Raw genomic sequence first — 190,291 nt, forward strand, 5'->3', positions numbered from 1 at the left:
CGGCGGCGACCTTGGAGCGGTCTGAAGACACGCCGGTTTCCTTTTCGACGACGGAGGCCAGGATCAGCGCCTCGTCGGCCGATTTCAGCGGCAGGTCGCGCGCCCGCTTGCTCCAGGCTGCCGCCAGCCGGCCCCGCATCGCCGCGTGGGCGCGCTTGAGCACCGTCAGGTCGCTGACACCGCGGCTGTAGGCATAGGTGTCGGGGAAGAAGCGACCCTCGGGCGCCACGCCGGGCTCACCCAGCGCCGTCATGATCTCGGCATCGCTCATCTGCGCCGTCTTGGGCTTGAGTGAAGGTGCGGCGGCGAGTGCCGCCCTCACCTGGCGCCAGTTCCAGCCTTCGATGAGGCGCAGTTGCTCCATGACCTGGTCGCCGCGCACCATCTTGTCGAGCAGCTCCCGCGGCGTGATGCCGGCGTGGACCTCATAGCTGCCGGCGCGGATCTGCTTGGCCTGGCCCGACCACTTGAACCATTGGTAGAGGAAGCGGGTATCGGTCTGCACGCCGGCAGCGACCCACGCGCGGGCAACCTCCACCGGGTTGGTGCCGGGCTCGATGGACAGCTCCACCGAAGGCGCCGACAGCGCCAGCGGGCTGCGCAGCCACTGCCAGACGGCGCCTGCAGCCAGCACTGCGATCAACAACAAGACGAGCAGCGCTCGCAACAACCACTTCATGCCCTGTGAAAAGCCCGGTCAAAAGGGGGCCGATGATAATTCCCGTCATGTCCCAAGCCTCCCAACTCCGTCTCTCTGACTGGGGCGTGATCCGCGCCCAGGGCGCTGACGCCGCCAGCTTCCTGCACAGCCAGCTGACCCAGGACTTCGCCCTGCTCGACCGCGAGCACGCACGCCTGGCCGGCTTCTGCACGGCCAAGGGCCGGCTGCTGGCGACGATGGTGGGCTGGCGCGGCGGTGATGAAGAGATTCTGCTGGCCCTGCCGGCCGAGACGCTGGCGGCGACGCTGAAGCGCTTGTCCATGTTCGTCATGCGGGCTAAGTGCAAGCTCAGCGACGCGAGCGCCGAGTTCGCGGTCTACGGCCTGCTGGGCGCGCCGGCCGCCGAAGCCTGGACGCTGACGCGCGATGGCGAAGCCGTTCAGGTCGCCCTGCCTGGCATCGGTCGCGCGCTGCGCGTGCAGCCTGCCAACGCGCCCGCACCGACCGGCGCAGCGATGACAGCCGACGACTGGGCCTGGGCAGAAGCCGAAGCCGGCGTGGCCTGGGTGCGCGGCGCCACCGTCGAAGCCTTTGTGCCGCAGATGATCAATTTCGAGGTGCTGGGCGGCGTGAACTTCAAGAAGGGCTGCTACCCCGGCCAGGAGATCGTCGCGCGCAGCCAGTACCGCGGCACGCTGAAGCGCCGGCTGCAGGTTTTCGAGGCGGATGCGCCCGCGACCATCGGCCAGGAGATCTTTAACAGCGCAGACCCGGAGCAGCCCGCTGGCGTCGTTGCGGGCAGTGGGTCCAAGGGCGGCCGGACAGCCATTGCCGCCGAGATCAAGCTCGCGGCATTGGAAGGCGGCAGCCTGCACCTGGGCAGCGCTACCGGCGCCACGCTGCAGCCGCGCGCCCTGCCCTACGAGATTCCGCCCCAAGACTGACCGTGCAGCTCTACGTCTACTACCGCGTCGCCGCCGACAACGTCGAGGCAGCACTCATCGCCTTTCGCAAGGCTCGTGTCGAAGCGCCCATCGAGCTGCTGCAAAGGCCAGAGCCGAATGCCGACGGGCAGTGGACGTGGATGGAGATCTACCCCGAAGGCTGGACCCACCGCGAGCCGCAGGTGGCGGCGGCAATGGCGCCCTGGCTGGCGAGTGAACGCAAGATCGAGCGCTTCGAGATGCTGGGCTGACGAGTCCCGCGACAACCACGGCCTCGTCTACTGATTGAACCAGCGGTAGAACTCTTCGTCATCGACATCGGTGAGCTCGGTGAATTTCCCGCTTCCAGCGAAGTCTGCGCTGACCTTGAAGCGACCGCCGACGCCGCTTTCGTAGCGTCCCGCCAACTGCACCTTGGTGCCGTTCAGCCCACTGAGCTGGAGCAGACCCGGCTCCGGCCCCACATTGGCTCCCGAAGTGCGCAGTTCACCCAGGGTGTCGACCTGGATGGAAGCCCCCGCCTCGCGGCCGGTCGAAAAGATCAGGTCGAACTGCCCTGCGGTGGTTTCCTCTTGCGTCTTGAAGGTGATGGCCAGGTTGCGCATCAGCAGCACCTGGCCACCCGCGAGCGTGACCTCCAGATCACCCTCGCTCAACACGAGGATGCGCCCACCGTCCAGATAGACGAAGCGCAGCTTGCCGGCCAATCGATAGGACCAGCCATAGGCCCAATACGCCTGCTGACCTCTTGACTGTTCGACTCGCGCATCCTTCAGGCCGGCCTTGTCCGCCACCAGTGCCGTCAGTGATGTGGTTCCCCCGCCAAGATCGGATGCCGAGCATTCGGGGCTCTCGGCGACGATCTTGTCGCCCGCCGACCAGGCCTTGTCCTTGTCGAGATCCAGGTAGTGGACTTCCATGCTGCCACGGCCACACAAAAAGGATCTGGAGGGATTCGCCGGGCCGACCAGGGACATTTCCAGGTTCACCTGACGCAGCCAACCACGGAATACCTGCTGCAGCGCCTGCGCGTTCGACAGCAGGAACCTCGTGTTCGCCTCCGTCAATGCGAAGCTGGGCGCTGCATGCGGCGGCGTCGCCGACACGACCGGTGATGGCGCAGGAGACTCCGCGCCGCCTCCGCCGCCTCCGCAAGATGCCAGCATTGCCGCCACACCCAGCAGCGCAACCCGACTCATCATGGCGAGCTTCATTCGCCCCTCCCCAACCATCTTCTTGATCATCCAACCCACAAGCCCCCCGCCCGCTCAAAGTGCCCTGACCATCTCCACGTGCCCGATGCCGGCCTCCTCGAAAGGCTGGCCGCGCCGCTGGAATCCAGCCCGCAGATAAAAGTTCTCGGCAGACAGCTGCGCATGCAGCAGCACCTCGCGGTAGCCCTGTTTTCTGGCCTCGGCCATCAACGCGTCGAGCACCTGGCGGCCGATCTGGGTGCCGCGCATGGCGCGCAGCACGGCCATGCGGCCGATCTTGGCCACGCCGGGCACATGCTCCAGCATGCGGCCGGTGGCCAGCGGAATGCCGAAGCGGTTGCGCGCCAGCGCATGCAGGCAGCTCGCGTCGGCGGCGTCCCATTCCATGTCGGCCGGGATGCCCTGCTCCTCGATGAAGACCTCGCGACGGATGGCGCCGGCGGCTTCGCCATGCTCGCTCCATGCGCCGACGCTGACGTCGACGACGCTCTGGCCGGCCTCGAAGCCATGGATGACGTCGCGCAGCGCCTCGGGCAGGCGCTGCGGCGTCTGCGCGACCGGGTCGGCGAAGACGTAGATCATGTCGGCCTGCACCAGCAACTGGTCGCCACGGAAGAAGGCGCCGTCGACCTTCATCGAGCTGTTGCCGAACTCGCGGCAGCGCACGCCGATGTCCAGGCGGTCGTCATAGCGGGCCGAGGCGAGGTAGTCCAGCGCCGCGCGGCGCACGAAGAGGTCGCCACCCAGCATCTTCATCGTGTCGGCATAGGGCAGCGCCAGGGCTCGCCAATAGCCGCTGATGGCCGTGTCCATATAGGTCAGGTAGTGGCCGTTGAAGACGATGCCCTGGGCGTCGATCTCGGCCCAGCGCACGCGCAGCGGTTCGAAGAAGCGGAAGTCCTGGCGTTTCATGGCTTGAGATGTTCCTTGATGGCCGCGGCGCAGAAGTCCAGCGCCGCGACGGCCTCGGGCAGGCTGCGGCCCATCTTGATGAAGTCGTGGGTCACGCCGCGTGCGAGTTCCAGCTGCACCGGCACGCCGGCCGCGCGCAGCACGTCGGCATAGGCCAGGCCTTCGTCCACCAGAGGGTCGGCCTCGGCCAGCAGCACGGCGGCGGGCGCGAGATCGGCATGGTCTTCGGCCTCCAGCGGTGCGAAGCGCCAGTCGCTGCGCTGGTCGGCGTCGATGTAGTGGCTGAAGAACCATTCGATGGTCGTCGCATCGAGCAGATAACCCTCGGCAAAACGGCGGTGCGAGTCATGGCTCAGCCGGGCCGCGGTACCGGGCGTGATCAGAAGCTGAAGCGCCAGCGGCAGGCCCTGCTCACGGGCGAAGAAGGCCGTGCTGGCCGCCAGCGTGCCGCCGGCGCTGTCGCCGCCGACGCCCAGGCGGCTGCCGTCCAGGCCCAGCGCCGACGCCTGCTCATGCAGCCAGGCCAGGCCAGCCCAGGCATCGTCGACAGCAGCCGGAAAACGGTGCTCGGGTGCGAGGCGGTAGTCCAGCGCCAGCACGGCTGCGCCACTGCGGTTGCTGAGCTGGCGGCACAGGCTGTCATGCGTCTCCAGGTCGCCGATCGTGAAGCCGCCGCCGTGCAGATACAGCAGCACGGGCAGCTTGTCGGCGCTGGGCGCGTACAGACGTGCCGGCCGGCCAGCCACCTCCAGATCTTCGACGCGGGCCAGGGCCGCACGCGGCAGGTCCAGGATCTCTGCGCCCATGCGGTAGGCCAGGCGGGCCTCACGCGGCGTCAGCGCGTGAAACGGCGGCCGCTTGGCGCGCTGGATGCGCGTCAGCAGTTCGGCCATGCGTGGGGTCAGTGGCGTCGTCATCGGGCCCGCATTGTCGGCGGCACCCAGGGGTCGCGCAGCGGGGCTTGGAAGGCGTTCTCGCTCGTTGGCGCCACGCTGCCCGGCTGCTGCGGCGTACCGGCGCGATCCACCATCACGAAGGGTCGAGCCTGCAACGCTCGCCGTTCGGGTCCGAGGTCGGCAGCGGCACGCAGGGCCAGCGTGTTCGCGTAGAAGGCCTTGAGGTCGGCGAGCTGAGCGACCCGGGTCGCGTCGTCGAGATAGCTCATGTGGCCGCCGGCATAGTTGCGGACTTTCACGCGGCTGGCATCGACGCGCGCCAGGTCGGTCTCGGTCAGGTGAAAGGGCGTGGCCAGGTCGTGATAGCCGCTGACGGCGAGCACGCGCAGGCGGGCGTTCTGGGCCAGGGCCACCGAGAGGTCGGGCAAGGTGTCCGGCAAGGGCCGGCCGGCGTGGCTGAAGTTCCAGAAGTTGATGGCATTGCTCAGCACGACATAGGTGGAGCTGTTGCGGTAGCCGAGCTGGTCGCGCAGATGGGTGGCGATGCCGGTGGCGAAGCTGCTGCCGATCCAGGTGCTGGACACATCGCCCTCCGAGGCGAGCTGGCTGCCGATGGCCGCCTTCATGCGGCCGTCGTAGCGGCCGAGCTGCTGGCCGGAGATCAGCCAGATGCGGAAGTTGTCGGCCGACACGTTCAGGCTCGTCTGCCATTGCGCCGCGGGTAAACCGGTCAGGTTGGCCAGAGGCTGCCAGATCGTCGGTGTCGGTACATTGGCCAGCCAGGCTTGCAGCGCCGGCGCGTAAACCTGGTCGGCATAGGTACGCGCCTGCGCCGCCCAGGCATTGAGATCGGTCGGCACGGGCTGCGTCAGCTGGTGGAAGGCGCCAACGGCGGCGAAGCTCGGCAGATAGCCGCCGCAGCCCTGCCCGTTCGTGATGCCGCAATTGCTGTTGTAGTCCATCGCCGGGGACTGCAGCACAAGCCCGTCAAGCATGACGCCGGCCTCCTGCAACTGGCGCGCAAGCACGGCCGTACGCGGGCCGCCGTAGCTTTCGCCGTAGAGGTATTTGGGCGAGGCGGCGCGGTTGTTGGCAGCCAGGTAGCGCTGGATGAAGTCGCGGAACAGCGCGGCGTCGGCGTCCACGCCCCAGAAGTTGCGGTTGGTGAAGGGCGCGATGGCCTGGGAGTAGCCGCTGCCCACTGCGTTGATGAAGACGAGATCGGTCTGGCCCAGCAGGTGCTCGGCGTTGTCGATCATCGGGAAAGGCCGCGCCGCCGTCGTGTCGGGTGCGTTGGCCACGAGGCGCTTGGGACCGAAGCTGCCCAGCTGCAGCCAGACCGAGGCCGAGCCCGGGCCGCCGTTGTAGAAGAAGGTGACGGGGCGGGTCGCCACATCGGCGCCGGGCAGGGTGTAGGCGACGTAGAACACCGAGGCCTCGGCAGCGCCGGTGGCGTCGCGCGCGATCAGGTGGCCGGCGGTGGCGGTGTAGCTCAGCGTCTGGCCGTTGGCCGTGAGCGTCTGGGTGCTGACGGCGGCGGCCTCGACGGCGCCCGACAGCGAAGCATCGGCCGCCGAGGAATAGACCGTCGTGTCGGTCAGCCCCGGCTGGTTGTCGACAGGCGGCGTCGGCGTGGGGGCCGAGCCCCCTCCTCCGCCCCCGCAGGCCGCGAGCAGGACCAGGAGCAGCAGGGGCAGTGAAGTCGCGCGCATGACGGCGAGTCTAGACACGCCGGACTAGGATGCGCAAAGACATTGCAGGGAGTGCGCCGTGGCCCAGATCCTCTACCTGACCCGCATCGAGCTCGAGTTCGGCGCCAGCCGCCTGCTGCCGGCCGAATGCGAGCGCATCGGCATCCGCCGCCCGCTCGTCGTCACCGACGCCGGCGTGCGCGCAGCCGGCGTGCTGGACGAGGCGCTGGCAGCCTTCGACGTCAAGCCCCCCGTGTTCGACCGCACCCCCGCCAACCCGACCGAGGCCGCCGTTCGGCTGGCGGCGCAGATGGCCCGGGAGTTCGACTGCGACGGCCTGCTCGCCATCGGCGGCGGCTCCAGCATGGACCTGGCCAAGGGCGTGGCCATCGCCGCCACGCACGAGGGCCCGCTGACGCACTACGCGACCATCGAAGGCGGCGCCGGGCGCATCAGCCCCAAGGTGCTGCCGTTGATCGCCGTGCCGACGACGGCGGGCACTGGCAGCGAGGTGGCGCGCGGCGCCATCATCATCGTCGACGACGGCCGCAAGCTGGGCTTCCACAACTGGGAGCTGCTGCCCAAGGCGGCCATCTGCGACCCGGCGCTGACTCTGAAACTGCCGCCGGGCCTGACGGCCGCCACCGGCATGGACGCCATCGCCCACTGCATCGAGACCTTCCTCGCGCCGGCCTTCAACCCGCCGGCCGATGGCATCGCGCTGGAAGGCCTGCGCCGGGGCTGGCAATCCATTGAACAGGCCACGCGCGACGGCCAGGACCGGGATGCGCGCATGGACATGATGTGCGCCAGCGTGCATGGCGCGATGGCTTTCCAGAAGGGCCTGGGCGCGGTGCACTCGCTGAGCCATGCACTGGGCGGCCTGAACCCGCGCCTGCACCACGGCACGCTGAACGCGGTCTTCCTGCCGGCCGTGATCCGCTTCAATGCCGAGGCCGACAGCGTGCGGCGCGAGCGGCGCATCGAACGGCTGGCGCAGGCCATGGGGCTGGCCGGCAGCGACGCCGATGCGGTGGCCGGCGCGATCAGCGCATTGAATGCCCGCCTGGGCTTGCCCAGCGGGCTCGCGGCCATGGAGGTCGGCCCCGAGCTGGACGACCGCATCATCGAACGCGCCCTGGTCGATCACTGCCACAAGACCAACCCGCGCATTGCGAGCGCCGAGGAATACCGGGCGCTGCTGGCAGCATCGCGTTGATCATCGTTTTCATCGCGACAGCGTGACCGAAGTCCCAGTTTGCGGCCGACACGGCTTGTAACGCCGCACTAGCATGCTTCGTTGCCCGCGCGCAGGCGCGGCGTCGAGACGAAAAGACAGGAGACATCATGAACAAGCTATCCATCGGCAAGCGCCTGGCCGCCGGCTTCGCCCTGGTGCTGGCATTGGCCGCCTGCGTGATTGCGCTGGCGTCCTGGCGGCTGGCCTCGACGGCCGCGGCGACGCGTCAGATGATGGACGAGCCGCTGACCAAGGAGAGGCTGATTGCGGACTGGAACCGCAACATCAACTCGGGCGTGCGCCGCACCATGGCCATCGCCAAGAGCTCCGACGCTTCGCTGGTCGAGCTGTTCAAGGAGGATCAGGCGCAGTCCACCAAGTCGTCCAGCGAGATGCAGGACAAGCTGAAAGCGCTGATCCGCTCGCCCGAGGAGCAGACGCTGTTCGATGAAGTCGGCAAGGCACGCAAGATCTACATCGATTCACGCGACACGATCGTCAAGCTCAAGAAGGACGGCCAGGCCGAGGCGGCCGACAAGCTGCTGACCGATGTCTTCGTGCCCGGCTCCAAGGTCTATCTGGCCAAGATGCAGGACTTCCTGGACTACCAGCGCAAGGCCATCGACCAGACCGCGGCCGGCATCGACGCCGCCAACAGCAACGGCCGCCTGCTGCTGCTGGGTTTCGGCCTCGCCATGCTGGGCCTGGGCGTGGCCGCAGCCTGGACCATCACGCGCAGCATCACGCTGCCGCTGGCGGCAGCCAACGAATTGGCCGAGCGCGTGGCGGACGGCAATCTGATGCGCTCGGGCGCGGGACAGATTGCGCGCTCCGACGAAATCGGCAAGCTGCAGACGACGCTGCGCCGCATGCGCGAAACGCTGGCGCAGACGATTGGCAGCATCCGCGATTCGGCCGAATCCATCGGCACCGCGTCGGCCGAGATCGCCAGTGGCAACCAGGACCTGAGCGCCCGCACAGAAAAGGCGGCCTCCAGCCTGGAGCAGACGGCCAGTGCGATGGAGGAGCTGACCGGCACAGTGCAGCAGTCGGCGGCGTCAGCCGGCCAGGCGAACACGCTGGCGGTCTCGGCCGCCAACGTGGCTCAGCGGGGCGGCGAGGTGGTCGGCCAGGTCGTGCACACCATGGACGAGATCAATGCCAGCTCGCGCAAGATCGCCGACATCATCAGCGTCATTGATGGCATCGCCTTCCAGACCAACATCCTGGCGCTGAATGCCGCCGTCGAGGCGGCGCGAGCCGGTGAACAGGGGCGCGGCTTTGCGGTTGTCGCCAGCGAAGTGCGCTCGCTGGCCGGCCGCTCGGCGGATGCGGCCAAGGAGATCAAGAGCCTGATCGGCAGCAGTGTCGAGCGCGTGGAAGCGGGCTCGCGGCTGGTGGCCGAGGCGGGCAAGACGATGGGCGAACTCGTTGGCGCCGTGCAACGCGTCAAGGACATCATGGGCGAGATCACGACCGCCACGGCCGAGCAGTCCGACGGCATCGCCCAGGTCAATATCGCGATCGCCCAGCTCGACCAGGTCACGCAGCAGAACGCCGCCCTGGTGGAGGAGTCGACCGCCGCGGCCGAGAGCCTGCGCGAACAGGCGACGACGCTGAACGGCGCGGTCGGCACCTTCCAGGTGGCGCGGCGCTAAGGAAGCGCTGAATAAGTCCCCGCGATGCAGCGCGCCCTGGTTTGGGATGGGCTGCCAGGCGCAACGCGCAGCCATAGCCCTTGCTATGGCGAGCATTTGCAACGCCGCAGACCGCCCAAAGCAGGGATGCGCTGCGCGCGAGGGACTTGTTCAGCGCTTCCCTAACTGCCTCCGCCGCCTCCGCAGCCCGAGCCGCCGCAGCTGCTGCCGCCACCGCCGTCACAGCTGGCTCCACCGCCATCGCTGCTGCCACAGTCGCTGCTGCCGCCATCGCTGAAGCTGTAGCCCCAGTTGAATCCGCCATCGCCGCTGCCGCTGTCATCACGGCGGCGCTGCATCGCCTGGGCCTCTGCGGCACTGAGCAGCCCCAGGCCCGCCAACCCGGCAGCACCGAGAGCGGCATGGGTCGTCGAGCTGCCGCTGAGCTGACCAAAGCCATCGATCTGGCGATGCACCAGCACACCGCGCTCATGACCATAGGCCCAGCCGGTGGGCAGGCGCATCAGGCCGTCGAGCGCGAACAGGAAGGGCAGCCGCTGGGCGATCAGGCTGCGCCCTTCGCTGCGACAGGCGCCGGCCCAGGTGCGGGCCAGGCATTCATCCAGGGGCGCGCCCAGCGCCTCGGCTTCGCGGTGTTCGACGTGCTGGCCGAAGTAGCGTTGCTGCCAGGCAGCCAGCCCGCCAGCATCCGTTTGCAGCCAGACATGCCACACCGAATCCGCCGCCTTGCTGGGCAAGGCACACGGGCCCTGAGCCTGCTGCAGCCGGCAGGCCTCGAAGAACTGGGCCAGGCCTGTGGAGCAGCGCAACCAGGCCGCGTCATCGACGGCAAGGCCGGGAAAGTCATCGGGGGCTTGCCGCATCCAGGCCTCGCGAACCGCGGGCGGGATCTGCTCGGCGGCCAGCGTGGCCGGCGGGCACTGGCGGCGCAGCGCCTGCTGGAAACGGGTCTCGCGTCGCTGGCCGACCCAGGCGCTCAGGCGATTTGCGAGGCTGAACTTTGTTGTCGTTGTGTTGTTCATGGCCACGAGTGTTTGACATGAATATGACACGACCGTGACGACCGGGCAAACACTCACAACGCCATAAAAAAGGCCCGCCGAAGCGGGCCACAAAAGTCAGGAGTTGAAGCCGACTGATTTAACCGTGCTTGGCGTCGAAGAACTGCTCGTCTTCCGTCGAGCCCTTCAGCGCGGCCGTGGAAGCGTTGGCCTCGATGGTCGTCGTGACGGCGTCGAAGTAGCCGGTGCCGACTTCGCGCTGGTGCTTGACMGCGGTGAAGCCCTTCTCGGCGGCGGCGAATTCSTTCTCTTGAAGCTCGACGAAAGCGCTCATCTGGTGACGGGCGTAGCCATGGGCCAGTTCGAACATCGAGTAGTTCAGGSYRTGGAAGCCGGCCAGCGTGATGAACTGGAACKTGTACCCCAGGGCACCCAGTTCGCGCTGGAACTTGGCGATGGTCGCGTCGTCCAGGTTCTTCTTCCAGTTGAAGCTCGGCGAGCAGTTGTAGGCCAGCAGCTTGCCAGGGAACTTGGCATGGATGGCGTCGGCGAAGGCCTTGGCGAAGGCCAGGTCGGGCTTGCCGGTCTCGCACCAGATCAGGTCGGCATAGGGCGCGTACGCCAGGCCGCGGCTGATGGCCTGGTCCAGGCCGTTGCGGGTACGGTAGAAGCCTTCGACGGTGCGCTCGCCGGTGCAGAACGGCTTGTCGTTGTCGTCGATGTCGGCGGTGACGAGGTCGCCGGCTTCGGCGTCGGTACGGGCGACCAGCAGCGTGGGCGTGCCCATGACGTYGGCAGCCAGGCGGGCGGCGACGAGCTTGGCCACGGCCTCACGGGTGGGCACGAGCACCTTGCCGCCCATGTGGCCGCACTTCTTGGCGCTGGCAAGCTGGTCTTCGAAGTGCACGCCCGCGGCACCGGCCTCGATCATGGCCTTCATCAGCTCGAAGGCGTTCAGCACGCCGCCAAAGCCCGCTTCGGCGTCGGCCACGATGGGGGCGAAGAAGTCGATGTCGTCCTTGCCTTCGCTCCACTGGATCTGGTCGGCGCGCTGGAAGGTGGCGTTGATCTTCTTGACGACCTTGGGCACCGAGTCCACCGAGTACAGCGACTGGTCGGGATACATCTCGCCATTGCTGTTGGCGTCACCGGCGACTTGCCAGCCSGACAGRTAGATGGCYTTSASGCCGGCCTTGACCTGCTGCATGGCCTGGTTGCCGGTCAGGGCGCCCAGGGCATTGACGAAAGGCTCGGTGTTCACCAGGCCCCAGAGCTTCTCGGCACCGCGCTTGGCCAGCGTGTGTTCGATCTCGATGGAGCCGCGCAGGCGCACGACGTCGGCGGCGCTGTAGCCGCGGGTGATGCCCTTCCAACGGGGGTTCTCGGCCCAGTCTTTTTCCAGGGCGGCGATCTGTTGGTCACGGGTGAGGCGGGTCATGAAAAGCTCCTTGCTGAACATCGAAAACCGATGGTGCAAGACTAGGCCTTGGACCTGGCCTTGTGAAGCCGCTAGTCTTATATAAGACGAAAAACTTTGTCATTTAAAAACAATGGCTTATGTTTTATTTTTCAAATCAAGAAATGCCATTCACCATAATGAGAAATATTGCGGCAGCGCACCATGGTTGCTTTTCACGATTTGAAAAGTGACTTTCGAATCGTGAGAACGCACCGCTTCAGAATGCGTCCAACCATGACCCACTCAGGCTGCGTGCCATGACCCTTCTCGTGACCCCTCGGCTGCGCCTTGAGCCGCTGAACGACAGCCATTTCGAGGCCCTGTACCGCCTGAACAGCGACCCCGTCGTCATGCGCTACATCACCGGCCGGCCTGACACGCCGGAAGACACGCAGTCCATGATCGACCGCGTGAAGGCCCGCTGGGCCGAGTTCGGCTATTCCTGGTGGGGTTTCATCCGCCAGGACAACGGCGACCTGATCGGCACCGGCTGCATCCAGCACTTGAACCGCGACCCGGCGGGGCCGCTGGAGACCGGCTGGCGGCTGCGCCAGGATGCCTGGGGCGTGGGCTATGCCAGCGAAGCAGCCCGCCACATGGTCGGCTGGGCGTTCAAGACGCTCAAGCCGGAGTTGATCTGCGCCGTCTGCCAGCCCGAGAACACGCCCTCCTCCACCGTCATGGAGCGCCTGGGCATGACCTTCACCGGCAACGGCCGCTGGTATGACATGGATTGCAGGCGCTACGACATCACCGCGGCGCAATGGGCGGCCAGCCCAGCTAAAACACGCTACGACGCTGAGGCATAGTTCGGTTTCTCGCAATCACTCTGCACGGAGGACCTATGGCCAACACCGAACAACGCGGCAACAAGATGACGAAGAAACCCAAGAAGGACACGGGCCCCGGCAAGGCGGCGGGCTCGGATCGCCCGGTGCCACCGATGACGGCCGTCCTGCCCAAGGGCAAGGAAGCCAAGCTCAAGAACAAGTAAGGCCGACCGCTGGCCGGCCAGCGGCTACAAACCGCCGACGAAGTAGCGCTTCAGGCCGGCCAGCACCATCTCGACCGCGATCGCGGTCAGCACCAGGCCCATCAGCTTCTCGATGGCCGAGACCACCGAGTCGCCGAGCAGCTTGCGGATGCGGTCCGCCAGCACGAGCACCAGGCCTGAGACCAGCAGGGCCGCGCTGAGCGCACCAATCCACTCGTAAATGCGGTCAGGCTGGCGGGACGCCAGCAGCAAGACCGTGGCCATGGCCGATGGCCCAGCCAGCAGCGGCACGGCCAGCGGAAAGATCAGCGGCTCCTTGCCGGGCTCCAGGCCATAGGCCGATTCGCCCGAGCTGCCGAAGATCATGCGGATGGCGATGATCACCAGAATCACGCCGCCAGCCACCTCGAGCGAGCGCTCCGACAGGTGCATCACGCGCAGGAAGCCCTCGCCCAGGAACATGAAGGCAAACAGCACGCAGAAGGCGATGCCCACCTCGCGCAACGCCACCCGCGTGCGGCGCTCCTTGGGCACCGCACGCATGATGGGAATGAACACGGGCAGGCTGCCGAGCGGGTCGAGCACCAGCAGCAGCAGGATCAGGGCGGAGAGGAAGCTGTGGTCCATCGATTCATTGTCCCCGCCGCCCTGTCGAAAAGGCTGGCACGCGGCGCTACAGCGCGGGCACAAAGCACGCCAGGCGCTTCCCGCGCAGCACTACGTCAGCGGCGAGCCTCGCGCCTCAGGAGCCCGAAGGCCATCGCTAGACTACGCCGCCTCGCCAACGACAACAGGTTCACCTGGATTCACGACGCATGATGGATCTGATTTGCGCAACGCGCCTGACCTCTCACGACTTCTGGACCCGCTCAGCACTGGGTCTGTCGTTGCAGCGCATATCGCATGACCACCGACTGAAACCACGCATTGCCTTCGAGAACCGTAGGGGTTTGCCGTCGGTCTACAACGAGCGCATCGACGCCGCCGACGCCGAGCCGATCCTGGTATTCATCCACGACGACGTCTGGCTGGACGATCACTTCTTTTTCGAACACGTGTCGGCTGCCGTGAACGCGGTGGACATCATCGGCGTGGCAGGCAACCGCCGCCGCGTGCCGGGGCAGCCCTCATGGGCTTTTCCGACCCCGCGCTTCGAATGGGATGCCGCCGAGCACCTCAGCGGCACGGTCTGCCATGGGCAGCAGGCTTTTGGCAAGGTCGCCCACTTCGGCCCGGTGCCGGCCAGCTGCGAGCTGTTGGATGGCGTGCTGCTCGCCACCCGGCGTGACCTGCTCAGGGAACGACAAGTTCGTTTTGACGAGCGCTTCGACTTCCACTTCTACGACATGGACTTTTGCCGCAGCGCCCGTCAGGCCGGGCTGTGGCTGGCCACCTGGCCGATCGCCATCACTCACCAGAGCAGCGGACGCGCCGGCTCGCCCGACTGGCGAGAAAACTACGACAAATACCTCGCCAAATGGGGCGCATGAGGCGGGCAGCGCTCAGTCCACAACGGGCCTGAACGGCAGCTGCGCCTCGACGCGGATCACCAAGCAAGGGTTGCACGATCATGCCCGCCGACTTGCATGTCGGCGGGCCGTCGCAGGCGTTGCACAGTCCGCAGCTACCGTGCTTTTGTCCGGGCTCAGAACTTGTAGTAAGCCCGCGCGTAGTAGGACGCGCCATTCAGGCCGAACTGCACGCTGTCGTAGTAGAAGCCGTTGTCGGTCTCGAACGGGTCCTGGCGCGACGGCTTCACGTTGAAGACGTTGTTGCCACCGATGCTGAGCTTCAGCGCCGGCGTGGCCTGCCAGGTGGCGCCCAGGTCCATCGAGGTCTTGGGCTTGTAGTTCAGCGTCATGCCTTCGGTGAAAGCGCCCTGCGTCTGCTTGCCGAAGTGGATGATCTTGGCCTCACCCGTCCAGGCGCCCTGGGCGTACTCGAAGCCCAGCGTGCCCTTGGCCCGCGGGCCGGCCTCCTCGATGAAGAGGCGCTCGCGCGTCGACAGCAGCACATCCTCGTACCCCTTCAGCGCTGCCGGCGCGTGGATGGCCGTCACCGTCGTGCGGCTGATGTTCAGCGCCAGGAAAGTGCTGAGTTGACCCGCGCCCAGCTTCATGCGGTTGGACGCGGTCAGGTCCAAGCCGCGGGTGCGCGTGTTGATGGAGTTGACGAAGAAGGCGGTCTGCTCGACACCCTGGCTGGTCAACAGCGGTGCCAGCGGCGGGTAGTTGCTGGCCGTGAAGCGGCCGGACAGCACGATGCGGTCTCGGATGTTGATCTGGTAGAGGTCGACAGTGAGCGAGGTGTCGGCGCTCGGCTTGACGGTGAGGCCGAGCGTGAAGTTCTTGGACTTCTCCTGCTTCAGCGGCGGCACACCCGCGGCCAGCGGGATGGCGCTGCCGTTCGGGGCCAGCTTCACCTGCACGGGCTTGCCGCTGATGAAGTCGGTGAAGGTGGACGAGAAGTAGAGCTGCTGCAGACTGGGGGCGCGGAAACCCGTGCTGGCCGCGCTCCGCAGCAGCACTTCCTTGCTGAGCTTGTAGCTGGCCGCCAGCTTGGCGGTGGTCTCGGAGCCGAAGTCGCTGTAGTGCTCAGCACGGATGGCTGCGTCGACTGTCAGGCTGGGCGTGAAGCTGGCTTCCCAATCGGCATACAGCGCCTGGCTGTTGCGGCTGCGGTTGGTCATGTCGACCGGCTGAAAGCCCGGGAAGCCCTGGCTGCCGGCGATGCCGCCGAAGTTCAGGCCGTCGGCGTCCTGGTACGAGCCCAGTTCGCCAGCGACGATGTCGTATTTCTCTTTGCGGTACTCGGCGCCGAAGGCGATGTTGCTGCCCCCGAGCAGGTCTGGGAAGAAGCGGCTGACATCGAAGTTGGTCGTCGCCTGGCTGAAGCCGAAGCCGCCGGCGTCAAAGCTGGACGGGCTGATGCCCTTGCCGCCATCCAGCAGATCCTTGTTGGCGATGGACGCGTTCAGCGTGTTGCTGATGTTGTAGCGCATCTTGTTGGAGCCATAGGTCTGCGACAGATCGGTGTCCCAGCCGACAAAGGCCGACTTCCAGCCGACGCTGACATAGCGGTCCTCGATCTTGCCGTTGATGAAGGGCACGAAGCCGTCAGGGTACATCGCGGCGGAGTTGCGCGACGGCACGTCGCTGGAGCCGACGCCGCCGCGCGCCCAGGCGCCGGACGACGCATCGCGGTTCTGCGCACCGGCGGTGACGTAGAGCTTGTTCTCGGCCGCCAGCGGGAACTCGCCGTTCAGATAGACCGTCTTGTTCGTGACCGCGGTGTCGCCAATGGTGCGGGGGCCGACCTTCTCGTCGTTGGGGTCGTTGCGGTTGGAACGGCCACGGTCCTGCCATTCGCCGGTGATGCCCAGCGAGCCGTCGCCGAGCTTGATGCCGCAATAGGCAGAGGCGAGGTAGTTCTTGCCGTCGCCCGCCGAGTACTGGCCATAGCCCGCCACGGCCTCGCAGCCGGCCTTCTTCTTCAGCTGGATGTTGACGACGCCGGCAATGGCGTCTGAGCCGTACTGGGCCGCCGCGCCGTCACGCAGCACCTGCACGTTGTCGATGGCCAGCAGCGGCAAGGCATTCATGTCCGTGCCCGTCGCGCCACGGTTGCGCGCGCCGAACAAGTTGACCAGGGCCACGGTGTGGCGGCGCTTGCCGTTGACGAGCACCAGGGTCTGGTCCGAGCCCAGGCCACGCAGGGCCGCCGAGTCGATCAGGTCGGCACCGTCAGCGCCGGTCTGGCGCGTCGAGTTGAAGGACGGCGACAGGTATTGCAGCGTCTGCGCCAGATCGAACTGACCCCCGCCCTCGGTGATCTTGCTCATCGAATAGATGTCGACAGGCACCAGCGTGTCGGTGCTGGACGCGGCGGGCAGGCTCTTGCGGGAGCCGATGACTGTCACGCGCTCGAGGTTGCTGGCTTCCTGGGCCAGGGCTGAGGCGGTGGCAAAGAGGGTGATGGCGGCAAGCGCGGTCGGCAGCAGGCGGGTGGCGTGCATGGAAGGACTCCGTGATCGATTTGTGATGGCGGCGGAGTTTGCCCCTCGTAACAGGCCCGTGAAGGTGGGTGTTGTGGCCCGCCGACAGGTTTGAAACCAACGAAACGAACGAAGCTTCGGTGCAACCCGAGGGCGGGAAAACGAGAATCCGCCGCGCTCAGCCCCGCGGATGGTGCTCGGCGTGCAAGGCTTTGAGGCGCTCCCGCGCCACATGGGTGTAGATCTGCGTCGTCGACAGATCGGCATGCCCTAGAAGCAGCTGCACGGCACGCAGATCCGCACCATGATTGAGCAGATGCGTGGCAAAGGCGTGGCGCAGCGTGTGCGGCGACAGCGGCACGGTGATGCCGGCCGCCAGCGCGTGTCGCTTGATCAGGGTCCAGAACATCTGCCGCGTCATGCCGGCGCCGCGGGCGGTCACGAAGAGGTCGTCGCTGCTCTGGCCGGCCAGGATCTCGGCGCGGGCCTCGCGCAGATAGCGCGTCATCCAGTCCCTTGCGTGCTCGCCAAAGGGCACGAGGCGGGCCTTGCTGCCCTTGCCGGTGACGTGCAGCACCGCGTCCTTGAAGGCGACATGGGCGCTCTTGAGCGTGACGAGTTCGGACACGCGCAGGCCGCTGGCATACATCAGCTCCAGCATCGCGCGATCACGCAGCCCCAGCGGCGTGTCGACATCCGGCGCATCCAGCAGCGCGCTGACCTGGGCCTCGCTGAGCAGCTTGGGCACGCGCAGCGGCTGCTTGGCCGTCGTCAGCTTGAGCGTCGGGTCGGCCTGGACGCGGCCCTCGCGCAGCGCCCAGCGGAAATAGCGCTTGAAGACCGACAGCCGGCGATTCGAGCTCGTGGCCTTGCCGGCCGGTTTGGCGGCGGCGTACTCGAACAGCTTCAGCTCGGTGCAGGCATCCAGCGAGGCGGGCGCCAGCCAGGCCGCCAGCGCGGACAGGTCGCGCCGGTAGGCCGCCTGCGTGTTGGCGCTCAGGCCGTCTTCCAGCCAGAGCGCCTCGATGAAACTCTCGATGCCCGCATCAATGGCCATGGCGCATCCCGCATTCGGGCCGAGCGCCGGGCCGCTCCCTAGCCGGCCCGCTTTGGCGATGTGCTTGCCGGTCAATCCGGCAAGCATCGCCGTCCCCTCGGGGGACCGGCCAAGGTAGTCCTTGGACGAGGGGCGCTACTTCAATCAAGCTTGAGCTTCTGTGCCGCCACGACCTTCTTGTAGACCTCGAACTCCGCCGCAATCTGCGCCGCGAACTGCTCGGGCGTGTTGGCCACGATCAGCGAGCCGGTGTCCTCGATGCGCTTCTTGACGTCGGGGATCTCCAGCGCCTTCTTGACCCCATCGTGCACCTTGTCGACGATGTCGCGCGGCAGGCCCTTGGGGCCGTGGATGCCGTAATAGGCCAGCCGGTTGACGGCCTCCAGGCCGACTTCCTTGAAGGTCGGCACATTCGGCAACGCCGCCAGGCGCTGCGGTGCGGCGACGACGATGGGAATGAGGCGGCCGTCCTTGATGAAGGGCAAGGCCGAGGGCAGGTTGTCGAAGATCATCGGCACCTGGCCGGCCACCGTGTCGTTCAGGGCAGGGCCGGCGCCGCGGTAGGGGATGTGCAGCACGAAGACGCCGGCCAGCGTCTTGTAGAGCTCCATCTGCAGGTGGCCGATGCCGCCGGTGCCGGAGGTCGCGTAGCTGTGCTTGGCCGGGTTCTTCTTGAGTTCGGCGACGAAGCTCTTGTAGTCGCGCGCCGGRAAGCTSGGGTGCACSGCAATGACGTTGGGCGTYGCCGCGACGTTGATGATGGGCGTGAAGTCGGTCAGCGGGTTGTAGGCGATCTTGGGATTGATCGCCGGGTTGGCCGCCGTCGTCGACACCGTGGCCATGCCCAGTGTGTAGCCGTCGGGCGCGGAGCGCACGATTTCCATCGCGCCGACTGTGCCGCCGCCGCCGGCCTTGTTGTCGACCACCATGGTCTGGCCCAGGACGCTGGACATGCGCTCAGCGACGATGCGGGCAATGATGTCCGTCGTGCCGCCTGGTGCGAACGGCACGATCAGGCGGATGGGTTTAGCGGGGTAGCCCTGCGCCCAGGCCAGATGCCCGAAGGGGCCGAGGCTGGCGAGTGCGGCGGCTTGGAGGACGGAACGGCGTTGCATGAAGTCGGTCTCCTTGGTTTGATGGGGCGATGCTAGTTCAGGACGGCTGACCCAGCAGGCCGGCACGCAACCGGGCATCGCTGTTGCTGTCGCCAAGGAAGACCTTCAGGAAGGCCGTGTAGAAGTCCTGGCCCTCGATGGGCTTGCCCCAGACCTTGCCATTGACCGACAGGACGGTGCCACCCTGGGTGGGCAGATAGTCGATGTGCAACAGGTCGCCCTTCTTCACGCGGCCCACGTCGGCGATGGCCGTGTTGAACTGCTTCAGACGCTCGGCAACCGCCGCCTTCTCGGCCTCGGTGGAGTTGCGATTCACCCCCTTGCCGATGGCCTTGACGAATTCCTGCGTCGACACGTCCTTCACGAGCGGAATGACGATGCGCATCTCCAGCCGCTTGGGGCCGGCCTCGGCGTAGATGGCGTCGGGCGCCGCCGCCTTTTGTGGCAGGTAAAGGGCCGCGAGATAGAGCGGGTAGATGGCCACCTGGCGCTTGCCGGTACCGTTCAACACCAGGGTGCTGCCGCCGAGCTGCAGCGTGTCGGGAAAGTCCTGGTTTTCATAGCGGACAGCGCGGGCGGGCATGGATGCGGCTGCGGCCAGGGCGAGAACGGCCGCACGGCGGCGGATGGACAAAGTCATTCACGGGCTCCAACGGTCAGCGGGCCGGACGATAACGCGGCAGGCGACTCCGGCGCGGACAAGGCCCAGGCGATGTGCTCGGTCACCACTTCGTCGGCGCCGTGCCCTGCTTGCTGCAACGCGGCGCGCAGAGTCGAGTCGTCGCGGACCCGCAAGGCATTGCCCGCCGCCACCGCCAGATTGCGCTGCCAGCGGGCGAAACCGATGCGGCGGATGGCCGAGCCTTCCGTGCGGCGCAGGAATTCGCTTTCGCCCCATCCAAGCAGCGTGGCAATTGGCTCGCCCGCCATGCCTGGGCGCACGTCGAAGTCGGCCAGCACGGCGGGCTGCGCGAACTTGTTCCATGGGCAGGCCAGTTGGCAGTCATCGCAGCCATAGACGCGATTGCCCAGCAAAGGGCGCAGTTCGACGGGTATCGGCCCATCGTGTTCGATGGTCAGGTAAGAGATGCAACGCCGGGCGTCGATGCGGTAGGGTGCGGTGATCGCGGCAGTCGGGCAGACATCGATGCAGGCCCGGCATTCGCCGCAATGCGCGCTGACGGCTTCGGTCAACGGCAGGGCCAGATCGATGAAGAGCTCGCCCAGGAAGAACATCGAGCCGGCCTCGCGGTGCAGCGTCAAGGTGTGCTTGCCACGCCAGCCCAGGCCCGAGCGCGCGGCCAGTTCGACCTCCAGCACCGGCGCCGAGTCGGTGAAGACGCGATAGCCCAGCGGGCCGACTTCGGCCTCCAGCTTCTCGGCGAGCTTCTGCAGCCGCTGGCGCAGCACCTTGTGATAGTCCCGGCCGCGGGCATAGATCGAGATCTGCGCTTGCTCCGGCTGGGCCAAGCCAGCCCATTCGACGGCCTGCCAGCCCGGCTCGGTGGCCTGGGGCAGATAGTCCATGCGCGCCGTGATGACGCGCAGCGTGCCCGGCACCAGCTCGGCCGGGCGCGCACGCTTCATGCCGTGGCTGGCCATGTAGTGCATGCGGCCATGGTGGCCGGCGTCCAGCCAGGCCTGCAGGCCCGGCTCGGCGCTGCTGAGGTCCACGTCGGCCACGGCGATCTGTGAGAATCCCAGCTCATGCGCCCAGCCGCGCAAACGGATCAACAGCGCGGCGGCATCGACAGTGGACGGGACTTCTTGCATTTGGCACCGATTTTAGAAACCGATCTGCTGTGGCCCGACGAGGCCGCGGCCCAGGCCACCGCCGGACGCCTCGCGGCGGTACTGCTGCCCTCCCCCAACGCGCTGATCGAGCTGCACGGCTCGCTCGGCGCCGGCAAGACGACCTTCGTGCGCCTCCTGCTGCGCGCGCTGGGCGTGCAAGGCCGCATCAAGAGCCCCAGCTATGCCGTCATGGAGAGCTATGAGCTGCCTGAATCCGCGGGAGGCAACACTGCCAGCCACTTCGACTTCTACCGCTTCGGCGACCCGCGCGAGTGGGAAGACGCTGGCTTTCGCGACGTCTTCGCTGCACCCGGCCTCAAGCTCTGCGAATGGCCCGAGAAGGCGGCCGGCCAGCTGCCCGCGGCTGATCTGCAGCTCTTCATCGAGCTGATGCCCGACGACAGTCGAAGCGTGCACGCGGTTGGCGACGCCCGACTCGTGGGAGCCCTGGCATGAAGCGCCGCGAAACCTTGGGGCTGCTCGCCCTGCTGCTGAAGGCGCCCGACACGCTGGCGGCGGGCAGCCAGGCCAGCATCGTCGCCGTGCGCGTCTGGCCGGCACAGGAATACACCCGCGTCACCATCGAGTCCGACCAGCCGCTGGCGGTCAAGCATTTCCTCGTCGACTCGCCCCACCGTCTCGTCATCGACATCGACGGCCTGGAGCTGAGCCCGGGGCTGCGCGAGCTGATCGGCAAGGTCAAGGCCGACGACCCCTACATCACCGGCGTGCGCGTCGGCCAGAACACGCCCACCGTCGTGCGCATCGTGCTGGACCTGCGCCAGCCCGCGGCACCACAGATCTTCACGCTGGCGCCGGTGGCCGCCTACAAGAACCGTCTCGTCTTCGACCTCCACCCCAAGTTCGAGGCCGACCCGCTGCTGGCCTTGGCGCAGGAGCGCGACAAGAAGCCGTCTGCCGCTGCGACGCCCTCCCCGGCCCAGCGCGCCGAGGCTGCGGCCAGCGCCGTCAACGATGCCCTCGGTGACCTGATCCAGAAGATCGAGCGTCCGCCAGCGCCGGCAGCCTCGGCACCCTTGGCGCCGCCCGCGCAGGCCGCGTCCAAACCCGCACCAGTGCCCGCCCCTGCCGTCGAGCCCAAGATCGACCGCCTCATCATCATTGCGCTGGACCCCGGCCACGGCGGCGAAGACCCCGGCGCCGTCGGCCCCTCAGGCCTGCGTGAGAAGGATGTCGTCCTGGCGGTCGGCCTCAAGCTGCGTAAGCGGCTCCAGACCAATCCGAACATCCGCGTGCTGATGACACGCGACGCCGACTTCTTTGTGCCGCTGCAGGACCGCGTGCACAAGGCGCGCCGCGTGCAGGCCGACCTGTTCGTCTCCATCCATGCCGACGCCTTCTTGACGCCGCAGGCGCGCGGCGCCTCGGTGTTTGTGCTCAGCGACGGCGCCGCGACGAGCGCCGCCGCACGCTGGATGGCCAACCGCGAGAACGCGGCCGACATGGTCGGCGGCGTCAACGTCGGCGCCGCCACTAAGGACGCCAACGTGCTTCGCGCCCTGCTCGACATGAGCACCACGGCGCAGATCAAGGACAGCCTCAAGCTCGGCGGCGAGGTGCTGGGCCAGATCGGCAAGATCGGCAAGCTGCACAAGGCCAAGGTCGAGCAGGCGGGTTTTGCGGTGCTGAAGGCGCCGGACATTCCGAGCATCCTGGTCGAGACGGCGTTCATCTCCAACCCGGAGGAAGAGAAGAAGCTGCGCGACCCGGACTATCAGGATGAACTGGTGGACGCGTTGGCCTCGGGCATCGCGAGGTACTTTGCGAAGAATCCGCCGATGGCAAGGAAGCGGAGCACGACGTTGTAGTCGTGCTTGCTTTTGCGAAGATCGCGTCTGCTCGTTGCATTGCCGGGAGTCCGTCCCGGCGGCCGGGTAACTTTCTTCTGCGGGGCCAGAAGAAAGTCACCAAAGAAGAGGCCCTGAACCGCACACGAGCGCGACGCCGCCATCAGCGGCGCGCGAAAACAGCCACCGGCATTGCGACAAAAAGCGAGCCGCTGCGCTCTCGCACACGACTTGTGACGAGCCCGACGCATCGCACGAGCACCCCGTTCGACGCGCGGCTGCACGCCGGGCTCATCAAAACAGCCCAATGCAGCGTCGCTCGGGCGACGCGGCTGTTCGGTATTTCCTGATGAGCCCGGCGTGCAGCCGGCGTCAACTGGCATGATGGTCCGATCGCTGGCGCTCTTCACAAGTCGTGTGCGAGAGCGCAGCGGTTCGCTTGTAGGCCCGGCGCTGCTTCGAGCTTGCGAGCGCCTCATCCCACTCGAGTGCGGATTGCATTGAGCGCTCCTCTTTTGGTGACTTTTCTCTGGCGCGTCAGAGAAAAGTTACCCGCCCTCGCGGGGCGGATTCCCGCGGCACTGCACGCGAGTCATAAGGACAACGGCAAAAGCAACCCAACCAATCAGCAGCATTTACCAACCCGTGCCGAATACCTCGCCGCCTGCCTCTCCCTGAAGAACTCCTCATAGCTCATCGCAGCCCGATCCGGATGCGTGGCCTGGTGGTGGGCGAGATAGCTGCCGTAGTCCGGCACGCCCACCATCAGGCGAAGGCTCTGCGTCAGATACCGGCCCGCCTGGGCCAGTTCACGAAGCTCAAGCACGTTGCCCCGCCGGCAGCAGCACGAAAGCCGTCTCCTGCGCCGTCGCCCGACCACTGCGGCGCGCAGCCAGCACAGCATTGACGCTGTAGACCAGCACGCTAATCACGACGCCCATGAACAGCGCACACAGCGCCGCATCCAGACGATCGTTGAAAACCACCCGCGACATCGCGTCCAGTGTCTTGGCCGGCGCCAACACCTTACCCTCGGCAATCGCCGCTGCGTATTTGTCGGCGTGGGCCAGGAAGCCGAGCTTGGGGTCGGCCGCGAAGATCTTCAGCCAGCCGGCCGTCATCGTGCACACCAGCAGCCAGGCGGCCGGGACCGCCGTGACCCAGGCGTAGCGGTCCTTCTTCATCTTGAAGATGACGACCGTGCCCAGCAGCAGCGCGACGGCGGCCAGCATCTGGTTGGCGATGCCGAACAGCGGCCACAGGGTGTTGATGCCGCCCAGCGGATCGACGACACCCTGGTAGAGGAAGTAGCCCCAGGCCGCCACGCACAGGCCGGTGGCGACGAAATTGGCCACCCAGCTCTCGGTGCGCTTGAGCGACGGCACAAAGCTGCCCAGCAGATCCTGCAGCATGAAGCGGCCGGCGCGCGTGCCGGCGTCCACGGCGGTCAGGATGAACAGCGCCTCGAACAGGATGGCGAAGTGGTACCAGAAGGCCATCAGCGCCTTGCCGCCCACCACCTGGTGCAGGATCTCGGCCATGCCCACGGCCAGCGTCGGCGCACCGCCTGCCCGGGCCAGGATGGTCTTCTCCCCGACATCGGCCGCGGCCTGCGTCAGCATCTCTGGCGTCACAACAAAGCCCCAGGTCGACAACGTCTGCGCGACCGTGGCGGCGTCCTTGCCGACGACCGCGGCCGGGCTGTTCATCGCAAAGTAGACGCCCGGCTCGATGCAGGAGGCCGCGACCAGCGCCATCACGGCGACGAAGCTCTCGGCCAGCATGCCGCCGTAGCCGATGTAGCGGGCGTGGGTCTCGTTCTCCAGCAGCTTTGGGCTGGTGCCCGACGAGATCAGCGCATGGAAGCCCGACACGGCGCCGCAGGCGATGGTGATGAACAGGAAGGGGAACAGGCTGCCAGCCCAGACCGGCCCGCCACCCGACGCGAACTGCGTCAGCGCCGGCATCTTCAGCGGCGGCGCGACGATGACGATGCCGATGGCCAGCGCGATGATGGTGCCGATCTTCAGGAAGGTGCTGAGGTAGTCGCGCGGCGCGAGCAGCAGCCACACCGGGATGCAGGCGGCGACAAAGCCATAGCCGATCAGCAGGCCGACGAGTGTGGTCGGGGCCAGCGTGAAGATGGGCGCCAGCGTGGCGCTCTCGCTGACCGCCTGGCCGCCGAAGATGGCGCCCATCAGCAGCACGAAGCCGATGACCGACACCTCGCCGATGCGGCCCGGGCGGATGAAGCGCAGGTAGACGCCCATGAACAGCGCCACCGGAATCGTCGCCGCCACCGTGAACAGGCCCCAGGGCGAATCCGCCAGGGCCTTGACGACGATCAGCGCCAGCACCGCCAGGATGATGATCATGATCATGAAGGCGCCGAACAACGCGATCAGGCCCGGTACCGTGCCCATCTCCTGCTTGACGAGGTCGCCGAGGGACCGGCCGTCACGGCGCGTGGAGATGAAAAGAACGATGAAGTCCTGCACCGCGCCGGCGAAGACGACGCCCGCCAGGATCCACAGCAGGCCGGGCAGATAGCCCATCTGCGCCGCCAGCACGGGGCCGACCAGCGGGCCTGCACCGGCAATCGCCGCGAAGTGGTGGCCGTAGAGCACGTGCTTGTTGGTGGGCACGTAGTCCAGCCCGTCGTTGTACTTCCAGGCCGGCGTCTGGCGCTTGGAGTCCAGTTCCAGCACCTTGTTCGCGATGAACAGGCTGTAGTAGCGATAGGCGATGAGGTAGGTGCACAGGGCGGCAGCCACGACCCACAGTGCGCTGATCGTCTCGCCGCGGCTCAGGGCCACGGTGGCGAGGGATGCAGCACCCAGGATCGCAACGCCCGCCCACGCAAGGTGGCGGCGCAGATTCATGAGGTTTGTCTCCGTTGCGGTGCACACCTCGACACGGGGCGCGACCGTGATGGAAGTCTCGGCAAACGGGCGCTCCTCGGCATCGGTCAAGCCACGCAGGCCTGGCGCGCGGCAATACCTAAGGGTCAACCCCGAAACACCCTCTTACGCAACGGCGCAGGACGGCGTCAACGTCGGGCGGGGCCTGGCGTTGTTCGAGCACGGCCAGCATCTTGTTCGGCCCTGTAGGAGTTCCGCCATGCTTCGTCCCCTCATCGCCGCTTTTGCCGCCACCGCCGCCCTGCTGGGCGCCGCTTCTGCCCAGGCGGGCACACACTGGTCCATCGGCGTCAGCCTGCCGGCCGCGGGTGTCGTCGTGTCGAACGGCGGCTACTACGCACCTGCACCCGCTCCGGTCTATTACGAGCCTGCACCGGTCTACTACGAGCCGGCACCCGTCGTGCGCTATGCGCCGGCGCGCCGCTATGTCGAGCGCGACGTCTACTACGCGCCGGCCCCGCGGGTGGTTTATGCGCCGTCCTACCGCGAGCGTCGCTGGGAAGGTCGCGACGACCGTTGGGACCATGGCCGTCACGAGCGCAACGACCGCTGGAGCCACGACCGGGACGACTCCGGCCCGCGCCGCGGGCACTGAGCCCGCGCCCGTCAGCGCCGCGCCATCTCGCCGCGGATCTCGGTCTGCAGCAGTTGCAGGTCGGGCAGGTCGAAGGGCTTGAGCAGCGCCCGCACATGGGGGCCGAAGTCCGACAGGTCCGAGCCCATCTCATAGCCCGACGAGAACACCACCCACGTGTCCGGCGCGTGGCGCAGGATGGCCCGGGCGAGGTCGATGCCTGACATCCCCGGCAGGCTGACGTCGGTCATGACGAGGTCGAACTTGTCGGGCGCATAGGCCGCCAGCGCTTCCTCTGCTGTCGCGCAGCTTTCGGGCTGCATCCCCACCTCCTCCAGCAAATAGGCGATCTGTTCACGCAGATCGGTGTTGTCCTCCACGAACAGCACCCGCAAGGCCGGCGCCTGCGTGGGCCGGGCAGCACTGAGCTCGGCCACGGCGCGGGCCAGCAGATGCGGGGACACTGCCTTGGGCACGCAGCGCTGGAAGCCTGCCTCGAGCGCGGCCTCGCGGTCGGTCGCGCGCACATAGGCCGTGACGGCCGCTGCGGGCAGCACGTCCGGGCCCAGTTCCATCGCTTGGCGCACATGTCGGATCAGGTCATAGCCCCCCATGCCGGGCATGCCGAGATCGCTCAGCAGCACATCGAAGCGCTGCTGCTGCAGCAAGGCTATTGCCGCCTCGGCCGACTCGGCCGTGACAACATCAGCGCCGCGCTCGGACAGCAGGCGGGCATGGGCCTCGAGCACGTCGGGGTGGTCATCGACGAGCAGCACCCGCACGCCAGAGATCAAGGGCTCGACACCGCCCGCCTCGGTTTCAACACCCGCCACGTTCGACTGGCCGGCGCGCGGTAGGCGCAGGCTGAACACCGAGCCCTGGCCGCGGCCCGCACTGTGGGCTGCCACCTCGCCGCCGTGCAGCTCGACGAGGTTCTTGACGATGGACAAGCCCAGCCCCAGGCCGCCATGCACGCTGGAGGCGGTGCCGTCGGCCTGGGTGAAGCGGTCGAAGAGCTGCGGCAGGAATTCAGGGTCGATGCCCTGGCCGGTGTCGCTGACCGCGACCTCGACGATGGTACCGTTCAGCTTCGTCGACAGCGTGATGCTGCCGCCCGTGGGGGTGAACTTCATTGCGTTGGTGATCAGGTTCATGACGATCTGCGTGAGCCGGCGCGCGTCGCCAAAGACCTCGGCGGCCTCGGGCACCAGCTGCAGCACGATCTCGAGCTGGCGGGACTGGGCTGTCGGGCGGGCCGTGTCGGCCGCGCCCGCAACGATGCCGTTCAGGTCCACCCGCTCGACATTCATCAGCTGCTTGCCGGCGACGATGCGGCTCATCTCCAGCAGGTCGTCGACCAGGACGGCCTGGGCCTGGGCATTGCGCGCGATGGCCTGGATGCCCCGTTGCAGCATGCCGGGCTGCACGCCGGGGTGGGTGAGCACGTTGACCCAGCCGAGGATGGCCGCCAGCGGCGTGCGCAGCTCGTGGCTGATCGCGGCGACGAACTCCTCCTTGGCGCGCGCGGCCTGGTCGGCGGCGCCGCGCGCGGCCTGCTCGGCGGACAGCAACTGATCGCGGCGCAGCTGCAGCTCGCGGCGGTCGGTGATGTCGTGGAAGTAGACGGACAGACCGTCGTGCGAGGGATAGCAATGGCATTCCAGCCAGCGCTCCGGGGCACCTGGCGCCATGGCCTCGAAAGACACGGCCTGACCGCCCTTGGACCGGGCCTTGTCGAAGCCGGCCTCGAACTCGCCGGCGCCAAAGACCTCGCCACTGCGCCGCCCGGTCAGCTCGTCGGCCCCACGGCCGAGCAGCCGGGCGCCCTGCTCGTTGACGTAGCCGATGCGCCCGTCATGCTCGATGAGCAGCAGGCCATCGGTGATGCTGCTCATCATGGCCCGCAAGCGGCGGTCGGCCACGTGGAAGGCCTCGGTCCGCTCGGTGACGCGCCGCTCCAGCGTCTCGTTGAGATCGCGCAAGCGCTCCTCGGCGCGGCGCCTCTCCTCCACCTCGGCCTGCAGGGCCAGGTTGGCGCGCTGCAGCTGGCGGGTCTTGCGGTCCAGTTCGGCAAAGACGGCCACCTTGGAACGCAGCACCGCCGGGTTCACGGGCTTGTGCAGATAGTCGACGGCGCCTGAGCCATAGCCCTGCAGGCGGTACTGGTCCTGATCGAAATAGGCGGTCAGGAAGATGATGGGCAGGTGGGCATTGCGCTTGCGCTCCTTGATCATCTGCGCCAGCTCGATGCCGTTCATGTCCGGCAGCTGGATGTCCAGCACCATGACGGCGAACTCCTGGCCCATCAGCGCGAGCAGGGCCTGGTCGGCCGACAGCGCCCGCACGATGCGGTAGCCCGGGTCCGCCAGCACGCTCTCCAGCACCAGCAGGTTGGCCGGTTCGTCATCGACGATCAGGATGTTGGTCAGCTCTTCAGCGCCCGCCACCTGCTCCACGACGTCGATCGTTGTCGGCATCGTCATCACCGGTACAGCCACACGCGCATCAGCGACAGCAGCTGGGCCGTGTTGACGGGTTTGGAGATGTAGTCGCTGGCGCCCGCCTCCAGGCATTTCTCGCGGTCACCCTTCATGGCCTTGGCGGTCAGGGCCAGGATGGGCAGGTTGCGGAACTCGGCGTGGGAGCGGATCTCGCGCATGGTCTCGTAGCCATCCATGTCCGGCATCATGATGTCCATCAGCACCAGGTCGAGATCGGGCGTGTGCTGGATGATCTCGACGGCGGCCCGGCCGCTGGTGGCGGTCAGTACCTGCATCTCCTGATTCTCCAGCAGCGTCGTCAGCGCAAAGATGTTGCGGGCGTCGTCGTCCACCACCAGCACGCGTCGGCCGTGCAGCATCTCGGCGGCGCCGTGCAGCTTGTGCAGAATCTCCTGCTTGCCCTGCGGCAGCTCGGTGACGACGCGGTGCAGGAAGAGGGCCGTCTCGTCGAGCAGGCGTTCGGGGCTCTGCACATCCTTGAGCACCACGCTCTTGGCCAGCGCACGCAGCTGCTTCTGCTCGGCGCTCGTCAGATCCTTGCCGGTGAAGACGACGACCGGCACGGCCGCCAGGGAAGGGTCGGCATGCAGTTGCTCCAGCAGGCCGAAACCGCTGACGTCGGGCAAGCGCAGATCCAGCACGATGCAGTCGAAGGTCTGCTCACGCAGCATCTGCAACGCCGCCGCGCCGGTACCGACGGCCTGCAGCTCGATGTCGTCATGGCCGAGCAGCTCGATGATGGCCTGGCGCTCGATGTCGTTGTCCTCGATGACGAGCAGCCGCTTGGTGCGCGGCACCGTGAAGTCGCGGATGCGGTCCAGCGCCGCCTCCATCTCCTCGCTGGTGGATGACTTCACCACATAGGAGAAGGCGCCGTGCGCCAGGCCGTGGTTGCGGTCCTCCTCGGCGACGCTGAAGATCTGCACCGGGATGTGGCGGGTCAGCGGGTCGAGCTTGAGCTGGTTGAGCACCGTCCAGCCCAGCATGTCGGGCAGGAAGATGTCCAGCGACACGGCGGTCGGCTTGAAGCGCCGCGCCAGCTCCAGGCCCAGGCTGCCCTTGAGCGCCACCAGGCCCTTGAAGCCGCGGTCCCGCGCCAGGCCCAGCACGATGCGGGCGAAGTGGGGGTCGTCCTCGATGATGAGCAGGACCGAGTCGCCCTCCTCGATGTTCTCGCGGTCGTCGGGCACCTGCGTTTCGCGCACCAGCGGCAGGTTGTTGCGCGCCGGGGCCATCGGGCGGCCGTGCACGGGCAGGGGCGCCATGCTGGCGCTGTCCGCGCCGGCGAAGTGCAAGGGCAGGAAGAGCGTGAACGTGCTGCCATGGCCATGCACGCTGGTCAGGCGGATTTCGCCGCCGAGCAGGGCCGCCAGCTCACGGCTGATGGCCAGGCCCAGGCCGGTGCCGCCGTATTTGCGCGACGTGCCGGCGTCGGCCTGCTGGAAGGCCTCGAAGATCAGGCGCTGCTTCTCAGGCGCCACGCCAATGCCGGTGTCCTCGACGGCAAAGGCCAGCACATGCTGGGCCTTGCTCAGCACCGGATGCTCCGTGCTCCAGCCCTCGTTGGCCAGACTGACACGCAGCTCCACATGGCCGTGCGCCGTGAACTTCACCGCGTTGGACAGCAGGTTCTTCAGGATCTGCTGCAGCCGCTTGGCATCGCTTTCCATACTGCGCGGCAGGTCGTCAGCGAACGTCAGGCGCAGCGGCAGGCTCTTGGCCTCGGCCACATGGCGGAAGTTGCGGTCGATGCTGTCGCGCAGCGACACGAACGAGATGTCCTCGATCTCCACCGTGACGGTGCCCGACTCGATCTTGGACAGGTCCAGGATGTCGTTGATGAGGTGCAGCAGGTCAGAGCCGGACGAGTTGATGTTGCGCGAAAACTCGACCTGCTTGCCTGAAAGATTGCCGTCGTTGTTGCTGGCCAGCTGCTGGCTCAGGATCAGGATGGAGTTCAGCGGCGTGCGCAGCTCGTGCGACATGTTGGCCAGGAACTCGGACTTGTACTTGGACGTCAGCGCCAGCTCGGCAGCCTTGTCCTCCAGCGCGTGGCGGGCCTGCTCGACCTCGGCGTTCTTGCGCTCCACTTCCTCGTTCTGCTCGGCCAGCAGGCGGGCCTTGGTGCCGAGCTGCTCATTGGTCTCCTGCAGCTCGCTCTGGCGCGACTGCAGCTCCACCGTCAGCTGCTGCGACTGCGACAGCAGCGACTCGGTGCGCATCGTCGCCTCGATGGTGTTGAACACCGCGCCGATGCTCTGCGTCAGCAGTTCCAGGAAGGCCAGCGACGCGCTGCTGAAGGGCTGCAACGTGGCCAGCTCGATGACGGCCTTGGTCTGGCCCTCGAACAGCACCGGCAGCACGATGACGCTGACGCGCGGCGCGTAGCCGAGGCTGGACGAAATGGCGACGAAGTCCGACGCGATGTCGGCCAGCAGGGTGCTGCGCTTCTCCAGCGCGCACTGGCCGACCAGACCTTCGCCCATCTCGATGGTGGGCGCCAGCCGCACGGTGCCGGATTGGGCGTAGCTGGCCAGCAGGCGCAGCTGCTGGCGGTTGTCGGCCTCGGCGCCGGCCACGTGATAGATGGTGCCCTGGTGTGCCTGCACCAGCGGTGCCAGCTCGGTCAGCAGCATCTGGCTGACGGTCTGCAGCTCGCGCTGGCCCTGCAGCATGCCGGTGAACTTGGCCAGGTTGGTCTTCAGCCAGTCCTGCTCGCGGTTGCGCTCCGTCGTCTCGCGCAGGTTGGAAATCATCGTGTTGATGTTGTCCTTGAGCTCGGACACCTCGCCCTTGGCCTCGACCTGGATGGCGCGCGTCAGGTCGCCCTTGGTCACGGCCGTGGCGACCTCGGCGATGGCGCGCACCTGGGTCGTCAGGTTGGCGGCCAGCAGGTTGACGTTGCCGGTCAGGTCCTTCCAGGTGCCGGATGCACCCGGCACATGCGCCTGGCCACCCAGGCGCCCGTCCACGCCCACCTCGCGCGCCACGTTGGTCACCTGCTCGGCGAAGGTGGCCAGCGTGTCGGTCATGTTGTTGATGGTGTCGGCCAGCGCCGCCACCTCGCCCTTGGCCTGCACCGTCAGGCGCTGGGTCAGGTTGCCGTTGGCCACGGCCGTCACGACCTTGACGATGCCGCGCACCTGCTCGGTCAGGTTGGAAGCCATGAAGTTGACGTTGTCGGTCAGGTCCTTCCAGGTGCCGCCCACGCCGGCCACCTTGGCCTGGCCGCCGAGCTTGCCCTCGGTACCCACCTCGCGGGCCACGCGCGTGACCTCGCCGGCAAAGGCGTTGAGCTGGTCGACCATGGTGTTGATGGTGTTCTTCAGCTCCAGGATTTCGCCGCTGACGTCCACCGTGATCTTGCGGTTCAGGTCGCCCCGCGCCACGGCGGTSGTCACCTCGGCRATGTTSCGCACCTGKGCSGTCAGRTTGGMGCCCATGGWGTTGACCGARTCGGTCARGTCCTTCCAGGTGCCGGCCACGCCMKGCACGWCGGCCTGCMCGCCCAGCCGCCCTTCGGTGCCGACCTCGCGAGCCACCCGCGTCACTTCCGACGCAAAGGAGCGCAGCTGTTCCACCATCGTGTTGATGGTTTCCTTCAGCTGCAGGATCTCGCCGCGCACGTCCACGGTGATCTTCTTGGACAGGTCGCCGTTGGCCACCGCGATGGTCACGTCGGCGATGTTGCGCACCTGGCCGGTCAGGTTGGACGCCATCGAGTTGACGTTGTCGGTCAGGTCCTTCCACGTACCGGCCACGCCGGGCACCTGCGCCTGGCCGCCCAGCTTGCCCTCGGTGCCCACCTCGCGGGCCACGCGGCTCACTTCGGAGGCGAAGGCGCCGAGCTGTTCGACCATGGTGTTCATGGTTTCCTTCAGCTGCAGGATCTCGCCCTTCACGTCCACCGTGATCTTGCGGTTCAAGTCGCCACGGGCAATGGCCGTGGCCACGTCGGCGATGTTGCGCACCTGGCCGGTCAGGTTGGACGCCATGGAGTTGACGTTGTCGGTCAGGTCCTTCCACACGCCGGCCACGCCAGGCACGGCAGCCTGGCCACCGAGCTTGCCTTCGGTGCCGACCTCGCGCGCCACCCGCGTCACTTCGGACGCGAAGGCGCGCAGCTGGTCCACCATGGTGTTGATGGTTTCCTTCAGCTGCAGGATCTCGCCGCGCACGTCCACGGTGATCTTCTTGGACAGGTCACCATTGGCCACCGCGATGGTCACGTCGGCGATGTTGCGCACCTGGCCCGTCAGGTTGGAGGCCATCGAGTTGACGTTGTCGGTCAGGTCCTTCCAGGTGCCGGCCACGCCGGGCACCTGGGCCTGGCCACCCAGCTTGCCCTCGGTTCCCACCTCACGCGCCACCCGCGTCACTTCGCCGGCAAAGGCGTTGAGCTGGTCGACCATGGTGTTGATGGTGTCCTTGAGCTCAAGAATTTCGCCGCGCACGTCCACGGTGATCTTCTTGGACAGGTCGCCGTTGGCCACGGCCGTCGTCACCTCGGCGATGTTGCGCACCTGGCCCGTCAGGTTGGAGGCCATGAAGTTGACGTTGTCGGTCAGGTCCTTCCAGGTACCGGCCACACCGGGCACCTGGGCCTGGCCGCCGAGCTTGCCGTCCGTGCCCACCTCGCGCGCCACACGGCTCACTTCCGAAGCGAAGCCATTGAGCTGGTCCACCATCGTGTTCAGGGTGTTCTTCAGTGCCAGGATTTCGCCCTTGACCTCCACGGTGATCTTCTTGGACAGGTCACCGCTGGCCACGGCGGTCGCCACGTCGGCGATGTTGCGCACCTGGCCCGTCAGGTTGGACGCCATGAAGTTGACGTTGTCGGTCAGGTCCTTCCAGGTGCCGGCCACGCCGGGCACCTGGGCCTGGCCGCCGAGCTTGCCGTCCGTGCCCACCTCGCGCGCCACACGGCTCACTTCCGAGGCGAAACCGTTGAGCTGATCCACCATCGTGTTGAGCGTGTTCTTCAGCTCCAGGATCTCGCCCTTCACGTCGACSGTGATCTTCTTGGACAGGTCGCCGCYGGCCACRGCCKTCGYCACGTCGGCGATGTTGCGCACCTGGCCCGTCAGGTTGGACGCCATCGAGTTGACGTTGTCGGTCAAGTCCTTCCACGTACCCGCCACGCCAGGCACCTGAGCCTGGCCACCGAGCTTGCCGTCCGTGCCCACCTCGCGCGCCACGCGGCTCACCTCGCCGGCAAAACCGTTGAGCTGGTCGACCATCGTGTTGATGGTGTTCTTCAGCTCCAGGATCTCGCCACGCACGTCCACGGTGATCTTCTTGGAGAGGTCGCCGTTGGCCACGGCCGTCGTCACGTCGGCGATGTTGCGCACCTGGGCTGTCAGGTTGGTCGCCATCGCGTTGACGGAGTCGGTCAGGTCCTTCCAGATACCGGCCACGCCGCGGCCTTGCGCCTGGCCGCCGAGTTTGCCGTCGGTGCCCACCTCGCGGGCCACACGGGTCACTTCGGAGGCGAAGCCGCCAAGCTGGTCGACCATGGTGTTGATGGTGTTCTTCAGCTCCAGGATTTCGCCGCGCACGTCGACCGTGATCTTCTTGGACAGGTCGCCGTTGGCCACGGCCGTCGTCACCTCGGCAATGTTGCGCACCTGCCCGGTCAGGTTGGAGGCCATGAAGTTGACGTTGTCGGTCAGATCCTTCCACGTGCCGGCCACGCCGGGCACCTGGGCCTGGCCGCCGAGCTTGCCGTCCGTGCCCACCTCACGCGCCACGCGGCTGACCTCGCCGGCAAAACCGTTGAGCTGGTCGACCATCGTGTTCATGGTGTTCTTCAGGGCAAGAATCTCTCCCTTGACCTCCACGGTGATCTTTTTCGACAAGTCGCCGCTGGCCACGGCGGTGGCCACGTCCGCGATATTGCGCACCTGGTTGGTCAGGTTGGAGGCCATCGAGTTGACGTTGTCGGTCAGGTCCTTCCATGTGCCGGCCACGCCGGGCACCGCGGCCTGGCCGCCGAGCTTGCCCTCGGTGCCCACCTCGCGGGCCACGCGGGTCACTTCGGACGAGAAGCCGTTGAGCTGGTCGACCATCGTGTTGATGGTTTCCTTCAGCTCCAGGATCTCGCCCTTCACGTCCACCGTGATCTTGCGGCTCAAGTCGCCGCGCGCCACGGCCGTCGTCACGTTGGCGATATTGCGCACCTGCGCCGTCAGGTTGGTCGCCATCGCGTTGACCGAGTCGGTCAGGTCCTTCCAGGTGCCCGCCACGCCGGGCACCACCGCCTGGCCGCCCAGGCGCCCGTCGGTGCCCACCTCGCGGGCCACCCGGGTCACTTCGGACGCGAACGAGCGTAGCTGGTCCACCATGGTGTTGGTGGCTTCCTTGAGCTGCAAGATCTCGCCGCGCACGTCGACGGTGATCTTCTTGGACAGGTCGCCGTTGGCCACGCCGATGGTCACCTCGGCGATGTTGCGTACCTGGGCGGTCAGGTTGCCGGCCATCTGGTTGACGGAATCGGTCAGGTCCTTCCAGACGCCCGACACGCCCTTCACCTGGGCCTGGCCGCCGAGCTTGCCCTCGGTGCCCACCTCGCGCGCTACGCGAGTCACTTCACTCGTGAACACCGACAGCTGGTCGATCATGGTGTTGACCAGGCGCGCGGAGCGCAGGAACTCGCCCTTGAGCTCGCGGCCGTCCACCTCCAGCTCCATGGACTGGCTCAGGTCGCCCTTGGCCACCGCGCCGATGGTGCGCGCGATCTCTGCGGTGGGCCGCACCAGGTCGTCCATCAGCGTGTTGATCGAGTCCACCTTGGTGGCCCAGCCGCCCAGCGAGCCCGGCATCGACATGCGGTGCTTGAGCCGGCCTTCCTTGCCGACCGTGGCGGAGAGCCGCGACACCTCGGAGGCGATGCGCGCCTCCTGGGCGGTGATCTGGTTGAAGGCGGCGGCGATCTGGCCGTCGATGCCGTCCCAGCTGTTGGGCAGGCGGATCGTGAAGTCGCCGTCGCGCAGTGCGGACAACGCCGCCAGGATCTGGCGCGAGCGTGGGGCGCTCAGCTCAACGCCGCCATTCAACACATCGGCCGTCGCGGCCGGAGTGGCCGCCTTGGGGTTGGCGCGCTTTCTGCGAGGTTGCTGCGCGATGTCGACACTCATGGTCCCGCCCGATTCAGAAATTAGGAGTGAGTTTCGCCCGGCGCCGGGTCATTTCAAACCGCTGTGCCAGGTACGAAAAGTGCCCGCTTCTAGCATGGCAATCTAGGGGGATCAAGTCCCTTTTCCGGGCCGCTCTTGCGCGAACACGCGAGTCATTTCAATCCAGCTTCTCTCGCATGTTCGACCGCATACCGGATCAGCTCCGCCTGCCCGTCCAGCTCCAGCTTGCGCTTGATGCTCTGGCGGTGGGCTTCGACGGTGCGCACCGACAGATCCAGGTCGCGGGCGATCTGCTTGCTCGACGCGCCCTGCCCCAGCAGGCTGAGGATCTCGCTTTCGCGCGGCGTCAGCACCGGCTTGGGGGCCTGGCCGCGGAATAGCCGGCCTGAGACTGCAGCGCTCAGGAAGGTGCCGCCCGCGGCCACCGCATCGATCGCCGACACGATCTCGGTCGCCGGCGCATCCTTGAGCACGTAGCCGCGGGCACCGGCGGTCAGCGCACGTTGCACGTATTCGGGGTTGTCATACATGCTGAACATCAGCAGCCTGATGGACGGCTGGGCGGCCAGCATCTCGGCGCCCAGCGTGATGCCGTTGCCGTCCTTCAAGCCCACATCCATCAGCACGACGTCGGGCGCCGTGCGCGCCAATTGCTCCAGGGCCTCGGCCCGCCCGCCGGCCTCACCAACGATCTCGAAGCGCGGCACGGCCGCCAGGCGCGCAACCAGGCCCTCCCGCACCATCGGGTGGTCATCGACGAGCAGGATGCGGATGGGTGTCGGGGTCATGCAGCAGCGCGAGCCAGGTCGGAAGCCGCTAGTTTGACCGTGAGGCGACTGCCCATGCCGGGCGAAGCGAAGAGACTCAGGCGGGCACCGAGGGCGGCCGCCCGTTCGCGCATGCTGCGCAGGCCCAGTCCCCGGTCGGCTGCGGCCTGGGCGGCGTCGGCGTCGAAGCCCTGGCCGTCATCGTTGATTTCCAGCGCCAGGCCACCGTCGCGCTCGAAACGCAGCAGCACGCTCACCGTCGTCGCGTGGGCATGCCGGGCCGCGTTGTTCAGCGCTTCCTGCGCAATGCGGAACAGGGCCGTGTTCACGGCCTCGGGCAAGCCCACCTCCTCACCCTCAACCGCCGCCGAGAAATGCGTGCCACCGGCAGCGTCGAACTCGCCCGCCAGATGCTGCAGTGCCGCAGGCAGGCCGAGGGTGTCCAGCAGCGCCGGCCGCAGCGCGTGGGACAGGTGGCGCACCTCGGCCAGCGTGCTGTTCAGGCGCTTCAAGGCCAGCTCCTGCAGCCGCGCCGCGCCCTCGGGCTCGTGCTGGGCCGACTCGATCAGCAGCTTGGTGGCCACCAGCGCCTGGCTGACGCCGTCATGCAGCTCGCGCGCCAGCCGTGCGCGCTCGTCCTCCTGGCTCTGCACGACCTGGCGGGCCAGGGCACGCAGCTTGGCCTCGGCGCTGCGGTGCTCGCTCAGGTTCAGGGCCAGCGCACCGGCGCTGATCAGCGCGACGCCGAAGACGGCGACAGCGCCCACCCACAGCATGGTGGCCGTGATGTTCTGGCGCGCGCCGCGCTCCAGTTCGGCCATCGTGGCCTCGATGCCGTCCAGGTACAGGCCCGTGCCCAGCATCCAGTCCCACTGCGGCACGGTGACGACATAGCCCAGCTTGGGCGCCAGCAGGCTGCTGGACGGCTTGCGCCACAGGTATTCGACATAGCCGCCGCCGGCCTTGGCCTGATTGATGAGCTGCTGGATGGTGGGCCGGCCCTTCGGGTCGCGCATCTCCCAGAGGTTTTGCCCGATCAGCTCGGGCTGGCGCGAATGCATCAGCACGTGGCCGTCCAGCGAATAGACGAAGAAATAGCCGTCGCGGCCGTAGTCCAGCGAGGACAGGATGGCCAGCGCCCTCTCGGGCCCGCCCGGCTGGCCGAGCAAGGGCTGGATGGTGCTGACCGCCAGGTCGACGTAATGCTTGAGCTCGGTGCGCCGCGCGTCCATATAGCTGGCGCGCACCAGCGCATGCTCGCGCGCCGCCAGCTCGCTTTCCTGCTGGCGCACGGCCAGCGCGATCAGCGCGAGGGAGGCCAGCAGCGGCAGCAGCGCCAGCAGGAACAGGCGGCCCCGCAGGGACAGGGCCGCCCAGGCTTTCATCAGCGGCCCAAGGTTGCGGCGCTCGGCGCTGCCTTGCGCTGGATCGGCTTCCACCCCTCCAGGCGCTTCAGCACGTCGGCAATCGCCGCGTCGAGCTGCGTGTCATCGCCGCCGTTGACGGCCGCCGGGTCGAGTTCGACGTCGATGTCCGGCGACACGCCCTCGTTCTCGATGCGCCATTCGCCATCCGGTGTGTAGAAACGAAAGAAGGGCACGGTCAGGAAGCCGCCATCGGTCAGCGGCGGGTTGGCCGAGATGCCGATCAGGCCGCCCCAGGTGCGCTTGCCGATCAGCGGCCCCAGGCCCACGCGCTTGAAGGCATAGGGCATGAAGTCGCCACCCGAACCGGCGTCCTGGTCGATCAGCATGGCCTTGGGGCCGTAGATGGCACCGCCCGGCGTGTCGAAGACCAGGCCGTCACGGTCCTTCCAGCTGCCCAGATACGGCCGCGACAACAGCTCCGTCACGTAGTTCGCCGCTTGCCCACCGCCATTGCGGCGGTCGTCGACGATCAGCGCCTGCTTGTCGATCTGCGCGAAGAACATGCGGTTGAAGTGCTCGAAGCCCTGGCCCGCAGTGTCGGGCATGTAGACGTAGGCAATCTTGCCGCCGCTCTTTTGCTCCACCTTCCTGCGGTTGCCGTCGATCCAGGCCCAGCGGCGCAGCAGGCTCTCGTTGGCAACGGGCTCGACGACGATCTCGCGGCGGCCCTTGCCCGCGGCATCGTTCGCGATGGCCAGCGTCACCTGCTTGCCAACGGTGTTCTCCAGCAGCGCGTAGAGGTTGGTCTTGTCATCCAGCTCATGGCCACCGATAGCAAGGATGAAGTCGCCCTCCTTCACGCCCAGGCCGGCCACCGACAGCGGCGCGCGCAGGCTGGGGTTGAGGCGGTCGCCAGCGTAGAGCTTGGCGATCTTGTAGCGCCCCTGCTCGACGGCGAAGTCCGCACCCAGCAGGCCGACGGCGACGGGCGCCTCCTGATGCACGTCACCACCGCCGGCACGGTTGTGGCCGACCTGCAACTCGCCGATCATCTGCACGAGCAGGTCGTTCAGGTCCTCGCGGCGCTGCACATGGGCCAGTTGCGGCAGGTAGCGGTCGTAGACGGCCTGCCAGTTCAACCCATGCATGGCGGGGTCGTAGAAGAACTCCCTCTCCATCCACCAGGCCTCGTCGAAGATCTGCTTCCACTCGGCCCTGGGGTCGATGCGGGCACGCAGGCCCGACAGGTCCAGCGGCTTGCTGTCGCCCTTGTCATTGGCATCGCCCACCTCCAGCTTGCCGCCGGCCACGGTCAGCAGCAGCTTCTTGTGGTCTTCGCTCAGCGAGAACTCGGCAATGCCGGTGCGCAACAGTTTGGGCTTGCGCTCCTCGAAGTCGAAGCGCCACAGCTCGGCCGTCGCGCGACGCTCGGCCTGCGGGGGCTCGTTGCTGGCGCCGGGCTGCGGGCGCTGCAGATAGAAGAGCGCGCCGTCCGAGGCGACCGCCAGGTTGTCGTAGTTGCGCTCGGCCACCGGCAGGGCCACGACGCGGTCGGCCAGGCCGTCAAGGTCGACCTTGATCGGCTTGACCGGTTCGGGCTTGGGCTTTTCGTCCTTCTTGGCGTCGGCCTTCTTGTCGTCTTTCTTCTTGTCCGTTTTTTCGTCCTTCTTCTCGTCCTTGTTCTCGTCCTTCTTGTCGTCCTTCTTGCCATCCTCGTCACCCGCTTTGGGCGCCAGCGGCGACTTGCCGTCGGCCGCGAGCACCACGGCGTAGAGGCCGGCACGGCGCGGGCGCTCCTGTGTGGACAGATCCAGCCCGACCTGGCTCGGGCCAGAGTTGATGGACGCCGTGAAATACAGGTAGTCGCCCTTGGCCGAGAAGGTCGGGTTGCCGGCATGGGCCAGGCCGTCGGTGACGGCATGGTTGCGGCCGGTCGCCAGCTCGTGCAGCACGATGCGGCTGAAATAGTTCTCGCCCGAGGTCGTGTAGGCCAGCCAGCGGCTGTCCGGCGAGAAGGACACGGCATAGCCGTCGGCGCCGAAGCGGCGCACGTCGGTGGCGACCCTGACGAGCTGGCCGCGCTGCGGGCCGGGCACCAGGCTCAGCCGATAGAGGTTGAGGTGGTTGTCCTGCAGCACGAACTGATTGCCGTCAGGGGACCAGTCCATCAGCGCGAAATAACCCTCCTTGGGCAGCAGGAAGCGCTCCTTCGCCCCCAGGCCGGTCTGGTTCTGCAGCACCAGCTCATGGCGCATGCCCGGGGCGTCGGACAGGTAGGCCACGCGCTGGCCGTCGGCGCTCCACAGCGCGTCCTTCTCGCGCACGCCGGGGCTCTCGGTCAGGTTGCGCACGCTGCCGTCCTTGACCGGCACCGTGAATACCTCGCCGCGGGCGCTGACGACAACGCGCTTGCCGGTGCTGGACAGCTGAGCATGGGTCAGCGTCTTGCCAGCATCCTTCCACTGCGGCCGCGCCTGAGGCGCGATGCTGGTGAGCTGGATGTCGAGCACACGCGGCGTGCCGCCTGCCAGTTCAATCTGCTTGATGCGGCCACCGGACTCGTAGACCAGGGTCGTGCCGACGGCGTCGACGCTGCGCACGTCCCATTGCGTCTCGCGGGTCAGTTGGCGCAGCGATTGGGTCGCCGGGTTGAAAGCGAAGAGATTAGCCGCGCCGTCGGCACGGTCGGAGATGAAAACGACCTCGCTGCCGGCCCAGACCGGTGCGGAGTCGGTCGCATTGACGTGGGGAATCTGCTGCCACTTCTGGCTGGCGACATCCATGACCCACACCGGTGGCGTCGAGCCACCGCGGCTCTGGCGCCAGCCGCTCATGCCGGCATAGGCGGCGTTGTAGGGGCGGTAGGCCAGCTGCTTGCCGTCGGCCGACCAGGCGCCCTCGAAGGCCACGGCCTTCATGACCTGCTTCTCGTAGCCGCCTTCCACGCTGACCTCGTAGAGCTGGTTGCTGCGGTTGTTCAGCACCTCGCGCGGCGAGGCGAACAGCACGCGCTTGCCATCAGGGCTCCAGCCGCTGACGACGTCAGCCGTCGGGTGCCAGGTCAGGCGTTTGGGCGCGCTGCCGTCCAGGCCGATGACGTAGACGTCGGTATTGCCGTCATAGCTGGCCGAGAAGGCGATGCTCCTGCCGTCCGGCGAGAAGCGCGGCGCGAACTCGGCAGCCGCATGGCTGGTCAGGCGCCGGGCATTGCCGCCACTGCGGTCAGCCAGCCAGAGATCGCCGGCATAGACGAAGGCCAGGTGGTCCTTGGAGACGGCGGGCTGGCGCAGCATGAGCGTCGGTTCGGCCGCCAAGGCCGCGCCGGAGGTCATCCAGGCACAGGCCAAAGCCATGGCGATACGGGTCAGGGTCATCGGGATCTCCGATCAGACGAAAACCCGCGACTCTAGTGCGCCTTGGGCGCGGCTCCGAAAGTCAGCGCCGGGCTGAGTTGGCCGTGCCGAGTCAGCCCGGCTGGCGCTTGAACCTGGCCTTCAGGCCGCCGGCGATGATGACCAGGCCGGGTATGAGAATCATGGCCCAGATGATCTTGTCCAGGTTGGTTTTGACCCAGGGCACGTTGCCAAAGACATAGCCGATCAGCGTGACGCCGCAAACCCACAGCACGCCGCCACCCACGTCATACAGCGTGAACTTGCGCCGCGTCATCTGCGCCACGCCGGCCACGAAGGGCGCGAAAGTGCGCAAAAAGGGCATGAAGCGAGCCGCAACGAGGGTGATGCCGCCGTACTTCTCGTAGAAGGCATGGGCTTTCTCGAAGGCGGCCTTGTTGAAGAAGCGCGAGTCCTCCCACTGGAAGACGCGCGGGCCGAAATGCCGGCCGATGCTGTAGTTGCTCTGGTTGCCGAGGATGGCCGCCGCCGTCAGCAGCGCCATGGACAGGCCCAGGTCCATCAGCCCGACGCCACACATGGCGCCGACGACAAAGAGCAGGGAATCCCCCGGCAGGAAGGGCATGACGACCACGCCGGTCTCGACAAAGATGATCAGGAAGAGCAGCGCATACACCCAGGCGCCGTAACTCGCGACGAAGTTGGCCAGGTGCTGGTCGACGTGCAGGACGAAGTCGATGAGGAAGGGAAGGAAATCCATGGGCGGCGATTATCCCGGCCCGGACGTGACAGCCGGACGGCGCCGATAATCCGGTCGATGGATTTGCCCCTGCCCGACCTCCCTGCCCCACGCGCCATCCGCGAACTGCCCGATGAGCTGATCAGCCAGATCGCCGCCGGCGAGGTCGTCGAGCGCCCGGCCTCGGTGGTGCGCGAGCTGGTGGACAACGCGCTGGACGCCGGCGCGAAGAACATCCAGGTCAAGCTGATGGCCGGCGGCGTGCGGGCCATCGTCGTCGAGGACGACGGCTGCGGCATCCCTGTCAACCAGTTGCCCCTGGCACTCAAGCGCCATGCAACGAGCAAGATCGCCAGCCTGAGTGACCTGGAATCCGTCGCGACGATGGGATTCCGCGGCGAGGCCCTGGCCGCCATCTCGTCGGTCTCCGACATGGCCATTGCCAGCCGCACGGCCGCCGACGCTCACGCCCACCGGCTGGACGCCCGCAGCGGCGAGCTGCAGCCGGCCGCCCGTGCGCGCGGCACCAGCGTCGAGGTGCGCGAGCTGTTTTTCGCCACCCCCGCCCGCCGCAAGTTCCTCAAGACCGACGCCACCGAGCTGGCCCATTGCGTTGAAGCCGTGCGCCGCCATGCGCTGGCGCGTCCCGACGTCGGCTTTGCGATCTGGCACGAAGGCAAGCTCGTCGACCAATGGCGCGCCGCGTCCAGCGAGCAGCGCATTGCCGATGCGCTGGGCGCAGACTTTGTCACCGAGAGCCGCCCCTTCGAGCACAGCTTCGGCCCCTTGGCCCTGACCGGACGCGCCGGCCTGCCCGAGGCGGCGCGCTCGCGGGCCGACCAGCAATACGTCTGGGTCAACGGCCGCCATGTGCGCGACAAGCTCATCAGCCATGCCATCCGCTCCGCCTACGAGGACGTGCTGCACGGCCAGCGCCAGCCCAGCTATGTGCTCTTCATCGAGATCGCGCCCGAACTGGTGGATGTGAACGTGCACCCGACCAAGATCGAAGTGCGCTTTCGCGACGGCCGCGCCATCCACCAATCGGTGCGCCGCGCCTTCATCGACGCGCTGGCCCAGTCGCGTGCGGACGCCGCCGGCGTCGAATCGGCCATGGCGCCGCTTGGCTTCGAGCCGACGATGCCGGCCACGCTCTTCGTCTCGGAGCCGCGCCCGGCCTACCAGTCTTATGTGCCGCCCGTGCCGGCGACGGCCGAGCAGGTCAGGCTGTCCCTGGTTCAGCACGAGGCCCTGTGGGCCCCCGGTGAAGCTCCTGAGCCCGCACCTGCGACAGCCGCGCCGACGATCAGCTTGAAGATGAAGTTGCCGGACGAGGACTGGCCGCTGGGCCGCGCCATCGCGCAGATCCAGGGCGTCTACATCCTGGCCGAGAACAAGCAAGGCCTGGTCATCGTCGACATGCACGCGGCCCATGAGCGCGTCGTCTATGAGCGGCTCAAGGCCAGGCTCGGCGCGACCCAGATCGAAAGCCAGCCGCTGCTGATCCCGGTCAGCTTCGCCGCTACGGCCGAGGAGGTCGCCGCCGCCGAGCAGCATGCCGACACGCTGTCAAAGCTCGGCCTGGATGTCGCCCCGCTGTCCGCCCGCACCTTGGCCGTGCGCTCCCGCCCCGCCCTGCTTGCGGCCTCCGACCTCGTCGCGCTGACCCGCGAGCTGCTCGCCGAGATGGCCCAGTTCGACGCCAGCTCGGTGCTCGAACGCGCTCAGCATGAAATCCTCGCCACCATGGCCTGCCACGGCGCCGTGCGCGCCAACCGGCAATTGACGCTGGACGAAATGAACGCGCTGCTGCGCGACATGGAAGCCACCGAACGCGCCGACCAATGCAACCACGGCCGCCCCACCTGGCGCCAGCTCGACATGCGCGAGCTGGACGCCCTTTTCCTGCGCGGACGCTGAAAGAAAACGATGGCCACCATCACCCTCAAGGGCAAGCCCAAGCCTGCTGCCAAGACTCGCAACGCCGAGGGCGAGAAGCGCGCGCCGGTGCGCGGCAAGGGCGTCTCCAAGCCCCGCACGACGCTTGCCAAGGCGCAGGCCGACCGGGCCGAGCGCGAGGAACAGTTCCAGAAGTCGCAAGCGCAGCGCGCCGAGCGGCCCGCACCGGCTCGCGACGAACGGCCGGCTCGCCCGAAGCCGACGGGTTTCAAGTCTGACTGGCAGCAGCAGCCGCGCGGCGACGCGCCGCCGCGCCCCGAGCGTGGCCCGCGCGCACGCCCCGACGAGCGGCCGCCGCAATACCGCGGTGATGCACCGCCGCGGCCAGAGCGCGGTCCACGTGCACGACCCGACGAGCGCCCGCCGCAATACCGCGGCGACGCACCGCAGCGCCCAGAACGCGCCCCTCGCGCGCGACCGGACGAAGGCCCTCCTGCCGACCGCCCGCCGCGCGTCGACCAACGCCGTGTGGCCAACCGCGGCCCCAACTTCGAGCCGCCACAACGCCCTCAGCAACGCCGCAACCCGGCCCGCGAAGTCGCTCCTGAAGACGGCGAGCGCCTGTCCAAGCGCATGGGCGAGCTCAAGCTCGCTTCGCGCCGCGAGGCCGATGACTGGATCGCCGCCGGCTGGGTGCGCGTCAACGGCAAGGTCGCCGTGCTGGGCCAGCGAGTCGGCCCCGACGTGCAGATCGACATCGACCCCGCCGCCCGCAACCAACAGGCCCAGCTTGTCACCGTGCTGCTGCACAAGCCCATCGGTTACGTCTCGGGCCAGGCCGAAGACGGCTACGAGCCGGCCGTCGTGCTGTTCCAGCCCGAGAACCGCTGGGCGGAAGACGCCTCCGGCATCAAGCCCAACGCCGGCCACCACCGCAACCTGGCTCCCGCCGGGCGGCTGGACATCGACTCCACCGGCCTGCTCGTGCTGACGCAGGACGGCCGCATCGCCCGGGTGCTGATCGGCGACGACTCCGACGTCGAGAAGGAGTACCTCGTGCGTGTCGAGTTCGTCGGCCTGCCCGGTGCTGAAGCCGTGCCAGAGGGCATGCTGCCCAACGCGGCGCTGTCGAACAACAAACTCGCCCTGCTCAACCATGGCCTGGAGCTGGATGGCGAAGAACTCAAGCCCGCCAAGGTCAGCTGGCAGAACGAGCACCAGCTGCGCTTTGTGCTGCGCGAGGGCAAGAAGCGCCAGATCCGCCGCATGTGCGAACTGGTCGGCCTCAAGGTCGTCGGCCTGAAGCGCGTGCGCATCGGCCGCATTCCGCTGGGCCATCTGCCCGTCGGGCAATGGCGCTATCTCGCGCCATGGGAGAAGTTCTGAACCTCGCCGCAGGAAACACAGCCACAGAGGCACAGAGCCACAGAGGAACAGCCTCTTGCTACTGAATTTCTCTGTGCCTCTGTGGCTCTGTGGCTGTGTTGGGCTGTATTGATGAGCGCGCCCTTGTCACCCATTTGCATCGCCGGCCCCACCGGTTGCGGCAAGACGGCAGCGGCTCTCGCCATCGCCGAGGTGCTGCCGGTCGAAATCATCAGCGTCGACTCGGCCCTGGTCTACCGCGGCATGGATATCGGCACCGCCAAGCCCACGGCCGCTGAGCAGGCCGCGGTGCCGCACCATCTCATCGACATCCTTGACCCGACCGAGAGCTATTCGGCCGCCGAGTTCGTGCGCGATGCCAAACGGCTTGCTGCGGAGATCAGCGCGCGTGGCAAGCTGCCGCTGCTGGTGGGCGGCACGATGCTGTACTTCAAGGCGCTGTTCGATGGCCTGTCGACGCTGCCCCAGGCCGACGCCGACCTGCGTGCCGCCATCGACGCCGAGGCGGCCGAGCGCGGCTGGCCAGCGATGCATGCGGAGCTGGCCAAGCTCGACCCTGAAACGGGCGCCCGCTTGGCACCCAACGACAGCCAGCGAATCCAGCGCGCGCTGGAAGTCATCCGCCTGACCGGCCAGCCCCTGAGCGCGCTGCATGCCGCGTCACGCGACGAAGGCGTGGACTGGCCGCTGTTCTCGCTGGAGCCCAGCGACCGCGCTTGGCTGCACGAGCGCCTGGCGCAGCGTTTCGACGTCATGTTGGCCCAAGGGCTGGTCGACGAGGTCAAGAGCTTGCGGGCCCGTGGCGACCTGAGCCTGGCCTTGCCATCGATGCGTTGCGTCGGCTACCGCCAGGCCTGGGAAGCGCTGGACGCCAACAACTTCTCCGACCTGCGCGAGCGCGGCATCGCCGCCACGCGCCAGYTGGCCAAGCGCCAGATCACCTGGCTGCGCAGCATGCCGCAGCGCCGCGTCATCGCTTGCGACGGCGCCCAACCCATCCCCGAGCTGCTGGTCGGCTTGCAGAGGTTGCTCGCTTGATTCCCCAGCGGGCCGGCAGCGCGCGCGAGGACCCAGAATCCGGTCCATGAGTCTTCTGAGTGCGCGCCGCCTGGCGAAGTCCTACGGCGAGGTGGCCGTGTTTTCCGATGTGGATCTGGACCTGGACGCCGGCGAGATCGTTGCCCTGCTCGGCGAGTCCGGCAGCGGCAAGTCCACGTTGCTGAACTGCCTGGCCGGGCTGGACGAGGCCGACGCCGGCACCATCACGCTGGTGGGCCAGGACCTGCGGGCGTTGGACGACGAGGCCCGCTCGGCGCTGCGGCGCCGCGAGCTGGGGTTCATCTTCCAGGCCTTCCATCTGCTGCCGCATCTGAACGTGGCCGACAACGTGGCCCTGCCGCTGCGCCTGCTGGGCCAGCGCGATGACGAACGGGTGCGGCAGATGCTGACGGCGGTGGAACTGGCACCTCTGGCCGCGCGCATGCCCAGGCAGTTGTCGGGCGGGCAGTTGCAGCGCGTGGCGATCGCGCGGGCCCTGGTGCACCGCCCTCGCCTCGTGCTGGCCGATGAACCCACTGGCAACCTCGACCCGCGCCATGCCGGCGAAGTGCTGGCCCTGCTGCGCCGCTGCACGCAGGAAGCCGGTGCAGCCTGCCTGCTGGTGACGCATTCCGAGCGTGCGGCCGAGGCGGCACACCGCAGGCTTCGGCTGGATGCCAGCGGGCTGCATAGCGCATGACCCTTTGGCGCCATTTCACCTGGCCCGCCTGGCGGGACCAGCCCGGCCGCGTCCTTTTGGCCGTCATCGCCGTCATGCTGGGCGTGGCCCTGGCCTTCGGCGTACATCTGCTCAATGGCGCCGCCCTGGCCGAATTCGCGCGTGCGGCGCGCGGCGTCAACGGCCAGCCCGATCTGGTGCTGACGGCCCGCGCCGGCCCGCTGACCGATGCCGACCTCGTCGATCTGCTGAACCGCCCCGAAGTCGCCGCCGCCAACCCCGTCGTCGAGGCCACGGCGCTGTGGCCGGGCCAGGTCGGCCCAGGCGGGCGGGGCCTGTCCATCCGCCTCATCGGCCTGGACCCGCTGGCGCTGCTGGCCTCGGCCGCTGCCGGCCGTCCGCTGGCGGCTGAACTGACGCCCCAGATCGAAGGTGGGCCGGCGGCGCTGCTGAGCCCGCATGTCGTCCACCTGAACGCTGCTGCCCGCAAGCTGCTACCTGGCGGCGCCACCCAGCTGGCGCTGCGCCTGCCAGGCGAAGGCACGCCGCGCGACATCGAGCTGGCCATCGGTGGCCGCGTCGCCGCCGACAACACGCCGCTGGGCGTGCTGGACATCGCCGATGCGCAAGCCCTGTTCGGCCGCGTGGGCAGCCTGGACCGCATCGACGTGCAACTCGCGCCCGGCGTGGACGCCACGGCCTGGACCGCCCGCCTGCCCGCGCGCTGGCTGGCCACGCCTCCGGCCGATACCGGCGCCCGGCTGTCCGACATGACGCGCTCCTACCGCGTCAACCTCGGCCTGCTGGCCCTGATGGCCCTGTTCACCGGCAGCTTCCTCGTCTATGCCGTGCTGTCCCTGGCCACGGCCCAGCGCCTGGCGCAATGGGCGCTGGTGGGCGTGCTCGGCGTATCGGCGCGCATGCGCTGGCGGTTGATCCTGGCCGAAGGCCTGGTCATCGGCCTCGCGGGCACGGCGCTGGGGCTGGCCCTGGGCGTTGGCCTGGCCGCGGGGGCGCTGAAGCTGATGGGCAGCGACCTGGGCTTGCACGGCGCCACCGATTCATCGGCCGAACTGCTGTTCAACCAGCCACTGCTGCTGCCGGCCCTGGTCTACGCGGCACTGGGGCTGGCGGCCACCCTGGTCGCGGCGCTGGCACCCGCACTGACGGTGCGCCGCATCGCGCCCGCGCTCGTGCTCAAGGGCCTGGGCCTGCCGGCGGCGCGCACCTTGCCCGCCTGGGCCGGCTTGGCGCTGCTGGCTGTGGGGGCGTCGCTGGCCTGGCTGCCGCCCGTCTGGGGTGACACACCGGTCGCTGCCTATGCAGCCATGTTCTTTCTGCTGATGGGCGGCCTGGCCCTGGTGCCGGCCCTGGTGCAGCTGATGACGGCGCTGCTCTCGCGCCTGCCGGCGGGCGCCCTGCTGCTGCTGGCCCGCGAACGCAGCCGCGACCAGGCGACCGAAGCGCGCCGGTCGCTGGCCGGCGTCCTGGTTGCCCTTGCCCTGGCCGTGGCCATGACGGTCATGATCGGCAGCTTTCGTGAATCCCTGATGCGCTGGCTGGACCAGGCCCTGCCGGCCGACCTCTACGTGCGCAGTGCGCTGCGGGGCGCCAACGGCATTCCCGCACCGCTGCCGCCGGCCCTGCTGACGGCGTTGTCGCGCCTGCCCGAAGTCGCCCGCACCTCGCCCCAGCTCACGGCCCGGCTGCGGCTGGCGTCCAGCGGCGAAACCGTGGCCCTGACTGCGCGCGACATCCGGGCCGGTGGCCTGCCTCTCGTCGAACGCTGGACGGGCGCAGCCGCGGAGGGCACTCTGGCGGTCTGGGTCAACGAGGCCGCGCGGGACCGCGACGGGCTGAAGCCGGGCCATGTCTTCCAGGGCGAGCTGGTCGACGGCGGCCGCGCGCTGAAGCTGCAGGTGCGCGGCGTCTGGCGTGACTATTCACGCCAGAACACCGCGCTGTGGATGGCGCTGGACGACTACCGCCGCGCCAGTGGCGACACCAGCACGGCCGAGCTGGCACTCTGGCTGGCACCGGGCCGGTCGCTGGAATCGGCGCGCACCGCGGTTCGCCAGCTCGGCGGCGACAACGTCGAAATGGCCGCGGCGGGCGAGCTGCGTTCGCTGTCGCTGAAGATCTTCGACCGCAGCTTTGCCATCACCGTTTGGCTGCAGGCCGTAGCCCTGGCCGTGGGGCTGTTCGGCGTCATCGCCAGCCAGTCGGCTCAGGCGCTGGCGCGCAAACGCGAGTTCGGCCTGCTGCGCCATCTCGGCCTGTCCAGGCGCCAGTTGCAGCGCCTGCTGCTCATCGAAGCCAGCCTGTCGGGCGGCGCGGGCGCGCTGGCCGGGCTGGCGCTGGGCCTGGGCCTGAGCGTGGTGCTGGTCTATGTCGTCAACCCGCAGAGCTTTCACTGGAGCATGGAGATGCATTTGCCGGTTGCGCGCCTGGCGGCCCTGGTCGGCCTGGCCTTCGCGGCGGCGGTCGGCGCTTCGCTGCTGGCCGGCCGGCGCGCCCTCGGCGCTGACGCCGTGCGCGCCGTGAGGGAGGACGCATGAAGCGCCGCGCTCTGTTGCTCGCTGCGCTGCCACTGCCCGCGCGCGCCGCCCTCAACTTCCCGCACGACTTCGGCGCCCACCCGGCCCAGGGCATCGAGTGGTGGTATCTGACGGGCCTGCTCGGCGACAGCGAGAGCGCACCGCCACGCTTCGGCTACCAGCTGACCTTCTTCCGCCTGCCCGGCCCGGCAGCGGCCGACCATCCCAGCGGACTCGCGGCCAGGCAGTTGCTGCTCGGCCATGTCGCCTTGTCCGACCTGGGTGCGAAGAAGCAACGCCACAGCCAACGGTTGCTGCGCGGCCTGCCCGGCGCGGTGCAGGCCATGGAGGGTGACAGCGACGTCAAGCTGCGCGACTGGACGCTCAAGCGCAGCGGCGACGGCTATCGCGCCGCCTTCAACGGCCCGGGCTTCGCGCTGGCGCTGAACCTGTCCACGCCCGACGCGCCATTGCTGCAGGGCGAGGCCGGCCTGTCCCGCAAGGGGCCCGATCCCGCGCAGTTCAGCCGCTACTACTCGCGCCCCCAACTCGCCACCGAGGCCATGCTGACCCTGGACGGCCAACGCCAGCGCCTCACCGGCCGCGCCTGGCTGGACCATGAATGGAGCGACAGCGTGCTGGGCCAGGCGCAGGGTTGGGACTGGCTGGGCATCAACCTCGATGATGGACGCGCGCTGACCCTCTTCCAGCTGCGCCGCAAGGACGGCAGCCGGGACTGGGCCGGCGGCAGCCTGCGCAGCCCCGGGCAGCCCGACCGCAGCTTCACGCCCCAGGAGGTCGAGATGACGCCGCTGCGGCACTGGACCAGCCCCGCCACGGGCGCGCGCTACCCGGTCGAGTGGCGGCTGAAGAGCCCAGCTGGCGACATGCTGCTGAGCACGTACTTCGACGCCCAGGAGATCGACGCGCGAAACAGCAGCGGCCTCGTCTATTGGGAAGGTGTCGCCCAGTTGTTCGACCGCGAAAAACGGCCACTCGGCGCCGGCTACCTGGAGTTGACCGGCTACGCAGGGCGCCTGCCACTACCGTGACCCACAATGCGCGCCGAATGTAGCCACGGCAACCCACTCGCCCGACCTTTGGCTGGGACAACCCGGCGCAGCCATGCGCTGCAACTGCTCTGCCACCAGGACCTTGACGACGCGATGCTGGCCCGCACCTGCGCCGTGTTGACTGAAAAGCTGTAACCCCATGAGTTCCACGACCGAACGCCCCGCGTCCAAGCAGGCCCGCTCCTTGAGCGGCCTGGTGCCCTTCCTGCGCCCCTACCGCGGCCGCATCGCGCTGGCCTTTGCAGCCCTGTTGCTGTCTGCCATGGCCACGCTGGCCTTCCCGCTGGCGCTGCGCGGACTCATCGACGCCGGCTTCGAGGCCGCCAACCCCGGCGAGAAGCTGATGGCGTTGCGCGAGCATTTCCTCGCGATGTTCGCCGTCGGCGCCGCACTGGGGCTGTTCTCGGCGTCGCGCTTCTACATGGTCACCTGGCTGGGCGAGCGCGTGACGGCCGACCTGCGCAATGCCGTCTACACCCATGTGCTGCGCCAGAGCCCTGAGTTCTTCGAGACGACGCAGACCGGCGAGGTGCTCTCCCGCATCACGACGGACACCACCGTCGTGCAGACCGTCGTCGGCTCCAGCCTGTCCATGGGCCTGCGCAACATGGTCATGGGCATCGGCGCGCTGATCATGCTCATCGTCACCAATCCCTATGTGATGGGCCAGGTGCTGGGCATCCTGGTGCTGGTCGTGGCGCCGGCGCTTTACTTCGGCCGCCGCGTGCGCAAGCTCTCGCGCGCCAGCCAGGACCGTGTGGCTGACACCTCGGCCATCGCCGCCGAGGTGCTGAACGCCGTCACCGTCGTGCAGAGCTACACCCAGGAGGCGGCCGAGGCGAAGCGCTTCTCTGCCGCCAGCGAGGCCGCCTTCGACACGGCGCGCAAGCGCACGCGCATCCGCAGCTTCATGGTCGCCTTCATCATCACGGCCGTCTTCGGCGCCATGCTGTGGGGCCTCTACCAGGGCACGCAGGCCGTCATCGCCGGCAAGATCTCGGCCGGCCACCTGGGCCAGACCGTCGTCTACGTGACCCTGCTGGTCAGCAGCGTGGCCGTGCTGGCCGAAGTCTGGGGCGACGTGCTGCGCGCGGCGGGTGCAACGGAGCGCCTCATCGAACTGATGGAGGCGCGGTCACCAGTGGCCGAGCCCGCTGCGCCGAAGGCCTTGACGGCCGCGCAGGGCGGCAGCCGTGTCGAGTTCGACGCCATCACCTTCAACTACCCCTCACGGCCCGCCACGGCGGCGCTGGACCGGCTCAGCCTGAACATCGCGCCCGGCGAGACCGTCGCCCTGGTCGGCCCCAGCGGCGCCGGCAAGAGCACGGTGCTGCAACTGCTGCTGCGCTTTTACGACCCGCAGTCCGGCTCGATCCGGCTCAACGGCGTCGAGACCCGCGAACTGAGCCTCAAGGACCTGCGCGCCAACATCGGCCTGGTGCCGCAGGACAGCGTCATCTTCTCGACCTCGGCGATGGAGAACATTCGCTACGGCCGCCCAAGCGCGACGGACGACGAAGTCATCGCCGCAGCCAAGGCCGCCTTTGCCGACGATTTCATCCGCGCCCTGCCCGAGGGCTATCAGAGCTTCCTCGGCGAGCGCGGCGTGCGCCTGTCCGGCGGCCAGCGCCAGCGCATCAGCATCGCCCGGGCCATGTTGAAGAACCCTCCGCTGCTGCTGCTGGACGAAGCGACGAGCGCGCTGGACGCCGAAAGCGAACGCGTTGTGCAGGCCGCACTGGAAGCAGCCATGCAGCACCGCACGACGCTGGTCATCGCCCACCGCCTGGCCACCATCCAGAAGGCGGATCGCATCGTCGTGCTGGACGCCGGGCGCATCGTCGACATCGGCCGTCATGATGAGCTGGTGGCCCGCGGCGGGCTGTATGCGAAGTTGGCGTCGATGCAGTTTGGGCTGAAGGCCGACGCGCAAGCCGCTGCTTGAACGGCTGGTCCTGGGGGGCGGACGCCACCCGTCCTGCGCCATGCGCTTGGCCGGGCCTTAGAACGAATCTTCCCGCATGAAAAAACTCGCCTTTGCATTGATCCCCACACTGCTGCCCATCGCCATCGCGGCCCAGACACTGGTCTACGTCGGCACCGACACCGGCGGCGAGAGCAAAGGCATCTACGTCTCCACTCTTGACGAGATCACCGGCGCGCTGTCCCCGCCGCTGCTGGCCGCCGCCATCGGCAACCCGGGCTTCCTCACCACGCATCCGAGCAAGCCCGTTGTCTACTCGGTCGCAGCCGGCCGCGCCGCGGATGGGTCCTGGAAAGAGGAAGTTGCCGCGTTCACCGTGCAGGACGACGGCCGCCTGGTGCTGCTCAACACCCGGCCCTCGGGCGGCAACGGCCCTTGCCACATCTCCGTCGATGCCGGTGGGCGCGTGCTGCTGCTGGCCAACTACAACGGGGGCAACGTCGTGTCCTACCCCATCCAGGGCGACGGCAGCCTGGGGCCGGCGGCTTCCACGGTTCAGCATGAGGGCGCCAGCGTCAACCCACAGCGCCAGCAGCAACCCCACCCGCACAGCATCTACCCCGGCCCGACCCAGACCCGCGCCTACGTGCCCGACCTGGGGCTGGACAAGGTGGTTATCTATCGGCTGGACACGGCCAGCGGCCGGATCTCACCCAACATGCCGGCCCATGCCACCACCGAGCCCGGCGGCGGCCCGCGCCACCTCGCCTTCCATCCGAATGGCCGCTACGCCTACGTGAACCTGGAGCTGACCTCCCGCGTGGCCGCCTACCGCGTGGATGCGGTGACCGGCGCGATGGAGGGCTTTCAAGTGCTGTCCAGCCTGCCGCCCGGCACCAAGGCCGAAGGTAACAGCACCGCCGAGATTCTGGTCCACCCAGGCGGCCGGTTCCTCTACGTGTCCAACCGCGGACACGACAGCATCGCGATGTTCGAGATCGACCCGCAGGACGGTTCGCTGCGCTTCATCGRGGCGACGAGCACCGGCGGGCACATGCCGCGCAGTTTTGGCATCGTGCCGGGCGGGCGCTTTCTGGTGGCGGCCAATCATGACAGCGGCAACGTCACCGTTTTTCGCATGAATCCCGAGCGCGGCACGCTGTCACGCGTTGGCGGCGAGGTAGCGATTGACCAGCCTGCGTACGTTCGCTTCTTGCGGCGCTAGACGATAGTCGTCGCGGCGGCCAAGGCCCGCCAGGGCTATGCCAACCTCCTTGGCGAGGGCAGCGTGCGCCTGTCTGGCGGCCAACGCCGGCGCATCAGCATCGCTCGTGCCATGCTGAAGAACCCGCCGCACTGGGCGCCACGAAGAGCTGGTGGCTCGCGGCGGGCTGTATGCGAAGTTGGCGGCGATGCAGTTTGGGTTGGTCACGAACGCAGGAGCGGCCTGAGCTACTCCGGCAGCCGCCGCATCCAGCGCGACATGTGGCTCTGGTGGGCGAAGCCGGCCATCAACGCGATCTCGCTGAGCGCCYCCGCCCGCTGCTGCACCAGTTGCCGGGCACGCTCGACACGCCGCGACACCACGTAGCGATGCACCGGCATGCCGACGCCGCTGCGAAACAGCCGCTGCAGGCTCCACGGACTGACGCCCGCCACCCGCGCCAGGCTGGGCAGCGACAGCGGTCGTTCGAGATTCGCCTCGATGTAGTCCTGCACGCGCTGTAGGGCCGGGGCTGCGGGCGCCTCCGGCGATGACGGCGCGCGCAGCAGCACCGCCGTGGCAACCGACTGCACAAGGCCGTTGCGGAAGTGCTCACCAAAGGGAGCGTCGGATTGCAGGTCCTGGGCCAGCGCATAGAGCAGCCCCTGCAGGCGCGGCTCGCGCGCCATGTGGACCATGCCGACTTCGACATGCCGGCTGCCCAGGCCCAGCTCGTCCGCCATCCGCTCCAGCCGGGACGGGGCGATCAACACCTCCAGGCTGTTGAAGTCGGACTGGGCCTCAAACCCGTCGGCGGCCCCAGCCGGCACGATGTCCACGTCGCCGCGCGTGCGCAGGAAGGGCAGCCCCGTGCGCAGACAGGCCGTCTTGGTGCTGGCACTGAGATGGAGGACGACGCGGTGGTGGTCCAGCGGCGTGGCGAGCGCCCGACCCGCACGTTCGTGCCGCGACCGCAACGCCATCCCGCTCCGGCTGATCAACTCTGAATGCATGGCGGCAATCTAGCGGGCCGGCCAAATCCCCAGCCGCCGAGGGGCCGTGCCCGAATGTGCCGTCCGCTGCTCTTTTCGTGCGCGACAGGACATGCCCACCGCCCCTACAAACTCGGCATGAACAACATCCTTGTCATCGGCGCGGGCCCCACGGGCTCGAACACTGCGGCCCTCCTTGCGTCCCAGGGCCATCACGTCACGCTGGTCAGCCGGCGCGGAACGCCTGCATCCCACCCGGGTGTGAGGCACGCGGCGGCGGACGTCAACGACCCGCAAACCATGCGCGAACTCGCCGCGGGCGTCGACACCCTCATCAACTGCGCGATGCCGGCCTACGACCGCTGGCCCGAGGAATTCCCGCCGATCGGGAGCGCCGCGCTGTCGGTGGCGGCGGCCGTGGGCGCCCGGCTCGTGACCCTGAGCAACGTCTACGGCTACGGCCCTGTCGAAGGACCGCTGCGCGAGAACCATGCGCTGGCGCCCCATACCGTCAAGGGGCGGGTGCGCGCCGGCATGTGGGACCTGGCCCGGCGCAGCGGCGTGCCGGTGGCCGAGGTCCGCGCGAGCGACTTCCTGGGCCACGCGTCGGTGGGCTACTTCAACCTCTTCGTGCTACCGGCGCTGCTGAAGGGTGAGGAGAGCGTCTTTCCTGGCGACCTCGACGCCGCGCACAGCTGGAGCTTCACGCTGGACGTCGCGGCCACGCTGGCCGCGGCGGCGACGTCGCAGCAGTCCTGGGGTCGGGCCTGGCATGTACCGTCCTGCACGGCCTCCGTGCACGAGCTGGCCACCGCCACCGCCCGCTTGGCGAAGCTGGGCGCACCCAGGCTGCGGCGCATGACGGCCGAGGAGCTCCGGCAAGCGGCCGAGGCTGACACCATGATGGCGGAGGTGGCCGAGATGGTCTACCTGTTCGAGCGCCCGTTCCTGCTGGATGCCAGCGAGACGCAACGCCTGCTGGGCGTGTCGGCCACGCCGCTGGAGCAGGTGCTGGCTGACAACCTGGGGCCCTGCTAGACCAGGCGCCTGCGGAGACAATAGGGGCATGAGCACCCCGCCCCGTCCTCCGCAGCAATACGAAGACTTCATGCGCCATGTGTTCGAGCATGGCGTGCAAAAGAGCGACCGCACCGGCACCGGCACGCGCAGCGTGTTCGGCCACCAGATGCGCTTCGACCTCGCCCAGGGCTTCCCGCTGGTCACGACGAAAAAAGTGCACCTGAAGTCCATCGTGCTGGAGCTGCTGTGGTTCCTGCGTGGCGACAGCAACGCCCGCTGGCTGCAGGAACGCGGCGTGACGATCTGGAACGAGTGGGCGCGTGAAGACGGCGACCTGGGGCCCGTCTACGGCGTGCAGTGGCGCTCGTGGCCGACGCCAGACGGTGGTCACATCGACCAGATTGCCGACGTCGTCAAGACGCTGAAGTCCAACCCCGACTCGCGCCGCATCATCGTCAGCGCCTGGAATGTGGCCGACCTGCCCCAGATGGCACTGATGCCCTGCCACGCCTTCTTCCAGTTCTACGTGGCGGACGGGAAACTGAGCTGCCAGCTCTACCAGCGCAGCGCCGACATCTTCCTGGGCGTGCCGTTCAATATTGCGTCATACGCGCTGCTGACGATGATGCTGGCTCAGCAGTGCGACCTTGCCTTGGGCGACTTCATCTGGACCGGTGGCGACTGCCACATCTACGACAACCACGTCGAGCAGGTGCAGGCCCAGCTCGCCCGCGAGCCGCGGCCCTACCCGACGATGACGATCAAGCGCCGGCCGGCGTCGATCTTTGATTACGAGTTCGAGGACTTCGAGCTGAGCGGCTACGACCCGCACCCGGCCATCAAGGCGCCGGTGGCCGTATGAGCAAGGTCACGCTGGTGGCAGCCGTTGCGAAAGACGGCGCGATCGGGCGCAACAACGCGCTGCTCTGGCACCTCCCCGAGGACATGGCGCACTTCAAGGCGCTGACCTTGGGCAAGCCCGTCGTCATGGGCCGCAAGACCTGGGACTCGATACCCCCGAAGTTCCGCCCGCTCCCGGGCCGCCGCAATCTCGTCATCAGCCGTTCGGGGGTCGAACTGCCCGGTGCCGAGGTGTTTGCGAGCCTGGATGCGGCGCTGGCCGCCTGCCAGGACGCGCCCGAGGCCTGCGTCATCGGCGGCGGCGAGATCTACGCGCTGGCCTTGCCGCGGGCTGACAAGCTGGCGCTGACCGAGGTGGATGCCGTCTTCCCAGATGCGGACCGGCATTTCCCGGCTTGGCCGCGCGACCGCTTCATCGAAGACCGACGCGAGCCGCACGCCGGCGCCAACGGTCTTCGTTTCGATTTTGTTGACTACGTTCTCAAGGAGTAACCCCATGTCCGGACACGGCTTCCACGTCCACGGCCCGCACGAGCACGAGCTGGAGCATGCGGCCCAGCACGATGCCAAGGGCTTTGCCGGCCAATTGGCCGTCATCACCGCCATCCTGGCCACGCTCGGCGCCGGCTTCTCGTACATGGGCGGCGCGACCCAGGCCAATGCCGGCATCCTGAAGAACGATGCGGCCATCAAGAAGACCGAGGCCGGCAACCAGTGGAACTACTACCAGTCCAAGAGCAGCAAGCAGAACCTCGCGGAGCTCGCGCTGGAGCTGAGCCCTAGCGAAGAAGCCAAGACCAAGTACCGCGACAAGGTCGCCCGCTACGAGAAGGAAAAGGCCGACATCAAGCTGGCTGCCGAGGCGCTGGAAGCCGAGTCCAAGCACTTCGACGAGAAGAGCGAGGCGCAGCTGCACATGCATCACCGCTGGGCCCAGGCGACGACGGCGCTGCAGGTGTCCATCGCGCTGGCCGCCATCGCGCTGCTGACCAAGCGCCGCTGGATGGAATGGGCCACCATCGCCGCGGGCGGCATCGGCATCGTGCTGGGTGGATTGGCCGCGGCGCACATCTGACGCCGCCCCAGGACGCCCGGCATGCTCCATCGCATCGACGAAGAGATCACCTTCCGCAAGTTGGAGATCCTGCTGGCCTTCATGGAGAGCGGCAATCTCGCGCGGGCGGCGGAGCGGCTGGGCATCAGCGCGGTCAGCGTGCACCGGGCGCTGCATTCTCTGGAGACGGGCACGCGCTGCAGCCTGTTCCGGCTGGAGGGCCGCAACCTGCAGCCCAATGACGCGGCCCACGCACTGGCCGACGTGGCCCGCGAGGTGCTGCAGGCGATGGCCCACGGCATCCGCGCCACGCGCGAGATCGCTGGCTACGCGGCCGATCGCATCCGCATCGGCTCGCTGTACTCGCTGACCAGCGGCACCGTGCCGGCCCTCATCATGGCGCTGCGCCTGCGCAAGCCCGACATCCAGACCGAGCTCGTGCTGGGCTCCAACAGCGACCTGCTGCGCAAGCTGCGTGACGGCGCCGTGGACGCGACGGTGATGGGCTTTCCCGAGGGCGCGGCGGACGTCGAGTCGCAGCTGCTGTTCGAGGACGAGATCTTCTTCGCCGCACCTGCCGACTCGGCCTACGCCCGCCAGACCGAGGTGGACTTGGGCGCCTGCGCGGACGAGCGTTTCGTGTCGCTGAACGAAGGCTATGTGACGCGCGACCGCTTCGTCGAAGCCTTCCAGGTGGCGGGCTTCGAGCCCAACGTCGTCATGACCACCAGCGACATCTTCTCGCTGATGAACCTGGTGGGCGGCGGCATCGGCTGCACGCTGCTGCCCGGCCGCGTGCGCGGCGTGCTGCCGCGCAGCGTCTGCCTCGTGCCGCTGGCGGCGCGCTACCAGATGAGGCAGAAGATCAGTGTCGTCTTCCTGCGCACGCGGGAGCGTGACCCCAACCTGCTGTCGCTGCTGGCCGCCTGCCGCAGCCACACGGCGGAGCTGGAAGCCAACCTCCCGCCGCCGTTGATGCCGGGGCACGGTGGGTAGGGACTGCCGCCCACCGAGTCGGCACGCTTCTCAAGAACCTTCGGTCAATCGACCAGCGCCTGCAGCGCCTTCAGGTCGAGCTGCTGCAGCACGCGCTGCATCGGTTCGGTGAAGACGTCGCCGCCATTCACGGCCACCTTCAGCATCTGCGGCCGGCCGGGGTGGCTGCGGTCCCAGGGGAAATCCGGGTCGGGCCTGACCAGGCGCGGGTAGCGGTCCAGCGGCACGGCGGCGTCGTGCAGCCCGTTCAAGCCCAGCAGCGCAGGCGCGGCCAGTTGCTGCGGCGACAGGCCGGCGCGCCAGGCCTCGACGCGGCGAAGCATGGTCTGCAGCGGGTTGGCGTCGACACCGGCGGCTGCCTTGCGGCGAGCCGTGCGTGCCTCGGCTTCGCGGGTGGCGCGCAGTTGGTCGCGCAACTCGACAGTCATCTTTTCTGCCGCGGCCGGGTCCACCTTGCGCAGGCCGGCGGTCACCTTCTGCACCTGGGATTCGTCAAAGGCCTCGCGCGCGGCAGCGTCGCCCTCGGCCGGCAGGCCCGCGCGGGCGCTGCTGTCCTCCTGCATGCGGCGCTTCAGGTCGCGCAGCGTGAAGTCCACGTACTCGGCGGTGGTCACCGCCACCCAGGGCAGGCGGCCACCGCGCGTGAACACCAGCTGATGGCCGCCGTACAGCGTGTAGCCGTTGAGTTGCCCGGTGGCGGGAAGCTCGCGCCAGGCCTGCAGCTGTTCGTCGCGCAACTCGGCATGGGGCGACTCGAAGAAGCTGGTGGGCGCGTTGATGGCCACCACCACCGCGGCCATCGGCCCGAGACGGTTGGCCTTGGGGTTGACGTCGCAGCGGCCGGGCAGCCACATGCTTTCGCGGTGGTCGCGCAGCAGCAGGCTGCCGCTGCGCGCGGGTGCGTCCCATTGGCCACCCACCTGCCAGCTGCTGCGCAGCCGCGTGCGCGGCAGCTCGTGCAGTTCCCGCTGGGCATGCAGGATCGCGTTGACCCGTTGCAGCGCCTGCCGCATCGGGGCGACGGCGGGGTCGGTGACGCGGCGCTGGTCCGCCGTGGTGGGGTGCTCCGCATCCACCCAGCAGTCGATGGCAGCGGCGGCGGGCTGCGGCACGGCCAGCAGCGCCAACGTGCTCATCGCGGCAGCAGCGCGCGGCAAGGTGTCGTTCAGGAACAGGCGCAGGGCCTTGGTGACTGGCATCTGAAGGTCGAAGCGGAATGAGGGATTCATGGTCGACGGATGGCGATAGCGAGGCGCCAGTGTTGCGAGCCGCCAGGGCGCTGTCATCGCTCTGAAGAGCCATCGCGGCCGTGGCATGCATGGCTCTCCGATGACTGCCGCCATGGCCTGTCGGGCGGATGGCAGCCGCGCACCTGGTCGGCACAGTGCCGCCACCCCAATCGACCGGAGTCCACATGACCACCACTGCTTCCCGTTTCCCCCTCTCCCTGCTGATCGCCGCTGCGTTGACCGCCTGCGGCGGTGGCGGCACCGATGCCGCCACCGGCAGCCCGGCCCCCACGCCGCAAACGCCACAAACGCCGACGCCCACCACGCCGCCGCCCACCGCAGCAGGGTTCAGTTTCACGCTGGACACGGGCAAGGCCATCGTCTGGCAGGGCCAGCAGGCCAGCGTCGCCGTCGCCGTGCAGCGCGATGCCGGCTTCACGGACGCCATCCAGTTCAGCGCCGAAGGCATGCCCGCCGGTGCAACGACCGCAGCGCTCAGCGTGCCCGCCGGCAGCAACGCCGGCACGCTGACGCTGCAGGCCGCCACCACGGCACCGCACTCGCTGCCGACCAGCGTCACGATCAAGGGCGCTGGCGGCACGGCCAACGCCAGCAAGCCCCTGACGGTGACGGTGCGCGGCCAGGCGGGTGACATCGACACCAGCTTCGGTGGCGGCACGCTGGTGACGCCGGGCGGCATCACCGACGACTACGTGCGCGGCGTGACGGTGCAGGCCGACGGCAAGGCCGTCGTGGCCGGCTTCGGCGTCTTCGGCTCCACCACCGGCACCGACTTCATGGTGGTGCGCCACCTGCGCGACGGCGGCCTGGACCCGAGCTTCGGCAACGGCGGCAAGGTCAGCACCGCGTTCAACAACGGTGGCCGCAGCGATGAGGCCCAGGCCGTGGCCGTGCAGGCCGACGGCAAGATCCTCGTCGCCGGCAGCAGCGACCAGGGCGCCAGCGGCTATGACTTCGCGCTGGCCCGCTACAACGCCGACGGCACGCTGGACACGACCTTCGGCAGCGGCGGCCGCGTGACGACCTCCTTCGGCAACGGCGCCGACAAGGCCTACGCCCTGCTGCTGCAGCCCGACGGCAAGATCGTGCTTGGCGGCGACAGCAGCCAGGGCGCCAACGGCAGCGACTTCGCCCTGGCCCGCTACAACGCCGACGGCAGCCTCGATGCCAGCTTCGGCAACGGTGGCAAGGTGCTGACCGCCATCGGCAGCGACGGCGCGCGCGAAACCATCTACGCGCTGGCGCTGCAGACGGCCGCAGGCGTGTCCCGCATCGTCGCCGCCGGCGGCGAGGGCGACTTCATCGCCGCCGCCTACCGCGCCGACGGCACGCTGGATGCCGGCTTTGGCACCGCCGGCATCGTGCGCAGCCTGTTCGGCAGCATCACCGGCGCCGCTCGCGGCGTCGTCGTCACGGCCGACGGCAAGCTAGTGCTGGCCGGCCACCGCGACCACGATTTCGCCGCCGTGCGCTTGCTGCCCAACGGCAACCTGGACACAAGCTTTGGCACCGGGGGCCGTGCCGTCGTCGCCGTCAGCGCCGACAACTGGGACGAAGCCACCGCCCTCGTGCAGCAGGCCGACGGCCGGCTGCTGCTCGGCGGCTGGATGTACACCGGCAACAGCTCCAGCGCCGACACCGTGCTGCTGCGCCTGAACGCCGACGGCAGCCGCGACACCGGCTTCTCACCCAACGGCATCCGCGTCACCGCGGTGGCCAGCGGCGTGCGCACCGACTCAGGCCGCGCCCTGGCCCTGCAGCCCGACGAACGCGTGCCCACGGTGCGCGTGCTTCAAGCCGGCGAGGCCGGCGGCAACAGCGACCTTGACATCGTGCTGATGCGCCACTGGCTCTGAGCCCCCGACGCGCCGCCGCAAACTTCCTGGAGCCCTCATGTTCTCGTCTCGACGCCTGGCACCCCTGTGTGCCGCCCTGTTCATCCTCGCCGGCTGCGGCGGTGGTTCCGACCCGGCCACGCCTGGAAATCCGGGCACGCCCCCCACCCCGTCCACACCGGCCCCCGGCGCGCAGATGTCGGCGCTGTCCGGCTCGGCGCAACACGCCACCGTCTCCTGGACCGGCGGCAGTGCGGGCACCGCCTGGCGCCTGGAGCGCCGTCGCGAGGACGGCGGCGACTACGCCCTCGTCGCCGAAGTGGACAGTGGCGCGGGCCTCTGGCTGGACAGCGGGCTCGGTGCCGACACCGCCTACACCTATCGCCTCAGTCGCGCCGACGGCAGCGTGCTGGCCACGGCAACCGCCCGCACCGGCAGCGAGGCGGTGCTGACGACCGCGGCCCCGACGGCCGTGGGCGCGGGCATCCCGCTGCCCTACACGCCGGCAACGAGCAGCCTGCGCCTGGCGGACGGCAGCCTGCAGCTCGACCTCCCCGCCGGCAGCCTGAGCCAGGCCGGCACCGCGGCGCTGCAGCCCGTCACCAATCCGTTGGCCGACGGCGTCGGCCCGGGGTTGAGCCTCAGCCTGCCCGAGCGCCCGGCCCGCACGCTGACGCTGTCGATGCGTTACGGCGCCAACGAGGACGTCGACGAGGTGCTGCAGGACCGCATCGCGCTGCGCCAGGGCGACGGCAGCTGGTGGCTGCTGCCGCTGGCCGCCCATGACGAGGGCCAGCGTCTGCTGCAGGTCAGCCTGCCGCCCAGCCTTTGGGTGGAGGAGCAGCCCGCGGTGTCCGCGCAGCTGGCCCGTGCGGCGGCCACCTCGGTACGCGGCGTGAAGGGCCAGTTCGTGCGCGTGAAAGCGCACAAGCTCGTGCCCGCCTCGGCCAGCGTGCGCACCCTCGGCAGCCAGCGCTTCGTGCCTGTCAGCATCTATGTGATGCGCGGCAGCCAGCCCTGTGAGACGCAGACTGGCGAGGAGTTCTGCCTGCCCACGCCGGTGCTGCGCGACGTGCAGGTGCCGGTGCTTAATGCGAAAGCCGGCTTCCAGCGCCAGTGGACGCTGGAAGGCAGCACCACGCCCGCCGCCACCCTGGGCACGCTGGCCCTTGAGCCCCAGGCCGGCATCGTCTACACCGCGCCAGCCCAGGTGCCCGCCACCAATCCGCTCACGCTGCGTTTCCAGAGCGTCAACAACAGCAACGGGCGCCGTCTGGCGCTGAGCGCGAAGATCCGCGTCACCGAAGATGCCTGGGTCGGCAAACTGGAGGCCTTCGTCGGCGATCTCGGGGCGGGCCACAAGTACAACCTCGACACGCGTTGGACCCTTGATGCCGCGCTGAGCACCGCGACCCGCCGCGTCTACCACCCCACCGGCAATGCCGAGCACCTCTACACGGTGGTGGATCCAGTCTGCCAGCACACGGTCACGCCCACGCACATCCCGCTGGCGCAGGCCCAGGCCACCGGCCAGCTCATCGTCGATGAATCCACCAGCCCGGCGCGCTACAAGCTGGACCTGGCCACGCTGTGGAATTCGACGATGACCGTCAGCTGCCCGACCGGCAGCACCAGCGCGCCGACCAAAGCCGGGCATGTGTGGACCGCCGAGGGCGTCGTCACGCAAGGCCGCATCGCGGGCTCCGACAACGGTCTGGGTGAGCGCAGCTGGGCACTGGGGCGCCCGCAGTGAAATCGTTCGTCGCGTTCAGGGTTTACCCAGAATCGTTGCGGTCGGCGTAAACGTCAGCCGGCGAGGTTGATTGATCGTCCTGGGGGCCGCTCCCACACTGCGGCCGCATACCGCCACTGAATGGCGGACCTGGAGACATCAAGTGACCCTCAATCGACGTCAATGGCTCGGCAGCACCGCCGGCACCGCCGCCTCCCTCTGGCTGCCCAGCGCCCAGGCCCAGACCGGCGCGCTGAAGATCTCGCACCAGTTCCCCAGCGGCACGCTCACCGAGGGCGACTTCCGCGACCGCTTGTGCCGCAAGTTCGCCGCCGAGGTGGAGAAGCGCAGCAGCGGCGCATTGAAGGCCTCGGTCTACCCAGGCTCGTCGCTGATGAAGACCAATGCCCAGTTCTCGGCCCTGCGCAAGGGCGCGCTGGACATGAGCCTGGTGCCGCTGTCCTATGCCGGCGGCGAGGTGGCCGAGACCAATGCCGGGCTGATGCCGGCCCTGGTGCCCAGCTACGAGCAGGGCGCGGCGTGGAAGACGGCGGAGGTGGGCAAGCTGTTGTCCAAGGTGCTGGACGACAAGGGCGTGCTCATCGTCAGCTGGGTCTGGCAGGCCGGCGGTGTGGCCAGCCGCGCGCGGCCGCTGGTGACGCCGGACGATGCCAAGGGCCTGAAGGTGCGCGGTGGCAGCCGCGAGATGGACATGATGCTGAAGCAGGCCGGCGCCTCGGTCATCACCTTGCCGTCCAACGAGATCTACGCCGCCATGCAGACCGGCGCCATGGACGCGGCCATGACCTCGTCCACCAGCTTCATCTCCTTCAAGCTCGAGGAGATCGCCAAGCACCTGACCTCGGGCCGCCAGCGCACTTACTGGTTCATGTTCGAGCCGCTGATGATCTCCAAGGAGGTCTTCAACAAGCTGCCCAAGGCCCAGCAGGACATCGTCATGGCCGTCGGCGCCGAGATGGAAGTCTTTGCGCGCGACGCCGCCAAGGCCGATGACCAGGCTGCGGCTGCGATCTACGCCAAGGCCGGCGCCAAGGTCTACGACATGGACGAGCCGACGTTGAAGAAGTGGCAGGCCATCGCACGCGACACCGCGTGGAAGGACTTCGGCGAGAAGAACGAATCCTGCGCCGCCATCCTCAAGGCCGCGCAGAAGCTGCTCTGAGGCCGCCATGAGCCACGGTTTTGAATTGCAGCCGGCGGCGGTGGCCGGCATCGACCCCGACACGCCCGCCCTGCTGCGCCCCATCGCGCGCGGCCTGAACTTCATCAACCACGCCATGGTCGTGCTCGGCATGCTGGCCCTGCTGGTGGCCTCCTGCGTGCTGACCTACAGCGTCGTGTCGCGCTATGTGATGAAGGCTTCGACCGACTGGCAGGACGAGGCAGCCGTGTTCTGCCTGGTCGGCGCCACCTTCCTGTGCGGCGCCTTCGTGCAGTCGCTGCGCGGCCACGTCGGCATCGAGGCCATCGCCGGCCTGCTGCCCCGCGCCGTGAACCGCCTGCGCCTGATGCTCGTGGACCTGATGGGCACCGCCTTCTGCGCCTTCTTCGCCTGGAAGTCGTGGACGCTGTTCCACGAGGCCTGGGTCGACGGCCAGACCACCTCGTCTTCCTGGGCCCCGCCGCTGTCGATTCCCTACGGCCTGATGTCCGTGGGCATGACGCTGCTGAGCCTGCAGCTGCTGGTGCAGCTCACGGCGCGCGTGAACGGCCTCTTCAAATCCAATTCAGGAGTCGCAGCATGAGCATGCTCGTCCTCGGCTCGCTGTTCGGCGTCGTCACGCTGCTGTTCATGTTCTCGGGCGCGCCGATCGCGTTCGCGCTCGGCAGCGTCGCGGTGCTGTTCATGGCCATCTTTATGCCGGCCTCGGCGCTGGACACGGTCACGCAGAACGTCTACGAGGAGATGGCCAGCATCACGCTGCTGTCCATTCCCCTCTTCATCTTGAAAGGCGCGGCCATCGGCAAATCGCGCGCGGGCCAGGACCTGTACGCCGCCATGCACGTGTGGATGGGCCGCATCCCCGGCGGCCTGGGTATTGCCAATGTGTTCGCCTGCGCGCTGTTCGCGGCCATGGCCGGCTCCAGCCCGGCCACCTGCTCGGCCATCGGCAGCGCCGGCATCCCGGAGATGCGCAAGCGCGGCTACTCGCCCGGCTTTGCGGCCGGCATCATCGCTGCCGGCGGCACCCTGGGCATCCTGCTGCCGCCGTCCATCACGATGATCCTGTACGCAGTGGCGGCCGAGCAGTCGCTGGGCCGGCTGTTCCTGGCCGGCATCATGCCGGGCGTGCTGCTGGTGGCGCTGTTCGCCGGCTACGCGGCGCTGCGCTACCGCAAGGAGTACGCGCTGGCCGAGGCCGAATACAAGCGCACCGGTGCCGCCTCGGCGCTGCTGGCCAACGAGACCTTCACCAACCGCCAGAAGTTCGAGATGCTGCCGCGCGTCGTGCCCTTCGTGCTGCTGCTGATCGGCGTCATGGTGGCGCTGTATGGCGGCTTCGCGACGCCGTCGGAAACCGCCGGCCTGGGTGCCCTGCTGGCGCTGGCGCTGATCGCCGTCATCTACGGCGTGTGGCGGCCCAAGGACGTGGCGCCCATCCTCCAGTCGACGCTGAAGGAGTCGACCATGCTGATGCTCATCATCGGCATGTCGCTGCTGTTCTCCTACGTGATGAGCTATCTGCACATCAGCCAGTCGGCGGCGGAGTGGATCGTCGGCATGCAGCTGTCCAAGTGGGTGCTGCTGGCCGCGGTGCTGCTGATGGTCATCCTGCTGGGCTTCTTCCTACCGCCGGTCAGCATCATCCTGATGACGGCACCCATCATCCTGCCGCCGCTGAAGGCCGCCGGCTTCGACCTGATCTGGTTCGGCATCCTGATGACCATCGTCATGGAGACCGGCCTCATCCACCCACCGGTGGGGCTGAACATCTTTGTCATCAAGAACATCGCGCCCGACATCGACCTGCGCGACATCATCTGGGGCGTGCTGCCCTTCGTCGTGCTGATGTTGCTGGCGGTGCTGCTGATCTGCATCTTCCCGGGCATTGCCACTGCTCTGCCGGACGCGGTCATGGGCGTCGCCGCCAAGGCGCATTGAGGAGCCGGCCATGAATGCTCCCTCCTGGAACCTGCGCGACCGCCAGCGCCGCGAGCGGCTCTCGCGGGCGGCCGAACTCACCGGCGTACAGGGCCGGCGCGTGGCGACCGACGCCATCGTGCCGCTGCTGGAGGCCGTGCTGCAGCCCGGCGACCGTGTCTGCCTGGAAGGCAATAACCAGAAGCAGGCCGACTTCCTCGCCCAGTCGCTCACGCAGGTGGACCCGCAGCGCGTGCGCGACCTGCACATGGTGCAGTCGGTGCTGGCCCTGCCCGAGCACCTGGACGTGTTCGAGAGCGGCATCGCCAAGCGGCTCGACTTCAGCTTCTCCGGCCCGCAGGGCGCGCGCCTGGCCAAGCTGGTCAGCAGCGGTGGCATCGAGATCGGCGCCATCCACACCTACCTGGAGCTGTTCGCGCGCTACTTCGTCGACCTGACGCCCAAGGTTGCCCTCGTGGCCGCGCATGCCGCGGACGCGCAAGGCAACCTCTACACCGGCCCCAATACTGAAGACACGCCGGCCATCGTCGAGGCCACGGCCTTCTCGGGTGGCATCGTCATCGCCCAGGTCAACGAGATCGTGGACGTGCTGCCGCGCATCGACATCCCGGCCGACTGGGTGGACTTCGTCGTGCAGGCGCCGCGCCCCAACCTCGTCGAGCCGCTCTTCACCCGCGACCCGGCGCAGATCAGTGAGATCCAGGTGCTGATGGCCATGATGGCCATCAAGGGCATCTATGCCGAGTACGGCGTGCAGCGCCTGAACCACGGCATCGGCTTCGACACCGCGGCCATCGAGCTGCTGCTGCCCACCTATGCCGAGTCGCTGGGGCTGAAGGGCAAGATCTGCAAGCACTGGGCGCTGAACCCGCACCCTGCTCTCATTCCTGCCATCGAGGCCGGCTGGGTGGAGTCCATCCACTCCTTCGGTTCCGAGCTGGGCATGGAGGACTACATCCGCGCCCGCTCCGACGTCTTCTTCACCGGCGCCGACGGCAGCTTGCGCAGCAACCGCGCCTTCTGCCAGGCCGCCGGTCATTACGCCTGCGACCTCTTCATCGGCTCGACGCTGCAGATCGACTTGCAGGGCAACAGCTCCACCGCGACGCTGGGCCGCATCACCGGCTTTGGCGGCGCTCCCAATATGGGCGCCGACGCGCGCGGCCGCCGCCACGCCAGCCCCGCCTGGCTGAAGGCCGGCGCCGAGGCCCGTGCGGGAAGGCAAGGTGCCGCCGGCACGCCTCGCGGCCAGAAGCTGGTGGTGCAGATGGTCGAGACCTTCCGCGAGCACATGCAGCCCGCCTTCGTCGAAAGCCTGGACGCGTGGACGCTGCAGGAACAAGCCGGCATGGCCCTGCCGCCGATCATGATCTACGGCGACGACGTCAGCCACATCCTGACCGAGGAAGGCATCGCCAACCTGCTGCTGTGCCGCAGCGATGAGGAGCGCGAGCAGGCCATCCGCGGCGTGGCCGGCTACACGGCGGTGGGGCTGGCGCGGGATGCGCGCATGGTGGAGAACCTGCGCGATCGTGGCGTCGTCAAGCGACCTGCCGACCTCGGCATCGACCCGCGCGACGCCACACGCAACCTGCTCGCCGCGCGCAGCATGCGCGACCTCGTGCGCGCCTCGGGCGGCCTGTACAGCCCGCCCAAGCGCTTTCGCAACTGGTGAGGATTTGATGACCACCCCTGGCCTCGAAACCCTGGACTACGCCTTCACCGGCACGCGGCCTGCTGGTGCCTTCGCGCCAGTGCTGGTCGGCGTCGTCGGCTCCGGCAACCTCGAAGTGCTGCTGGAGCCTGCGCCCGGCAGCGATTGCCGCGTCCACATCGAAACCTCGGCGCGTGGCTTCGGCACCATCTGGTCGGCAGTCGTCAGCGACTTCCACCAGCGCCACCAGCTCGCAGGCGTGCTGCTGTCCATCCACGACATGGGCGCCACGCCCGCCGTCGTCAGCCTGCGGCTGGACCAGGCCGCGCAGGAGCTGCAGCCGTGATCACCTCCTACGCTGAATGCTCGGCGCGCGAGCGCCTGGCCGGGGTTGTTGATACTGGCAGCTTCCACGAGTGGCTGCCGCCCGCGATGCGGCTGACCAGCCCCCACCTGGCGCAGCTTGGCGTGCCCTCCTCTTTCGACGACGGCGTGGCCATTGGCCGCGCAACGCTGGCTGGTCAGGAGATCTTCGTCGCCGCGCAGGAAGGCCAGTTCATGGGCGGCGGCGTCGGCGAAGTGCATGGCGCCAAGCTCGTCGGCCTGCTGAAGCGCGCGCTGCGCGACCAGCCACGGGCCGTGCTGCTGCTCGCCGAGTCGGGTGGCGTGCGCCTGCACGAAGCCAACGCCGGGCTCATCGCTGTCTCCGAGGTGATGCGCGCGCTGCTTGATGTGCGCGCGGCAGGCATCCCGGTCATCGTGCTGATCGGCGGCGCCAATGGCTGCTTCGGCGGCATGGGCATCGTCGCGCGCTGCGCCGACCACATCGTCATGAGCGACCTGGGCCGCTTGGCCATGTCCGGCCCCGAGGTCATCGAGGCCTCGCATGGCGTCGAGGAGTTCGACTCACGCGACCGCGCGCTGGTGTGGCGCACCACGGGCGGCAAGCACCGCTGGCTGACTAGCGACTGCGACGTGCTGGTGGAAGACGACGTGGCCGAGTTCCGCGCGGCAGCCATTGCGGCGCTGGATTCGGGGCGGCCGGTCACGCTGGAACTGCTGGAAGCCGAGCACGCGCGGCTGAGTGCGCGGCTCACTTTCGACGGCTCCGAAGCCATTGCGTTGTGGGCTTCGCTCGGCGTGCAGAGCGCCTCCCACGTGCCCGACCTCGACGTGGCCGGTGTGCTGGCCCTGGGAGCCCGCTGATGGACTGGCAGACGCTTGCAACCCAACTCTTCGGCGCCGATCACGGCATCACGCGCGACGGTGATTTCCTGCGCGGCGAGGTCGAGTTCGACGGCGAGCCCATCGCCGTCATCGGCACCACCAACCACGCACCCATCGGCGTGCAGCTCGCGCTGACCCAGGCCCGCGCAGTGCTGGACACGATGGCCCAGCACCCCGGCCGCGCCATCCTGCTGCTGATCGACACCCAAGGCCAGCAGCTGCGCCGCCGCGACGAGCTGCTGGGCATCAACCGCGCGATGGCCCATCTGGGCATGACGATCGACCTCGCCCGCCGGCGCGGCCACCGCGTGCTGGGCCTCGTCTACGACCAAGCCTTGTCCGGCGGCTTCATCACCTCGGGCCTCATCGCCGACGCCTGCGACGCACTGCCCGAGGCCGAGATCCGCGTCATGCGCCTGCCGGCCATGGCGCGCGTGACCAAGCTGCCCGAGGCGCTGCTGGCGCAACTGTCCGAATCCAATCCGGTGTTCGCGCCCGGCGTGGACAACTACGTCGCCATGGGCGGCGTGCGGCGGCTCTGGCAAGGCGACTTGACCCAGGCGCTGCGCGAGGCCCTGGCGGATGCGCCGACCGATGACCGGCGTGCTGAAGATGGCGCCGCGCGCGGCGGGCGGCAGATGGCCGCAGCGGTCGCGCAGCGGGTGCTCGACGCCGCCTGAACCATGGCCGCGCTACATCGCCACCAGATCGCCTGGCTGTCGGCCGTGGGCTGGCAGGGCCTGCTCGGCGGCAGTTGGGACGCCGAAGCCCTCGACTGCCTGGGTCACTGGGCTGCGCGAGGCCTGCCCCTCGTCGTCACGCGCCAACGCGACGACGACGGCATTGCGTTGGGCCTGTGCGCGCCGCGCCGCTGGGGCCATCGACGCATTGCGCTGCGCGTCGAGCGCACCGAGGTGCTGTACTTCGACGAGTTCCCGCGCCTGGACCAGGTCCTCACCCAACTGCCTCAGAGCACCCGCGCACCCGCCCGCCAGCTGGCCCTGGCCCTGCAGGCCTGCGGCGCAACGGCCCGCGTCTACGGCAGCCATGGCTGGCAACACATCACCGGACTGCAGCACGTGCGCGAGGGCTCGGATCTCGACGTGTGGGTAGGAGTCGGCAGCAAGGAACAGGCCGATGCCGCGGCCGCCGCATTGAACGCCTTCGCCTCGCCCTCCCGGCGGATCGATGGCGAACTCGTCTTCGACGGCAACGCCGCCGTTGCCTGGCGTGAGTGGCTCGCCTGGCGCAGCGGTGGCCCGCAGGCTCTGTTGGTGAAACGGCTCAACGGCGCTTCGATGGAGGCGCTGGCATGAGGCCACATCGCGCGCTGGCGCCCAGCGCCCCCACGCCCCAGCAGATCGGCCGCGCCGCCACGCTCGCGCTCTATGACGAGCTCGCGCTGTCACCCAAGCCCGGCCTCGTCACGCTGACCGACCGCGGCAGCCATGCCGACATGGACGCCCACAGCTTCATGCGCAGCCTGTTCGCGCTGCGCAGCTACTTTGTTCGCATCGCCGAACTGGGGGCCGCTGGCGCGCCCTTCGAGGCGCTGGAGCGCTGCGGCATCGCGGCCGAAGCCCGCATGCTGGCCGCCACGGGCGGCATCAACACGCACCGCGGCGCGATCTTCATGCTGGGCTTGCTGTGCGCTGCAGCGGGCGCGCTGGGCCAACAACCCACTCCTGCCCTGATCAGGCAGACGCTGCTGACGCGCTGGGGCGAGACGCTGGCCGCTCGCGCGCAGCGCCCTCCCACGCTGCCCGGCGGGCTGGCTGCGCAGCGCTTTCAACTGCGCAGCGCTTCGACCGAAGCCGCTCTGGGCTTTCCGACGCTGTTCGAGACGGCCGAGCCAGCCTTGCGTTCGGCCCGGGCGCGCGGCCTTTCGGCGGCCGCGGCCCGGCTCGACACCTTGTTCGCCGTCATGGCCGTGCTGGACGACAGCAACCTCGCCCACCGCGGCGGCCTCGAGGGGTTGCGCTTCGCGCAGGCCACCGCGCGAGACTTCCTCGCCACGGGTGGTGCATCCCAGGGCCTCGAAACGGTCCAAACGATCAGCGCCGAGTTCGTGCGCCAGCGCCTGTCCCCCGGTGGCGCGGCCGACACACTCGCCGCCGCCTGCTGGCTGGAACGCCTGAGCTGAATGGGCCTGGCGCTGCTCTTCCCCGGGCAGGGCGCACAGCACCCGCAGATGCTGCCCTGGCTGGACGCACAGCCCGCTGCCAGGCCGGCGCTGGATGCCCTGGCCCGGCACCTGGGGCCGGGCTGGCGTGATCGCCTGGGTGACTCGGCCTGGCTGCATGCCAATCCAGTGGCCCAGCCGCTGCTGACGGGTGTTGGCATCGCGGCTTGGCAGGCGCTGGCGGCGCGCTTGCCGCCACCCGTGGTGGTGGCGGGCTACAGCGTCGGCGAGCTGGCCGCATTCGCGGCGGCGGGTGTGTTTGACGCCTCAACCGCCCTCGATCTCGCGGCTGTTCGCGCGCAGGCCATGAGTGACAGCGTGGCCGGCCAGGACACGGGGCTGCTTGCTGTTCAGGGCCTGAACGCGCTGCGCCTGGCCCAAGCCTCCGCAGCCTCGTTGGCGATTGCGATCCGCATCAGCGCGGAGCGCGTCATCGTCGGCGGCGTTGCGGCCGAACTCGACGCCAACGCAGCCCGCTGGTCCGCCGCTGGCCTGCGCTGCACGCGCCTGCCCATTGGCATCGCCTCGCACACGCCGGCCATGGCGGCTGCGGCGACGGTATTCGCACGGCACCTGGCGACGGTCAGTCTCCAGGCGCCACGCACCGCCGTGGTCTGCAACTTCACCGGTGCTGCCAGCAGAGTCCCCGCCGCGCTGGCGGCCGCACTTGCCGGCCAGATTGCCAGCACTGTGCGATGGGACGACTGCATGGACAGCATTGCCGAACGCGGCGTTCGCTGCGTGCTGGAAATCGGCCCCGGTGCCGCATTGGCCTCCATGTGGCGCGAGCGGCACCCCGACATCCCGGCGCGGTCGATCGACGAGTTCCAGGCGCCGGACGGCGTGCTGGGCTGGCTGGGCCGGCAACTCAGCTGAGCTGTAGGTGTTTTCTCTGGTATGACCACATTGGGTATAAATGAGAAACTGGTAATACCGCAATGAGCTCTGGCTCAGACGTCACCAGGCAACTCAAATCCCACGGGCGTCTCGCCCGGTCCGCTAACAACACGCAGGAGACCATCGTGCATCGATTCAAGTACGTCATCAGCGCAGCACTGCTCGCTGTTTCGCAAGTGGCCGCCGCGGATACCGCCGAAGCGAGCATCAGCAACATCAACTTCAGCACTTCCCAGGGATGGGCCCAGGTGTTCAAGGGAGTCACTTGGCTGCCGCTGCCATCGGGCGCATCGGTTGCGCTGGCGGATCCAAGTTTCAGCGACACCGCCAGCGGCTGGCAGGGAGATGTGATCGGTGCATCGGTTGCCTCTGCTGGCTCCATCGCGGAAGCCAAGTTGACTGCGACAACCGCCACCGACAACTCCCGCAGCTTGAACGGCGTGTCCGCTTCGGCGAAGGTCAACGTCACCGGAGGACAGTCCGGTTGGGCCAACGCGAAGGTTTTTGATGGTTTGTTCCAGGCCAGCGAAAATGCAACCGTCACCGTGACCGTCGSCTTGAGCAGCCTGCAGGTCAGTGGCCCTCACGGGCAGGCGAATGTCTACATCGACTTTTGCAGTTGGGCGGAAACCTGCGCTCCCGGCAACTACACGGAAGCCTTCATCGACTCGTCCTTCCCGAACTACACCGGCCCGACGCTTTTGAGCGCCACCTGGACGAATCCGGGAGAGGCGGGCTTTTTCAGAATGGCCATCGGTTTGGCGGTGTCTGCCGACTCCGTGACCGCCGTTCCGGAACCGGCGACCATGGCCCTCTGGCTGGCCGGCCTGGCAGGTGTAGGCGCACGTCTTCGCCGCCGCAAAGATTAGTTGGCTCGTCTCCGAGTCGGCCAGGCACACGTTGACCTGGTTTGGTCGCGCGATCTCCAACGGGATCGCGCGACGCATTTTTTCCTTTGACAAATCAAGCGCCTGGCTCGGACAGCCGCAGCAGCGCTTGCCTTGAATCAGCAGTTCGATCGACGGGAAACCAAGTTATGTCACGCGCGCCGCGCATTCTTCATTGGCTCAGCCTCATGCTCTTCGCGGCGCTCGCGCTCGCGGCTACTGCTGTCCAGGCCGCCGGCCGCGAACGCCTGTCACTCGACAGCGGCTGGCTTTTCCATCGCGGCGACGTCTCAATGCCCGTGGTCAAGGGTCACGGCATGAGCTATCACAACGGCAAGGCCAACGGCGCCTGGGGTGCGGCTGCCGCAGACTTCGATGATTCCGGCTGGCGGCGCCTGGACCTGCCGCATGACTGGGCCGTCGAGAACCCGTTCGACCGCAACGAGAACGCGTCTCAGGGCTATCGCCAGCGCGGCATCGGCTGGTACCGGCGCTATCTGCCGCTGCCCGAATCCGACCGCGGCCGCCACATCGAGCTGCAGTTCGACGCGGTCGCCACGCACAGCACGGTCTGGGTCAACGGCATCGTCGTCGACCGCAACTGGTCGGGCTACAACGGCCGCAGCATCGACATCACGCCCTATGTCCGTTACGGCGCCGACGCCAACACCATCGCCGTGCGCGTGGACGCCGACGCACAGGAAGGCTGGTGGTACGAAGGCGCCGGCATCTACCGCCACACCTGGCTGGTCAAGCGCGACGCGCTGCACATCGCCACCGACGGCCTGCATGCCAACCCGGTCCAGCGCAACGGTCGCTGGAGCCTTCCGGTCGAAGTGACGTTGCAAAGCAGCGCCAAGGCCGAGCGCAGCGGCACCATCGACGTGGTCGTGATCGATCCGTCGGGCCGCGAAGTGGCCAAGGGCAGCGCCCGAGCGCGGGTTGCCGCGCTCGAATCGGCCGTCGCCCACATCAAGCTCGACGTGCGCGAGCCCAAGCTGTGGTCGCTTGCGCAGCCCCACGTCTACCGTGTGCGCGCGACGCTGCGCGACGGCGCGAACGAACTCGACCGCACCGAAACGCAGACCGGCTTCCGGTCCATCCGCTTCGACGCGGACCGCGGCTTCTTCCTCAACGACCAATCGGTCAAGCTGCAGGGCGTCTGCGTCCACCAGGATCACGCCGGCGTCGGTGTCGCCGTGCCCGAAGCCATCTGGGAGTTCCGGCTGCGTCGCCTCAAGGAGATGGGTACCAACGCGATCCGCTTCTCGCACAACGCGCCGGCGGCCGAGGTGCTGGATATCGCCGACCGCCTGGGCCTGCTCGTCATGGACGAGAACCGCCACTTCAACCCCTCGCCCGACTACCTGAAGCAGCTGACGTGGATGGTGCGGCGCGACCGCAATCATCCGAGCGTGATCCTGTGGTCCATCTTCAACGAGGAGCCTCTGCAGAGCACCGAGCCCGGCTATGAGATGGCGCGCCGCATGGTTTCCGAGATCAAGAAGCTTGACCCGACGCGGCCAGTGACGGGCGCCATGCACGGCGGCCTGTTCACCGACCTGAACGCCGCGGATGCGCTCGACGTCGTCGGCGTGAACTACCAGATCAGCGCCTACGACCCTTATCACAAGAAGCACCCGAAGCGCCCGATGACGAGCACCGAGGACACCGCGGCCTACATGACGCGTGGCGAGTTCGCCAGCGACCGCGCCGGCCAGGTGTTCGGCAGCTACGACGACGAGCCCTCGTCCTGGGGCAACACTCACCGCCAGGCCTGGCGCGCCATCGGCGAGCGGCCCTTCATCGCCGGCAGCTTCATCTGGACGGGCATCGACTACCGCGGCGAACCCACGCCGTATGAGTGGCCCAGCGTCGGCTCCTTCTTCGGCGCGATGGACCTGGCCGGGTTCGCCAAGACGGCGTTCTGGATCCACCAGGCCCAGTGGGTCAAGGATCGCCCGGTCGTCAAGTTGGTGCCCCACTGGAACTGGACCGGGCGCGAAGGCCAGGCCGTGCACGTGATGGTCGCCAGCAACGCGCCGCGCGTGCGCCTGCTGCTCAACGGCACGGCCGTCGGCGAGCAGGATGTCGACCCCTATGAAATGGCGCACTTCAAGGTGGCCTATGCGCCGGGACGCATCGAGGCCGTGGCCCTGCAAGACGGCAAGGAGATCGCACGCGATGCGGTTGAGACCAGCGGAGCGCCCACCCGCCTCGTGCTGACGCCGGACCGCAAGGCGCTGATCGGCGACGGGCTGGATGCCATGCCGGTGACGGTCAGCGTCGTCGACGCCCAAGGGCGACCAGTGCCGACGGCGAACGCCCACGTGCGCTTCGAGATCGATGGCCAGGCCAGCATCATTGGCGTCGGCAACGGCGACCCGAACTCCCACGAGCCCGACAAGGCCAGCGAGCGCAGCTTGTTCAACGGCCTGGCGCAACTCATCGTGCAGGGCCGGCGCGACAGCCGCGGTGAGCTGAAGTTGCGTGCCTTCGCCGAGGGCCTGCAGGCCGCCGAAGTCGTGCTGGCACTGCAGCCCGCCGCAGCGCCGCCGAGCGTGCCGACCGCCGAGCCGACGACGCCGCTGCTGGGCTGGCGCGTCTCGCCGGCCTACGCCACCCGGCCCGACCCCAACGTCGTGCTGGCCGAGACCGACATGAACTCCTGGGGTTGGGACGAGCCGCCGATGCGCCATGACGCTGGGGCGAAATCCTTCCGTCTGTACCGCAGCAGCGTGTCGGTGCGTGCGGATCGCAACGACGGCCGCGCACAACTCGTCTTCGGCAGCATCGCTGGCAAGGCCGAGGTCTGGGTGGACGGCGTCAAGCTGGGCGAGAAGAACACCGTCGAGCCCGCACAATTTGCCGTGACCCTGCCCCAGGGCGGGCCGCGCCGCCAGGTGACCGTGCTGGTCGAAGCAGCGCCGGGCCAGCCCTCGGGCCTGTGGGGTCGCGTGGTGCTCGAGCCAGGGGTACGCTGAGCCGGCGCCGCCCGCTCACCCTCGGGCATTTCCGATGGCCGCGTTCGAGACGGGCGTGGCGTCGCCGACAACATCGAACGGGAATTCCTGCCTTGAACGTGAACCTTCGCGCGCCGCTGGCGCTCTGCCTGGCCTGCGTCCTGAGTCTTGCCGGCTGTAGCACGTCGTCGCTTAGCCCCATCGCGCAGCCGCAACAGTCCGCTGAGATCGACACCCAGGCCATACAGCTGAACCAGGTGGGCTATCTGCCCGAGAGCGCGAAATGGGCAGTGCTGCGCGATGTGCCCGCCAGCAGCTTTGCGCTGGTCGACGCGGTGACTGGACAAGAAGTCTGGCGCGGCCCGCTGCGCAGCGGGCAACGCTGGGAGCCGGCGCAGGAGGTGCTGCACCTGGCCGACTTCTCTGCCTGGCGTCAGCCCGGCCGATACCGGCTGAAGGTTGCAGGGCTTGCGCCTTCTGCTCCTTTCGTCATCGCGGCAGACGCCTATGTGGCGCTGAATGCCGCCGCGCTCAAGTTTTTCTACTACAACCGAGCCAGCATCGCGCTCGACCCCGTCCATGCGGGTGTCTGGGCGAGGCCCGCAGGTCATCCGGACGACCGCGTGCTCGTGCATGCGTCAGCCGCTGGCCCTGGCCGGCCTGAGGGCTCCGTCTTCTCAGCGCCAAAGGGTTGGTATGACGCCGGCGACTACAACAAGTACATCGTCAACTCCGGCATCACCGTCTACACGCTGCTGGCGGCCTATGAACATTTCCCGGCCTTCTTCGATGCGCAGCGCCTGAACATCCCCGAGAGCGGCAACGGCCTGCCGGACGTTCTCGATGAAGCACTGTGGAACCTGGAGTGGATGCTGTCCATGCAGGACCCGGTCGATGGCGGCGTCTATCACAAGCTCACCGACAAAGGCTTTGACGGCATCGTGATGCCCCATGAGGCCCGGCACGACCGCTATGTCGTGATGAAGACGACGGCAGCCACACTCGACTTCGCCGCCGTCATGGCACAGGCCAGCCGCGTATTCGCGGCGTTCGAGGCGCAGCGCCCGGGGTTGTCGGCACGCATGATGGCCGCCTCCAAGCGTGCCTGGGACTGGGCCAAAGCGCATCCCGACGTCATCTACCGCCAGCCGGCCGACATCCACACCGGCGGTTATGACGACAACCAGCTGGCTGACGAACTTGCCTGGGCCGCCGCAGAGCTCTACATCAGCACACGCGAGGACGGCTACTGGCACGCGTTCAAGCAAGCCGTGCCGCGCATCGAGATTCCGGGCTGGAGCAGCGTCGGGGCGCTGGCATGGGTAAGCCTCGCCCAGCATCGCGACCGATTGACCCCGGTAGCGGACCGCAGGCTCATCGAGGGCCAGATCAGGTCCTTGGCCACCGCGCTCGCCGAGCGTTGGGATCGATCGCCCTATCGCCTGGCCATGCAGACCGAGGACTTCATCTGGGGCAGCAATGCCGTGGCCCTGAACCAGGCCTTGATGCTCATTCAGGGATACCGCCTCGACAGTGACCGCCGCATGCTCGATGCCGCACAGTCGGCACTTGACTTTGTCCTCGGGCGGCACCCCAGCGGATATGCCATGGTGACCGGCTTCGGAACGCGCTCGCCGCTGCATCCGCACCACCGTCCGTCTGGCGCGATGCCACGACAGCCGCCGGTACCCGGCATGATCGTCGGCGGCCCGAACCCCGGCTCGGGCGACGATTGCCCCGGCGCCTATCCTTCCAAGGTGCCGGCCAAGGCCTACCTCGACGCCTTGTGCAGCTACACSACCAACGAGRTCGCGATCAACTGGAACGCRCCGCTGGTSTACGTATCAGCGGCCGTTCAAACGCTGACTCCCAAGCCATGAGTCACAAGCCGCGCATCGCACGACAAACCCGGCTCAAGGCCGGGGCTGACGATTCGGATTGGTGAGCGGTGCAGGGTTCGAGCCTGCGACCCCTGCCGTGTGAAGGATGGGGTTTTGGATCTCATCACGAGTTCACCGAAGCCCTGCTCATTGCCTCGTCGCCGAAGCTCCCGCCGGCTTCAACGCCTGAACTCGTCGGCGGCAATGCCGAACTTGCGCAGCTTGTCGTACAGCGTCTGCCTGGCGATGCCGAGGGCCGCGGCGGTGGCCGGCTGGTCGCCCTTGTGCCGCCGCAGTTCCTCGAGGATCACGGTACGTTCGAAATGCTCGACCTGCTGCGGCAGTCCGTGCGCCAGCAGGCCGCCCTGCTCATCGACGCCACGGGCCTGGGTCAGTCGGGTGCCCAGCAGGCCCAGCACGAAGCGGTCGGCCACGTTGCGCAGCTCGCGCACGTTGCCGGGCCAGGCGTAGGCCATCAGGTCCGCCAGTTGATCGCTGCTCAGCAGGGGTGCCGCGCGCCCGTAGCGGCTGGCCGCCAGCAGGGTGAAATGCTCAAACAGCAGAGGGATGTCTTCACGCCGTTCGCGCAAGGGCGGCAGTTCGATGAAGGCGACGCCGATCCGGTAGTACAGGTCGGCCCTGAACTTCTGCTGCTCACTCAGGCGGACGAGGTCATCCTTGCTTGCGGCGACCACGCGGCAGTCGAAGGGGATGGCCTTGTTGGAGCCGATGCGCTCGATGCTGCGCTCCTGCAGCGCCCGCAGCAGCTTGATCTGCACGGCCATCGGCATGCTTTCAATCTCGTCGAGGAAGAGCGTGCCGCCGTGCGCATACTCGAACTTGCCCACCCGCACGCGGTTCGCGCTGGTGAAGGCGCCAGCCTCATGGCCGAACAGCTCACTCTCGGCCAGCGCCTCGGGCAGGCCGCCGCAGTTCAAGGGCACGAAATGATGGCGCCGGCGCTCGCTGTGGTCGTGCAGGCAGCGCGCGACGAGTTCCTTGCCGGTGCCGGTTTCGCCGTAGATCAGCACGTCAGCGGATGTTTCCGCCAAAGCCATGACCGTGCGGCGGACCTGCTGCATCTGGGTCGAACGGCCAATCAGCACCGACTGGATGCCATGCCAGTTTTCCAGCGCATCGTGCAGCGCCCGCACCTGCAGGCTCAGCTGGCGCTGCTCCACCGCATGGCGAACGATGGCGATCAGCCGCTCGGAGTTGAAAGGCTTTTCGATGAAGTCGTAGGCGCCTTCGCGCATGGCCTTCACCGCCATCGCGATATGGCCATGGCCGGTCACGAGGATCACCGGCAGCTCGGGGTCGATGCGGCGGATATCTGGCAGCCAGTCGGTGCCGCTCAAGCCGGGCAGGCGCACGTCGCAGACCACGATGACCGGCGCGTCAAAGCTGACCTGGCTGCGCGCTCGCTCTGCGCTGGCGAAGACCTCGACGTCGAAGCCGGCCAGGTTGAGCGCCTGGGCGGTGCTCATGCGGACGTCGTCGTCGTCCTCGACGAGCAAGACTCGAATCGCTGGGGCGGCGGTGGCTGTGTTCATTCCTGTGGCTGGGCGGTAGGCATGTCGAGTGTGAAACACGCGCCGCCATCGGCGCGGTTGTGGGCCTGGAGCGTGCCGCCGACGGACCGCGCCAACTCGGCCGAAATGACCAGGCCCAACCCCAGGCCGGCGCCGGCGGGCTTGCTGGTCACGAAGGGCTCGAACAGGCGCGGCAGGATGTCGGCACGGATGCCTGGGCCGGTGTCGGCGACGGTGAGGATCACGCGTTCCTCCTGCAGCCGGGCGTGCACCCGCAGCAGGCGCCGGGGCGCGCCCCGCATTGCATCGATGGCATTGCGCATCAGGTTGCTGAGCAGGCTGCCCATCGCGGCCTCGTCGGCCAGCACTTCCAGCCCGGGCGGCTGCACATCGGCCTCGAAGTGGATGTTCAGCGCCTGCAACTCGGCGCCAAGACCGGCCTGCGCATCGGCAATGCAGCGCGCCAGCGGCAGCATGGTGCGCGGCAGGTCACTCTTGTAGGCGAACGTCTTCAGCTGCGTGGTCAGGCGTGCCAGCCGGTCCACCATGCCGGTGATGCGTTGCAGATTGCCGCGCACGTCGTCCGGGCGGCCCTGGTCCAGCAACACGCAGGCGCTGTCCGACAGCGTGCGCAGCGCCGTCAGCGGCTGGTTCAGCTCATGCGCCATGCCGGCCGACATCTGGCCCAGCGCCACCATCTTGCCGGCGTGGACCAGCTCGCTCTGCGCGGCCCGCAGCTGTGCCGTGCGCGCCACCACGGTCGACTCCAGGCTGTCATGCGCCGCTTGCAGCGCGGCCTGGCTGGCCAGCTTGTGGCGCACGGCGCGGCGGCGCTGCCACAGCGTCACGGCCACCAGCAGGAGCACGGCCATCGCCAGGCTGGCGGTGATGGCGGCGTAGCGCGCGGCGGCATGCAGCGGCGCCAGATCATCAAGCGCCACCAGGCGCCAATGGCTGCGCTGAAGTGGGCGCGTCGACGCCAGATGCGCCACGCCGTCGAGCGCCACGAGCTGCGTGTCCTTCGAGGGCGCCTGCAGCGGCACCCAGTCCAAGGGCTGCATCGCAGCGGAGCCGTAAGGCCGCGAGCGCTGCACCTCGGCAAGCTGGCCGGCATCCAGCGGCGCCAGCGGGCGGTAGCGGAGGTCGTCTCGGGTAGACAGGATCACGACGCCGCGCTCGTCCACCAGCACCACTTCGCCAGGCAACTTGCGCCAGGCCTTCACCGCCTCCTCGATATTGACCTTGACGGCCACCACGCCCTGCACCTCCGTACCGCTGCGCAGCGCGTACGACATGTAGTAGCCGGGCTTGCCGCTGGTGATGCCAACGCCGTAGAAGCGGCCCCGGCCGTGCTGGATCGCCTCGCCGACATAGGGCCGGAACGACAGGTCCTGTCCGATGGTGGTGCCCGGCTGATCCCAGTCCGAGGCCGCCAGCGAGACGCCGCTCGCATCAAGCACGTAGAGCATCTCCGCGCCCGTCGTCGCCATGACGCCGTTCAGGTAGCGATTTGCGGCTTCCCGGTGCGCCGCCTTTGACGGGCTCTCCAGCAGCGCCGGCACCACCGGGTTGGTCTCAAGCAGGGCGGGCAGATAGTCGAAGCGCGCCAGGTCGGCTTCGAGCCCGGTGGCGAACATGTCCAGCCGATGCGCTGTCGCCTCGCTCAGCCGCGACAGGCCGGTCCGCAGCGCCATCTCGTGGCCTGCATAGGCAGCAGCCGCGACCAGCAAAAGTGCGGCGCCCCAGCGCGTCAGGCCGCGCCAGCGGCGCCTGGCGGCGGTGTCGGAGCGCAGGACCGGATCGCGTGGAGTCATCTGCCGTGTATCGCACAAGGCCGGGTTCCACGCATCAGCAGCAGCACGATGCTGGCTCATGCGTAGTTCAATTCACCCGCCTTGCCACGGAACACGCGGTAGGAGAACACGGTGTAGCCAATGATGGCCGGCACCGAGATGCACACGCCAACCAGGATCACCTTCAGCGCCTCGGGGCTGCTGGCCGCCTGCCAGAGCGTCAGCTGATCCAGCACGACATAGGGATAGATGCTGTAGGCCAGGCCCAGGAAGCCAAGCACGAACACCAGCACCAGCAGCGCGAACGGCAGCCAGCACAGCGGCCCGCGCACCTGGGGCGCCTTCAGCAATGCCAGCACCGCCAGCAGGCTGACGCCGGTCATCATCGGGATGGCCAGCAGCGCAATGATCTCGGGCAGCGCGAACCAGCGCTCGCGAACCGTGGCGCTGACCCAGGGCGTGGCCATCGAGATCAGCACCAGCCCGCCGACCATGGGCGCCCAGGCGATACGGGCCCAGGCCACAGCGCGCACCTGCAGTTCCCCCTCGGTCTTCATGATCAGCCAGGCCGCGCCCATCAACACATAGGCCATGGGCAACGCGATAGCGATGGCCCCGGCGAACAGCGGGTAGTTCCAGCCCTCGCCAAACCCGCTGACATAGCGGCCCAGCATCCAGCCCTGGGMCACCGAAGCCAGCGTCGAGCCGGCGAAGAACARGCGGTCCCAGGTGCGCTTGTGCGTGTCCTTGGCCTTGACGCGAAAGTCGAAGGCGACGCCGCGCAGGGTCAGGCCTACCAGCATCAGCGTCACCGGCAGGTAGAGCTCGCCCAGCACCAGGCCATGGGCCTTGGGGAAGGCGATAAGCAAGATGCCCACGCCGAGCACCAGCCAGGTTTCGTTCGCGTCCCAGAAGGGGCCGATGGACGCCACCATGACGTCCTTCTCGGCGTCGGTGGCGCGGTGCATCAACATGCCCACGCCGAGGTCGTAGCCGTCGCTGACGACATAGATCAGCATGGACACGCCCATCAGCACCATGAAGATGATGGGCAGGGCGGCGTCGAAGCTCATCCAGTTCATGCCGCGCCTCCTTGCACAACCGGGGAGGTGATGGCGCCGGCCGGCGTCACCGCTTGCTCGGCCGCGTCCATCGCCAGCACTTCCTCGGGCTTCTCTGCCATGTACTTCAGCACCGTGACGTAGGCAAGGATCAGCGCCAGGTAGAGCGCGACGTAGAGCACCAGCGTCGCCCCGACCATGGCCGACGGCACCTTGGACACCACGTCGGCGGTGCGCACCAGGCCGTAGACGATGAAGGGCTGGCGGCCGATCTCGGTGACATACCAGCCGGCCAGCGTCGCGACCCAGCCGGAGAAGGTCATGCCGGCAAACAGCCACAGCAGGGCGCGCGGCAGCGCCCTCGCCTGCCAGCCAACCCGCCGGCCCAGCCACCAACCCAGCCAGCTGGTCGCGAGCATCAGAAGGCCGATGCCGACCATGACTCGGAAGGCGAAGAACAGCGGCAGCGGCGGCGGGTGCGCATCGCCAAAGCTGTTCAGGCCCTTGATCTCGCCGTCCAGGTCATGGGTGAGGATGAAGCTGGCCACCCGCGGCAGGCCGACCTCGAAATGGTTGCTGCGCGTGGCCGCGTCGGGAATGGCGAACAGCAGCAGCGGCACGCCGCGCTCGGTCTCCCAGACACCTTCCAKCGCRGCGATCTTSGCCGGCTGGTGATSSAGSGTGTTCAGGCCRTGCWKGTCGCCGACGAAGATCTGCACTGGCACCAGCAGCGCGGCCAGCGTGATGCCCACGCGCAGCACCCGCGGCGCCGAGCGCTGCGCCACGCCGCGCAGCAGCTGCCAGGCCGACAGGCCGGTCAGCAGGAAGGCGCAGGTCAGCGCCGAGGCCAGCACCATGTGGCTGAAGCGATAGGGGAAGGAGGGGTTGAAGACGACCTCCAGCCAGCTCTTGACGTGATAGGCGCCATCGCGAATCTCGTAGCCGGTTGGCGTCTGCATCCATGAGTTCAGCGCCAGGATCCAGAAGGCCGACAAGGTGGTGCCGAAGGCAACGAAAAAGGTCGACATCAGATGCACCTTCTCGCTGACCTTACCGTGGCCAAACAGCATGATGCCGAGGAAGCCGGCCTCCAGAAAGAACGCCGTCAGCACCTCGTAGCCCAGCAGCGGGCCGGCGATGTTGCCGACCCGCTCCATGAAGCCGGGCCAGTTGGTGCCGAACTGGAAGCTCATCGTGATGCCGCTGACCACGCCCAGCGCAAAGGTCAGCGCAAACACCTTGGTCCAGAAGCGGTAGGCGTCCAGCCAACCGCGGGCCAGCGCGGCATCTCGGCCGTGCCGCGTCTTCAGCCAGCGCCAGCGGAAGAACAGCAGCAACCAGCCCATGCCGATGCTGATTGTGGGGAACAGGATATGGAAGCTGATGTTGGCCGCGAACTGCATGCGGGCCAGCGTCAGTGCATCCATCGTTGCTCCCCTTTATCAGCGGGTCAGGACTTGCGCGACCGGGTCGGCGCCGGGGCCGGGGCCGAGCCGCCCTGTTGCAGCGCATCGGACATGCCGATCAACACCCCGCTGACCAGCGTCGTGTAGCTGTCCAGCATCGCCTGCGACGCTTTCAGGCCCAACGCCCGGCCATCGCGCAGGCCTTGCTGCGCCTGGTCCATCAGCTGCTCAAGCGTCGCGCTGGCCTGCGTGCCCGTACCGGTGGCCTTGCCCTGCATGCCCTTGAGCACATTCGCCCACGGCCCTTCGGGAATGGCGGCAGCGCCCGCGCCTGCCGAGGCCTTGCGCACGGCTGAGAACAGCGCGTCCTCCATCTTGTCGATGTCCGCCAGGGCCTTCTTGACCTGGGTTTCGCCGAGGCTGACGCCCTGGTCGACCATCTGCTGCAAGGCCTTGCGATTGGCCTGTACGGCCTGCTCCAGCGCGGCGTCCATGCCGGAAAAGGCCTTGCCGAGCAGGCCCTCGACGGCAGACGCGTCGAGCGGACTGTTGGCCGCACCGGTGGACGCCGCCTTGGCCACCGTGTTGAGCACCTGCTTGATGTTGGCCAGGCTCAGCTCGCGGCCCTGCAAGGCCTTCAAGGTGCCTTCGTAGACAGCCTTGCGCAAGGCATCGCCCTGCTTGGCCGTCGCTTGCGAGAACTGGTTGATCAGCGCGTCCTGATCGATGCCGTGTTTGATCATGGTGTCGCCCTCATTGCATGTGTTGACCGCCATTGATGGCGATATTGGCCCCGGTGACGAAGGCCGCCTCCTCGGAGGCCAGGTAGATGATCAGGCCGGCCACCTCCTCGGGCTTACCCAGGCGCCCGACCGGGATGTGCGGCAGGATCTTGCTGTCCAACACCTCCTTCGGAATCGCCGTGACCATCTTGGTGCCGATGTAGCCGGGCGAGATGGTGTTGACGGTGACGCCCTTCTTGGCCACCTCCAGCGCCAGCGCCTTGGTGAAGCCGTGCACGCCGGCCTTGGCGGCCGAGTAGTTGGTCTGGCCGAACGCRCCCTTGGAGCCATTGACCGACGACACGTTGATGAYGCGGCCCCAGCCCCGCTCGRCCATGCTGTCGRCCACCTGCTTGCTCATGTTGAACAGGCTGTCGAGGTTGGTGCGCAGCACCGCATCCCAGTTCACCTTGTCCATCTTCTTGAAGGTCATGTCGCGCGTGATGCCGGCGTTGTTGACCAGCACGTCGATGGCGCCCAGCTTGGCCTGCACGGCGGCCACCGCGTCACCGCAGGAGTCGTAGTCCGCCACGTCGCAGGGCACGGCCAGGATGTCGTAGCCGCGCTCCTTCATCTGCGCCAGCCATTCGGCATGCGTCTTGTTGCCCGGCGAATAGGTCACCGCGACCTTGTAGCCGGCGTCGACCATCTTGACGGAAATCGTCTCGCCGAGGCCGCCCATGCCGCCGGTGACGAGCACCACATGTTGTTGAGTCATCGTTTGTCTCCAGTGTGTTGTTGAGGAAGTGACTTCACGCGAGTTCTACCGCCAGCGCAACCCCCATGCCGCCGCCGATGCACAGCGAGGCCAGGCCCTTGGCCGCGCCGCGGCGGCGCATCTCGTGCAGCAGCGTCACGAGGATGCGGCAACCCGACGCGCCGATGGGGTGGCCGATGGCGATGGCACCGCCGTTGACGTTGATCTTGCTGGTGTCCCAGCCCATCTCCTGGTTGACCGCGCAGGCCTGGGCCGCGAAGGCCTCGTTGATCTCCATCAGGTCCAGATCCTGCGCGTTCCAGCCGGCCTTTCGCAGGCACAGGCGCGAGGCCGGCACCGGCCCCATGCCCATGATGGTCGGGTCCAGCCCGGCGCTGGCATAGCCGCGGATCACGGCAAGAGGCTTCAGGCCCAGCGCGGCGGCCCGCGCGGCCGACATCACCAGCACGGCGGCGGCGCCGTCGTTCAGGCCGGAGGCATTGCCGGCCGTCACGGAGCCGGCCTTGTCAAAGGCCGGTCGCAAGCCAGCCAGGGCCTCGGCGTTGGTCTTGCGGTTGACGAACTCGTCGGCCGCGAAAACGATCGGGTCGCCCTTCTTCTGCGCAATGCTGAAGGGCAGGATCTCATCGACAAAGCGCCCTGCCTCCTGCGCCGCCGCGGCCTTCTGCTGCGAGGCCAGGGCCAGCGCATCCTGCATCTCGCGGCTGATGCCGTACTTCTTGGCCACGTTCTCGGCCGTCGTGCCCATGTGGTACTGGTTGTAGACGTCCCACAGGCCGTCGACGATCATCGTGTCGACCAGCTTCCAGTCACCCATGCGCTGGCCGTCGCGCGAACCGGGCAGCACATGCGGGGCGGCGCTCATGTTCTCCTGGCCGCCGGCGATGACGATCTCGGCGTCACCGCACTTGATGGCCTGGGCCGCCAGCATCACGGCCTTCAACCCCGAGCCACAGACCTTGTTGATCGTCATGCCCGGCACCGAGACCGGCAGGCCGGCCTTGATGACCGTCTGGCGCGCCGGGTTCTGCCCCGAACCGGCGGTCAGCACCTGGCCCAGGATGACTTCGGACACCGCGTCGCCCGGCACGCCGGCCTTTTCCAGCAAGCCCTTGACGACATGCGCGCCCAGGTCCGGCGCTGCGGTCTTGGCGAGGGTGCCGCCGAATTTGCCCACTGCTGTTCGCTGTGCGGCCACGATCACGATATCGGTCATGTCTGTCTCCTTGGGGTTGAATAGATCTGCTTGAATCACTCGGCACGCGCCTTCACATAGCGCCCTGGTGCCGCTTCGATGACGGGGAAGGCGGCATTGCCCGGCTTTCGCGGTGGGGCAATCCGCTCGCCTGCATGGCTGGCCAGCCAGTCGCTCCAGGCGGGCCACCAGCTGCCCTCGACCTGCTCGGCCGCGTCCAGCCAGGCCGACGCCGTGGCCGCCACCTCGCCAGTCCAGTGGTTGCGCTTGCGCTTGGCCGGCGGGTTGATGACGCCGGCGATATGGCCGCTGGCGCCCAGCACGAAGCGCGTCTCGCCGCCCAGCAGCCCGGTGCTGGCGTAGGCGGTCTGCCAGGGCACGATGTGGTCCTCTTTCGAGGCGTAGATGAAGGCCGGCGCAGCGATGGACGACAGGTCGACGGGCACACCGCACTGCACCGTGCCGCCGGGCTCGCGCAGGCGGTTCTCGAGGTAGGTCTGGCGCAGGTACCAGCAATACATCGGGCCCGGCAGGTTGGTGTCGTCGCCGTTCCAGAACAGCAGATCGAAGGCGGCCGGCGCCTGGCCCTTGAGGTAGCTGTTCACGACATAGGGCCAGATCAGGTCGTTGGCCCGCAGCGCCGCAAACACCTGCGCCAGCTCGCGCCCGTGCAGCAGGCCGTCCTTACCGATTTCGGCCTCGCGTTTGGCCACCATGGCCTCATCGACCATCAGGCCCAGTTCACCCGTGTCGCTGAAATCCAGCATCGTCGTCAGCAGGGTCACGCTGGCAGCGGGCTGCTCGCCACGCGCCGCCGCCACCGCCAGCGCACTGGCCAGCAGCGTGCCGCCGACGCAGAAGCCCAGCGTGTTGACTTGGGTCACACGGCTGACGCGCTGCGCCACCGACAACGCCTGCAGCACGCCCTGCTCGATGTAGGCGTCCCAGCTGAGGCTGCCCTGCGCGGCGCCGACATTGCGCCAGGACACCAGGAACACCGTGTGGCCTTGCGCCACCGCGTAGGCCACCAGCGAGTTGCTCTCTCCGAGGTCGAGGATGTAGAACTTGTTGATGCAGGGCGGCACGATCAGCAGCGGGCGCCGGTGGACGTGGGGCGTCGTCGGCGCGTACTGGATCAGCTGGATCAACTCGTTCTCGTAGACCACGCTGCCTGGCGTCGTGGCCAGATCGCGGCCCACCTCGAAGGCCTGGTCGTCGGACATCGAGATGCGGCCCTTGCCCATGTCGGCCAGGAACAGCCGCGCGCCCTCCACCAGGCTGGCGCCGCCGCTGTCCAGCGCACCCTGCAGCGCCTCGGGGTTGGTGGCCAGGAAGTTGGCCGGGCTCATGGCGTCGAGCACCTGGCGCAATGCAAAGCCCCATTGCGCCTTGCTGCGCTCGTCCAGCGGCGTGGCTTCGAGCGCCTTGCCGGCCGAGCGGGTGAACTGCAGATAGCTCTGTGCCAGCGGCGCGAAGCGCGGGTTCCGTTGCCAGGCATCGGTGCCGAAGCGGCGGTCGCTTCTGGTATCCGGCGCGAAGGCAGACGACCAGAACGCGCCCATCTGGTCCAGGCTTTGCTGCCAGGTTTGCATCGCGGCTCCCGCTGCGGGCCAAACGGTGGCTTGTGTGCGCAGCAGATCGTCCAGCCATTGAGCGGGATCGTTTTTGGGTGTGGGCGCATTCATACTCGTTGCCCTTTCAGTGCAGCTTCACGTGCGGTTCGGTGCGCCGCGTGATCAGGCGGGCCAGCGTGTCGAGGGCCATCTTGGCGAAGCCGTGCAGCGCCAGTTCATGCATCTTGTAGAGCGACACRTACATCASSCGGGCGAAGGCGCCTTCGATCATCAGGCTGCCRCCAATCARSCCGCCCATCATGTTCCCGACGGTGCTGAACTCACCCAGCGAGACGAGGGAGCCGAAGTCCCGGTACTGGTAGGGCCGCAAAGGCTGCCCCGTCAACCGGCGCTTGATCTGCCTGGCCACATGCGAGGCCTGCTGGTGTGCAGCCTGGGCGCGCGGCGGCACCCAGCCGCCCTTGCCGCCATTGGCCTCGGGCCAGGCGCAGGCCGCGCAGTCGCCGATGACGAAGATGTCTTCATCTCGTGTGGTCTGCAGCGTCGGCTGGACGAGCAGCTGGTTGCTGCGAGTCGTCTCCAGCCCGGCAATGTCTTTCAGGAAGTCCGCCGCCTTGACGCCGGCCGCCCAGACCACCAGCTCGGCCGGCAGCACACGGCCGTCGGCCAGGCGCACGCCGTCCGGCAACACCTCGGCCACCTTGGCCGAGGTGTGGACCACCACGCCAAGCTTGACGAGCAGGGCCTCGGTCGCCTGCGACAGGCGCGGTGGCAACGCCGGCAGCACGCGCTCGGCCGCCTCGATCAAGTTGACCTGGATGTCCTTGTCGGCGTCCACCCGGTCCAGCCCGTAGGCCACCACCTCGCGCGTCGTGCGGTGCAGCTCGGCCGCGAGCTCCACGCCGGTGGCGCCGGCGCCGATGATGGCCACGTGCAACTGCTCGGGCCGCAGCGGCGTGGCCTGGGCATGGGCGCGGATGCAGGCATTCACCATGCGCGCATGGAAGCGCTGCGCGTCGGCCTTGGACTCCAGCTTCAGTGCATGCTCGCCCACGCCGGGCGTGCCGAAGTCATTGCTCAGGCTGCCCAGCGCCAGCACCAGGGTGTCGTAGCCGAACACCCGGTCAGGCGTCACCTCCCGGCCCTCGTCATCCCGGTACGGGCCCACGCGCACTTCGCGGCGCTGCCGGTCCAGCGCCGTCATCTCGCCGATCCTGAAGCGGAAATGGTGCCAGTGCGCTTGCGCCAGGTAGTCCACCTCATGGGCGCTCAGGTCCATGCTGCCCGAGGCGATCTCGTGCAGCTTGGGCTTCCAGACATGGGTGCGGTTCTTGTCGATCAGCGTGATCTCCGCCCTGCCCCGCTTGCCCAGGGTGTCGCCCAGCCGCGTGGCCAGTTCAAGCCCGCCCGCACCGCCACCGACGATGACGATGCGATGCACAGGTTCGCGAGGGGTCATGCTGCTCACCGTGGCGGTTATGCGCAGAGGCTTCAACGCACCGGCTGAGCCGGCATGTGCGCCTCGGACTTGTCCAGCACGGCCTCGGGTTCTTCAGCCTCCGCAGTGCTCTCGTTGTTCAGCAGCCGCTGCATGCGCGGCACGTCCAGGTCGTTCGTCCATTTCGCCACGACCACGGTGGCCACGCCATTGCCGATCAGGTTGGTCAGCGCGCGGGCTTCGGACATGAAGCGGTCGATGCCCAGGATCAGCGCCAGCCCGGCCACCGGCACGTGGCCCACCGCCGACAGCGTGGCCGCCAGCACGATGAAGCCGCTGCCGGTTACGCCGGCCGCGCCCTTGGAGGTGAGCAGCAGCACCAGCAGCAGCGTGAGCTGCTGCGTCAGCGTCATCGGCGTGTTGGTGGCCTGSGCRATGAASACSGCSGCCATCGTSAGGTAGATSGASGTGCCGTCGAGGTTGAACGARTAGCCGGTMGGGATSACCAGMCCGACSACCGACTTCTTSGCGCCCAGGTTCTCCAKCTTSKCCATCATGCGCGGCAGCACSGAYTCGSWSGACGAGGTGCCCAGCACGATCAGCAGCTCTTCCTTGATGTACTTGATGAACTTCCAGATCGAGAAGCCGTGCACCCTGGCAATGGTGCCGAGCACGATGAAGATGAAGAACAGGCAGGTGGCATAGAAGGTCGCCATCAGCTGGCCCAGCTGCAGCAGCGAGGACACGCCGTACTTGCCGATGGTGAAGGCCATCGCGCCGAACGCGCCAATCGGGGCCACCTTCATGATGTAGCCGACGATGACGAACAGCACGTGCGAGAACTTCTCGATGAAGTCGAACACCAGCGTGCCGCGGCCGCCGAACTTGTGCAACGCAAAGCCGAACATCACCGCGAACAGCAGCACCTGCAGGATCTCGCCCTTGGCGAAGGCATCGACCACCGTGCTCGGGATCACGTTGAGCAGGAACTCGGTGGTGGTGGCCATCTTGCCCGGCCCGGTGTAGGCGGCGATGCCCTTGGTGTCCAGCGTCGTGACATCGATGTTCATGCCCGTGCCGGGCTGCACGATGTTGATGATCACCAAGCCCACCACCAGCGCGATGCTGCTGACGACCTCGAAGTACAGCAGGGCCAGGCCGCCGGTCTTGCCGACCTTCTTCATGTCCTCCATGCCGGCGATGCCGACCACCACGGTGCAGAAGATGATGGGCGCGATGATCATCTTGATCAGCTTGATGAAGCCGTCGCCCAGCGGTTTCATTCCCGCACCCGTCTCTGGGTAGAAGTGCCCCAGCAGCACGCCGATGACGATGGCGGTGATGACCTGGAAATAGAGCGAGCGGTAGAACGGCTTGGATACGGGTTGGTGGTCCACGTGTGTCTCCTGGTGATCTGTATTCGGTGGCGTTCTTGTCGGTGCCGGGCTCAGAGCCCGACGGCGTGCGCCTGCTCGTCGGCGTGGTAACTCGACCGCACCAGCGGCCCGCAGGCCGCGTGCACAAAGCCCAGCGCGCGCGCCCGGGCAGCCAGCGCCTCGAAGGCCTGCGGCTCCACATAGCGCTGCACGACCAGGTTGCCGGGCCGCGGCTGCAGGTACTGGCCCACGGTGATCATCTCGACGCCGTGCTCACGCAGGTCGTGCATGACGGCCGTCACTTCCTGATCGGTTTCGCCCAGGCCCAGCATCAGGCCGGACTTGGTGGGCACCTGCGGGCAGCGCTGTTTGAAGGACTGCAGCAGCCGCAGCGAATGGCCGTAGTCGGCACCCGGCCGGGCCTGGCGGTACAGGCGCGGCACGGTCTCGAGGTTGTGGTTCATCACGTCCGGTGGGTCGGCGGCGAGGATGTCCAGCGCGATCGTCGCCCGGCCGCGGAAGTCCGGCGTCAGCACTTCGATGCGGGTCGCGGGCGACCGGTGCCGCACGGCGCGGATGCAGGCGGCGAAATGCGCGGCACCGCCGTCGCGAAGGTCGTCACGATCGACGCTGGTGATGACGACGTACTTCAGCCCCAGCGCCGCCACCGTGTCGGCCAGGCGTTCGGGCTCCAGCGGGTCCGGCGGCTGGGGCTGGCCGTGGGCGACGTCGCAGAACGGGCAGCGCCGCGTGCACAAGGCGCCCAGCACCATGAAGGTGGCCGTGCGCTTGCCGAAGCACTCGCCGATGTTGGGGCAGGCGGCCTCTTCGCAGACCGTGTGCAGGCCGCCCTCGCGCAACACGCGCTTGACCTCGCGGAAGTTCTCGCCCTGCGACAGCCGCACGCGTATCCACGGCGGCTTGGCCAGCGCGGCGGTCGCCTCGACGTGGATGGGAATGCGCGCCGTCTTGGCCGTGCCGCGCTGCATCAGGGGCTCGTTCATGCCGGTCTCAGTCGAGGCTGCGTGCGCTGACACGCTGAGCCGCGGCGACATCCGCCACCGCCAGCGCCGTCATGTTGACGATGCGGCGCACCGTGGCAGAGGGCGTCAGGATGTGCACCGGCTGCGCGGCACCCAGCAGGATGCCGCCCACGGTGATGCCGTTGCCCGCCGCGATGCGCAAGAGGTTGTAGGAGATGTTGGCCGCATCGACGTTGGGCATCACCAGCACATTGGCCTCGCTGTCCAGGCCCGACTCGGGGAACTCCTGGTCCAGGATGGTCTTGGACAGCGCCGCGTCGCCGCGCATCTCGCCCTCCACGGCCAGCCCGGGCTCGCGCGCCTTGATCAGGCCCAGCGCGGTGCGCATCTTCAGCGCCGACGGCGCGTCGGAGCCACCGAAGCTGGAATGCGACAGCAGGGCCACGCTGGGCGTCACGCCAAAGCGGCGCACCGCCTCTGCGGCCATCAGCGTGATCTCGGCCACCTGCTCGGCGCTGGGGTCGCGGTTGACATGGGTGTCGCAGATGAAGAGCTGGCGCCCGGGCAGCATCAGCATCTGCATCGCAGCCAGCGTCTGCGTGCCTGCGTGCAGGCCGATCACCGTGCGCACATGCCGCAGGTGATCGCCGTAGTTGCCGAAGGTGCCGCACAGCATCGCATCGGCCCGGCCCTGGCGCACCAGCATCGATGCCAGCAGCGTGGCGCGGCTGCGCATGTCGGCGCGTGCCGCCATGCGTGACACGCCATCGCGGCGGTGCAGCTGGAAGTAGTCGTCCGCCGCGTCGCCATAGACCGCCGGGTCGAGCTGGTTGACTACCTCGCAGTCCGCGCCAGGCACCAGCCGCAGGCCGAAGTCGGCGATGCGCTGCTTGATCACCTCGGGCCGCCCGAGCAGCAACGGCCGCGCTAGACCTTCGTCCACCACGACCTGGGCGGCGCGCAGCACGCGCTCGTCCTCGCCCTCGGCATAGACCACGCGTTTGGGGGAGCGCTTGGCCGCCGCGAACAGCGGCTGCATGCTGCTGCCCGACTGGTAGACGAACTGCGACATGCGCTGGCGGTAGGCCGGCATGTCGGCAATCGGCCGGCTGGCGACGCCGCTGTCCATCGCGGCCTGCGCCACGGCCGGCGCCACCACCTCGATCAGGCGCGGGTCAAAGGGCTTGGGGATCAGGTAGTCGCGGCCGAAGCGCAGGCCCACGGCGCCATAGGCCGCGGCCACCACCTCGGGGATCTCGGCGTGCGCCAGCTCGGCGATGGCGCGCACGGCGGCCAGCTTCATGGCCTCGTTGATGGTCGTGGCGCCGGTGTCCAGCGCACCGCGGAAGATGAAGGGAAAGCACAGGACGTTGTTGACCTGGTTCGGGTAGTCCGACCGGCCGGTGCCGATGACGGCGTCGGGCCGCACGGCCAGCGCCTCCTCCGGCATGATCTCCGGCGTCGGGTTGGCCATCGCCAGGATGATTGGGTCGCGCGCCATCGTCTTGACCATCTCGGGCTTGAGCACGCCGCCCGCCGACAGGCCCAGGAAGATGTCGGCCCCGGGGATCACCTCGGCCAACGTGCGGGCGCCGGTGTCGCGCGCATAGCGGGCCTTGTTCGGGTCCATGCCTTCGGCGCGGCCCATGTAGACCAGGCCCTTGGCATCGCTGACGAAGATGTTCTCTATCTTCAGGCCCAGGCTGACGGCCAGGTCCAGGCAGGCCAGCGCCGCCGCGCCGGCACCGGACGCCACCAGCTTGACCTCGGCGATGTTCTTGCCGACATGCTTGAGCGCATTCAGGATGGCCGCCGCCGCGACGATGGCCGTGCCGTGCTGGTCGTCGTGGAAGACCGGGATCTTCATGCGCTCGCGCAGCTTGGTCTCGATGTAGAAGCACTCGGGCGCCTTGATGTCCTCCAGGTTGATGCCGCCAAAGGTGGGCTCCATCCGCGCGATGGTGTCGATCAGCGCGTCGGGGTCGTTCTCGGCCAACTCGATGTCGAACACGTCGATACCGGCGAACTTCTTGAACAGGCAGCCCTTGCCTTCCATCACCGGCTTGCTCGCCAGCGGGCCGATATTGCCCAGGCCCAGCACCGCGGTGCCGTTGGTGATGACGGCGACCAGGTTGCTGCGCGCCGTCAGGTTGCCGACCTCCTGCGGGTCGTCGACGATGGCCATGCAGGCATCGGCCACGCCGGGCGAATAGGCCAGCGACAGATCGCGCGCCGTGGCCATCGCCTTGGTCGGCGTGACTGAGATCTTTCCCGGCGTCGGGTAGCGGTGGTAATCGAGCGCGGCCTCGCGCAGCTTGTCGGTCATGGCGGTCTCCTGTCGTTCTTTGCGGATGGCTTCGGTTCAGGCAACGGGCGCGGCTTCGCGCAAGGCATGCCGGACGCAGGCCACGAAGGCGGCGGGCTGGTCGGCATGCACCCAGTGGCCGGCGCCTTCGACGACCTGCACTTCGACACGCGGGAACATCGGCCGGAACGCGGCCCCGTCCAGCTGCACGACGTAGTCGGAATCCCGGCCGGCAATCACGGTCAGCGGGCCGGCATAGCTCGCCCCCAGCAGCTCGCTCGGGAAGCCACACAACTGCGGCATCGCGGCGCTGATGCCCATCAGATTGATGCGCCAGTCGAAGTGGGCGTTATGCATCACCAAGTTCTGCATCAGGAAGGGCACGACGCCGGGGTCTGAAACTGCCTGCTGCAAACGCCCCTGCACCTCGGCGCGGCTGACGGCGGCGATCACATCGGCACCGCGCATCGCATCGGCGAAAGGTGTCTGCTGGTCGGCATAGACAACCGGTGCGATGTCGACCACCAGCAGGCGGCCGACCCGCTGCGGATGCCGCAGGGCCAGGGCCATCGCCGTCTTGCCGCCCATGCTGTGGCCCATCACGGCTGGCGCCTTCAGGCCCAGGCGGTCAATCAGCTGCAACACATCGTTGGCCATCTCGACATAGCCCATCGCATCCGCCCAGGGCGAGGCGCCGTGGTTGCGCAGGTCGACAGTGATGACGGTGTGAGTCGCGGCAAGTTGCCGCGCAATACCGCGCCAATTGCTGCTGGAGCCGAACAGCCCGTGCAGCACCAGCAGCGGCGGGCCGCTGCCGACGGTCTCGAAGGAGAGAGCGAGTGCCATCGGCTATTTCTTCTTCTGCGGCGGCAGGTCGGTGCAATGGCCTTCGAAGACCTCGGCCGCCATGCCGATGGACTCGCCCAAGGTCGGGTGCGGGTGGATGGTCTTGCCGATGTCGGCCGGCTCGCAGCCCATCTCGATGGCCAGGCAGACCTCGCCGATCAGGTCGCCGGCATGGGTGCCGACGATGCCGCCGCCGACGAYGCGGTGGGTGGCTTCATCGAACAGCAGCTTGGTGAAGCCCTCGTCGCGGCCATTGGCGATGGCGCGGCCCGAGGCGGCCCAGGGGAACACGGCCTTGCCGACCTTCAGCCCTTCGGCCTTGCACTGCTCCTCGGTCTTGCCGGCCCAGGCGACCTCGGGGTCGGTGTAGGCCACCGACGGGATCTGCCGCGCGTCGAAGAAGGCCGGCTCGCCATGCGCCACCTCGGCCGCCACATGCGCCTCGTGGACCGCCTTGTGCGCCAGCATGGGCTGGCCAACGATGTCGCCGATGGCAAAGATGTGCGGCACGTTCGTGCGCATCTGCTTGTCGACGTCGATGAAGCCGCGGTCCGTGACCGCCACGCCGGCCTTGTCGGCGGCGATCTTCTTGCCGTTCGGGCTGCGGCCGACGGCGACCAGCACCAGGTCATAGACCTGCGGTTCCTTGGGTGCCTTCTCGCCTTCGAAGCTGACTTCGATGCCGGCCTTGACCACCTTGGCACCGACCGTCTTGGTCTTCAGCATCACGTTGTCGAAACGCGGCGCGTTGAACTTCTCCCACACCTTGACCAGGTCGCGGTCAGCGCCTTGCATCAGCCCGTCCAGCATCTCGACCACATCGATGCGGGTGCCCAGCGTCGAATAGACGGTGGCCATCTCCAGGCCGATGATGCCGCCGCCGATCACCAACATGCGCTTGGGGATGCCCTTCAGCAGCAGCGCGCCGGTCGAGTCGACGACGCGCTCGTCCTCCGGCATGAAGGGCAGCTTCACCGCCTGCGAGCCGGCGGCAATGATGGCCTTGGCGAAGCGGACGACGGTCTTCTTGCCGTCGGCGGCCAGCACCTCCACGTGGTGCGGGTCGAGAAAGCTGCCGACGCCGGTGACGACCTCGACCTTGCGCGCCTTGGCCATGCCGGCCAGGCCGCCGGTGAGCTTCTTGACAACGCCGTCCTTGAAGCCGCGCAATGCATCGATGTCGATCTCCGGCGCGGCGAACTTGATGCCGTGGCGGCCGAGCGACTTCACCTCGTCCATCACGCTGGCCGTGTGCAGCAGCGCCTTGGACGGGATGCAGCCGACATTCAGGCAGACACCGCCCAGCGTGGCATAGCGCTCGACGAGGACGGTCTTCATGCCGATGTCGGCGCTGCGGAAGGCAGCCGAGTAGCCACCAGGGCCGGCACCGAGCACGAGCACTTCGCACTCGACATCGGCCTTGCCGGCGAAGCTGCCGGCGGCAGGCGCCGTCGCCGATGCCTTGGGCGCAGGAGCTGGTGCAGCCGGGGCCGGAGCAGGCGCGCTTGCCACCGCTCCCGCCGCCTCGATGACCAGGATCACCGAGCCTTCGCTGACCTTATCGCCCAGCTTGACCTTCAGCTCCTTCACCGTGCCGGCGTGGGTGGACGGGATCTCCATCGAGGCCTTGTCGGACTCGACCATGATCAGTGCCGTCTCCACGGCGATCACCTCGCCGGGCTTGACCAGCAGCTCGATGATGGCGACGTCCTTGAAGTCCCCGATGTCGGGAACCTTGACTTCAAGCAATTGAGTCATCGGATTTCCCTTCAGTTCAGAACAGCACGCGCCGCAGATCGGCGAGCACGTTGGCGAAATGGACGTTGAAGCGTGCGGCCGCCGCGCCGTCAATGACGCGGTGGTCCCAGGACAACGACAGCGGCAGGGTCAGCCGCCAGCTGGCGTTCTTGCCGTCGCTGGAGTGCTGCTTCCAGTAGCTCTTGCAGACGCCCATGATGGCCACCTCGGGCGCATTGATGATGGGCGTGAAGTAGATGCCACCGATGCCGCCCAACGAGCTGATCGTGAACGTGCCGCCCTGCATCTGGTCGGGCTTCAACTTGCCGTCGCGCGCCAGCTTGGCCAGCTCGCCCATCTCGGTGGCGATCTGCGGCACGGTCTTCTTGTCGACGTCGCGGATGACCGGCACCATCAGCCCGTTGGGCGTGTCGGCCGCGAAGCCGATGTGCCAGTAGTTCTTCATCACCAACGCGTCGCCGTCGAGGCTGGCGTTGAACTCGGGGAACTTCTTCAGTGCCGCGACCGCCGCCTTCATCATGAAGGGCAGCATGCTGATCTTGACGCCGCTCTTCTCCAGCTCCTTGTTCATCTGCACGCGGAACTGCTCGAGGTCGGTGATGTCGGCCTCGTCATGCGTGGTGACATGCGGGATGACGACCCAGTTGCGGTGCAGGTTGGCGCCCGAGATCTTCTTGATGCGCGACATCTCCTTGCGCTCGACCGGGCCGAACTTGGCGAAATCGACCTTGGGCCAGGGCAGCAGGTCCAGGCCGCCGCCAGAAGAAGCCGCCGCCGGCGCCGGCTTGGCCGCAGGGGCTGCAGCCGCCGCTGCCGCGCCGCCGCCTTTGGCAAAGGCCTGCACGTCCTCGCGCAGGATGCGCCCGTGGTCGCCGCTGCCTTTGACATGGCCGAGGTTGACGCCCAGCTCGCGTGCCAGCTTGCGCACGGCCGGGCCGGCATAGGCCAGCGCAAAGGCGGTTTCGTCGACGCCTGCGCCAGTGCTTGCAGATGCCGCAGCCGGTGCGGCCGTAGCGCCTGCGCCAGTCGCGGCCGCAACCGCCGCGGCCGCCGGCGGCGCCGCGGTGGCATCACCCGTGACGAGCGACAGGATCACCGATCCTTCGCTGACCTTGTCGCCGACGTTGACCGTGATGGCCTTGACGACGCCCGACAGCGGCGCCGGCACGTCCATCGTCGCCTTGTCGGACTCCAGCGAGACCAGCGGGTCCTCGGCCTTCACCGTGTCGCCGACCTTCACGAAGATCTCGATGACCGGCACGTCCTTGAAGTCGCCGATGTCGGGCACACGCACGTCGGCCACACCGGCCGGTGCGCTGACGGCGGACGGCGGCGCGACGACGCTGGGCTTGGCCGGTTCAGCCGCTGCGGCTGGGGCAGCGGCACCCTCGCCTTCGAAGACCATGATCACGCTGCCCTCGCCGACCTTGTCGCCGACCTGCACGCTGATGGCCTGCACCTTGCCGCCACGCGGCGCCGGCACGTCCATCGTCGCCTTGTCGGACTCCAGCGAAAGCAGCGGGTCTTCGGCCTTCACCACGTCGCCGACCTTGACGAAGATTTCGATCACCGGCACGTCTTTGAAGTCGCCGATGTCGGGCACCTTGATATCGATCAGATTGCTCATGTCGCGCCTCACACAGTCCAGGGGGCCGCACGCTCGGCGTCGAGGCCGTACTTGCTGATTGCCTCGGCCACGACGGCCGGCTTGATCACGCCGTCATCGGCCAGCGCCTTCAGCGCCGCCACGGCCACATGCCAGCGGTCGACTTCGAAGAAGCGGCGCAGCTTGCGCCGGTAGTCGCTGCGGCCGAAGCCGTCGGTGCCAAGCACGGTGTAGCGCCGACCGGCGGCCTGCACCTGCTCACGCACCTGGTCAGCGTAGTTGCGCATGTAGTCGGTAGCCGCGATCACCGGGCCGTCGTGGCCAACAAGGCATTGCTCCACATGGCTCAGGCGCGGGGCTGACGTCGGATGCAGGCGGTTCCAGCGTTCGACCGCCATGCCGTCGCGGCGCAGCTCGTTGTAGCTGGTGGCGCTCCAGACATCGGCGGTGACGCCGAAGTCGCTCTTCAGCAGCTCGGCCGCGGCCATCACCTCGCGCAGGATGGTGCCGCTGCCCATCAGTTGCACGCGCAAACCCTTCTTCGCCGTCTTGCCGCCGTCGCTGAGCTGGTAGAGGCCCTTCAGGATGCCCGCCTCGCTGCCCTCGGGCATGCCGGGGTGCGGGTAGTTCTCGTTCATCAGGGTGACGTAGTAATACACGTCCTCCTGCTCGGCATACATGCGGCGCATGCCGTCGCGGATGATGGTCACCACCTCGTAGGCGAAGGTCGGGTCGTAGCTGATGCAGTTGGGGATGGTGCCGGCCAGGATGTGGCTGTGGCCGTCCTCGTGCTGCAGGCCTTCACCGTTGAGCGTCGTGCGGCCGGCGGTGCCGCCGAGCAGGAAGCCGCGGGCACGGATGTCGCCGGCCAGCCAGGCCAGGTCGCCCACCCGCTGCAGGCCGAACATCGAGTAGTAGATGTAGAACGGGATCATCGGCACGTTGTTCGTGCTGTACGAGGTGGCCGCGACGATCCAGCTCGACATCGCCCCGCCCTCGTTGATGCCCTCCTGCAGCACCTGCCCGTCCTTGGACTCGCGGTAGTACATCAGCTGGTCGGCGTCCTGCGGCTTGTAGAGCTGGCCCAGCGACGACCAGATGCCCAGTTGCCGGAACATGCCCTCCATGCCAAAGGTGCGCGACTCGTCGGGCACGATGGGCACGACGTGCTTGCCGATCTGCTTGTCACGCACGAGCGTGCCCAGCATCTGCACGAAGGCCATCGTCGTGCTGATCTCGCGCTCGCCGCTGCTGTCCAGCAGGCGCTGAAAGCTGGCCAGCGGCGGGATCTCCAGCGCGGCGGACTTCTGCCGCCGCTGCGGCAGATAACCGCCCAGCGCCTCGCGCCGGGAACGCAGGTACTTCATCTCCGGGCTGTCTTCGGCCAGCTTGATGAAGGGGATGTTGGGCAGGTCTTCATCGGAGACCGGGATCTGGAAGCGGTCGCGGAAACCGCGCAGCGCGTCCTGGGTCATCTTCTTGGCCTGGTGCGCAATCATCTGGCCCTCGCCCGACTCGCCCATGCCATAGCCCTTGACCGTCTTGGGCAGGATCAGCGTCGGCTGGCCGGTGTGCTTGACCGCAGCAGCGTAGGCGGCAAAGACCTTGACCGGGTCATGCCCGCCTCGCGTCAGGCCCCAGATCTCGTCGTCGCTCATGTCGGCCACCAGGGCCCGCGTCTCCTCGTACTTGCCGAAGAAATGCTCGCGCACATAGGCGCCGCTCTTGCTCTTGAAGTCCTGGTACTCGCCGTCGACGCATTCCTCCATGCGCTCCAACAGCTTGCCGCTCTTGTCCTTGGCCAGCAGTGCGTCCCAGCCACTGCCCCACAGCACCTTGATGACGTTCCAACCAGCGCCGCGGAACACGCTTTCAAGCTCCTGCACGATCTTGCCGTTGCCGCGCACCGGGCCGTCCAGGCGCTGCAGATTGCAGTTGATGACGAAGACCAGGTTGTCCAGGTTCTCGCGGCCCGCCAGCGAGATCGCGCCCAGCGATTCGGGCTCGTCCATCTCGCCGTCGCCCATGAAGGCCCAGACCTTGCGCGGCGCCGTGTCGGCCAGGCCCCGGCCATGCAGGTACTTGAGGAAGCGCGCCTGGTAGATGGCCATCAGCGGGCCCAGGCCCATCGACACGGTGGGGAACTGCCAGAAGTCCGGCATCAGCCACGGATGCGGATAGGACGGGATGCCCTCCCCGTCGGTCTCCTGCCGGTAGTTGAGCAGCTGCGCCTCGGTCAACCGGCCCTCAAGAAAGGCGCGCGCATAGATGCCCGGCGAGCTGTGGCCCTGGATGAACAGCAGGTCGCCGCCATGGGTGTCGGTCGCGGCATGCCAGAAGTGGCCAAAGCCGATGTCGTAGAGCGTGGCCGCGGACTGGAAGCTGGCGATGTGGCCGCCCAGCTCGGACGAATCCTTGTTGGCCCGCAGGATGATCGCCATCGCGTTCCAGCGAATGATGGAGCGCAGCCGGTGCTCGATCGCTCGGTCACCGGTGCTCTTCTCCTCGCGCTCCGGCGGGATGGTGTTGCAGTAGGCCGTGGTCAGGGAGCGCGGCACATAGACGCCGTCCCGCCGGCCTTGGTCGACAAGCCGGTTGAGAAGAAAGTTGCTGCGCTCGCCACCGCGGTGCTGCTGGACCGCGCTCAATGCATCGACCCACTCGCCCGTTTCGACGGGGTCGGTATCGCCCATGGTGCTCATGCTGTCTCCGGTTTTGTCCGCCGTGTCTCGCATCCGTGAATGCGGCCGGCCTCCGGAAATAGCAACGGGCGTGCCAGTGCGCCCTTTGCACGAAGCATCTACTTAAGTCTTTGATTCGAAATAGATTCGCCCGATCCAACAGCGTCGCGGCATTGGATATCCGGCATTTGCCCAGTTGCTCAGCCCGGTCCGCCGGGCTGCTCTGTGCGCGCAAACCCTGGAGCTTGATGTTGCAGTCCAATCCAAAGCGCTGGGGACGGCGTCTCGGGCTGGATCCCAGGTCCATGTCCACCGTCCTCATCGGCGATTCCCGACGGCAGAACAACGAATTCGTCACCGCCGACCCGCGCAACTGTGTCGCTGGCTCGCACGGTGTTCAACACGCGCTCGGCACTGACGGCGTGTACCGCATGAGCGCTTACGATGACTCGCCCATGATCGACTCAAGTCTCACGCCAATCAGAGCCCACGCCTCACGCTTCTCGGCAGCGTAGTCACCCGCAAGAGTGTGCTCATGCTGAGCGCACAAGAAAAAGCACCTGGCATCGCCGCTAAGTGCTTGTTCTACCTACCGAATTTGGTACGCGCGATTGGATTCGAACCAACGACCCCCACCATGTCAAGGTGGTGCTCAATACACAGAGCTGGAAAAGCAAAAGCCGGCACGCAGCCGGCTTCCTTGAGTCCTTGATTGGTGGGCGGTGCAGGTTTCGAACCTGCGACCCCCACAGTGTGAATGTGGTGCTCTACCCCTGAGCTAACCGCCCAATCCTGAAAACTGAATCCACCGCAACTCCAAGAGTCTTGGTGGGCGGTGCAGGTTTCGAACCTGCGACCCCCACAGTGTGAATGTGGTGCTCTACCCCTGAGCTAACCGCCCCGAAAGCGAATCTCGACTTCCGCGAAGCCCGCGATTATGCCATGGGTTGAGCGGGCTCCAGCACTCGCCACTTGCAGGCGCCACCGGCGGCCTTGTCGAGGTCGGCAAGCAATTTCTCATGCGCCGCGGCCTCGGCTTCGCTGGCGTGCAGCACCGGCAGCACGAAGCGGCACAGGTCCACGGCCTCGATGGCGGCGTGGCTGTCGCCGCTGGCGTTGTCGCCATGCTCGTCCATCAACAGCGCGTCCTGGCCACGCGTCAGGCGGATGTAGACGTCGGCCAGCAGTTCGGCGTCCAGCAGCGCGCCGTGCAGCACGCGCTTGGTGTTGTCGACCTCGAGACGGCGGCACAACGCGTCCAGCGAATTGGCCTTGCCGGGAAAGAGGTCGCGCGCCATCAGCAGCGTGTCGCGCACGCCGCCCACATGGTCGGTCAGCACGCCGCGCTTCAGGCGCTTGAGCTCGGCATTGATGAAGCCGATGTCAAACGGCGCGTTGTGAATGACCAGCTCGGCGCCGGCCAGGAAGGCCAGCAGTTGGTCGACGATCTCGGCGAACTTGGGCTTGTCCGACAGGAAGGCCTCGGTCAGCCCGTGCACCCGCAGCGCGTCCTCGTGGCTGGCGCGCTCCGGGTTGATGTAGAGGTGCAGGTGGTTGCCGGTGAGCTGGCGGTTGACCATTTCGACGCAGCCGACCTCGATGACGCGGTCGCCCTTGTCGGCCTCCAGGCCGGTGGTTTCGGTGTCGAAGAAGATCTGTCTCATGTCAACCTTGGACCGGCCTTTGATTGCGCTTGGTGGCCCAGGCAAAGATGGCGGCACCAACGATGACCATTGGCAGACTCAGCCACTGCCCCTGGCTCCAGTTCAGCGCGCGCAGGCCGAGGAAATCATCAGGCTCGCGAAAGTATTCGGCCACGAAACGCAGTACGCCATAGCCCATCATGAAGACGCCCGAGATCTGGCCGGTCGCGCGCGGCTTGCGGGCATAGAACCACAGGATGATGAAGAGCACGAGGCCTTCGCCGGCCGCCTGGTAGAGCTGGGAGGGATGACGGGCAATGCCGCCGTCATTGGCCTGCGGGAAGACCATGGCCCAGGGCAGATCGGCCGGCGCGGCACGCCCCCACAGCTCGCCATTGATGAAATTGCCCAGGCGCACCGAGACGATGCCCGTGGGCACGCAGGGCGCGATCAGGTCGGACACCTCGAAGAAGCTGCGGCCGCGGCGACGCCCGAACAACCACAGGCCGAACAACACCCCCAGCAGGCCGCCGTGGAAGGACATGCCGCCATCCCAGACCCGGATGATCTCGGTCAGGTGGTTGATGTAGTAGCCGGGCTTGTAGAAGAAGCAGTAGCCCAGCCGCCCGCCCAGCACGACGCCCAGCACGCCGTAGAACAGCACGTCGTCCACGTCCCGCTTGGTCCAGCCCACGGCTGCGTGCTGGGGCATGCGCGAGCGCAGCGTAGCCAGCCACAGGAAGAGGCCAAAGGCGATCAGGTAGGTGATGCCATACCAATGGATGCCGCCGGAACCGATGTGGACGGCGATGGGGTCGAACTGAGGATGAAYCAGCATGGCCCGATGGGAAGAAGAGCGGCCGGCATCATAGCCAGCGCACCGCCCTGCCCTGTCAAGCCAGGCCGGCCAGCAGTTTCTTCGCCTCGTCGACGTTGCGCGGATTGGCGCGCTTGTTCTGCACGAAGCGCTCGAGCGCCGCCCTGGCACCAGCCTTGTCGCCCTTGGCGATCAGGGCCTGGCCCAGGCGATGGTCGATGGGCATGCGCTCCGCACCTTCCAGGGCCCGCGCGCGCTCGAAGGCCTTGACGGCTTCATCGAGCTGGCCCTGCTCCGTCAGCACACGGCCCAGGCCATAGGGACCGGCGGCGTGGCCGGGATAGTCGCGCTGCAACGCCTCGAACACGCCGCGGGCCTTGGGCAGGTTCTTCTGTTCCATGAACTCGAAACCCAGGCGCGTCCACTGACCGCGCAGCTCGCGTGCCACCGTGCGGTCGTCGCCTGGCTTGGCGCTGGCCAGCTCGCGCTCGGCGCCGGCCCAGTCCTTGTCGTTCATGGCGAGCATGGCGCGCAACACCTTGGCCTGCTCAGGCTGGCGCGACTGCACCTCCGCGGCCAGCTCCTTGGCCTTGGGCACGCTGCCGCCGGCAAAGCCCGGTGCCATCAGATAGAACTGTGTCAGGCCGCTGCGCGCCTCGAAGAGCTGCGGGTCCAGCTCGACCGCCTTGGCGAACTGCTCCTTGGTCTTGGTCGCCAGGCCGGGCATCTTGAATACGCTGGCGGTCATGGCCTGCTGGCCGTAGACGCGGCCCAGCGCATAGCTGCAGACAGCCTGGGGGCGCTTGTCGGTGCAGGCCTGCAGCGCCGGCAGGCTGGCTTCCAGGCGCGCGGCGTCGTTGTCGTCGACGGCGGCCAGGGCGAGGGCCACGGCAGCCTGGTCGTCGTCGCCCTTGGCCTTGGCGGCGCGCGCGAGGTCGGCAGTCTTGCCGGCATCGAGCCACGCCTGCCATTGCGGGTCCTTGAGCAGATCGGCCTGGGCGGCGCCGGCGATCATGGCCAGCGCGAGGGGAAGCAAACGAAGGTTCATGCGAAGGGGCTCCTGAAGGGCGAGCATTGAACGCCTCGGGTTGACCCTTGGATGCTCGGGTTTGCCCGGCGTGACTTCAGGCATGGTGGGTGACGTGCTCGACGAAGCGCGCGACGACGGGCGGCGCGTCGGCGCGCCAGATCAGGCTGGTCTCGACCTGCGGTGCACCGGGCAAGGCCCGGTAGGTCACGCCGGCCCGTTGCAGGCCCTGCAGGCTGGCCGGCACCCAGGCCACGCCGATGGCGGCGGACACGAGGTTGACGATGGTCTGCATCTGGATGGCCTCCTGGGCCACGCCAGCCGCACCGTGGTGGGCCAGGATGGCGTCGTAGAGCGACGGCGCCACCTCGCGCGGAAAGATCACCAGCGGCGCCGCGCGGCATTGGAGGTCTGTGGGTGTTTCATCGCTGCTGGGCAGGGCCAGCACCAGCGGCTCGACGCCGATGGACAGGCGCTGGAAGCCAGCCGGCGCGGCGCCCGGCGTGTGGATGACGAAGCCGGCGTCGATGCTGCCGGCCTCGAACTCGCGCAGCTGCACGTCCAGCGTCGCTTCGCGCAGCGCCAGGGCCACCTGCGGGCAGGCCTCGCGAAACGAGCGCAGCCATTGCGGCAGGCCGCCAAAGCCGACCGTCGACACAAAGGCCAGCCGCAACCGGCCGGCCAGGCCGTCGGCAACCGCCCTCACCTCGGCCGGCAGCGCTGCGGCCTCAAGCAGCAGCTTGCGCGCCGACGCCTGCAGCGCCGCTCCCGCCGGCGTCAGTCGCACGCTGCGGCTGCTGCGCTCGAAGAGCTGCACGCCGAGCTGGACCTCCAGCTTGCGCACGGCCTGGGTCAGCGGCGGCTGGCTCATGTGCAGGCGCTCCGCAGCGCGGCCGAAGTGCAGCAGTTCGGCCACGGCGAGGAATTGCTGGAGGGGGCGCAGCTCGATCATTGATTCACCACGCATATCAATTCAGAGTGAACAATATATTTGAAAAGCAAACCGAGGCGCGCCACACTGCCGGCTTCACGAGGAAATCGCCATGAGCTTCAACCGCCGCAGCAAGAACATCACCGAGGGCGTGGCCCGTGCCCCCAACCGTTCCATGTACTACGGCATGGGCTACCAGGAGAGCGACTTCGGCAAGCCGATGATCGGCATCGCCAACGGCCACTCGACCATCACGCCCTGCAACTCCGGCCTGCAAAAGCTCGCCGACGCCGCCGTCATCGGCCTCAAGGCCGCCGGCGCCAACGCCCAGCTGTTCGGCACGCCGACCATCTCCGACGGCATGGCCATGGGCACCGAGGGCATGAAGTACAGCCTGGTGTCGCGCGAGGTCATCTCCGACTGCGTGGAGACCTGCGTGGGCGGCCAGTGGCTGGACGGCGTGATGGTCATCGGCGGCTGCGACAAGAACATGCCCGGCGGCATGATGGGCATGCTGCGCGCCAATGTGCCGGCCATCTACATCTACGGCGGCACCATCAAGCCCGGCCACTACAAGGGCCAGGACCTCAACATCGTCAGCGTCTTCGAGGCCGTGGGCCAGTTCAGCGCCGGCAAGATGAGCGAGGAAGATTTCTGCCAGATCGAGAAGCGCGCCATCCCCGGCAGCGGCTCCTGCGGCGGCATGTACACGGCCAACACCATGAGCTCGGCCTTCGAGGCCCTGGGCATGAGCCTGCCCTACTCCTCCAGCATGTCCAACGTCGAGGACGAGGTGGTCGAGAACGTCAAGCTGGCGGCCGACTGCCTGGTGGAGGCCGTCAAGGCCGACCTGAAGCCGCGCGACATCGTCACCAAAAAGGCCATCGAGAACGCCGTCGCCGTCATCATGGCCACGGGCGGTTCAACCAACGCGGTGCTGCACTTCCTGGCCATCGCCCACGCGGCCGAGGTGGACTGGACCATCGACGACTTCGAGCGCATGCGCAAGAAGATCCCGGTGCTGTGCAACCTCAAGCCCAGCGGCAAATACCTGGCCGTGGACCTGCACAAGGCCGGCGGCGTGCCAGCGGTCATGAAGGAATTGCTGGCCGCCGGCCTGCTGCATGGCGACTGCATCACCATCACCGGCAAGACCGTGGCCGAGAACCTGGCCGATGTGCCGGTGCTGAGCGCCGAGCAGGATGTCATCCAGCCCGTCGCCAAGCCCATCTACGCCGAAGGCCACCTGGCCATCCTGCGAGGCAATCTCTCGCCCGAAGGCTGCGTGGCCAAGATCACCGGCCTCAAGACGCCCGTGATGACGGGCCCGGCGCGGGTCTTCGATGACGAACAGAGCGCGCTGGCCGCCATCATGGCCAACAAGATCGTGGCCGGCGACGTCATGGTGCTGCGCTACCTCGGCCCCAAGGGCGGCCCCGGCATGCCGGAGATGCTGGCCCCCACCGGCGCGCTGATCGGCCAGGGCCTSGGCGARAGCGTGGGCCTCATCACCGACGGCCGCTTCTCGGGGGGCACCTGGGGCATGGTGGTCGGCCACGTGGCGCCGGAGGCCTATGAAGGCGGCGTCATCGCGCTGGTGCAGGAGGGCGACTCCATCACCATCGACGCCCATCAACTGGTGCTGAACCTCAATGTCGGCGACGACGAGCTGGCCAAGCGCCGCGCGGCGTGGGTGCAGCCGAAGCCGCGCTACACGCGGGGCGTGTTGGCCAAATTTGCGAAGAACGCTTCGAGCGCGAGTTCGGGTGCGGTTTTGGACAAGTTTGAGTGAGGGGTTCCGGGCCGAGCGCCGGGCCGCTCCCTAGCCGGCCCGCCATGGCGATGTGCTTGCCGGTCAATCCGGCAAGCATCGCCGTCCCCCCGGGGGGCTGAGGCCGGACACGGCAAGTCCTGTGGACTTGTCGTGCCTGCCGAAGAGCAGCCGCTCCGTCGGCTGCGCGGTCTGCAAGACCGACCAGGCTCGCCCGCGTTCAGCGGCGCGAGGCTGGGGCGAGGGGCACGTCAGCGCTTCTTCTTCGCCCCGGGCTTGCCCTGCCCCAGCCCTTCCATCAGTTCCTCGCGCCGGGCCGCCTTCTTGGCGTCCAGCGCGTTCATCGCCTTCTTCTGCGTCAGACCGCTGGAATCTGCCCAGGCCCACCAGACAGCAGCGAGCACAAAAGGCGACAGCACGATGATCCAGGCCCAGAAGTCGTCCTTGTGGAACTGCACCCAGCCGCCGAGCCGCAGCACGATCAAGAGCACGCCGATCAACACGAAACCCATGCGGGCTCTCCTTCAGGTATCTTTGCAACCACTGTAGTCCAACGCCCCGAAAGGTTCGCATGAAGAATGCTTTGATCCTCAGCCTCGCCCTCGTCGTCGCTCCCGCCGCCTTCGCCACCCAGGAGCTGGCGCAGAAAAAGAACTGCATGGCCTGCCATGCGCTGGACAAGAAGCTCGTCGGCCCGGCCTACAAGGACGTGGCGGCCAAGTACGCCAAGGACAAGGACGCCTACAAGAAGCTGGCCGAGAAGATCCAGAAGGGCGGTTCCGGCGTCTGGGGCCCCGTGCCCATGCCAGCCAACACCCAGGTCAGCCCGGCCGAGGCCGAGACGCTGGCCAAGTGGGTGTTGACGGTCAAGTAAGGCCGTCACCCCTTCTGTAAACAGGCCCTGCGGGGCCTGCTCTGCTTTTGGGGACGGTGGTGCAACGCGTCACTGGCGCGTCACGGCGGCTGCCAAGAATCCGCGCCGCGCAGGCTGTTCTGCGCGCAGCCACGGCATCGCCCATGAACTCCATTTGCCCACTGAAGCCCGCCGCGCTCGCGACGGCCGTCCTTGCCCTGTTCGCCGCCAGCACTGCCCAGGCCGCCTCGGCCACGCTGGAAGGCTGGGCCCTGATGCCGGCCAACACCTTCGCCGAAGGTCCGACCACCGGCCAGTTCGCCAGCGGCGCCGGAGGTAACTCGCTGCCGCTGCTGAACAAGCAATCCGTGCAAGGTTTCTCCGCCGTACTGGCCGGCCCTGCCGCTGGCACCTACCTCTTCATGCCCGACAACGGCTTCGGCGCCAAGGAAAACTCGGCCGACGCACTGCTGCGCATGTACGCCGTCACACCCAACTTCAAGACGGCCACGGGCGGCACCGGTACGGTTTCGGCCGCCAACTTCAACAGCGGCGCCAGYATGGGCGGCTTCACGGCAGGCAGCTACATCACGCTGTCCGATCCAAACCAGTTGCTGTCGCTGAAGATCCAGGCCGACTACACGCGCTACTACAACACGGCAGCCAACCCGCTGGTCGACCCCAGCATCCGCAGCGGCCGCCAGCTGACCGGCGCCGACCTGGACATCGAATCGGTGCGCAAGGACAGGAACGGCAACCTGTGGTTCGGCGACGAGTTCGGGCCCTATCTGGTCAAGACCAATGCCAAGGGCGAAGTGCTGCGCCGCGAGATCGGCATGCTGGGCGTGGCGTCGCCGCAGAACGAGGCGGTCGTCAACGGCACCATTGGCGCGACGCTGGGCCGCTCCAACGGCTTCGAAGGCATGGCCATCAACCCGAACGGCGACCGCCTCTACACACTACTGGAAGGCACGGTCACGGGCGACCCGGCGAAGACGCTGCGCATCAACGCCTTCGATGTGGGCACCGAGAGCTACACCGGCCAGCAATGGAACTACAAGCTCGACGGCGCCGGCACCAACATCGGTGACATGACGGCCATCAACGACCACGAGTTCCTCATCATCGAGCGCAACGGCGCTACGGCCACCAGCGGGGGCACGCCGTTCAAGAAGATCTTCAAGGTCGACCTGAACCAGTTGGACGGCAGCGGCAACCTCGTCAAGAGCGAGGTCATCGACCTGATGAACATCGCCGACCCGCATGATCTGAACGGCGACGGCAGCAGCGCCTTCACCTTTCCGTTCACGACCATCGAGAGTGTGCTCATCCTGGACGCCCACACCCTGCTGGTCGCCAATGACAACAACTACCCCGGCACGGGCGGCCGCAACCTGGGTTCGGACAACACCGAGTTCCTGAAGATCCACCTCGACCAGGCGCTCAATGTGTCGGCCGTGCCGGAACCGGGCAGCGTAGCCCTGTCGTTGGGTGGCCTGGGTCTGCTGGCTCTGAAGCTGCGGCGTCGCCGCTGAGCCGGGCAAAGGCCCTCGCGGCCACAGCCCGCCGATGCGAAACTTGCGCGATGCAAGTCGCATTGGCACATGGCTGAGGTCACTGAACTGCTGCGCGGTGTGGCGGCGGGCGAGCCCGGCGCCGCCGACCAGCTCTACAGCCTGCTCTACCCTGAGCTGAGCCGGCTTGCCCGGCGCCATTTGCACGCAGTGGGCCCCGTCACCCTGGACCCGCCCGCGCTCATCCACGAGCTGTGGCTGCGCACACGCGGCATGGTGGTGCCGGCCTATCGCGCGCAGTTTTTCGCCCTAGCCAGCCGCGTCATGCGAAGCGTGGTGGTGGATCAGTTGCGCCGCCGCCATGCCGACAAGCGTGGTGGCGGGGTGGCCGAGGTGACGCTGAACACGTCGGCCCTGCTGGAGTTCGCCGCGACACCCGAGGGCGAGCCGGTGACCTCGCCATCGTCGCAGGCTGCGCAAGGCATGGACCCGATTCGCCTCGACGAGGCCTTGAACGCACTCGCGGCCATCGACGAGCGCGCCCACCGGGTGGTCGAGATGCGCTTCTACGGCGGCATGACCCAGGACGAGATTGCCGATTTGCTGGGCGTCTCAGTCCCGACCGTCAAGCGCGACTGGCGCCGGGCGCGCGCCTTCCTGTTCGAGCAACTCAGGGGATGAACACCGAACGCGCCAGCATCGGACCCTGGCGCGACGCCATGGCCTTGTTCGACGCCTGGCTCGACGCCGATGCCAGCGAACGGGCCGAGCTGTTGGCGCAGGCCCAGGCCGACACGGTGCAGCACCAAAAACTGCTCGCGCTGATTGCTGCCGACGCGTCTGCCGAGATGCAGCAGTTCATGCCCGAGGTCAAGCCGCCGGCGGTGCAGGCCCATGCCGGGCAGCGCCTCGGTCCCTGGAAGCTGCTGGGGCCGATTGGCAGCGGCGGCATGGGCGAGGTCTGGCTGGCCGAACGCAGTGACGGGCTCTACGACGCCCATGCAGCGATCAAGCTGTTGCATGCCCGCGCCACCACGCCCGCGCAACGCGCCCGCTTCGCCCGGGAGGGCGAGCTGCTCGCGAGGCTTGGGCATCCGCACATCGCGCGCCTGTTGGATGCCGGTGTGCAGCCGGACGGCGCACGCTATCTGGTGCTGGAATACGTGGCCGGCGCTCAGATTGATGACTGGTGTGACGTCCGTCGCGTCGGTCTGGCACAGCGGCTCGCGCTCTTCCTGCAGGTCTGCGAGGCCGTGGCGTACGCGCATGCCCACCTGGTGGTGCACCGCGACCTCAAGCCCGCCAACCTGCTGGTGAGCGAGGACGGCCAGGTCAAGCTGCTCGACTTCGGCGTCGCCAAGCTGCTGGCCGACGACACGAGTTCCGACAGCGACCTCACCCGGGCCGCCGCCGCGGGCCTGACACCCGCCTACGCCGCACCCGAGCAACTCACCGGCGGCGCCATCAGCACGGCCACCGACGTCTATGCCCTGGGTGTGCTGCTGTTCCAGTTGCTCAGCGGCCAGCGCCCCTATGCCGGCACCGACAGCACGCCGGCGCAGTGGGTACGCGACATCGTCGAGGCCGAGCCCCTGTCGCTTTCCCGGGCTCAGCCCAGCGTGCAGGCCGCTGCGGCGCGGGGCACTTCAGCAGCCCAGCTGGCCCGGGCCCTGCGCAGCGATCTGGCCTTCATCACGGCGCGCGCCCTGCGCAAGCAACCCGGCGCGCGCTACCCCTCGGTGCAGGCCCTGGCCGAGGATGTGCAACGCTACCTGCGCCACGAACCGGTCAGCGCCCGGGCCGGGGATTGGCGCTACCGGGCCGCACGCTTCGTGCGCCGCAACCGACTCGCCGTGGCCGGCAGCGTGCTGCTGGCGTCGGCGCTGGCGGCCGGCGTCGGCGCCACACTCTGGCAGGCCGACAGGGCCCGGCGTCAGGCCGTGCTGGCGCAAACCGAGGCCGCCAAGGCCACGGCCATCAAGGACTTCCTCCTCAAGTCCTTCAACACGGCGCAGATCGGCCAGCGAACCCAGGCCAACGGTGCCGCGACCACCATGCTGCAGCTGATCGAAAGCGGTGGCGCCGAACTGCTCAAGGACGACCTCAAGATCGACCCGGAGGCACGCCTGGAACTGCTGACCGCGCTCGGGGAACTGCAGCGCATCAACGGCCTGCATGCGCAGGCCGAGCCCCTGCAGCTCAAAGCGCTCGAACTGGCCAAGCAGCATTTCGGCGCGACCAGTGAGAAGTACGTCTACGCTCTGGTCGAGCGCGCCACCAACCTGCCCAAGCTGGGGCGGCGCGCTGAATCCAACCAGCTCTACGACGACGCCATTGCCCTGATGGAGAGGATCGGCCAGCAACACACCGAGAGCTACCCCTTTGCGCTGTGGATGCGCGGCGTGAACGCCTATCGCACCGACCAGTACGAACTTGCATTGAGCCTGTTTGAGCGCGCCGAACTCGCCTGCCGTCAACACCGGCCCCACGACGCCACCCACGCCTTCGCCCTGCAGTGGCAGGCCAACGTGCACTCGATGCGCGACCAGTTCGATGCGGCGCAGGCCGCCCTGACGAAGGCGCTTGTGCTCACGCCCAGTGCCGAGCACCCGGAGCAGGCCGAGGCGCTGCTGCAGCTCTACCTGGGCGACCTGCAAACCCGCCGGGGCGAGATGGAACAAGCGCTGGCTGCCTACGACCGGGCGCTCTCCCTCATGCAGCGCACCGACAGCGGCCGCAACCCGGACCGCGTAGTCGTGCTCGTCAATGCCGCGCGGGCGCGCCATGAGCTGGGCCAGCCCGAAGCGGCCAGGGCGGAGCTGCGCGAGGCGCTGGCGCTGGCGCAGCACCACCCGACGGGTGAGCCCGGCCGAACCCTGAGCGATCGCGTCCTGTCGGCCCAGGTGGCACTCGACCTGGCCGATGGCAACGCGGCTGCCGCCCTGGTCGCCGCACGCCAATTGGCCGCACGCTGGCCGGCCGACGCCACGGGTTCGAGCTACGCCGCCAACCGGATGCTCCTGGCCGAGGCCGAGCGGCAAGCCGGGCAGCCCGCGCTGGCGCGCCAGGCGGCCGAGCGCGCCGCAGCGATCTACGAGGCTGCGGGCAGCGACACCCTGCTGGCGAGGCAGGCCCGGTTGGTGCTGGCCGAAGTCCTGGCACGGCAAGGCGATGCCGCAGCATCGGAACAGTTCCGCAGGGTGCTTGAAACCGCCCGTGCAGACTCCGCGACACCGCCGCGCTCCAGGCAGTTGCAGAAGGCCCGCGCCCTGGCCGGCCTGGCCCGCCTGAGCCTGTCGACCCGCCCGCAGGAAGCCGCACGCCTGGCTCGCGAGGGCAGCGCTCTGCTGCCCGCTCCAGTCACCCTGCGAGAACGCCAGGTCCTGTCACAGTTGCAGGAGACCGAAGCCAAGGGCGTCAAGCAGGGGTCCGCAGTGCCCGGGGCCTGACCGCACGGTTTGCGGCGCTATCGGCAGTCCCTGCGCAGACGGCGCAAGCAGAGCAACCCGAGTCCAGCCGCGAGAAGCAGGGCGCTCCCCGGCTCGGGCACGGGCAGCGCCGTTGTCCAGTCCAGCCCGCTGGCCGCGCTGAGCGTGTAGCCATCGGTGACCAAACTGCCGCCCACCAGCAGGCCGGTCACGCCCTGCACCAGCACGCTGCTGGAGAAATCAAGCTGGCTGTTCGAGTTGCCCGACACCGCGCTGAAGCTGCGCTGCCCCGACTCGGCGCGGGCGTAGATGCCCAGGTCGAAGGCCGTGCCCACCACCACCGGCACGCTGAAGGTCCAGTGCCCGTCGACCACGCGCGAGGTGGCGGGCGAACTGGCCACACCCCAGGCCACGCGCTGGCGGTCGGTGGCGAAGAGATCGGAGTTGCCCCGGCTGTAGCCCGGGTTGGACGAGGACAACTCAAAGGTGTTCATGTAACCGGTCACCTGGATCTGGCTGCGCCCGGCAAAGCCCGCGGCGGCCAGGGTGCCGTCGATGGACATGTCGACCAGCATGTAGACCGTCTGCCCCGTATGCCCGGCCCATTGCAGGGTCAGCTTGTCCTCGAAGCCGCCGTTGGACCCCGCCACGGCAAAGAAGGCGTTGTTGGGCGAGTTGTTGTCTGAACGCATGTGGATGTGGCCGATGCCCACCGCACCCCAGGTCGAGTTGCTGATGTTGCCGCTGCTGTAGCTGTCGCTCGTGGTGGCGCTGCTGTTGCCGGTGAAGTAGGCCACCGTGCAGTGGCCAGACGCGAAGCCGCCGGTGAAGTCGGTACCTGCCGTTCTCGGCGCGCCGGGACTCGACGGCGCAGCGCAGGAACTCATGAAGCCACCGGGGCCGGTGACGTCTTGGTGCCTCGGGGCGGCTTGCACACTGCTGGCCAGGCCGGCCAGTGCCAAGCACAGGAAATAGCGGGATGAAGGCATGGCTTGAAGCTCCGGGTCGGGGTTGATGGGCGTCTGCACACGTTCAACCGCACTAAGCCCGCAGAAGGGATCACCACCCCCTAGAACTTGGGGCCTGAGGCGAGTCCTTAGTGAGGCGTCGGGCAAGACGCAGGTCATGCCCTCGGCACACCTCGGTCAGCCTGACCCAAGTGCTCAAGGATTGCGGGATTTTGGTGCTCGCTCACATCGCAAGCGATATGAGCAAGCCCCAAACCCAGCCCATCGGCTGCGCCGACCGCGCTTCGCGCTGCCTAGAGCAACCGGTCCAGTCTAGTAAGCCTGGCCCAGTTGCTCCAGGATGGCTGGGTTTTCCAATGTCGACGTGTCCTGCGTCACCGTCTCCCCCTTGGCCACCGACCGCAACAGCCGCCGCATGATCTTGCCCGAGCGCGTCTTGGGCAGGTTGTCACCAAAGCGGATGTCCTTGGGCTTGGCGATGGGGCCGATCTCCTTGGCCACGTGGTCGCGCAGCTGCTTGGCAATCGCCTTGGCCTCGTCGCCGCTCGGGCGCGGGCGCTTCAGCACGACGAAGGCGCAGATGGCCTCGCCGGTCGTGTCGTCCGGGCGGCCCACCACCGCCGCCTCGGCCACCAGTTCGGTGCAGCTGACAAGCGCCGACTCGATCTCCATCGTGCCCATGCGGTGGCCGGACACGTTCAGCACGTCGTCGATGCGGCCGGTGATGGTGAAGTAGCCCGTTTCGGCGTCGCGGATGGCGCCGTCACCGGCCAGGTAGTAGCCCTTGAGCTCGGCCGGGTAGTAGCTCTTCTTGAAGCGCTCCGGGTCACCCCAGATCGTGCGGATCATGCTCGGCCAGGGCTTCTTGACGACCAGGATGCCACCCTGGCCATTGGGCACGTCGTTGCCGGTCTCGTCGACGATGGCCGCCGTGATGCCCGGGAAGGGCAGCGTGCAGGAGCCCGGCACCAGCGTCGTCACGCCGGGCAGCGGCGTGATCATGTGGCCGCCGGTCTCGGTCTGCCAGAAGGTGTCGACGATGGGGCAGCGCTTGCCGCCCACATGCTCGTAGTACCACTCCCAAGCCGCCGGGTTGATGGGCTCACCCACCGAGCCCAGCAGGCGCAGGCTGCTCAGGTCGGAACGCGCGGGATGCACGGCGGGGTTGCTCTCGGCGGCCTTGATCAGCGAGCGGATGGCCGTGGGCGCCGTGTAGAAGATCGTGACCTTGTGYTTCTCGATCATCTGCCAGAAGCGGCCGGCGTCCGGGTAGGTGGGCACGCCCTCGAAGACGATCTCGGTGCCACCCAGGGCCAGCGGGCCGTAGGTGATGTAGGTGTGGCCCGTGACCCAGCCGATGTCGGCCGTGCACCAGAAGATGTCGTCGTCCTTCAGGTCGAAGGTCCACTTGGTGGTGAGTGCCGCATGCAGCAGRTAGCCGCCSGTRCTGTGCTGCACGCCCTTGGGCTTGCCGGTGGAGCCCGACGTGTACAGCAGGAAGAGCGGATGCTCGGCCTCGACCCACTCCGGCGCGCAGCTCGTCGACTCGGCCGACATCAGGTCGTGCAGCCACACATCGCGGCCGTCGACCCAGGCGATCTTGCCGCCGGTGCGCTTGTAGACGATGACGTCCTTCAGCGTCGGGCAGGCGCCGCCGTCCAGCGCCTCGTCGACGATGGCCTTGAGCGGCAGCGCCTTGCCGCCGCGGGCCTGCTCGTCGGCGCAGATGATGGCCACGGCGCCGGCGTCCTGCACGCGGTCGCGCAGGGACTGGGCCGAGAAGCCGCCAAACACGACCGAGTGCGTCGCGCCGATGCGCGCACAGGCCTGCATGGCCACCACGCCCTCGACGGACATCGGCATGTAGATGACGACGCGGTCGCCCTTCTGGATGCCGCGCCCCTTGAGCGCGTTGGCGAGCTGGCTGACCTTGGCCAGCAGCTCGGCGTAGTTGACGCGGGTGACCGTGCCGTCATCGGCCTCGAATATCAACGCCGTCTTCTCCCCCTTGCCGGCCTCGACATGGCGGTCCAGACAGTTGTAGGAGACATTGAGCTTGCCGTCCTCGAACCACTTGAAGAACGGCGCGTCGCTGTCGTTGAGCGTCTTGGTGAACGGCGTCTGCCAGCTCAGCAGCTCGCGGGCCTGGCGAGCCCAGAAGCCGGCGTAATCGGCCTCGGCTTCGGCCACAAGAGCGGCATAGCCCGCTTCGCCCTTCACATGGGCGTTGGCGACCCATTCCGGGCTGGGGGCGTAGGTGTTGAGCGTACTCATCGTGTGTCTCCTCGTTCTGGCTGCTTGGCGCGCACTGTGCGAGGAGTCACTGACGATGCCCTTACTCTCGGCTCTGCGCCCCGCGGCGCAAGCTTAGCGCGGCTCGGCGCGGGGCCGGCGTTTCAGCCCCATCAGCAGGCCCAGGCCGGCCAGCAGCAGGCCCGCGCTCGCCGGCTCGGGTACCGGGGCGTTGATGAATTGCAGGTTGTCGATCAGCAGCGCGTGATCCGTGGTGTTGGTGTGAATCCTCAACTCGTCAAAGACGATGTCGCGAAAGCCATAGATATTGGTCGAGCCCGTCAGCGATGAGGGCGCGGCGGCAGATTCGACCCAGCCACCATGGAAGTAGGCGTCAAAAGTCGAGACGCCGTTGTCCGCCGTCACCATCGCGAAGGCTGCGGCTGAAACGGGCTTGACGAAATGGATCGCGAAGTCGGTCGAGGCACCCACATTCGACCGGAAGTTGCTCACACGGTTGCCGCTGAAATGCACAAACGCCGGATTCATGTCGGCGTTGGCGAAAGCGGAATCGAACTTCAGGCCGAGGTTGACGAACTGATCGGACACGACCTCGCTCGCCCTCAGCGCAACCCATTCGAAGTCGACGGTGAGGTCTGGCGTGGTCAGCCCGGTGTCTGCATTGAAGAATTCGGCCCGGGCGGGGCCGCTCAGCAGCGCCAGCGCGGCGAGCAGGGCAGGCGGCACAAGTCGCAATTTCATTTGGATCATCAGGGACTCCCAGGAGGTTGAAGGGGACGGAGCGGCAGCGCCGTCCCTCTTCAGGACGGATCACCGCGGCAGATCCGGACATACACCCCTAGTTCATGGCCGCGGCCGCACCAACAWGCCCGGTGCGGCCACGAAAGGCTTGAAGCCCATGGCTTCATAAAGCTCGGCCGGCGCATAGGCCACGCGGCCCTGAATGACGAGGCTGGCACGGCGCAGCGCCTCGATGTCCTGGGACGGGTCGCCCTCGACGAGCAGCAGGTCGGCTGCATAGCCACGCGCGATGCGGCCACGCTCGGCGCTGGCGCCCGCCACCCGCGCACCGTTCCAGGTCGCGATGCGCAGCACCTCGGGCGCCGGAATGCCCGCCTTCACGTACAGCGCCAGCTCGCGGTGCAGACCCAGGCCGGCCGTGCCGTCGGTGCCCGCCACCAGCGGCACGCCGGCGCGGTGCATGTCGCGCGTCAACGCCAGCAGCTTGGCGTAGGAACGGCGGTAGGTGTCGAGCTTGTCGCCCGCCAGGTCCATCGGCGCCACGCGCAGCTGGCGCTGCCACAGCACGGGCAGATGCCCAGCCACGTCGCCCAGCACCGGGTCGAGCTCGCCCTGGGCCTGGGTGAACATGGCCTCGAAGGTCATCAGCGTCGGGTCGACGACGACCTGGCGCTCACGCAGCAGCGCGATGAAACGCCGCACCTTCGGGCTGGCAAGGTCCACGGCCTGGGCGTCGCTGCCCACGCGCTGAAAGCGCAGCAAGGTGCGGCTGTCGTCCCCCGGGCGGCTGACGAAGTTCAGCATGACCTGGTTGATGTGGGTCAGTTCCTCGTAGCCGGCGCGCACCGCCTGCTCGGCGAGCATGAAGGCCGGCACATGGCCGTTGACGTGCAGGCCCAGGCTGCGGGCCTTGGTCGTCAACGGCTTGACCCATTCGGGCTTGATCGAGTTGTAGAGCTTGATGCCGACAAAGCCATGGCAGGCATACCAGCTCACCGCATCCAGTGCCTCGTCCAGCGTCTCGGCGACGATGCCATTGCGCGCCGAGAAAGGGCTCTTGCCCTCGATGAAGCCGGCGGCGTAGACGTTCGGGCCGATGACCTCGCCGCGCTCGATGCGGTCGCGCAGGCGCAGCAACTCCTGGTTGTCGTTGCCGGGGTCGCGGATGCTGGTCACACCGCCGGCCAGATGCGCCAGGCCGTCCTCGCTCCACAGATGGGCGTGCATGTCCCACAGGCCCGGCAGCAGCGTCTGGCCGCGGCCGTCGATGGCGCGCTCGGGCAGCACGCGCAGCGCGCCGGGCTCGGTCACGGCGTCGATGCGGCCCTGTGAGATCCACACATCGCTGGGGCCCCGCATGCGCGCCGCCGGGGCGTCGAACCAGCGCACATTGCGGATCAGCGTGACGCCTTCGAACGGTTTGGCCAGGCGCTGGCGCAGCGCGCCGAGGCGCTCGTTGGCGGCCTGCTGCTGGCGGGCCAGCAAAGCGGGCACCAGTACCTCGGCGCCCTTCTCTGCCTCCGCGAAGCCGGGCCAGGTGATCGCGAACAACGCGTGGCTGGCGTCGTCACGTACCCAGTAGTACCAGGGCTGGGCATCGGCGCCGGTGACGGCCACCAGGGCCAGAGGCCCCGTCGCGGCATCGGGCGTCAGGCGGGCCAGGATCTCGGCGCGGATCTTCAGCCCGCCCAGCGTGCCGGCGCTGCCGTCGGGCTGGGCCAGCAGCATGCGCACCAGGGCGCCGTAGTAGCCCGGCGAGGCCTCCAGCGGGATGAAGACGAAGTCATCACCCGCCGGCACATCGCCACTGTCGGCCCGCGAACGCCAGCGCGCGTGGGCCTCGACGACATCGAAATCCTCGGCAATCTCGGCGCCCATGGTGCTGCGCCCCCGGCCGCGATAGTCGCGCGGCGCGCCGTTGGTGGCGAGGCGAAAGCTCTCCTTGATGTCCGGGCCGCGGCCGTTGTCGCGGTAGCTGTAGTCGGTCTCGATGCGGCCATCGGGCTGGGTTTCGACACGCAGATGGCCGGCCACATGCTCCTGCGACAGCACCGTGTACTCGGCGCCCCGCGCACTGCCGAGCGCGAGCCAAAGCAGCAGCCCGATCACACGCGGCGCGTTCATGACCGCGCTCCCGACCTGCCGCGCCGCAACGCCAGCAGGCCCAGGCCTGCCGCCAACAGCACCGGCACCTGGGGTTCGGGCACGCTAGACACAATGGCCCGCAGCTCGACGCTCTGCGGCAGGTAAAACTCCAAAGATTGCAGGCTGGCCGCAGCCCGTTGCCCGGGCATGCAGGCCAGGCTCAGACAGTCGGGGTCCGAAGACGCCACGAGGTGGTAGCTGCCGATCAGTGTCTGCGTCACCGAAAGATCCCAGTGCCCGGCACCCTGTGGCGCCGTGGCCCACACGGGCGGCGCCAGGCCAACCAAGCTGTCCAGACTCCCGAGCGCCACCGGGCTCGCTTCGGCGCCGAAATGCTCGGTGCCCGCGGCGGTCACGTCCCATCGGTTGGAGCCGCGGGCCGTGGCCAGCTGCGCATCGGGCGGCGCAATGAAGCGGCTGACGGCGCGCACGCTCATCTGGTCCGGATGGGGGGAGATGACCAGCTCCCAATGCGCGTCCAGCGGCATATGCCAAGGCTGGAAGTCGAAATGGAGGTCAAGCGTGCCAAGCCCGGCGTTGGGCTGGGAGGGGTTCCAGTTCAGCAGGAGGGCACCGCCACCCTGGAAGACCCATTGCCCATTCTCGAAACTCAACACCGGCGGGCTTTCCAACCCGCCCGTCAATACGCCGCCAGGGTCCTGGCTCTGCCAGCTCGCCCGCACGGTTGGCGTGATTTGGGTCTGGGCCATGCAGGCCGACGCGGCGCCTTGCAGCGCGCAGGCGGCAAGCACGGTTCGAGCAACTCGAAGGGGATGGCGGGACATGGCGCGTTCCAAGAGCGTGAGCGGCTTGCTCACCTGCTTTCAGACGCAGCCTTGCAGCGAATCCGGACAAGACCGCCGTCCCCCCGGCGCGCTCACTGGCCCAGCAGCACTCCCAGCAGCAGCCGCGCCTTGTCCCAGTCACGGCGCACCGTGCGGTCGGTGAGCTGCAGCGCCTCGGCGATCTCGAGGTCGTTGTAGCCGCCGAAATAGCGCATCTCCACCACCTTGGCCAGGCGCGGCTCGGCCGCGGCCAGGGCCTCCAGGGCCTCGTGCACCTTCAGCACCTCGTCTTCGCCGGCCGGCGTGCTGTCGGCGATGTGGGTGTCCAGCGTCAGGTGAGCCAGACCACTGCCACGGCGCTGGGCCTGGCGCTCGCGCACCGCGTCGATGATGACGGAGCGCATCACCTGTGAGGCATAGGCGAAGAAGGCGCGCCGGCTGTCCGGCCGCAGCCGTCCGCTGCCCAGAAAGCGCAGATAGCTCTCATGCACCAGCACCGTGGTGTCGAGCACGGTGTTGCGCCCGCCGTCGCGCAGGCGGGAGCGGGCCAACTTGCGCAGTTCGTCGTAAGCGGCAGCGAAGAGCCGGTCCTGGGCGCCGGCGCTACCGGCATTGACCTGTTCGATCAGGGTTTCGATGGCATCGTCTGGCACGGGCGCATGGTGCCAGCGCACTGCCGCCACGGACATCATCCTTACTGGGGATGTCCGCCCTGGCGATGCGCTTGCGTCTGACCTAGTGTGCGAACCCAATGAAAAGAGCCCAACGATGCTGACCCCGGCGGACATGAGCCGGCTGAGCCGACTGCTCGACCAGGCCCAGGCGCTGGCGCCCGAAAGCCATGAAGCCTGGCTGGCAGCACTGCCGCCGGACGCCGCACACCTCGCGGCGGCGCTGCGCGACATGCTGGCGAACCCGCCCGGCGAGCTGACACTGCCGCGCCTGGGCGCCTGGGAGGGCGAGGACCCCGCCGCCGTACACGCCGGCGACCGCATCGGCCCCTACCGGCTGCTGGAAGAGATCGGCCGCGGCGGCATGGGCAGTGTGTGGCGGGCCGAGCGGGCGGACGGCAGCTACCGGCGCGAGGTGGCGCTCAAGCTGCCACGGCTGACCTGGGGCGAGGGGCTGGCACGACTGATGGCCCAGGAGCGGGACATCGGCGCGATGCTGGAGCACCCCAACATCGCCCGCCTCTACGACGCCGGCATCGACATGCGCGGCTGGCCGTATCTCGCGCTGGAACTGGTGGCCGGCCAACCCATCGACGCCTGGTGTCGCGAGCAGGCCTTGAGCGTGAACGCGCGCCTGACGCTGCTGTTGCAGGTCATGCGCGCCGTCGGCTATGCCCACGGGCGGTTGGTCGTGCACCGCGACATCAAGCCTTCCAACGTGCTGGTGACGCCCGACGGCCAGGCCCATTTGCTGGACTTCGGCATCGCCAAGTTGCTGTCCGAGGCTGCCGTTGGCGCCGGCCTCACGCTGGCGTCGGAGCGCCATCTGACGCCCCACTACGCCTCGCCGGAGCAGTTGCGCGACGCGCCGGTCACCGTGTCCACCGACGTCTACAGCCTGGGCGTGCTGGCCTTCGAACTGTTGACCGGCCACACGCCGTATCGCCTTGCTCGCGACAGCCGCGCTGCCTGGGAAGCAGCGGTACTTGTCGATGAGCCCGAGCGCGCCAGCATCCGCTGCACTGACACCGCGACGGCCCGCGCGCTGCGCGGTGACATCGACGCCATCCTGGCCAAGGCGCTGCGGCGCGACCCGGCCGAGCGCTATGCCAGCGTCGACGCCTTCGCCCAGGACGTGGAGCGCCACCTGCGCGGCGAGGCGGTGCTGGTCCAGCCCGACAGCACTTGGCACCGCCTCGGCCGCACGCTGCGCCGCCACCGGCTTGCCTTCGGCACGTCGGCGGTCGTCATCGCCGCGCTGGCGCTGGGCGGCGGCATTGCGCTGCGCCAGGCCCAGCGCGCCGAGCTGGCGGCACAGCGCCAGCGCGTCATGACCAGTTTCACCGCGGCCTTGCTGCGAGCCGACCAGGCTGCCTTCTTTGCCCGCACGGATTCGCGCCGCCCCACGCCCGAGCTGACGCTGGCCGACAGCGCCGCGCTGGTCCAGCAGCGCTTCCCGGAAGAGCCCGAGCTGCAGGCCGACTTGCTGGGCGCGATCGCACGCCTCTTCCTGGAGATGGACCGGCCCGACCTGGCCGCCGATCATGCGCAGCGCCAGGTCGAAGCCTTGCAACGCGCGGACGCCGGCCGGCAGGCGCTGGCGGCGGCACGGCTGCTGGCCGCGGAGGCCTGGCTGGCGGCCAGCCGCTGGGCCGAGGCCGATGCTGCCGCGCAAGAGGCGCTGAAGCTGGCAGGCGGTGATCCCTTGCTGCGCGCCGAGGCGCTGGCCTCGATGGCGCAGGCTGCCTGGTCCGCCGGCCGTGCAAAGGCGGCGCAGGCCGCGCTGCAGGAGGTTGAGCCCATGCTGCCGGCACAGCCCGCCAGCTCGACGGCGCCGGCTCGCACGCAGGTGCTGCGCGCCGAGATGGCGGAGCGGGCAGACCAGCCCACCGAGGCCGACGCCCATCTGGAGCGCAGCGTCGCGCTGGCGCTCAGCGCGCACGGGGACGCATCGCCGCTCGTGCATCGGCTGCGATCTCTCGCCGCGCAGAGTCTGATCGAACATGGGCGCGCACAGGCCGCGGCGCCGTTCATCGACGCCGTCGTGCGCAACCTGAATGCACGCGGCGGCCAGGCGGTCATCGAGGCCCGCGTCATCCAGACCGAATTTGCGCTGGCCCGCTACCAGGCGGGCCTGGCCCGCCATGCGGATGCCCAGCAGGCCGCCGACTCGGCCACGGCCCTGATCGAAGTCCAGCCGGAGCCACCGCAAGCCCTGCAACTGCGCCTGAACCTGGCGCGCAGCCGCCTGGCCTACATCCACGGCGATATCCAGTCGGCGTGGACCTTTCTGCATTCCAGCTTTCCGGCATCCTCGGAAGGCCGGCCGCCCCGGTACTGGCAGCGCCTGCAATGGACCGCATCCGACATCTTTGCCGCCGCCGTGGGCGCCATATTCACCCAAGGCCACGAGGTGGGCGACTACTGGCAGAAGCTCATCCGCGATGGGCAGATGCGGCCGCTGGACCAGCCCGGTGACCTGGCGCGCTTCGCGCTGTGGCTGACGGCAGCGGGGGATGCTCAGGAAGGCCTGCTCAAGCTGGAGGCCGCGTCGCCTACACCGACCTCGCGCGCCATGTTGGCCTGGGTCAAAGCCCAGATCCTGCTCGACCTGGGTCGACCGGCCGAAGCCGCGGCCGCCGTGCAGGGCCTGTCGCCCGGGTCCACGCCTGACCTGCCACCCGAGCGCTTCACCAGCGAGGCCGTCGCTGCCCAGCTGGACTGCATCCAGGGCCGCGCCGGGGCCGGGCGCGACAAGCTCGTCGCCCAGGCCGAGGACCTCCTGCGTGACCGCAACCCGAACTCACCCCGGCCCGCCTGGTTGCGCGCCCAGGCGGGCCTGTGCGCCCTGGCCGCAGGCGACCGCCCTGGTGCGCTCGCTCTGGCAGCCCAGGCGCGCCAGGCCTTCAAGGCTCAGCCCGATGTGGCGGCGTATTCCAAACTGCCGCTGCAAAAGCTCGACATCGCACTGCAGCGCCGCTGACACGGCCTGTCCCTAGAATCCGCGCGTTCTTCGCCGACCCCGGACTTCCATGACAGCCCCGCTGCGCCCCCTGCCCCGCCTGATCTTCGCCAGCCGCTGGCTGCAACTGCCCCTCTACCTGGGCCTGATCCTGGCGCAGGCCGTCTACGTCTTCCAGTTCTGGACCGAGCTGGTGCACCTGATCGAGGCGGCGTTCGGCGACCAGCATGCGCTTGAAATCCTGGTCAAGAGCATTGGCTACAAGGGCGAGGCGATTCCCGGCAAGCTCAACGAGACGATCCTGATGCTGGTCGTGCTGGGGCTGATCGACGTGGTGATGATCTCCAACCTGCTGATCATGGTCATCGTCGGCGGCTACGAGACCTTCGTGTCGCGCATGGACCTCGACGGCCACCCCGACCAGCCCGAGTGGCTGAGCCACGTGAATGCCTCGGTGCTGAAGGTCAAGCTGGCCACGGCCATCATCGGCATCAGCTCCATCCACCTGCTGAAGACCTTCATCAACGCCGACAACTACGCCGAGAAGACGCTGATGTACCAGACCATCATCCACGTCGCCTTCCTGCTGTCGGCCATGGCCATCGCCTTCACGGACCGGCTGTTGCCGCAGCCGGCGCATCACGGCGACAAGCACTGATCGTTCGCGGCGGCTAGAAATTCGGGCCGAGCGCCGGGCCGCTCCCAAGCCGGCACGTCTGGCGATGTGCTCGCGGCTTGATGCCGCGAGCATCGCCGTCCCCTCGGGGGACCGGCTGGGTCGCCCGCGTTCAGCGAGGCGCAACCGGACGAGGGGCAGCGTTTCTAGCGGCCGACCATCTGCCCCGGCACCACCCAGGCGTCGAATTGCTCGGCCGTCACATGGCCCAGCGCCAGCGCCGCCTCGCGCAGGCTGCTGCCTTCCTTGTGCGCCTTCTTGGCGATCTGGGCGGCCTTGTCGTAGCCGATATGCGTGTTGAGCGCCGTCACCAACATCAGTGAGCGCGCCACCAACTCGGCAATGCGCCCCTCATTGGGCTCGATGCCGACGGCACAGTGCCTGTTGAAGCTGGCCATGCCATCGGCCAGCAGGCGTGCGCTCTGCAGGAAGTTGTGGATGACCATCGGGCGAAAGACGTTCAGCTCGAAGTTGCCCGACGCGCCGCCGATGTTGATGGCCACGTCGTTGCCCATGACCTGGGCGGCCAGCATGGTCACCGCCTCGCTCTGGGTCGGGTTGACCTTGCCGGGCATGATGGACGAGCCCGGCTCGTTCTCCGGGATGCTGATCTCGCCAATGCCGCTGCGCGGGCCGCTGGCCAGCCAGCGCACGTCGTTGGCGATCTTGGTCAGGCTGGCCGCCAGCGTCTTCAGCGCGCCGTGGGCGTGGACGAGGGCGTCGCAGGAGGCCATGGCCTCGAACTTGTTCGGTGCCGTGACGAAGTCATGGCCCGTCAGTCGCGCCAGCTCCGCGGCGACCTGCTCGGCATAGCCCTTGGGCGCGTTCAGCCCGGTGCCCACCGCCGTGCCGCCCAAAGCCAGCTCGTACAGATGCGGCAGCGCCGCCAGCACATGCCGCTCGCCGTGGTTCAGCTGCGCCACCCAGCCCGAGATCTCCTGCCCCAGCGTCAGCGGCGTCGCGTCCTGCAGATGGGTGCGGCCGATCTTGACGATGTCGTCAAAGGCCTCGGCCTTCTGCTGCAGCGTCGTGCGCAGTGCGCGCAGCGGCGGCAGCAGGCGCTCCTGCAAGGCCTGCACGGCGGCGACATGCATGGCGGTCGGGAAGACGTCGTTGCTGCTCTGGCTGCGGTTCACGTCGTCATTGGGATGCACCAGCCGCCCCTCGCCCCGCTCGCCGCCCAGCAGCTCGCTGGCGCGGTTGGCCAGCACCTCGTTGACGTTCATGTTCGTCTGCGTGCCCGAGCCCGTCTGCCAGACCACCAACGGGAACTCGTCAGCATGCAGGCCACCAATGACCTCGTCGGCCGCGGCCACGATGGCCTCGGTCTTGGCCTGGTCCTGCAGCCCCAGCCCACGGTTCACGACGGCCGACGCTCGCTTCACCTTGGCCAGCGCTCGAATCAGCTCGGGCGCCTGGCGTTCGCCGGAGATGTCGAAGTTCTGCAGCGAGCGCTGCGTCTGCGCGCCCCACAGCTTGTCGGCCGGCACCTCGATGGGGCCGAAGGTGTCGTGCTCGATGCGGGTTCTGCTCATGACGATTCTCACGAAGGCGGGGTTGGCTTTCAGCATAGCCAGGATGAGAACCCTTCTCATCTTTGCGGCCACCGATAATTCCGGCCGCCCCCAAGCTTGTCTGCCCTCCAAATGACCACGATCCGCCAGCAAGACCTCATCGACAGCGTTGCTGCCGCCCTGCAGTACATCTCCTACTACCACCCGGCCGACTACATCGCCCACCTGGCCCGCGCCTACGAGAGCGAAGCTTCGCCGGCGGCCAAGGACGCGATCGCCCAGATCCTCACCAACAGCCGCATGTGCGCGGAAGGCCGCCGCCCGATCTGCCAGGACACCGGCATCGTCAATGTCTTCCTGAAGATCGGCATGGACGTGCGCTGGGAAGGCTTTGCCGGCAGCATCGAGGACGCCATCAACGAAGGCGTGCGCCAGGGTTACCTCAACCCGGACAACAAGCTGCGCGCCAGCGTGCTGGACGACCCCATCTTTGCGCGCAAGAACACGAAGGACAACACGCCCGCCGTCGTGCAGATGGAGCTGGTGCCCGGCAACACCGTGGACGTCATCGTCGCGGCCAAGGGCGGTGGCAGTGAGAACAAGAGCAAGGTCTACATGCTCAACCCCAGCGACGACATCGTCGACTGGGTGCTGAAGACTGTGCCGACCATGGGCGCCGGCTGGTGCCCGCCCGGCATGCTGGGCATCGGCGTCGGCGGCACGGCCGAGAAGGCCGCCTTGCTGGCCAAGCAAGCGCTGATGGAAGACATCGACATGTACGAGCTGCTGCAGCGCGGCCCGCAGAACAAGCTCGAAGAGATGCGCATCGAGCTGTACGAGAAGGTCAACGCCTTGGGCATCGGCGCGCAGGGCCTGGGCGGCCTGACGACCGTGCTGGACGTGAAGATCAAGACCTTCCCGACGCATGCAGCCAGCAAGCCCATCGCCATGATCCCGAACTGCGCGGCCACGCGCCACGCCCACTTCGTGCTGGATGGCAGTGGCCCGAGCTACCTCGAGCCGCCCAGCCTGGACCTGTGGCCCGATGTGAAGTGGGCGCCAGACTACAACAAGAGCCGGCGCGTCGACCTGAACACGCTGACGCCGGACATCGTCGCCACCTGGAAGGCCGGCGAGACGCTGCTGCTGAASGGCAAGATGCTGACCGGCCGCGATGCCGCCCACAAGCGCATCCAGGACATGCTGGCCAAGGGTGAGCCGCTSCCGGTGGACTTCACCAACCGCGYCATCTACTACGTCGGCCCCGTSGACCCGGTGCGAGACGAGGTGGTGGGCCCGGCCGGCCCGACGACCGCCACGCGCATGGACAAGTTCACCGACATGATGCTGGCCAAGACCGGCCTCATCGCCATGGTCGGCAAGGCCGAACGCGGGCCGGTCGCCATCGAGTCCATCAAGAACCACAAGAGCGCCTACCTGATGGCGGTGGGCGGCTCGGCCTACCTGGTCAGCAAGGCGATCAAGGGCGCCAAGGTCGTCGGCTTTGAAGACCTCGGCATGGAAGCCATCTACGAGTTCGACGTGGTGGACATGCCCGTCACCGTGGCGGTCGACGCCACCGGCACCAGCGCCCACATCACCGGCCCGGCGGAGTGGAAGCAGCGTATCGCCTCGGGCAAGGCCGTCGGCATCCCGGTCGCCTCGGCCTGACGCCTACACAATCGGGTGGTCAACCTTGACCACCCGATATGACCCAAGTCCGCCCCCTCCAGCCCACCGACCGCGCCGCCTGGCAGCCCCTCTGGGACGGCTACAACGCCTTCTACGGCCGTGCCGGCGAGACCGCGCTGCCCGCTGAAGTCACCGAGACCACCTGGGCGCGCTTCTTCGACGCCACCGAACCGGTTCATGCACTGGTCGCCGAAGATGAAAGCGGCCAGCTGCTCGGCCTCGTGCACTACCTCTATCACCGCAGCACGACGCGCGTCGAGCTGACCTGCTATCTGCAGGACCTGTTCACGACACCTGAGGCGCGTGGCCGCGGCGTGGGCCGCGCCCTGATCGAGGCCGTGTATGCGGCGGCCCGCGAGGCGGGCATCAAGCGCGTCTACTGGCAGACGCACACCACCAACGCCACGGGCCGCGCGCTGTACGACAAGGTTGCACATCACATGGGCTTCATCGTCTACGCCCAAGACGTTGCCTGACCCCGGAGCGCTGCACGTGCGCCTGTTCCCTTTCGCCACCATCCTGCTCCTACTCGGCGCGCTGTCGCCGCCCGCACGGGCCCAGGCTGCCACCTGCTCCTTGAACCCGGTCGCCGGCGAGATGCGCGAGCTGACGTCGGGCGGGCGCACGCGCAGCTATCGCCTGTTCGTGCCGCCGAATGTCGCCAGCGGAACGCGGCTGCCCCTGGTGTTCGACCTGCACGGCACCGGCGGCAAGGCTGCCGGCCGCGCCAAGGAAAGCGGCTTCGAAGTGCTGGCGGCGCGCGAGGGCTTTGCCGTCGCCACGCTGCAGGCCGAGGACTCGCGCTGGAATGTGCCCGTCTTCACGCCGCGTGCTGACGATGTGCAGTACGTGTCCGACGTCATCGACGACATCGCCGCCCGCACCTGCATCGACCCGGCCCGCGTCTATTCGACCGGCTTCTCTGGCGGCGGGCGCATGTCGTCGCTGCTGGGCTGCCGCCTGAACCACCGCATCGCAGCCATCGCACCGGTCGGCGGGCTGCGCTGGTTCGGCCCCTGCGCGGGCCGCGCCGTGCCGGTGCTGACCGTGCATGGCCTGGCCGATTTCACGAACCCCTACGAAGGCCACGGCGACCGCGGCGCGGAATGGGTCGAGAGCGTGCCCGAGGCCCTGGCCGGCTGGGCGTCGCTCAACCGTTGCCAGCCCAAGCTGCTGCAAGACAAGCAGCCCGGGCCGCTGCAGACCATCCGCTACACGGGCTGCAACGGCGACGCCGAGGTTCGGCTGCTGCGCGTCGACGGCATGGGCCATATCTGGCCCCGCGCCGAGGTCGACGCGACCGTGACGATCTGGCAGTTCTTCAAGGCTCATCCGCTCCAGTAGGCGGACACAACAGGAGACCCGCATGTCCAACATCCGCGCCTACGCCGCCCTCTCGCCCGGCGGCGCCCTGCAGCCCTTCGACTACGACCCCGGCCCGCTGGGCGACGAGGAGGTCGAGATCACGGTCGAGCACTGTGGCATCTGCCACTCCGACCTGGCCATGATCGACAGCGAGTGGTTCCCGGCCGCCTACCCCGTGGTGCCCGGCCACGAGGTCATTGGCCGCGTCACGGCGCTGGGCGCCCATGCCAAGGGCCGGCAGATCGGCCAACGCGTCGGTGTGGGCTGGCATGCCAGCAGCTGCACGCATTGCAATTTCTGCCTTGGCGGCGAGCAGCATCTGTGCGGCAAGCGCCAGCCGACGCTGATCGGCCGCCATGGCGGATTCGCCGACCGGCTGCGCGCCCACTGGAGCTGGGCCGTCCCGCTGCCCGATGCGCTCGACCCTGCCGCCGCCGGCCCGCTGATGTGCGGCGGTGGCACCGTCTTCCTGCCCTTTGTACTGCATGCCATCAAGCCGACCGACCGCGTCGGCGTCGTCGGCATCGGCGGCCTGGGTCACCTGGCCGTCAAGTTCGCACGTGCCTGGGGCTGCGAGGTCACGGCCTTCACGTCGTCGCCCTCCAAGCGCGACGAAGCCCTCGCACTGGGCGCGCACAAGACGCTGTCCAGCGTCGACAAGGCCGAGCTGAAAGCCGCCGCCGGCAGCCTGGACTTCCTGCTCATCACCGTGGGCGCCGCGTTGAACTGGGACGCACTGCTGGCCACGCTGGCACCCAAGGGCCGCATGCATCTGGTCGGCGTCGTCACCGACGCGATGGCATTGAAGAGTGGCGGCCTGCTGAGCTGGCAGAAGAGCCTGTCGGCCTCACCCACACCGCCGCCCTCCGTCCTGAAGACCATGCTGGACTTCTCGGCACGGCATCAGATCCTGCCGCAGGTGGAACGTTTCCCGATGAGCCGCGTCAACGACGCACTGGATCACCTGCGCTCAGGCAAGGCGCGCTACCGCGTGGTGTTGGACGCCGATTTCTAGTCGCCAGTCGGTGCAGGTGCCTCCGGCGACGTGGCCGTGGTCGCCGACTTCGGCTGGCGCTGCACCTGCTGCGGGTAGGGAATGTCCACGCCCAGGCCTTGCAGCGTGTGCAGCACGGCCAGGTTGACGTCCGAGCGCACGCCGCCGCTGCCGTTCTCGGGGTCCATGATCCAGAAGAACACGCTCAGCTCCAGGCCGCTGTCGGCAAAGCGGCTCAGCTGCACCGACGGCCCCGGGTCGCTCAACACGCGCGGGACTTCGGTGACGGCTTTGGTGATGGCCTGCATGACGTTGTCGACGTCGCAGTCGTAGTCCACCTGCACCACCGTCGACAGCAGCACGCGCGGGTCGGCCAGCGACGAGTTCTCGACCCGCTGAGTGATCAGGATCTCGTTGGGCACGATGGCTTCCTTGCCGCCGAGCGACCGGATCACCGTGTAACGCGTCTTGATGTCGGTCACGCGGCCCTCGAAGCCGTCGACCTTGACCATGTCGCCGATACGCAAGCTCCGCTCGGCCAGSATGACAAAGCCGCTCACGTARTTSGCCGCCAGCTTCTGCAGGCCAAAGCCCASRCCCACGCCYASCGCGCCGCCCAGCACGCCCAGGGCCGTCAGGTCGATGCCCGCAGCCGACAGCGCGAACAGCAGGCCGATGAAGAGCAGCAGCGAGCGGATCGCGTTGGACGCGATCTTGCGCATGGACAGGTCCAGTGACTCGCGGCGCAGCAGCTGGGCCTCGATGGCCGACGAGATCCACAGCGCAACGACCAGCACCAGCGTGGCCGTCAACCCGCCCTCGATGAGGTTGCGCAGCGTCAGCTTGACGGTGCCGAATTTCCAGCCGATGTCGTCCAGCTCGTCCATCAGCACGGGCCACAGGCCGGTGATCCACAGCACCGCGCCGATCCACACCAGCCAGGAGCCCAGCTTCTCCAGCGCCTTGAAGGCGGTCGAGTTGGGCCAGGCGGCGCGCAGCACGCGGGCGATGAGGCGGATGGCGGCCAGCGACACCAGCACCGGCAGCGCCAGCTTGAAGAGGGCCGGTGCCAGCCCGTACAGCGGCAGCAGGCGGCGCGCGCCAAAGGCCAGGGCCAGGGCAAACAGCGGGAAAAGCGTGCCGTCGATGACGCGATCGCCGAACAGCACGCTGTTCTCGCGCCGGGTCACGGCGCGCGACAGCGCCCAGCTCAGCAACCCTGCCAGGGCCAGGCAGCCAAGCAGCAGGCCCCATTCGGCCAGCGCGTCAGCGCTGAAGACGCGGGTCAGCAAGGCCTGGAGTTCGGCCAGGCTCAAAGGTTGGTGCATACGGTTTTAGTCAGTTGGGGACAGAGCTACTCGCTGCGCTCGGGCGGTCTGTCCCGCAAAATTCTCAGCTTAGTTGGGGACAGAGCTACTCGCTTCGCTCGGGCGGTCTGTCCCGCAAAGTTCACAAATCAGCCAATACGCGCAAATGGATGCCTACGCTGCGCGCGAGGGCGTGCAGGTTATAGCCGCCCTCCAGGACCGACACGATACGGCCTTGCGCATGACGGTCGGCCACGGCCTTGATCTTCTGGGTGATCCATTCGTAGTCGGCCTCGACGAGGCCCAACTGGCCGAGATCGTCGTCGCGGTGGGCGTCGAAGCCGGCGGAGATGAAGATCATCTGCGGCTTGAAGCGCTCCAGGGCCGGCAGCCACATGGCCTCGATGATCTCGCGCACCTCGCCGCCACGCGTGTAGGCCGGCAGCGGCACGTTGACCATGTTGGTGCCCTTGGGGACGGCACCGCTGTAGGGGTAGAGCGGATGCTGGAACAGGCTGACCATCAGCACGCGGTCGTCGCCGGCAATGATGTCCTCGGTGCCGTTGCCATGGTGGACGTCGAAGTCGACGATGGCCACGCGCTTGAGGCCGCGCCGGTCCAGCGCGTGCCGGGCAGCGATGGCCACGTTGTTGAAGAAGCAAAAACCCATGCTCTGGTCGCGCGTGGCATGGTGGCCCGGCGGGCGCACCGAGCAGAAGGCGTTGTCGGCACGGCCGTCGATGACGAGGTCGGTCGCCTGCACGGCAGCACCCGCCGCATGCAGGGCGGCGGTCCAGGTATGGGCGTTGGCCGAGGTGTCAGGGTCGACGGCGCAACGTTCGCCCGTCTCGGCGCAGTCCCGCAGCAGGGCGCCGATCTCGGCGACATAGCCGTGGGTGTGAGCCAGCTCCACGTCCTTGAGGTCCACCGGCCGGGCGTCGAAGTACTCGAGCGCCTGGCCCAGGCCCGAGGCGATCAGCCAGTCGTCGATGGCGGCCAGCCGCTCCGGGCATTCGGGATGGCCTTCGCCCATGTCGTGGCGGCGGCATTCGGGAGGGTTGAAGTAGGCGGTAGGCATGTCTCTTGATATGGTCCAGCCTCATGACGCAAGCTCCATCACGAACGCTGGCAGCGCAACTGCTGGCACTGCAAAACCAGATTAGCACGGTCATCAAGGGCAAGCCGGCGCAGATCGCCGATTCCCTGGCCTGCCTGATCGCCGGCGGCCACCTGCTGATCGAGGACCTGCCCGGCGTCGGCAAGACGACGCTGGCCCATGCGCTGGCCATTTCCCTGGGGCTGAAGTTCTCGCGCCTGCAGTTCACGGCCGACCTGCTGCCCAGCGACCTGCTGGGTGTCAGCGTCTACGAGCGCGAGAAGAACGGCTTCGCCTTCCACCCCGGCCCGGTGTTCGCTCAGGTGCTGCTGGCCGACGAGATCAACCGCGCCGGCCCCAAGACCCAGAGCGCGTTGCTGGAGGCCATGGAGGAGCACCAGGTCAGCATCGAGGGCATCAGCCACCCGCTGCCCGAGCCCTTCTTCGTCATCGCCACGCAGAACCCCAGCGAGCAGCTCGGCACTTTCCCGCTGCCAGAGTCGCAGCTGGACCGCTTCCTGATGTGTATTTCCCTTGGCTACCCCGACGCCGCCGCCGAGCGCGAGCTGCTGACCGGGAAGGACAGCCGCGAGCAACTGCGGTCGCTGGGCGCCCTCATGACGCCGGCGGAGCTGATCCAGGCGCAAGCCGCCGTCAAGGCCATCCACGCCGCGCCGCCGCTGCTGGACTACCTGCAGGCACTGATTGCGGCCACACGCTCGGGCCAATGGTTCGTGGAAGGCCTGTCGCCACGCGCCGGCCTGGCCGTGCTGCGAGCCTCCCGCGCCCGGGCCCTGCTGCAGGGGCGTGACTACGTCTCGCCCGACGACGTGCAGGCCATCCTGCCGCAAACCATCGCCCACCGCCTGCAGCCTCGCGCCGGCGCGGGCCGCGGCGCTCGCGAGCAGGTGCGGGCGATGATCGAAGCCATCGCCCTCCCCTAGCTTGGCGCTGATTGCCGGCCTGGCGCTCCTGCGCAGCCGGCACGTCGCGGTTGGCCGGACGGGTTCGGGCCGGGCAGATCGGCGGGATGGTTATCCTGCCGCCCCATGTACGTGCCCTTCTTCGGCTTGAAACAAGCGCCGTTCTCGATCGCGCCGGACCCGCATTACCTGTTCATGAGCGAGCGCCACCGCGAGGCGCTGGCTCACCTGCTGTACGGGCTGGACGGGGGCGGCGGCTTCGTGCTGCTCACCGGCGAGATCGGCGCCGGCAAGACCACCGTTTGCCGCTGTTTCCTGGAGCAGATCCCGGCGAACTGCAACGTCGCCTACATCTTCAATCCCAAGCTCACCGTCACAGAGCTGCTGCAGGCGATCTGCGACGAATTCCATGTCGTGGTGCCGGCGGGCGCGCGGACGGTGAAGGACTACGTCGACCCGCTGAACGCCTTCCTGCTGGCGCAGCACGCGGCCGGGCGCAACAACGTGCTGATCATCGATGAGGCGCAGAACCTCTCGGCCGACGTGCTGGAGCAATTGCGCCTGCTGACCAATCTGGAAACCAGTGAGCGCAAGCTGCTCCAGGTGGTGCTGATCGGCCAACCCGAGCTCCGCGGCATGCTGGCCCGGCCGGAGCTGGAGCAGCTGGCGCAGCGCGTGATCGCGCGCTTTCACCTGGGCGCGCTGTCCGAGGCCGAGACGGCACAGTACATCCGCCACCGCCTGAACGTGGCCGGCCTCACCGGCGCGCTGCCCTTCGATCGCAAGGGGCTGCGCCTCATCCACCAGCTCACCCGCGGCGTGCCGCGCCGCATCAACCTGCTCTGCGATCGCGCACTGCTGGGCGGCTATGCCAGCGGCCAGGCGCAGGTCACGCGAACAATAGTGCGCCAGGCTGCGCGCGAGATGTTCGACGAGCAGGCCGCACCGCCCATGCCCAGGCGCAGGCCCGTCGCGGCGGGCATTGGTGTGGCCCTGCTGGCCGCGGCCATCGTGGGCGGCTGGCTGGCCTGGCGGGCGCAGCAGGCCACCATGGACGGGCGCCTGCAGAAGGCCAGAGCGGAGGGCATGGCTGCGGCTGCCAGTGCGGCATCTGCTGCGGCAGCGGCTGCGAGTGCGGCTTCGCAACCCGCCTCCGCGGCCAGCCGCGCCGAGCCAGCCCCCGAACTGCTGACGCTCGCCGACTGGAAGCCGCAGGACGCCGACGCCTGGGCGGCCCTCGCCCAGCGCTGGGGCCTGCCGCTGCCGGACAAGGCCGCCCCCTGCACCGTGGCCGCGCAGCGCGGCCTGCAGTGCTACCGCAGCGGCAGCGGCAGCCTCTCGCTCATCCGCCTCATCGACCGCCCCGTGCTGCTGACCCTGCAGCGCCCCGGCCACCCGGCGGCCCTGGCCGCGCTGGTGGCGCTGGGCGCGCAGCACGCCACGCTGGTCGTGGACGGCACGCCCCGCCGCGTCACGCTGCCCGAGCTGGCCGGCGCCTGGCGCGGCGAGTTCACGACCTTCTGGCGCGTGCCACCGGGCTATGCAGAGCGGGCCGAGAACATCGTTCCCCTGCGCAACTGGCTGGCCACACAGCTCGCCAGCGTGCCGGGTAGCGCGCCGTCCGCGCCGGCCTCCGCACCCGCGCCCGGCTGGCCCGAGCTGAGCCGCCAGGTGCAGGCCTTCCAGGCCAGCCAGGGTTTGCAACCCGATGGCCGCGTCGGCCCCATCACCCTGATGCAGGTCAACCGAGCTGCCGGTATAGCCGAGCCGCGCCTGGACGTGGCGCGCTGAACGCGAGAATCGCAAGACCTAACGCCATGTCCTACATCCTCGACGCCCTGCGCCGTGCCGAAGCCGATCGCGAACGCGAGCGCGGCCAGGTGCCGGGCCTGAACACCCAAGCGGTATCCACCAGCGACGCCGCCCGCGCCGCCGGCCCACGCCGCTGGCTGCCCTGGGCCGGCGGCGGCCTGCTGCTGCTGGCTGGCATCGGCGCCGGCAGTTGGTGGGCAAGCGGCCCGCAGGACGCGACCCCGCCGGTTTCGCCGCCAACGCCCACCCCGGTGGCCACCGCGGCGCCAGTGGCTGTGCCCGCGCCACCCGCCGCGCCAACGCCACAGCCCACCGCGTCCGCCTCGCCCTACCTGCCACTCGTGCCACCGCCGGTCGCGGTGACCACAGCACCGGCGCCCCGTCCCGTCAGCGAGGCCACGCCCGCACCCGTGGCTGTCGCCGTGCCTGCCCCCGTTCCTCCAGCACCGCCCGCCCCAGCTCCCACCCCAGCCACCGAAGCTCCCATCCCCCGCCTGGCCGAGCTGCCCGAAGCCATCCGCCGCGACGTGCCCCGCATCGTCGTCAGCGGCTCCGTCTACTCCGACGACCCGCGCGGCCGCTTCGCGATGATCAATGGCGAGGTGCTGCGCGAAGGCGCCCAACTGGGCCCCGACCACGTGCTGGAGCTGATCCGCCCGCGCGAGCTGGTGTTCAGGTTCAGGGGCCAGCGCTACCGGCAACCGGTGTAGGCGCCTAGGCCGCCACGTCGCTGGCAAAGCAACAGCATGCCTGCAGCACCACGCGCCACCATTGACGCGTGCCGCACGCCGCAGGCAGACTGGCGGCCTTCATCAATCAGCCCGCAAAGGAGAAAACCATGGAACAAGCAGATCGTGTCGCCCTCCTCCTGCCGGCTGCCTGAGCGCCCAGCACCACTGAGTTCGAACTCGCGTTCGGACTGACCTCGCGTCCACCGCGGGTCCATTGATCGCCGCAACAGCGCGGCCGGCTTCCCACCTGTTGCTCCGCGCCACCGTGCGCGGACGAAGCCCACTTTCAATGGACTCCCATGATCGAATTCGATTTCGAGACGCTGCACGCCCTCGGGCTCACCCCCGCCATCGCGAGCCGTGCGGTACAACTTCCTCAACCCCATGACGAACCCGGCCTGCGCCTGGCCCGCGTGGTGGAGGCGCAGCGCGACTGCTTCACGCTGCATGACGGCTACACCGAGCTGTTTGCTCGCGCGCTGCCCCGGCTGGTGCAGCAGCTGCAGGCCCAGGTTCAACAGCTGACCATCGGCGACTGGGTCGGCGTTCACATCGACGCGCACGGCCAGGCCTGGATCGCCGACCGGGTCGAGCCCGTCACGCAGATCGCACGCCGCGCCAACGACGGGCGCCGCCAGCCGCTCGCGAGCAACGTCGACGCGGCGCTGCTCGTGATGGGGCTGGACGCCGACTTCAACGCGCGCCGCATGGAGCGCTACATTGCGATGGTGCGCGCCTGCGGCGTGGTGCCGGTCGTCGTGCTCACCAAGCTCGATATCGCGCCGCAAGCGCAGGCACGCATCGCCGAGATGTATGCCCGCCTGCCCGCGACCGTGCCGGTGCTACCGGTCAACGCGCTGACGCGCCAGGCCAGCACCGAGATCGGCCCTTGGCTGCATGCAGGCCAGACGCTGGTGCTGCTCGGCTCCTCGGGCGCCGGCAAGTCCACGCTCATCAACACGCTTGCCAACGCCGGCCAGGCCACGGGCGGCGTGCGCCAGGGCGACGGCCGCGGCCGCCACACGACGACGGCGCGCTCGCTGCACCGCTGCGTGCAAGGCGGCTGCATCATCGACACGCCGGGCCTGCGCACCTTCCGGCCCGATGCTGACGCCAGCACGCTCGCCGCCACCTTCGAGGACGTGCAGGCGCTCGCGCAGCAATGCCGGTTTCGCGATTGCTGCCACGAGAACGAACCCGGCTGCGCCGTGCGCGCCCGCGTCGACGCGGACCGGCTCGACAACTACAAGAAGCTGATGCGCGACGCCCAGCGCGGCGAGCAGACGGCGCTGGAGCGCATAGCGCAGCGCAGCAAGTGGAAGAAGATCGGCAAGGCGGGCAGCCAGCGTGCGCGGGAGAAGAGGGCTTGAGGGGGCTCGAGCAAGACAGCGGCTTGGCAATGCCAGCATCTCATGCAGATGACGACCTCCGATCGCTAGAAGGTGTTCCGACCCGAGAAGAACGCAATCATTTGCGCAGACTGCTCTGGTCTGCATCGGCGGTGGCACGCGTGCTAGTGGGACATAGCCGTCGAATCGCGAGTCATGCGCCGTGTCGGATCGAAGGGATGGTCTCGCCTGGCACCTCGCGTGAGGCCAACGGCGTCAGCGTGCTGGCCCGGTCCGAACTGGCGCAATTCGGCAAAGGTCTTCGCCCAGTCGCTCGGTGGCTGAAATCCTTCACCACAATCGTCACCGACGCTGGTGGAGGAAACGTGCGTGACGGCATCCAACAGTAGCTGACTAAATCGCTTTGTATCCGCAAATCCCAGTTTGTTCTTGACGTCGTGATTTGTAGCCGTGACGACGCCGTTCGACGACAGGATGTACTTGTCGAAATACTGCGTTTGCGCTACGAGCGAAACCTTCTGGCCATCCAGATACCCTTTGAGTGCGTCATCCTTGAATGGATACGGCATGCCCGACCAAAAAGCGTTGAACAGTCCATCCCAGTGGCTCGGCAGGTAAGTCTTCGGATGAATGACCGGGACAACCATTTCCGCCACCGGCTTTCCGCCTGTGCCGATCCATGCGTCGACCTTAGTGAGTCCGGCATCCGTCATTGCAGCGGCCAAGTTGCCAAGAGGTGGCCCGAAGTTCACACCGTCGACCACGATGTCCTTGTCCAGATCGAACGCGCTTGCCGAATTGCTGACGAAGAATGAGAGCTGGCCCTCGGGACTGTCCACCGTGAACAGGTAGGCCCTGTTACCGCCCCCGTTGGGGTAGTCCTCTCCAACGCCGGCGCGAAGGCCTCCGGACTTCGGGTCGGGAATCGGCGGTCGATACAGCTCTCGCGCAAAGTGCTGTATCGGATTGCTTGAGTCGCCGCTGTGGTTCCAGCGAACGACACGCATGGTGATGCCGTCGCCCAGTGAGATCTTTTCGCCGCCGCTGACGCTGCGGCATTGGGACCCGGCTACGCCTTGTGCTGCGGCTTGCATGCAAGTGGATGAGCCGCCAATCATCGGGGCGCCGGTCAGTTTCGCCCACGTGGGGGTGTCCCAACTGTGGTCCCAATGACTGTGGCCGACAACAAGCAGATCGAGCTTGTCAGTCCCCAGCATTGCATCGCGCACCTTGGTGATGGAGGCGACGTCGACGCCTGCCGGCTCCTTCGTGTAGGCATACACGTCATTTGCGTAGACCGGAGACGCCGTGAACAAGTTTTCGGGCAGACGGGAGATGTAGCCGTCCATGACGATGCGCTTGTCGCCGACCTTGAAATACCAATTGGCGATCGACATCCAGGTCATTTCCACCGACGGCGGCGCCGCGTTGGCGACCGACGAGAAGATCGCCGCAACAGCCGCAGAGGGCACCCAGCTCACCAGCTTGTGCTTCATCAAACTTCTCCGGTGGGGCGGATAACCATCTCCAGACGTCGCATATACGGCATTCGGGCATTTCGTGGGTGTTGATAGGCCGCGTGTATTCCTCGGCAATGCGCACTTCGACGCGGCTAGACACCCCGAAAGCAGACCACTTCAACCGTCGGCTCCTGGCCGATCCGCGAAATTGGCAGTGAACCCCGCCTAACCCAGGTGCATCTGACCGGCGCCCACTAAGCCGATCAGCCCGATCACGATCAAGTAGATTGCGACGATGTAGTTGAGCAACCTGGGAACCACGAGGATCAGGATGCCGGCGAGCAGGGAGATGATCGGGGCAAGGCCGAGATGGAGATTCATAGAAATTTCCTTGGTTATCGCACGGCCTCGACGACAAGAGCATCGCCAAGCATGCACTTCAGCCTACCCGAAAGCTGCCGATCGTCAGCGGCGTCTCCTGGCCGATGCCGAGCATCCGCTCAGATCCCTGCAAGCTGAAACCGCCGTTGGACTGCTCATAGCTGCTCGATGGCGACCTTGACCAGTTCGGCGACACGCTCTGCCTCAGCATCGGTATGGAAGCGCACCTCGATCCAAGGCGAGGACGAAGAACGGGTCGGATGGTGAACGGAGCCGGCTGGATGGGAGAGACCCAACGCGCGGATGACCTTCTTTGTGAGTCTCAGGTCGAGTTCATGGTCGTCGTGGAAGTGCGCAAACTCCCTTCCCCTAAAGAATAGAGCTGTACCACCCGAGACAGGAGACGGTTCGGCAGCTAGTCCTTCGATAGAGACAAGCGACTGAAGCAGTTTCAGCTTGAGCATGTTCACGTGGTGCCGACATCGAAGTTGCGTGGAGAGCCTACCTGAAAGCCGTCGTTCGCAACTGACTGCTCATGGCCGGGAGCGGGTCACCGACCCGGCATTCCCGGATGACAGCTACCGCGCTGCCCAACCACTTGCCGCACCCGAATCCGGCCTGCGCATGCCCATGCGACCGAAGTGCGCGTGACTGCTTCACATTGCATGACGGCCATACCAAGTTGTTTGCCCGAGGCCCGCGCGCTGGTTGGCTATCCGGTGACCGCTTGCCAGCCGACCTCTCTGGCGCCAGGTCAGGCCACCTGGCTCCACACCACCGCGTGCGGCTTCACCGAAGCGCAGATGGGGCCGCCATCGGCCATGGTGCCAAGGACACGGGCCTCGATGGCGCCCGCACTGGAAGCCAGCACGGCCTCCACGACCTCGTGGGGAATGGAAGCCAGCTTCAACTTGGCGCGGCGCGTCCAGTTGGAGCCCGGCTGTCCCGCGAGAGCGCCCGAGTTGAGGTAGACGAAACGATCCGCGGGCGTGCCCTGAGCGAACTCGCCCAGGAAGTTGACTGACCCATCCGGCAAGGGCAACCCCAGGCGAAGCGACAACTCGAACTGGATCGTCTCGCCCCGCTCAGCCAACGGCGCCAGCAGTTCGGACTTGCCGCGCTGCACGGCGAAGCTGACGCCAGGCGGCGGATCGACGACGACGATCCGCATGCGAAGGCTGGGTGCAGCCAAGCGTTCGCTCACGAGCAATCCCACCCCAGCCGCACCACGCCGCAGTGCCGGCACATGAACTTGTAGAACGCGTTGTCGCCCGCGGGCTCGTAGTCCTCGGTCGCGCGGGCCCAGTCCTTTTCGGTCAGCCCGTAGTGCTGCCGCCAGTCCGCCTTGGTGGCCTCGCTCGCACGCTCCACGTCCTGCACCGACGCATCACCGCGGAACTCGCAGGCGTCGTTGCAATGAGCCAGCCACTCTTCCTGCTGCCAGGACGAGAAGCCCGGTGTCCTCAGGCTCACCTCGTCGACGATCTCCTGCGCCAGCCCCGCCTGCTGGAGCGGATGCGCGTCCGAAAAGCTCGCGCCCAGCTTGCTCGCCGCCGAGCCATCCGCAATGCACCAGGGGCACAGCTTCTCGTCCAGCTCGCTGGTCGCATAGACCGGCTGCACGTAGACGAAGCCGCGCGCCTGGCCGCAGCAGGCGCACTGGACCCGTCGCGGCTCGATGGCCCCGGTAGCCATCGGGTCGGGGTGGTAGCGGAAATGGGGAAGGTCGCTGTCCATCGGTACTCCGTGTGAGACTGGATTCTGGCTCGCCGCCCAGGCCCATGCTGAGGCTCTCTAGAATCCGCACCCTTTTGCCAGCTCCCTGCACCCGGCTCCATGGACATCGTCGTCAACGAAGAACTCAAGGCTTACATCGACCCATTGACGGCGGAGGAACACGAGGCCCTGGAGCGCAGCATCCTGGCCGAGGGCTGCCGCGATGCGCTGGTGCTGTGGGGCGACGTGCTGGTGGACGGGCACAACCGCTACGGCATCTGCAGCAAGCACGGGCTGCCCTTCCAGACGGTGCAGAACCCTCGCTTCAAGTCCATGGAGGACGTGCATCTGTGGATGATCGACCAGCACCTGGGCCGGCGCAGCATCTCGGACTTCCAGCGCGGCGTGCTGGCGCTGCGCAAGCGCGAGATCGTGGCCGAGCGGCGTGCGCGCAGCGCCGCTGTGGAAGCGGCTGAGCCCGTCGCCCAGGCAGCGGCACCGGCACCCGCCCAGGACGCCCTGCAAACGCGCGAAGCCCTGGCCAAGGCCGCGCGCCTGAGCAGCAAACAGGTGGTGATGATCGAGAAGATCCAGAAGCAGGCCACGCCCGAGGTGGTGGCCGCGGTGAAGGCCGGCGCGATCTCGATCAACGCGGCCGCGGCCGTCGCCACCTTGCCGGCCGAGGAGCAGGCAGCCGCTGCGGCGGCCGGTGCGCAAGAGCTCAAGCAGGCAGCCAAGCGCGTGCGCGAGACCAAGCGCAAGCCGCCCGCGGCCGACCCGATGCTGGATACGGCAGAAGCCTCCGCGCCGGAACCCACGATGGAAGCGCTGCGCCAGCGGGTCTCGGCGCTTGAAGCCGAGAACGCGGCGTTGCGGCAGGAACTGGCAGCGCTTCGCCCACAGCCGTCCTCGCCCCACCCTGTCGAGGAAGCGCAAGCACCCTTCTGAACACCCCCAGGTCACGCTGAGGCTTGCGAACCCCACGTATCCTCTGACCCATGGCTCCCGTCCAAGCCCTGCGCCAACGCTGGCAAGCCTGGTGGCAGGCCCGCCAGTCGCCCGCCGACACCCACCAGACGACGCAGCGCAATGTCTACATCGTGCCGACCTGGGCCGGCGTGGCCTTCTGCGGCACGCTGGGCGTGCTGCTGCTGGCCAGCATCAACGAGCAGCTGAGTCTGGGTTACGCGCTGACCTTTGCGCTGACCGGCGCGGGCCTGGCGTCCATGCACACCACCCACGCCAACCTGCGCGGCCTGCAGATGGATCTGAAGGCGCCTGAGGGCGTGCACGCCGGTGACGAGTACGCGCTGGAGCTGCGCCTGCACAACCCGGGCAGCGCGCGCTTCGGCATCGCCGTCAGCGCGCAGCTCGACAGCGGCGCCACCGAGCCGGCCTGGATCGACGTGCCGGCCCTGGGCCATGCAGTGCTGAAACTGCGCCTGCCGGCTGACAAGCGTGGCCTGCGCGAGCTGCCCCGCCTCATCGTCACGACACGCTTTCCGCTCGGCTTCTTCCGCGCCTGGAGCTACTGGCGGCCAGCCAGCAAGGTCTGGGTCTACCCGCGGGCCGAGGAGGTGCTGGCGCCCTTCCCCACCCAGGCCGAGGCAGGCGCTGGCGAAGCCGCGTCGACACGCCAGTCCTCCAGCGGCACCGATTTCTCCGGCGTGCGCAGCTACCGCCGCGGCGACTCGATGAAGCAGATCCTGTGGCGCAAGTCCGCGCTGGCGCTGGACCAGGGCCTGCCGCTGTGGGTGCGCGAAACCGAGGCGCCGCTGGCCCAGGACCTGTGGCTGGACTGGCGTGACACCCAGGGTCGCGATGTCGAGGCACGCCTGTCGCGCCTGGCCGCCTGGGTTCTGGCGGCTGAACGCCTGGGCCAGCCCTATGGCTTGCGCATGGCGGGGCGTGACCTCACGCCTTCCCTCGGGGCGGCCCACCGCCAAGCTTGCCTCGAAGCCCTCGCGGGGTTTGACGCATGAATGGTTTAGCTGCCTGGTGGGCCCGCCTGCCGCGTGACGCGCGCGACAGCTTCTTCCTGCTCGGCGTCATCACGGCCGTCATCGCGCCGCATGCCGACCACCTGCCCTGGTGGAGCAGCGCGCTGACCACCGTCGTGCTGGCCTGGCGCGCCTCGCTGGCCTGGCGTCAACGGCCGCTGCCCGGGCGCTGGTGGCTGGCCGCCGTCATCGCGGTCTACACGGGCCTGACCTGGCTGACCTTTCGCACGCTGATCGGCCGCGAGGCCGGCATCACGCTGCTGGTCATGCTGATGGCGCTCAAGACCATGGAGCTGCGCGCGCGCCGCGATGCCTTCGTCGTCTTCTTCCTCGGCTTCTTCCTGGTGCTGACGCAGTTCCTGTACTCGCAGTCGCTGCTGATGGCGGTCTGGTCGCTGGCGTCGCTGTGGGGGCTGCTGGCCGCCGTCGTGCTGGCGCAGATGCCCACGGGCATTCCCAGCATCGGCATCGCGGCAAGGCGCGCGGCCAGCACCACGGCGCTGGGCCTGCCCGTCATGGTGCTGCTCTTCGTGCTGTTCCCGCGCATCGCGCCGCTGTGGGGCGTGCCGACCGAGGCCATCGGCCGCACGGGCCTGTCCAACCAGCTCGAGTTCGGCGCGATGAACGAGATCGCCAACGACGAGAGCATCGCGATGCGGCTGAAGTTCGAGGGGGCCTTGCCGCCGCCCGACCAGCGCTATTTCCGCGGCCCGGTGCTGACCCGCTTCGACGGCAAGACCTGGCGCGCCTATGACTCCCGCTCCAGCCAGAGCTGGCTGCGCGGCCGCGACGACCTGGCCACGGCCGGCCCGGCGCTGCGCTATGAAATGACGCTGGAGCCGCTGCGCATCTCGGTGCTGCCCCTGCTGGAGATGAGCCCAGGCGGCGTCGGCAGCGAACTGAACCTGACCGACCTGACCGTCGTGCGCGGGCCCGAGCTGCAATGGCTGTCGCCGCGGCCCATCACCGAGAGGCTGAGGGTGGCCACCAGCGCCCACACGGCCTGGCGGGCCGGGGAGCGCCGCAACCGCCTGCAACTGACCACCGACCTCGACCTGCCCGCCGGTCTCAATCCGCGCACCCGTGCCTGGGCCGAGCTGCTGGCCGGCGAGGCGCGCTTTGCCACGCTGGGGCCAGGCCCGCGTTCCGAGGCTCTGGCCGCAGCCCTTCTGGAACACATCCGCAGCCAGGACTTCACTTACACCCTCACCCCCGGCCGCTATGGCGAGACCTCGCCCCACGTCATCGACGAATTCTGGCTGGACCGGCGCCTGGGCTTTTGCGAGCACTTCGCCTCCGCCTTCGTCGTCGTCATGCGCGCCATGGGCGTGCCGGCGCGCATCGTCACCGGCTTCCAGGGTTGGGACGCCGAACCCCAGGACGGCTATCAGGTCGTGCGCAACGCCAATGCCCATGCGTGGGCCGAGTTCTGGGTCGAAGGCCGCGGCTGGGTGCGCAGCGACCCGACCGCCGCCGTGGCGCCCAACCGCGTCACCCAGGGCCTGGCGCTGCGGCCGCAGCCCGGCGTGCTGGGCCAGTTCAACCCGACGCTGTGGCGGGCCATGCGCAATGGCTGGGAGACCGTCAACAACCGCTGGCAGCAACTGGTGCTGAACTATTCGCGCGACAACCAGTTCGACCTGCTCAAGCGCCTGGGCTTCAGCCAGCCCGACTGGACGGCGCTGGGCCAGGCCCTGGCCGGCGTCATCCTCGTGCTGGCCGTGGCAGGCGCCGCCTGGATACGCTGGAGCAGCCGGCCGCACGACGCCTGGAGCCGCCAGCGGGCGCGCATCGCCGCCCTGCTGACCCGTGCGGGCGTGAGCATCCCCGCCCACGAGAGTCCGGCCGCCTGGGCGCGCGCGCTGCGCCGCCAGCATGGCCAGAAGGCCGAGCCGGCCGCGCAGTGGCTGGAGAAGCTGGAGCGCTCGCGCTACGCCCCTGACGCATCGGCGCCCGCCTGGGGCGAGTTCCGCGCCGCGGCCCGTATGCTGCAGCCGTGAATTTCCGATACCTCCCCCTGCTGGCCGGCCTGCTGCTGGCTTGTGCCGTCCACGCCAAACCCCGCCACGCCAAGCCGGCGCCGCCTCCTGAACCGCTGGGCAACCGCCCCGCCCTCGTCGCCTTTGCCGACGAGCTTGCGGCATCGCAAAGCTGGGACGCCACCGCGCTGCGCGAGCAGCTCAGCCAGGCCCTGGACCTGCCGCGCGTGCGGCAGCTCATCCTGCCGGCGGCCGTCGGCACAGCCAAGAACTGGACGGCCTACCGCGACCGCTTCATCGAGCCCAGGCGCCTGGACGCCGGCGTGGCCTTCTGGGCCGAGCACGAGGCCGCGCTGGCGCGTGCCGAGAGCACCTACGGCGTGCCGGCCGAGGTCGTCGTCGGCATCATTGGCGTCGAGACCTTCTATGGCCGCATCACCGGTGGCTTCAAGGTGCTGGACGCGCTGGCGACGCTGGCCTTCGACTTTCCCACCGAGCACCCGCGCGCCGCCGAACGCCAGGCCTTCTTCCGCGGCGAGCTGGCCGAGTTCCTCAAGCTCTGCCGCGAGAACGGCCTGGACGCCGGCGAGGTACGCGGCAGCTATGCCGGGGCCCTGGGCTGGCCGCAATTCATGCCCGGCAGCTGGCGCCAGCATGCGGTGGACTTCGACGGCGATGGCCGCATCGACTTGATCGCCAGCCCGGTGGACGCCATCGGCAGCGTGGCCCACTACCTGTCCGAGTACGGCTGGAAGCCCGGCGAGGCGACGCACTACAGCGTCAAACTGCCCGCTGACCGCCGCGAGCGGGCGCGCCTGCTGGCGCCAGATATCAAGCCCAGCTTCACTGCCGCCGACCTCAGCGCCGCCGGCGCCCTGCCCTCCGAGGCCGCACTCGCCCATGAGGGCCCCCTGGCCGTCATCGAACTGCAGAACGGGCCGAAGAAAGCGACCACCGTGCTGCTGGGCACGCGGAATTTCTGGACGGTCACGCGCTACAACTGGTCGGCCTATTACGCGCTGGCCGTCATCGAGCTCGGCCAGGCCGTGGCCCGGGCGCGCCAAGCCTCCAAAGCTCAGTAGGGGTTGGGCATCAACACGCCCGTCTCCACCGAGATGAAATACGGCGACACGGTCGGCCAAGTGGCCAGGTTGTATTGCCCGCCGGCCGTGCGTTTCTCGACCTGCAGGCTGCGGAAGGTCAGCGGCTTCTTGGCCTGCACCGTCGTCGGCGCCAGCGTCGGCTTGAGAAAGTAGGCGCGACCGGTGCGGCCGCCCAGGCCGTCGTCATTGCCCATGACGGTGGCGATATCGCCGTCGACAACGACGGCCGTCTGCTCATCCACGCCGATGCCGCGCAGCGTCTGCCAGCCGGCCCAGCCGTCAGCCGACAGGCGAGCCAGGAAGGTGACAAGGCGGCCCATGCGGTCGCGAGCGACGAGGTGGGCGTCGGTGATGACGTTCGCCATCAGCGGCAGCGCATTCAGGAAGCTGCGGTCCAGCGTGACGCCGCGGTCATAGGGGTTGGCCATGGCGGTGGCCGACGACACCGACTGGTTGGCGCCCGAGTAGTCGAACTGCCCGAGCACGGCCAAGCCGGCGCTGGTGCCGCCAAAGGGCACCTTGCGCGCCACCGCTGCCTTCATCGCGGCCTCCAGCGGTGTGCCAGCCCACTGGGCGATATAGGTGGACTGGTCGCCACCGGCGATGAACAGCACGTCGGCCCGCGCCACCAGATCCAGCACCTCGGGCGCGCTGGCGCCAGCCCGCGTCTTCAGCACGATGGACTCGACCGAGTCGACGCCGTCCATGGCCATCAGGTAGGCGTTGTAGCCGTCAGCGCCCGAGGTGCGCAGGATGACGACATCGACCTTGGCCGCCGTGCCGCCACGCGCCTTGGCGATCATGGCTCGGAAGGCGTCGTCGACGTCGAGGCCACCGCCCATCAGCACGAGCTGGTTGCTCGCTGGCTGGGGAGGCAGCGCATCGGCGGCGCTGCCGCTGCGGTAGAGGTCGTAGTCCTTGTTGCCGGCCGTGGCCTTGGCGCCGCTGCCGGCACTGCCACCGCCCGCTGCGGCGGCCAGGCTCACGCAGAGCAGGCCCAACGAGACGATGCGACGGGCCCAGATATCCAAGCGCTTCATGTGATTTTCCCAGGTGATGGCTGGGCGAGTGTGGCAGCCCCGGCGTCAGAAGGCCAGCTCGGCCTCGGCCGTTGGCGCCTCTTCAACCAGAGGGCCGTCCAGGCCCGAAATGACCGGACTGCGGTCCAACCAATAGCGCTGGCGAAGCTCGCGCTCGCAGCTCGACTCGAGCGTCGCGCTCTGCCAGCGCCAGGCGCCGCAGGCCGGGCTGGCAACGACGGCGATGCCCGCGGCCTGGTAGCGCGCCAGCACCGGCGGCGCGGGATGGCCAAAGCGGCTGCGGTAGCCGGCCTGCACGACACCGACGCTCGGCGCAACGGCGGCCAACAGCTCGGCGCTGGATGAGGTCTTGCTGCCGTGGTGCGGTACGAGCAGCACCTCGGCATGCAGATCAGCCTCGCGCTTCACGAGCTGCCGCTCCTGCTCGGCCTCCAGGTCGCCCGCCAGCAGCGCGCGTCGGCCCGAAGCCGCCGTGATGCGCAATACGCAAGACAGGTCGTTAGACCGGAAGCCGCCCCCGTAATGGGCCAGCGTGGGGTGCAGTACGTCAAAGCGCACGCCGTCCCAGGTCCAGGTCTGGCCGGCTTCGCAGCGCTGTACGGGCAGCCCGACGCCGAGCAGCGGATGGCCCGGCTCCAGCGAGCTGCGCAGCTCTCCCACCGAGAGCGCCTGCATCAAAGTCGCCGCGCCGCCGACGTGGTCACCATCGCGGTGGCTGAGCATCAGCATGTCCAACCGGTGCACGCCCAGGCGGCGCAGCAGTGGCAGCAGCACCCGTTCGCCGGCATCCGAGCCCGGCGCATAAACCGGGCCGGTGTCGAAAAGCAGCGCATGGCCACGGGTACGGACCAGCACCGCGTTGCCCTGGCCGATGTCCGGCGCCAGCAGTTCGAACTCGCCGTCAGGTGGGCGCGGCACGGCCGGCCACAGCAGCGGCAGCGTCATCAGCAGACCTGCAGCGCGCAACCGCCAGGGCAGCCTCAGCGCGATCAGCGCGGAGCCCAGCAATGCCAGTGCCTGCGACCACAGTGGTGCCGCCGGCAGCCACCACACCGCCGCTGGCCAGGCGATCAGCAGCTTGAGCCAGGCCATCAAGGCCTGCATCAGCACGGCGGCCAGTGCCCACAGCGGCGTGAACAGGCCGCCCAGCAAAGCCAGCGGCGTGATGACGAAGCTGATCAGCGGGATGGCAACAAGGTTGGCCAGCAGGCCGACGACGGAGAGCTGTGCAAAGCAGATCAGGCTCAGCGGCGCGAGGCCGACGGTCGCGATGGCTTGGGTGCGCAGCGCCGCCTTGCATCTGGCGCGCCAGCCGTCTGCGTGCTCCCCGCCAGCCGCCATCAACAGGCCCACGGCGCCGAAGGACAGCCAGAAGCCCGGCTGCATCAGCGCCCAGGGGTCGGCTGCCGTGACGATGACGGCGGCCGCCAGCAGCATCAGCGGCCAGGGCCAGCGCAGGCCAAGGCTGCGCAGAGCGGCGACGGCGGCCAGCATGATGACGGTGCGCTGCGCCGGCACGCCCCAGCCCGAGAACAGCGCATAGACGAAGGCCACCGCCACGCCCAGCCAACGTGCCGCCGTGGGCGCGGGCATGCGCAGGCAGAGCCAGCGGCTGCGGCGCCACAGCGGCGCGACGAGTGCAGAGGCCAGCCAACCGAGCAGGACGACGTGACTTCCTGAGACCGACAGGAGATGACTCACCCCGGTATCGCGAAACAGATTCCAGTCGCTGTGGGCAATGGCGTTCTGGTCGCCCAGGCTCAGCGCCGCCAGCACGCCGGCCATACCAGGGTCGGCCACGCGTTCGCGGATGGCGGTGCGCAGGCGCTGGCGCGCGGCGTCCAGCGACCACCAGGGCGCCGCCTGCAATCGCTCGGCCGTGCGCACGACGCCACTGGCACGCAGGCCTTGCTCGAACAGCCACAGCTCGACATCGAAACCGCCCGGATTGGCCAGGCCATGGGCGCGCTTGAGGCGGGCGGTAAAGCGCCAGCGCTCGCCCGCAGTGATGGGCGCTGAGTCATAGGCCAACAGCATCAAACGTCGCGGCACTTCGGGCGGCAGCGCTGTGCCCGTTGCGCCGACCGAGTCCACGGCAAATTCAAAGCGCCAACCCGGCGCGCCCCCCTGGCCGGTGACGGCGATGGGCAGCGAATCGATGCGGCCGCCCAGCACCAGATCGCGGCCTTCCCAGGCCGGATGCAGCTCGGGCTTCATGCGCAGCTCGGCGCGCAACCCGGCCTGTGTGAATGCGAGCACCGCGACCGCTGCGGCCAAGGCCAGCCAATGGCGACGGTGCAGCAGCAGGAACAGCAAGAACGCCAAGACCAGCAGCGCATATTCGGCCGCCATCGGCAGTCGCTCGCAGCATTGCAGCAGCACCAGGCCACCCAGCCAGGCCAGGCCCGTCGCCACCAGTTCGCGCACGCCCCACGGCCGCTGAGCCAATGCCCCTCCCCTGTCCCGCCTTATTGGGACGCGGGGTGTAGCATGCCGCGGTTTTTCGCTTGCGCCACCGCGCTTCTACGCATGAGCTCTTCTGCCATCCAAGCCAAGCTCGCCGAACTCGGCATCACCCTGCCGCCGCTGGCCATTCCCGCCGCCGCCTACCTGCCCTTCACACGCACCGGCAACCTGCTGTTCCTGTCGGGCCATATCGCCAAAAAGGACGGCAAGCCCTGGGTGGGCCAGCTCGGCAAGGATGTCGACACCGCCACCGGCCAGGCGGCCGCACGCGCCGTGGCCATCGACTTGCTCGGCACGCTGCAGGCCGCCACCGGTGACCTGGGCAAGATCGTGCGCATCGTCAAGGTCATGAGCCTCGTGAACAGCACGCCCGACTTCACCGAGCAGCACCTCGTCACCAACGGCTGCTCCGAGCTGTTCGCCGCGGTGCTGGGCGACGCCGGCAAGCATGCSCGCAGCGCCTTCGGCGTGGCCCAGATCCCGCTTGGCGCCTGCGTCGAGATCGAGCTGATCGCGGAAGTTCAGGACTGATGTTCACCACCCCTTCCAAGCTGCCGGCCCGTGCGCTGGCCGGCATGGCCGTGGCGAGCTTCGGCGCCGTCGGCATCGCCTTGATCGCCCAGCACCAGTTCGGCGTCAAGCCCTGCCCGTGGTGCGTGCTGCAGCGGGCCATCTTCCTGGTGATCGGCGCCGTCTCGCTGCTGGGCTGGCTGGTGAGCGCCAAGCGCGCGCTGCGTCAGACGGCCCTCGTGGTCGTGCTGATGCTGTGCGCCGCGGGCCTCACGGCGGCCGTCTTCCAGCATGAGGTGGCCTCGCAGAGCGCCACCTGCGCGATGGGCCTGGCGGACAAGATCGTCACGGCGCTCGGGCTCGAGGAGCTGTGGCCCTCGGTCTTCATGATCACGGCCAACTGCGCGGAGGCGGCGGCCTATCGCCTCGTCGGCCTGCCCTACGAGGTTTGGAGCGGCCTGCTGTTCGCCGCGCTGGCCGCCCTGGGCCTGGTCGTCCTGAACCAGCGCCGCTAAGTCAGCGCGGGCAGGCCGGCGAGCAGCTTGTCCAGCGTCAGCGGGTAGTCGCGCACCCGCACGCCGGTGGCGTTGTAGACGGCGTTGGCCACCGCAGCGGCCGCGCCGCAGATGCCCAGCTCGCCCACGCCCTTGGCCTTCATCGGCGACGAGATCGGGTCGGTCTCGTCCAGGAAGATGACGTCCTGGTGCGGGATGTCGGCGTGCACCGGCACCTCGTAGCCGGCCAGGTCGTGGTTGACGAAGAAGCCGCGGCGGTGGTCCACCTTCAGGTCTTCCATCAGCGCCGCGCCAACGCCCATGGTCATGGCGCCGATGACCTGGCTGCGCGCCGAGGTCGGGTTCAGGATGCGCCCCGCCGCACACACAGCCAGCATGCGCCGCACACGCACCTCGCCGGTCGTCGCGTCCACCGCCACCTCGGCGAAATGCCCGCCGAAGGTGGACTGTTGGTAGCGCTTGTCGAGGTCGCCGTATTCGATGCCGTCCTCGGCCACCAGGCCGGCGAATGATTTCAACGGCGCGGCCTTGCCGCCGCCACGCACCTCGCCGCCGGCAAACTCCGCGTCGGCCATGCCGGCCTTCTGGGCGACCATGCCGCGCAGCTTCATGCAAGCCGCATACACGCCGGCCGTCGAGTTGTTGCCGCCCCATTGGCCGCCCGAGCCGCAGGACACCGGGAAGCTCGAATCCCCCAAGCGCACGACGACCTTGTCGAGGGTCACACCCATGGTCTCGGCCGCCGTCTGCGCAATGATGGTGTAGCTGCCAGTGCCGATGTCAGTCATATCGGTTTCGACGATGACGCGCTCACCCTCCAGGCGCACGCGGGCCTTGGACTTCATCAAGAGGTTGTTGCGAAAGGCCACCGCCATACCGAGGCCCATGAGCCACGCGCCCTCGCGCACCTGCGCCGGTCTGGCATTGCGCCGGTTCCAGCCGAAGCGCTCGGCGCCTTGCTTCATGCACTCCACCAGGCGGCGCTGCGAGAAGGGACGCTGCGGCTTCTCGGGGTCGACCTGGGTGTCGTTGCGCACGCGGAACTCGATGGGGTCCAGACCGAGCTTTTCGGCCATCTCGTCCATCGCGATCTCCAGCGCCATCAGGCCCGGCGCCTCGCCGGGCGCGCGCATGGCGTTGCCTTCCGGCAGGTCCAGCACGGCCAGGCGCATTGCGGTGTAGCGATGCTCGCCGGCGTAGAGCAGCCGCGTCTGGCCCGTGGCCGTCTCGGGGCCGCCGCCCGGCAGGTTGCCAGACCAGCTCTCGTGCGAGATGGCCTGGATACGACCGTCCTTGTTGGCGCCGATGCGGATGCGCTGGATGGTGGCGGGCCGGTGCGTGGTGTTGTTGAACATCAGCGGCCGGGTCAACGCGATCTTGACGGGCCGGCCGGTGGCCTTGGCGCCCAGGGCCGCGAGCACGACGTCGGCGCGCAGGAAGAGCTTGCCGCCAAAGCCGCCGCCGACGAAGGGCGAACGCACGCGCACGTCCTGCTTGGGAATGCCCAGCGTCTTGGCGAGGTCGCCGACGGCCCAGTCGATCATCTGGTTGGACGTCCACACCGACAGCTTCTTGCCCTCCCACCAGGCGATGGTGGCATGCGGCTCCATCATGGCGTGGGCCTGGTCGGGCGTCGTGTAGCTGGCGTCCAGCTGCACCGGCGCCTTGGCGAAGCCGGCCTCGAAGTCGCCATGCTTGGTCTCGGCCTCGCCACCGAAGCCATCGCTCTTGGCCACCGGCGCATGAGGCTTCTCGGCGGCCAGGTCGAAGCGGCCCTTGGCGGCCTCGTAGCGGATGTCGATCAACGCCGCCGCGGCGCGCGCCTGCTCGAAGCTTTCGGCCACGACGACGGCCAGGGCCTGGTGGTAATGGTCGATCTGCGGGCCACCGAGCAGCTTGGCGGTGTTCATGCTGCCCTTGCCGAGCTTGCCGGCGTTCTGGGCCGTGACGATGGCCAGCACGCCGGGTGCCGCGCGGGCGGCGCACAGGTCCATGGCGGCCACGCGGCCCTTGGCGATGCCGGCACCCACGACATAGCCGACGGCCGGCGCTTGCTTCAGGTCGTGGTGTTCGTAGGCATAGGGCGCGGTCCCCGTCGTCTTCAACGGGCCATCGATGCGCGGCGTGGGGCGGCCAACGATGCGGCCCTGGTCGATGGGATTGGTGGTGGCGGGCTGGTCGAATCTCATCATGCGCTCCGTGTCGGCTGCAAGGTGTCGACCAGCAAGCGTTCGGCCAGCTTGAGCTTGAAGGCGTTGTCCTGCTGAGGCGCAGCGCCCTTGAAGGCCTGGCCGAAGATTGTGTGCGCGCCGCGCGAAAGCTGGCCTTCGGCCGCCTCCACACGCCAGGGTCTGGGCGCCACGCCGCCGAAGGCCAGGCGCGCGCTGCCATCACGCTGCACGATGGCGGCCAGCGACACGAGGGCGAAGGCATAGGACGCCCGGTCGCGCACCTTGCGGTAGACCTGGGTGCCGCCCGCGGGTGGCGGCAGCAGCACCGAGGTGATCAGCTCGCCGTGGGCCAGCGCGTGCTCGACGTGGGGCGTGTCGCCGGGCAGCTTGTGAAAGTCGGCGATGGGGATGCGGCGCACCTGGCCATCGGGTTTGACCGTCTCGACCTGCGCATCCAGCACGCGCATGGCGACGGCCATGTCGCTCGGGTGGCTGGCGATACAGGCTTGGCTCGTGCCGATGATGGCCAGCGAGCGCGCCACGCCGCCGATGGCGCTGCAGCCGCTGCCGGGCTGGCGCTTGTTGCAGGGCTGGGCGGTATCGTAGAAATAGGGGCAGCGGGTGCGCTGCAGCAGGTTACCCGCCGTCGTCGCCCGGTTGCGCAATTGGCCCGAGGCACCGGCGAGCAAGGCGCGCGAAAGCACGGCGTAGTCCTGGCGCACGCGGGCGTCGCTGGCGAGGTCGGCATTGCGCACCAGGGCGCCGATACGCAGGCCGCCGCCGTCCGCCGGCTCGATGCGGTCCAGGCCCAGGGCGTTGACATCGACGACGTGGCCCGGCGCTTCGATCTGCAGCTTCATCAGGTCCAGCAGATTGGTGCCGCCGGCGATGAACTTGGCGTCGGGCCGGCCCGCCACCGCCGCGGCGGCTTCGGCCGGCGTGCGCGCACGCTCGAAAGTGAAGGCTTTCATGCGGCCTCCTTGGCAACGCTGGTGATCGCCTCGGCGATGTTGGAGTAGGCGCCACAGCGGCAGAGGTTGCCGCTCATGCGCTCGCGCAACTCGTCGGCGCTCAGCAACGGCTTGGCGGTCAGGTCGGTCGTCACGTGGCTGGGCACGCCGCGCTTGAGCTCGTCCAGCATGCCCACGGCCGAACAGATCTGCCCCGGCGTGCAGTAGCCGCACTGGTAGCCGTCATGCGCCACAAAGGCGGCCTGCAGCGGATGCAGCTTCTGCGGTGTGCCCAGGCCTTCGACGGTGGTGACCTTGGCGCCCGGCGCCATGACGGCCAGCATCAGGCAGCTGTTGATGCGCCGGCCGTCCAGCAGCACCGTGCAGGCGCCGCACTGGCCGTGGTCGCAGCCCTTCTTGGTGCCGGTCAGGTGCAGTTGCTCACGCAGCAGGTCGAGCAGCGTTGTGCGCGTGTCGACATCGACGCTGTGGGACTGGCCGTTGACCTCCAGGGTCACGCGTCCCGTCGTTCCATTGGACATGGCCGGCTCCCGTTCAGCGGCCTCAACGGCTGAGGCGGCTGCCGTGCCGGCGCCCGCAATCAAGACGTCCCGGCGTGAAAGACAACATCCTTGCACTTCGTCCATCGCTGACCCCGCGGCTCACAACCTAACCAGCCTAGTGGGCGGCTAGCGGGCAGCGGTGTCAGACAAGATGCCGCGCGGCGGCAGGACGACTTACTCGCCACGGACGACGCCCTCGCGGCGCGGGTCGGCGCCGCCGACCCAACCTTCCTTGACCCGCACCAGCACCTGCAGGCCGCTGGTCAGGTCGGTCTCGACTACTTGCTGGCCACGACCGCGCAGGTCGGCCAGTTGCTCGGTCGTCAGCGCGCCACGCTCGACGATGAGCTGGCCCGAGTTGAAATGGCCGAAGTTGGGCAGGTCCACCGCCTGCTGGGGCGGTAGGCCCCAGGCCAGGGCGCCGGTGATGGCCTTGGCGACGTAATGAATGATGACCGGCCCACCGGGTGAGCCGGCCACCATGACGAGCTTGCCGTCGCGGTCGAAGACCAGGGTCGGCGCCATGCTGGAACGCGGCCGCTTGCCGGCCTCGACGCGGTTGGCCACCGGCTTGCCGTCGGCACCGGCGGGGTTCAGCGAGAAATCCGTCAGCGTGTTGTTCAGCATGAAGCCGCCGGCCAGGCCGGTGCCGCCATCGCTCATGACGCGGCTGCCGAAGGCGGATTCGACGCTGGTCGTCATGGCCACCGCATGGCCTTCGGCATCGACGACGCTGACCTGACTGGTGCCGGACTCGAGTTGCTCGGCCTGGGGCGCCAGGGCCTGCTTGATGGCCGCGGGTTGGCCCGCCGTGGCCACGCCCATGGCCTTGGGGCCGATCAGCGCACCGCGCTGCTTCAGATATACCGGCGCAAGCAGGTTCTGCCAGTCACCGCCTGGCGCGGCCACAAAGGCCGGGTCGGCTATGTACTGGGCGCGGTCGGCAAAGGCCAGCTTGGCGGACTCGGCATAGGCGTACATCCAGTCGGCCGTGATCCCTTTGGCCGTCACGGCGGCCGGCTGGGTGTCGAGGATGCCGAGGATCTGCATCAGCGTCAGGTGTCCCGAGGTCGGCGGACCGAAGCCGCAGATGCGGTAAGCGCGCCAGTCATTGCACAGCGGCGGGCGAGCCAGGGCCTTGTAGCCGGCCAGGTCGGCCGCGCTCAGCAGGCCCGGACGGGCATGGCCTTTCACGCGGCGCACGATGTCCTCGGCCACGGCGCCCTCGTAGAAGGCCTTGGGGCCCTTGATGGCGATGCCACGCAGCACGGCGGCATAGGCGGGGTTCTTCAGCACGGTGCCGACGGGCTTGGGCGCGCCCGCCGCATCGAAGAAATAGGCCCCGGCCTGCGGGTCGTTGCGCAGCTGCGCCTCGGCCGAGGCCAGCTCGAACAACCGCGGACTGATCGCGAAGCCCTGCTCGGCCAGGCGGATGGCCGGCTCGAACAGCCTGGCCCAGGGCAGCTGGCCGTGCCGGCGGTGCGCCTCGGCCAGCATGGCCAGCACGCCCGGCACGCCAGTGGACAGGCCGCTCATGATGGCCTCGCGCATGGGCAGGGGCTTGCCGTCGGCCTTCAGGAACAGCTCGGGCGTGGCCGCGGCCGGCGCGGATTCACGGCCGTCCACGGTCTGCACCTGGCTGCCGTCCCAATGCATCAGGAAGGCGCCGCCCGCAATGCCGCTGGACTGCGGCTCGACAAGGCCGAGCACGGCCTGCACGGCAACGGTCGCGTCGACGGCCGAGCCCCCGGCCCTCAGCATCTCGATGCCCGCGTCCACAGCCAGCGGGTTGGCCGCCGTCACCGCAAAGCGCTTGGCAGGCGCCGTCAGGCTGCCCTGCTTGGCAGTGCGGCTGGTGGCGGCCTCGGGTTGGTCGAGGGCATGGGCCGGGGCCAGCAGGCTGGCCAGGAGAAGAGGCGTCAGGAGGCGGAGCATGGGGCCATCTTAGGCACGCCCCCGAACTCAGAAATAAGCCATATCCCGCTGGCTGTAGTTGACGATCTGCGGCAGCACGCGCGGCAGGTCGCCGGCGCCGACGCCCATCCAGGTGGCCAGCGTCGCGCCGAGCTGATCCACACCCGTGGTCGGCAGCAACCGGCCCTGGCCGACGTCGTCGGGGCCGTTGATGCTGACCGAGGGCAGCGTGCCCCAGTATTTGCCGCCCTGCACCGCCCCGCCCAGCACGAAATGGTGGCTGCCCCAGCCGTGGTCGGAGCCGTCGCCATTGCTGGTCAGCGAGCGGCCGAAGTCGCTGGCCGTGAAGGCGGTGACCTGGTTGGCCACGCCCAGCTCGACCGTGGCCGCGTAGAAGCTGGCCAGCGCGTCGTTGACAGCGGTCAGCAGCCCCGGGTGCTCGTCGAGCAGGAAATCGTGGGTGTCGAAGCCGCCCAGTGACACGAAGAAGACCTGGCGCGTCGCACCCAGGGCCTGGCGAGCGCCGATGAGCCTGGCCACCATCAGCAGCTGGGCGGACAGGCCGCTGGCCGTGTCGAAAGGCGTCTGCAGCGCCGGCACACCGGTCAGGCCGGCGGTGACGACGCCCTGGGCGCTGACGGAGCGGGCGACGACCTTGTTCAGCTCGGCCTCCATCCAGTGCGTGCGATCGGCCGTGATGAGGCCGCGCAGCACATCGGCGCAGGCCTGCGAGCCGTACAGCGGCTTCAGAATGCCGTTGATGGGCACGGCGCCGCTGGTGGACACCTGGTATTGCACGGCCTGCTTGCCGGCCATGAAGACGGCGTTGCCGGCGGCATTGATGCAGGTGAAAGTGGCCGTGCCATTGCCGCCCAGGAAGAGGTCACCCATGCGGCCACCCCAGCCCGAGGTGGCGCCCTCGGGCGAGCTGCTCTGCCAGACGGACTGCTGGTCGTTGTGCGAAAACAGCTTGGGCGGCAGCGGCACGCTTTTGGCGTTGTACTGGGCCAGCGTGGTCGGCTGGATCAGGGTGCCGACATTGAGCTGGATGCCGAGACGCCCGCTGTCCCACAGGCCCTTGAGCTTGCCGAGCTGGGGCGCCAGGGCCATCTGACGGCCGCCGACGTTCAGTGCAAGGGCCGTCGCGGCCAGCTGCTCGCGCGGCGTGGCCAGAGTCTGGCGGATGCCGGCATAGGCGTTGTAGCTGGCCTGGTCGTACGGGACCAGGGTGTTGCCGTGGTCGTTGCCGCCATACAGGAAGACGCAGACCAGGGCCTTGTAGTCGCCAGGCGCTGTGGCCGCGGCGGCTTCGCCCAATGCGGCGAGGTTCAGCGCCCAGGGCGCGGCGCTGCCCGCGATGCCAAGAGCGCCAGCACGGCGAAGGAACTCGCGGCGCTGCAGTTCGGGGAGTCGGTTGAGCTTCATGGTCGTCCCCTTACTTCTGCACTTGGTATTCGGGGCAGGCCATCAGCATCAGGATGGCGGCCTGCACGCGGTTGGCCTTGCCGGTGTCGCTGGCGGCGGAGAGGGTCGCAATCGCCGTGCTGACCGTGGCTTGCGTGGTGGCTGAGATGCCACCCCCGCCCAGGCGGGTTGCCAGGCTCGCGACCAGACCCGGCGCATCGTCCGCCAATGCGAGCTCGGCCGTGTAGCTGGGCTTCACATCGTTGATGCCGTCGGCAATGGCCTTCTGCATGTAGTTGATGTAGCCGGCCACCGTGCTCTCGTTGCAGAGCTGGAACTCAGGCGCCGTGACGTCGTTCGTACCCAGCTGCGAGTTGGGCGGCACATAGCCGGGGCGGAAGAAATTGAAGACCGAGGGGCTGCGCAGCGGGCTCTGGCCCAGGCGGGTGCCGGAGTCGCTCGTGTTGCCGATGTTCCAGAGGCCATTGGGTGAGGTGACACCGAAGCTGCGCCCCCACTGGATGAAGCGCTGCAGCGGTTCGCGCAGCTTGCCCGCGCCGGGGTCTGCGGAAATGGTGCGCGCTTCGGTGTCGAGCAGGATGGTCTTGATGACGGTCTTCAGGTCGCCGCGAGCGCCAGAACCGTTATCGGCCCAAACGGCGGCGATGCGTCCGACATAGGCCGGGCTGGGGTCTGAGGCGACCAGACGCTGGATGAGCTGCCGGCCGATGAATGGCCCGACATTGGCATGGGCGGCCAGCGTATCGAGCGCGATCTTCAGCGCCCCCGGCCCGTCGGCCGAGGCGGGGATGTCGACATCCAGCACCTTCTTGGCGCCGGTCGAGAAGCGCGAGGCGATATTGACCATGGGCTTTTTCATGAAAGCCGGGTCGCTGCCGCTGTAGCTGTCGAAGTCCCAGCCGGTGAAGACACGCGCCAGGTCGGTGATATTGGCCTGGCTGTAGGTTTCGATGGGCTTGCCGCTGCCATCGAGCTTGAGCGTGCCGTCGGCATTGAGCTGGTAGAGGCCGATGCTGAACAGCTGCATGACCTCGCGAGCGTAGTTCTCGTCGGGGACGCGGCCGGTGTTGGTGTCTTCCTTGAGGTTGCCGCGCGTGGCGAGATACACGCCCATGCCATTGGACAGCGTCACCGCGTTCAGCAGATCGCGGTAGCTGCCAAAGCAGCGCTGCTCCAGCATGTCCACATAGCAGGCGATGGCGAAGCCCCGCCAGGGCATGGGCAGGCCGCTCATGGAGATGACGAAGATCTCGCTCAGGGCCAGCACAACGCGCTGGCGCAGCGAATCGGGCGCGGACAGCAGCTTGCGCCACAGCGTGTTGTCGGCGCCGCCGAAGTCATTGCGGTGGTCAACGATGGCATAGCCATTGGCCACCATCCAGTCGAAATGGCCATCGCTGACCGGCAGCGCGAACTGCGCGTCCAGCCACGCGGCGTAGCCATTGGCCTTGACGGTGGCGATGTCGGCTGCGCTCGCGGCAAAGCCGGCCTGGGCCAGGAAACGCGCGGCTTCGGCGTCGGTGATGCCGGGTGGCGGCGGGGGTGGGGGTGGAGGTGGCGGCGGAGGCGGTGGTGACGGCGATGGGGTCGGCGCATCGCCTCCCCCTCCTCCACCGCAGGCAGCCAGCAAAGCCGCTGCCGTAGCGGCGGCCGCGATGCCGCCGGGGTTCAGGTCTGCACTTGTCTCGAGTGCGGGGGCGATGGTCTCGACTTCAGGCGTCGGTGGTGCGCGCATGGTGGCCTCGCTGTTGTTCGAAGAATGCTCCGCCCAACGCAAACGGGCCAGCTTGCGCTGACCCGTCCTGGCCCATGAACTGGGGATGCGAGACCGGATTTACCTCAGAGCAACGGAACTCCCGTCTTGCTTTGCGCTTGTTCACGCGTGACGCCCTCGGCCAGCTCGACCAACTTGATGCCGCCGGGCACGACGTCGAAGACGCCGAGGTCCGTGATGATGCGGTCGACGACGCCCACGCCCGTCAGCGGCAGCGTGCAGCTGGGGATGATCTTGAGGTCTTCGCTGCCGTCCTTCTTCTTGGCGACATGCTCCATCAGCACGATGACGCGCTTGACGCCGGCGACCAGATCCATGGCGCCGCCCATGCCCTTGACCATCTTGCCCGGGATCATCCAGTTGGCCAGGTCACCGCTGCCGCTGACCTGCATGGCGCCCAGGATGCTGAGGTTGATCTTGCCGGCGCGGATCATCGCGAAGCTGTCGTGGCTGCCAAAGATGCTGCTGCCGGGCAGCGTGGTCACCGTTTGCTTGCCGGCGTTGATAAGGTCGGCGTCGACCTCGTCCTCGGTCGGGAAGGGGCCGATGCCCAGCATGCCGTTCTCGCTCTGCAGCCAGACTTCCTTGCTCGCGGGCACATGGTTGGCCACCAGCGTCGGGATGCCGATGCCGAGGTTGACGTAGAAGCCGTCTTCCAGCTCCTGGGCCGCGCGCGCGGCCATCTGATCTTGGGTCCAGGGCATGTCAGTCCTTTGAAGTGTGGGGCGCAGAGCTACTCGCTTCGCTCGGGCGGTCTGTCCCCAAAACCTTAGATGGCGAGAGAGTCATCTTCTCGATGCGCTTCTCGGGGTTGGCATTGACGACGATGCGGTGCACGTAGATGCCCGGCAGATGCACGTCGTCCGGGTCGATGTCGCCGGTCTCGACGAGGTGCTCGACCTCGACAACCGTCAGCTTGCCGGCCATGGCCGCAGCCGGGTTGAAGTTGCGCGCGGTGCGGCGGAACACGAGGTTGCCACTCTTGTCGGCCTTGTAGGCCTTGACCAGCGCGACGTCGGGCACCAGGGCCTTCTCCAGGATGTAGGTCTCGCCGTCGAACTCGCGCGATTCCTTGCCCTCGGCGATCAGCGTGCCCACGCCGGTGCGCACAAAGAAGGCCGGGATGCCGGCGCCACCAGCGCGCATCTTCTCGGCCAAGGTGCCTTGTGGCGTGAATTCAAGCTCCAGCTCACCGGCCAGGTACTGACGCTCGAACTCCTTGTTCTCGCCCACGTAACTGGAGATCATCTTCTTGATCTGGCGCGTGACGAGCAGCGCGCCGAGGCCAAAGCCGTCGACGCCGGCGTTGTTCGAGATGACCGTCAGGTCCTTGACGCCGCTGTCGCGCAGGGCCGTGATCAGCGCCTCGGGGATGCCGCACAGGCCGAAGCCGCCGACCGCGAGCATCTGTCCGTCCTTCACGACGCCGCGCAGCGCTTCCTCAGCGCTCGGGTACACCTTGTTCATGCCGTCTCCTGCCTTTCGGGTGAAGCGCGAAGGGTACTATCGCGCGCCTTCCGAAGTCGATTAAGCGAATTCGCCTAAGTGGAACCCGCCGCCCTCGATTACCGCAGCGCCTTCCAGCTCGCCCCGATCGGCCTGGTGCTGTCCGCCCAGCGCCAGATCGTCGACTGCAATGAGCGCGTGCTGCAGATGTTCGCGGCCACGCGCGAGCAGCTCCTGGGCAAAAGCTTTGCCGTCATGTACCCCAGCGCCGTCGAGTTCGAGCGCACCGGCGCGCGCATCGTCGCCAGCCTGGATGCCCAGGGCCACTATGCCGACGACCGCGTCATGCGTCGCCTGGGTAGCGGCGAGCTGTTCTGGTGCCACGTGACCGGCCGCGCGCTGGACCCGGCCGACCCGCATGCCCGCGGCATCTGGAGCTTTGAGGATCTGTCGGCGCGCCGCCAGATCACGGCCGACCTGACGCCGCGCGAACGCGAGATCGCCGCCCTGCTCGTCGAGGGCCAGACCAGCAAGCTCATCGGCCGACGCCTGGGCGTCAGCCCGCGCACGGTGGACATCTACCGCGGCCGGCTGATGAAGAAATACCAGGCGGGCAGCACGCCCGAGCTGATCAACAAACTGCTGTCCGCATGAGCCCAACGAGCCCCAAGAGCCACGGCGCGCCCGAGCTGCCCTACTGCCGCAACTGCCACTTCACGCTGGCCACGCCGCGCCCGGTCTACTGCGGCCATTGCGGCCAGGAGACCGACCTGCATCCGCCCTCGGTGCGCGAGATGTTCACCGAGTACCTGGGGCACTACGTCGCCTTCGACGGGCCGCTGTGGCGCACGCTGTGGGCGCTGGTCTGCCTGCCGGGTCATCTGACCAACGCCTATTTCCGCGGCCAGCGGCGGCGCTATGTGCTGCCGCTGCGGGTCTATCTGACCGCCAGCTTCCTGTTCTTCGTCGGCTATCACCTGCTGCAGCACGGAAAACACGAGGAGCAGGAGGCAGACGTCGAGTCCAGCCAACCGGCCGCGCCCGGCAAGCCAGTGAAGGTGAAAGTCAAGCCTGGGCAGACGCCGGCCGAGGCTGAGGCCGAGGCGGCAAGCACGGCCGGCCAGGGCAAGAAATCGGTCAACACCAAGCTGGGCTGCGATGAGCAGCATCCCGAGGCCTGCAGCCGCAGCGAGCTTTTGGTGACGGGCTTGGTCACGAAAGGCAAGTCGATGACAGGCGACCAGTGGAAGGCCCGCTTCAGTGCGCTGGCGCCCTACGGCATGCTGGCCATGCAGCCGGTCTTCGCAGCCCTGTTGCTGGCCATGTTTGCCGGCAGCGGGAGGCGCTATGCCGAGCACTTCGTGTTTTCGCTGCACAGCCACAGCCTGTGGTTCCTGGCCCTGCTGCTGGCCATGGCGGCCAACATCGAAGGCTTGATGACTTTCGCCGTCTTCGGCCAGGGGCTGGTGGCGATGCGCAATGTCTACCGGCTCAGCTGGTTCGGCGCCATCTGGCGCGGCCTGCTGCTCAGCATGGGCTACTTCGTGCTGCTGGTCGTCGGCGTCGGCCTGTTGGTCGCAGGCATTGCCGCAACGGCGTGATCCGCCCGATCAGGTGAAGACGCCCTGACGCAGCCATTTCGTCGCCACCCATTTCTCGCCGTCCAGCACCGGCGAGCCGCCATGCAGGGTCTGCGTGGCGGGGTGGGGCCGGTCGTAGCTGAAGAAGACGGCGTTGCCCTTGACGGGTGCGACGTCCAGGCCGATGTCCGGGAAGATGGTCGAGCCGCCGGCGGTGGGCGTGTTCAGGTACATGACAAGCGTCGCAACGCGTTGGCCGCCGCGCTTCAGGATGGCCGGCGTGCTGACGTGAGCCGGGTCGAAGTAGTCGTAATGCGGCTGATATTCAGCGCCCGGCCGGTAGTGCAGCACCTGCAGGCCCTCGCCGTGGTCCAGCGGCCAGCGCAACAGCGTCGCAATGCGTGCTTCGATCTTGCGGATCAGCTCGGTCTCACAGCGCTCGAAGAACATGCCGTCGCTGGTGCGTGCGGCGTTCACCTCGCTGCCCTCGCCGCCGGTGGCCACGGTCTCGGAGCGCGCCAGGCGCTTGGTCGCCAACGCGACGATGCCGTCGCACTCCTCTTCCGACAGCAGGTCGCCAAAGACGATAACGCGCGGCTGCCGCAAGGCCATCAAGACCTTGACCTGGCGGTCGCCGGCATCGATGACGGGCGAGAAGCGGCTCAGCTCGGGTTCGGGCAGCCCGACGGTTGCGCCGGGCGGCGGCGTCAGCGTGGCCACCTCGCCCAGGGTGCGCGCCAGCGCCTGGCGGGCGATGCTCTCATCCCAGCCGCTGCCCAGCATCGCGGCCAGGATGCTTTCTGACGCGTGGCCGGCACGGCTCTGCTCGGTGATCCATTCACACAGCTCGGGGGTGATGACTTGTTGGCTCATGACTTGCGGCGGAAGACGAGTCGGTCGGGAGAAGACACCTCAGGGGCCAGACGATAACCGTCCAGGTTGAAGCCTTTCAACGCCTCGGGCGTCTCCAGGCGATGCTGGATGGCATAGCGCGCCATCAGGCCACGGGCACGCTTGGCGAAGAAGCTGATGATCTTGTATTCGCCGTTCTTCCAGTCCTCGAACTGGCAGTCGACGACCCTGGGCTTGAGCGCCTTGCGGTCCGCGGCACGGAAGTATTCCTGCGACGCCAGGTTGACGATGACGGGCACCTTCTCGCCCCGCGCCAGCTTGTTCAGATGCAGGGCGAGGCGATCGCCCCAGTAGTCGTAGAGGCTGGCGCCATGGTCACCGGCCAGTCGCGTGCCCATCTCCAGGCGGTAGGGCTGCATGCGGTCCAGCGGCCGGAGGATGCCGTACAGGCCCGACAGCATGCGCACGTGCTGCTGCGCCCAGGCCAGGTCATCGGCGCGCAGCGTCCTGGCATCCAGGCCGTCGTAGACGTCGCCGTTGAAGGCCAGCACGGCCGGTTTGCTGTTGTGCTCGGTGAAGCGCGGCCGCCAGGCAGCGTAGCGGTCGACATTGAGCTGGGCCAGCGGCTCGGACAAGTCCATCAGCCCGCGCACATCGTCCACGCTCTTGGTGCGCAGGAGGTCGATGAGGGCGGCCGTGTCGTCAAGGAACTGCGGGCGGGTCAGCGCCGGCGCCAGTTCGGGCGGCGTCGGCGTGTCGTAATCGAGGGACTTGGCGGGCGAGAGCAGAAACAGCATGGGCGCGGATTTTGTCTCATGCTTTTCGGCGCTCCAGCACCTCGAAGATCGCCATGCCGGCCAGCATCGCCGCGACGAAGCCGAGCGCCTTGGCATCGCCCAGGCCCAGCACGACCAAGGCCGGGCCGGGACACAGGCCAACCAGGCCCCAGCCGATGCCGAACAACAGGCTGCCACCGACGAGGCGGCGGTCGATGCGCGTTGCCTCTGGCAACTGCACGTTGGCCCGGCGTGCCCACGCAAAGGCCGGCAGACCGACCGCGATGGCGCCSGCCATGACAAAGGCCAGCGASGGGTCCCAAGCGCCTGCCAGGTCCAGAAAGCCCAGCACCTTGGTCGGGGATGCCATGCCAGACACGATCAGCCCCAGCCCGAACAACAGGCCCGCGAACGCGGCGATCAGCACTTTCTTCACAGCAAATGCCTCAGCACGAAGACGGTCGCGAAACCAGCCGCCATGAACGCGACTGTCGCAACCGCAGAGCGCGGCGACAGCCGCGAAAGGCCGCAGACGCCATGACCGCTGGTGCAGCCAGCGCCATATCGCGTGCCGATGCCGACCAGCAGGCCGGCTACCAGCAGCGTGCTCCAAGCGGCGTCGATGCGCGGCCGTGGCAGGCCCGCGAACAGCGCAAAGATCCACGGCGACACCAGCAGCCCGGCCAGGAAGGCCACGCGCCAGGCGCGGTTACCGGCTAACGGCCGCAGCAGTCCGCCGACGATGCCGCTGATGCCGGCAATGCGACCCGCTCCCAGCACCAGCACTGCGACGGCCAGGCCGACAAGCAGGCCACCAGCCAGGGCGGGCCACGGTGTGAAGGCAGGCCAGTCCACGGTCATGTGTTCTCCTTGGGGCAGTACTGCGTGTAGAGGGTGCGCAGCAGCGCCAGCAAGCGCGGATCGGCCACGCTGTAGAAAACATTCCGGCCCTCGCGCCGCGTGGCCACCATGCCCTCGCGGCGCAGCACGCCCAGCTGCTGCGACAGCGTCGGTTGGTGGATGTCGAGCAGGGCCTCCAGATCGGCAACGCTGATCTCGCCCTGGGACATCTGGCACAGCAACAACAGGCGCTCGGGATTGCCCAGGGCCTTCAGGGCAGCGACGGCCTCGCCTGCTGCCTGGCGCAGGGTCTGGACATCAAGGGTGGGGGGTCTCGGCATGGCAAAACATTATATCAATCGATATAATCATGCCTTCTCCATCGCCGGCCATTCCCCATGACTGTCGCCATCCAGGGCTTCCACGACGCCGTCACCGGAACGGTCAGCTATGTCGTGAGCGATCCGACCACGCGCCAGGCGGCCGTCATCGACCCGGTACTGGACTACGACCTTGCCGCCGGCAGCACCAGCACGCTCAGCGCAGACATGCTGCTCGTGCATCTGCGCGAGCAAGGTCTCACCTTGCAGTGGATCCTCGAGACCCATGTCCACGCCGACCATGTCTCTGCCGCTCGGTACCTGCGCACCCGAGCAGGCGGGCTGATCGCCATCGGCGAGCACACCCGCGAAGTGCAAGCCACGCTGGGCCGCCTGCGCGGCTGGCCCTCTGAAGAAGACGGCTTCGACCGCCTGCTGCGCGACGGCGAGTCATTCCGCATCGGCAGCATCGAGGCCACCGCCCTGCTCGTGCCCGGGCACACGCCAGCCGACCTCGCCTACCGCATCGAGGACGCCGTGTTCATCGGCGACACCCTCTTCATGCCCGACGGCGGCAGCGCCCGTGCCGACTTTCCCGGCGGTGACGCCGCCGCGCTCTACCGCTCGATCCGCCGGCTTCTGACCCTGCCGCCCGAGACCCGCCTCTTCGTCTGCCACGACTACCCGGTCGGCCGCCAGGCGCGCTGGGAAACGACAGTGGCCGAGCAGCGCGCCGCCAACATTCACGCGCATGACGGCGTCAGTGAAGCCGAGTTCGTCGCGATGCGCCAGGCGCGCGATGCGACGCTGGCCGCGCCCCGGCTGATGCAGCCGGCCCTGCAGGCCAATATCCGCGCGGGTGGCTAGGCCCTCGCCCGCCCCATCAGCAGCAGCACGACACCCACGAGGACGATGCCCGCGGCCAGCCACTCGTGGCCGCTGATCTGCTCGCCGGCCAGCGTGACGCCAAGCAGCATGGCAATGACGGGGTTGACGAAGGAATAGCTCGACGCCAGGCCCGCCGAGGCCTGCGCCAGCAGCACCATGTAGGCATTGAAGGCGACCAGCGAGCCGAACACGACCAGATAGGCCCAGGCCCACAGCGCTTGCGGCTCGATATGGCCGGGCAAGGTCTCGCCACTCACCAGGCTCAAGCCCATCAGCAGAAGGCCACCGGCCAGCATCTCGCTGGCAAAGCCCATGGCGCCCGGCGCCAGTGGCAGGCTGCGCTGTGACAGCACGCTGCCCACCGCCCAGCTCGCGCAGGCCACGCTGATGGCCACCAGGCCGGCGGGCGATGCGCCAAAGCCCTGGCCCTGCGTCAGCAGCAGCACGCCCACCAGGCCGAGGGCGATGCCCGCCGATTCCAGCCGGGTCGGTTTCTCGCCCCACAGCAGGTTGAGGCCGGCAATCATCAGCGGCATCACGGCAATGAAGGCGACGACGAGGCCCGAGCCCACGGTCTGCTCGGCCGTGGCCGTGCCACCCATGCCGCCGCCCAGCATCAGCCCGCCGATGACGAGGGCATGCAGCCACTGGCGCCGGCTCGGCCATGGCGCGCCGCGCCAGCGCATCCAGCCCGCCAGCAGCACGCCGGCGACGAGAAAACGGCTGCCCATCTGGAAGAAGGGCGGCAGGCTGATCAGCGCGATCTTGATGGCCAGATAGGTCGAGCCCCAGACCAGCCAGGTGGCGGCCAGGCAGAGCAGCAGCAAAGGGCTCAAACCGGGGGCATTCTTGAGGGGCAGCGTCGTCGTGTTCATGGCCGGCATCGTAGAAATTTCGGCTCTTTCATGACATGGGTACTTGAAGGTTGCGCCAGCACTTCGCCTTAATATTCAAGAACATTCCGTCGACTTCTAGAGAATTTCATGGCCATCGAGCTCGATCAGCATGACCATCGCATCCTGGCGGAATTGCAGGCCGACGCCCGCCTGACSATGGCCGAGCTGGGCCGGCGGGTGCACCTGAGCCAGCCTGCGGTGACCGAGCGGGTGCGCAAGCTGGAGGAAGGCGGCGTCATCCGCGGCTACCGGGCGGTCGTGGACGCCGGCAAGCTCGGCTACGCGATCCGCGCCGTCATCCGCATCGAGAGCATGGACGAGCCGCTGCTGCTGCGCGCGCTGGAATCCAGCCCGGAAGTGCTGACCGCCTATGACGTCACCGGGGAGGACAGCTGGATTTTCGAGATCGCCGTGCGTGACGTCGCCCACTTGAAGGCGGTGCTGTCGCGCTTCTGCCAGCAGGCTCCGACCTCAACGGCCATCATCCTGCGTGCGCTGCGCGAGCATGCGCCGCTCAAGCCCCTGCCGGCGGCCGAGCCCGAGCCCCCGCCGCCACTAGCCGCGGCCAACAAAAAGCCCCGCCGCAGCGGGGCTTGATGAAAGAAGAGCCAGGCTCTCAGCGCGCGAGCAAGCCGTTGGCAGCGGCCACATCTTCGGGGCGCAGTTGCCCCGAGGCCTGGCGCAGCCTGAGGCTGTTGACGACGACGTCATAGCGTGCCTTGGCCAGGTCACGCTGGGTCGTGTAGAGCTGGGTCTGGGCGTTCAGCACGTCCAGGTTCACGCGCACACCGACCTTGTAACCCAGTTGGGTGGCTTCCAGAGCCAGCTTGGTGGACGACTCGGCAGCCTCGTAGGCGCCAACCTGGGCCTTCAGCGACTGCACGCCGAAGAAGGCGCGGCGCGTGTCCTCGGCGACCTTGCGACGGGCAAAGTCAAAGTCATTGCGGGCCCTGTCCTCCAGCACCAGGGTTTCCTTGATGCGGTTCTGCGTCGCGCCGCCGGTGTAGAGCGGATAGCTCAAGGTCAGGCCGATGCTGGCGTTCTTGGAGGTGCCGGCTCCGGCCTGCGCAGCTGCAATGCCACCCAGGCTGTTGTGCTGGTTCTGGCCACCCAGGGTGGCGCTGGCGTCCAGCGTCGGCTTTTCGCCGGCCCGGGCGATCTGCGTATCGAGCTGTGCCATTTCCAGGCCCAACCGCGCCTTGCGCACGCCTGGATGCTGGTCATCGGCTGTCGCGACCCAGGTGTCGACGTTGTCGCTGGGCAGGGCCGGCAGGGCGACCGGCACCGCCAGGCTCTTGGGCTCGACGCCGACGCGGCCGACGAACTGGTCCAGCGTGACGCGCGCGACGCGCAGATCGTTGTCGGCTTTCAGCTCCTGAGCCACTGCCAGGTCATAGCGGGCCTGGGCTTCGCGCGTGTCGGTGATCGTGGCGGTGCCAACCTCGAAGTTGCGCTTGGCCGAGGCCAGTTGCTCGGAGATGCCTGCCTTGTTGGCGCGCGACGTCGTCAGCGTGTCCTTGGCGGCCAGCACATCGAAATAGGCCGTGGCCAGCCGGACGATGAGGTCCTGTTCGGCCAGGTCCAGATCGGCCTGAGCGACCGCATAGGCTCGGCGGGCCTTGTCAATGGTCGGAATATTGCTCGCGTTGTAGACGGAATATTTTCCCTGCAGGCCAGCCGTCAATGTCCTCGTATTGAAGCTCGCAGACGAAGGCGGGTCGGTTTGCGCCACGGTGCCCGAACCGGACAGATAGAGCGACGGCCGGATCAGTGCCTCGGCCTGGGCAGCGCGCGCCGCAGCCGCGTCGGCGCTGTTGCGGGTCGCCAGATAAGTCGCGTCATAGCCCCTCGCAGCGTCATAGAGCTCCTGCAGGCTCTGGGCCTGGGCCACGCCGGCGAGCAGGAGGCTGGCGGCGATGGCCAGCGGTTGCAGGATCAGGCGGGGGGCTGTGACGAAGGGCATGGAATTCCTTGACTTGGGCAATGTAGTGAGCGCGGCCGGGTTTATAGAGGCAAAGCCCGCCGGTGACTGAAGCCATGTGACGACCTGCGCCCAAACGGGGAGCAACGGTCGTTTTACGGCGACGGGCTGCATCCGGCCTGGCTTAGAAGCTGAACGCCGGCGCTTCGGCGAAACCGGGCAGGCGGCCGGCCACCGTGTCAAACATCTCGACGGTGCGGAAGTCGCTTGCGCCGGTGCGCGTGACGAGCACGGCGCGCATGACAGGCACCTCGCCGACGATTGCCGCCAGGCGCCCGCCGACCTTGAGCTGGTTCAGCAAGGCCTGGGGCACCGACGCGACCGAGCCGGACAGCAGGATCACGTCGAAGGGTTCCTCGGCGGCCAGGCCGGCGGCGCCGTCCTGGTTCAGCACCGTGGCGTTCAGCACGCCGGCGCGCTTCAGGTTGGCCGCAGCGGCGGCAGCCAGGCCGGCGTCGGCCTCCAGCGCAATGACGCGCTGCGCCTTGTGGCCCAGCAGCGCGGCCAGGTGACCCGTGGCGGCGCCGATCTCCAGCACCTTCTCGTGGCGCTGCACCTTGAGTTCCTGCAGCAGCCGGGCCTCCACCTTGGGTGCCAGCATGCGACGCGTGGCTGTGAGCGGCAGCTCGGTGTCGACAAAGGCTTGCAGCCTGTGGGCTTCGGGCACGAAGTCCTCGCGGTGCACCACGCGCAACAGCTCCAGCACGCTGGGGTCGAGCACATCCCAGGGCCGGATCTGCTGCTCGATCATGTTGAAGCGGACTTGTTCGAGGTTCATCTTGTTCTCCGAGGCGCGGTCGACGGCAAAAAGCAAAATTCTAGAGGTCAGCCCGGTGTGGCGAGCAAGCCGTGCAGCAGCAGCGACATCTGGGCGTCCAGCAACTCCTCGGCGCCCATGGTCTGGTGGCAGATGTCGTGCTCGCCGAAGGAATGCTCGTGCAGCAGCATGTGCAGCATGGGCGCGATCAGCATGTGCACCGTGGCCTCGACGGGCACGGCGCGGAACTCGCCGGTGCGGATGCCGCGCTCGATGAGGCCCCCGATCAGCGCCTGGGACGGCCGGATGACCTCCTCCACATAGAAACGCGCCAGCTCGGGGAAGTTGCGCGCCTCGACCATCATGATCTTGCAGACGACGCCGGCATTGCCATGGCCGACCTTGGCCCACCAGGCCTGCATCATCTGGCTCAGCAGCTCGGCGATGGAGCCCTGGTACAGCGCCGCCTGGGCAGCCGATTCGGCGATGTGCACGGACAGGTTGTCGCGCACCATGGCCTTGAAGAGCTCGTCCTTGCTGGGGTAGTAGCGGTAGAGCGTGCCCTTGGCCACGCCGGCGCGCGCCGCGATTTCCTCGCTGCGCGTGGCGGCAAAGCCCTTCTCGACGAAGAGCGCCAGGGCGGCGTCCAGCAGCTCCTGCGGGCGGGCGTCCTTGCGGCGTTGACGGGGGGTGGCGGTGGCCAAGATGGCGAAGTTAATGACCGGAGGGTCAGTAATGTAGCCCGCCGGGCCAGGCAGCGGCAAGGGCACGCCCTGCCCGCTGGCTACACTGCGCGGCTTTGTTCGCCCCCGGAGCCGTTACGTGGATGTCATCCTGCTGATCAAAGCCGCCGTCATGGGCATCGTCGAGGGACTGACCGAGTTCCTGCCCGTCTCGTCCACGGGCCATCTGATCCTGACCGGCAGCCTGCTGGGCATGACGGATGCCAAGTCCAAAGTCTTCGACATCGCCATCCAGAGCGGCGCCATCCTGGCTGTGCTGATCGTCTACTGGGCGCGCATCCGCGAGGCCCTGGGCGGCATCACCAACAGCGCCAAACAGCAGCGCTTCGTCGCCAACATCGCCATCGGCTTCCTGCCCGCCGGCCTGGTCGGTCTGACGGTCTACAAGGCCATCAAGGCGCATCTGTTCAACGCGCCCGTCGTCGCCGGCGCTTTCATCGTCGGCGCGCTGATCATCCTGTGGGTGGAGAAGCGCGCCCAGCCGGTGGCCCGCGTGCAGAGCGTGGATGACATGACGGCGCTGGACGCGCTCAAGGTTGGTCTCGTGCAATGCCTGGGCATGATCCCCGGCACCAGCCGCTCGGGCGCCACCATCATTGGCGGCATGCTGCTGGGCCTGTCGCGCAAGGCGGCGACCGACTTCTCCTTTTTCCTGGCCATCCCGACGCTGATCTCCGCCGGCGGCTACAGCCTGTGGAAGGAGCGGCACGCGCTGTCCATGGCCGACGCGCCGATGTTCGCCGTCGGCTTCATCGTCAGCTTCCTGGCYGCCTGGGCCTGCGTGCGCTGGCTGCTGCGCTACGTGGCCACCCACAACTTCGTGCCGTTTGCCTGGTATCGCATCGCCTTCGGCATCGTCGTGCTGGCAACCTGGGCCACGGGTACGGTCATCTGGGCGGACTGAGATAATCGGGCATGGCCATCACGATCAAGACCGCAGCCGATGTCGAAGGCATGCGCATCGCCGGGCGCCTGGCGTCCGAAGTGCTCGACATGCTCACGGCGCACGTCAAGCCGGGCGTCACCACCAACGAGCTGGACAAGCTCGCGCACGACCACATCGTCAACGTACAGCAGGGCATCCCGGCGCCGCTGAACTACTGCCCGCCCGGCTACATCCCCTACCCCAAGTCGATCTGCACCTCGGTCAACAGCCAGGTCTGCCACGGCATCCCGAATGACAAGCCGCTGAAGAACGGCGACATCGTCAATATCGACGTCACCGTCATCAAGGACGGCTGGCATGGCGACACCAGCCGCATGTTCGTCGTCGGCGAGGGCTCCATTGCGGCCAAGCGGCTGTGCGCCTTCACCTACGAGGCCATGTGGAAGGGCATCGCCAAGGTCAAGCCCGGCGCGCGCCTGGGCGACATCGGCCACGCCATCCAGACCTTTGCCGAGAACGCCGGCTTCTCCATCGTGCGCGAGTTCTGCGGCCACGGCATCGGCCAAGTCTTCCATGAGGAGCCGCAGGTGCTGCACTATGGCCGCCCCGGCACGTTGGACGAACTCGTGCCCGGCATGATGTTCACCATCGAGCCCATGATCAACGCCGGCCGCCGCGAGATCCGCGAGATGGGCGATGGCTGGACCATCGTCACCAAGGATCGCTCGCTTTCCGCCCAGTGGGAGCACACCATCCTCGTCACCGACACCGGCTACGAGGTCATGACGCTGTCGGCCGGCAGCCCACCGCCGCCCGCCTTCATCACGCAGGCCGCTGCGGCGACCGCGTAAGCCGTGGCCACGCTCGCCGAGCTCCGCCAGCAGTTCAAGGCGGGCAAGCAGACGCTGATCGACGACTTCCTGGCCGCGCGGCCCACGCAGGCCGGCGCCCAGACCCTGCTGCGCCGCCTGGCCCGCCATGTCGACGACGCGCTGCGCGCGCTCTGGGACGGTGCCGGCATGCCCGCGGGCTCCTGTCTTGCGGCCGTCGGCGGCTACGGCCGTGGCGAGCTCTTCCCGCATTCCGACGTCGACGTGCTCGTGCTGCTGCCCGATGGCGTCGAGGCCCATGTGCCCGGCCCGGTCAAGTCGGCCATCGAAGGTTTCATCACGGCCTGCTGGGACCTGGGCCTGGAGATCGGCTCCTCGGTGCGCACGCTGGGAGAATGCCTCAGCGAGTCCGAGGGCGACGTGACCATCCAGACGGCCCTGCTCGAGGCCCGGCCACTGGCCGGAGACGCCAAGCTGTTCAAGCTGATGGCCAAGCGCTTCATGGCGGCCATGGACCCCAAGGCGTTCTTTCGCGCCAAGACCCTGGAGAGCCTGCAGCGCCACACCAAGTTCGACGACACGCCCTACGCGCTGGAGCCCAACTGCAAGGAAAGCCCCGGCGGCCTGCGTGACCTGCAGATGCTGATCTGGATCGCGCGCGCGGCGGGCCTGGGCAAGACCTGGAAGGCCCTCAGCGCACGCGGCCTCATCACGCCCTTCGAGAGCCGCCAGTTGCAGCGCAACGAGGGTCAATTGACGCTGATCCGGGCGCGACTGCATGCGGTCGCCGGCCGGCGCGAGGACCGTCTTGTGTTCGACCTGCAGACCGCCGTCGCGCAAAGCTTCGGCTTCGAGAGCACGGCTTCGCAGCGGGCCTCCGAGGTGCTGATGCGACGCTACTACTGGGCGGCCAAGGCCGTCACGCAGCTGCACCAGATCCTGCTGCTGAACCTGGAGGAGCAGATCAATGGCTCCCAGCAGGGCTTGCTGCGGCCCATCGACGGCCACCCGGACTTCCTGGACCGCGGCCGCATGCTGGAGGTCGCCAGCGACGACCTGTACCAGCGCGACCCGCACGCCATCCTGCGCACCTTCCTGATCTACCAGCAGACGCCGGGCATCAAGGGCCTGTCGGCGCGCACGCTGCGGGCGCTGTACAACGCCCGCGGCCTGATGGACGCAGCCTGGCGCCGCGACCCGGTCAACCGGGCGACCTTCATGACGATGCTGCGCGAGCCCGAGGGCCAGACGCATGCCTTCCGGCTCATGAACCAGACCTCGGTGCTGGGGCGCTACCTGTGGGTGTTCCGCGCCATCGTCGGGCAGATGCAGCACGATCTCTTCCACGTCTACACCGTGGACCAGCACATCCTGATGGTGCTGCGCAATGTGCGGCGCTTCTTCGTGCCGGAGCATGCCCACGAGTACCCGTTCTGCTCGCAACTTGCCGCGCAGTTCGACACGCCCGAGCTGCTCTATATCGCCGCCCTCTTCCACGATGTGGCCAAGGGCCGCGGCGGCGACCACTCGGAGCTCGGCGCCACCGAGGTGAAGCGCTTCTGCCGCCAGCATGGGTTGAACGCGGAGGACACGGCCATGTGCGTCTTCCTCGTCGAGCACCACCTGACGATGTCGCGCGTGGCGCAGAAGGAAGACCTGTCCGACCCCGACGTCATCGCCGCCTTCGCCGCCAAGGTCGGTGACGTGCGTCGCCTGACGGCGCTGTACCTGCTGACCGTCGCGGACATCCGCGGCACCAGCCCCAAGGTCTGGAATGCCTGGAAGGGCAAGCTGCTGGAGGACCTCTACCGCATCACGCTGCGTGCCTTGGGTGGAGCCAAGATCAATCTCGACGCCGAGATCGAGGCACGCAAGGCCGAGGCCCGCCAGGACCTGGCCCTGCACTCCCAGCTTCCCGGTACCGAGGAGCCGCTGTGGAAGACGCTGGCCATCAGCTACTTCGCGCGCCATGAAGGCGCCGAGCTGGCCTGGCACGCGCGTTCGCTGTGGCGCCATGTCGAGACCCAGGTCCCCGTCGTGCGCGCGCGTCCCTCGCCCATCGGCGAGGGCTTGCAGGTCCTGGTCTACGCACCCGACCAGCAGGACCTGTTCGCCCGCATCTGCGGCTATTTCGACGGTGCCGGCTTCAGCATCCTCGATGCCAAGGTGCACACGACACGCAGGGGCTATGCGCTGGACACCTTCCAGGTCATCCGCCCCGAGGCCGACGTGCACCACCGCGACCTCGTGCCGCTGGTGGAGCAGAAGCTCAGCGCGGCGCTGCAGACCGGCGGCCCACTGCCCGAGCCGCGGCGCGGGCGCCTCTCGCGCCGCGTCAAGAGCTTCCCCTACACGCCGCGCATCTCACTGCGCCCGGACGAGCGCGCGACGGCCTGGTTGCTGACCATCTCCACCAGCGACCGCGCCGGCCTGCTCTACGCCATCGCCCGTGTGCTGGCGCGACACGGCATCAACCTGCAGCTGGCCAAGATCTCGACGCTGGGCGAGCGCGTGGAAGACACGTTCTTGCTCGACGGCCCGGCACTCCAGCAGAACAAGGCCCAGCTGCAGATCGAGAGCGAGCTGCTGGACGCGGTGTCGCTGCCGGCCTGACAAGCCCACCCCTACCGGCTTCGCTGCCGTGGCCGCCCAACGCAGCACGGCTTGAGCCGCATCAAGGCAGCCGGCGGCCGAGCACGCCACACTTGGCACCGCCATGCCCAACCGCTACAGCGAAAAGGCCCTGAGGGAGTCCCAGGCCTTCGGCGCCCGTCCCATTCCCGTGCTGCGCCCGCTGGGCTGGCTCGCGCGCGGCTGGCAGGACCTGTGGCAGGCGCCGCTGGCCTCGCTCGCCCACGGCCTGGTCATGGCCGCGTTCGGCGCCCTGCTCTTCGCGCTGGCGCGAGACCGCTTCTGGTTGCTGGCGGGCGCCTTCACCGGCTTCCTCATCATCGCGCCCATCCTGGCCACCGGCCTGTACGCGCTCAGCCGCGAGCTGGACCGGGGCGGGCAACCCGGCTGGCGCACGGTGCGCGACGCCTGGCGCCCGCGCGACGGCCGGCTCATCGTCTTCGGCGTGCTGCTGGCCTTCGCCGGCACGGGCTGGGTGCTGTGCTCCGCGGCCTTCGTGACCGGCTTTGCCGCCGACCCCATCCACAGCCCGCGCGACTTCCTGCTCAAGGTCGTGATGAACGACGAATCCCGGCTCTTCGAGACCTGGCTCATGCTGGGTGCGGTGCTCGCCGCGCCGGTTTTCGCCTCCACCGTCGTGGCCATCCCGGCGCTGGTAGACCTGCCTCCGCACAAGCTGGGCGTGCTCGGCGCGGTGTTCACGAGCTGGAAGGTCGTGCTGGCGCACCCCGCCCCCATGGCGCTCTGGGCCGCCCTCCTCCTCGCATTGACGCTGCTGGGCATGGCCACCGCGCTGTTGGGCCTGATCCTCGTCGTGCCTTGGCTGGGCCACGCGAGCTGGCACGCCTACCGCGACCTTGTCACCCGCCGGGACTGAACCATGTGGGGCTACACCGAAGCCGAGATCGCGCAGTTCGGCCTGACCTTCGGGGTTGGCGCCTTCATGCTCTACATGGTGTTCATCATCCTGCAGCTGGCGCGCGAGTCCAAGGCGGGTCGCTTCGGCACCTTCGTGCTGCTGCTGGGCCTGGGCTTCGGCCTTGTCGGCTTCGCGGCCAAGGGCGTCATCAAGTACTTCCTGTCCGGAGCCATCGGATGAAGCCGCCCTCTGCGGCAAGCCGCACCTTGAAGCACAGCCATTTCGAGGACGCCCAGGCCCTGCTCACCGGCACGCTGTTCGCCGCGCTGGGCGTGGCCCTGTTCAAGCAGGCCGGCCTGCTCAGTGGCGGCACGGTCGGCATCGCCTTCCTGCTGCACTACGCCTTCGGCTGGTCGTTCGGCCTGCTGTTCTTTGCCATCAACCTGCCGTTCTATGCGCTGGCCTGGCGTCGCATGGGAGCTGCGTTCACGGTGAAGAGCCTGCTGGCCGTCGCGCTGCTGGCGGCGCTCGCCGAGGCCTTGCCCGGCTGGCTGAGCATCAGCCAGCTCAACCCCTGGTTCGGCGCCATCGGCGGCGGGCTGCTCGTGGGCGCGGGGCTGATCATCCTGTTCCGCCACCGGGCGTCCCTCGGTGGGCTCAACGTGCTGGTGCTGTGGCTGCAGGAAACGCGCGGCTGGCGTGCCGGCTATCTGCAGGCCGGCCTGGACACGGCCATCCTGCTCGCCGCCCTGCCCCTGGTGCCGCTGGATCGCATCGGCCTGTCGCTGCTGGGCATGGCGGCCATCAACGCGGCCCTGGCCATCAACCACCGACCCGGCCGCTACGTGGCGACCTGAGCGTCACGCCAGATCACCGGCAAGGCTGGCCAGTGTCTCGGGCGTGATCTGCACGTGTGCGGGGTAGTGGGTGTGATCGCAGCCGAGCTTCACGCTCGCGCCCGCCTTGAGCGCCTGCCGCATGGCCGGTGTGAGCTCGAAGCGCACGAAGTGCACGGCTGAGGTCTTCTCGTCGTTCTCGCGGTCCAGGTCCTCGTCGGCGATGGCATAGACGCGCGGCTGGCCCTCCACCTCGATGAACATCCGGTCCTCCACGCCGATCAGCCGCGCCAGCTCCCGCTTGCGTTCGTTGGGGTCGGGATATTCGATGAGGAGCGTCCCCTTCCAGTTCGTGCCGTCGGGCACCAGCGGCGCATAGGCATCGATCTCGCCCTGGATGCCCTCTTCCTCGAAGATCTTCTCGATGCGCAGCATCTCCTGGATCTGGTAGCGAATGGTGCGCTCGTCCTCGAACTGCAGGTTCAGGTGCTCGCCCAGCTGCACGCTGCGCAGCCGGCGGTGGGCGACGATTGAACCCTTCTCGGTCTTGCGGAACTTCGCATAGGCCTCCAGCGTCATCAGGCTGTCTTTGGTGATCATGGCAAGCCGTAAGCAGTACGCATCAAGGTCAGTGGGTGAGCCAGGGCCTTGGCCGGCGTGCCGGCCTGCGCCATGCCCTGGGCGATGTGGTGGCCGGCCAGCGCACAGTCGCTGGCGATGAAGTCGGGCTCGTCCTTGGCCATGGCCTTGAACACCGGCTTGCCGATCTTCATCGCGACCGGGTGAGTGGGCGTCTTCACGCCATAGGTGCCCGCATGGCCCGAACAGCGCTCGACGGTGTTGAGCTTGACCTCCACGCTCCGGCCGATCAGCCTGAACATTTCCTCGGTCTTGCGGCCGATCTTCTGCACCCGGCCGTGGCAGGGTACGTGGTATGACACCCTGCCCAGGGCTTGCTTGAAATCGGTCCGCAGCAAACCGTCCTTGTGGCGGGCGACGAGGTATTCGAACGGGTCCCACATCGCGTCCTGCACGAGCCTCACCGCATCCTCCTCAGGAAACATCAGCGGCAGCTCCTGCTTGAACATCAGCGTGCAACTCGGGATGGCCGACAGGATGGCGAAGCCGTCCTTGGCATAGGGCGCCAGCGTGGCGATGTTGGCCGTCTTGTGCTTCTCCACCGTGGCCAGGTCGCCGAGCTCCAGCTTGGGCATGCCGCAGCAGGCTTCCTTTTCGACGAGGACATAGGGAATGGCGTTGTGCTCCAGCACCTTGAGCAGGTCAAAGCCGATGCCGGGCTCGTTGTAGTTGACGTAGCAGGTCGAGAAGATGGCCACCTTGCCCGGCGTGCGCTCGCCGTTGGTGACGACTTGCGTCTGCGCCTTGGGCGCGCTCCAGCGAAAGCGTTGCGTCGCCAGCGCGGGCAGCCAGGCGTCGGGATGCACGCCCAACTGACCGTCCATCAGCTTGCGTGCGAACTTCGTGCGGTTCACGGCGTTGACGGCTTGCACGACGATGGGAATGCCGGCGAACTGGCCGTGCACGTCGGTGGAGGCCAGGAACTTCTCGCCGCCGCCGACCTCGCCCTTGCCGAATTTGATCGCCTTGGCACGCAGCATGGTGTGCGGGAAGTCGACATTCCACGGGTGCGGCGGCACATAGGGGCACTTGGTCATGTAGCAGAGGTCGCACAGATAACACTGGTCGACGACCTTCCAGAAATCCCGCTTGTCCACGCCATCCAACTCGCCGGTCTTGCCCTCGTCGATGAGATCGAACAGCGTCGGGAAGCTCTGGCACAGCGACACGCAGCGCCGGCAGCCGTGGCAGATGTCAAAGATGCGCTCCATCTCGTGGAGGCATGCCGCCTCGTCGTTGAACTCGGCGCTCTTCCAGTCGAGGGCGTGGCGAGTCGGCGCCTCGAGATTGCCTTCCCTGATGCTCATCGCGGCTCCTGGCCAAGAGGACGGCGGCCGCTGGATTCAGCGGCCGCTCGGTGGACCGCTCAGTCGACCAGCGCGTCCAACGCCTTCTGATACCGGTTGGCATGGGACCGCTCGGCCTTGGCGAGCGTCTCGAACCAGTCGGCAATCTCGTCGAAGCCCTCGTCACGCGCTGTTCGGGCCATGCCTGGGTACATGTCGGTGTACTCGTGTGTTTCACCGGCGACGGCGGCCGCCAGGTTCTGGCGGCTGCTGCCAATCGGCAGCCCGGTGGCGGGGTCGCCCACGGCCTCCAGGAACTCGAGATGGCCATGGGCATGGCCCGTCTCGCCTTCGGCCGTCGAGCGGAACAATGCCGCCACGTCGTTCTGCCCTTCGATGTCCGCCTTGTTGGCGAAGTAGAGGTAGCGGCGGTTGGCCTGGGATTCGCCGGCAAAGGCGTCCTTCAGGTGCTGCTCGGTCTTGGAACCTTTCAAGCTCATCGCAGTCTCCGTGGGGTGGGAGACGGCGACGCTACTCCTGTGCGGCCACGCCCAGCCAATGGATAGCTTCAATGCACCTCATAGCAGGCCGCTATACCAGCGCAAACCGAGCAGCTGGCGCGCGAGTTGATGGGAGCGGCCCTGGGGGTCGGCCAGATCGTGCAGCACGGTGAAATGGTTGCAGCCTGGCAACTCTTCGCAGACCGGTACTGCGCGTGCGCCCCAGGCCTGGCGGATCAGCTGGTTCTGGCGCCGGTACTCCTCACTCTCCAGGGCACCGACGACGGCGAACAGCGTCTGCGGCGAGCGCGGCGGCGGAAAGTGGATGGGGCTCAGCCGGCGCACGCTGGCCGCATCCAGCTGAAGATCGGTCTGCAGAAAGGGCACGCGGCGCAGCGGCGCCAGGTCGTGCAGGCCCGACACCGACATTGCGCCCTGCACAAGGCGCCGCGGCAGGTCCTTGCCGACACGCTTCCAATCGCAGCAGCTCAGCATCGCCGCCAGATGACCACCGGCCGAATGGCCGACGAGGACGATGCGGCTGGGGTCGCCGCCATGCTCTGCCGCGTGCCGCCAGGCCCACGCCACGGCTGAAGTGAGCTGCATCGCAATGCGATCGATGCCGACGCCAGGGCAGAGGTCGTAGTTCGGCACGACGACGAGGGCTCCTTCGTCCGTGAAGCCTGCGGCCAGGAAGGAATAGTCCGACTTGTCCAGGGACCGCCAGTAGCCGCCATGGATGACGACGAGAACCGGCGCGAAACCGCCGGCAAACGCCGGGTCGGGCGTGAAGACGTCCAGCGTCTGCTTGGGATCAGGCCCGTAGCGCAGGTTCAGATGGCAGCTAGAGCGCTCGCGCACCAGCGCAGACGCCTGGGCCCAGCGCCCGAGGATGTCGGCACTGTCGGCCACACGCTGGCGGTTGTTGTACTGGGCCTCGAACCAGGCCGTCGGCTTGCGGGGCGTCATGGGCGAAGACGATAGCAGCCGGCCAAGATCCTCCAGCCAGGGCTATACTTTTTCGGTCGCGTGGGGGGGTAGCTCAGCTGGGAGAGCGCCGCGTTCGCAATGCGGAGGTCGGGAGTTCGATCCTCCTCCTCTCCACCAACCGATCATCCTGCACGGTCCCGCGCCGCCCCAGGAAATCCAGAAAGCCCTTGAGAATCAATGCTCTGGGGCTTTTTTCTTTTTCTTACGGTCCCAGGCGGTCTCGCAAGATCCGAGATCACATTGCAGTAACTGGCACAGTAACTCGAAAATTTCGACGTTCCCGCTGAAAAGTTACTGCATGGCGCAGCACCTCATCCCCTCAACCGCCACGATCAAGGCCATCAAGCCGGGCGATCCCAGGCAACGGCTTGGCGACGGCGCAGGTCTCTACCTTCTGCTGTTCGTCAAGGGCGGCTCCCATGGCTGGCGCTTCGACTACTCCTTTGACGGCAAGCGCAAGACGCTCAGCCTGGGGACCTATCCGGCGACCGGTCTCGCCCTCGCCCGCAAGCAAGCGGATGAGGCCCGAAAGCTTGTTCGCGAAGGTGTCGACCCTAGCGGCCGCAGGCAAGCCAAGAAGGCTGCGGTCATCAAGGAGCGCAGGCTCTCCGAACTGGCCGATGCCGGAATCGCTCCGCCAGGAACCTTTGAGGCTGTCGCACGCGAATGGTTCGCCAAGAAAGAGCCAACCTGGGCAGAGTCCCACTCAKACAAAATCATTCGCCGGCTGGAGCGGGACGTCTTCCCCTGGATCGGGACGCGGCCGATTGGCACGATCGCGCCGACCGAACTTCTCACGATCTTGAAGCGAGTGGAAGAACGCGGCGCCATCGAGACGACTCATCGAGTTCAGCAGAACTGCGGCCAGGTTTTTCGCTTCGCCGTCGCCACGGGCCAAGCTGAAAGCGATCCCAGTCGCGATCTACGCGGAGCACTTCCGGCGTGGCGCCCGGAGCACTATCCAACCATCACGGACCCGCGCGAGGTTGGACGGTTGCTCCTGGACCTCGACAGCCACACCGGTGGGCTGATCACCAGGTGCGCCCTGAAGCTGACGCCGCTCTTGTTCGTACGGCCAGGAGAACTACGGCGTGCCGAATGGTCCGAATTCAACTTTGACAACGCCGAGTGGCGCATACCTGCAGCCAAGATGAAGGGGCGCACGATGCACATCGTCCCGCTTGCGAAGCAGGCAGTCGCGCTATTCAAGGAACTGCAGGCCCTCACGGGAGGTGGCAAGTGGGTGTTCCCGGGCAACAGGACCAACGGCGAACCGATGAGCGAGAACACTGTCAATGCAGCGCTTCGCCGCCTTGGCTATGACCGCACGATGCTGACGGCACACGGCTTCCGCGGCATGGCCTCGACCATGCTCCATGAGCGCGGCTGGCCCTCCGACGTCATTGAGCGGCAGCTATCCCATACCGAACGCAACGCCGTGAAGGCGGCCTACAACCATGCGGAGCACCTTCCAAAGCGCCGAGAGATGATGCAGGAGTGGGCGAACTATCTGGACGCCCTTAGGGCGTCCGCTGCGGCGTGGACGAATGGGAAACAGGTCGAACGCCGCAAGGAAGCCGGCGACTTTGCGGCGTCTTATGACCAACTTCTTCAACTGAGCGTGACTCAGGGGACTCAAAATCCCCCGCCGCAAGGTGTGCCGGTTCGAGTCCGGCCCCGGGCACCATAGGTAAACAGCCTAGTTTTGTGCGGCAGACGCGGGAAGCGTTCCGCATTTGTTCCGCTACATGTTCCGCATTTGCTCCGCTTAACGCGGGTTGCTTGAACTGTGGCGAAGCCGGAGATCAGCCCAGTGGTCCGACGCGCTGACGGAGATTGAACAGTTCAACGGAAGCCGCGCCAACGGGTGGCATCCGGAGAAACTAAGGCTCCAAAAGAAACCCCGGCGCAAGGCCGGGGCTGAACCCTCTTCGCTGTCACGTAGAGGCCTGCTCAGGGAGGTGAAGCAGGGGGCCGTGGCCCGCCGCTACTGTACGCCGTCCGGATGCTCATGGCAGATCGACGACGGCCTCACTCCCCTGAAGTGGCAAGCCTCACCGCCCCTTGGCGATCCGCCTCTTGCATCGCCTTCCTATGGTCGGAGAACGCCTCTGCCAGGCGCTGACCGATTCCAGGGCCAGTGGCGATGCTCATGACCAGCTTCCCTTCGCCATCTAGGGCGCATATCAGCCCTGGGGCTCGCTCGAAAGACAACCGGCCCACGCCAGCCACCGGGCCGAAGCTGCGGTTGAACTCAAACAAGGCCATGGTCTTCTCCCACTTAGGTATTGAACTCGGTCACTACGTCCCGTAGGCGGAGCGCCAACATCAGGCCGGTGGCCTCAGATGAAACGGGTGTGGCGCCCCTCGAAGCACTCGAAGATGTCGCTCCATGCGTCCGCGCCCACTTCGTCCACCTCGACGGCGGTAAGGAACTGAACCTTCCTCAACTCATCGCGCATGGCGTCGGGCCACTGCTCGTTGTGAGTGCGGTCTGCGGTGCGGCGTTCGACGACGGGCATGGAGTTCTCTCCTGGGCTTGCGGGGTTTGAGGGCGTCTGGTTCATAGCGCCGCCAGTGTCTGAACCCAGGGCGCGGATGGGTATCGCCCTCAAGAGGGAGGCCAACGGGCCGCATCCCCCAAAAGGGGGAGACCCCTCGCTCAGATCCCCACTAAGGGCGATGGTCTGAACCTCCTGCGGTCGAGACACTGACGGTCATCGAAAGTCACCCAGGAGCCCGCCATGACAGCCATCGCCACCGTTGCCGCCCACCGCGCCATCCAGTTCCCCGGCCTGTCGAAGCGCTCAGCCGACAAGATCCAGCCGATCCAGCGCAATGTGCAGCGCAGCTACGCCAACGAGGTCCGAGACAGCATCATGCGTCGCACCCGCCAGATGAGCGGCACGCAGTCCCACAACCGCCGAGTCCAATTCCTGGCTGGCGTTGATGTGCGCGAGATCAGCATGGAAGATTGGGTCAAAGCCAACGAGGCGTACCGGCCCGTCTGGTTCGGCTAATCCGCCGCATCGGCCTAGACAGGAGATGAATCAGCGCCCGCGCCTTGGAAGCCTCTACCTGAGCCGGCCGACTGGGAGAGCGAGCCAGACATGTTCGCGGACGAATGGCGCGAAGCCGCGGCACAACCGAAGGCGCGCAAACGCCAATCGGAGCAGAGCAGGCCGAGGCCGAGGCCGAGGCCGAAGGCCGAGAAGAAGGACGATCCGCCGGCTCCTGAGACCGGCGACCTGTTTAGCTAAGGCGCTCTCACGGTCAGTCCCTGCGCCGGCCGTCGTTTGCCTTGTAGCGCCGCTCGCACCACAGGACCATCACCTGGCGCCGCAGCTCGCTCATACGCTCCAGGTAGGCAACCTCGCCCATGCGATGTTGGAGATCGTCGTCGATCTCCTCAGAGCGCTCGGCAATGCCAGCACGCCAGTCCCAGTTGAGGCTCTGCGCGTCCATCTCCCCATAGTCGATCTCGAACACCAGATCGCTGGAGTGGAAGGCCAGCGCCGGGGCGGCAAGGCTGCGCTTCGGGTCGTCATCAATGCGCCAGTCAGCGCGCCAGGGTTCGATGCCTTGGGCCATGGCGTGACGATACGCCATGCGCTTTGCTCATCGGACCGCGCGACCCTGCCAAGCACAGGTCGCGCACTCGGTCCAGATCGAGCGGGGAACAAATCAGGGAACCCGACCAGTCGCGTCTCGCCAGCACGCACCATGGCGCGGCTTTGCCGGCGATATTCAAGGCCCCGATCGGACTATGAGCGCGCGCAAAGTCGCTTCCGACGCCTCGTCGGGAGTTGATTCACCGGCAGGCGCTCACGTCTGGTGCAACGACACGTAGTCTCGCAATAGGCCCTCGCCTCCGGCAACCATCGATGAGACCTGCTGCCGCAGAGTTTGATTTCCTTTGATGGTTTTCAAACGCTAGGCGTAGCTGCCTTGTCGTCGGCCGGCCGATGGATCCTGATTGTTTTTCAATCGCCGGAGCGGTCTCTGCATAGTCGCCGCAAGGATCGTCGTCGCCGTCAAACGCGCCGACGCCGCGCCAGAGCTGCGACCCCCAATAGGCCCAAGGCCGTCATCAGCCACGAAGCGGGCTCGGGGACAGCGGAAGCCAGAGCGCCATTGCCCACGTACGCCGAGGCAATCATGTCAACGTGGGCATACGAGTCGAGCCCCACCGGGTTGACGAACATCTGGGAGAACACCCGCACCTGGGAATCCTCAGCCGGCAGGAACGGCGGATTGGCGGAGGTCACATTCCCACTGATGCGATAGACCTCACCATTGATGAACTGCGGACTGAACACCAGGAAGGTATCGAACTTCGCGACGTGCGGAACAGTGTTGGTGCCGGTCGGCTGCCCGGCGCTAAGGGCAGAGCCGAACATCGTGCCGCCGACGGTCACGGATCCGTGAGCGGGCAGGAAGATGTCATAGACGACCTCAGCCTGGGCGTTGACAGAAGCGTTGAATGCATCGGCTGACGCGCTCGCCGTCAGCGTGTTGAAGAAGCCGCCGGAAGTGGTTGCTTTGGCCGACATGTCCGTCCCCGGCGGCACGGTGAAATGCGTAGACCAAACCAGCAGGTCCAGGCGCCGTCGATAGTCTGTGACCTCAAGGTAGTCACCGTCGGCGTTGATGAGCCCGTGGGTATAGACGACGCTCGACGGGAATGAGTTCTGAGCGATGGAAGTCGGCGCCAGCACAGTTGGCACCACGTTTCCAAGCGCATCCTTGACGATCAGGCTGGTCAGCGTGATGCGGGTTTCTACAACCCCGATTGCATGAGCGGCAAAGGCGGCGGCCAGGCTGGCAGCGCCCACAAAGAACCTGAGGGGGAGACTGGATCGCACAGCGTGTTCCTCCGACTGCGGGATGCAGTTTGTCGATCCATGCTCTCAGAAGGAGAGTTAGGCGGCAAGCGGCAAGAACGGCACTCGACCCCCCGGATCATGGGGCGCCGGGGCCGTCCTCGATCAACGTCCCTGGGAAACCGAGCAGGTCACCGATAGCTCAGCGACCTAGTAGTACTTATGGCCGGCCTCGCGCCAAAGAATTTCAGCCTCCTGCATCCTGCCCTTCCCAGCACTCGGCGCAACGGTCCTCCAGGAGTACGCTTATTCGATTGGTTCATACCTGACCACACTTGCCATCTGATTCGAAGCCATGAAGCAGCAGCCCCCGCGTAGGCGTCCGGCCGATCGGATTGAAAAGCATGCTCAGTCGCCCGAAACATCGGCGGGCGGCTTGCAGGCACCGACGAAGATCCAACCAGCCGGTGAGCGCATTCCTGAACCGAAGGGGAACTTGGCCTCGCGGTCAAAGTCCTTCATCAAAAAACGCTAGGGACCGACTGCTCGCGATCACTACGAAAGTTGCAACCGCCATATGGAGCGGCCGTAAGTGGCGGCCAGCAGCGTCTTGCTCGCAGAGTGATAGACCAGATCCACCACCATCGACGGCGGAAGATTGCCCGTTGCGTTTTGCCAGGACGTTCCGCCGTCGGTTGTGACGTAGACCCCAGCATCATTCGCAACCCACATCTCGCTGGGCTTATCGGGTCTGACAAGCACGGCATGATGTGGAACGTCAGGCAGTTGCCCGCCGTCTATGTCCTTCCACGTAGAGCCGGCATCAGCCGATCGAAAGACGTGTCGGCTTCCGAAGTTCGCAACCGTGATCGTGACATCGGCAGCGTTGTCTGGGTGGGTCTCGATGCGAGTAATCATCGTCCCCGGCATCGGGCCTCCGGCGAGGTTGGCACTCCACGTCGACCCACCGTCCAAACTCCGAAAGAACGCTCCGTTCTCGGTGGCGACGTAGACGTGCTTTGAATCAGCCCTGGCAACGTCGATTGCACTGATTGCGCTGCCATCGAGCACCGGAGTCAGGGCTTGCCAAGAGACCCCGTCGTTGCGAGTTCGATAGACCCGCGTACTTCCAGTGAAGATCGTCGCGGAATCATTCGGATCGATGGTGATGTACACCATCCAGATCGCTCGCTTCTCGTCATCTGAGAAGGGTGGGCTGACCTTGCGGTTGGTTCCATTACGGAACCGATACATGCCGCCCTTCTGATATGAAGCGTAGATGTGCCCAGACTCTCTCGGGTCGATCACCATCCAGCCGCCATCTCCGCCTAGGAGCTCAAACGCATCGTCTTGCTTGCCGGTGCTCGTGATCAAAGTGCCGTTGTCTTGCGCACCACCGCCGAACACCCTGATGTCAGTCTGGGCCACATCGACGTCGTAGTACATGGTGATCGCCAGACCGGCACTGCGGTTGCTCCAGCTCTGGCCACTGTCCTCACTAATGTCCACGCCCCCATCGTTTGCGCTGTATATCCGCCCAGCTGGCGCTAAGGGCATCACGAGAACGTGATGATCCGCGTGAGCATAGTCAGGACCACCACGATCTGCGTCCCAGTGGGAAGCCACTCTCCACGTCGATCCTCCATCGTCGGTCCGATGAAGGTCAACACCCCCGCAGATGACTCGGTTGGGATCGAGTGGGTGCACAGCGATGGTGCTGCCATACGACATCTGGCCTTCGTTTGTGAAATGCCCGCGACTGACGTCCGTCCAGCTGTTCCCGCTGTTGATGCTCTTGAAGACCCCCAACACAGCATCGCTCTGCCCCGCGGCATCCGCACAAATCGCGTAGACAACTTTCGGGTTCGAGGGGGCCAGTGCCAGTGAAGTACGCCCGATGCGATCCGGGCTCGGCAAACCGCTCTTGAGCTGAGTCCACGTGCTGCCGCCGTCATTCGAGCGGTAAATGCCGCTGGCCATCCCGCGATCCGTCACCGTCGCGAACACGCGCCCTTGCGTGGCGGGATCGAAGACGATCTTGTGGCACCAATAGTTGGTCTCGGAAACGAAGGTCTCGCGCTTCCACGTTGCGCCACCGTCGGAGGTGACATAGAGCCCCCCGAAATCGTTGTCCTGCGAAACACGGCCGTAGCCGACGCCACCCACCATGACATGCTGAGGATCAAAGGGGTCGACTGCGATGGTCCCAATTCGCCGAGGCAAACCGGAGCTCGCTGATGATGCCCAGACACTCCATGTCGCACCGGAGTCATTGGACTTGTACAGCCCATCCCCAGGATAGGAATCCGCAGAGAGATTCGCTTCGCCCGTGCCGCAATAGAGCGTGCTGGAATTTGAGGGATCGATGGCCAGGGAACCAATCTGTAGCGGCCCATCGGGCGTCCATGCAATGGTCCAACTTTGCCCAGCGTCTGAACTGCTCCAGACACCCCCACCTGCCGCGCCAATCCAGATCCGGTCAGCGTTTGCGGGATCGCAAATCAAGGCTGTGCATCGGCCACCAATGTTGGTTGGCCCCGCAAGTGTCCAATTGGCAGCCGGCGCAACCGCAGCAAGTTCGCCACGCACGCGCTCAACTTCGGCCTGCAGACGTTCTATTGGCGCCTCGCGCACCGGCCATGTGACCCGCGCAGCAAACCAGGCCGCTCGCTGCTTATGCAGCGTCAGCCGCTGCGGCCTCGGAGTCGAAGATCTTTCCTTCGCCGGTCCGGAACGCAATTGCAAGGGCGATTCCTCAGGCTTTGCTCCGCCTCGGCGAGCGCGCCGTCCACCGTTTTCTTGGGCCATGACCTTGCTCCCCTCTTACCTTGCATTCAATAGCGGAACCGACGGGGCCGCCTCACTTGCGGCGCGAGCGCTTGCGCCAAGCTCGAATAAGGATGATTCCAACAACGGGAATCGCAAAGAGCAGAACTTCGAACAGCCCTGAACCATCGTCTGGAGAAAAGCCGAAGATCTTCTCGATAAAGTCCATGTCAACGTCCTCAATGTTTGAAGTGCTGCACCAAGCCACAGCGGATTCACAGAATCTCGTTTGCAATGAATAGATTCAGATCTTCGGTGTGATCCGGATTTGAGCCACCGGCTTCAGCGCGCAACGCTCAAGAGAGACAACCGCGTTGCCCGGTCGCCCTAAGGCGCCCAGCGCCCCCAGGCCAGACAAGAATTTCTGAGCCACCTTCTGTTCTGCAACGGTGTAGCAAGTAATTGATGATGCCAAGTTGTTCCAGTGCCCACTGCTGATTGAAGGGCAAAGCGCCGCACTGCCGGGTTGCATGGTGCCAAGAAAGGTTCTTAGTCGAATGGTCTGGTGCATCGTCCAACCGGCTCCGTGCTGAGCGCCTGAGACATGGAACCGATCGATCAGGCGCTCGGCCGCCATTCGGCCAGCGTTGCCCAATGCGGCGATCGCAGGCGCCGGCATGTCGAGATTCAGCCCCCCCTCGGTCGATCGCTGGCTAATCTGAACGATTCGGTCCTTGTAGCCCGGATAGGGAAACTGGATCTCGTCCCGCCAGTTCTGCATTGTGTTGATGATGCTGCCGAGGAATCCCACCAAGCCGCCCAGCGGCTTGCCGTCGTTCGGCGCGGCCCAATAGCGCAACGCGCCAGCGTGGTTGTCTTCTGCAAGGTAGACACGGCCACCACTGTTCTCCTTGGTCTCCGGATCACTAATGGGGTGATCGGGATGCGCTGCCTTGAGGTTGATCGCAAAGGATGGGTGACCTGGAAGCAGCGCGTCGAACATGTGAAGAGGCATGTTGCTGCCGATGCCGCCGTCTGAGAACCAGATGCGCGTCGCCTTAAAGACAGCCTGAGGGGCCCTGCCCTCCTTCATGGCGTCGCGCATGCGCTTCTTCTCGTCCTGGTTCCGTGTCAGCGTGTAGTCCACGGAGTACAGCGGTACTGCCGAAAGCAGGACCGGGAAGCTCAGACTCATGCGAATGGCGACCACAACAGGCAAATCAGCACCGCGTGGGAACGGCCGCAGCGCCTTCCCTTCAGCGTTGCGGATCATCGTGTCTGCGGCGTAGTCGTCGGGGCGCAGCCCATTCGGACCGGCCGCTTCCGCAGCGGTGGCGCGCCCCTCGATCCAGGCCACGACCCGCGGTGGGAACAGACGATTCAGTTCGCCTATCTCGTAGTACATCGTCGGCGTACCCTCCCGAAAGGGAACGCCATAGATCATTTGCTGGCTCACCGCGCTGGTCATGACCTCGAGGTTCACCGCATCCGGCGCATGGCGATCAGCGCCACCCCAGAGATCACCGAAGGTCAGCGGATGATCTCGATCGGTGACACCTGCAAGCTTGTCGAAGTAGGTGGTAAGCCAATCTGTCAGCCCCGGGAGCTTCTCCTCATCGGCAACCGGTGTGGCCATCGTCCGCCCGCTGCACAAGCCATAGCCATTACCGTGTAGACCACCAAAAAGCGTCACAACGAAGCGCCAGGCGGTCAGGGCCACCAGCAGGGCCCAGATCAGCAAGACGCCAATCAGCAAGGACAGCGCGACTCCAAACAGAGGCCAGGTCCAAGGCGTGCCGACATAAATCTTGAGTGCCAGGACGAACAGTACATACACGCCTGCCATGACCGCGACGAACTGCCAGGCCTGACCTCGAGTAGCGGCCCATTGCGCAGCCAATCCGGCCACGACAAGAGCGCCAATCACGGCCCCGAAGGCGGACCAGCCGGAGACAAGCAGTGATAGCGAACGGACCAGCGGAGCGAGCAAAGCTGCACCGGCTACGAAGACCACCAGCGCCACCGTGAAGTGGTTGGCCAGCATGCGAAACAGCGCGGCAACAACCGCGGGCCGCGCATCCTTGTTCAGCGCCTGAAGCAGCACGGCGAAATGCTGCTGCACCGGCGAGCTTGGCTGGAACAGGCTCAGTAAGCGTGACCGGCCGCTTGGTTGTACGGTTTCGCCCAACCACTCCGGCAGGCCTCTCAATTCATCGAATGCTCCGGCCATGCCGCCCCGCCGTCCACACTCGGCGGCTGCACAGGCCCCGGCAGCGATTGCTCCCGCCGAAGTACCGCCGATGTTCTTGAAGCGGTAGCGCTGGGCAAGCTCGTAGATCAGTTTCGGGTAGATCACGCCGCTCGTGATGCCGCCTTTCATGACGAGATCGCAATGCGGCTCTTCGCCTGAAGAAGCAGCCGAAATGTTTTCAGTGGTGGTCATCGAAGAGTTTCCTTGCTGAAGATGCCTATTGCGAACTGACCAAGACACCGGAAAGCATCACGTTCCGGGGCATCACAACAGCCATCTTCTTTGAGGCGTTATGGAACGAACGGCCCAACAAGAATGGCCCGTATCGAGCCCCATCCATATCTTGAATTGCCTCGGACGCGTTGCCCTCAATGGCACGTCAGGCTGACCCTTACGAACCTCAAGGCATGGAGCCAACACCTGTCACTCTGGCGCTGGCTTTTGCCGAGGAACAGCCTTGTTGGCCAAATAGCCCGCATGGCTGATCCCGAGCAGGGCGACCGTGCTTTGATCAAGCGCGGGAAACTGGAGCAGCCCGTCCGGCTGCGCAAAGTTGAACATCCGCCAAAGCGAGCTGACATACGACGCGGAAATGACCATCGTGAACAGGAACATCTGAAGCTTGGCGAGGTCGACGTGGACCCAGTTGCTCGCTTCATCACCGGTAAACATGTCGGACCAAGACGCGAGCTCTGGCCGCACATTGGTCAGCAATTGCCCCGCCGGGCGCACGTCCTCCCGCTCGCCTCCGGCGGCCTTCACGTCAGCCTTGGCCTGCTCCACGTTCTCGTCGACCGGGGTCTTCTTGATCTTTTCACTGAGCAGCATCGGCGTAC

At 67.7% G+C, this 190,291-nt stretch carries 161 protein-coding genes and 3 tRNA genes (1 of these 164 running past the window's edge); 73 read left to right on the forward strand and 91 right to left on the reverse strand.

Annotated elements, in window-relative coordinates; translation table 11 throughout:
* Positions 1-679, reverse strand: partial view of an endolytic transglycosylase MltG gene (gene mltG, locus ACXJKM_RS13940; protein WP_457353034.1) — the 5' portion only. It extends 317 nt beyond the left edge of the window; only the first 679 of its 996 coding nucleotides appear in the window; its start codon is at positions 677-679; its stop codon lies off the left edge, out of view.
* A gap of 47 nt (positions 680-726) precedes the next feature.
* Between mltG and ygfZ the strand changes: the two genes are divergently transcribed.
* Together ygfZ and ACXJKM_RS13950 are read left to right on the forward strand one after the other, a co-directional pair.
* Complete coding sequence (ygfZ, locus tag ACXJKM_RS13945; protein ID WP_457353036.1) at positions 727-1,605, forward strand: CAF17-like 4Fe-4S cluster assembly/insertion protein YgfZ; 879 nt, start codon at positions 727-729, stop codon at positions 1,603-1,605.
* A 2-nt stretch (positions 1,606-1,607) separates the two neighbouring features.
* Positions 1,608-1,856 (forward strand): DUF4936 family protein, encoded by a 249-nt coding sequence (locus ACXJKM_RS13950; protein WP_457353038.1) that lies wholly within the window; start codon positions 1,608-1,610, stop codon positions 1,854-1,856.
* Positions 1,857-1,883: 27 nt separating this feature from the next.
* Here the strand turns inward: ACXJKM_RS13950 and ACXJKM_RS13955 are convergent, their stop codons facing one another.
* From ACXJKM_RS13955 to ACXJKM_RS13970, 4 genes are read right to left on the reverse strand one after another with little or no spacing between them, the layout of a single operon-like run.
* Positions 1,884-2,819 carry a hypothetical protein gene (locus tag ACXJKM_RS13955; RefSeq protein ID WP_457353040.1) on the reverse strand — a complete coding sequence of 312 codons (936 nt, stop codon included), beginning with the start codon at positions 2,817-2,819 and terminating at the stop codon, positions 1,884-1,886.
* Between the two features lie 54 nt (positions 2,820-2,873).
* Positions 2,874-3,731, reverse strand: coding sequence for a YbgC/FadM family acyl-CoA thioesterase (locus tag ACXJKM_RS13960; RefSeq protein ID WP_457353042.1), 858 nt, complete (start codon positions 3,729-3,731; stop codon positions 2,874-2,876).
* Positions 3,728-4,648 carry an alpha/beta hydrolase gene (locus ACXJKM_RS13965; protein ID WP_457324681.1) on the reverse strand — a complete coding sequence of 307 codons (921 nt, stop codon included), beginning with the start codon at positions 4,646-4,648 and terminating at the stop codon, positions 3,728-3,730. Before ACXJKM_RS13965 ends, ACXJKM_RS13960 begins: the two co-directional genes overlap by 4 nt.
* Positions 4,645-6,339: a S10 family peptidase gene (locus ACXJKM_RS13970; protein WP_457353044.1), complete on the reverse strand. Its 1,695-nt coding sequence runs from the start codon at positions 6,337-6,339 to the stop codon at positions 4,645-4,647. Before ACXJKM_RS13970 ends, ACXJKM_RS13965 begins: the two co-directional genes overlap by 4 nt.
* A gap of 58 nt (positions 6,340-6,397) precedes the next feature.
* On the opposite strand from ACXJKM_RS13970, the gene ACXJKM_RS13975 reads away from it, so the two are divergent.
* A complete protein-coding gene (locus ACXJKM_RS13975) occupies positions 6,398-7,537 on the forward strand; it encodes an iron-containing alcohol dehydrogenase (protein WP_457353045.1) in 1,140 nt (379 codons plus the stop codon).
* A gap of 128 nt (positions 7,538-7,665) precedes the next feature.
* Positions 7,666-9,216 carry a methyl-accepting chemotaxis protein gene (locus ACXJKM_RS13980; protein ID WP_056201632.1) on the forward strand — a complete coding sequence of 517 codons (1,551 nt, stop codon included), beginning with the start codon at positions 7,666-7,668 and terminating at the stop codon, positions 9,214-9,216.
* 161 nt (positions 9,217-9,377) lie between these two features.
* On the opposite strand, the gene ACXJKM_RS13985 is transcribed toward ACXJKM_RS13980, so the two are convergent.
* Positions 9,378-10,238, reverse strand: a complete 861-nt coding sequence (locus ACXJKM_RS13985) for a hypothetical protein (protein ID WP_457353047.1) — start codon at positions 10,236-10,238, stop codon at positions 9,378-9,380.
* A gap of 118 nt (positions 10,239-10,356) precedes the next feature.
* Positions 10,357-11,655 (reverse strand): isocitrate lyase, encoded by a 1,299-nt coding sequence (aceA, locus tag ACXJKM_RS13990; RefSeq protein WP_457353049.1) that lies wholly within the window; start codon positions 11,653-11,655, stop codon positions 10,357-10,359.
* Positions 11,656-11,933: 278 nt separating this feature from the next.
* Here aceA and ACXJKM_RS13995 point away from each other — a divergent pair, with 278 nt between their 5' ends.
* Positions 11,934-12,485, forward strand: a complete 552-nt coding sequence (locus ACXJKM_RS13995) for a GNAT family N-acetyltransferase (protein WP_056201626.1) — start codon at positions 11,934-11,936, stop codon at positions 12,483-12,485.
* 35 nt (positions 12,486-12,520) lie between these two features.
* Positions 12,521-12,670, forward strand: a complete 150-nt coding sequence (locus ACXJKM_RS14000; protein ID WP_200946909.1) for a hypothetical protein — start codon at positions 12,521-12,523, stop codon at positions 12,668-12,670.
* 24 nt (positions 12,671-12,694) lie between these two features.
* Here the strand turns inward: ACXJKM_RS14000 and ACXJKM_RS14005 are convergent, their stop codons facing one another.
* Positions 12,695-13,297 (reverse strand): MarC family protein, encoded by a 603-nt coding sequence (locus ACXJKM_RS14005; RefSeq protein ID WP_056201623.1) that lies wholly within the window; start codon positions 13,295-13,297, stop codon positions 12,695-12,697.
* A gap of 188 nt (positions 13,298-13,485) precedes the next feature.
* Here ACXJKM_RS14005 and ACXJKM_RS14010 point away from each other — a divergent pair, with 188 nt between their 5' ends.
* The gene (locus ACXJKM_RS14010) at positions 13,486-14,160 is read left to right on the forward strand and encodes a glycosyltransferase (protein WP_457353051.1); all 675 of its coding nucleotides are present in this window, start codon (positions 13,486-13,488) and stop codon (positions 14,158-14,160) included.
* A gap of 155 nt (positions 14,161-14,315) precedes the next feature.
* On the opposite strand, the gene ACXJKM_RS14015 is transcribed toward ACXJKM_RS14010, so the two are convergent.
* The 5 genes from ACXJKM_RS14015 to queG form a co-directional block, all read right to left on the reverse strand.
* Positions 14,316-16,685: a TonB-dependent receptor plug domain-containing protein gene (locus ACXJKM_RS14015; RefSeq protein WP_457353053.1), complete on the reverse strand. Its 2,370-nt coding sequence runs from the start codon at positions 16,683-16,685 to the stop codon at positions 14,316-14,318.
* 157 nt (positions 16,686-16,842) lie between these two features.
* Positions 16,843-17,721: a site-specific tyrosine recombinase XerD gene (gene xerD, locus ACXJKM_RS14020; protein ID WP_457353262.1), complete on the reverse strand. Its 879-nt coding sequence runs from the start codon at positions 17,719-17,721 to the stop codon at positions 16,843-16,845.
* A gap of 140 nt (positions 17,722-17,861) precedes the next feature.
* Positions 17,862-18,836: a tripartite tricarboxylate transporter substrate binding protein BugE gene (locus ACXJKM_RS14025; protein WP_457353055.1), complete on the reverse strand. Its 975-nt coding sequence runs from the start codon at positions 18,834-18,836 to the stop codon at positions 17,862-17,864.
* A 37-nt stretch (positions 18,837-18,873) separates the two neighbouring features.
* On the reverse strand, positions 18,874-19,476 hold the full coding sequence (locus ACXJKM_RS14030; RefSeq protein ID WP_082532890.1) for a chalcone isomerase family protein: 603 nt from the start codon (positions 19,474-19,476) through the stop codon (positions 18,874-18,876).
* Complete coding sequence (gene queG / locus ACXJKM_RS14035) at positions 19,473-20,609, reverse strand: tRNA epoxyqueuosine(34) reductase QueG (RefSeq protein ID WP_457353057.1); 1,137 nt, start codon at positions 20,607-20,609, stop codon at positions 19,473-19,475. The genes ACXJKM_RS14030 and queG overlap by 4 nt, the downstream gene beginning before the upstream one ends.
* Here queG and tsaE point away from each other — a divergent pair, their 5' ends adjacent.
* Positions 20,610-21,086 (forward strand): tRNA (adenosine(37)-N6)-threonylcarbamoyltransferase complex ATPase subunit type 1 TsaE, encoded by a 477-nt coding sequence (tsaE, locus tag ACXJKM_RS14040; RefSeq protein WP_457353059.1) that lies wholly within the window; start codon positions 20,610-20,612, stop codon positions 21,084-21,086.
* Entirely contained in the window at positions 21,083-22,459 is a 1,377-nt protein-coding gene (locus ACXJKM_RS14045; protein ID WP_457353061.1) for an N-acetylmuramoyl-L-alanine amidase, read from the forward strand. Before tsaE ends, ACXJKM_RS14045 begins: the two co-directional genes overlap by 4 nt.
* 604 nt (positions 22,460-23,063) lie before the next feature.
* Here ACXJKM_RS14045 and ACXJKM_RS14050 read toward each other — a convergent pair.
* Positions 23,064-23,264 (reverse strand): YbdD/YjiX family protein, encoded by a 201-nt coding sequence (locus ACXJKM_RS14050; protein WP_056201602.1) that lies wholly within the window; start codon positions 23,262-23,264, stop codon positions 23,064-23,066.
* Positions 23,257-25,320: a carbon starvation CstA family protein gene (locus tag ACXJKM_RS14055; RefSeq protein ID WP_457353063.1), complete on the reverse strand. Its 2,064-nt coding sequence runs from the start codon at positions 25,318-25,320 to the stop codon at positions 23,257-23,259. Before ACXJKM_RS14055 ends, ACXJKM_RS14050 begins: the two co-directional genes overlap by 8 nt.
* A 238-nt stretch (positions 25,321-25,558) precedes the next feature.
* On the opposite strand from ACXJKM_RS14055, the gene ACXJKM_RS14060 reads away from it, so the two are divergent.
* On the forward strand, positions 25,559-25,954 hold the full coding sequence (locus tag ACXJKM_RS14060; RefSeq protein WP_457353065.1) for a hypothetical protein: 396 nt from the start codon (positions 25,559-25,561) through the stop codon (positions 25,952-25,954).
* Between the two features lie 11 nt (positions 25,955-25,965).
* Here the strand turns inward: ACXJKM_RS14060 and ACXJKM_RS14065 are convergent, their stop codons facing one another.
* From ACXJKM_RS14065 to ACXJKM_RS14090, 6 genes are all read right to left on the reverse strand, one after another.
* Positions 25,966-28,410, reverse strand: a complete 2,445-nt coding sequence (locus ACXJKM_RS14065) for a response regulator (protein WP_457353067.1) — start codon at positions 28,408-28,410, stop codon at positions 25,966-25,968.
* A gap of 5 nt (positions 28,411-28,415) precedes the next feature.
* Entirely contained in the window at positions 28,416-35,570 is a 7,155-nt protein-coding gene (locus ACXJKM_RS14070) for a HAMP domain-containing protein (RefSeq protein ID WP_457353069.1), read from the reverse strand.
* 152 nt (positions 35,571-35,722) lie between these two features.
* The gene (locus ACXJKM_RS14075; protein ID WP_457353072.1) at positions 35,723-36,358 is read right to left on the reverse strand and encodes a response regulator; all 636 of its coding nucleotides are present in this window, start codon (positions 36,356-36,358) and stop codon (positions 35,723-35,725) included.
* On the reverse strand, positions 36,355-37,776 hold the full coding sequence (locus ACXJKM_RS14080; RefSeq protein WP_457353074.1) for a cache domain-containing protein: 1,422 nt from the start codon (positions 37,774-37,776) through the stop codon (positions 36,355-36,357). The genes ACXJKM_RS14075 and ACXJKM_RS14080 overlap by 4 nt, the downstream gene beginning before the upstream one ends.
* The gene (locus ACXJKM_RS14085; protein WP_457353076.1) at positions 37,722-41,078 is read right to left on the reverse strand and encodes a S41 family peptidase; all 3,357 of its coding nucleotides are present in this window, start codon (positions 41,076-41,078) and stop codon (positions 37,722-37,724) included. The genes ACXJKM_RS14080 and ACXJKM_RS14085 overlap by 55 nt, the downstream gene beginning before the upstream one ends.
* Before the next feature lie 91 nt (positions 41,079-41,169).
* Positions 41,170-41,817, reverse strand: coding sequence for a DedA family protein (locus ACXJKM_RS14090; protein WP_056201588.1), 648 nt, complete (start codon positions 41,815-41,817; stop codon positions 41,170-41,172).
* A gap of 57 nt (positions 41,818-41,874) precedes the next feature.
* Here ACXJKM_RS14090 and mutL point away from each other — a divergent pair, with 57 nt between their 5' ends.
* From mutL to ACXJKM_RS14130, 8 genes are all read left to right on the forward strand, one after another.
* Complete coding sequence (gene mutL, locus ACXJKM_RS14095) at positions 41,875-43,716, forward strand: DNA mismatch repair endonuclease MutL (protein ID WP_457353078.1); 1,842 nt, start codon at positions 41,875-41,877, stop codon at positions 43,714-43,716.
* 9 nt (positions 43,717-43,725) lie between these two features.
* Positions 43,726-45,081, forward strand: coding sequence for a pseudouridine synthase (locus ACXJKM_RS14100; RefSeq protein WP_457353080.1), 1,356 nt, complete (start codon positions 43,726-43,728; stop codon positions 45,079-45,081).
* A gap of 111 nt (positions 45,082-45,192) precedes the next feature.
* On the forward strand, positions 45,193-46,119 hold the full coding sequence (gene miaA / locus ACXJKM_RS14105) for a tRNA (adenosine(37)-N6)-dimethylallyltransferase MiaA (RefSeq protein WP_457353082.1): 927 nt from the start codon (positions 45,193-45,195) through the stop codon (positions 46,117-46,119).
* Positions 46,120-46,165: 46 nt separating this feature from the next.
* Complete coding sequence (locus ACXJKM_RS14110; RefSeq protein WP_056201577.1) at positions 46,166-46,819, forward strand: ABC transporter ATP-binding protein; 654 nt, start codon at positions 46,166-46,168, stop codon at positions 46,817-46,819.
* Positions 46,816-49,356 (forward strand): FtsX-like permease family protein, encoded by a 2,541-nt coding sequence (locus ACXJKM_RS14115; protein ID WP_457353084.1) that lies wholly within the window; start codon positions 46,816-46,818, stop codon positions 49,354-49,356. The genes ACXJKM_RS14110 and ACXJKM_RS14115 overlap by 4 nt, the downstream gene beginning before the upstream one ends.
* Positions 49,353-50,387: a lipocalin-like domain-containing protein gene (locus tag ACXJKM_RS14120; protein WP_457353086.1), complete on the forward strand. Its 1,035-nt coding sequence runs from the start codon at positions 49,353-49,355 to the stop codon at positions 50,385-50,387. Before ACXJKM_RS14115 ends, ACXJKM_RS14120 begins: the two co-directional genes overlap by 4 nt.
* A 160-nt stretch (positions 50,388-50,547) precedes the next feature.
* Positions 50,548-52,353 carry an ABC transporter transmembrane domain-containing protein gene (locus tag ACXJKM_RS14125; protein ID WP_457353088.1) on the forward strand — a complete coding sequence of 602 codons (1,806 nt, stop codon included), beginning with the start codon at positions 50,548-50,550 and terminating at the stop codon, positions 52,351-52,353.
* A gap of 76 nt (positions 52,354-52,429) precedes the next feature.
* Positions 52,430-53,557 (forward strand): lactonase family protein, encoded by a 1,128-nt coding sequence (locus tag ACXJKM_RS14130; protein WP_457353090.1) that lies wholly within the window; start codon positions 52,430-52,432, stop codon positions 53,555-53,557.
* Between the two features lie 227 nt (positions 53,558-53,784).
* Here the strand turns inward: ACXJKM_RS14130 and ACXJKM_RS14135 are convergent, their stop codons facing one another.
* Entirely contained in the window at positions 53,785-54,549 is a 765-nt protein-coding gene (locus ACXJKM_RS14135; RefSeq protein ID WP_457353092.1) for a helix-turn-helix domain-containing protein, read from the reverse strand.
* A 117-nt stretch (positions 54,550-54,666) separates the two neighbouring features.
* Here ACXJKM_RS14135 and ACXJKM_RS14140 point away from each other — a divergent pair, with 117 nt between their 5' ends.
* The 5 genes from ACXJKM_RS14140 to ACXJKM_RS14160 are packed head-to-tail and all read left to right on the forward strand — an operon-like array spanning position 54,667 to position 58,459.
* On the forward strand, positions 54,667-55,566 hold the full coding sequence (locus tag ACXJKM_RS14140; RefSeq protein WP_457353094.1) for an NAD-dependent epimerase/dehydratase family protein: 900 nt from the start codon (positions 54,667-54,669) through the stop codon (positions 55,564-55,566).
* Positions 55,567-55,594: 28 nt separating this feature from the next.
* On the forward strand, positions 55,595-56,410 hold the full coding sequence (locus ACXJKM_RS14145; RefSeq protein WP_457353096.1) for a thymidylate synthase: 816 nt from the start codon (positions 55,595-55,597) through the stop codon (positions 56,408-56,410).
* On the forward strand, positions 56,407-56,901 hold the full coding sequence (locus tag ACXJKM_RS14150; RefSeq protein ID WP_457353098.1) for a dihydrofolate reductase: 495 nt from the start codon (positions 56,407-56,409) through the stop codon (positions 56,899-56,901). Before ACXJKM_RS14145 ends, ACXJKM_RS14150 begins: the two co-directional genes overlap by 4 nt.
* Before the next feature lie 4 nt (positions 56,902-56,905).
* Complete coding sequence (locus ACXJKM_RS14155) at positions 56,906-57,484, forward strand: DUF4337 domain-containing protein (RefSeq protein ID WP_056201550.1); 579 nt, start codon at positions 56,906-56,908, stop codon at positions 57,482-57,484.
* A 21-nt stretch (positions 57,485-57,505) separates the two neighbouring features.
* Positions 57,506-58,459, forward strand: coding sequence for a LysR family transcriptional regulator (locus tag ACXJKM_RS14160; protein WP_457353100.1), 954 nt, complete (start codon positions 57,506-57,508; stop codon positions 58,457-58,459).
* A gap of 44 nt (positions 58,460-58,503) precedes the next feature.
* Here ACXJKM_RS14160 and ACXJKM_RS14165 read toward each other — a convergent pair whose 3' ends face one another.
* Complete coding sequence (locus ACXJKM_RS14165) at positions 58,504-59,688, reverse strand: hypothetical protein (protein ID WP_457353102.1); 1,185 nt, start codon at positions 59,686-59,688, stop codon at positions 58,504-58,506.
* Positions 59,689-59,873: 185 nt separating this feature from the next.
* On the opposite strand from ACXJKM_RS14165, the gene ACXJKM_RS14170 reads away from it, so the two are divergent.
* The 15 genes from ACXJKM_RS14170 to ACXJKM_RS14240 all read left to right on the forward strand — a co-directional run bounded on the left by ACXJKM_RS14170 (position 59,874) and on the right by ACXJKM_RS14240 (position 78,090).
* Positions 59,874-61,565, forward strand: a complete 1,692-nt coding sequence (locus tag ACXJKM_RS14170) for a delta-60 repeat domain-containing protein (RefSeq protein WP_457353104.1) — start codon at positions 59,874-59,876, stop codon at positions 61,563-61,565.
* Positions 61,566-61,602: 37 nt separating this feature from the next.
* Positions 61,603-63,297, forward strand: a complete 1,695-nt coding sequence (locus tag ACXJKM_RS14175; RefSeq protein ID WP_457353106.1) for a hypothetical protein — start codon at positions 61,603-61,605, stop codon at positions 63,295-63,297.
* A 142-nt stretch (positions 63,298-63,439) separates the two neighbouring features.
* Positions 63,440-64,459: a TRAP transporter substrate-binding protein DctP gene (dctP, locus tag ACXJKM_RS14180; protein ID WP_056201536.1), complete on the forward strand. Its 1,020-nt coding sequence runs from the start codon at positions 63,440-63,442 to the stop codon at positions 64,457-64,459.
* 7 nt (positions 64,460-64,466) lie between these two features.
* The gene (locus tag ACXJKM_RS14185) at positions 64,467-65,042 is read left to right on the forward strand and encodes a TRAP transporter small permease (protein ID WP_056201533.1); all 576 of its coding nucleotides are present in this window, start codon (positions 64,467-64,469) and stop codon (positions 65,040-65,042) included.
* Positions 65,039-66,400 carry a TRAP transporter large permease gene (locus ACXJKM_RS14190; RefSeq protein ID WP_056201531.1) on the forward strand — a complete coding sequence of 454 codons (1,362 nt, stop codon included), beginning with the start codon at positions 65,039-65,041 and terminating at the stop codon, positions 66,398-66,400. The genes ACXJKM_RS14185 and ACXJKM_RS14190 overlap by 4 nt, the downstream gene beginning before the upstream one ends.
* Positions 66,401-66,410: 10 nt before the next feature.
* Positions 66,411-68,075, forward strand: a complete 1,665-nt coding sequence (mdcA, locus tag ACXJKM_RS14195; RefSeq protein WP_056201528.1) for a malonate decarboxylase subunit alpha — start codon at positions 66,411-66,413, stop codon at positions 68,073-68,075.
* A 7-nt stretch (positions 68,076-68,082) separates the two neighbouring features.
* Complete coding sequence (gene mdcC / locus ACXJKM_RS14200; protein WP_056201526.1) at positions 68,083-68,400, forward strand: malonate decarboxylase acyl carrier protein; 318 nt, start codon at positions 68,083-68,085, stop codon at positions 68,398-68,400.
* The gene (locus ACXJKM_RS14205) at positions 68,400-69,260 is read left to right on the forward strand and encodes a biotin-independent malonate decarboxylase subunit beta (RefSeq protein WP_056202439.1); all 861 of its coding nucleotides are present in this window, start codon (positions 68,400-68,402) and stop codon (positions 69,258-69,260) included. Before mdcC ends, ACXJKM_RS14205 begins: the two co-directional genes overlap by 1 nt.
* Complete coding sequence (locus tag ACXJKM_RS14210; protein ID WP_056201524.1) at positions 69,260-69,961, forward strand: biotin-independent malonate decarboxylase subunit gamma; 702 nt, start codon at positions 69,260-69,262, stop codon at positions 69,959-69,961. The genes ACXJKM_RS14205 and ACXJKM_RS14210 overlap by 1 nt, the downstream gene beginning before the upstream one ends.
* Before the next feature lie 3 nt (positions 69,962-69,964).
* Positions 69,965-70,597, forward strand: a complete 633-nt coding sequence (gene mdcG, locus ACXJKM_RS14215) for a malonate decarboxylase holo-[acyl-carrier-protein] synthase (protein WP_056201521.1) — start codon at positions 69,965-69,967, stop codon at positions 70,595-70,597.
* On the forward strand, positions 70,594-71,424 hold the full coding sequence (mdcB, locus tag ACXJKM_RS14220; RefSeq protein WP_056201517.1) for a triphosphoribosyl-dephospho-CoA synthase MdcB: 831 nt from the start codon (positions 70,594-70,596) through the stop codon (positions 71,422-71,424). Before mdcG ends, mdcB begins: the two co-directional genes overlap by 4 nt.
* Complete coding sequence (locus ACXJKM_RS14225; protein WP_457353110.1) at positions 71,425-72,339, forward strand: ACP S-malonyltransferase; 915 nt, start codon at positions 71,425-71,427, stop codon at positions 72,337-72,339. It begins immediately after the preceding gene.
* 146 nt (positions 72,340-72,485) lie between these two features.
* Complete coding sequence (locus ACXJKM_RS14230) at positions 72,486-73,229, forward strand: PEP-CTERM sorting domain-containing protein (RefSeq protein ID WP_457353112.1); 744 nt, start codon at positions 72,486-72,488, stop codon at positions 73,227-73,229.
* A gap of 206 nt (positions 73,230-73,435) precedes the next feature.
* On the forward strand, positions 73,436-76,231 hold the full coding sequence (gene galA, locus ACXJKM_RS14235) for a beta-galactosidase GalA (RefSeq protein ID WP_457353114.1): 2,796 nt from the start codon (positions 73,436-73,438) through the stop codon (positions 76,229-76,231).
* 98 nt (positions 76,232-76,329) lie between these two features.
* On the forward strand, positions 76,330-78,090 hold the full coding sequence (locus ACXJKM_RS14240; protein WP_457353264.1) for a glycoside hydrolase family 9 protein: 1,761 nt from the start codon (positions 76,330-76,332) through the stop codon (positions 78,088-78,090).
* 179 nt (positions 78,091-78,269) lie between these two features.
* On the opposite strand, the gene ACXJKM_RS14245 is transcribed toward ACXJKM_RS14240, so the two are convergent.
* The 16 genes from ACXJKM_RS14245 to aceE are packed head-to-tail and all read right to left on the reverse strand — an operon-like array spanning position 78,270 to position 101,165.
* Positions 78,270-79,643, reverse strand: a complete 1,374-nt coding sequence (locus ACXJKM_RS14245) for a sigma-54-dependent transcriptional regulator (RefSeq protein WP_457353116.1) — start codon at positions 79,641-79,643, stop codon at positions 78,270-78,272.
* Positions 79,640-81,436, reverse strand: a complete 1,797-nt coding sequence (locus tag ACXJKM_RS14250; protein WP_457353118.1) for a sensor histidine kinase — start codon at positions 81,434-81,436, stop codon at positions 79,640-79,642. Before ACXJKM_RS14250 ends, ACXJKM_RS14245 begins: the two co-directional genes overlap by 4 nt.
* Positions 81,437-81,492: 56 nt before the next feature.
* Entirely contained in the window at positions 81,493-82,488 is a 996-nt protein-coding gene (locus ACXJKM_RS14255) for a cytochrome d ubiquinol oxidase subunit II (RefSeq protein WP_457353266.1), read from the reverse strand.
* A gap of 5 nt (positions 82,489-82,493) precedes the next feature.
* On the reverse strand, positions 82,494-83,903 hold the full coding sequence (locus ACXJKM_RS14260; RefSeq protein ID WP_457353120.1) for a cytochrome ubiquinol oxidase subunit I: 1,410 nt from the start codon (positions 83,901-83,903) through the stop codon (positions 82,494-82,496).
* Between the two features lie 23 nt (positions 83,904-83,926).
* On the reverse strand, positions 83,927-84,625 hold the full coding sequence (locus ACXJKM_RS14265) for a DUF6781 family protein (protein WP_457353122.1): 699 nt from the start codon (positions 84,623-84,625) through the stop codon (positions 83,927-83,929).
* A gap of 10 nt (positions 84,626-84,635) precedes the next feature.
* Positions 84,636-85,382 carry an acetoacetyl-CoA reductase gene (phbB, locus tag ACXJKM_RS14270; RefSeq protein ID WP_457353124.1) on the reverse strand — a complete coding sequence of 249 codons (747 nt, stop codon included), beginning with the start codon at positions 85,380-85,382 and terminating at the stop codon, positions 84,636-84,638.
* A 34-nt stretch (positions 85,383-85,416) separates the two neighbouring features.
* The gene (locus tag ACXJKM_RS14275; protein WP_457353126.1) at positions 85,417-86,598 is read right to left on the reverse strand and encodes an acetyl-CoA C-acetyltransferase; all 1,182 of its coding nucleotides are present in this window, start codon (positions 86,596-86,598) and stop codon (positions 85,417-85,419) included.
* 35 nt (positions 86,599-86,633) lie between these two features.
* Entirely contained in the window at positions 86,634-88,262 is a 1,629-nt protein-coding gene (gene phaC / locus ACXJKM_RS14280; RefSeq protein WP_457353128.1) for a class I poly(R)-hydroxyalkanoic acid synthase, read from the reverse strand.
* Positions 88,263-88,275: 13 nt separating this feature from the next.
* Positions 88,276-89,610 (reverse strand): NAD(P)/FAD-dependent oxidoreductase, encoded by a 1,335-nt coding sequence (locus ACXJKM_RS14285; RefSeq protein ID WP_457353130.1) that lies wholly within the window; start codon positions 89,608-89,610, stop codon positions 88,276-88,278.
* Between the two features lie 32 nt (positions 89,611-89,642).
* Positions 89,643-90,986, reverse strand: a complete 1,344-nt coding sequence (locus tag ACXJKM_RS14290) for a dicarboxylate/amino acid:cation symporter (RefSeq protein ID WP_457353132.1) — start codon at positions 90,984-90,986, stop codon at positions 89,643-89,645.
* A 50-nt stretch (positions 90,987-91,036) separates the two neighbouring features.
* On the reverse strand, positions 91,037-91,969 hold the full coding sequence (lipA, locus tag ACXJKM_RS14295; RefSeq protein ID WP_457353134.1) for a lipoyl synthase: 933 nt from the start codon (positions 91,967-91,969) through the stop codon (positions 91,037-91,039).
* A 7-nt stretch (positions 91,970-91,976) separates the two neighbouring features.
* The gene (locus tag ACXJKM_RS14300) at positions 91,977-94,274 is read right to left on the reverse strand and encodes an NADP-dependent malic enzyme (protein ID WP_457353136.1); all 2,298 of its coding nucleotides are present in this window, start codon (positions 94,272-94,274) and stop codon (positions 91,977-91,979) included.
* Positions 94,275-94,310: 36 nt separating this feature from the next.
* Positions 94,311-95,099 carry an alpha/beta fold hydrolase gene (locus tag ACXJKM_RS14305; RefSeq protein WP_457353138.1) on the reverse strand — a complete coding sequence of 263 codons (789 nt, stop codon included), beginning with the start codon at positions 95,097-95,099 and terminating at the stop codon, positions 94,311-94,313.
* A gap of 3 nt (positions 95,100-95,102) precedes the next feature.
* A complete protein-coding gene (lpdA, locus tag ACXJKM_RS14310; RefSeq protein WP_457353140.1) occupies positions 95,103-96,857 on the reverse strand; it encodes a dihydrolipoyl dehydrogenase in 1,755 nt (584 codons plus the stop codon).
* Positions 96,858-96,873: 16 nt separating this feature from the next.
* On the reverse strand, positions 96,874-98,484 hold the full coding sequence (aceF, locus tag ACXJKM_RS14315) for a dihydrolipoyllysine-residue acetyltransferase (RefSeq protein ID WP_457353142.1): 1,611 nt from the start codon (positions 98,482-98,484) through the stop codon (positions 96,874-96,876).
* A gap of 8 nt (positions 98,485-98,492) precedes the next feature.
* A complete protein-coding gene (gene aceE / locus ACXJKM_RS14320; RefSeq protein ID WP_457353144.1) occupies positions 98,493-101,165 on the reverse strand; it encodes a pyruvate dehydrogenase (acetyl-transferring), homodimeric type in 2,673 nt (890 codons plus the stop codon).
* 284 nt (positions 101,166-101,449) lie between these two features.
* Between aceE and ACXJKM_RS14325 the strand changes: the two genes are divergently transcribed.
* Positions 101,450-101,659: a hypothetical protein gene (locus ACXJKM_RS14325; protein WP_235532046.1), complete on the forward strand. Its 210-nt coding sequence runs from the start codon at positions 101,450-101,452 to the stop codon at positions 101,657-101,659.
* Positions 101,660-101,857: 198 nt separating this feature from the next.
* On the opposite strand, the gene ACXJKM_RS14330 is transcribed toward ACXJKM_RS14325, so the two are convergent.
* The 6 genes from ACXJKM_RS14330 to ACXJKM_RS14355 all read right to left on the reverse strand — a co-directional run bounded on the left by ACXJKM_RS14330 (position 101,858) and on the right by ACXJKM_RS14355 (position 105,583).
* Positions 101,858-101,932: transfer RNA gene (locus ACXJKM_RS14330), tRNA-Val, on the reverse strand.
* A 38-nt stretch (positions 101,933-101,970) separates the two neighbouring features.
* Positions 101,971-102,045, reverse strand: a tRNA-Val gene (locus ACXJKM_RS14335).
* Positions 102,046-102,079: 34 nt separating this feature from the next.
* Positions 102,080-102,808 carry a DNA polymerase III subunit epsilon gene (gene dnaQ / locus ACXJKM_RS14340; RefSeq protein WP_457353146.1) on the reverse strand — a complete coding sequence of 243 codons (729 nt, stop codon included), beginning with the start codon at positions 102,806-102,808 and terminating at the stop codon, positions 102,080-102,082.
* 1 nt (position 102,809) lies between these two features.
* Positions 102,810-103,625, reverse strand: coding sequence for a prolipoprotein diacylglyceryl transferase (lgt, locus tag ACXJKM_RS14345; RefSeq protein WP_457353148.1), 816 nt, complete (start codon positions 103,623-103,625; stop codon positions 102,810-102,812).
* A gap of 55 nt (positions 103,626-103,680) precedes the next feature.
* Positions 103,681-104,652 carry a tetratricopeptide repeat protein gene (locus tag ACXJKM_RS14350; RefSeq protein ID WP_457353150.1) on the reverse strand — a complete coding sequence of 324 codons (972 nt, stop codon included), beginning with the start codon at positions 104,650-104,652 and terminating at the stop codon, positions 103,681-103,683.
* Between the two features lie 76 nt (positions 104,653-104,728).
* On the reverse strand, positions 104,729-105,583 hold the full coding sequence (locus ACXJKM_RS14355; protein ID WP_457353152.1) for a LysR family transcriptional regulator: 855 nt from the start codon (positions 105,581-105,583) through the stop codon (positions 104,729-104,731).
* Positions 105,584-105,674: 91 nt separating this feature from the next.
* On the opposite strand from ACXJKM_RS14355, the gene ilvD reads away from it, so the two are divergent.
* Positions 105,675-107,354: a dihydroxy-acid dehydratase gene (gene ilvD / locus ACXJKM_RS14360; RefSeq protein ID WP_457353154.1), complete on the forward strand. Its 1,680-nt coding sequence runs from the start codon at positions 105,675-105,677 to the stop codon at positions 107,352-107,354.
* 230 nt (positions 107,355-107,584) lie between these two features.
* On the opposite strand, the gene ACXJKM_RS14365 is transcribed toward ilvD, so the two are convergent.
* Entirely contained in the window at positions 107,585-107,845 is a 261-nt protein-coding gene (locus tag ACXJKM_RS14365) for a TIGR04438 family Trp-rich protein (RefSeq protein ID WP_056201434.1), read from the reverse strand.
* Between the two features lie 59 nt (positions 107,846-107,904).
* On the opposite strand from ACXJKM_RS14365, the gene ACXJKM_RS14370 reads away from it, so the two are divergent.
* The 4 genes from ACXJKM_RS14370 (at position 107,905) to ACXJKM_RS14385 (ending at position 113,149) form a co-directional block, all read left to right on the forward strand.
* A complete protein-coding gene (locus ACXJKM_RS14370; protein WP_056201431.1) occupies positions 107,905-108,207 on the forward strand; it encodes a c-type cytochrome in 303 nt (100 codons plus the stop codon).
* Between the two features lie 143 nt (positions 108,208-108,350).
* Complete coding sequence (locus ACXJKM_RS14375) at positions 108,351-109,721, forward strand: esterase-like activity of phytase family protein (RefSeq protein WP_457353156.1); 1,371 nt, start codon at positions 108,351-108,353, stop codon at positions 109,719-109,721.
* Between the two features lie 69 nt (positions 109,722-109,790).
* Positions 109,791-110,381: an ECF-type sigma factor gene (locus tag ACXJKM_RS14380; protein ID WP_457326558.1), complete on the forward strand. Its 591-nt coding sequence runs from the start codon at positions 109,791-109,793 to the stop codon at positions 110,379-110,381.
* Positions 110,378-113,149: a protein kinase domain-containing protein gene (locus ACXJKM_RS14385; protein ID WP_457353158.1), complete on the forward strand. Its 2,772-nt coding sequence runs from the start codon at positions 110,378-110,380 to the stop codon at positions 113,147-113,149. Before ACXJKM_RS14380 ends, ACXJKM_RS14385 begins: the two co-directional genes overlap by 4 nt.
* Before the next feature lie 17 nt (positions 113,150-113,166).
* On the opposite strand, the gene ACXJKM_RS14390 is transcribed toward ACXJKM_RS14385, so the two are convergent.
* The 6 genes from ACXJKM_RS14390 to ACXJKM_RS14415 form a co-directional block, all read right to left on the reverse strand.
* Positions 113,167-114,117: a PEP-CTERM sorting domain-containing protein gene (locus ACXJKM_RS14390; protein ID WP_457353160.1), complete on the reverse strand. Its 951-nt coding sequence runs from the start codon at positions 114,115-114,117 to the stop codon at positions 113,167-113,169.
* A gap of 291 nt (positions 114,118-114,408) precedes the next feature.
* A complete protein-coding gene (acs, locus tag ACXJKM_RS14395) occupies positions 114,409-116,370 on the reverse strand; it encodes an acetate--CoA ligase (protein WP_457353162.1) in 1,962 nt (653 codons plus the stop codon).
* A gap of 93 nt (positions 116,371-116,463) precedes the next feature.
* Entirely contained in the window at positions 116,464-117,090 is a 627-nt protein-coding gene (locus ACXJKM_RS14400) for a PEP-CTERM sorting domain-containing protein (RefSeq protein ID WP_457353164.1), read from the reverse strand.
* A 102-nt stretch (positions 117,091-117,192) separates the two neighbouring features.
* The gene (locus ACXJKM_RS14405) at positions 117,193-119,214 is read right to left on the reverse strand and encodes an amidohydrolase family protein (RefSeq protein WP_457353166.1); all 2,022 of its coding nucleotides are present in this window, start codon (positions 119,212-119,214) and stop codon (positions 117,193-117,195) included.
* Complete coding sequence (locus ACXJKM_RS14410; protein WP_457353168.1) at positions 119,211-120,053, reverse strand: hypothetical protein; 843 nt, start codon at positions 120,051-120,053, stop codon at positions 119,211-119,213. The genes ACXJKM_RS14405 and ACXJKM_RS14410 overlap by 4 nt, the downstream gene beginning before the upstream one ends.
* A 59-nt stretch (positions 120,054-120,112) precedes the next feature.
* Complete coding sequence (locus ACXJKM_RS14415) at positions 120,113-120,703, reverse strand: ECF-type sigma factor (protein ID WP_162247835.1); 591 nt, start codon at positions 120,701-120,703, stop codon at positions 120,113-120,115.
* 85 nt (positions 120,704-120,788) lie between these two features.
* Here ACXJKM_RS14415 and ACXJKM_RS14420 point away from each other — a divergent pair, with 85 nt between their 5' ends.
* Entirely contained in the window at positions 120,789-123,674 is a 2,886-nt protein-coding gene (locus ACXJKM_RS14420) for a protein kinase domain-containing protein (RefSeq protein ID WP_457353170.1), read from the forward strand.
* A gap of 49 nt (positions 123,675-123,723) precedes the next feature.
* A complete protein-coding gene (locus tag ACXJKM_RS14425; protein ID WP_457353172.1) occupies positions 123,724-124,311 on the forward strand; it encodes a TIGR00645 family protein in 588 nt (195 codons plus the stop codon).
* A gap of 164 nt (positions 124,312-124,475) precedes the next feature.
* Here the strand turns inward: ACXJKM_RS14425 and fumC are convergent, their stop codons facing one another.
* Complete coding sequence (fumC, locus tag ACXJKM_RS14430) at positions 124,476-125,864, reverse strand: class II fumarate hydratase (RefSeq protein ID WP_457353174.1); 1,389 nt, start codon at positions 125,862-125,864, stop codon at positions 124,476-124,478.
* Between the two features lie 111 nt (positions 125,865-125,975).
* Between fumC and ACXJKM_RS14435 the strand changes: the two genes are divergently transcribed.
* From ACXJKM_RS14435 to ahr, 4 genes are read left to right on the forward strand one after another with little or no spacing between them, the layout of a single operon-like run.
* The gene (locus ACXJKM_RS14435; RefSeq protein ID WP_457353176.1) at positions 125,976-127,514 is read left to right on the forward strand and encodes a fumarate hydratase; all 1,539 of its coding nucleotides are present in this window, start codon (positions 125,976-125,978) and stop codon (positions 127,512-127,514) included.
* Positions 127,515-127,552: 38 nt separating this feature from the next.
* Positions 127,553-128,011: an N-acetyltransferase family protein gene (locus tag ACXJKM_RS14440; protein WP_457325365.1), complete on the forward strand. Its 459-nt coding sequence runs from the start codon at positions 127,553-127,555 to the stop codon at positions 128,009-128,011.
* Positions 128,004-128,879, forward strand: coding sequence for an alpha/beta hydrolase family esterase (locus ACXJKM_RS14445; RefSeq protein WP_457353178.1), 876 nt, complete (start codon positions 128,004-128,006; stop codon positions 128,877-128,879). The genes ACXJKM_RS14440 and ACXJKM_RS14445 overlap by 8 nt, the downstream gene beginning before the upstream one ends.
* A gap of 22 nt (positions 128,880-128,901) precedes the next feature.
* Positions 128,902-129,915 carry an NADPH-dependent aldehyde reductase Ahr gene (gene ahr / locus ACXJKM_RS14450; protein WP_457353180.1) on the forward strand — a complete coding sequence of 338 codons (1,014 nt, stop codon included), beginning with the start codon at positions 128,902-128,904 and terminating at the stop codon, positions 129,913-129,915.
* On the opposite strand, the gene ACXJKM_RS14455 is transcribed toward ahr, so the two are convergent.
* Together ACXJKM_RS14455 and ACXJKM_RS14460 are read right to left on the reverse strand one after the other, a co-directional pair.
* Complete coding sequence (locus tag ACXJKM_RS14455; RefSeq protein WP_457353182.1) at positions 129,912-131,222, reverse strand: mechanosensitive ion channel family protein; 1,311 nt, start codon at positions 131,220-131,222, stop codon at positions 129,912-129,914. The genes ahr and ACXJKM_RS14455 overlap by 4 nt on opposite strands.
* 121 nt (positions 131,223-131,343) lie before the next feature.
* Positions 131,344-132,279, reverse strand: a complete 936-nt coding sequence (locus tag ACXJKM_RS14460) for a histone deacetylase family protein (protein WP_457353184.1) — start codon at positions 132,277-132,279, stop codon at positions 131,344-131,346.
* Positions 132,280-132,302: 23 nt separating this feature from the next.
* Between ACXJKM_RS14460 and ACXJKM_RS14465 the strand changes: the two genes are divergently transcribed.
* The 4 genes from ACXJKM_RS14465 (at position 132,303) to rsgA (ending at position 137,133) form a co-directional block, all read left to right on the forward strand.
* The gene (locus ACXJKM_RS14465) at positions 132,303-133,241 is read left to right on the forward strand and encodes an AAA family ATPase (RefSeq protein WP_056201379.1); all 939 of its coding nucleotides are present in this window, start codon (positions 132,303-132,305) and stop codon (positions 133,239-133,241) included.
* A 105-nt stretch (positions 133,242-133,346) separates the two neighbouring features.
* Positions 133,347-135,011: an ExeA family protein gene (locus tag ACXJKM_RS14470; protein ID WP_457353186.1), complete on the forward strand. Its 1,665-nt coding sequence runs from the start codon at positions 133,347-133,349 to the stop codon at positions 135,009-135,011.
* A gap of 26 nt (positions 135,012-135,037) precedes the next feature.
* Positions 135,038-135,742, forward strand: a complete 705-nt coding sequence (locus tag ACXJKM_RS14475) for a general secretion pathway protein GspB (protein WP_457353188.1) — start codon at positions 135,038-135,040, stop codon at positions 135,740-135,742.
* Between the two features lie 320 nt (positions 135,743-136,062).
* Positions 136,063-137,133: a ribosome small subunit-dependent GTPase A gene (rsgA, locus tag ACXJKM_RS14480; RefSeq protein ID WP_457353190.1), complete on the forward strand. Its 1,071-nt coding sequence runs from the start codon at positions 136,063-136,065 to the stop codon at positions 137,131-137,133.
* A gap of 143 nt (positions 137,134-137,276) precedes the next feature.
* Here the strand turns inward: rsgA and ACXJKM_RS14485 are convergent, their stop codons facing one another.
* The 5 genes from ACXJKM_RS14485 to ACXJKM_RS14505 form a co-directional block, all read right to left on the reverse strand.
* Positions 137,277-138,608 carry an MBL fold metallo-hydrolase gene (locus ACXJKM_RS14485; RefSeq protein ID WP_457353192.1) on the reverse strand — a complete coding sequence of 444 codons (1,332 nt, stop codon included), beginning with the start codon at positions 138,606-138,608 and terminating at the stop codon, positions 137,277-137,279.
* A gap of 189 nt (positions 138,609-138,797) precedes the next feature.
* Positions 138,798-138,953 (reverse strand): DUF3096 domain-containing protein, encoded by a 156-nt coding sequence (locus tag ACXJKM_RS14490; protein ID WP_082532451.1) that lies wholly within the window; start codon positions 138,951-138,953, stop codon positions 138,798-138,800.
* 155 nt (positions 138,954-139,108) lie between these two features.
* A complete protein-coding gene (locus ACXJKM_RS14495; protein ID WP_235531859.1) occupies positions 139,109-139,417 on the reverse strand; it encodes a luciferase domain-containing protein in 309 nt (102 codons plus the stop codon).
* Between the two features lie 290 nt (positions 139,418-139,707).
* The gene (locus ACXJKM_RS14500) at positions 139,708-140,157 is read right to left on the reverse strand and encodes a DUF5990 family protein (protein ID WP_457353194.1); all 450 of its coding nucleotides are present in this window, start codon (positions 140,155-140,157) and stop codon (positions 139,708-139,710) included.
* A complete protein-coding gene (locus tag ACXJKM_RS14505) occupies positions 140,154-140,690 on the reverse strand; it encodes a CbrC family protein (protein WP_056193460.1) in 537 nt (178 codons plus the stop codon). The genes ACXJKM_RS14500 and ACXJKM_RS14505 overlap by 4 nt, the downstream gene beginning before the upstream one ends.
* Before the next feature lie 99 nt (positions 140,691-140,789).
* Between ACXJKM_RS14505 and ACXJKM_RS14510 the strand changes: the two genes are divergently transcribed.
* Genes ACXJKM_RS14510 through mltB form a run of 4 tightly spaced genes read left to right on the forward strand, consistent with a single transcriptional unit; the run spans position 140,790 to position 145,730 of the window.
* Positions 140,790-141,617 carry a plasmid replication/partition related protein gene (locus ACXJKM_RS14510; protein WP_457353196.1) on the forward strand — a complete coding sequence of 276 codons (828 nt, stop codon included), beginning with the start codon at positions 140,790-140,792 and terminating at the stop codon, positions 141,615-141,617.
* Between the two features lie 50 nt (positions 141,618-141,667).
* Positions 141,668-142,651 (forward strand): DUF58 domain-containing protein, encoded by a 984-nt coding sequence (locus ACXJKM_RS14515; RefSeq protein WP_457353198.1) that lies wholly within the window; start codon positions 141,668-141,670, stop codon positions 142,649-142,651.
* Entirely contained in the window at positions 142,648-144,669 is a 2,022-nt protein-coding gene (locus ACXJKM_RS14520; RefSeq protein WP_457353200.1) for a transglutaminase family protein, read from the forward strand. Before ACXJKM_RS14515 ends, ACXJKM_RS14520 begins: the two co-directional genes overlap by 4 nt.
* Positions 144,666-145,730, forward strand: a complete 1,065-nt coding sequence (mltB, locus tag ACXJKM_RS14525) for a lytic murein transglycosylase B (RefSeq protein ID WP_457353202.1) — start codon at positions 144,666-144,668, stop codon at positions 145,728-145,730. The genes ACXJKM_RS14520 and mltB overlap by 4 nt, the downstream gene beginning before the upstream one ends.
* Here mltB and ACXJKM_RS14530 read toward each other — a convergent pair.
* Positions 145,724-146,791, reverse strand: a complete 1,068-nt coding sequence (locus ACXJKM_RS14530; RefSeq protein ID WP_457353204.1) for a cyanophycinase — start codon at positions 146,789-146,791, stop codon at positions 145,724-145,726. The two genes, mltB and ACXJKM_RS14530, sit on opposite strands and share 7 nt — an antisense overlap.
* A 45-nt stretch (positions 146,792-146,836) precedes the next feature.
* Positions 146,837-149,239 carry a DNA internalization-related competence protein ComEC/Rec2 gene (locus tag ACXJKM_RS14535; RefSeq protein ID WP_457353206.1) on the reverse strand — a complete coding sequence of 801 codons (2,403 nt, stop codon included), beginning with the start codon at positions 149,237-149,239 and terminating at the stop codon, positions 146,837-146,839.
* Positions 149,240-149,320: 81 nt separating this feature from the next.
* On the opposite strand from ACXJKM_RS14535, the gene ACXJKM_RS14540 reads away from it, so the two are divergent.
* Positions 149,321-149,788, forward strand: coding sequence for a RidA family protein (locus tag ACXJKM_RS14540; protein WP_457353208.1), 468 nt, complete (start codon positions 149,321-149,323; stop codon positions 149,786-149,788).
* A complete protein-coding gene (locus tag ACXJKM_RS14545; RefSeq protein ID WP_457353210.1) occupies positions 149,788-150,282 on the forward strand; it encodes a disulfide bond formation protein B in 495 nt (164 codons plus the stop codon). The genes ACXJKM_RS14540 and ACXJKM_RS14545 overlap by 1 nt, the downstream gene beginning before the upstream one ends.
* On the opposite strand, the gene paoC is transcribed toward ACXJKM_RS14545, so the two are convergent.
* From paoC to ACXJKM_RS14585, 8 genes are all read right to left on the reverse strand, one after another.
* Entirely contained in the window at positions 150,279-152,471 is a 2,193-nt protein-coding gene (paoC, locus tag ACXJKM_RS14550) for an aldehyde oxidoreductase molybdenum-binding subunit PaoC (RefSeq protein ID WP_457353212.1), read from the reverse strand. The genes ACXJKM_RS14545 and paoC overlap by 4 nt on opposite strands.
* Entirely contained in the window at positions 152,471-153,424 is a 954-nt protein-coding gene (locus ACXJKM_RS14555; protein WP_457353214.1) for an FAD binding domain-containing protein, read from the reverse strand. The genes paoC and ACXJKM_RS14555 overlap by 1 nt, the downstream gene beginning before the upstream one ends.
* The gene (paoA, locus tag ACXJKM_RS14560) at positions 153,421-154,050 is read right to left on the reverse strand and encodes an aldehyde dehydrogenase iron-sulfur subunit PaoA (protein WP_457353215.1); all 630 of its coding nucleotides are present in this window, start codon (positions 154,048-154,050) and stop codon (positions 153,421-153,423) included. The genes ACXJKM_RS14555 and paoA overlap by 4 nt, the downstream gene beginning before the upstream one ends.
* Positions 154,051-154,140: 90 nt before the next feature.
* Positions 154,141-155,901: a gamma-glutamyltransferase family protein gene (locus tag ACXJKM_RS14565; protein WP_457353217.1), complete on the reverse strand. Its 1,761-nt coding sequence runs from the start codon at positions 155,899-155,901 to the stop codon at positions 154,141-154,143.
* 27 nt (positions 155,902-155,928) lie between these two features.
* On the reverse strand, positions 155,929-157,305 hold the full coding sequence (locus ACXJKM_RS14570) for a DUF1501 domain-containing protein (protein WP_457353219.1): 1,377 nt from the start codon (positions 157,303-157,305) through the stop codon (positions 155,929-155,931).
* 10 nt (positions 157,306-157,315) lie between these two features.
* Positions 157,316-159,040, reverse strand: coding sequence for a DUF1800 domain-containing protein (locus ACXJKM_RS14575; protein WP_457353221.1), 1,725 nt, complete (start codon positions 159,038-159,040; stop codon positions 157,316-157,318).
* Positions 159,041-159,144: 104 nt separating this feature from the next.
* Positions 159,145-159,783, reverse strand: coding sequence for a 3-oxoacid CoA-transferase subunit B (locus tag ACXJKM_RS14580; RefSeq protein ID WP_457353223.1), 639 nt, complete (start codon positions 159,781-159,783; stop codon positions 159,145-159,147).
* Between the two features lies 1 nt (position 159,784).
* The gene (locus ACXJKM_RS14585) at positions 159,785-160,546 is read right to left on the reverse strand and encodes a CoA transferase subunit A (RefSeq protein WP_457353225.1); all 762 of its coding nucleotides are present in this window, start codon (positions 160,544-160,546) and stop codon (positions 159,785-159,787) included.
* 78 nt (positions 160,547-160,624) lie between these two features.
* Here ACXJKM_RS14585 and ACXJKM_RS14590 point away from each other — a divergent pair, with 78 nt between their 5' ends.
* Together ACXJKM_RS14590 and ACXJKM_RS14595 are read left to right on the forward strand one after the other, a co-directional pair.
* The gene (locus tag ACXJKM_RS14590) at positions 160,625-161,179 is read left to right on the forward strand and encodes a LuxR C-terminal-related transcriptional regulator (RefSeq protein WP_056193421.1); all 555 of its coding nucleotides are present in this window, start codon (positions 160,625-160,627) and stop codon (positions 161,177-161,179) included.
* Positions 161,176-162,126 carry a DUF3667 domain-containing protein gene (locus ACXJKM_RS14595; protein ID WP_056193418.1) on the forward strand — a complete coding sequence of 317 codons (951 nt, stop codon included), beginning with the start codon at positions 161,176-161,178 and terminating at the stop codon, positions 162,124-162,126. Before ACXJKM_RS14590 ends, ACXJKM_RS14595 begins: the two co-directional genes overlap by 4 nt.
* Before the next feature lie 9 nt (positions 162,127-162,135).
* On the opposite strand, the gene ACXJKM_RS14600 is transcribed toward ACXJKM_RS14595, so the two are convergent.
* The 5 genes from ACXJKM_RS14600 to ACXJKM_RS14620 are packed head-to-tail and all read right to left on the reverse strand — an operon-like array spanning position 162,136 to position 164,914.
* Positions 162,136-162,978: a 2OG-Fe(II) oxygenase gene (locus ACXJKM_RS14600; protein ID WP_056193415.1), complete on the reverse strand. Its 843-nt coding sequence runs from the start codon at positions 162,976-162,978 to the stop codon at positions 162,136-162,138.
* Positions 162,975-163,754, reverse strand: coding sequence for a peroxide stress protein YaaA (gene yaaA / locus ACXJKM_RS14605; RefSeq protein ID WP_457325348.1), 780 nt, complete (start codon positions 163,752-163,754; stop codon positions 162,975-162,977). The genes ACXJKM_RS14600 and yaaA overlap by 4 nt, the downstream gene beginning before the upstream one ends.
* A gap of 16 nt (positions 163,755-163,770) precedes the next feature.
* Positions 163,771-164,169 (reverse strand): DUF6691 family protein, encoded by a 399-nt coding sequence (locus ACXJKM_RS14610; RefSeq protein WP_327082870.1) that lies wholly within the window; start codon positions 164,167-164,169, stop codon positions 163,771-163,773.
* Entirely contained in the window at positions 164,166-164,594 is a 429-nt protein-coding gene (locus tag ACXJKM_RS14615; protein ID WP_457325350.1) for a YeeE/YedE family protein, read from the reverse strand. The genes ACXJKM_RS14610 and ACXJKM_RS14615 overlap by 4 nt, the downstream gene beginning before the upstream one ends.
* Entirely contained in the window at positions 164,591-164,914 is a 324-nt protein-coding gene (locus ACXJKM_RS14620; protein WP_056193408.1) for an ArsR/SmtB family transcription factor, read from the reverse strand. The genes ACXJKM_RS14615 and ACXJKM_RS14620 overlap by 4 nt, the downstream gene beginning before the upstream one ends.
* A 57-nt stretch (positions 164,915-164,971) precedes the next feature.
* Here ACXJKM_RS14620 and ACXJKM_RS14625 point away from each other — a divergent pair, with 57 nt between their 5' ends.
* On the forward strand, positions 164,972-165,760 hold the full coding sequence (locus ACXJKM_RS14625) for an MBL fold metallo-hydrolase (RefSeq protein ID WP_056193406.1): 789 nt from the start codon (positions 164,972-164,974) through the stop codon (positions 165,758-165,760).
* On the opposite strand, the gene yedA is transcribed toward ACXJKM_RS14625, so the two are convergent.
* Positions 165,757-166,656, reverse strand: coding sequence for a drug/metabolite exporter YedA (gene yedA / locus ACXJKM_RS14630; RefSeq protein ID WP_056193491.1), 900 nt, complete (start codon positions 166,654-166,656; stop codon positions 165,757-165,759). The two genes, ACXJKM_RS14625 and yedA, sit on opposite strands and share 4 nt — an antisense overlap.
* 108 nt (positions 166,657-166,764) lie before the next feature.
* Between yedA and ACXJKM_RS14635 the strand changes: the two genes are divergently transcribed.
* The gene (locus ACXJKM_RS14635) at positions 166,765-167,274 is read left to right on the forward strand and encodes an Lrp/AsnC family transcriptional regulator (RefSeq protein WP_056193403.1); all 510 of its coding nucleotides are present in this window, start codon (positions 166,765-166,767) and stop codon (positions 167,272-167,274) included.
* A gap of 19 nt (positions 167,275-167,293) precedes the next feature.
* Here ACXJKM_RS14635 and ACXJKM_RS14640 read toward each other — a convergent pair whose 3' ends face one another.
* The 3 genes from ACXJKM_RS14640 to ACXJKM_RS14650 all read right to left on the reverse strand — a co-directional run bounded on the left by ACXJKM_RS14640 (position 167,294) and on the right by ACXJKM_RS14650 (position 170,119).
* A complete protein-coding gene (locus tag ACXJKM_RS14640) occupies positions 167,294-168,640 on the reverse strand; it encodes a TolC family outer membrane protein (protein WP_056193398.1) in 1,347 nt (448 codons plus the stop codon).
* Between the two features lie 142 nt (positions 168,641-168,782).
* Positions 168,783-169,436 (reverse strand): protein-L-isoaspartate O-methyltransferase family protein, encoded by a 654-nt coding sequence (locus ACXJKM_RS14645; RefSeq protein WP_056193488.1) that lies wholly within the window; start codon positions 169,434-169,436, stop codon positions 168,783-168,785.
* Positions 169,437-169,483: 47 nt separating this feature from the next.
* Positions 169,484-170,119: a TetR/AcrR family transcriptional regulator gene (locus tag ACXJKM_RS14650; RefSeq protein ID WP_235531847.1), complete on the reverse strand. Its 636-nt coding sequence runs from the start codon at positions 170,117-170,119 to the stop codon at positions 169,484-169,486.
* Between the two features lie 118 nt (positions 170,120-170,237).
* Here ACXJKM_RS14650 and ACXJKM_RS14655 point away from each other — a divergent pair, with 118 nt between their 5' ends.
* The 6 genes from ACXJKM_RS14655 (at position 170,238) to ACXJKM_RS14680 (ending at position 176,221) form a co-directional block, all read left to right on the forward strand.
* The gene (locus tag ACXJKM_RS14655) at positions 170,238-171,062 is read left to right on the forward strand and encodes an undecaprenyl-diphosphate phosphatase (RefSeq protein ID WP_457353229.1); all 825 of its coding nucleotides are present in this window, start codon (positions 170,238-170,240) and stop codon (positions 171,060-171,062) included.
* Positions 171,063-171,073: 11 nt separating this feature from the next.
* A complete protein-coding gene (map, locus tag ACXJKM_RS14660) occupies positions 171,074-171,895 on the forward strand; it encodes a type I methionyl aminopeptidase (protein ID WP_056193392.1) in 822 nt (273 codons plus the stop codon).
* 3 nt (positions 171,896-171,898) lie between these two features.
* Positions 171,899-174,487, forward strand: a complete 2,589-nt coding sequence (locus ACXJKM_RS14665) for a [protein-PII] uridylyltransferase (protein WP_457353232.1) — start codon at positions 171,899-171,901, stop codon at positions 174,485-174,487.
* A 103-nt stretch (positions 174,488-174,590) separates the two neighbouring features.
* Positions 174,591-175,382 (forward strand): DUF2189 domain-containing protein, encoded by a 792-nt coding sequence (locus ACXJKM_RS14670; RefSeq protein WP_056193386.1) that lies wholly within the window; start codon positions 174,591-174,593, stop codon positions 175,380-175,382.
* Positions 175,383-175,385: 3 nt separating this feature from the next.
* Positions 175,386-175,604 carry a DUF2788 domain-containing protein gene (locus ACXJKM_RS14675; RefSeq protein ID WP_056193383.1) on the forward strand — a complete coding sequence of 73 codons (219 nt, stop codon included), beginning with the start codon at positions 175,386-175,388 and terminating at the stop codon, positions 175,602-175,604.
* A complete protein-coding gene (locus tag ACXJKM_RS14680) occupies positions 175,601-176,221 on the forward strand; it encodes a YitT family protein (protein WP_457353234.1) in 621 nt (206 codons plus the stop codon). The genes ACXJKM_RS14675 and ACXJKM_RS14680 overlap by 4 nt, the downstream gene beginning before the upstream one ends.
* 3 nt (positions 176,222-176,224) lie before the next feature.
* Here ACXJKM_RS14680 and ACXJKM_RS14685 read toward each other — a convergent pair whose 3' ends face one another.
* The 4 genes from ACXJKM_RS14685 to ACXJKM_RS14700 all read right to left on the reverse strand — a co-directional run bounded on the left by ACXJKM_RS14685 (position 176,225) and on the right by ACXJKM_RS14700 (position 179,594).
* Positions 176,225-176,800, reverse strand: coding sequence for a DUF3501 family protein (locus tag ACXJKM_RS14685; RefSeq protein ID WP_056193377.1), 576 nt, complete (start codon positions 176,798-176,800; stop codon positions 176,225-176,227).
* Positions 176,797-178,146: a (Fe-S)-binding protein gene (locus ACXJKM_RS14690; RefSeq protein ID WP_457353236.1), complete on the reverse strand. Its 1,350-nt coding sequence runs from the start codon at positions 178,144-178,146 to the stop codon at positions 176,797-176,799. The genes ACXJKM_RS14685 and ACXJKM_RS14690 overlap by 4 nt, the downstream gene beginning before the upstream one ends.
* Before the next feature lie 59 nt (positions 178,147-178,205).
* Positions 178,206-178,625: a rubrerythrin family protein gene (locus ACXJKM_RS14695; protein WP_056193371.1), complete on the reverse strand. Its 420-nt coding sequence runs from the start codon at positions 178,623-178,625 to the stop codon at positions 178,206-178,208.
* 78 nt (positions 178,626-178,703) lie between these two features.
* Complete coding sequence (locus ACXJKM_RS14700) at positions 178,704-179,594, reverse strand: alpha/beta hydrolase (RefSeq protein WP_457353238.1); 891 nt, start codon at positions 179,592-179,594, stop codon at positions 178,704-178,706.
* Between the two features lie 62 nt (positions 179,595-179,656).
* Here ACXJKM_RS14700 and ACXJKM_RS14705 point away from each other — a divergent pair.
* Positions 179,657-179,732 (forward strand) — tRNA-Ala (locus ACXJKM_RS14705).
* 181 nt (positions 179,733-179,913) lie between these two features.
* A complete protein-coding gene (locus ACXJKM_RS14710) occupies positions 179,914-181,305 on the forward strand; it encodes a tyrosine-type recombinase/integrase (protein WP_457353240.1) in 1,392 nt (463 codons plus the stop codon).
* Between the two features lie 341 nt (positions 181,306-181,646).
* Here the strand turns inward: ACXJKM_RS14710 and ACXJKM_RS14715 are convergent, their stop codons facing one another.
* Entirely contained in the window at positions 181,647-181,883 is a 237-nt protein-coding gene (locus tag ACXJKM_RS14715) for a hypothetical protein (protein WP_457353242.1), read from the reverse strand.
* A 74-nt stretch (positions 181,884-181,957) separates the two neighbouring features.
* Positions 181,958-182,137 carry a hypothetical protein gene (locus ACXJKM_RS14720; protein WP_457353244.1) on the reverse strand — a complete coding sequence of 60 codons (180 nt, stop codon included), beginning with the start codon at positions 182,135-182,137 and terminating at the stop codon, positions 181,958-181,960.
* Between the two features lie 222 nt (positions 182,138-182,359).
* Here ACXJKM_RS14720 and ACXJKM_RS14725 point away from each other — a divergent pair, with 222 nt between their 5' ends.
* Positions 182,360-182,635, forward strand: coding sequence for a hypothetical protein (locus ACXJKM_RS14725; RefSeq protein WP_457353246.1), 276 nt, complete (start codon positions 182,360-182,362; stop codon positions 182,633-182,635).
* A 253-nt stretch (positions 182,636-182,888) separates the two neighbouring features.
* Here the strand turns inward: ACXJKM_RS14725 and ACXJKM_RS14730 are convergent, their stop codons facing one another.
* From ACXJKM_RS14730 to ACXJKM_RS14755, 6 genes are all read right to left on the reverse strand, one after another.
* The gene (locus ACXJKM_RS14730) at positions 182,889-183,224 is read right to left on the reverse strand and encodes a hypothetical protein (RefSeq protein ID WP_457353248.1); all 336 of its coding nucleotides are present in this window, start codon (positions 183,222-183,224) and stop codon (positions 182,889-182,891) included.
* 425 nt (positions 183,225-183,649) lie between these two features.
* Positions 183,650-184,450, reverse strand: coding sequence for a PEP-CTERM sorting domain-containing protein (locus ACXJKM_RS14735; protein ID WP_457353250.1), 801 nt, complete (start codon positions 184,448-184,450; stop codon positions 183,650-183,652).
* Between the two features lie 543 nt (positions 184,451-184,993).
* A complete protein-coding gene (locus ACXJKM_RS14740) occupies positions 184,994-187,183 on the reverse strand; it encodes a WD40/YVTN/BNR-like repeat-containing protein (RefSeq protein ID WP_457353252.1) in 2,190 nt (729 codons plus the stop codon).
* A 115-nt stretch (positions 187,184-187,298) separates the two neighbouring features.
* Positions 187,299-187,433 carry a hypothetical protein gene (locus tag ACXJKM_RS14745; RefSeq protein ID WP_457353254.1) on the reverse strand — a complete coding sequence of 45 codons (135 nt, stop codon included), beginning with the start codon at positions 187,431-187,433 and terminating at the stop codon, positions 187,299-187,301.
* A 75-nt stretch (positions 187,434-187,508) separates the two neighbouring features.
* Complete coding sequence (locus tag ACXJKM_RS14750; RefSeq protein WP_457353256.1) at positions 187,509-189,647, reverse strand: hypothetical protein; 2,139 nt, start codon at positions 189,645-189,647, stop codon at positions 187,509-187,511.
* 231 nt (positions 189,648-189,878) lie between these two features.
* Positions 189,879-190,291 (reverse strand): hypothetical protein (locus ACXJKM_RS14755; RefSeq protein ID WP_457353258.1); only part of this gene is annotated, 413 nt, incomplete at its 5' end.

The sequence above is a fragment of the Roseateles sp. P5_D6 genome, from assembly GCF_054049415.1.

Excerpts from the sequence above, each read along its gene's own strand:
- ACXJKM_RS14675 (WP_056193383.1), top strand. The coding sequence starts at position 175,386 with ATGTGGGGCTACACCGAAGCCGAGATCGCGCAGTTCGGCCTGACCTTC.
- mdcC (WP_056201526.1), top strand. The coding sequence starts at position 68,083 with ATGACCACCCCTGGCCTCGAAACCCTGGACTACGCCTTCACCGGCACG.
- lipA (WP_457353134.1), bottom strand. The coding sequence starts at position 91,969 with ATGAACGAGCCCCTGATGCAGCGCGGCACGGCCAAGACGGCGCGCATT.
- ACXJKM_RS14440 (WP_457325365.1), top strand. The coding sequence starts at position 127,553 with ATGACCCAAGTCCGCCCCCTCCAGCCCACCGACCGCGCCGCCTGGCAG.
- ACXJKM_RS14690 (WP_457353236.1), bottom strand. The coding sequence starts at position 178,146 with ATGAGCATCAGGGAAGGCAATCTCGAGGCGCCGACTCGCCACGCCCTC.
- ACXJKM_RS14425 (WP_457353172.1), top strand. The coding sequence starts at position 123,724 with ATGACAGCCCCGCTGCGCCCCCTGCCCCGCCTGATCTTCGCCAGCCGC.
- ACXJKM_RS13995 (WP_056201626.1), top strand. The coding sequence starts at position 11,934 with ATGACCCTTCTCGTGACCCCTCGGCTGCGCCTTGAGCCGCTGAACGAC.
- ACXJKM_RS14265 (WP_457353122.1), bottom strand. The coding sequence starts at position 84,625 with ATGATCAAACACGGCATCGATCAGGACGCGCTGATCAACCAGTTCTCG.
- ACXJKM_RS14045 (WP_457353061.1), top strand. The coding sequence starts at position 21,083 with ATGAAGCGCCGCGAAACCTTGGGGCTGCTCGCCCTGCTGCTGAAGGCG.
- ACXJKM_RS14005 (WP_056201623.1), bottom strand. The coding sequence starts at position 13,297 with ATGGACCACAGCTTCCTCTCCGCCCTGATCCTGCTGCTGCTGGTGCTC.
- ACXJKM_RS14565 (WP_457353217.1), bottom strand. The coding sequence starts at position 155,901 with ATGCTCCGCCTCCTGACGCCTCTTCTCCTGGCCAGCCTGCTGGCCCCG.
- ACXJKM_RS14110 (WP_056201577.1), top strand. The coding sequence starts at position 46,166 with ATGAGTCTTCTGAGTGCGCGCCGCCTGGCGAAGTCCTACGGCGAGGTG.
- ACXJKM_RS14495 (WP_235531859.1), bottom strand. The coding sequence starts at position 139,417 with ATGCTCAAGCTGAAACTGCTTCAGTCGCTTGTCTCTATCGAAGGACTA.
- ACXJKM_RS14300 (WP_457353136.1), bottom strand. The coding sequence starts at position 94,274 with ATGACCGACAAGCTGCGCGAGGCCGCGCTCGATTACCACCGCTACCCG.
- ACXJKM_RS14010 (WP_457353051.1), top strand. The coding sequence starts at position 13,486 with ATGATGGATCTGATTTGCGCAACGCGCCTGACCTCTCACGACTTCTGG.
- ACXJKM_RS14175 (WP_457353106.1), top strand. The coding sequence starts at position 61,603 with ATGTTCTCGTCTCGACGCCTGGCACCCCTGTGTGCCGCCCTGTTCATC.
- ACXJKM_RS14615 (WP_457325350.1), bottom strand. The coding sequence starts at position 164,594 with ATGACCGTGGACTGGCCTGCCTTCACACCGTGGCCCGCCCTGGCTGGT.
- ACXJKM_RS13980 (WP_056201632.1), top strand. The coding sequence starts at position 7,666 with ATGAACAAGCTATCCATCGGCAAGCGCCTGGCCGCCGGCTTCGCCCTG.
- ACXJKM_RS14620 (WP_056193408.1), bottom strand. The coding sequence starts at position 164,914 with ATGCCGAGACCCCCCACCCTTGATGTCCAGACCCTGCGCCAGGCAGCA.
- ACXJKM_RS14245 (WP_457353116.1), bottom strand. The coding sequence starts at position 79,643 with ATGAACACAGCCACCGCCGCCCCAGCGATTCGAGTCTTGCTCGTCGAG.
- ACXJKM_RS14510 (WP_457353196.1), top strand. The coding sequence starts at position 140,790 with ATGGACATCGTCGTCAACGAAGAACTCAAGGCTTACATCGACCCATTG.
- ACXJKM_RS14390 (WP_457353160.1), bottom strand. The coding sequence starts at position 114,117 with ATGCCTTCATCCCGCTATTTCCTGTGCTTGGCACTGGCCGGCCTGGCC.
- dnaQ (WP_457353146.1), bottom strand. The coding sequence starts at position 102,808 with ATGAGACAGATCTTCTTCGACACCGAAACCACCGGCCTGGAGGCCGAC.
- ACXJKM_RS14625 (WP_056193406.1), top strand. The coding sequence starts at position 164,972 with ATGACTGTCGCCATCCAGGGCTTCCACGACGCCGTCACCGGAACGGTC.
- ACXJKM_RS14720 (WP_457353244.1), bottom strand. The coding sequence starts at position 182,137 with ATGCCCGTCGTCGAACGCCGCACCGCAGACCGCACTCACAACGAGCAG.
- ACXJKM_RS14165 (WP_457353102.1), bottom strand. The coding sequence starts at position 59,688 with ATGAATCCCTCATTCCGCTTCGACCTTCAGATGCCAGTCACCAAGGCC.
- ACXJKM_RS14210 (WP_056201524.1), top strand. The coding sequence starts at position 69,260 with ATGGACTGGCAGACGCTTGCAACCCAACTCTTCGGCGCCGATCACGGC.
- ACXJKM_RS14505 (WP_056193460.1), bottom strand. The coding sequence starts at position 140,690 with ATGGACAGCGACCTTCCCCATTTCCGCTACCACCCCGACCCGATGGCT.
- ACXJKM_RS14420 (WP_457353170.1), top strand. The coding sequence starts at position 120,789 with ATGCTGACCCCGGCGGACATGAGCCGGCTGAGCCGACTGCTCGACCAG.
- yedA (WP_056193491.1), bottom strand. The coding sequence starts at position 166,656 with ATGAACACGACGACGCTGCCCCTCAAGAATGCCCCCGGTTTGAGCCCT.
- ACXJKM_RS14370 (WP_056201431.1), top strand. The coding sequence starts at position 107,905 with ATGAAGAATGCTTTGATCCTCAGCCTCGCCCTCGTCGTCGCTCCCGCC.
- phaC (WP_457353128.1), bottom strand. The coding sequence starts at position 88,262 with ATGAATGCGCCCACACCCAAAAACGATCCCGCTCAATGGCTGGACGAT.
- ACXJKM_RS14085 (WP_457353076.1), bottom strand. The coding sequence starts at position 41,078 with ATGACCCTGACCCGTATCGCCATGGCTTTGGCCTGTGCCTGGATGACC.
- ACXJKM_RS14685 (WP_056193377.1), bottom strand. The coding sequence starts at position 176,800 with ATGATCACCAAAGACAGCCTGATGACGCTGGAGGCCTATGCGAAGTTC.
- ACXJKM_RS14520 (WP_457353200.1), top strand. The coding sequence starts at position 142,648 with ATGAATGGTTTAGCTGCCTGGTGGGCCCGCCTGCCGCGTGACGCGCGC.
- ACXJKM_RS14600 (WP_056193415.1), bottom strand. The coding sequence starts at position 162,978 with ATGAGCCAACAAGTCATCACCCCCGAGCTGTGTGAATGGATCACCGAG.
- mdcG (WP_056201521.1), top strand. The coding sequence starts at position 69,965 with ATGGCCGCGCTACATCGCCACCAGATCGCCTGGCTGTCGGCCGTGGGC.
- ACXJKM_RS14030 (WP_082532890.1), bottom strand. The coding sequence starts at position 19,476 with ATGACTTTGTCCATCCGCCGCCGTGCGGCCGTTCTCGCCCTGGCCGCA.
- ACXJKM_RS14700 (WP_457353238.1), bottom strand. The coding sequence starts at position 179,594 with ATGACGCCCCGCAAGCCGACGGCCTGGTTCGAGGCCCAGTACAACAAC.
- ACXJKM_RS14055 (WP_457353063.1), bottom strand. The coding sequence starts at position 25,320 with ATGAATCTGCGCCGCCACCTTGCGTGGGCGGGCGTTGCGATCCTGGGT.
- ACXJKM_RS14670 (WP_056193386.1), top strand. The coding sequence starts at position 174,591 with ATGCCCAACCGCTACAGCGAAAAGGCCCTGAGGGAGTCCCAGGCCTTC.
- ACXJKM_RS14150 (WP_457353098.1), top strand. The coding sequence starts at position 56,407 with ATGAGCAAGGTCACGCTGGTGGCAGCCGTTGCGAAAGACGGCGCGATC.
- ACXJKM_RS14075 (WP_457353072.1), bottom strand. The coding sequence starts at position 36,358 with ATGACCCCGACACCCATCCGCATCCTGCTCGTCGATGACCACCCGATG.
- ACXJKM_RS14385 (WP_457353158.1), top strand. The coding sequence starts at position 110,378 with ATGAACACCGAACGCGCCAGCATCGGACCCTGGCGCGACGCCATGGCC.
- ACXJKM_RS14305 (WP_457353138.1), bottom strand. The coding sequence starts at position 95,099 with ATGGCACTCGCTCTCTCCTTCGAGACCGTCGGCAGCGGCCCGCCGCTG.
- ACXJKM_RS14515 (WP_457353198.1), top strand. The coding sequence starts at position 141,668 with ATGGCTCCCGTCCAAGCCCTGCGCCAACGCTGGCAAGCCTGGTGGCAG.
- rsgA (WP_457353190.1), top strand. The coding sequence starts at position 136,063 with ATGATCGAATTCGATTTCGAGACGCTGCACGCCCTCGGGCTCACCCCC.
- ACXJKM_RS14745 (WP_457353254.1), bottom strand. The coding sequence starts at position 187,433 with ATGGACTTTATCGAGAAGATCTTCGGCTTTTCTCCAGACGATGGTTCA.
- ACXJKM_RS14545 (WP_457353210.1), top strand. The coding sequence starts at position 149,788 with ATGTTCACCACCCCTTCCAAGCTGCCGGCCCGTGCGCTGGCCGGCATG.
- ACXJKM_RS14530 (WP_457353204.1), bottom strand. The coding sequence starts at position 146,791 with ATGAAGCGCTTGGATATCTGGGCCCGTCGCATCGTCTCGTTGGGCCTG.
- queG (WP_457353057.1), bottom strand. The coding sequence starts at position 20,609 with ATGCAAGAAGTCCCGTCCACTGTCGATGCCGCCGCGCTGTTGATCCGT.
- ACXJKM_RS14000 (WP_200946909.1), top strand. The coding sequence starts at position 12,521 with ATGGCCAACACCGAACAACGCGGCAACAAGATGACGAAGAAACCCAAG.
- ACXJKM_RS14145 (WP_457353096.1), top strand. The coding sequence starts at position 55,595 with ATGAGCACCCCGCCCCGTCCTCCGCAGCAATACGAAGACTTCATGCGC.
- ACXJKM_RS14250 (WP_457353118.1), bottom strand. The coding sequence starts at position 81,436 with ATGACTCCACGCGATCCGGTCCTGCGCTCCGACACCGCCGCCAGGCGC.
- ACXJKM_RS14125 (WP_457353088.1), top strand. The coding sequence starts at position 50,548 with ATGAGTTCCACGACCGAACGCCCCGCGTCCAAGCAGGCCCGCTCCTTG.
- ACXJKM_RS14475 (WP_457353188.1), top strand. The coding sequence starts at position 135,038 with ATGTCCTACATCCTCGACGCCCTGCGCCGTGCCGAAGCCGATCGCGAA.
- ahr (WP_457353180.1), top strand. The coding sequence starts at position 128,902 with ATGTCCAACATCCGCGCCTACGCCGCCCTCTCGCCCGGCGGCGCCCTG.
- ACXJKM_RS14460 (WP_457353184.1), bottom strand. The coding sequence starts at position 132,279 with ATGCCTACCGCCTACTTCAACCCTCCCGAATGCCGCCGCCACGACATG.
- fumC (WP_457353174.1), bottom strand. The coding sequence starts at position 125,864 with ATGAGCAGAACCCGCATCGAGCACGACACCTTCGGCCCCATCGAGGTG.
- mdcA (WP_056201528.1), top strand. The coding sequence starts at position 66,411 with ATGAATGCTCCCTCCTGGAACCTGCGCGACCGCCAGCGCCGCGAGCGG.
- ACXJKM_RS14065 (WP_457353067.1), bottom strand. The coding sequence starts at position 28,410 with ATGCCGACAACGATCGACGTCGTGGAGCAGGTGGCGGGCGCTGAAGAG.
- aceF (WP_457353142.1), bottom strand. The coding sequence starts at position 98,484 with ATGAGCAATCTGATCGATATCAAGGTGCCCGACATCGGCGACTTCAAA.
- ACXJKM_RS14140 (WP_457353094.1), top strand. The coding sequence starts at position 54,667 with ATGAACAACATCCTTGTCATCGGCGCGGGCCCCACGGGCTCGAACACT.
- galA (WP_457353114.1), top strand. The coding sequence starts at position 73,436 with ATGCTCTTCGCGGCGCTCGCGCTCGCGGCTACTGCTGTCCAGGCCGCC.
- ACXJKM_RS14490 (WP_082532451.1), bottom strand. The coding sequence starts at position 138,953 with ATGAATCTCCATCTCGGCCTTGCCCCGATCATCTCCCTGCTCGCCGGC.
- ACXJKM_RS14645 (WP_056193488.1), bottom strand. The coding sequence starts at position 169,436 with ATGAACCTCGAACAAGTCCGCTTCAACATGATCGAGCAGCAGATCCGG.
- ACXJKM_RS14695 (WP_056193371.1), bottom strand. The coding sequence starts at position 178,625 with ATGAGCTTGAAAGGTTCCAAGACCGAGCAGCACCTGAAGGACGCCTTT.
- ACXJKM_RS14680 (WP_457353234.1), top strand. The coding sequence starts at position 175,601 with ATGAAGCCGCCCTCTGCGGCAAGCCGCACCTTGAAGCACAGCCATTTC.
- ACXJKM_RS14750 (WP_457353256.1), bottom strand. The coding sequence starts at position 189,647 with ATGACCACCACTGAAAACATTTCGGCTGCTTCTTCAGGCGAAGAGCCG.
- ACXJKM_RS14060 (WP_457353065.1), top strand. The coding sequence starts at position 25,559 with ATGCTTCGTCCCCTCATCGCCGCTTTTGCCGCCACCGCCGCCCTGCTG.
- ACXJKM_RS14585 (WP_457353225.1), bottom strand. The coding sequence starts at position 160,546 with ATGAACAAGGTGTACCCGAGCGCTGAGGAAGCGCTGCGCGGCGTCGTG.
- ACXJKM_RS14355 (WP_457353152.1), bottom strand. The coding sequence starts at position 105,583 with ATGATCGAGCTGCGCCCCCTCCAGCAATTCCTCGCCGTGGCCGAACTG.
- paoA (WP_457353215.1), bottom strand. The coding sequence starts at position 154,050 with ATGGACGAAGTGCAAGGATGTTGTCTTTCACGCCGGGACGTCTTGATT.
- ACXJKM_RS14400 (WP_457353164.1), bottom strand. The coding sequence starts at position 117,090 with ATGAAATTGCGACTTGTGCCGCCTGCCCTGCTCGCCGCGCTGGCGCTG.
- ACXJKM_RS14160 (WP_457353100.1), top strand. The coding sequence starts at position 57,506 with ATGCTCCATCGCATCGACGAAGAGATCACCTTCCGCAAGTTGGAGATC.
- mutL (WP_457353078.1), top strand. The coding sequence starts at position 41,875 with ATGGATTTGCCCCTGCCCGACCTCCCTGCCCCACGCGCCATCCGCGAA.
- ACXJKM_RS14715 (WP_457353242.1), bottom strand. The coding sequence starts at position 181,883 with ATGGCCTTGTTTGAGTTCAACCGCAGCTTCGGCCCGGTGGCTGGCGTG.
- ACXJKM_RS14275 (WP_457353126.1), bottom strand. The coding sequence starts at position 86,598 with ATGACCGATATCGTGATCGTGGCCGCACAGCGAACAGCAGTGGGCAAA.
- ACXJKM_RS14365 (WP_056201434.1), bottom strand. The coding sequence starts at position 107,845 with ATGGGTTTCGTGTTGATCGGCGTGCTCTTGATCGTGCTGCGGCTCGGC.
- aceE (WP_457353144.1), bottom strand. The coding sequence starts at position 101,165 with ATGAGCACCATGGGCGATACCGACCCCGTCGAAACGGGCGAGTGGGTC.
- ACXJKM_RS14470 (WP_457353186.1), top strand. The coding sequence starts at position 133,347 with ATGTACGTGCCCTTCTTCGGCTTGAAACAAGCGCCGTTCTCGATCGCG.
- ACXJKM_RS14015 (WP_457353053.1), bottom strand. The coding sequence starts at position 16,685 with ATGCACGCCACCCGCCTGCTGCCGACCGCGCTTGCCGCCATCACCCTC.
- ACXJKM_RS14190 (WP_056201531.1), top strand. The coding sequence starts at position 65,039 with ATGAGCATGCTCGTCCTCGGCTCGCTGTTCGGCGTCGTCACGCTGCTG.
- ACXJKM_RS14225 (WP_457353110.1), top strand. The coding sequence starts at position 71,425 with ATGGGCCTGGCGCTGCTCTTCCCCGGGCAGGGCGCACAGCACCCGCAG.
- ACXJKM_RS14485 (WP_457353192.1), bottom strand. The coding sequence starts at position 138,608 with ATGAAGCACAAGCTGGTGAGCTGGGTGCCCTCTGCGGCTGTTGCGGCG.
- ACXJKM_RS13955 (WP_457353040.1), bottom strand. The coding sequence starts at position 2,819 with ATGAAGCTCGCCATGATGAGTCGGGTTGCGCTGCTGGGTGTGGCGGCA.
- ACXJKM_RS13960 (WP_457353042.1), bottom strand. The coding sequence starts at position 3,731 with ATGAAACGCCAGGACTTCCGCTTCTTCGAACCGCTGCGCGTGCGCTGG.
- map (WP_056193392.1), top strand. The coding sequence starts at position 171,074 with ATGGCCATCACGATCAAGACCGCAGCCGATGTCGAAGGCATGCGCATC.
- ACXJKM_RS14725 (WP_457353246.1), top strand. The coding sequence starts at position 182,360 with ATGACAGCCATCGCCACCGTTGCCGCCCACCGCGCCATCCAGTTCCCC.
- ACXJKM_RS14570 (WP_457353219.1), bottom strand. The coding sequence starts at position 157,305 with ATGAAGCTCAACCGACTCCCCGAACTGCAGCGCCGCGAGTTCCTTCGC.
- ACXJKM_RS14575 (WP_457353221.1), bottom strand. The coding sequence starts at position 159,040 with ATGCGCGCACCACCGACGCCTGAAGTCGAGACCATCGCCCCCGCACTC.
- ACXJKM_RS14170 (WP_457353104.1), top strand. The coding sequence starts at position 59,874 with ATGACCACCACTGCTTCCCGTTTCCCCCTCTCCCTGCTGATCGCCGCT.
- ACXJKM_RS13985 (WP_457353047.1), bottom strand. The coding sequence starts at position 10,238 with ATGAACAACACAACGACAACAAAGTTCAGCCTCGCAAATCGCCTGAGC.
- ACXJKM_RS14380 (WP_457326558.1), top strand. The coding sequence starts at position 109,791 with ATGGCTGAGGTCACTGAACTGCTGCGCGGTGTGGCGGCGGGCGAGCCC.
- ACXJKM_RS13970 (WP_457353044.1), bottom strand. The coding sequence starts at position 6,339 with ATGCGCGCGACTTCACTGCCCCTGCTGCTCCTGGTCCTGCTCGCGGCC.
- ACXJKM_RS14350 (WP_457353150.1), bottom strand. The coding sequence starts at position 104,652 with ATGAACCTTCGTTTGCTTCCCCTCGCGCTGGCCATGATCGCCGGCGCC.
- ACXJKM_RS14580 (WP_457353223.1), bottom strand. The coding sequence starts at position 159,783 with ATGCCCTGGACCCAAGATCAGATGGCCGCGCGCGCGGCCCAGGAGCTG.
- ACXJKM_RS14465 (WP_056201379.1), top strand. The coding sequence starts at position 132,303 with ATGACGCAAGCTCCATCACGAACGCTGGCAGCGCAACTGCTGGCACTG.
- ACXJKM_RS14185 (WP_056201533.1), top strand. The coding sequence starts at position 64,467 with ATGAGCCACGGTTTTGAATTGCAGCCGGCGGCGGTGGCCGGCATCGAC.
- yaaA (WP_457325348.1), bottom strand. The coding sequence starts at position 163,754 with ATGCTGTTTCTGCTCTCGCCCGCCAAGTCCCTCGATTACGACACGCCG.
- ACXJKM_RS14120 (WP_457353086.1), top strand. The coding sequence starts at position 49,353 with ATGAAGCGCCGCGCTCTGTTGCTCGCTGCGCTGCCACTGCCCGCGCGC.
- ACXJKM_RS14100 (WP_457353080.1), top strand. The coding sequence starts at position 43,726 with ATGGCCACCATCACCCTCAAGGGCAAGCCCAAGCCTGCTGCCAAGACT.
- ACXJKM_RS14090 (WP_056201588.1), bottom strand. The coding sequence starts at position 41,817 with ATGGATTTCCTTCCCTTCCTCATCGACTTCGTCCTGCACGTCGACCAG.
- ACXJKM_RS14115 (WP_457353084.1), top strand. The coding sequence starts at position 46,816 with ATGACCCTTTGGCGCCATTTCACCTGGCCCGCCTGGCGGGACCAGCCC.
- paoC (WP_457353212.1), bottom strand. The coding sequence starts at position 152,471 with ATGAGATTCGACCAGCCCGCCACCACCAATCCCATCGACCAGGGCCGC.
- xerD (WP_457353262.1), bottom strand. The coding sequence starts at position 17,721 with ATGGCCATTGATGCGGGCATCGAGAGTTTCATCGAGGCGCTCTGGCTG.
- ACXJKM_RS14555 (WP_457353214.1), bottom strand. The coding sequence starts at position 153,424 with ATGAAAGCCTTCACTTTCGAGCGTGCGCGCACGCCGGCCGAAGCCGCC.
- ACXJKM_RS14325 (WP_235532046.1), top strand. The coding sequence starts at position 101,450 with ATGTCCACCGTCCTCATCGGCGATTCCCGACGGCAGAACAACGAATTC.
- ygfZ (WP_457353036.1), top strand. The coding sequence starts at position 727 with ATGTCCCAAGCCTCCCAACTCCGTCTCTCTGACTGGGGCGTGATCCGC.
- ACXJKM_RS13965 (WP_457324681.1), bottom strand. The coding sequence starts at position 4,648 with ATGACGACGCCACTGACCCCACGCATGGCCGAACTGCTGACGCGCATC.
- ACXJKM_RS14730 (WP_457353248.1), bottom strand. The coding sequence starts at position 183,224 with ATGGCGTATCGTCACGCCATGGCCCAAGGCATCGAACCCTGGCGCGCT.
- ACXJKM_RS14595 (WP_056193418.1), top strand. The coding sequence starts at position 161,176 with ATGAGCCCAACGAGCCCCAAGAGCCACGGCGCGCCCGAGCTGCCCTAC.
- ACXJKM_RS14640 (WP_056193398.1), bottom strand. The coding sequence starts at position 168,640 with ATGCCCTTCGTCACAGCCCCCCGCCTGATCCTGCAACCGCTGGCCATC.
- ACXJKM_RS14155 (WP_056201550.1), top strand. The coding sequence starts at position 56,906 with ATGTCCGGACACGGCTTCCACGTCCACGGCCCGCACGAGCACGAGCTG.
- mdcB (WP_056201517.1), top strand. The coding sequence starts at position 70,594 with ATGAGGCCACATCGCGCGCTGGCGCCCAGCGCCCCCACGCCCCAGCAG.